Origin of the sequence: Endozoicomonas sp. G2_2 (assembly GCF_017744135.1) — a bacterium.
Lineage (GTDB): Bacteria > Pseudomonadota > Gammaproteobacteria > Nevskiales > Salinisphaeraceae > Salinisphaera.
In genome coordinates this window covers 172,434-403,119 of record NZ_JAGHQU010000001.1, presented here as the reverse complement: position 1 = coordinate 403,119, position 230,686 = coordinate 172,434, and the positions used below count along the sequence as shown (strand labels likewise).

Sequence of the window (230,686 nt, the reverse complement as noted above, 5' to 3'; positions counted from 1 at the left end):
TTCATCGGAGGTCGCCTCGCCGCGCACGTTCTCGAGCAGCTTCATGACGTTGGCCGGCGAGAAGAAGTGCATGCCGATGACGTCTTCGGGGCGCTTGGTGGACTGGGCGATTTCGTTGACGTCCAGCGTCGAGGTATTGGTCGCCAGAATCGCGCCGTCCTTGCAGACGCGATCGAGCTCGCCGAACACCTGCTTTTTGACCTTCATGTTCTCGAACACGGCCTCGATCACGAGATCCACATCCGACAGGTCGTCATAGGACAGCGTGGTGCTGATCAGCGACATGCACTTCTCGACCTGTTCGCTGGTCATGCGGCCTTTCTTGGCGGTCGCTTCGTAGTTCTTGCGGATGAGCGCCACGCCCTTATCGAGCGCTTCCTGCTTCATCTCCAGAATCCGCACCGGAATCCCGGCGGACAGGAAGTTCATGGCGATGCCGCCACCCATGGTGCCCGCACCGATGATGCCGACCTGCTTGATCTCGCGCTTGGGCGTTTCCTTCGAGATGCCGGGCACCTTGCCCACTTCACGCTCGGCGAAGAAGACATGGCGCTGGGCCGCGGATTCCGGCGAATTGAGCAGTTCGGTGAACAGCTCACGCTCGCGTTTCATGCCCGCTTCGAAACTGGACTCGGTGGCGGCAGCCTGTACCGCCTTGATGCAGTGGAACGGGGCCAGGAAGCCGCGCTTCTTGCGCGCGATGGACTTCTCGAACTCGGAGAAGACGTCGTCGCTTTCCTTCTCGACCGACAGCTCGCTGACCTTGCGACGCGGCGCGTTTTCGGCAATCAGCTGCTCGACGTAGGCAATCGCTTCGGCCTTGAGATCGCCGGAGACAACCTTGTCGACAACGCCCATCTTCTCGAGCTGCGCGGCCTTCATCGGCTTGCCTTCGACGATGGCCTGCATCGCCGCCTTGGCGCCGATCAGACGCGGCAGACGCTGGGTGCCGCCGGCGCCCGGCAGCAGGCCGAGATTGACTTCCGGAAGGCCCATCTTGGCCGAGTCCAGGGCCACGCGATAATCGCAGCCCAGGGTGATTTCCATGCCGCCACCGAGCGCGGTGCCGTGCACCGCGGCCACGAGCAGCTTCTCGCTGTCCTCGAGCGTCTGCACGACGTCCGGCAGACCGGGCTCCTGCGGCGGCTTGCCGAACTCGCGGATATCGGCCCCGGCCGGGAAGGTGCGGCCGCCGCCCATGATCAGCAGCGCCTTGGCGCCATCGTCGGCGATACCCTTGTCCAGCGCATCCACAATTCCCTGGCGCACGGCATGGCCCAGTGCGTTGACCGGCGGATTGTCGACCGTGATGACGCCGACATCGCCGTCGCGTTCATAGGAAACCACTTCACTCATAACCACTCCTTCTCTTTGACGGTTGCCGGCCCGACACGCTTGAAGTGCAGGCCGCTACTTGTTCGTTGTCGGCGAACCGGATCAGCCGGCCTCCGGCCACTCCTGCTCCTGCAGCGCGCGCCACATCACCTTGCCGGTGGGCGAACGCGGCAGCGTCTCGCACAATTCCACCACCCGCGGCACCTTGTAGGCCGCCATGTTTTCGCGACACCAGTCGCGAATCTCGTCGGCGCTGGCCGCACCCTCGTTGTTGAGCACCACGCAGGCCTTCACGGTTTCGCCGCGGCGCGGATCCGGCGTGGAGATCACGCAGGCCTCACGGATATCGGGGTGACGATACATCAGGCTCTCGACCTCGGCCGGCCAGACCTTGTAGCCGGATGCATTGATCATGCGCTTGACCCGATCGACGATGAAGAAATAACCCTCGTCGTCGTAGTAGCCGATATCGCCAGTGCGAAAGAACGACTTGCCGTCGAGCTCGATGAACGCCCCCTCGGTTTCTTCCGGGCGGCGCCAGTAGCCGGTGAAGATCTGCGGCCCGGCCGACACGATCTCGCCGACTTCATTTGGCCCCAGCTCGGCGAGCGACTCGGTGTCGATGATGCGCGAGTCCACATCGAATACCGGGATCCCCAGGCACTGCGGCTTGGGCCGATCGAACGGGTTGATATGCGTGCCGGCGATGGTCTCGGACAGCCCATAGCCTTCGATATAGCGCAGGCCGGTCAGCTTGAACAGTTTCTCGGAGACCGCTTCGGGCATCGCCGCCCCGCCACCGCCGATGTTTTCCAGGCTCGACAGATCGAACTGGTCGATCTCCGGGTCGGAAAGCATGTCGATCGCCATGGTCACGATATTGGTCCAGCGCGTGATGCGGTAGCGCTCGATGAGCTTCGCCGCCGTTCGCCGCTCCCAGCGCGTCATCAGCACCACGGTGGAGCCGATGAAGATCGGCGCGTTCATGCCGTTCTGCATTCCGGTCACGTGAAAATACGGCAGCGTAGCCAATGACTTGCCTTCCGACGTGCTGCGGCTCCAGTAGACACTGTGCACGGCGGTCGCCATCACGCTGCGATGGGTGTGTACACAACCCTTGGGCGCGCCCGTGGTGCCGGAACTGTAGGGCAGCACGCACAGATCGTCGGGGCCGGCTTCGTGCGCGCTCGGCGTGTGGCCGGCATCCAGCGCATCACGCCACGTGATCGCCTTGTCGTTGTTCAGGGTCTGGGGTTCGGCCTGTACTTCGGCGGGCAGATCGAGATCGGTGCTTTCGGTGACGTAATCGCCGTAGTTGGCGACGATCGCATGCGCCAGCTTGCCGGCCTCGAGCAGCGGCGCGACGGCCTCGTAACGCTCCTGACCACAGATGCAGATCGCGGCGTCGGTATCCTCGACATAGTGCTCGAGTTCGACGCTGCGGTTCATCGGGTTCACCGGAACCACGGCGGCGTCGGCCCGCAGAATGGCGTAGTAGCCGATCACGAACTGCGGCGCGTTCTGCATGAATAGCAGCACGCGGTCGCCGCGTTTCACACCCTGGGCCTGCAGGTAGCCGGCCAGTGCGCAGACCTGGGCATCGAGTTCGCGATAGCTCAGCGGCGTGTCGTAATAGATGATCGCGGCGCGGTCCGGATAACGGCGCGCGGCGATCTCGAGATTGGTATAGATACTGGTCTGCGGCAACGCCAGCGAATGCGGCAGGTTGGCGGGCCAGACGGCGTGATGCCGATCGAACATGACGAATATCTCCTCGTTTTCACGACTGACGCCGCGCTCGCACTCTAGCCGGTGCGATTGACGACTGCTTGAACCGGACGCCGGCGCGGCTCGCGGCCTCGTCTCGACGCGTTGGCGTAGGCGCTACGCACGCCCGTACGCTTTCATGGATTGAAACGCTGTTTCGTTTTTGCAGCGGCTTTTTTACTCCGCGTGGTCGCTGATGTCCAGTCGCCATTCGCCGCCCGCGGCATGGCGTTCGAACGATCGTTCATCACAGCGGCTGCCGTGTAGCGGCGTGGCCGATACATACCCGTCGCGCAACGCGACGACATCCGCCTGCGGATCGACCACCGCGCTGGTGTCGCGCTCGAAGCTTAGCCAGTGATAGGCCAGCCCGCGGCCGTCGGCGCCGTCGATAAGCTGCGGCGCCACGATCGCGCCGCCGGACTGGCGCGTGAATCGCAGCCCGCGAATATCTGCCGGATCGCGCATCGGGAAGTTGATGTTCCAGCAACAGCGGGACGCGCCGTCGCTTTGGTCATGGCTTGCCCACAGACGCGCGATGGTATCGATGGCAAACGCCTCGGTCGCGGAAAAATCCACCGCACTGCGGTCGGTGAACGCCTGACTCAGCGCGACCGCCGGCAGGCCGAGATGATCGGCCGCGAGCACTGCCCCCACCGTGCCGGAATACATCACCGAATCGGACAGGTTCGCGCCCCAGTTCACCCCGGAGAGGACGAGATCCGGCGGGCTGTCGCGCAGCCAATCGGCCATCGCCACCATCACGCAGTCCGCCGGCGTGCCGGTCAGCGCATAGCGGCGTGGCCCGTATTCCGTCACCCGCAGCGGGTGATGCATGGAAATGCCCTGGCCGACACCGCTCTGGTCGGCCATGGGGGCGACCACCCAGACCTCCTCGGCCAGGCGCGCGGCCAGGCGCTCGATGACCGCCAGGCCGGGGGCGTCAATACCGTCGTCATTGGTCACGAGCACGCGGCCGAGATTCTTCATGGACATTGCCGTCTATCGATGAACCGGATCACTGGGTATTCAATCGTGCGCCCGCGCCACGGCCCAGCCGCGCTCCGCGATCAGGCCGGCGCGCCGCCCGACGTCCAGGGCATCGCTGTTGCTGGCATTGCCCTGCAGCGCGCGCGCATAGACCCCCTGCAGGATCGCCGCGGTACGAAACAGCGAGAAGGCCACGAATACCGGCCAGTCGTCGATGTCGCCGATACCGCGCTGCTCGCAATAGCGGGCCAGCTGCGACGATTCGCCGGGAATGCCATGGGCGGCCAGATCCAGCCCTTCGATACCGCGCACACCTTTCACGCCGTATGGCAGGTGATACGGCATGCAGGCATAGGCCAGATCGGCGATCGGGTGGCCGATGGTGGCCAGCTCCCAGTCGAGCACCGCGGCCACCGATGTCGAATCCGGCGCCAGCAGCAGGTTGCCGATACGGAAATCGCCATGCGCGATCGCAGGCGTGGTATCGGCCGGGATATGGTCGGTGAGCCACTGACCAAGGGCATCCATGGCCGGATCGGTTTCGGTGGCCGACGCTTCGTACTGTCCGCGCCAGCGCTTGATCTGGCGCTCGACATACCCGCTCGGGCGGCCGAAATCGCTCAGACCGACCGCGTCGACATCGACACGGTGCAGCGCGGCGAGCGTATCCACCAGCGAATGATAGACGCCGCCGCGGTCCGCGGCAGCCAGCTCGGGCAGCGCCGGATCGCCGAACACCCGGCCGGGAATATAGTCCATCACGTAGAACGGCGTGCCGATCACGTCCGCATCCTCGCAATGGACATGCATACGCGGCACCGGCACGCCGGGCGCGTCGGCCAGCGCCGACATCACCCGATATTCGCGATCGATCCGATGCGCCGACGGCAGGATCTGGCCCGGCGGCTGTTTGCGCAGCACGTAGTGCGTGGGCGCATCGGCGCTGCCGGTCGTCAGAAAATACGTCGGGTTCGACTGGCCGCCCTGGAACTGGCTGACCTCGAGCCCGCCGTCCAGCAGACCATGATCGCTCAGATAGCTTTCCAGCGCGGCGCGGTCGAGGCGATGCGCCTCGCGCACCGCCACGATCTCCGGCGCCCCGGCGTTGGCATCCGACGCCATATCAGCAGATGGTTTCGCCGCCGTCGGCGACGAGGGTCTGGCCGGTCACATAGGCACTGGCCGGGGTGGCCAGGAACATCGCCACGCCGGCGATATCCACCGGCTCGCCGATACGCCGCACCGGCGTGCGTTGCTCGGCCTGTTCCAGACGCTTCGGATCCTCGACCAATGCCTTGGCGAAGTCGGTACGGACCAGGCCGGGCGCGATGGCGTTCACGCGAATGTTCTTCGGGCCCCATTCGACCGCGAGGTTGCGCACCAGCGCAGCTTCCGCGGCCTTGGATACGCCGTAGGCGCCGATCACGGTATTGCCACGCAGGCCGGCGATCGACGAGAGCACGATCACGTTGCCGCCACCCTGCGCGGCCATGTCGGGCAGCACCATGTTGCACAGCCAGAACGTGCCGCGCACGTTGGTTTCCATGATCTTGTCCCAAGCCTCGTCGGAAAGCTCGGCCGTGGTGCCGTAAACCGGGTTGGTGGCGGCATTGCAGACCAGCACGTCGATCTGGCCGTAGGCTTGCTTGGTCTTGTCGACCAGGTTCTGCAGATCGTCCTTCTTGCCGACATGGCAGGCGATGGCCATCGCCTCATAACCTGCCTTGCGCAATTCTTCGGCGACCGGCTCGCAGGCCTCGGGCTTGCGGCTGGAGATCACGACCTTGGCGCCGGCGGCGGCCATCTGTTCGGCGATCGCCTTGCCGATACCGCGGCTCGAGCCGGTGATGACCGCGACCTTGCCGGTCAGATCAAAAAGATTCGACATGGGTGCTCCTCTCGATTCGGGCGCGTGCCGGCACCGTTGGGCCCGGCACGCTCTTTTTTAGAGTATTAGCCGCGGGCCGCGCGCTGGCGACGCAGCTCGAGCTTGGCGATGCTGTCCAGATGCACTTCGTCCGGACCGTCGGCGAGCCGCAGGGTGCGGACATTCGCCCAGGCGGAGGCCAGGAAGGTGTCCTGACACACGCCCATGGCGCCATGGGCCTGGATCGCGCGGTCGATGACGTTGAGCGCCATCTCGGGGGCGATCACCTTGATCATGGCGATCTCCTGACGCGCTTCCTTGTTGCCCACCTCGTCCATCATCTTCGCCGCCTTGAGCGTGAGCAGACGGGCCTGCTCGATCTCGATGCGCGAACGCGCGATGTTCTTGCGGATCGAGTCGAACTCGGAGATCTTGCGGCCGAAGGCTTCGCGGCTTTCCACGCGTGCGCACATCGCTTCCAGCGCCCGCTCGGCCAGGCCGATGGTGCGCATGCAGTGATGGATACGCCCCGGGCCCAGACGCCCCTGGGCGATCTCGAAACCGCGACCTTCGCCGAGGATCAGGTTTTCGGCCGGCACGCGCACGTTGTCGTAGTGGATTTCGGCATGGCCCTTGGGCGCGTGGTCGTAGCCGAACACGTGCAGGTCACGCTCGATCTTCACCCCCGGTGTATCCAGCGGCACGAGAATCATCGACTGCTGACGATGTTTTTCGGCCGTGGGGTCGTTCTTGCCCATGACGATGGCGATCTTGCAGTTGCGCGCCATCGCACCCGAGGACCACCACTTGCGGCCGTTGACGATATATTCGTCGCCGTCGCGCTTGATTTCGGTGGCGATGTTGGTGGCGTCCGAAGAGGCCACGTCCGGCTCGGTCATCGAGAAGCAGGACTTGATCTTGCCGTCGAGCAGCGGCTCCAGCCACTGTTTCTGCTGCGCTTCGCTGCCGTAGCGGGCCAGCACTTCCATGTTGCCGGTGTCGGGCGCGCTGCAGTTGAACACGATCGGCGCGATCGAGGAGCGGCCCATGACTTCACACAGATGGGCGTAGTCGTAGTTCGACAGGCCCGCGCCGTATTCGCTCTCCGGCAGGAACAGGTTCCAGAGCCCTTCGGCTTTGGCCTTGGCCTTGAGCTCTTCCATGATCGGCGGCCAGGACCAGCGATCGTCGCTGTCGTCGTGTTGCTGCTTGTAGACCGCTTCGGCCGGGTAGACGTGTGCGTCCATGAACGCAAGTAGCCGGGAATGCAGGTCCTCGGCACGCTTGGATAGCGCCAGCATGGCATCTCCTCTTTGTCGGGCTGTCGTACTCAAGGGCGATGGCAGGGCCGATCGATCCCGAGCGTGTTGTTGTTGAAGCTGAAAACTGACATAGCGCCAACAGGCCGTCAATTTTCCGAAACGGCGTTTCACTTACTGCCGGTGCGCGGTTCGTCCAGTCATGCCCGCGACGCCACCGAACTCGGTTCGGCGCGTTGCGGTCCGGCAGGATGCCACGAAACCGAACGATCGTTCACCGCTCGAAAGCCTACGCCTATTCGCGGCGTAATTCGACTGTTTTCGTCGCAGGAAAATTCGTCGCCTCGGTGCACGGACGCGCCGACGCCGGCGGCGCGCGCCGTGGCAGCCGCATCTGCACAAGGCGCTCCGCTCGGCGCGACACGCGTCGTGGTGTTTCGAGAACGTGATTTTGCTCGCCCGATTCGGCGGGCACGGCGCTATGCGTCGATCGGAATGCCTTCCGGGCCTTCACAGCCACTGCGCAAGCGATAGGTGCCCTCGCCCATGGCGAGCAGTCGATCGTGCGCATCGACGATATCGACGCTGGAATTGAAGATACGGCGACCACCGGCCCGGCGCCGGCCGATGGCGCGCACGTGGCCGCCGCTGGCCTGGCCGGTGAACGTGGTGGTCATCGACAGGGTGATCGCCTCGCGGATGCGCCGGGGATAGGGGCAATAGCTGCCCGCGGCGGCGCCGGCGATGTCGAGCAGCGACGCGAGAATGCCGCCGTGCAAAACGCCCGCAAGATTCAGATGCCAGTCTTGGATCTCCAGGCCGAGCACCGCCCGATCCGGCTCCCACTCGAGAAACTCGAACCCCAGATGTGCGGCAAAGCCGCGGTCGTAGCGGGCGTTGGCATGGTCGAGCGTGAATGCTGCGCCTTGTGCCGTCGCGTCTTCGTTGCTGCCGGTCTGCGGCGACGCCGTGTCGCCTGCGTTGTTGTCAGTCACCACCCACCACGAGTTGTCGAACCTGTTCCACCACCTGCTTGAGGCGCGGGCCGAGGTTCTCGATCATGACGTCTCGCGTGAGTCTTTGCGAGGCGCCGCCGCAATTGAACGACATCACGCGCTGGCCGTTCTCGAGCACGAGCGGTACACCCACACCGCTGATATCGCGGCTCCAGGTGCTCTCGGTCATGCAGAAGCCGTAGCGATCGTAGTCGGCAAACGCGCGCTCGAGCAGCGGCTCGATCTCGGACCATTCGGCGCGTGATTCGGCGCGAATCTTTTCGTAGTAGACCTCGCGGTCGGCCTCGTCGTGCGCGGCCAGAAAAGCCAGCCCCATGGAGGACAGCGCCATCGGCACCCGTGACCCGACCTGCAGCCGCAGTATCAACGGCCCCTTGCCCTGGCACGTCTGTGTGTAGGTCAGGTGCGCGCCCTCGGGTACGCCCAGCGCGACCATGCAATCGGTCGCATCGGCCAGATCCTGCATGAACGGCCGCGCAATGCCGCCGACACCCTCGCTGGCCAGATAGCGATACCCCAGATCGAGCACGCGCGGCCCGAGCCGGTATTTTTCGAGATGCGGCATATACAGCAGGTAGCCGAGCTGGGTGAGCGTCGCGGTGAGACGCGACACCGTCGGCCGCGGCACGTTCGTGCGCTTGGCGAGTTCGGCGTTGCCCAGATATTCCGCGGCGTCGCCAAAGCAGCGCAGCAGCTCCAGACCACGCGCCAGCGCGGTGACGTAGTTGTGCCCCTTGTTCTGATCTGGGCCGTCGGTCAACTCTGTCTTTCGCATGGTCTGATTGCTCCCCGAAGCATTATTTCCCTGTCGCGCCGGCCGTGCACCCACGATGCCGCGCCGGTTTTATTGTTCTGTCGTGGTATGGCCCGTCGGCCAGAAGGTATGCCAGCGATACGACAGGTGCCGTCGCAAGCACTATCCGGGCTCGGATAGTACAGGCGAGCCGATGGCAAAACGAAACATTATGGATTTTTCCGTGCACATGCCATACCGAAAAGGTCGCATATCGTCGAGATTCTGTTTGTGTCGCAGCCTATGAACGCCAAGAATCTGTATTCATTACGCTTTTAAAAACACAAATGATCCGCTTCATACGCGGCACTCGGCCATCTAAACGGCGTGCACGCGCTCTAAAGAACAATCTGCGCCATATTCCGCGCAGCAGTGCGTCTACGTGCGCCAAACTTCAAGCAAACCCCGTTCGCCGCACGAACGCATGTTCGCGCCGACACCCTGCATCGGACGGGCCCCACATCGTCAGGAGGCCAGTGCGCGCCGCGCACGCGCCAGGCGGCTCAACGGCCAGAAAGCGATCACGAACAGGATCGCCAAAGCCATGAAGGCATAGTCGAAACCGGCTTCGAACACGGTCGCGGCATCCATCTCGGGATGCCGCATACGCACGAAATCGCTGGCGTACTGAGCCAGCACCGCACACAGATTCACCCCGAGCGCGCCGCCGATCTGACGGCCGAAATTGATGATGCCCGAGCCCCGGTCGAGCTGATCCTCGGAGAGCACGGTCAGGCTGGCCGTGGTGATCGGCGGCATCATCAGCCCGACACCGAGCCGGCCAAGCAGCGTCCAGATCACCAGCCAGGCGATCGCGGTGCTGGTCTGCGACAGACTGAGCAGCACCATGCTGGCAATAAAGAACCCGAGGCCGATGGTGACCATCCAGGCGATCGGCATGCGATCGGACAAATGCCCGGCGAGCGGAAACACGAAAGCCATCGCGAGGCCCGCCGGTACCAGCATCATGCCGGCCGCAGACGCACTCATGCCCGCCGACTGCTGGAAATACAGCGGAGCCAGATAGGTACTGGCAAAAAGACCCGCGCCCATCACGATCGACAACGCGAAACCGCCGGCAAACCCCGGGCGCCGGAACAGGCGCAGATCCAGCAGTGGCTCGCGACAGCGGCGCTGCCAGAGCACGAACACCACCGCCAGAACGAGGCCCAGGGCAAGTGCGGCATCCAGGAGGGGATCGAATACGCCACGCCGGTGCAGCGACGCCACCGCCCACAGCAACGCCACCAGCGATACGCTCAGCAGCACGAGCCCTGCCCAGTCGAGCGTCACGCGACGGTTCTCGCTGCGGCCCGGCAGGAACCGCCAGGCCATGCCCATCGCCAGCGCGCAGGCCGGCAAAACGACGAAAAACGTCGCGCGCCAGGAAATGCCATCGACCAGCACGCCCCCCAGCGCGGGCGCGATCGCGGGGCCGAGAATCACGCCCATGCCGTAGATGCCCATGGCCTGGCCGCGCCGATGCACGGGAAAGACCTGGAAGATCGCGATCAATGCATGCGGCTGGATCATGCCCGCGGTAAGCCCTTGCAGCGCCCGCGCTCCCACCAGCACGCCGAAGTCACCGCTAAAGCCGCCAATCAGCGACGCCACGATGAACCCGGCCATCGCCAGCGCGAACCCGTGCCGCGAACCAAAGCGTGCCACCGCCCAGGCATTGAGCAACATGCCGACCGTCATCGCGGCCAGAAAACCCGTGGCCAGCCAGTGCACCTCGTCCTGGGCGACGTCGAAACGGCCCATGATCGCCGGCACGGCAACGTTGATGATGGTGGCGGCCAGCACCACCGAGAACGTGCCCAGCATGACGGTCGCGGTGACGTACCACTTGTAGGCACTGCCGTAGTGCTCGGTCAGGCCGGCGATGGTGCGCTGATTGTCCGGCGTTGCGTTCACCCGGGCAGATCAGTCACGCGTCGGGTCGGGCGCGACCCGTACCAGTAACTTGCCGCGATTGCGCCCCTGGAGCAGCCCCTGGAAGGCGGTGACCGCATTCTCCAACCCCTCGACGATGTCTTCCTGATAGCGCACGTCGCCGTTACGCACCCAGGCGCTCATGTCGCGCTGGAAATCGCCGTAGCGGTGGCGGTAATCGAACTGGATGAAGCCCTGTACGCGCAATCGCTTGACCAGCACCTGCCCCATGAAGGCCACGAGCCGGTCCGGGCCGCGGGGCGCTTCGCTGTCGTTATAGTGGGCGATGCGCCCGCAGACCGGCATGCGTGCAAAATCGTTGAGAAGACCACGTACGGTGTCGAAGACCACCCCGCCGACATTCTCGAAATAGACGTCGATGCCGTCCGGACAGGCGCCGGCCAACTGGTCGGCGAAATCGTCGTCCTTGTAGTTCACGCAGGCATCGAAGCCGTAGGCGTCCACGACGTGCCGACATTTGTCCTCGGCGCCGGCCACGCCCACCACGCGACAGCCCTTGATCTTCGCGATCTGGCCCACCACCTGACCGACCGCCCCTGCCGCCGCGGAGACCACCACCGTCTCGCCGGATTTCGGCTCGCCGATCTCGTCGAGGCCGACATAGGCGGTGAAACCGGGCATCCCCAGAACACCGACCGCGGTGCTGATCGGCGCAGCCGCCGGGTCGAGCCGGCGAATGCCCTTGGCCGGCTGCACGGCGTATTCCTGCCAGCCGCCATGGGCGAGGACGTAGTCACCCACGGCAAACCCGTTGTCGTTGGATTCGACGACTTCGCCCACGGTCGCGCCTTCCATCACCGCGCCTTCGGCGACGCTCGCCGCATAGGATTTGGCTGCGCTCATGCGACCCCGCATGTACGGGTCGAGCGACATGTAGATGGTTTTCACGAGCACTTCACCCGGGCCGGGGCTCGGCATCTCGGCGTTCTGCAACTGCAGGTGGGTTTCGTCCGGCATACCCTGCGGGCGCTGGGCGAGGATGATCTGACGATTGACGCTCATCGGGTAGGCTCCTGGGTCGTTCGTGGCGCCGCGCCGCACGCGGCCTGAATGATCGGACGCTGCAAAGAAAACAGGGGCACCGAAGTGCCCCTGAAATTGCGGGAGCGTCCCCTTCGGACTCTATTCGGCGCCGATCTCGGAGATCTTACGCAGCTCGACCTTGCCATCGATCACTTCCGCGATCTCGACATCCACGGCGAGATTGCCGGAATCGCTGATGTCCTTGACCTCATACGGGTTGTGGTTGGTGGCAACCTTGCCCAGCGCGTCGGGAATGGCCGCACGAATGGCTTTGGCGTCCTCCACGGTACCGGCCTGCTCCATGGCGCGGGCGATCAGATACATGGCGAAGTAGTTGTAGGCGGTCTCGGAGGTCGGCACGCCGTCGTGGTCTTCCTTGTAGAGCTCCACGAAATCGGCCGCGCCCGGATTGTCCGAGTAGACCAGCGGGGTGACGCCCACGCCGCCCTCGACGGCTTCCATGCCGCCGGCCACCTTCGCCACTTCGTCGATCTTGGCCTGGTCCATGATCACGAAGCCGCCCTCGAAGCCGAGTTCACGCGCCTGACGCACGACCAGACCAGTCGGCTCGGAAGCACCGCCCACGAACAGCACGTCCGGATCCGAGGCGAGTACTTTGCTCACGCCGGTGTAGAAGTCCGCGGACTTGTTGTAATCCATCGGGTTGCTGGCCACGACTTCACCGCCGGCCGCTTCCCACGCAGGCACGAACGCCTTGGTCCAGTACTTGGCATAGTCGTGGGTGGCATTGGCCACGCCCAGCTTCTTGCCGTAGCGGTCCATGGTGAGCTTGGTGAACGGCTTCACGTAGTCGGTGAAGTTCGGCGGTATCTTGACCGTGAGCTCGTTGCCCTTTTCGGTGACCGACGGAATCGAGGTATACGACATCACCAGAAAGCCGTCGCGTTCGTTGAACGCCTGCAGCGCGAACGTGCCACCGGAGTGCGGCGTGAACACGATCGGCGTGCTGTACTGCTGGACCAGACGCTTGCCGTTGACGGCCGCGCGGCTGGGCGAATACATGTCGTCGAGGCTGACGATGTTGATCTCGTAGCTCGTGCCGTCGACATCGATACCGCCGCCCGCGTTGATTTCCTCGGCGGCCATGCGCAGGCCTTCCAGGGTGTTCTCGCCGTAGAGCGCGGCGCCACCGGACAGCGGCCCGGTGAAACCAATATTAACCTTCTCCGCGGCCTGGACCGCGCCGGCCATACCCATGGCCAGAGCCGTGGCAACTGCTGCCCGGCGTACCGTTTTCTTGAACGTCATCTACATCTCCCCTCTTTTATTCGGGTTGGTTGCTACAGCTCGTGGGTCACGAGATTCTTTGTCGGTTAGCGGCCTGTTACGCGCCGATATAGGCCTTGCGCACGGCTTCGTTGCCGAGCATTTCGTCGCGGTTGCCCTGCATGACCAGCTTGCCGTTCTCGATCACATAGGCACGCGTGGCGATCTTCAGCGCGGCGTAGGCATTCTGTTCGGCCAGCAGCACAGTGGTGCCTTCGGCGTTGATCTGTTTCACCGTTTCGAAGACCTGCTTGACCACCAGTGGCGCCAGGCCAAGCGATGGTTCGTCGAGCATCAGCAGTTTGGGCCGGCCCATCAGCGCACGCCCGACCGCCACCATCTGCTGCTGGCCGCCGGACAGCGAACCTGCGGATTCATCCTTCTTCTCGTCGAGAATCGGGAACATCGCCAGAATGCGCTCGAGTGTTTCGTTCATGCCCGCGCGATCGCGACGGTGTACATAGCCGCCCAGGCGCAGGTTCTTCAGCACCGACATGCCGGGAAACAGCTTGCGGCCTTCGGGACATTGCACGACGCCGGCCGCTACCAGCGCCGAGGGCTTACGCCCGGTGACGTCCTTGCCGTCGACGCTGATCCGCCCGGCAGCCGGCTTCATCAGCCCGCTGATGGTGTTGAACAGCGTGGTCTTGCCGGCGCCGTTGGCGCCCAGCAGAACGACCAGCTCGCCGCGGTCGATCTCCATCGAGACGCCATCGAGCGCCTTGAAACTGTCGTACTTCGCGTCGACGCCCTCAAGCTTCAGCATCTTCTTTCCCCAGATAGGCTTCGATCACCACCGGATCGTTCTTGACTTGCTCGGGCGTGCCTTCGGAAATCTTCTCGCCATGATCGAGCACGATGATCTTGTCGGCGATGCGCATGATCATGTCCATCTTGTGTTCAATCAGGCACACGGTCACGCCGTGCTCGACCATCTTGTGAATGAGATCGACCAGGCCGTCGGTCTCTTCCGGATTCACGCCGCCGGCCGGCTCGTCGAGCAGTACCAGTTCCGGATCGGTCGCCAGCGCGAGCGCGAAGGCAATGCGCTTGCGCTCCTCCTGGCTGGTGTCGGCGATATAACGGTTGGCGATATGCGACAGGCCGACGAAATCCAGCGTCTCGGCCGCGCGCTCGCGACAACGCTTCTCGTCTGCCTTGAGGCGCTTGGAGTTGATGATCACGTCCCACAGATGCGACTCGGTACGCAGCCGATGGCCGACGATGAGATTGTCGAGCACCGTCGACTCCTCGAACAGCATCGTGGTCTGGAAAGTACGCGCCACGCCCAGCCGGGCGATCGAATCCGGCGATTTGCCGGCCAGATCCTGGCCCTTGTATTCGATCACCCCCTCGGTCGGCGGCATGGCGCCCGCGATGAGGTTGAAGAACGTGGTCTTGCCGGCGCCGTTCGGGCCGATGATCGCGTTGATCTGGTTGGCCGGGAATTCGACGCTCACGTCATTCACCGCCGCCAGGCCCCCGAAGCGCTTGGTGAGATTGCGGATATTAAGCATTGTTGCGCGCTCCTTGCGTTTCCACACCGTCGTCGTTGGCGGTGTCGACTTTGGCCTGGCGTGCAGCGCGCGGCGCCTGACGGGCCAGGCGCCGACCGCGCCAGCCGAGGAAACTGCCGACCAGTCCGCGCGGGAAGAAGATGACCAGCAGCACCAGCATCGGGCCGAACACGATCATCCGGTACTCCTCGAGCGACTGCACTGCCTGGGTCAGCCAGGTCACGATCAACGTGCCCAGCAGAGGCCCCATGAGCGTGCCGATACCGCCGACCAGCAGATAGGCGATCATGTCGAAGGTGTGGATGAAGTTGGCTTCCTCCGGACCGATGAAGCGCACCACACCGGCATAGAGACCGCCGGCCAGCGCTGCGTAAACGGTGGAGATCACGAACGCGAGAATCTTGTTGCGCATCAGGTTGATGCCGAGTGACTGCGCGAGGTCGTCGCTGATGCGAATGGCCCGGAATGTGCGTCCCAGCAGGGATTCGGAAATCCGCCGGCTGAGCCAGATCGCAAGGGCCAGAAACGCCAGAACCAGATAGTAGAACGGCACCGTCTGCGTGAAGTCGATCAGGCCGAAACCCTCGGGCGGCGCGATGTTGATGATGCCCAGCGAACCGTGGGTCAGCGCCTCCCACTTGTCGATCATCAGATAAATGATGTAGCCCACGCAGAGGGTGAAGATCGCGAAGTAGTGCTCCTTGAGCCGCAGCGACACGATACCGACGAAGAACCCGAACACCGCGCCGAACAGTCCGGCCCCGAGAAACGCCGGCCAGAACGGCCAGCCGTGATCCACGGTGAGAATCGCCACCACGTAGGCGCCGATGGCGAAAAAGCCGCCGTGGGCCAGATTCAACTGGCCGCAATAGCCAGTGATGATGTTCATGCCATAGACCGCGATGGCCCAGATGAACGCCAGCGCCATGACATAGATGTGGTATTCGCTGCTGGTGACCAGCGGAAACACGATGGCCAGACCCAGCAGCAGCCAGCGCATGGTCGAGCCGAGAAAGAAATCGATGGCGCGGTTCATCAGCGAACCCCCTTGGTGAACAGGCCGGTGGGCTTGATCGACAGAATCACCACCAGCAGCACGAACGCGATCACGTCCTTGTAGGTGCTCGACACATAGAAACCGCCGAGCGCTTCGGAAAAGCCGATGATCAGCCCGCCGATGATCGCGCCCGGGATACTGCCCATGCCGCCGAGAATGATGATCACGAAGGCCTTGAGCAGCACCAGGTGACCCATGGCCGGATAGACCAGATTGATCGGCGCGAACAGCCCGGCCGCGACCGCGGCCAGCGCGCCGGCAATGGCAAAGGTCATCATCGCCACGCGGTTGGCGTCGATCCCGACCAGAAAGGCGCCCTCGCGGTTCTGCGCCATGGCCACGATGGTGGCGCCGGTCATCGTCTTTTTCAGGTACAGATGCAGCACGCCCATCAGCGAGAAGGCGCCGACGATGATCAGCAGGCGCTGGGCCGGCAGGGTGAGGTCACCCAGGCGCAGAATCTCGTTGTACGGCGTGGGTATACGACGGAAGTCCGCGCCCCAGTGCATCTGCACCACCGCCTCGAGGAACAGCAGGATGCCGATGGCCGCGATCTTGTCGTGAATCGGCGGCGCGTGGCGCAGCGGATGAAACACGAGGCGTTCGCAGATCACCGAAAGGGCCGCCACCACGATCGCCGCCGCCGCAATGGCGAACCAATAGTTCAGCCCCAGTTCCACCATCGTGAAATAGCAGACATAGGCGCCGACCATGTAGAGCGCGCCATGGGCGAAATTGGGCACGTGCAGGATGCCGTACACCAGCGTCAGCCCCAGGGCGACGAGCCCGTAGATGCTGCCGAGCGTCAGGCCGTTGAGCACCTGTTGTAGGAACAAATCCAAGACGGTCTCTCCCCAGTTGAAAGAACGGTGGCTAGATCAGGCGCAGCGCCGGCGCAAAGCGGCGTTACGACAGGCAAATGAGTCCGCAACGCCGCACGCGTGAGCCGGCGTGGCGCGGAACGACAGGGAGGAACGACGGGCAGGCCGGTGACGAATACACGACGTGCGAAAGGCAGCGGGCCTGTGGGCGCTGGCCTTGGCCGACGGACGCAGCCCGACCAGCGACCGCAACCTGATCTGACGATCAGCCATGCGGGGTATCTCCTCATCCTGTGTTGGCGTCGCGGCGGGGTGTTTTCCGATCTGTGTCGGTTGGGCCGTCGACGTCGTTTTTATTTCTCGCGATCAAAGCTGCCACGCCCCCACACCGGCGTCAACAGGATTTTGAAACCACATTTCACTTGCAGTCTGCAGGCACCGTGGGCGCTCTGTGGCGACGGCGGAAAGCGCCGGAACGGCGAAAGCCATGCGCGACAAGCGATACCGATCGAACGTTCGTCAGACGATTACGCAAAGCGTCTTGATCGAGCTATAAGACCAAAGCAGAAGACGCCTCAAGGCGCCGCGCGATTACCGCCCGCGGATCGTGGCGCCAGTGCGCCGGGCGCGCGAAATACGCGCCTGAAACGCATGCCGGATACCGGGCGACCGAACGGCAACGCCCCTGCGACGACCGCGCCCCGCAGCCCGTGACCGACACCGCGCAAGAGCGCCCAAGTCAGACTTCGAGCCACTCCCGACGCACGGCATCGTCGGCCTGGAGATCCTGCGGGGTGCCTTCGAACACGATCTGGCCGTGCCCCATTACGTACACCCGGTGCGACACGCGCATGGCAATGCTCAGCTTCTGCTCGACCAGCAGAATCGACACGCCGCTGGCCGCAACCTCGAGCAGAAAGTCACCCACCTGCTCGACGATCTGCGGCGCCAGCCCTTCGGTGGGCTCGTCGATCATCACCAGCGCCGGATTGCCCATCATGGTGCGGCACATGCTCAGCATCTGCTGTTCGCCGCCGGAGAGCAGGTCTGCCTTGACGTCGGCGCGCTCGGACAGGCGCGGAAACAGTCGATAGGCGTCGTCGATCGTCCAGCGCGATTCGGCGCCGACCTTCTGCACGCCCATTTCCAGGTTTTCACGGGTGCTCAGCCCGCTGAAGGTCAGGCGATCTTCCGGTACATAGCCGATGCCCTTGCGCGCGATGCGGTGCGCACTCATCCCGGCCAGTTCCTCGCCCTTGAAACGAATCGAGCCACGCGGCGGCACCAGCCCCATGATCGACTTGCAAGTCGTCGAGCGCCCGACGCCATTACGACCGAGCAGACTCACGATCTCGCCTTCGCCGACGTCGAATGCCACGCCCTGGAGGATATGGCTCTTGCCGTAATACGCGTGCAGGTTCTCTACTTCGAGCATGGAGCGATCTCTGGTGTCAGTGTGCGCGCCGCCTTTTCGGGCCGAACGGCGCTAGGTTCCAAGATAGGCGTTCTGGACCTCGGCATTGCCACGAATCTGGTCGGGTTCGTCGCTGGCGATGATCTGTCCGTAAACAAGCACGCTGATCCGATCGGCGAGGTCGAAGACCACGCCCATGTCGTGCTCGACGATCAGCAGCGTCTTGTCCACCGTGACGTTGCGTATCAGTTCGATCGCATGGTCGCGTTCGGACAGGCTCATGCCGGCTGTCGGCTCGTCGAGCAGAATCACGTTGGCGCCGCCCGCGATCGTCGTGCCGATCTCGAGCGTGCGCTGTTCGGCATAGGTCAGAAGCGATGCCGGTACGTCGCGTCGCTTCTGCAGCCCGAGTTTCTCGAGATGCTGCTCCGCCTCCTCGTTGAGCGCCGACTGGCGCCCCACGAGATGCCAGAAGGAATACCCGTAGCCACGCGCCCACAGCAGTGCACAACGCAGGTTCTCGAACACGGTCATGCGCTGGAACAGGTTGGTGATCTGAAAACTGCGGCTCAGACCTCGGCGGTTGATCTGGTGCGGCGCCAGCCCGCTGATGCGCCGGCCGTGCAACTGCACCTGCCCGCTGCTGAGCGGATACCGCCCGCTGATCAGATTGAACAGCGTGGACTTGCCGGCCCCGTTGGGCCCGATGATCGCGTGCCGCTCGCCGGGCGCCAGCGCCAGATCCACGCCGCGGATGATCTCCGCAGGCCCGAAACGCTTCTTGACCTGGGATAACGTCAGTGCGTCCGTCATTGCTTCGCCCTCTGCGCATCCATGGCCTGATTCACTTCGCCCCAACGCTGGCGGATTCTCCCGGCGACCCATCGCAGCGCCACGAGCCCGGCCGCGAACAACGCCACCGCGACGACCCAGGCGGCCACGCTGGTGGCCGTGATCTCCATGCCGAACAGCTCGATCGGGCGACTCGGGTCATAGGCAAGCGACAGGTGATAGCCCATTTCGATCATCGTGACCAACCCCGCCAGCGCCAGCAGTGCCGGCACGATGGCCAACAGATAAGGCACCGCGAAACGATGCGCGAGGCCGGCTTGCCAGGGCGCGAAATGGCTCACGATCACGCCGGCGATGCCGTTGGGCACGTACATCACCATGAGCACGAACAGCAGACCGAAATACAGGATCCAGCCTTCCGAGAAACCACTCAGCGCGATCTGCATATAGGTCACGAGCACCGCACCGATGATCGGCCCGAAAAAGACCCCGAGTCCGCCGATGAACGTCATCAGCAGCACCGCGCCGGACTGGATCAGGCCCACGTTGGGCGCGGTCATGATCTCGAACAGGATCGCGAACAGACCACCCGCGATACCGGCGAAGAAGCCGGACAACGCGAACTGGATGAAGCGTGCAATGGTGGTGCTGTAGCCAACGAACTGCGCGCGTTCGGGGTTGTCGCGCACCGCGTTGGCCATACGCCCGAGCGGCGTCTTGGTCAGCAGAAACATGAGCAGTGCAGCCACGATCGTCCAGGCGCCGATGAGGTAATACACCTCGATCTGCGGGCCATAGGAGAACGGCAGCAGGGTCACCTCGGTGACCCGGTTGCCGGATACGCCACTCTCGCCACCGAAGAAATTGGTGAACATGTTCGCGCTGGCTTCGACCATCGCACCAATGCCCAGCGTGATCATGGCAAAGGTGACCCCTGCCCGCCGGGTGGACACCGACCCGAATATCACGCCGAAGGCCAGCCCGCCGAGACCGCCGACCAGCGGCATCAGTTCGAGCGGAAAGGACCAGACATCGTCGTTGACTGCCCGAATCGCGTGCAGGGTCAGAAACCCGCCGAGACCGAAATAGACGGCATGGCCGAACGACAGCATCCCGGCCTCGCCGAGAAGCATGTTGTACGAAAGCGCGAACACGATGAACACGCCCATCTGGCTCATCATCGAGACCGAACTGCTCGACGTGAACACATAGGGCATGACGATGATCACGACGATTGCCGCGATCCACACTGCGGCATGACGCACGATAGCGCCGCCGGGAAAATTGGATGTACTCATGATTCGCGTGACCCCATCAGCCCGCGCGGACGGAATATAAGGATCAGGACCATCAGCAGATACGGCAGCATCGGCCCGAAGCGCGAGAGGTTGATCCCGAGCACGCTGTCCTGACCGAAGGCGATACCGGCCGACGCCAGCATGTCGGCGATCGAATAGTTCATGCCGACCGCGAACGTGGTTACCAGTCCGATGATCAGCGACGCAACGAGCGCGCCCCCGAGCGACCCGAGGCCGCCGAGCACGACCACCACGAACACGATCGGCCCCATCGCGAACGCCATCCCCGGCTCGGTGATGAAGTAGTTGCCGGCCATCACCCCGGCCAGGCCGGCAAGGCCGGTACCGAAGGCGAACACGAAGGTGAAGATGCGCGGCACGTTATGGCCGAGCGCGCCCACCATGTCCGGATGCGACAACGAGGCACGAATGATCATGCCCACGCGCGTGCGCACCAGAAGCAGGTAGATCGCCACGAACATCGCTACCGCCATGAACAGGATGAACCCGCGATAGGCCGGGAAGTCGCTGCCGTAGAGCGAGAACAGGGTGAAATCGAGCGCCTCGGGAATACGGTAGTCGACCGGCAACTGGCCCCAGACCAGAATCACCAGCTCGTCAATCACGTAGACCAGTCCGAACGTGAACAGCAGCTCGGCCACATGGCCGTGCTTGTGCACGTTGCGCAGCCCGACCCGCTCGATGAGCGCGCCGAGCAGACCCACGATGATCGGCGCAATGACCAGCGCCCCCCAGAAGCCCAGAACCTGGCTGATCGAGTAGGCGCAGTAGGCGCCGAGCATGTAGAAGCTGGCATGGGCGAAGTTCAGCACGCCCATCATCCCGAAGATCAGGGTCAACCCGCTGGCGAGCATGAACAGCAACATGCCGTACAGCACGCCGTTGAGCAGCGAGAAAACGACGGATTCAATCATGACGGCAAAGTTCCCCCTTGCTTTGGCCGCATCGCCGGCGCGGGGCGCCGGCTCGCAGGCGTCCCCGAACTACGAGGCACGCGTGGGACGCTTCATTTCACAGGAGGTCTCGACGCGGGTCTCGTCCGCGGGAATTTCGGCGTCCATCTTCCAGCCGAACCCCGTGCCCTCGGAATCGTATTCGAGGTAGTCCTCGCCGAAGGTGGACATGAACAGCGGCTGCATCAGCTGGTGATCGGCGGCACGCATGGTGGCGGTGCCGAACGGCGTCTCGATCGACATGTCCTCGAGCGCGAAGGCTACTGCCTGCGGGTCGGCCGAACCGGCCTTTTCCATAGCCTTCTTGAGCATGTCCATCTCGGTCTTGACGCGCAGGTAGTAGAACTCGATGCCGCTATAGCGCTGTTCGAACTCCTCGAGCATGGACCGCAGTTCGGGCGCCTCGTAGCGCACGGCCAGGTTTTCCTGCCATTCGGTGATCATCTTGACCTTGCCCGCGGCCGCCTTGCCCAGCGACGTCGGCGTACCCAGACCACCCGCGTAATAGGTGTACCAGTCGACATCGAGCCCGGCCTGATCGCCGGCCTTGACCAGCAGCGACAGGTCGTTGCCCCAGTTGCCGGTGATGACGGTGTCGGCCCCGGAAGCCTTGATGCGCGAGATATAGGGCGAGAAGTCCTTCACCTTGCCGACCGGGTGCAGCACGTCACCGACGATCTCGATATCCAGACGCTTTTCACCCAGCAGATCCTTGCCCGCCTGGGAAATGAACTGGCCGTGCGAATAGTCCTGGTTGATCAGGAACACTTTCTTGATCTGGTCCTGATCGGCCATGTAGTCGGTGATCGCCTTCATCTTCATCGCGCTGTTGGCGTCGAAGCCGAAGTGCCAGAACGAGCATTTCTCGTTCGTCAGGGTCGGATCTACCGCGGCGTAGTTCAGGAACACGATGCGGTTGTCCGGGTTGCGGCGGTTGTGCTTCTCGACGCCGTCCACCAGCGCACCGGCCACGTGCGACCCGTTGCCCTGGGTCACGTAGTGAATACCCTCGTCCGCGGCCTCGCGCAGAATCTGCAGCGACTCCTGCGCGCTGGACTTGTTATCGAAGCCGACGATTTCGATATCGCGCCCGAGGATGCCGCCCTCGGCGTTCATCTTCTCGGCCAGATATCGAAACTGCTTCAGTCCCGCGTCGCCCACGTTGGCGAACGGCCCGGACAACGGATCGATATAACCGATACGGATCGGCTCTTCCTGGGCCATCGCCGCTGTCGGCAGCATGACCGCCAGCGCCGACGCGGATGACAGAATCAGGCCGGCAACGGCCCCTTTCAGGGCGGCTTCACGCTCGCTCATGGTGATCTCCCCTGCTCGCGTGGCCCGGCTTGCGTTGCGCTAAGCCGGGTGGTTCTTCTTGGATTGTTCGATTGTCTATCTTCGCGGCGGCCCCGGGGCGTTTCGCGCGCCCGGGGCCTTGCGATCGACGGCCCGGCTATCTCAGGGCCGTTCCATCTCGCAGGACGAGGCGACCGCGGTTTCGTCGGCCGGGATCTCGCTATCCATCACCCAGCCCAGGCCCGTGCCCTCGGCGTCGTACTTCTTGTATTTTTCGGACAGGGTCGAGATGAACAGCGGCTGGATCAGCTGATGATCCTGCGCGCGCATGGTGGCTGTGCCCATGGCCGTATCGAGACTCATGCCTTCCATGGCTTTGGCGACCGCCAGCGGGTCGGTGGAACCGGCCTTCTCCATGGCCTTGACCAGCATGTCGAGCTCGGTCTTGATGCGCAGCACGGTGAAATCGAACGGCGCATAACGATCGCCGAAGGTTTCCACGATCTCGGTCAGCTCGTCGGCATCGCGATCGACGGCCAGATTCTCCTGGAACTCGGTGACGATCTTGACCTTGCCGGCGGCGGCCTTGCCCAGCGCTCTCGGCGCGCCCACGAGCGCGGCGTAGTAGGTGTAGTAGTCGACGTCCAGGCCCGCCTGTGCGCCGGCCTTGACCAGCAGCGCAAGGTCATTGCCCCAATTGCCGGAGATCACCGCATCCGCGCCCGAGGACTTGATCTCGGAGATGTAGGGCGCGAAGTCCTTGACCTTGCCCAGCGGGTGCAGCACGTCGCCCACGATCTCGATATCCGGGCGCTTCTCGGCGAGCATCTCCTTGCCGGCCTTGGAGATGTACTGCCCGTGCGAATAGTCCTGATTGATCAGGAACACCTTCTTGATGTCCTTCTGCTCGGCCATGACATCGGTGATCACCTTCATCTTCATCGCGCTGTTCGCGTCGAAGCGGAAATGCCAGAACGAACACTGCTCGTTGGTGAACGCCGGGTCCACCGCAGCGAAGTTGAGGTAGATGATCCGGTTGTCCGGATTGCGACGGTTATGCTTTTCCACGCCGTCGATCAGCGCGCCACCGACATGCGAACCCAGCCCCTGGGTCACGTAGTGAATACCGTCGTCGGCCGCCTCCTTGAGGTTCTGCAGGGACTCCTGCGCGCTGCCCTTGTTGTCGAACGGCACGATCTCGATATCGCGCCCGAGCACCCCGCCGTCGGCGTTGATGCGCTCGGCCAGGTAACCGAACGTCTTGACGCCGAGGTCCCCCACGTTCGCGAACGGGCCTGACAGCGGATCGATCAAGCCGATCTTGATCGTGTCCTCGGCCGTACTGGCCATGGTGGGTACCGCCAGCGCAGCGGCCATCGTCACCCCGGCAACGGCCTTGCGCACAAGCCCCTTGTAATCCTTCATCGCGTCTCCTCCGGTTTTGTTGCGGCATTTTTGCCGCTTGTTATGGGGCGCCCTCGCTGCACCCGTCAGCGGAAGCTAGCACCGTGTCTGGATTGCAGCAAAAGTATGTGTCCAATACGGCTTTCTGCATAAAAATCATGCTGTACCGCAGCATTGGCGACTTCGTTCGGGCACGCCGTGCGCAAGCAGGGCGTCAGCGTGAAATGCCGTTTCAGTTTTATTGACGGCTTTTCGCCCTTGTGTAGAATTCGACGCGCGATAACAGGAGATAAAAAGGACACCGGGCGCCATGAAACGATTCGACAAGAAGATAGTGATAGTGACGGGCGCCGCCAGCGGCATCGGCCGCGCCTGTGCGACGCGTTTCGCCGAAGAAGGCGCAACGGTGGTGCTTGTCGACCGGGAGGCCGACGCGCTCGAAAGCGTCGTCGCCACCCTCGCCGGCAGCGGTCATGAAGCCGCCGCGGTCGATGTCCGCGACGAGCCGGCCGTGACTGCCCTGGTCGATCGCGTTGCGGATACGCACGGGCGCATCGACGTCGTCTGCAACAATGCCGGCATCGCCGGTGGCGACTATGCGCCGGTCACCGAGAACGATCTGCAGACCTGGCGCGACATCGTCGACGTGAACCTGTTCGGCACCATGCATTTCACCCGCGCCGCCGGCCGCCACATGCGCGACGCTGGCGCGGGCGCGATCGTCAATACGGCTTCGGTCGCGGGCGTGCGCTCCGGCGCGGGCGGCAATGCCTACAGCGCCTCGAAGGCGGCGGTAATCAACCTCACCCAGACCAGCGCCTGCGATCTGGGGCAATACAACGTACGCGTGAACGCCGTCTGTCCGGGGCTGATCAAGACCGGCATGACGAAGCCCGTTTTCGACTACGCCGAAGCCAACGACAAGACCCACAAACTGGGCACGCGCTGTGAACTGCGCCGCTTCGGCCGGCCCGAGGAGATCGCGGCTGCGATCACCTTTCTGGCGAGCGACGATGCCAGCTATATCACCGGGCAGTTCCTGCCTGTGGATGGCGGCAACACCGCCTCGCTGAACATGCCGGGCATGAAGGTCTGACCACCCCCGGCCCCCTTTTTCGACCGGCGCGCCCGATACAGAAAGCGTTCTTGTCGAAATGGCGTTTTGAATGCATCGGTGACATGATTGCGCCGATCACCAGCGCCCGCGAAGCCCGCGTCGGGCATGCCCACGCCAGGCCCGCGGTGCGCATCTTCTTTGGAAGAGCATCCGAGAGCGATGACGTATGAGTGAAGAAATCGAACGAGACGTAATGGAGTACGACGTGCTGATCGTCGGCGCCGGCCCTGCCGGCCTGTCCGCGGCCTGTCGTCTCAAGCAGAAGAACGCAGAGCTGGAAGTCTGCATCGTCGAGAAAGGCGCCGAAGTCGGAGCGCATCTGCTCTCCGGCGCGGTATTCGAACCGCGCGCTCTCGACGAACTGTTCCCGGACTGGAAAGACAACGGCGCACCGCTGAACGTGCCGGTCACGCGCGACGACGTCTACTTCTTCACTAGCGAGAGCAAGGCGACCAAGATGCCGAACGCCTTCGTGCCGGCGCCGATGCACAACGAGGGCAACTACGTCATCTCCCTCGGTCAGCTCGGCCGCTGGCTCGGCGAGCAGGCCGAAGCGCTGGGCGTGGAGATCTACCCCGGTTTCGCGGCCCAGGAGCCCATCGTCGAGGACGGCGTCGTGAAGGGCATCGTCACCGGCGAAATGGGTGTCGGCAAGGACGGCACACCCAAGGACAGCCATGTGCCGGGCATGGAACTGCGCGCCAAGTACACCCTCTTCGGCGAAGGCTGTCGCGGGCATATCGGCAAGCGTCTGATCCGCGAATTCGAGCTCGACAAGGGCGTCGATCCGCAGCACTACGGCATCGGCCTCAAGGAAATCTGGGAGATCGACCCGGAAAAACACGAGCCGGGCCTGGTGGTGCACGGTGCCGGCTGGCCGCTCAACCTCTCCGGCAGCGGCGGCTCCTTCCTCTATCACCTGGAGGACAACCAGGTCGCCGTCGGGCTGATCGTGGACCTGAACTACGAAAACCCCTATCTCTCGCCGTTCAAGGAATTCCAGCGTTTCAAGCATCATCCGAAGATCGCGCAGTATCTGGAAGGCGGCAAGCGTGTCTCCTACGGCTCGCGCGCGATCGCCAAGGGCGGGCTGAACTCGCTGCCGAAGATGACCATGCCGGGCGCGGTACTGATCGGCTGTGATGCCGGCACGCTCAACTTCGCCAAAATCAAGGGCAACCACACGGCCATGAAGTCGGGCATGCTCGCCGCCGAAGCCGCAGCGGATGCACTGGCAAGCGGTGGCGAAGGCGGCGATGAACTCACCGCCTATACCGAGGCGTTCAAGAACAGCTGGGTGTACGAAGAGCTCTACGCGAGCCGCAACTTCGGCGCCTCGCTGCACAAGTTCGGCACGTTCAAGGGCGGCGCGCTCAATTACATCGAGCAGAACTGGTTCAAGGGCAAGGCGCCGTGGAACATGCACGACACCACGCCCGACTACGCCGCAACCAAGCCGGCCGACCAGTGCACGGAAATCGAATATCCCAAGCCCGACGGCAAGCTGTCCTTCGACATCCTGTCCTCGGTGCATCTGTCCAACACGGGCCACGAGGAAGACCAGCCCTGTCACCTCAAGCTCACGGACTCGTCGATTCCGATCGAGCACAATCTGCCCAAGTACGCCGAGCCGGCGCAGCGCTACTGTCCGGCCGGCGTCTACGAAGTGGTCGAGGACGACGCCGGCAAGCCGCGTTTCCAGATCAACTTCGCCAACTGCGTGCACTGCAAGACCTGCGATATCAAGGACCCGTCCCAGAACATCACCTGGGTGCCGCCGGAGGGCGGCGGCGGGCCGAAATACTCGGCGATGTAGCGCCGACAGCCGTGCGCATCGCCGGTCGAGCGAATCATCGATCAGCGGATGAATATTCTTCGAAGAAATAGCGACAAGAGAAACGACACATGAAAGTACTGGTGAGCGTAAAGCGCGCGATCGACTACAACGTGCGCATCCAGATCAAGCCGGACGGTTCCGGCGTCGTCGAGAACGGCGTCAAGCACAGCATGAACCCGTTCGACGAGATCGCGGTCGAGCAGGCCATGAAATGGAAAGAGTCCGGTGACGCCGAGGAAGTCGTGGCCGTGACCATCGGCCCCGAGGCCGCCAAGGAGCAGCTGCGCAGCGCGTTGGCCTTCGGTTGCGACCGCGCCATCCACGTCAAGACCGACGAGCCGGTTCAGCCGCTCACCGCAGCACGCGTGTTCGAAGCCATCGCCAAGAAGGAAGAGCCCAAGGTCTTTTTGATGGGCAAGCAGGCGATCGATGACGACTCCAACCAGACCGGGCAGATGACCTCGGCCCTGCTGGAATGGCCGCAGGCGACATTCGCCTCGAAGATCGAACTCGACGGCGACACCGCCAAGGTCACGCGTGAAATCGACGCCGGCCTGGAAACGCTGGATATCGACCTGCCCGGCGTGATCACCGCCGACCTGCGCCTGAACGAGCCGCGCTATCTCAAGCTGCCGGACATCATGAAGGCGAAGAAGAAACCGATCGAAGACACCAGCCTCGACGATCTCGGCGTCGAGCGCGCCGCGATGCTCGAGACCGTCAAGACGACCGCCCCGCCGCAGCGTGAATCCGGCGAGATGGTCGATTCCGTCGACGCACTGGTGAGCAAACTCAAGGAGAAGGGCCTGCTATGAGCAACAAGATTCTGATCGTCGCCGACTATCTCAACGGCGAACTCAACCAGTCCACGGCGCGCGCGGTTACCTGTGCGCAGCAGATGAGCCCGACCGCCATCGACGTGCTCGTGCTCTGTGACGACGGCGCCAACATCGCCGCGCAGGCCGCCAAGCTCGACGGTGTGACCAAGGTGCTGCAGGCCGACAACGCCGCCAACGCGCATCCGATGGCCGCCACGCTCACCCCGCAGATCGTGGCTGCCGCGCAGAACGGCGAGTACAGCCACGTGCTCGGTCCGAACACCACCTACGGCAAGGACCTGATGCCGCGCGTGGCCGCCAAGCTGGGTGTGGCCATGATCACCGATATCATGGCCGTGCATTCCGCGCACGAGTTCGACCGCCCGATCTATGCCGGCAACGCCGTGATCACGGTCAAGGCGCCGGAAGACCAGACCCTGGTCGCCTCGGTGCGCTGTGCCTCCTACCCGGCTGCGGCCGAGGGCGGCAACGCCGAGATCGAGACGCTGTCGCTGGACGCGGAACTGCCGTCGCACACCCGCTTCGTGAACCTCGAGCAGGCCAAGAGCGATCGTCCCGATCTGCAGACCGCGCCCAAGGTGGTGTCCGGTGGCCGCGGCGTCGGCAGCGAAGAAAACTTCAAGATCATCTACGACTTCGCCGACAAGATCGGCGCCGGCGTGGGTGCGTCGCGTGCCGCTGTCGACGCGGGCTTCGTGCCCAACGACATGCAGGTCGGCCAGACCGGCAAGATCATCTCGCCCGAGCTGTACATGTGCTTCGGCATCTCGGGTGCGATCCAGCATCTGGCCGGTATCAAGGACGCCGGCACCATCGTGGCCATCAACAAGGATCCGGAAGCGCCGATCTTCGAGGTGGCCGACATCGGCCTCGTCGGCGATCTGTTCACCATCATTCCGGAACTCGACGCCGCCGTCAGCTGATCGCGACGCCGGCAATGGCTGTTCGACCGGTCCACGCGCCGCTCCTCGCCGAGCGTCGCGTGTGCCGGTTTTTTATTGCGCGCCCTGCCCGCCATGCGTGCCCGGGCGCCATTACAGGAGTCGCCTGTGCAAGTCATAGAAAGCATTGAAGCGCTGCAGGGCTGGGTCGGCCGAGAGATCGGCGCCAGTGACTGGATGACGATCGACCAGGAGCGCGTCAACACCTTTGCCGACGCCACCGCGGACCACCAGTGGATCCATGTGGATGTCGAGCGTGCCAAGCGCGAATCGCCGTTCGGCGCTCCGATTGCCCACGGTTTTCTCACCCTGTCGCTGTTGCCGCAGCTCACCAGCCAGATCAAGCGTATCGAGGGCGTGACCACCACCGTGAACTACGGCCTGGACAAGGTGCGCTTCATCGCGCCTGTGCCCGTGGGTTCGCGTGTGCGCGCACGCCAGAAGCTGGAAGCGGTCGAGCCACGCGGCGACAACCGCTACATGCTGCGCAATACGGTCACCATCGAAATCGAGAATGGCGACAAGCCGGCGTGCATCGCCGAATCGCTGTCGTTGATCATCTTCTAAGGAGCATTCATGGCCCAACCCGAACTCACCAGCGGCTTCATCCGTGCCGAAACGCGCGACGGCATCCTGCGCGTGACCATCGACCGCGCAGACAAGCGCAACGCGCTCACCCGCGACATGTACGAAGACATGTCGCGCTGCGTCGAGCATGCCGGCGCCGACGACAGCGTGCGTACGCTGCTCATCGACAGCGAAGGCGACATGTTCTGCGCCGGCAACGACGTGGCCGAATTCGCCGCCGCCACGCCGGACACCCGCGAAGCCGGCAGCGCCGGACCGGCGCTGAGCTTCATCAAGCGGCTGCGCGCGCTGGACAAACCGGTGGTGATCGCCGTGCAGGGCCAGGCCACCGGCATCGGCACCACCATGCTGCTGCATGCGGACCTCGTGGTCGGCGCCGAGAGCGCGCGCTTCTTCACCGCCTTCATCGACCTGGCCCTGGTGCCCGAAGCCGGCTCCAGCCTGCTGTTGCCGGGCCTGATCGGCCGCCAGAACGCCGCGCGCCTGTTGCTCGCCGGCGATACGCTCGACTCGGACGAGGCATTGCGCATGGGCCTGATCGCCTATCGCGTGCCCGACGAAGCGCTTGCCGAAAAAGCCCAGGCGGTCGCCGCCCGACTCGCAGCCAAGGCGCCCGAAGCCGTCCGCCAGACCAAGCAGCTTCTGCGTCAGGGCATCGGCAGCGACGACGTGGACGGCCAGATCGAGCGCGAAGCCGAGCGCTTCGGCGAGCGCCTGTTTTCCGACGAAGTCCGGGCGATCATGAACAAGTTCCTCAAACGCGCGAAATAGCGCCGCTCACAAACCGCAGCATAAAAAAGGCCGCTTCGGCATCGAAGCGGCCTTTTTCGTGCCCGCCCGTGTGGCGGGCCCATTACGCAGCGCGACCCATCAATCGATCAGGCCGAGCAGGTTGTCGCAGGCCGTGACACAGGCATTGCAGGCATCGGCACACAGCGCGCAATGCTGATGATGGTCCCGATGGCCCTCGCAGTGTTCGGCGCATTTCTGGCAGGCGTCACGACAGGCCTTGACCTGCGTCGCCGCCGGCGATTCACCGAACGCGGTCTGGCGCGACAACACCCGCGCCGTGGCATTGCAGATATCGGCACAGTCGAGATCGGTGCGAATGCAGCCGCGCAGGTCGGCCACGCCGTCTTCCGCGAGACAGGCATCGGCACAGCTGCTGCAATGCAGCGCGCAGTCGAAACAGGCCTCCACGCATTCGGCGAGAGCGTCCTGCACGGACAGCGGATTCGGATGCGTCTTGAGCATGGCTTGTGCTTGCATGGCTTATCTCCTTCCATGGGCCGCTCGTTCCGAGCGGCATATCGTGTCGGGCGCCAATACCCGAACGGGCTCGGCGTTGTGGGAAGGATGAAAACCGGCAGCCATGCGCCAGGTATATGGGCAGTCCTACGGAGGGTGTCGTCGGCGCGTTCATGAGCGCCCATGTCGGCGCGACGGGCTTGGGTGCCCGCCGCGCGCTTGCGTCACCTGACGGGCACGACGCGCCCGACAGACCCGTTCCATCTAGCCGGCGATGCGCGTCCGTGCGGCCCGGTATTCGTTTTCCAGGCGATCGACGATCTCGGCGGTCGGCAGCACACTGTCGATGCTGCCCACGCCCTGGCCCGCGCCCCAGATATCCTTCCAGGCCTTCTTCTTCTCGCGGTCGCTGCCGAAAGTCATCGCATCCTTGCCGGATTCGGGCAGATCGTTCGGATCCAGCCCGGCGGCCTCGATCGAGCCGCGCAGATAGTTGCCGTGCACCCCCGTGAACAGGTTGGAATAGATCACATCCTTGGCGCTCGACCCGGTAACCATCGCCTTGTAGTCGTCGACCGCGTTGGCTTCGGCACTGGCGATGAAGCGCGTGCCCATATAGGCAAAGTCCGCGCCCATGGCCTGGGCCGAGAGAATATGCTCGCCGCGCGTGATCGAGCCGGACAGGATCAGTGGCCCGTCCCAGAATCGGCGAATCTCGGAGACCAGCGCGAACGGGCTGAGCGTACCCGCATGGCCACCCGCGCCGGCACAGACCACAATCAACCCGTCGACACCGGCCTCGATCGCCTTCTCCGCGTGACGCACGCTGATCACGTCGTGAAAGACATGACCACCGTAGTCGTGCGCCACCTCGACCGCCGCATGCGGCGCCCGCAGGCTGGTAATCATCAACGGCACCTTGAAGTCGGCACAGGCTTTCAGGTCGTGGTCGAGCCGGTCGTTCGAGGCATGCACGATCTGGTTGACGGCGAACGGCGCAATGCGCGCCTGCGGGTCGGCCGCGCGCGCCTCGTCGAGCGTCGTCGTGATGCGCTCGAGCCAGACCGGCAGTTCCTCGGCCGGCCGCGCATTGAGCGCGGGGAACGAGCCGATCACCCCGCTCATGCACTGCGCGATCACGAGGTCGGGATTGGACAGAATGAACATCGGCGACCCGATGACCGGCAGGCGCATGCTTGCCTTGAGTTGATCGACCAGCGACATGAAAACTCCTCTGTTGTTTTCGCAAACCTCGCAAACGATACCGAACGATCGTTCACCGCGTGTAAGATACCCCACGAAGAAGCGCCTTGGTATGCGTGGCGACCGTTTATCCGCGCACGGCTTGTCCCGACCCCGACCGTCGGCGGCTGTCGCTTGACGCTTTTCCGGCCGCTCAACATACTGCGGCACGAGCTTTTTCGAAAGACTGTTTCGCAAAAGCGCAATACAACCTTGATCGCGTTGCGTCTCGAGGCGCGAGCGCCTGCCGCGCGGCGACATGCCGACCGGTACAAGCACAACAAAACGTCTATACAAGCCAATCCATGAGGAGCCCCATGCGCCAAGCTGTCATCGTTTCCACCGCCCGCACACCGATCGGCAAGGCCTATCGCGGCGCGTTCAACAACACCCAGGCCCAGGCGCTGGGTGCCCATGCCATCGAGCACGCGCTCAAGCGGGCCAAGCTCGAAGGCGAGAACATCGACGACGTGATCATGGGCGCCGCGCTGCAACAGGGCTCGACCGGCCAGAACGTCGCCCGCCAGTGCGCCATCCGTGCCGGCCTGCCGACGTCGGTGCCGGGCATGACCATCGACCGTCAGTGCGCGTCGGGGCTGATGGGCATCGCCACCGCCGCCAAGCAGATCGTCAACGACCGCATGAACGTCGTCGTCGGCGGCGGTCTGGAGTCCGTGTCGCTGGTGCAGAACGAGCACCAGAACACGTTCCGCGCGCGCGACCCGTGGCTGGTCGAGCATCGGCCGGACATCTACATGTCCATGCTCGAGACTGCGGAGGTCGTCGCCGACCGCTACAACGTGTCTCGCGACGCCCAGGACGAATACGCTTATCAGTCGCAGATGCGTACCGCCGCCGCTCAGGAAGCCGGCAAGTTCGACGACGAAATCGTGCCGCTGACCACCATCAAGAAGCAGCAGGACAAGCAGACCGGCGAAATCAGCGACGTCGAAGTCACCCTCGACAAGGACGAAGGCAATCGCCCGAGCACCACGCTCGAAGGCCTTCAAGGCCTGAACCCGGTATTCAAGAACGGCCAGAACATCGCTGAAGGCCGCTTCATCACCGCCGGCAACGCCTCGCAGCTTTCCGACGGCGCTTCGGCCAGCGTGCTCATGGAAGCCGCCGAGGCAGAGCGCCGCGGCCTGGAACCGCTAGGCGCCTATGTGGGCATGGCGGTCGCCGGCTGCGACCCGGACGAGATGGGCATCGGCCCCATCTATGCCGTGCCGAAACTGCTCGAGCGCTACGGCCTCAAGGTCGACGACATCGGCCTGTGGGAACTCAACGAAGCGTTCGCCAGCCAGTGCCTGTACTGCCGCGACTATCTCGGCATCGATCCGGACAAGTACAACGTCAACGGCGGTTCCATCGCCATCGGCCATCCCTATGGCATGTCCGGTGCGCGCATGACTGGCCACGCGCTGATCGAAGGCAAGCGCCGCGGCGCGAAGTATGTGGTGGTGACGATGTGTGTTGGCGGCGGCATTGGTGCCGCCGGGCTGTTCGAGGTCTTCTAGACCGCCACTGCAACGGCGTACGGATGAAGGCGTGTCGGGTTTCCGGCACGCCTTTTTTCATGCGCGCGGCGCGCGGCGCGCGCCCGCCGCGCGCTGCATCGCCTCCGTATTTTCACCGGTTCTACCGGAAACTACGGTTTGCGCGGTGACCGGCCACGGCGATGATTCGCGATCGTCGATTGATACGCCGCCCGCGATGGCGGCTGCGCGCATGTCGAAACCGATCAGCTTCTTCGTTCATCACCAGGGCCGCGGCCACGCACGCCGCACGATGGCGATCGTGCGCGAACTGCCGCCGTCGCGGCCGGTGAGCGTGCTCACTGCCGATCCATCGCTGTTCGACGGCTTCGAGCGCGATATCGAAATCATCACCCTGCCGAACATGATCGGCGCCCCGGCGCCCACGCCTGCCCTGCACGACCAGCCCACGCCTTCGATCATGCATTGCGTGCCGCTCGGCCTCGCGCCGATGCGTCAGACCATGCGCTGTATCCTCGACCATCTGGACGACCGCGACAGCGGCCTGTTCGTGATCGACGTATCTGCCGAGCTGGCCCTGCTCGCGCGCATCGCCAGCGTGCCGGCGATCAAGATCCGCATGCACGGCAACCGCTGCGACCCGGGCCACCTGGCGGCCTACGATGCCTGCACCGGCATGCTGGCGCCGTACGACGCGCGCCTCGAGCAGGCCGACTACCCCCATTGGGCCCGTGCCAAGACCTTCTACACCGGCGGGTTGTGCACCAGCACACACGATAAGCACGACAGGCGCACCGCACGGGCCGCGCTCGGGCTGGCGCAGGATCGCGAGATCGTAGTCGTGATGACCGGCGGCGGCGGTGCCGGCACGCCGTACGCGCCGCTGACCATGGCCGCACGCGCCGCGCCCGATACGCTGTTCGTCACCGTGGGCCCATTGCACCGGGAAGGCCACGAAACCGATTTCGCCAATCTCGTGAATCACGGCTGGGTCGAGCGCACCGGCGACTATCTCGCGGCCGCCGACATCGTGCTCGCCTCGGCCGGCGACAACACCGTGCACGAGATCGCACGCGCCGGTCGCCCCTATATCTGCGCGCCCGAATGGCGCTATTTCGACGAACAGCAACGCAAGGCGCAATCGCTGGCGGCACTGGGTGCGGCGATTCATCTGCAGACCTGGCCCGGGGATCTGGCCGGCTGGCAGCGCCTGCTCGACCAGGCGCGCGCACTGGACGTATCGGCCCAGCGCCCTCTTCACGACCCGCAGGCGGCCCGGCATGCGGCCGACTGGCTCGAGGCCACGACAAACCGGCTCTGGACCGGCGCCGAGCCGGCCCGGCCGGCCACGGCACTGAGCGCCACCGGCAGCGCACGCTGACGCCGCTCAGCCGAAGCAGACGTCGTCGTTGAGGCGCGCCTGCTCGATCTCCTGCGCGCAGGGTCGGCGCAGCACGCGGATTTCGCTTGCCGCGGGCGACCACTCGATCAGCCCCGCGTCCCGGAACATGCCGAGCCAGTAGTCCATGCACCAGCGACGCCAGCGCGCGTGAAAGCGCTGCGCGTTGGCGACGATGGCGTCGAAATGCGGATACGGCGGGCGATACAGCGGATGATGCTGATGCCAGGCGCGCGCGCCGCCGAGCCAGTAGAACGGAATGCCGGCCGCGGCAAGCCGCCAGGCATAGTCGGTCTCTTCGCCGCCATAGCCTTCATAGATCTCGTCGAATCCGCCCGCGCGGTCGTGATCCGCATGGGTAAGCGCGAACGACAGCCCCCAGAGCCGGCCGGGGTCGGCTTCGGCAACGATCCGGTCGGCGCCGATTGTCGGGCGCGCCGGGTGATCGACGCCCAGCGCGTCGAGGCGGTCGAAATCCGGCGCGCCGGCCGCGTTCAGGCGCACCGCTCCGGCGGGCAGATAATGCACCTCGCCCATGTAGAGCGCCGCCTCGCGCGCCAGTGCCGCACGGTAGCGGCCGACGAGCTCCGGCGAAGGAATACAGTCGACATCCAGAAACACCAGCCCCTCGTGACGGGCAGCGGCCGCGGCCTCGTTGCGCGCGCGGGCCAGCGGCAAGGCGTCGCCGGCCACACGCCGCTGGCGCACCGGAAATACGGTGTCCGGCAGGTCGCGCTCGATATCGGCTTGCATGCAGGCGATCACCAGTTCTGCTGGCGGCTCCTGCTGCGCGTTGAGGCCATGGATGAGATTGATCAGGTGTGCGCGGCGATCGCGCACCAGGGTAAGCACGCTGATGTTCACGACACGTGACTCTGGGCCTGGAAATGCTCGACGCCCTCGATCACGCCGCGGGCGTGGGTGGCGCGTGCAAGGTAGGCATGGGCGAGGCCCGACGTGGCGACCAGCCCGTCGCAGTAGTTGGCCACGATGATCGCGCAGGGCAGCGCCTTGAGCATGTCCACGTCGTTGGCCGAATCGCCGGCCACGTACGCGCGCTCCCGGTTCACGCCGTAGCGATCGGCCAGCCAGGCAACGGCCGCGCCCTTGGACGCGCGTGCCGGCAATACGTCCACGCAGCGACCGTTGCTGTGAATCACACGCGCGTCGAGGCCCTGCGCTGCAAGCCGCTCACGCAGCCGCGGCGCGATGTCCGACCCGGCCTCGCAGAGATAGCTGATCTTGTGCTCGCGCTGCTCGAGCGGCGATTGCGCGACCAGCTCGGGCATATCGCCGAGCGTGTCCACAACCGCCTGGCGCGACCAGCCCACATCGATATGTGTCTGCCAGGCGTCATCGCGACGATAGGTCACGCCGTTTGCATCGAGACAGTGAATCTCCGCGCCGACCGAACTCACCACGAAATCCGGCCAGTGGAGGCCCGCCTGCTCCAGGATCTGCAGCGCGCTGTGAAAACTACGCCCGGTCGCCACGCCGAACATCATATGGGCCTGACCGTGGTACCAGCCGTTGAAGGCGCGCACACCCGGCGCGCAGCCCACCAGCGTGCCGTCGATATCGCATGCCAGCAGCGCATCGCGCTGGCACGGCGTGTTGCGCCCGCGGCGTGACGGCTGCGGTTCGCGCAGGCGAGCGAGCAGGCGATGGTAGTAGTCGACATGGCGCGGCCAGTCGAACAGCCGGATCGCGTCGCGGCCGTTACGCTGGCAGGCCTGCCAACGCGGCACATCCTCGAACAGCGCGAGCGCGGCCTCGGCGATGGCGTCGGTGGAACAGGGGTTGACCAGCACGCCGTTGTGGCACTGCTCGATAATGTCATTCGGCCCGCCGCTGTCGGTCGCGATCACCGGCAGGCCGGCCGCAGCGGCTTCCAGCAACGTCAACCCGAACGGCTCGTTGAAGGCAACGTTGGCGAACAGGCCTGCGCGTTCGCGCGCCCAGGCATAGACGCCCGGCACGTCGGCCACGCGATGCTGCTTGGGATAGGCCACGCGACCGTAGAGATCGTAGTGGTCGATCAGGTGCAGCATCTCGCGCAGGTTGTCGGCAATTTCCGGTTCGAGCGCGTCAAGCGACTGCCGCCCACCGGCCAGAATCACCAGATTGGCGCGTTTCTGCAGCGCCGGCGACTCGCCGTAGGCTCGGATCAGGCTCGCCAGGTTCTTGCGGGTGACCGGCCGCGCGATCGCAAGCAGCGCCGGCTTGTCCGGCTCGACCAGAAAGCGTTCCAGCATGCGCTGCACGCGCGGCGTCGGCTCTGCCTTTTCGAACACCTGCAGATCGCTGGCCGGGCGGATCACGCGAATACGGCCCGGCTCGTAGGCGGGATAATCGGCGTATTGAATCTCGGCCTCGTCACGCGAGCTCGCGATCACGAAATCCGCCTGTGCCAGCGCCACGTTCTCGAAGCCGATCCGCCGATCCAGGGCCTCGACGGCCCCGTGGTCGATATGGCCACTATGGCTACCTTGGCCACCCTGCCCGGCGCGCGCCGCGCACTGGCGCTTCGGCAGGCCCAGCGAGTGGGCGGTGAACACGAACGGCAGACCGCGCCGCGCCTTCACGCCGGCGGCAACGTCTGCGGCGTCGGCGTAATGGGCATGCAACACATCGGGCGCGCGTTCCAGGCCGTCGATATAGTCGACCAGCGCGTCGGTGAACGCCGGCAGCTGGTCCCACAACGCCTCCTTGGCGCGGTAAGCCGGGTCCGGCGTGGGCAGACGCACGATGTGCACCTTGGGGTTCAGACACTCGCAGGGCTTGCGGTAGTCGCCCGCGCTGAAATCGGCATCGAAGGCGCGGGTGACGATATCGATGCGCTCGATCGCATGATCGCGGGCCGAGGCCTGCGCGAGTTCGAGCAGATAGCGGATATGCCCGCCGGTATCGGCGGTGATGCCGTATTCGACGTCGTGCGCGCGCAGGCAGCCCTGCAGGGCGATGTGCATGATAAACATGAGCGCTTCAGTCCTGTCCTGCTGGAAATCGAAAACCCGACATGCAACCACCGTGTGACCGTCTACGCATCGCCCAGGTTTCTCCCGTGATCCTGCCGTTGCCGGCACGCGAGGCCGGCGGCACCGAACGTATCGTCGTCGACCTGAGCGTCGCTCTTGCGAACCTCGGCCACGAGGTCACGGTCTTCGCTCCCGGCGACAGCACGCTCGATCTGCCCTGCGAGAGCGCCCTGCCCAGTCTGGCCTGGCATGAAGCCCATGCCGAAGTCGTACCGCCAGGCCTGCCCGCCGTGCTCGAAGCCGCATTGCTGGAACGGCTGCGCCAGCGTATCGACGACTTCGACATCATTCACTGCCACGGCGAATTCTTTCATGCCGCCCTGCTGGGCACCCACCGCGCACGCAGCCTCACGACCATCCACTGGCGCACCGATGAACTCGACCGCCAGCGGTTCTTCGAGGCCTTCCCCGATCTGCCGGTCGCCGCCATTTCGGCCAGCCAGGCCCGGACCATACCGGCATCCAATCGGGCCGCGATGGTCCCGCACGGGCTCGACCCCGCCCGCTTTACGCCGCCGCACGCGCCGGTATCCACGGCCGGCCGCGGCGCCCTGCTGTTCATCGGACGAATGACCGATCAAAAGCGCCCGGACCGGGCGATCGAGATTGCATGGCGCAGCCAACATGCGCTCAAACTAGCCGGAAGCGTGGACCCGGGAAATCCGTACTATTTCGAACATCACGTGGCGCCACGGCTGGGTGGCCACATCGAACACGTCGGCGCCATCGACGATGCAGCCAAGCGCGCATTGCTCACCGATGCGCCGGCGCTGCTGTTTCCCATCGACTGGCCGGAGCCGTTCGGCCTCGTGCTGATCGAGGCCATGGCCTGCGGCACGCCGGTGATTGCATGGCGTCGGGGCGCGGTGCCGGAAATCGTCGAGCACGGCGTGACCGGCTTCATCGTCGACTCGATGGACGAAGCCGTCGACGCCGTGAACCGCCTGCCCACCCTCGATCGCGCCACGATTCGCGCACGCTTCGCGACCCGCTTCAGCGCCGAACGCATGGCCCGGAATTATGTGCAGGTCTATCGCCGCCTGCTTGCAAAAGCCCACGAGCGCGAATCCGCGCCGACCGCATAACTACGCATTATCGTGCCCCCGACCCGCGGTTAGGATGACGCCGTATGCGAAGCCTACGACACGTCTCGCGCGAAACGCGCCCGCCCGCGCTCGGTGCGCTGCCTGTGGATCAGCATCGGGCCGCGCGTGCCCGCATCGCGGTGTGCGTGCCGATACGCGATGAAAGCGAATACCTGACCGACCTGCTCGACGCATTCGCCGTTCAAACCGCGGCGCCCGACAGCTTCGTGCTCTGCCTGCTGTTCGACGGCTGCAACGACGACGGCGAAGCCCGCGTCGCGGCACGGCTGCCGGCGCTGAATTTTGCCGTGTCCGTGCGCCGCATCGAGCGCGCGCCACAGGCCAACGCCGGGCGCGCACGTCGGGCCGCCATGGCGCTGGGGCAGAATGTCCTTGCCCGCGCCCCGGGTGGCGAAGGGCCGCCAAAACTGCTGCTGACCACCGACGCCGATTCCGTGCCCGCACCGGACTGGATCGAAGCCAATGCGCGCGTGCTCGCCGACGTGGATGTAGTGGCGGGCTATATCGAGCGCCCCGACGCGCCTGCGCACGACGTGCACCGCCGTATCGAGCGCTACTGGGAGCGCCTGCGCTGTCTGCAACGCACGGTCGACCCGCTCGAACACGACCCGGCGCCCTCCCACCCCTCGCAAGGCGGCGCGAGCCTGGGCTTTCGCGCCGACGTCTACGACGCGCTCGGCGGTTTTCCGGCCTGCGCGAGCCACGAAGACGTGGGGCTGGTCACAGCGGCCCGCCGTGCCGGCTATCGCGTGCGCCACGACCGCGATGTACGCGTGGCAACCTCCTCCCGCACCGACGGCCGTGCCAGTCGCGGTCTGGCCTACGCGCTGCGACAACGCCAGGCGGCCACCGCACCGCCGAGCGTGCAGGATCCGGACGCCGCGATGGCACGCTATCTGCGCTGCGCCGAAGTGCGGGCCGCCTTCGCTCGTCTCGATGACGATGCTGTCGCACAGGCACTCGCCGCCCGCACCCGGCTACCGACGCCGCAGCTGCGCCGTCTCGCCGCCGACTGCGGCAATGCCGAAGCCTTCACCATGCATCTCGTACCCGAGCCAGAAAACGCCGAAGAACTCGCGCTCGAGCGGGCCGAACGACGTGTCGCACGGCTCGAACACACCTACGGCTGCCCCTGCCGATGACCGACGCCGCTCATCACTTGGCCGGGCGCGATCGAACCGCCCCGGCGTTCCTGCCCGAAGCCATCACGCGACTCCAGCACGGGCTGTCGCTCGTCGACCCGACCGACCTCGACGCCTGCCTCGCGCTTCTGCGCCGGCTGTACGATGTCGGCCGATACGATCTGCCACTCGCCCGCCTGTTCGAGGGCCATATCGACGCCCTCCAGATCATCGCCCGGTACGCCGATGCCGAAACCGCGCAGCAGCTGCACGATCAGGCGCGAAACGGCGCGACTTTCGGCGTCTGGAACGCGCCCCTGGCCGGCGAACCGCTGCGCCTGCAAAACGGCGTGCTCACCGGCGGCAAGGCGTTTGCCTCCGGGGCGGGCCTGATCAGCCATGCGCTGGTCAGCGCGCAGATCGCAGGCAGCACCCACAAGCAGCTCGCGGTGATCGACCTGCAGCACACGCCACCCGCCATCGACCGCGCGTGGTGGCAGGTGCTTGGCATGCAACGCTCGCAGACCCATCTCGTACACTGGGACGAGGCCGCCCTGGGTAAGAACGACGCGCTGATCGGCGCGCCCGGCGATTACGAACGCGAACCCTGGCTCAGCGCCGGCGCCCTGCGCTTCGTGGCGGCGCAGGCCGGCGGGATCGCCGGCCTGTTCGACGGCGTGCGCGCGCATCTTGTTGCCCGAAATCGCGCCGACGACCCGCATCAGGCGGCCCGCCTCGGGCGGCTCTATGGTCTCGCCGACAGCGCAGCGGCCGTGTGTCGGCGCACGGCGACCGCAATGTTCGATACGCCGCCGGACAGCCACCCCGCGGGCGTGGCCAACGCGCGCAGCGTGGTGCTCGACGCCGGCGAACAGGCCCTCGTTCTCGCGCAGCAATCGGTGGGTCTGTCGGCTTTTTTCGAGACGGAGCCGCTGTGCGCGCACATGGCCGATCTCATGGTCTACCTGCGCCAGCCGGCCCCCGACGCCCAGCGGGTGAAAGTCGGTGCCGCCGCAGCGCACGGCCAGCTCGGTTTGTCGCTGTGACGGCTCTGAATCTCGATCGTGTGGCCCGTGCGCACGTCGTCGCCCCGCACCCGGACGACGAAGCCATCGGCGCGTTTGGCCTCATCGTCGCATTGCGCCGGCGCGGCGTGATCGTGGATGTAACGCTCGTGACCGATGGCGGCGCCTCACACCCGAACAGCAGGGCCTGGCCGCGCGCGCGTCTCACCGCCGCCCGCTATGCCGAAACATGCCGTGTGATGAGCCGTGCGGGCATCCGCCGGCAAGATTTGCGTTTTCTGGGCTACGCCGACGGCGCGTTCGGTTTCGCCGGGGCGCGGGCAGAAGCACAACTGGCCCGCGACCTGGCGCGTCGCCCGCGCCCGGATCTGATCGTCACGCCCTCGCTGAACGACAACCACGCCGATCACCGTGCCGTGGCGCGTGCCGTGGTACGCGCCTGGCCGGGTTCGATACGCCGTCTGTCGTATCTCGTCTGGCCGCGTGAGGTGCCGCATCGGCCGCGCCCGCGCGGGCGACAAATCCATCTACCGCTCGGCTGTCGTAGCGCGATGAAACGTGCCGCGCTTCGGCTCTATCGCACCCAAACCGGTGACGTGGACGACGATCCGGACGGTTTTCTGCTCGACCGCGACCTGCTCGTGCGCTTCGCCCGGCCTGTCGAACGCTTTGGCAGCCGGCCATGAACATGAAGACGCGGCGTGCGATCGACCTCGCGGGCTTCGAAGCCAAATTCCGCGCCCTGGGCGATCCCTGGCAGACATTCACCGCGCGCGACGAAGCCATCAAGCGCGAACGCATCGTGCGCGCGCTCGGCAACCGTCCGGTGGGGCGTCTTCTGGAGCTGGCCAGTGGCAACGGCTCCAACAGCCAGCGGCTGGCGACGCGCGCGCTCAAACTCGACGCCTGCGACGGCAGCGCCAGCGCCGCGGCGCTCACGCGTCGCGCCCTGGCCGGGCATTCCCATGCCCACACCTGGCAAATCGCCCTGCCCGCAGCTTTGCCCGGCGACCGTTACGATGCAGTTGTGATCGCGGAGCTGCTGTATTACCTGTCGCCGCGCGCCATGCGTCGTCTCGCGCGCGACGTGGCCGGCGTTCTCGCGCCGGGCGCGCGGCTCGTGCTTGCCCACCACCAGGTCGAATTTCCGGACAACGCCCAGCGCAGCGCGGGTATTCATCGCCGTTTCGTGGCGTCGATGGGGCGCCGCGTCATGCTGCGCCGCCGCTGGCGAAGCCGGCGCTGGCACGTCGAAGCGTGGCAACTGCCGCGCTGAATATCGAGCCGTCCATCATCATGCGCGCGCTCGGGCCTGTGAACGCCTGACGGGTTAGAATCCATGCGTGCGAACGGATAACAAAAAGCAGGCGATCGCCGCGACGCAAAGCCAGCCCGCTGAACACGTCACGGCACTGGATTACGAACGGTTCAAGCAGATCGTCAGCGTCTCGAAAACGGATATCTGCACCACGCTCTACCGCCAGAACCGCGACCTGATCCGCATCAAGAAAGAACACGTCGCGGTGCGCAACCTCGTGCGCATCATCGACTCCACCCTGCGGCTGGCCAACGCCAAGGGCTTCGCCGCGATGACGCTGCGCGATCTGTGCAACGACTCGGGGCTGAGCATGGGTGGGCTCTATGCCTATATCCGTAACAAGGACGACCTCATCGGGCTCATCCAGAGCCACGGCTTCATGCTCACTCGCCGCACGCTCGACGACTTCACCCGCGATGTCGCCGACCCGCGCGACAAACTCGATGCCGCCATCAGAAGCCACCTGTTTCTCAGCGAACTCATGCGGCCCTGGTTCTACTTCTCGTACATGGAAGCGCGCCACCTTTCGGAAACGCGCAAGCACGAAGCCGTCGCCATCGAGCGCGAAACCGAAACCGTCTACCGCGACATCATCGCCGAAGGCATCGAAGCCGGCGTATTCCGGGATATCGACGCTCGCCTGCTCGCCTCGCTGATCAAAGCCATGCTGCAGGACTGGTATTTAAAGCGCGGCAAGTATCGTGATCAGGGGACGTCGGTGACGATGTATGCGCAGACGATGCGGGCGGTTCTGGAAGGCTATCTGGAACGCAACGCCTAAAGTCAGAGCGCGATATCGCGGGATCTAGCCGAGTAGACACCCAACGCCACAAGGAGCGCTCTCGCCACGCCAAGATGCCGGGCCGCTGGGACAATCAGTCTCCGCAGGTGCGGGTAACGGACACCGGCGCAACGTCGAAAACCTGGCTAGTCCGGTTCATCCCCGCGTGCGCGGGGAACGGGCAATGCGCCATCGGTCGAAAAGCCCAGGGTGTGGTTCATCCCCGCGTGCGCGGGGAACGGGTGCGCGGTCCAGTGGCATTCGGCGGCCAGGTCGGTTCATCCCCGCGTGCGCGGGGAACGGGCGATTCTGGCCGCATTACCGCGACCAACTGGGCGGTTCATCCCCGCGTGCGCGGGGAACGGGCCTTCCGGCTTTTCGGGGCCGATGTCGCCCACGGTTCATCCCCGCGTGCGCGGGGAACGGTTCTGTAAGCGTTGCGAAAGGACGAAATACGTCCGGTTCATCCCCGCGTGCGCGGGGAACGGACCAAGCCGGTGCTGTCCGGCTCCGGCTGCAACGGTTCATCCCCGCGTGCGCGGGGAACGGGCGCCTACGCCAAGGAGCACTACATCAAGCCCCGGTTCATCCCCGCGTGCGCGGGGAACGGCCGCGCATGTCGATCGCTTCCATGCCTTCGGCCGGTTCATCCCCGCGTGCGCGGGGAACGGACGTCGAAGCCGCGTCGCTCGGCCAGTTTGATCGGTTCATCCCCGCGTGCGCGGGGAACGGATGACTACCCGATCTATCCCGGCGATTTGTGGCGGTTCATCCCCGCGTGCGCGGGGAACGGCATCACGGCCCCTTCGACCGTTCGGATGATCACGGTTCATCCCCGCGTGCGCGGGGAACGGCGGCACCGCCGTGGCCAGCTGGCCTTCCATGTCGGTTCATCCCCGCGTGCGCGGGGAACGGAGTGCCCGCCGATCATCACGCAGCTGCATCAGCGGTTCATCCCCGCGTGCGCGGGGAACGGGTCGCGTTCATAGCTGAATTCCGTGACCATTACGGTTCATCCCCGCGTGCGCGGGGAACGGCGAACCAGCTTGTGGCTGCGATACAGCGGTAGCGGTTCATCCCCGCGTGCGCGGGGAACGGGCGTATTTGATCTGCTCGTTGTCGCTAAAGGTCGGTTCATCCCCGCGTGCGCGGGGAACGGGCCTTCGCCGATCTCGGCAGGGATACGGATAACGGTTCATCCCCGCGTGCGCGGGGAACGGTTACCGTATTTGACCAGCGTTTCGTTGGCGTCCGGTTCATCCCCGCGTGCGCGGGGAACGGTCGGAGACCCGGATCGACTTCTGCGGGTCGTACGGTTCATCCCCGCGTGCGCGGGGAACGGCTACACCTTCAGTGTAGATAAGGACGAACCACCGGTTCATCCCCGCGTGCGCGGGGAACGGACCCGAGCTGGCGTCTCCTCTCCGCCGCTCATCGGTTCATCCCCGCGTGCGCGGGGAACGGATCATCCCGCACGAGCCGCAGCTGTAATACAGCGGTTCATCCCCGCGTGCGCGGGGAACGGATCACCAGGACATCGTGACCGCCGCCGTGCATCGGTTCATCCCCGCGTGCGCGGGGAACGGACCCCAAACCGGAGCATTTACCGTGCCCAAGACGGTTCATCCCCGCGTGCGCGGGGAACGGGTGACCTCGAATGGGCTGTTGTAGCCGGTGATCGGTTCATCCCCGCGTGCGCGGGGAACGGGCCCAGCGTCATGAAGTGCACGCGGTCGTTGTCGGTTCATCCCCGCGTGCGCGGGGAACGGATCGGCGTAGTTCTCGCATTCATCGGCGAAGGCGGTTCATCCCCGCGTGCGCGGGGAACGGCCAAGCACAACCGCACCACGCTGCAGTTCCAACGGTTCATCCCCGCGTGCGCGGGGAACGGGTAGACCAGGCGAAAGTGCAATGCTCCAATGGCGGTTCATCCCCGCGTGCGCGGGGAACGGGCATATACCAAGCGCTTCGGCTTCTAGCGCGCTCGGTTCATCCCCGCGTGCGCGGGGAACGGGCAGAGAAGCGGGGAAAGATATTGCCGGCACCCGGTTCATCCCCGCGTGCGCGGGGAACGGCCGGTACTTACGGCAGCTATGGCGACAATGGCCGGTTCATCCCCGCGTGCGCGGGGAACGGACCTAATCACGGGCTCGCTCGTGCTCGCGCGCCGGTTCATCCCCGCGTGCGCGGGGAACGGTCCCATGTACGCTTTCACAGCCCACGCTCCTGCGGTTCATCCCCGCGTGCGCGGGGAACGGTGCGTGCAGACCTGTGTCACCAGTCCGCCGTACGGTTCATCCCCGCGTGCGCGGGGAACGGGCGTTTTCGTATTTCTGATAGATCTCGTCCAGCGGTTCATCCCCGCGTGCGCGGGGAACGGGGAGGTCGCGTCATCGACGCGCAATGGGTGGCGCGGTTCATCCCCGCGTGCGCGGGGAACGGGAGATCGCCCTCCGTGTTGTTGGCGTCGCGTACGGTTCATCCCCGCGTGCGCGGGGAACGGGCCGGAGCTCGAGAACTTCGATCACTGGCGACAGGGTTCATCCCCGCGTGCGCGGGGAACGGAAAACTCGAACGAAAAACCCGTATTCCCGACTCGGTTCATCCCCGCGTGCGCGGGGAACGGTAAACAAAAATCAGGCTAAATCGTAAGCCTACCGGTTCATCCCCGCGTGCGCGGGGAACGGCACGAGCCGGAGCCGGAGACGTTCTGTAAAGCCGGTTCATCCCCGCGTGCGCGGGGAACGGCCGCGATCGCGATCGCAAGCTTGGTGTGATCGACGGTTCATCCCCGCGTGCGCGGGGAACGGAAATTACGCGGGTATTCCCCGAGTTTGGCCCGCGGTTCATCCCCGCGTGCGCGGGGAACGGTGGTTCCACCATTCGAACTACAAAGTGACGCCCTGGTTCATCCCCGCGTGCGCGGGGAACGGTCGTCAAGGATGGATTGCGGCACCGTCTCAGCCGGTTCATCCCCGCGTGCGCGGGGAACGGGGTTTGCGAGCAGCGCGGCGCATTGGTCTTGCTGGTTCATCCCCGCGTGCGCGGGGAACGGCTCGGTCGCCTCCACCTTTAACGGAACGGCGCCGGTTCATCCCCGCGTGCGCGGGGAACGGCAGGCCATGAGCACCCGCTTACCTACGAATATCGGTTCATCCCCGCGTGCGCGGGGAACGGCATGGCGGCGATGCGGTTGCGAAGGTTCATATCGGTTCATCCCCGCGTGCGCGGGGAACGGCCACGGTCTTGGGAGCTGGGAACGGTTTCAGGCGGTTCATCCCCGCGTGCGCGGGGAACGGTAGGTCGCTCACCGTGCGCACGATCGCGCCGTCGGTTCATCCCCGCGTGCGCGGGGAACGGGGCTGGTTGCGCGTGACGTGCGCCGGATTGACCGGTTCATCCCCGCGTGCGCGGGGAACGGCTGGGCGGCCAGTCTTCGTTGCGCTTAACGCACGGTTCATCCCCGCGTGCGCGGGGAACGGACAGCCTCTTTCTTCTGGCCGGTGTCGCGGTCCGGTTCATCCCCGCGTGCGCGGGGAACGGAGCGACGCCGACAAGGCCGACGCCGTGCGGGACGGTTCATCCCCGCGTGCGCGGGGAACGGATGGATTGGCCGCTTTGCCAAGTACTAAAATACGGTTCATCCCCGCGTGCGCGGGGAACGGTGATGACGTGGGCGTTCATGCGTCACCGCCGGCGGTTCATCCCCGCGTGCGCGGGGAACGGTTCCTGGGCAACGCGGCCACCGCCCCCGCCGCCGGTTCATCCCCGCGTGCGCGGGGAACGGTTACGCGAGATCGCGCGGCGTTACCCGGAGGTCGGTTCATCCCCGCGTGCGCGGGGAACGGCCGGCCGATCTGTTGATCCCGCTGGCCGAAGCCGGTTCATCCCCGCGTGCGCGGGGAACGGAGTTCCATGGCCCGGCAATCCATTCAACCTGTCGGTTCATCCCCGCGTGCGCGGGGAACGGATCATCCCCGACACCATGGCGCCGGCGTAACACGGTTCATCCCCGCGTGCGCGGGGAACGGTTGGTCTCCACCGCTTTCAGCGAGCGCGTTTGCGGTTCATCCCCGCGTGCGCGGGGAACGGTTCAGTGCCTACTCGCATATTAGTACTCTAGTACGGTTCATCCCCGCGTGCGCGGGGAACGGCTCGTGGTTGCCGGTGAACGTGACCGTTTCGCCGGTTCATCCCCGCGTGCGCGGGGAACGGGCCTGACTCTGTGGCATTTGATTATGCCCAACCGGTTCATCCCCGCGTGCGCGGGGAACGGGATCGAGCGCCGCTTGCGAGCCTCAATGCTGGCGGTTCATCCCCGCGTGCGCGGGGAACGGGCTCAGATCAAAGTTAACGGGCACAGGCGACACGGTTCATCCCCGCGTGCGCGGGGAACGGATGATGATGATCCGCGACCTGGCGGACATGGGCGGTTCATCCCCGCGTGCGCGGGGAACGGCCCGTATAGGTCGGCGACGATGCCCGGCAGGGCGGTTCATCCCCGCGTGCGCGGGGAACGGCAATGACCGCCGCCCTCTCCTTGTCTTGCCAGCGGTTCATCCCCGCGTGCGCGGGGAACGGTCTAAATATAAACAATTGTTTATAAAAAGGAAATATGAACGCCAAAAATGCACCAGCATATTTGGCGAATATTTGATCAGATTCTGATTGTTAAAGACCAGGGATTACAAAGACTTAGTGTCTCCCGGTAGAAACCGCACCAGGCGTAGTCCGTCGTGATCTACGGGCACGCGTCGGTTGGCACCGTAAGTCTGGAACTCGAAGCCGGATTCGTTTCGGCTCGCCCAGGCGATAACCGCATTGCCATCTTCGGCCAGGGCATTGACTTGTTCCCAGATCATTTCGCGGACGCGTTTGCTGACATCGCCGACATACACGCCGGCACGAACTTCGAGTAGCCAGACCGCGAGCCGTCCGCGCAAGCGCGGCGGCACCGCTTCTGTGACTACCATGACCATCGCCATCTCAACGGTTCCGGTGTCCGGCGTCGCCGGTACTTTCCGGCACGGGAATCGCCGGCGGCACCTGATCGGGCGCGGGCGGCGGCGGTTCAATCTCGCCGGCGGCGAGTATCTCTTCGATCATCGGGATCAGCCGATCGAGCAACCGCGTTTTCATAAACGCGTCACGACAGGCAATGCGCACTTCCCGGTCGGGCTTGCTTGCGCCCTTGGCGGCGACGCGAAATGCCGCCGGTACGACGGTTTCGAATTTCACGATATCCGCGATGTCGTAGACGAAACTCTGCGGCTTGCCGGTATGCAGAAACCCGATGGCCGGGGCATAGCCGGCTGCGAGAATCGCGGCTTCGGTAATGCCGTACAGACAGGCGGTGGCAGCCGAAAGGGCTTTATTGACGGGATCCGAGGCGTCCCAATCGTTTGGATCGTAGCGGCGACCGTGCCATTTCAAACCGTGCTGCTTGGCCAGCTGCTGATAAAGCTTGCGCACGCGCGCGCCCTCGATACCACGCAATTGGTCCACGCTACGACGCGACGGCGGCATCTCCCCGAACCGCAGCTCAAACATCTTTCGAACGACCTTTAAGCGCAGGTCGTCTTCCAACGCGAGCCGGGCTTGATAGAGCAGTTTGTCGGAGCGCGCCCCACCCGGCTGACCGGCGCTGTAAAGCCGTACGCCCGCTTCGCCGACCCAGATCAACAACGTACCGACGGTGGAAGCGAGTTTGACCGCAGCATGCGACACGCGCGTGCCCGGTTCCAACAGCAGGCAGGTCGTCGTACCGACCGGAATATGCATGCGCTCGCCGTTGACCTCGTCGATCACGACGAACGCGCCGTCGCGCACGTCGATCTGGCCGCGGCCGATGAAGATCATAGAGCGGCGCTCTTTGACCGGAATCGGCTTGAGCGGAACGAAGGTCATGCCAAAACGCAGTAGATCATGGTCATAGTCAACGCGGCGAGAGACTCAGCATCCCCAGTCCGAACGCCTTGCCGGGACCAATGCCGCTTTCCACAGCATCTTCCAGCGCCGACTCGTCGGTCGCGCGCAATACGCCTTCGAAACAGGTTTGCTGCAGACAGATGTCGTTTCCGCGCAAGTGAACGATATCGGTGGAGGTAACCAACGCAGTCTCGATGCTAAAACCACACTTGGCGCCTTTACGTTCGAGCCATGCATTCTGCTCGTCTTCCGACGACAAGCCGTAGCGCTTGCCTTGCTGCGTCACTGTCGGGTTCGCAAACAAACGAAAACGGTAAAGTCGCCCGGTCTCGACCAACGCCGCGAGATCAATCGTCTTGGTTGCCGGCGGTTTCTTGAAATAACCGGATGACGAAAATACCGACCAATCGGGTTCAGCCCGAGATTGCACGAGAACTATCGGATCGCGCCAGACGGATTCGGGCTCAACTCGCCAAAGGAAACGCGGCGGTGACTGCTCGTCATCCGACACGAACGCGCGTACCAGAGATCGGTGCATATCATAGGCATCGGACAGATCGCGCCGTACGGCCGCATTGCGCAGATCAAGCGTGAGTCGTGTCAGGTACATCGCTGACCTCCCATGCCAGATCGAACGTCTTGATGAAACGCGGCCCGAAACGGCGTGCGGCGAACGGCGCGACCGGCTGGTCCAGGCGAACCGCGCCCTCTTCCGGGTCTTCAATGACGACACGGCGCGTGACCGACCGAGCGCCGGACTCGGCACGATTCGACGATACGAGCGGCGCACGGTTTTCGAGCGCGGACCACAGATCTTCGTCTACGAGCCCATCCGGCAGATAGACGGGCATCGACGGTGTGAAACTCTTGCGCCCCAAACACAGAGGCCAGTGCGGCGAACGCAGCGCAGCATGGATTTCGGTCAGCAATTGCCGATCGCCTTCCAGCGCCACGAGAAAGACCGCGTCCGATAGGTAGTAACGCTGGCTGACCACGGTACGACCCATATCGGGCTTGCCGGAGGAGGCCACGACCACGCCGGTTGCCGTGTGATAATCGCGCATCGGCACGCCTTCACGATCGACTCGAACTGCCATGCGCAACGCAGCGAGATCGTCTACGGCTTCCGCGCGATCGCGCCCGAGGGCAGCGCACACCAGGCCCAGCACCCCCGATTTGGACGGCTCGAGCTGCGTGTCGCGCTCGTCGAAGCGGCTGGTCGTACCCCAGGATTGCATTGGTCCTTCTAGGCGCAGCAATAACGTCGCCATGACTAAGCCTCCAGCGCCGTCTCCGCCAACCCACGCACACGTTGGGCGAGCGCGACCAGGTTGGGCTGGGCTTCACCTTTATCGCTGTCTTGTGCCCACTGGCCGGTGAGATCGAGGTAAAGCCACTCGTCGTTACCGTCGCTATAGACGGCTGAAAGCTTTTCATCCGCCGCTTTCAATCGCTGCACCGACTGCTCGGTGAGCGAGTGCTTGATATCGCTGGCAACCGGCTTTTCGAACGCATTGGCGAGGTTCATGGGCGCCACATGCCGTAAGCTGACGCCGATGAAGTCCGGCGCGTTGTGCGCCGCGAACGTGTTCTGTTTGCCGCTGGGTACGGCACGCACGAATGCCGTGGTAAATGCCTCGACCGCCGAGAGCGCCAATTCTCGATCGCCCTGCAAGTTGGCGGTCAGCTTGGCAAGATCGAGCACGGCGTAGCGATAGAGCGTCGCCGAGTTGAATTCGATCTGGCCGATCATGTCGGCGCCGGTATCGTCTTCGCCACCGCGATCGTCGACCGCGGTGTAGTAGTCGAATTCACGCTCGACCCGGTGCGTGCTCAGCGCATGAGCAACCTGACAGGCCGCATCCTGGTTGACGGCCGGCAGATCCGCCAACATCCGTCCGAACAGGGCGATATCGACGGCCTTGCCGCCGTCGAGCAGCGCCTTAGCCTTCTTGCCGACTGCGGGCGGCGCCGCCGCCTTGCGTTGCTTCTTGTTCTGACTGGCGTCCACCGTGGCGAGCTCGTCCCAATGCTCGTCGATCAATGCGGCAAAACCGGCGACCTCTTTCTCGCCGAGAAACAATAGATATTCGGTCTTCTCGGCGTCCTTCTTGGACAGGCTCAGCCCGGCCGCCGCAAGCGCGCTTTCGATCTTTGCGGCAGCTTCCTCCGGATCGCGCTCGGCGAGGCGCTCGATCAACAACCCCTTGAGTCGCTTGGTTCGTATGCCGCGGTGGGCGGCATCAATCAGATCGTATTCGGCGGTCGCGAGGCGGGTAGCACGCTTGAAGCACTGACTACTGATGCGCGCACGCCGATGACCGCCAAAGATAGCGTCCTTGGGTGCACCCGTATCGTCGCGATTGAGATTCGACGGCGCGAAATTCTGGATGATGTGGAATTCGATGAATGCACGCATGGCTAGGCCCCCTCGGTTTGTTTTGGTTGGGATGTCGGTTCGTCTGCGCGCGGTATCCAGTAGAAGTCCCGCGCCCACTGCTGCCGGAGTCGGTCGAGTTGCGCGATGTTCGGTGTGCGTCGTATCCAGACCGATAAGTCTTTGAGTAGCTGAATTGCGTCATAGCCAATCTGCGTGTCTTGCAGCCGAAACATGGCCTGGCGCAGATGGCCATCCACCGTATCGGGCGAGGCCCCGAGCAGCGCGATGAATCGGCGTTCGATGCCCTCGCTGTCCGCAGTGTGTTGGCGCGCCAACCGGTTCAAGGCCGAGGCGAAGCGGCGACCTGGATAATGCTCCGGGTGCATGGCGAACAGACCGGCCAAAAGATATCGGGCGCGGCGCCGCGAATCGGCGTGGGACCAATCGGGATCGATAAACGGCTCGACTAGTGCGAATACCTGCGGGTCTTCACCGGGCGGGTATGTCAGGCTGCGGCGCAAGCGCGCCATCGCGCTCGCGTTCGATTTATCCCTTGCCAGCCCCTCGAGATAATCAACAAATGCTTCGGGCCCGGTCTGCCGATGCTGAGCTTGATCGGACAATGCGGCGCGATAGAAATCGCGGCCCCAGGTCTGGCATAAGCGACGCTTCCGCAATGCGTTCGCGTCGTACGCGAGCCAATCCGCCAGATCGCTAATCAGCTGGACATAATTCAACCCGTAATCGTCCGCGGCGAGAAGATCGACGGCCTGACGCAGCCGCGGAAAAACCTGCTCCTTGTCGGCGGCGAGCAACGTCACGAAGCGCTGTTCGATACTCGGGTTATCGCGTTCACGCCGGAGCGCGCCGAACGCGCTCGCAAACGTGACCGGTCGATGCGCCGGATGACGTGCATATAGCGCCGCCGCCTCGTATAACGCCAGCCGGTACGGATCGTCGGACGCGCGATTCTTACCCGCAAAATCTTCAACGTAGGGAAACACACTGGGATCGCGACCCAGCTCGAAAGCCGCGCTATGACGTAGGGCCGCGATGGCGCCCCGATCGACCTCTCGGAGCTGCTGCAAATAGTCGATGAATGCCTGGGCGTGAGAACTCATGACATCACTCCGGTTTGCGGCGGGTTATCGGCTTCGTCGGTCTTGAGTCCGTGCTTATCGAGCACCCCGAACAGCCGCGGAAAATAACGCGCCTCCGCGCGCAAGCCGCGGGGCGTGCTGCCCAGACCGGCGACAACGCTCCGCCACGCCGCGAACACGGCCCCGCGCAATGTCACGGCCCAGTGTTCTTCCGCGGCATCAAAATCACCCATGCCGAGCTGATACATGAGATCGGGCAAGGCACGTTCTGCGACGGCGAAATACGTTGGGGACAGCGGTCCGGCTGCCAGCAAACCCTGCGCTTTCGCGCGGGTATCCGGATGACCGGGATCGGGCAGGCTCTCGGTCAGCATCCGTTGCGCCAGCCAACGCAGATCGCGGAATACGGTATCCGCATCGCCAACCATGGCCTTGAGCAACTGAGAACGGTCGGGATCGCCGAGCAGATTCGCGGGCAAAGCGATCTGCTCCATGCGCCACCGAACAAGCTTAGCCGGCCTTCCCGGCTCGCCAGCCACACCGGCAACGAGCAAAGGCTGATAGTCGCCCGACCCCACGCCAAGTTCGTCATGCAGGCTCGCCGCGTAGCTGATCACGGCGGCCGGCCGGCGGTTTACGTTTTCGTCCGTGGGGCCGGGCACCAAGGCCGGCAGGTCGCGCCAGGCCGCCCGGCCTTCGCTAAAGGTGATACGTACCGGCCCTTTCTGGCCGGCGCGAAAACTGGCCATGGGGTCGGGTTGTCCTTCGCTGTCGGCCAGCGCCATGCCGGCGCCGAAACGCAACCAGCGCACATTACCGTTGCTCTCGCGCAAAAGCAGTACCGCACGGCTCTGGCGCGTGTAGCGATCATTCGGACCACTGGCAAAAACGGGATCGCCGGACAACTGACTTTCGGTCAGTGGCTCGCGCTCCCAGCTCGGCAGATCGTCCCAACCGTCCGATCGCGTTTCCGGCGGATGCAGGCAAAGCGCCAGCGTTTCGGCCAGATTGTTGCCTAGCGGAATCGCGGCCGCCGTATTGGCGAGCGCGCCGGCCTTGTCCGAACCGCGAAACACCTTAACGAGTCCGCCGGGCGTGAACTGTAGAAACCCCAGCAACGTATTGACGGCCTCGGCCGGGGTAATTTCCGCCGGCTGCGTATCGAAGGCGTGATCGAACACCACGGGTGTATTGCCGTTACTGCTGCCCAGCGAAATCTGGGTCCACGGCTTCTGCTTGTCTCGGGTCTTATCCGAGCTTTCGAGCACGGCCACCTGCATGAACGGATGCTGGGGGTGAAACAGCCAGAAGTGTTCCTGCCACTGCTCGAGATAGGCTCGGACGGCATTGTGCGGAAATCCGGTGCGATACCAGCTTGCGCGATCGGCTTCCGTCCAACGCCCGAACTTCTGGCTCAACGCACGGTGCGTAATCGCCAGCAGCAACCGATATTGGGCGACCAGATTGGGCGGCACGGTTTCAGCCAGCGCGACGATTTCTCGGCTGCGCTCGAAGCTCTCCAGCAATCCGAGCGTTGTCACCGTACCGCTCGCCAAGCGCACGGATAGCCAAGGTTCGTGCAACAGGCTGTAGGCAGGCGGTGTCGCGCTTTGCGCATCTTTTGCGCTTGTATGAGTCACGCTGTTCATCGCGTTTTCTCCCCCGATCCAAATCGAATTTAGCACTCGTTCTTCCTAAACTACAAGCGTAGTCTTTTTGAGCAGCTCTCCTCCGATGTATACGAAGCACTTATCATTGTGTTGCTCTGCAAACGCAGAGATGAACCGCGTAGACGTTTCGAGTCAACGCATGAGCGACATACTCCCCACGCAAGCGGGGTCGACGAGGGGAAGACACGATCTTCCCCTCATTTCTTCTGGTCCTCGTAGACGAGCCCCAACGCCTCATCCAACCGCATGGCCTGACCACCCAGCGCGCAACGGCCGTCGATCAACGGCATGGGGTATAAGTGTTTGAGCAACGGGTGTTCTGCAAACGCGGCGGGCAATTCAGTCTGCTGGCAGTGCACGACCACTGCCTTGCGCGATATGCGTAGTTGGCGTTTGTATAGGTCGCGGGCTATCGAATCGCTCGCGGGGCGTTCGGGATCGATGGTCGTTCCGTCCACCGTCCACTGATCGGCGATGACAGGGATCGGCACGAGGCTTACAGAATCCGGCCCCAGGCGGGTCACGTTACGAATGCCCTCTTCATCGTCACTCCCGAACGGCTTATTCTGATACGCGCGTGCCGGCTCGGCTTCCGTATCCAGCGAAATATCGATCGCTTGCTGATGCTTGCCCTGCTCTGTTCCCAGATGCGCACCAAGAGATTCGATGTCGATGAAAGCGCGAATCTTTTCATGGATATCCGTGGGCAGTTCCGGATCGCTATAGACGTGCTGGACCAGGCGGTCGATATCTGCGGGCAGCTCCAGTCGCGGTTCATCGCGCAGGCATGCCCAGGTGTGGCCAAGGATGTACGGGTCGTAGACATACTCCCAGGCCGTCTCCTTGAGCGACGGGAGTCGGTCCTGATGCAGCCCCGCGACCCATAGCCGCGCTTCGGTATGGGCCTCGGGCCGTGTGCGATCGTGGCGATGCATGCGGCCAGCGCGCTGCAGCAGCAGATCGATCGGCGCGAGATCGCTGATCATGAAGTCGAAATCCAAATCCAGCGATTGCTCGGCCACCTGGGTCGCGATCAGCAAGCCTCTGGACGGCCGTTGCCACTCGTTGTCTTCGTCGCGCGTGTTCCCGAAAAGGCCCAGGACTCTCTTTTCTCGCCGGGCCCGTTCATCGGCTGGGAAACGCGCGTGAAACAGCACTTGTTCAATTTCGATGCCCTGCTTGGCGACCGCCGCTTCCAGCAATCCAAACAGTGTTTGTGCCCGATCGACGGTGTTGACGATCACCGCGCCACACCCCCCGTCTTGCAATAACGCGACGGCCCGATCCCGCATCGTCTCCAACGACTCATCCAGGCCGTGCAGGGCAATTGACGCCAGCGGGCGCGCCGCGACCGATTCGCCGCGCGCGCCGTGCGCATCGATTACGGCCAACCGCGGGTAATCCAACTTGGGCAGTGAAGCCGGCTCGGCGCCCCAGGCGCGGACTAAACTATCGCGCTTTTTCTGCGGCAACGTCGCACTCATGAGAATGACCGAGCTTCCCATTGCCTTGAGCCACCGGACCAGCGCCTCGATAAGCACGCCGGTATAGGTGTCGTAGGCGTGAACTTCGTCGAGCACGACCACGCGGTTCGCCAGCCCCCACAGGCGCACAAAGTGATGCTTTACATTGAGCGTACCGAGCAGCGCCTGATCCACCGTTCCAACGCCGTAGGCCGACAACAACGGCCGCCGGCGCTGGGAGAACCAGGCCGAAGCCGACAGACTTTCTTCGGCGTCGTTCGCGATGCCGCGCAGGTGGCGCACCTGCTCGTTCATGGCCGCACCGCCATGCACGAGTTGGATGTCGGTCTCTCCGCGAGCGAATGCTTCGAGAAACTTTTGCGTCCGGCCAAAAAGCGCGTTGCCCGTGGCCTGCGTGGGCAAGGCGACATACAGCCCACGATGTCCGTTGCTTGCCTGTAACCGCAGGTGCGCCAGATAGGCCAGTTCGGTCTTGCCCTCGCCCATGGGCGCTTCGACCAGCATCAGACTCGGCCCACTCGCGGATCGCAGCAACGCATCGCCCACCGCCTGCAAAGGCCGGGGAACGGTCGTTTGCTTGAACATGCGCGATAGCAGATCGCCGGCATCGGCCTCTTCGCGCAGCAACGGTTGCGCGGCACGCCAACCGGCCTGCTTCAGCGCTTCCTCGGCGAGTTCTTTCGCGTGCTCGTAATACTCGGCCAAATCGTCGCAACGCTCGCCGAGCGCGAACCAATCGGTATTCGAGGCAATCCAGTCAGCGATGCTCGTAAGCCCAGCCAGCCAGTTCAAGCCGACCATGTCCAGTGTTTCACCGGTGGGCTCATCTTCTGGTGCAAGCGTTCGCCAGTAAAAATCAAGAATTTCACGACGCGCCTGTTTCCAGCCCTCCGGCTCGCCTAACGGCTTACCGCGCGCTCGCTCGTCCGCAGAGAAATGGCGTCCGTGGTGTGCTGCGATCGCCTGCACTGCACCCCGGACCCAACCCCGATGGGCCTGCGTCTTTTCGCATAGCGCCTCGGCAAGCAAGCCCGCCGTCGCCTGCGAGTGGTTATCAACCCGACAAGCGGTGGTCGAAAATACAAGCCCGGCAACCTGCGCTCTGGCATATCCCGCGGGCCACTTGCAGTTGAAACCGGGAATCGCCTTGCCGAAGTCGTGCAGGCCCGCAACCGCGGCGATCCAGCGCAGGCAGCCACTGTGCGGCAATCCTAATCGATCGCTCGCCCAAGCCAGCGTCGCCTTCGGCTCCCGCTCGAGGAGCGTTTCGGCGACAGCGGCCACATCCAACATATGGGCGAGCAGGCCATGGCCGCCGCCGTCGCCCGCTTCGCTCTTCGACCATATCGCTCGCGCCGCAGGGCTCAAGGCAGAGAAAGCAGTCGTCTGCTTTTTAGCACCCACCCCAGAAAACATGAGAAATCATCCTTGTTTTTCTAATTACACGCACCTTTGCATTCACGGTGGGTCATATCGCGACCCAGTGGAAAATCTAAATCGTTCACCGTACGCGGCAAACACTGGAACAGGGTCTCGCGCGGCCTACGAATAAACGGCAACTGATAAGCCGAGCTTTGCTGCGCACTTCGACCCCTCTCGCGTCGCTCCCAAGAGCCCAGGGAAAGCGAGACCGGCCTTGATTCAACGCAACTAGGCAATCACGAAGCGAACCATATCCAACCGCTGTAACTTCGGCCCTCGCGACCACTCGAATCCCGCTCAAGCCGGCGGTGTCGACGCGAACTCACCCTATAACGGAATGCGTCGAGGACAAGTCAGAAACACAGCTCGCGCGATTACCGACGGCGATAAACATGCTTTCGATGTGCAATACGGATGACCAGAACCCGAAGAACGTCATCTTGAATATCGCATACAAGGCGATAATCACCGACACGAAAACGCCAGTATTGCCGCAGTTCTCCCTGCAGGCTTTTCGCCAGATCTCGCGGCTCATCCGCAGTCGCGATTCGCTCGCGCAGATAAGTGGATATGCGCCGTGCGACTGGCGGGTCGATCTTATTCAGCGTCTTGCGCGCGCTGTCGGTTAGCTCAATCCGCCAGGCCAAGATCGCGCTCTATTTCGGAAAGGTCGTGAACGGCCTCACGCCCCGAATTCACCCGATCCATAACCTGATCGGCGAGATATATATCCTCCAGATCCTCAATCTGACTTTCCACGGCCTGGCGCACGTAGAACGTCTTCGTCCGGCCGGTCAGTTGCGCGAGCCGAGTCAACCGCGCATCCAGTTCGTCGTCGGCACGGAAATTGATCATTCGACTCATCGGGCCACTCCCCTTGATTGACGTGTAAATCATACGACGTCGTCCAATAGTTGCAAGCCGGCTTATCGGCATATGCAGATCGGCATCGAGTCACACTCGCAAGCGGGGAGATGTGCCACAGCATAGAAAGGGCGGGCCAAGGCTCTGGCGTTGCTCAACTCACTCCAAGGCCGCAGAAGATAAATCAAGCACCATCGAGATACAGGCGCAATGAGCTCCTCGTACCGGCTTATAAGAAGGACATTCAACCATAGGGTGATCTCGCGGCAACTGCCCGGTTCACCCCCGCGCTTGCGGGGAACACCCCGCATTCCTCGCACTCGTACGAGCTCTCGCCGGTGCATCCCCTCGTGCACGGGGGAACTCTAGAATTAGCCTATTAACTTTAAAGAGCCAATAAGACAGCGGATTTTCCACCAACCCGAATAGCCTTTTCGCGGCACTTGCAAGCTATCGTATGCCAACAAACAAGGCGTCGTGATTGGCTGGATTTAATCCCGCCATTGACATCGTTTACGAGCGAGATAAACGTCGCTTGAGCCCTTCCGACACGAACGCCTTGCCCGCTCGCGTCATTCGGTGCGATCACGCAGCACGTTTTTTCGAATCTTCCCTGTCGCGGTCTTCGGCAGTTCGCCAAACACCACGCGCTTGGGCGCCTTGAAGTGGGGCATGTTGTCACGGCAGAAAGCGATGAGGTCTGCTTCGCTGACCGCGCCCTCTTGTTTCACCGTGACAAAAGCACAGGGGATTTCGCCCCATTTGTCGTCGGGCTGGGCGACGACGGCGGCTTCGATCACCGCCTCGTGGCGGTAGAGGACGTCCTCGATTTCGAGGCTGGAGATATTCTCGCCGCCGGAAATGATGATGTCCTTGGCGCGGTCCTTGATCTCGATATAGCTGTCCGGATGGATGACGGCCAGATCGCCGGAATGGAACCAGCCGTCGGCGAAGGATTCGTCGGTCTTGGACGGGTTCTTGAGATAGCCCTTCATCACCGTGTTGCCGCGAATACAGATCTCGCCGAGGGTTTCGCCGTCGAAGGGCACGGGCGTACCGTCGGTGACATCGAGCACGGTGAAGTCGTCGATGGCGAAATTGGCGACGCCCTGACGCGCCATGCGCGCGGCAAGCATATCGACGTCGAGATCGGCCCATTCCGGCTGCCAGACGCATAGCGCGGACGGGCCGTAGGTTTCGGTCAGGCCGTAGAGATGGGTGATATCGAAGCCGATGTCTTTGGCCTTGCGGATCACCGCGGCCGGCGGCGCGGCGCCGCCGAGTGCGTAGGTCGCGGGCGAGCTGAGCGTGATGCCGCGGGCATCGAAATCCCCGATGAGCGTATTGAGCACGATGGGCGCGCCGCACATGTGAGTCACGCCATACGCTTCGATGCGCTCGTGGATGAGCTCGGCGTCGATGCGATCGAGACAGACATGGGTCGCGCCCGCGGCGGTCACCGACCAGACATAGCCCCAGCCGTCGCAGTGGAACATCGGCAGCGTCCACAGATAGACCGAGTCGGCGGTCATGTTGAACGCCATCGCATTGCTCATCGCCGCGAGATAGCCGCCGCGGTGGTGATAGACCACGCCCTTGGGATCGCCCGTGGTGCCGGAGGTGTAGAGCAGCGTGAGCGCGTCCCATTCGTCGGCGACTTTTTCCCATTCGAAGGCGGCGTCGCCGTCTTCGATCAGGTCTTCATACGGCTCGCCGTAGAGTTCGCCGGTCGCGCCGGCGTGGCTGCTGATCACCACCATCTCGGGCGGGGTGTCGAGGCGTTCGACCGCGGGGCCAGCCTCGTTGCCGAAGGCGTGATCGCAGATCATCAGCTTGGCGTCGCCGTGCTCGAGGATGAACGCGATCGTCCCCGCGTCCAGCCGCGTGTTGATCGGGTTCATCACGGCACCCAGCATCGGAACCGCATAGCGCGCTTCCAGCATCTCGTGCGTGTTGCGGCAGATCACCGCGACGGTGTCCCCGCGGCCGATGCCGCGATCGGCCAGCGCGCTGGCCAGGCGCCGACAGCGCTCGTCGAAGGCGCGGTAGGTCAGCGTCATGTCGCTGTCGATTACCGCGGTCTTGTCCGGGTGGATATAGGCCGAGCGCTTGAGAAAGGCGATCGGCGTCAGCGGCGAATGGTTCGCCGGGTTGCGATCGAGTGCGGCGTAATCAGCCTGCGCCACGTTGTTCTCCTCCTGCGGGCGTTTTATTACCCGCCTTGGTCGGCGCGCGTTCTAAGCGCGCTTGGCCGACCTTATCTTCTAAAGCTCTGACGGTTTGTATCAGTTCCAGTGCCAGAAATCCGCGCCCTCGCTCATGAGCGTGCGCGAGAACACCATCTTGTGCACTTCCGAGGCGCCGTCGACCAGCCGCGCCTGGCGTGCGTAGCGATAGATCCATTCCAGCACCGTGTCCTTGGAATAGCCGCGCGCGCCGTTGAGCTGGATGGCGGTATCCACTGCCTTGTGCAGCGTCTCGGAAACGTTGACCTTGGCCATGGACACTTCCTTGCGCGCGAAGCTGCCCTGATCGAGCTGCCAGGCGGCGTGCATGGTGAGCAGCCGGCCGGTCTGGATCGCCATGGCCGCCTCGCCGAGCATGTTCTGTACGCCTTCGCGATCGGCCAGGCGGATGCCGAAGGATTCGCGGTTGGCGACGTAGTCGGCCGCGATTTCCATGGAACGGCGTGCCAGGCCCAGCCAGCGCATGCAGTGGGTCAGGCGTGCGGTGCCCAGACGAATCTGGGTGACCTTCAAGCCGTCACCGACTTCCATCAGCCGGTTGCGATCCGGGATACGCAGGCCGTCGAAACGGATCTCGCAATGCCCGCCGTGTTCTTCCGGGCCCATGATCGGGATGCGGCGGATGATCTCCCAGCCCGGATCATCCGCGTGAAACAAAAACGCCGTGAGGCCCTTGCGGGTGTCCTCAGAGGTACGCGCGATGAGAATGAAATGCTTCGCGACGCCCGCGCCGGTGATGTAGTGCTTGTGCCCGTTGATGACCCAGTCGTCGCCGTCCTTCGTGGCGGTGGTCTGCATCATGGTCGGATCCGAACCGCAGCCGGGCGGCGGTTCGGTCATGGCGAAGGACGAGCGCACGTCGCCGTCCACGATCGGCTGCAGGAACCAGTCCTTCTGTGCGTCGGTGCCGACTTTTTCCAGCACGATCATGTTGCCGTCATCGGGCGCGGCCGAATTGAAGATCACCGGCCCGAAGATCGAGCGGTTCATCTCTTCGTAGCAGGCGGCCATACCGACAATCGAAAAACCGCGACCGCCGCGCGCGACCGGCATCTGCAGCGACCAGAGGCCCGCCTCTTTCGCCCTGGCCTGCATGCGTTTGAGCAGGCCGGCCTCGATGTTCTCGTGCTCGTCGTAGCTGGCGGGATCGGCTTCCAGCGGGATGATCTGTTCGTCGACGAAAGCGCGAATCCCTCGGCGCGTTTCCTCGATCTCGGGGGAAAGAGTGAAATCCATGGCGCGCCCCTAGAGCGAAGACTGCAGATGGCCGCCATCGACGGCGATGGTGCTACCGGTCATGTAGCGGCCTGCATCCGAGGCGAGCAGCAATAGCGCGCCGACCAGATCGTCCACGTCGCCGAGGCGTTTCTGCGGGATGCGCTTGATCATCTTCTGGCCCGGCTCGGTCTCGAAGAAGTCGCGGTTGAGATCGGTGGCGATATAGCCGGGCGCGATCGCGTTCACGCGAATGCCGTAACGCGCCCATTCCAGCGCCAGGCTACGGGTGAGCTGCTCCAGCGCGCCCTTGGACGCGGCATAGGGCGCGACCGCGGCGGCGACCCGATGGCCGAGAATGGAGCTGATGTTGATCACGCTGCCGGGTTTTTGCGCATCACGCAGACGCCGGCCCGTCTCGCGCGCCACGCGCCAGCAGCCGTTGAGATTGACCTCGATCGTCTTGAGCCAGTCGGCTTCTTCCATGTCCATGGCGAAACTTGCCGCGGCTACGCCGGCGTTGCACACCGCGATATCGACGGTACCGAAGGCCTGCTCGGCGCTGTCGAAACCGGCGGCCACCGAGGCAGCATCGCTGACGTCCATGGTGACGACGACGGCTTCGCCGCCCGTCGCGCGAATGTCCGCAGCCACGTCGTCCAGCGGCACCTGTCGGCGGCCACAAAGCACGACTTTCGCGCCGGCCTGGGCCAAAGCGGTGGCAAAGCCACTGCCCAGCCCGCCGCCGGCGCCGGTGACCAGCGCCACGCGGCCGGTCAAATCAAATCGATCGGTCATGGGTTCTCCTCCTGCGACTCGAAAAAATATAGCGAGCGCTCGAAATTTACAACAGCGCCCTTCGTCGACGGTCACTATCGAACAGGCAGCGGATCGGGTCCATGTCGGGCACGAGCGCCCGGCACACAATCGATCGGCGCGGTATGGCTCAGCTCAGCGTTTCGCGCGCGACACCGATGATGCGCTCGCGCAGCCAGCGATGGGCCACGTCGTGGTGATCGAGCGCGCCCCAGGCGATACCGATATCGAAAGCCGGCAGTTCCAGCGGCGGATCGAGCACGGCCAGCCCCAGATGCCGGGCCTGATAGCGGGCAATGCGTGCCGGCAGCGCCACGATCATGTCGCTGTTGGCGACCAGTTCGCGCGGCAGCTGGTAGTGGCGGGTCAGTACGCTGATCTGGCGCGACTTGCCGCTGTCGGCGAGCACTTCGTCGATCCGGCTCAGGCCGACGCCCGTCTGGGTGATGAGGATATGTTTCTGCGCGAGAAACGCGTCCAGCGTCAGTTCGCCGTCGGCCTCGACCAGTGCGGGATGATCCTTGCGAATCAGACACGCCATGCGGTCGCTCCAGAGCTTGTGCTGGTGGAAGTTGGCGGGCAGCTTGCCGAACCGGTTGACCAGGAAATCCGCCTCGCCGCGCTCGATCTGGTCGATGGCGTCGCTGCCGGCGCTAAGGATATTGAGCGCGATGTTCGGCGCCTCGCGCTCCAGCACGCTCACCACATGCGGCATCAGCACCGACGCCGCGTAGTCCGTGATCAGCACGGTGAACAGCCGTTCCGCGGTCGCGGGCTCGAAGGCACGGTTCGGCGCTATCGCGGTTTCGAGTTGCGCCAGCGCATTGCGCACAGGCCGTTGCAGCTTGAGGGCGCGATCGGTGGGCTGCATGCCGCTCGCGGTACGTACGAGTACCGGATCGCCCAGCAGCTTGCGCAGCCTTCGCAGCGCGTTGCTCATCGCGGGCTGGCTGATGTCCATCGCGAGCGCGGCCTTGGTCACGCTGCGCTCGCGCAATAGCGCATCAAGAAAGACCAGCAGATTCAGGTCGATATCACGGATATTCATTCAATGAATGCACATGCGGCATCACATCGAAAAAATATATCACGTGATCGCTGTTCAACCGGCCATCCGCTAGCGCGAGGGGTCCAGAAACCGATTGCCGCAATCCACGCATCGCATGTAGTTACGCAGACCCAGCATTTTCCGCCAACGTCGGCGACGGATCGGCAGCACACCAAAGCTGTGGCATTCCGGGCATCGCTGGTGGCTCATCTGATGATCCTGGTTGCAGGGAATCCGGCCGATCCGCCTTGCGCGGTGACGCGATATGCCCGGCACGCCTCATCGAGCACAATAGAAAAGCATGATTTCACCAATTAAAGATGACGTAATCGTGATACGTCGGCTTGATGCCCTGTTATATCGATATCGACGGTTTAACGGGCTTATACCCGCTGGTGAGCCGCGCTTCCAGTTGCGCGACATTCAATGCCGCAAAATATGTCGATGCCTTGCACACCAATATTTCCGGGCGAAAGTAGATAAAAAACCGACTCACGTACCGTTTTTTTCGCCTGGCGCGGCGCTCGTGGCAAATAACAAATCTACGCGGGCGTGCGGGCAACGGGCGGCCGGTCTGCTTCAACCGCGGGATCGACCGTCGATCGGCCGGCAGCTAGGCAAGCGTTTGCCACGTTAGACTGGCGTCATGAGACGAATCGTTGTCATCGCCCACGCTCCGTCGCCGAATACGCAACGCCTGCGCGACGCGGTGCTTCGCGGCATCGCACATCCGGACATCGACGCGGTCGAAGGCCGCTGGGTCGCGCCCCTCGAAGCGGGTGCGGAAGATGTGCTTTCGGCTGACGCCGTGATCCTGGGCACACCGGAAAACCTCGGCTACATGAGCGGCGCGCTCAAGGACTTCTTCGACCGCAGTTATTACCACTGTCTCGATCACACCGACGCCCTGCCGTTCGCGTTCTATGTTCGTGCCGGGCTCGACGGCACCGGCACCCGCCGCGCGATCGAAAGCATTACCGGCGGCATGCGCTGGAAGAATGTCTGCGAGCCGCTGATCTGCCACGGCGCCTACGACGCGGCCTTCGAGGATCAATGCGAGGAACTGGGGCTGACCGTGGCCGCCGGACTCGATAGCGGCCTGTTCTAGCTCATTCAACGAGCCTGCCCTGACCGATACCGGGGCACTGCACTGCCGGCGTGCCCCAAAGCGTTCGCCAGCCCCTGGATAAAGACGCTCACGTACGGCTTCGCGCCGGTCTCGATCACTTCCAACCCTAATAAAATCCGCGACTTGCACGCGCTCTCATAACGTCCTCAGACGACTGGCACATCCGTTGCAGCGCGGCCTGTATACATCCCTGTATGCAGCGACATGACGATATCGACCCTTTCCGACTGGCAGGCCACTTACGCCACGGCCGGCCAGAGGCCGGACGCGGCATTGCACCGCCTGCGCGACGCCCTGAGCCCCGATGACCCTGCCTGGATTCATATCGCCAGCGCCGAATCGCTCGACGCCCAGCTGGGATCGCTCGCACAACGCCTGGCCGACGTGGGTGGCGATACGACACGCCTGCCGCTCTATGGCGTCCCGTTCGCGGTCAAGGACAATATTGACGTTGCCGGCCTGCCGACGACCGCCGCCTGCCCGGACTTCACGTATACGCCGGCGCAGTCCGCCTACGCGGTCGAACGCCTGCAGGCCGCCGGCGCGATACTGGTCGGCAAGACCAATCTCGACCAGTTCGCCACCGGCCTGGTGGGCACCCGTTCGCCCTATGGCGCCGTACCCAATGCATTCGACGGGCGCTACATCAGCGGCGGGTCGAGTTCCGGCTCCGCGTCGGTGGTCGCACGCGGTCTTGTCTGCTTCTCGCTCGGCACCGATACGGCTGGCTCCGGGCGGGTACCCGCCGGCTTCAACAACCTGGTCGGCGTAAAAGCCACCTGCGGGACGATCAGCACCCGCGGCGTGGTACCGGCCTGCCGCACGCTCGACTGTGTCTCGATCTTCGCGCTGAACAGCGAAGACGCCGATACGGTGCGCGACGCGTTGGTGGACTTCGATGCCGAAGATGCCTACGCCCGCCGCAAGCCCCGGAACGCACCGAGCATGGCCGGCAGTGCATCGGAGCCACGGCTCGGCGTACCGAGCGAACCGCAGTTCTTCGGCGACGCGCAGGCCCAGGCCGCTTTCGAGGCCGCACTCGACGAATGGCGCGCGGCTGGCGCCGAGATCGTGCCGCTGGATTTCACCCCGTTCCACGATGCGGCCGCCCTGCTCTATCAGGGGCCGTGGGTGGCGGAACGCTATGCGGCGGTCGGCGAATTCATCGATACGCATCCGAAATCCGCCGATCCCGTGGTCGCCGGCATTATTTCCGGCGGCAAGAACGCCACTGCGGTCGATGCATTCCGGGCCCAATACCGGCTGGCCGAACTCAAGCGCGCGGCCGACGCCCTCATCGCGACCGTCGATGCGCTGCTCGTGCCTACCTCGCCGAGCATCTATAGCCAGGCCGAGATCGAGGCCGAGCCTGTCGAACTCAACAGCCGGCTCGGCACCTACACGAATTTCGTGAACCTGCTCGACTACTGCGCGCTCGCCCTGCCCGCCGGTTTTCGCGACGACGGCCTGCCTACCGGCATCACCCTGATCGCACCGGCCTGGCACGACGAACGCCTCGCCGGCCTGGGCGCACGCTGGCAGAACCATCGGCCGTGGCCGCTGGGTATCAGCGAGCAGCTTGCCGGGGAACGCGCAGTGACGGCGACCGCCGCGCCGGCCGAAGACATGATTCGAGTAGCCGTGGTCGGCGCCCATTTGCGTGGCATGCCGCTCAACTGGCAGCTCACCGAGCGCGACGCCCGGTTCGTCGAACAGACCCATACCGCGCCCGATTACCGCCTGCTCGCACTCGCCGGCACCACGCCGCCCAAACCGGGACTCATCCGCGGCGAGACCGGTGCCGCCATCGAAGTCGAACTCTGGGACGTGCCGATCGCCGCCTTCGGTTCCTTCGTCGGCCTGATTCCGGCGCCGCTGGGTATCGGCACGCTCGCGCTCGCGGACGGCCGTGAGGTGAAGGGTTTCATCTGCGAAGGCTGGGCCGCCGAAACCGCCACCGACGTCACCCGATACGGCGGCTGGCGCGCTTATATTGGCGCGCGCGATTCGTGAGGTACTCGATGCCGCGCCGCGGTGCTGAAACGGGGCATCGAAGCCTGGCCGACCGCGTTCACGACCAGCTCAAGGGCGAGCTTTTCGATTTTCAGCTCATGCCGGGGGATCGATTATCGGAGAACGACTTGGCAGCGCGCGTGGGGGCCAGCCGTACACCCGTGCGCGAGGCGCTGTTTCGCCTGCAGCGCGAGGGTTATGTCGAAACCCTGTCGAAAGGCGGCTGGCAGGTTCGGCCCTTCGACTTCGACTACTTCGAGGAACTCTACGATGTGCGCATCGTGCTCGAAAACGCGGCCGTACGCCGCATCGGCGAGATGGACAGCGCGCCGGCGACACTCGACGCCTTGCGACAGACCTGGCTGGTCTCCGACAGTGAACGCGAAACCGACGCCACGACGGTCTGGCAGCTCGACGAAGCCTTCCACGCCGGGCTCGTTGCCGCCGCCGGCAACGCTGAGATGGCGCGAATCCACCAGGACGTGACCGAACGCATCCGCATCGTCCGGCGACTGGACTTTACCCAACCCGAACGCGTCACCGCGACCTACGACGAGCACGCTGAAATCCTGGACACGCTTGCCCGCAGACGCATAGGCCAGACCCAGCGGCTGCTCAAGTCCCATATCGAAACCAGCCGCACGGAAGTCCGCAAGATCACGTTGCACCGGCTCTACGAAGCACGGGCCACGCTCGCCCGCGCATCGGGCTAGCGCCGCGCCCCGGCGTGTTTCGCCTGCGCGGGTTGCGGCCGAGCGTGTAATCTCGACGGGTTGTATGCGCGTTGTCTCGCCTGCCTGCCGGAGTGTCGCTCTGCGTCCGCTTGTTTTCTTCTTCGTCTCTCTTTCGTTGCTCGCAGCCGGCTGTGCCTGGCAGCCGCCGGTCACCGATGTTGCCGTCCCGCCGCCCGCGGTCGCCGCGGCGGCCGCCCGCTTTCCGCAGCCCGACGCGCCGTTCACCGAACCGGCCGAGGATGCGTTCCACGCGCAACCGCACGCCGCGGAACTGCAAGCCACACCGCCCGGCACGGTGATGCGGTATCGCCCCATCGCCCCTGAGGCTTACTATTTCTTCGGCGTGAACGCGCGCGCCTGGCAGGTCGTCTATCGCAGTAACGACACCAACGGCCAGCCGCAGGCCAGCGTCGCGACTCTTCTCGTACCCGACGATCCAGCGCCGCGGCTGCTGTCCTACCAGGTCGCCTACGATGCCCTCACCCGCCGCTGCGCGCCCTCGTACGAGATCCTGTCGGGGTCGATGGTCGAGCACATGCTCATGGACAAAGCGCTGCGACGCGGCTGGATCGTGGTGCTGCCGGACTACGAAGGCCCGCACACGCAGTTTCTCGCCGGCCGCAATTCGGGCCAGGGTGTGCTCGACGGCATTCGTGCGGCCCGCACGTTCCTGCCCGCAGCCTGGGTGGATGACGACACGCCGGTCGCGCTCTGGGGTTACTCGGGCGGCGCCTTTGCCAGCCTCTGGGCGGCCGAGATCGCGGCCGACTACGCGCCCGAAATCCCGATTGTCGGCGTCGCGGCAGGTGGACCGCCGGCCGACCTGGCCAGCTCTGCCGAGCATATCGACGGCGGCCTGTTCGCCGGGCTGTACTTCGCGGCCGTAGTCGGGCTTTCGCGCGCCTACGACACCATCGATACCCAGACACTTCTCAACGCCGACGGCCGCGAGATGTTCGACGACGTTTCCGACAGCTGTGTCGGTCAGGAACTGGCCTGGGTGAAGGACCCGCTCCTCTCCGGCTATGCCTTCGACGACATGCGCGACTACACGACCGTCGACAATCTGCTCACGGTGCCGGCCATCCAGCAGGTGATCGCGGAAAACCGCCTGGGCCAACGCGGCTTCGACGTGCCGCTGTACTACTACCACGCGTTCTTCGACGAACTCACGCCGCGCGCGGATGCCCGCGACCTGGCGCGACGCTATTGCGAGCTCGGCGTCGCGGTGGATTTTCGCTATGCGCTCGGCGAGCACATCAGCGCGGCGCTCACACGTGCGTCCAGCGCGGTGCGCTATCTGGACGCGCGATTCGCCGGCGAAACCCCAGCCAGCGACTGCGAAAAACTGCGCGGCGACTGACCGGTCACGCCACGCTGGCCAGCCATTGCCAGCCTTCTTCGACGCGCTTGAGCTTCGGGCCCAGGGACCACACCCGCCCGTCCACCGCCAGCTCGGCGATCGAGAGCGTGCGCCCCATGAAAGCGCCCGTGTCGAGCCAGCGGGTATTCGCGCTCGCGAGCGGTTCCCGCATGGGCGTATGCCCGAAAAAGACCACATCCACACCGGCCACGGCGACCGGCAGATAAGCGCGCGCCCCGGCCCGCCGGCGTTCGACCTCGTGGGCGCTGTCGCGCTCCCAGAGCAGCGTGCCGGCCAGTGCCGGATCCATTTCGCCCATCGCGCGTAGTTGCTCGCACAGGCGTTGCCAGGGCATGGCCGGCATCTGGGCATGGACGATGCCGGCGCGACGGCCTTCGCCAAGCGCCACCTCGATCGCATAGGGCAACACGGCGGCGCGCTCGATCATGAAGCGGCGCTCGGCATGACCGAGCCCTTCGAACCAGTCGCCGCCGTTCATCTGCCATAGCCACGCCGCATCACCGCCTTCGGCCTCGGCATCCAGCATCATCTGCTCGTGATTGCCGCGCACCGCATGAAACCACGGCGCCGCCAAGAATTCGGCCGCGCGTTCGCTGTCCGGACCGCGGTCGATCAGGTCGCCGACCGAAAACAGGCGGTCACGCTCGCGATCGAAAGCGATTCGTTCCAGCAGCGCATCGAGCATGTAGAAGCAGCCGTGAATATCACCGACCACGTAATCGCGTCCGGCGGGATTGGCGGCAAAACTCTGGATCAGATCAGCCATGCGGCGCCCACTCGGTATTAATACGGCTTGGACAGGGATTCGACGGTGACAGAATTCGACCGTTTATCAAGTCAGGACGAACCAGCATGGCCAGCGACGACGACAACCGCGCACGCATCAAGGACGAGGCCCAGTACGAGGCGCTGCGCGACCAGGGCATGAGCAAGGAAAAAGCCGCCCGTATCGCCAACACGCCGCGCCAGAAGGCCGGCGAGAAAGGCGGCAAGCACCCGCGCTACGAAGACTGGTCGCTCGATGAACTCTATCGAAAGGCGCAGCAGGTCGGCATTGGCCAGCGCTCGGAAATGTCCAAGGCCGAACTCATCAAGGCGTTGCGCTCACACTGAAGGCCGGGCCCTAGTAGAACTCCCCGTAGCCGCTGCGCGCGCGACGCATCGCAAAGGCCACCCAGATCAGCAGCACGAGTTGCAGCGGCAGCCGCGCGTAAAGCATCCATGGCGGGAAGGTCGCGAACTGTTCGGGGTGTTGCGCCATGTAAACGTTGGCGGGAAACACCGCGATGATCAGCAGCAGCAGCCCGAAGCCGGCAATGCGCCGGGTACGCGTCATGAGGATGCCAATGGCGCCGGCGATTTCGCAGATCCCGCTGATCGCGACGAACAGTGCCGGGGTCGGTATGTAGTCCGGCACGATCGAAACGAAGAATTCCGGGAACATGAAGTGCCCGATCCCGCCGCCGAAGAAAAAGGCCGCGATGCCGAGCAGCGCGAGTAGATGGCCGCGGGAATGGGTCGACAAGGCATGGCTCATGAAAGGCTCTCTCGAACGGGCGCGAAATACGAAAAACTGCCCTATAGCCTACGCACAAGGGCGCAAGCCGGCACAGCGTTTTCTGGCCTCGGTTGCGGTTTCGTCCGGCATCGGGACCCATGAAACATCGACAGGCCCTTATCTCAACGTCGTATTCGTGACATTGCCAGGCCGGTATTCGGCCGCCGCGCGCTGCGGCGGCTCGGCCTCGATAACGCGGCGCTGTTTCCAGCTGCCGCGGGCGAACCAGAGGGCCGCGATCAGACAGGTGATCACGTTCTGGACCGGATAGGCGATCCAGATGCCCGTCTCGCCCAGCCCGGCCCGCTCCGACAGCAGCCAGGCGAGCGGAAACTGCAGCATCCAGAGCGATACGAGCGCGATCGCCATCGCGACCAATGTGTTGCCGGAACCGCGAAACGCGCCCGTGATCACGATCTGGGCGCCGATCACGCCATAGGTCAACGCCGTGATGCGCACGAACAGCGCACCGGCCGCGATTACCCGGGGCGCGCCGGGTACGAACAGGGTCACCAGCGCCTCGGCGAACAGGAAGGCGAGCACGCCCACGCCCGACAGCGCGACCAGCGCGATGGCGGCACTCAGCCAGGCGGTACGCTCGGCGCGGTCGATACGCTCGGCGCCAATGTTCTGGCCGATCAGTGCCGAGGTCGCCTGCGACAAGCCCAGCGCGGGAATGATCACGAAGCTGAGCATGCGCGTGCCGATGCCGTAGGCCGCCAGGGCCACGGTGCCGAAACCGGCCACCAGAATCGTCATCAGCATCAGCCCGAGCGCGCGGGTCGACTGCTCGACCGCGGCCGGCAGGCCGAGCTTGAGCAGCCGCCAGATGAGCGCGAAGTCGGGCGTGAGATGCGCGCGCTGCAGGCGAATCCCATAGCGCCCGGAGAACAGCATGGCCAGGCCGACCACGGCGGCCAGCCCCTGCGTAATTACCGTCGCCAGCGCGGCGCCGCTCACACCCAGGCCCGGCACCGGCCCCCAGCCGAGAATGAACAGCGGATCGAGCACGAAATTGAGCGCGACAGTTCCGGTAACGATCAACAGCGGCGTACGCGCATCGCCCACGCCCCGCATGAGCGATTGAAAGATCACGTAGGCGAACAGAAACGGCAGCCCCACGAACGACACGCGCAGATAGCGCGTGGCCATCGGCAGCACCTCATCGGCCGCGCCGAGAAACGCCACGACAACACGCGCACCGATAAAACCGAGCACTGCCAGCACCAGCGAGATCGCGACCACACCGATCAGCGCCTGCGCCGAGACGCGATTGACCATGGCCGTATCCCGGCGCCCCTGGTACTGGGCCACGAGAATCGTGCCGGCCACCGCCAGGCCGAGTCCGAGCGAGATCAGGAAGAAGATCACCGGAAAACTCAGCGACACCGCAGCCACGGCACCCGCGCCGAGCCGGCCGACCCAGAAGGTGTCGATGAGCTGGTAGGCGGTCTGCAGCAGGTTGGCGAACACGATGGGCACCGCGAGCGTGATCAGCGCCCGCACGATCGAACCTTGGGTGAGATTAGGGATCGCGCGCGCCACGGATCAGACCTTGGCGATCATGACGGCCGCTGGCATGCGAGCCCCGATCATCGAGCCGGCGCGATCGTCAGCCGTTCGTAGTCCTTGGTTACGCGATCGCCGGCCACCACGCGCGTGTGCAACGCCGCGTAGACGCCGGGGGGCAGCAGGCGCGCGGCCATCAAGGCCTGGGCAACGTTCTGCGACGCGTCGCTGTCGGCCACGCGATAGGGGCGCATGGCACCGGTCAGCACCACGGGCGCTGCCGGCCGATCCAGCGCGCCGGAGAGAGCGGCGGCCGTGTCGGCCAGGGTATCCGTGCCGTGGGTGAGCAGCACCGCATCGACGTCGCCGGCCGCGAGGACCGCGCGCGTGGCTTCGACGATCTCGTCGCGGTCGGCATCGGTCATGTCCAGCGAATCCTTGGCCATGATGCGCTCGACGCGAACCACCACGTCCGGCATGTCGAGCGCGTCGATCAGCGACTGGATCACCGGCACGGCCAGCGTGAGCTGGCCGGAATGCGCATCGTAGGTCTTTTCGATCGTGCCGCCCGTGGCCAGCAGGGTCACACGGAACGGGGAGCGATCGTTGTCGGGTTGCACAGGCATGTCACACCGCCGTTCAGAGGGTCAGGCCAATCTTGCCGAAATGCCGACCCGCTTCCTGGTGACGAAACGCATCGGCGATATCGTCGAGGCTAAAGCTGCGGTCGATCACCGGCTCGATCCCGTTGGATTCGATTGCGCGGATCATGTCCAGCTGCTGCGCGCGGCTGCCGACCGTGATGCCGGCCATGGTCAGGTTCGAATAGAAGAAGGCTGCCGTCGGCACTTCGCCGGCGACGCCGGTCAGCACGCCGATCAGGCTGATATGTCCGCCCATGCGACAGGCCGCGATCGACTGCGCGAGCGTGCCGGGGCCGCCGATCTCGACAACCGCATCCACACCGCGGCCGTCGGTCAGCCTGCGCACCGTCTTGCCCCAGTCGGGGTCCTCGGCGTAGTTCACCGTGGCGCTCGCGCCCATCGCTCGCAGGCGCTCGAGCTTGGCCTCGGAGCTGGATGTCGATATCACCCGCGCACCGGCAGCGCGCGCGAACTGCAGCGCAAAGATGGACACACCGCCGGTGCCCATGGTGAGCACCGTATCGCCCGGTTTGATCCGCGCCTCGACCATGAGCGCGCGCCAGGCGGTGAGCGCCGCACAGGGCAACGTCGCGCTCTCCGCGTGCGAGTAGCCGGCCGGCGCGCGCGTGAAGGCGCTGACCGGCGCGGTGACGTATTCGGCGGCCATGCCCTCACCGCGATCGCCCGGCGTGCCGTCGCGCCGGGCCGCGGTGATCTCGCCGTCCTGCCAATTCGGGAAGAAGGTCGACACGACATGATCGCCCGTCGCGAATTCGCCCACGCCGTCGCCGACTTCGACCACTTCGCCTGCACCGTCGGACATGAGCACGCGCCCGTCGGCCGTCGGAATGCTGCCGTTGACGACCGCATAGTCGTGGAAATTCAGGGAGCTGGCGTGAACACGCACGCAGACTTCGCCTGCCCTCGGCCTTGCGATGTCGCGTTCGACGATTTCGATGCGTTCCAGCCCGCCCGGGGCGCGCAGCACGGCGGCTTTCATGGGTGCCTCCTGCAGCCGCCCGCCCGTGATCCCGGGCGGCCGACCGATTGATTCATTGGACAGCGACCATAGCAGCTCGCAAGCGAACGCCCGAGCGGATATCGCCGCGAAGTCCACGCGATCTGCTAACTTTTCGAATTGCGGACCGGCATACGAGGGGCGGCCCGCCAGGCACGTTGCGCGCATTTCCCGGCGCGGCGCCTGCTTCCGCCCTGCCCGAGAGCCGCCATGTCATCGAGTCCGCTGTCGCCACCGTCATCGACCCCGTTATCGGCTACGGGCGCCTACCGCGCCAGCCCGGCCGAGCGCTGCGCCTGGTGGCTGGCCTGCCTTTTTCTGGCGGTGTTTCTCAGCTGCCTGCGGCTGACCACGACGCGCCCGTTCCGACTGACGACCTTCGAGCAGCTGGTCAACTTCGAAGCTATCGAACCGTTTCAGCACCGCGTGCTGCTGCCCGCCATCGCGGCCGGTGTGCAGCAGTTCGCGCCGGTGGGCGAGACGCTGCTGTTCGGGCTGCTGGAAATCATCGCCTGGGTGCTGCTGGTCGGGCTCGCCTACCGGGCCCTCGTGATATTCGAGATCGGCCGCAGCGAGCCGGTGCGCCGACTGCTCGCCTTCACGGTGCTGGTGCCGATGTTGCTGCATCTGGTCGCGCCGGATCTGCAGATGGCAGCCGCCTTCAGCGCCAATCACGATCTGCTCGATATCGGCGGCTGGACCCCGCGCCCGATCTTCTACTACGTCTACGACCTGCCTGCGGCGATGTTCACGCTCGCGCTCGTGCTGTTGATCGCGCGTCTGGTCGAACAGCCGACACGACAGCGCTTCGCGAGCTACCTCGCGGTGTTCGCGCTGGCCACGGTCAATCGCGAGACCACGCTGTTTCTGCTGCCGGCGTTCGTGTTGCTGCTGTGGCCGGTGCTCGGCGCACGCCGCTGCCTGTTGTGGGCGACACTGCAGGCGATCGTCTTTCTGGCCATCCAGCTGCCGCTGGCGGAACTGTTCGCGGGCAACGTCAACCCCAACGCGCGGCTGACGCACACGCCCTACGAGTATCACCTTGGCTATAACCTCGAAGCGCTCGCGAACCCGCTCTACGCCATCACCTATCTGGCGCGCTTTTCCGCGGCGCTGTATATCCCGGTGCTGCTGTGGCGCCGTTTTCTCGATCGCCGCCTGGCGGGGCTTCTTATCGCCTTCGCGCTGCCGCTGGCGGCGGTTGCGATCGTGGTCGGGCGCATGGTCGAGCAGCGTATCTTCATCGAGATCGTCCCGCTGATCTGGCTTGCCGCCCTGCAGGTCATCGCCGCGCGCACCGCCGGCCTCGGCAACGACCGCTCCGCCGGCCCGGCGCCACGCAGCGACCTATAAAAACGTCAGCCCGAGCGCGATGATCACGCCGGTGATCAGCAACTGAACCAGACAGAACCCCATGATGTCCTTGGCCTTGAGCCCGGCGATGGCCAGCACCGGCAGCGCCCAGAACGGCTGCAGCAGATTGGTCCAGGCATCGCCCCAGGCCACCGCCATCGCGACACGCGGGATATCCGCGCCCAGTTCCTGGGCGGCCGGAATCATCACCGGCGCCTGTACTGCCCACTGACCGCCGCCCGATGGCACGAACAGGTTCACCACGCCGGCACTGACGAACGACCAGAAAGCCAGCGTGTCCGCACTCGCGATCGACACGAACATCCGCGACAGCGATTCCGCCAGCCCGGAGTCCACCATGATCGCCATGATGCCGGCATAGAACGGGAATTGAATGACGATCCCGGCGCCGCCCTTGATGCCCTCGTTGAGGCTGTCGAGCAATGCGCGCGGCGTGCGATGCAGCACGATGGCCAGAAACAGGAACAGAAAGTTGACTACGTTCAGGTTCAGCCCGCCGTCCTGGCGCAGGAAATGGTCGGCGAGGAAGAACAGGCCGGCGAACCCCACCAGCCAGGCCAGAATCGTGCTGTGCTCCAGATAGGCTGCCGGCCGGTCGAAGTGCGCCGGCGTCGGCTCCGGCTCGGCCAGTTGCTCGGCATCGACCATCACGCTCTCGTGCTCTGGCGGCAGCATCAGCCGATTGACCAGCGGGATGACCACGAACAGCACCGCCAGAATCACGATATTGAACAGCGCGAAAATCGTATCGCCGGTGCCGATCACGCCGATGCGGTCGGCCATGAAATGCTCGGGCGTGGCGATGGTCAGCGGTATGGAACCCGCCAACCCGCCGTGCCAGACCACGAAGCCCGAATAGGCACTGGCCACCAGCAGGCGATAATCGACCCGGATCTGGCGCGCCAGGGCCTTGGCGAACAGCGCGCCGACGACGAGCCCGAACCCCCAGTTGATCCAGCTGGCCACGATCGAAACCACGGTGACCAGCACGATGGCCCCGCCCGCGCTCGAAACCCGGCCGGCCAGGCCGTCGAGCAGGCGCCGCACCGGCGGCGAACTGGCCAGCATGAAGCCGGTGACCAGCACCAGCAGCATCTGCATCGAGAACTTGAGCAGATCCCAGAAGCCGTCGCCCCAATAGCGCATCACCGCCTGCGGCGTCTGGCCTTCGACAACAATCGCAGCGACCGCGGCGATGAGGGTCAGCAGCAACACGAAGATGTAGGGGTCCGGCAGGTAGCGTTCGACCAGACGGACCGCGGGGCGCGAAAGTACTCTGAGCATTGGCTTGAAAGGCCATCGATTGAAGGGCCGGCTCACGCTAACGCCGAGTGTGCGCCCGCGTTAGTGAACATTGGTCAAAGACCATCCGGAGGCCGCCGGCTTGCCAAGCGGCCTGACGGGCGCACAATAAGCGCATGACTGCCGAGAATCCGCGCCCTCGAGGCTGCACCAACTTCAAGCTGCGCCAGCTCGGGCGCGTCGTGGCGCGCCATTACGACGACCATCTCACACAGGCGGGGCTCAAGGGCACGCAGTATTCGCTGCTGTCGCAGATCGTGGCTTTCGGGCCCGTGCGTGCCGGTGAACTGGCGCGCCGGATGCGCCTCGATAACTCTACCCTCACGCGCACGCTGGACACACTCGAACGCCACGGCTGGATCGCGCGCCGGGCCGGCACGGACGGACGCAGCCGCCTGATCGAGGCCACCGCAGCCGGACGGGCCCGCCGCGACGAGGCCCGGCGTTGCTGGAAACAGGCCCAGGAGGCGATCAACGCCCGTATCGGCGAAGCCGAGATCGTACGCCTGCACCAGCTCCTCGACGAACTCACCGAGGCGCTGGACGACGACCCCGACCGCGATACGCCGGCCGCACGCTAGGTGCGCTGTCGATATCCCCAGAACGTATTCAGCACCAACGCGGCCGCAATGATCGCCGCACCGGCAACCAGCCGCGCCACATCGGCATCCTTGTTCCAGATCAGCAGGTTGACGGCCAGACCGGCCGGGATGAGTGCGTTGTTCATGACCGCCAGCGTACCCGCGTCGACGCGCGTCGCGCCGTGATTCCAGGCGTAGTAGCCCAGCCCGGAGGCGCCGAGCCCAAGCCAGGCGAGCACGCCCCACTGGGTCGCTGTCTGCGGCAGTTGCGCGGTGTCGCCCAACCACCAGAACAGGGCGAAGGCCAGCGGCCAGGCACCGGCGAAGAACCAGCCGAACAGCGCATGCAGCGGCACATCGCTCGGCAGGCGCGGCGCCAGCCGGCGATAGCCCACCTGACCGGCCGCGAAACAAAGATTCGCGCCCTGCACGATCAGAAATCCGCGCCAGTAGTCGGCGCTGACCGGCGCGTAGCGGATGACCGCCGCGCCCACCACCGCAGCGACCGCAACGACCAGACAGCGTGGATCGAAACGCCGCGCAAGCCCATCCTCGAGCACCGCGATATAGACCGGCGTGAGAATCGTGAACAGCAACACTTCCGGGACCGACAGCCAGAGAAACGACTGATAGAAAAAGACATACATCAGTCCAAGCTCGACCGCGCCTACCGCCATCAGGCCTGCGGCGAGTCGCAAATCCAGGCCGCGAAAGCGCATCATGGGTGCGAACACGGCCAGGGCCAGCGTGATGCGCGTCAGTACGGCGAACGTGCTGTCCACCTGGCCCGATATATAGACGCCGATCAGGCTGAATGAAAAAGCCCACAGCAGGGTCACGCCCGCCAGAATCGCCATGTCCCGTCCTGTCCCGTACGAAGCTGATGCGCGGTCGAGTATAGAGGTGTGGGAACGCCTGCCACGGCTCGCACGCCTGCGTTTCAGCGCCACGCCCGGCCCACGATCGCAGACCGGCTGGGCCGGCACGGGCGAGGCGCGCATCGACACCAGCCGCGACCCCGACGGCGTGCGACTGCACGAAAACGGCCTGTTCACGCCCAGTGTTGCCGGCAGCCCGGTGGCATTTCGCAATGTGTATCGCTGGTCTCGCCACGGCGATCGCCTGTCGCTCTGGCACGAGCGCTTCGGCCGTGATGCCGCGGTGTGGCTGTTCGACCTCGTCGCGACGGGCCGCGATCGGTTGGAGACGGTCGAGCCACACCACTGCGGGCAGGACCGCTACGACGCACGCCTGACCCTCACCGCCGAAGGCTTCGATCTGCGCTGGTCGATCACCGGGCCGCGCAAGGACGAGACTCTGGCGTATCGCTACGCGCGCTGAAACCGTGCGGGCATCGGCAATGGATTGACGTGGTTCATGGCGATTGATATTTGTATCTGCAAATATCAACGGAAACGCCCATGCAAGCGAACCGCATCGACGAATGGCTGGCCGCGGAAAACCGGCTCGACGAAATCCCGGCCCGGCCGGATGCCGCGGCGATCGACCCGGCGCGTACCAGCGGCCTGGCGCTGTTGCGCAGCGCGCTCGACGGCGCGGGCCTGAACGCATCGATCGGCCGCACGCTGGACTTCCGCCTGGTCGAGGTCGAGCACGGACGCGCCGTATTCCAGGGCGCGCCGTCGCAGGCCCATTACAACCCGCTCGGCACCGTTCACGGCGGCTGGTTCGCCGCCCTGCTCGATTCGGCGGTGGGCTGTGCCGTGCACAGCGCCCTGGACGCCGGGCAGTCCTACACCACGCTGGAGCTGAAAGTGAACTATGTGCGCGCGCTCACCGATCGCGTTCCGCGCGTGCGCGCCATCGGTGAAGTGATTCACCGCGGCCGTCGCGTCGCCACGGCCGAGGCGCGTCTGGTCGGTCCGGACGACAAGCTGTATGCGCACGCCACGACGACGTGTCTGGTCTTCGACATCCCGGAGGCCGCATGAGCGCGCAAAAAGCGGTTCTGGTGGTCGGCGCGGGCGACGCCACCGGCAGCGCGATCGCGCGCCGGTTCGCGCGCGAGGGGTATGTCGCCTGTGTCGCGCGCCGCAGTGCCGCCCGGCTCGAACCGCTGGTCGCCACGATCGAGAACGACGGCGGACAGGCCCGCGCCTTCGGCTGCGACGCCCGCGACGAGGCACAGGTCGTGGCCATGGTCGATACCATCGAGGCCGAAGTCGGGCCGATCGAGGCAGCGGTCTTCAACATCGGCGGCAACGTGCATTTCGGGATTAACGAAACCACCGCCCGCGTCTATCGCAAGGTGTGGGAGATGTCGGCGTTCGCGGGCTTTCTCACCGGCCGCGAGGCCGCACGCGTGATGCGCGCCCGCCAGCGCGGCACGCTGATCTTTACCGGCGCCACCGCGTCGATTCGCGGCGGCGCGGGGTTTTCGGCCTTTTCCGGCGCCAAGTTCGCCCTGCGCTCACTGGCCCAGAGCATGGCGCGTGAACTGGGCCCCGAGGGCATTCACGTGGCGCATACCATCATCGACGGCGCGATCGACACGGACTTCATCCGCGACAACTTTCCGGACCGCTACGCGCTCAAGGATGAGGGCGGCATTCTCGACCCGAACCATATCGCCGACGCCTACTGGCAGCTGCACTGCCAGCCGCGCGACACCTGGACCCACGAGCTCGATCTGAGACCGTGGATGGAAACCTTCTAGAGATATCCCATGGCCCATCAGACCACCGACAAGACGCTCGAATTCTTCTTCGACTTCGGCAGCCCCAATGCCTATCTCGCCTATACCCAGCTGCCGGCATTGCTGGAGCGCACCGGCGCGCGCCTGGCCTGGCGGCCGATGCTGCTCGGCGGCGTGTTCAAGGCCACGAACAACCAGGCGCCGGGCATGACGCCCTGCGAGCCCAAACGCCGGCACATGCTTGTCGACATGCAGCGCTTCGTCGACCACTACGGCATCGAATTCCGGTTCAACGCGGCGTTTCCGGTCAACACCATCACGCTCATGCGCGGCGCGATGGCCCTGATCGACGACGCGCGTTTCGCGTCTTATATGGATACCGTCTTTCGTGCAATGTGGGTCGACAACATCGACCTCGGCGACCCGGCCGCCCTGCAATCGACGCTGACCGCGGCCGGCTTCGACTGGCACGAACTCGCCGGACGCGTAGCTGATCCGGCGGTGAAGGACGCGCTGCGCGAAGCCACCGAAGACGCCGTTGCCCAAGGTATTTTCGGCGCGCCCAGCTTCATCGTCGACGGCGAGCTGTTCTTCGGTCAGGACCGGCTGGATTTCGTCGAGCGCGCGCTTACCGACTCCTGAACTGCCCGCCGGTACGAATCAGCCCTCGGCCAGGCGCTCCCACACGCGGGCCACGGCCTCGGCGCCCGGGTCGGTGAGGTCGCGCAGCGCGTCTTCGCGGACATAGGCCGAACGCCCGGCGTTCGCGTGGGTCATGGCCCGGGTTTCGTCTGCACCGGCGCGGGCCTGCTGGGCGGCGTTGGTCAGATCGGCGCCATCCGCCAAGGCGTCGATCGCCGGAATAAGCGCGTCGAGCAGCGTGCGGTCGCCGCGCTTGGCGCCGCCATAGTGCTGCATGCGTGCCACGCCGCGGCGCAGCGCAGCCGACCACGATTCGCCGTCGGCCAGCGCCGCGCCGGTGGCCGTGCACAGGATCGACAGCAGCACGCCGCTGGAGCCGCCCATGTCGCGGGCGAGGATGTCGCCGATCTCGTGTGCCAGGCGGGCATCATCGCCGCTAGACAGCGCGCCGTCGTCCAGTGCCTGCGCCACGGCGCGCGCGCCGGCGGCGAAGGTGGTGCCGGTATCGCCGTCGCCGACCTTGGCATCGAGAGCGTCCAGATCGTCCTTTGCGTCGACGAGCGTGTCGACCACGGCCCGGATCAGCGTCTCGCGCGTGCTGTCGCGCGCGCCCGGCTCGCGATCGTCGTGTTCGGAGAGCATCGGCTCGAAGGTCTGGATCGCCCCGGGCGTGCGCAGGCCGGGCCAGCCGATTGCGTCGACGGGTGATTCGAGCGCGGTGACGAAATCCTCATCTGCCGGCAGCAGAGTGACGGAAAAGCCGTGCATGTCCATGGAGGTCATCAGTGCAGCCGGCGTAACCACACGCGCGACGCGCGATGCGGGTACGGCATCGAGCAGGCCGTTCATCAGCACGCCCATCTCCTGGGTCGAACAGCCGCCCAGGTTGTTGAGGAGTACGACCATTGGGGTCGCGGCGTCGAAACGGGCATCAAAGGCCTCAAGCAGCGGCTCGAGCACGAGCTTCAAGGCCGCGTTGGCATCCTGCGGGTCGACCGCGCGCACGCCCGGTTCGTTATGAATACCCAGCCCCAGCTCCGGCTCACGCCGGTCGATTTCATGACCGGGCAACGTGCAGCTGGACAGCGCCAACCCGAGTGAGCAAAGCGAGTCACAGACGCGCTGGGCCTTGTTGGCGACGGTATCGAGATCCGCGCCTTGGGCCGCGTAGTGTCCCGCGATCTTGTGCACGAGCACGGTGCCGGCCAGGCCGCGTTGCTGGCTGGCGTCGGGGAGTGCGACATCGTCTGCAACGATCACGCTGCGCACCTTGTAGCCTTCGCGGGCGGCGCGCTCGGCCGCGAGGCCGAAGTTGAGCCGGTCGCCGGTGTAGTTCTTGATCAGCAGCAGGCAGCCGGCGGCGCCGCAGGTGGCACGAATTGCGGCCAGCACGGCCTCCACGCTGGGCGAGGTGAACAGTTCGCCCGCGATCGCGCCGGCGAGCATGCCGCGCCCGACGAAGCCGGCATGCGACGGCTCGTGGCCGGCACCGCCGCCGGAGAGTACGGCCACCCGTTCGCCGCAGCGGTCGCGATCGAGCACGAGCCGAACGCCGTGGGTTTCGACACTGCGCTCGACGGGCGCGATGCGGGCCAGACCGTCGATGACTTCATCGACCACCCGATCCGGCGCGTTGTAGAAAAAATCCATCGAAAGACTCCTTGTCGCGGTGACGGCCGGCGGCTGCGGCGCTCGGCCCGTAAGCCTATCAGCGCGTTCCCTGTCGACGCTCGTGGCGGTCGAGCGCCCGGCGGTCGAGGCCACATGGATCTTTCGCAAAAAATTCATCTGATTTAGCGCCAAAAGGCTTGAATCGAGCGCAAATAACGCCAGACTATGCGCCACCTGGCCGCCAACCGAATCTCGCACCCGCGTTGGCCAAACGATCATCGTCGCAAGGACCGGCCATGTCGGCGCATATCAACGACCGTATCGCGCTGTTTCCCGATACCGCCCGGGTGCGGGTCTGTGTGGGCGAGACCGTGATCGCGGACACCACGGACACGATCCGGCTCGAGGAACGCGGCTACCCGCCCCGCCACTATCTGGCGGAGGCGGCCGTACCGGCTCGAAGCCTGATGGAATCCGCCACACGCACGCACTGCCCCTACAAGGGCGATGCGACCTATTTCCATCTGCTGATCGGCGGCGAACGCATCGAGGACGCGGCCTGGTGCTATCGCCGGCCGCTGCCACGAATGGCGGCAATCGCGGGGCGCCTGGCCTTCGACCACCCGCGTCTCCGGCTGCATCTGGAAACAGGCTGAAACCAGCCCTTCGCCGGGGCATCTTTTTGATCTCATTGACGTCCCGGACCGTGAACCGGGCGCCTGAAGCTTTTCTTTTTTCGTTCTTCTGCGCGGTGTTGCAATGACACGACTGGCCACTTCCCTCATCGCCCTGATCGCCAGCATCGTACTGCTGGTCAGTGGTAACGCCTTCCTGATGACGCTGCTCGGGCTGCGTCTGAGTGTGGAAGGTTTTTCCACCAGTCTGATCGGCTGGATTCTGGTGTGTTATTCGGTTGGCTTCGTGGGCGGCACCGTGTTTGCCGAACGCGTGGTCGAACGCGTCGGCCATATTCGCGCCTTCGCGGTGTTCGCCACGGCCCTGGCGGTGACCGTCCAGATCTATCCGCTGGCGGTGAACGCGCCCCTCTGGGCCGCGCTGCGTGCGTTCGGCGGCTTTGCCATGGCCGGTCTGATGATCGTGATGGAAAGCTGGTTCTCCAGCCGGGCGACGAACGAAAATCGCGCACGCCTGTTCGCGGTCTATCAGATCGTGTTCTTCCTCTCGACCGCCTCGGGCCAGCTGCTGATCAACGTGGGCGCACCGCAGACCATGTTCCCCTACACGCTGGCGGCGATGCTGGTGACGCTGGCGGTGATCCCGCTGTCGCTCACGCGCATGGACGCGCCCGTGGTGGAGGGTTCCGAGCGGCTGTCGCTGCCGGCGCTCTATCGCATCTCGCCCGTGGGTGTGATCGCGTCGCTCGTCGCGGGGCTGCTGGTCAACGCCTTCTATGCGATGGCGCCCGTGTACGCCGACCGCGTCGGCCTGCCGACCGATCGCGTGTCGCTGTTCATGGCCAGCGCGATCGTGGGCGCGATGATCCTCGCATGGCCGATCGGGCGCCTGTGCGATCGGTTTAACCGGCGCCGCGTGCTGATCGTGGTTCTGGCGATCGCGGCCGGCACCAGCGCCGCGATTCCGTTAGTCGGCGGCGAGCATGCGCTGGCGCTGATTGGCGTGGTCGGTCTGTATATGGGCCTGTCGGCGGCGCTGTATCCGGTGTCGGTGGCAATCACCAACGACCAGATGCCCACGCACCAGATCACCGCGGCGAGCACCACGCTGTTGCTGGCGTACGGTATCGGCAGCTGCATCGGCCCGGTCGTCGCCGCTACCGCGATGGACGAGTTCGGCCCGAACGGGCTGTTCTATACCAACACCGCCTTCCTGCTGGCGCTGGGCGTCTACCTGCTCTATCGCCTGCAGCGGCGCCCGGACGTGCCCGAAGAGGAACGCGTGGACTACTACACCACCACACCGCATGGTGGTCACTGGCTGTACGAACTGGATCCGCGCAACGAATCGTTCCAGGGCCGGCGCGAGGGCCCGGGCCGCGCCGGGCTGCGTATCGGGCGTACCGTCCTCGGCGCCGCCGGGCGAGCGCACGCGGCCACGCGCGGCCGCTAGCGATGTGGGGTGATGCGTTGCCAACTGCCTAAACCGCAGGAGATTCTTGCCGATAGTCCGGTGTCCCTCGCGATCCGCAAGCTTCACCAGGCACCGCATGAACGTGACGCAACCACCCCGTATCGAAATCGACGATGAAGACCGTGTAGCCGCCGCGCTGGCGTCGTTGCAGCAGGCCCGACGATCCGATCTGCGGGTGGAATGCGTGCTCACCGGCGAACGCTTCGACATCGAGGATTTCGCCATCGAGGACGGCGGCGAGCGCTTGACGCTGAGCCTGACCGCGGAGGGGCTGCCACGCGAACGCTTCGACGCCGGTGTACGGCTGCACGCCAGCCTCGGTGTCGAGGCCCTGCTGTTCAGCGGCATTGCCGTTCAGGCCTTTCGCATCGAACAGGAGCCCGCCGCACTGGTGATTGCCAAGCCGGCGCGCGTGCATGTATCCAACAAGCGCGAATCCACCCGTATCCGCCTCGTGCGCGGCATGCGTGCACTCGTGCAGCTGCAGGTGTACGAGGATCGCAACCCGGTCGACGCGCGCCTGATGGACCTGTCGCTCGGCGGCTGCGGCATCGAGATCGAATTGCGGGCCGGCATGTTGCTGCGCGCCGGCCAGGATGTATTCGCGCTGTTCATCGAGTTCCCGAACGGCACGCGCGCCTCGTTGCCGGCCACCGTGCGTCATGTCCAGCTTGCCGAGCGTAATGGTCATGCCTATGTGGGCTTCGCCTTCGCGCGCCGCGACGATGCGCGCCGCAACGGCGTGGTCCAGTGGCTGCGCGAGATGGAACGCGAGATCGCGTTCCGCGCCGGGCACGGCAGCAACCACCTGATTCAGCCGTCGCGACTGTTTCTCGGCGGTACGGAATCCCGCGTGTCGATTCGCCTCGACCGGCAGGAACACCAGCCGCCCACCAACAACACGCCCATGGTGGCGTCTTTGCGCCGCGTCGCCCATGTGCTGGGCGACACGGCAATCGCGCTGCGCCAGGAACGTGCCCTGCCGGTCGAGCGCCTTTATGAAAGCGCCGACACGCTCGGCCGGCTACTCGACGAGAACCGCGCGGAGTTTTTGTATGCGCTGTGCTGCCTGCCGGAACAACCGCCGGTGATCCAGCATTGCATTGCGGTCGCCGGCCGGCTCGCCGATCTGGTGCAGTCCGAAGACATCCTCGCCAGCAACCGGCGCGACATCACCGTGGCCGCCCTGGTCCACGACCTGGGCAACGTCCTCGAGGCCGGCCCGCATACCGCCTCGACCGATCCCCTGATCACCGACCCCGCGCACCCGACCAACAGCCATACCGGTCTGCTCGCCGCGCTCGGCCCGGCGGCGTCCTGGGCCGCGGGGGGTGCGCGCCGAGCGGTCATCGAGCGGCTCAATACGCCGGCCGACGCGTTGCCCGAGGCGCCGGCCAGCGTCGCCGTGGACCTGCTTACCCGTGCGGCTTATGTCGTCGACATGATCGACGTGATGAGCCGCGGCGTGGGGGACCGGGAACCCAAGGCACCGCTGCAGATATTCCGCGAGCTCTATCACGCCAGCGGCGAGGACGATCGCCGCTGGGTGGAGCGCTACATGAAACGCCACGGGCTGTACCCGATCGGCAGCCTTGTGCATTTCTCCAGCGGCTTTCTGGCCTGGGTGCTGCGCCTGGGCGACGACGGCCAGCCGTCGCGAATTCGCGTGGTGCGCGACGTGGGCGGTCAGCGGCGCCTGAACCAGATTCTCGACCGCGCCGATTTCGGCCAGGTCGGCACCATCGAGCGTCCGGGCCTGCCGCAACGCTTCGGCGTGACGCCCTACTAGCCGTTCCGGTCTGGCGCATGGGCCGGCGGCATTTCATGCCGGCGTCATCACAGCGACGGGCAACCTGCGTACCATGAACGCGGTTTTCGTCGGCGCCATGCGCCGGACTGGCTCATCGGGACGCTTTGAATGGTGATCACCATCGCTCTGATCGCGCTGACCTGCGCGATCTCCTTTACCGGTTTCCAGAACCGGGACATGCTCGACCGGCTGATCTTCTGGCCGCCGGCGGTCAATCGCGGCGAGTACCACCGCCTGCTCACCCACGGCTTCCTGCATGCCGACGGTCAGCACCTGTTGTTCAACATGGTGACGCTTTTCTTCTTCGGCCGCGCGATCGAGGGCTTTTTCTCGCGCTATATCGGCATGCCGGGCTTCGCGCTGTTCTATCTCTCGGCCGTGGTGGTCGCGATTCTGCCGAGTTATCTGCAGCATCGCAGCGACAGCCGCTATCGCAGCCTCGGCGCGTCCGGTGCCGTTTCGGCCGTGCTGTTCGCCTATATCCTGCTCGCGCCGTGGTCGACGATCTATGTGTTCTTCTTCCCGATCCCGGCGATCATCTACGCGCTGCTGTTCACCGCCTACGGTCTGTACGCAGGGCGTCTGGGCCACGACCACATCAATCACAGCGCGCATCTGTGGGGCGCCGCCTACGGCCTGACCTTCGCGCTGTGCATGGAACCGCGGCTGGGACCCGTCTTTCTCGAGCGCGTGATGCAGCCGTTCGGCGGCGGCTAGGCGACGACAGCGATGAAGTTTCTTTTCGCGCTGCTGCTGTTCTCGTTTCTCGGCTGGATTGCCGTACGGCTGCTTATCGTGAAACTGCGGCGCATGCGCGGTGAACCCATCCCCGAGCAGAAGGGGCCGCGTACGGTCACCCTCGTCTGCGTGGCGCTCATCGCCATCTACGCGGTGCTCATCCTCTGGCGGCTTTACACCGACGGCTTCGCCGCCTTCGGCTAGGCCGATCGCCAGAAAGCACTTGAGACATGGCGCAAGGTCGCTATACTGTGCGGCCTTCGGTCGCTGCTCCCTTCGTCTAGCGGTCTAGGACGTCGCCCTCTCACGGCGAAAACACGAGTTCGAGTCTCGTAGGGAGCGCCATCCGTCCTTCGTCGACGTGATGGGTCGACCCGATTCCCCCGGTGCTTTCATCTTCGCGCGATAGCGTGACCCCGCTGAACGGCTTCTGCGTTGCCGGCTCGGTGCACAACCGGCCGGTTCAGCTCTGCTCGACGCGATCCCGCCCGGCCGCCTTGGCGCGATAGAGCGCGCTGTCGGCCCGGTGAATGATGGCTTCCGCGCTTTCCTGACAGTCGGACTCGGCCACGCCCGCACTGGCCGACAAGCGAATTGCCTCGTCCTCGTGCGACACCGGCGTGTCACGGATTTTCGTCAGTAGCCGATTGAGCGTGGTTACGGCATCCGCCGCGCATGTATCGGGCAGCAGCAGCAGGAATTCCTCGCCGCCCCAACGGCCGATGAGATCGCTGCCGCGCAGACTATCCTCGGCCAGTTGAGCGAAATGCCGCAACGCCGCGTCGCCCACGGCATGGCCGTGCATGTCGTTGAGCTGCTTGAAGTGATCGAGATCCAGCAGCGCCACGCTCAGGGGGGCATCGTAGCGGCGCCCGCGCTCGATCTCGTGGTCGAGCTGGGTCATCAGCAAGCGCCGGTTACCCAGACCGGTGAGTTCGTCGATGGTCGCGACACGGCTGAGTTGTTCGTGGGCCTCGGTGAGCGCCGTCATGCTGCGCTCCATGCGAATCTCCTGGCCCACCCACTGCGCGAACATGCCGACGAGGTCCATATCGGCCTGGCTGAACAGCCCGGCGTCCTCGGGCCCGGAAAAATTGAGCGTGCCGTAGAGTTCGCCGGCCACGAGAATCGGGCTGCCCACATAGGTTCGCGTGCCGAACCGCCGGTCGGACAGCTGGGCGCGCATTCGCTCGCGGTTCGTGCCATCCACGCCGAACGGTCGGCCCTTGGCGAGTACATGCCAGCAGAACGTATCCGCCACCGGGAAGACGTCGCCCACCTGTATGTTCGCCTGCGTGTCGATCACATCCACGACTTCGTAGGCGTTGTCCTCGATCCGGCCGATCACGCCGGTCGGCAGCCCGAAATGGGCACAGCCGAGTTCGAGAATCGCACGGCGGCGCTGCGCGAAATCCAGCGTCTGATCGGAAGCGATGGTGTGCAGCGAATGCAGCGCTTTCTCGGCCGAAAGCCGCGCGGTGACATCCCGAATGATGTTGAGATGCATCACGCGCCCGCTGGCCGGGTCGCGCATGGGGCCGGCTATGGTTTCGGCGTCGAACACGCTGCCGTCGCGACGCCGGTACTGACAGAGATAGCTGGTGTGCTGCCGGCTGGCATCGACATGAAAGCGGGTACGCTCCTCCTCGGCGAACACTGCAGGGTCGGCATAGATGTCGCCCGCGCTTCGGCCGATCAGTTCGGCCTCGTCGAAGCCGAACAGTTCGAGCGCGCCGCGGTTGACCAGAATCACGCGGCGGTGCTCGTCCGACACGACGACGGCTTCATCGATATCGGCAAAAACGTGCGACAGAACGGTCTGCAGCGATGCCTGCGGCAACGACAGCGCCTGGATCGAATCCGCAATGCGGTTTGCGTTCGTCACGGTTTTCGTCTTTCCCCGCCTCCGGTCGCGATATGCGCCGAACGCCTCCGTAAAATCACTGAGCGGCGTCTTTATAGCACGCGAACGGCCACCCATACAGTGCCGTTAGGGGCCATCAAATCCTTTGATAATGCACACGATCGCCCCAAGCATTGGGGCTATTGGCTTCGCTGACGAATCGCGATATGACACGGCAGAATTTGTCACTCTGGCGCCAACAGTCTTATGTGGGCGGGCGCTGGATCGATGCGGACGAGAACGCCACCCGCGCAGTCGATGACCCGGCCACCGGCGAGACCATCGGCACCGTCCCCGACCTCGACGCGCCGCGACTCATCGGCGCCATCGACGCCGCCCAGGCGGCCTTCGAACGCTGGCGCGAGACCTCGGTGACCACCCGGGCGGATCGCCTGCTCGCCTGGTACCAGGGCATGTGCGACAACCGCGAGACGCTGGCGCAGATGATGACCCGCGAACAGGGCAAGCCGCTGGCCGATGCACGCGGCGAGGTCGACTATGCGGCCAGCTTCATCCGCTGGTTCGCCGAGGAAGGCCGCCGCGCGACCGGCGCCAACATCCCCGCCGAGCATTCCGACGTCGCGCTGGGCACGGTTCAGGAGCCCCTCGGCGTGGCCGGCATCATCACGCCGTGGAACTTCCCGCTGGCCATGATCACGCGCAAGGCGGCCGCCGCCCTGGCTGCCGGTTGCAGCGTGCTGGTACGCCCGGCCAACGAGACGCCGTTCTGCGCGCTCGCGCTGGCCGCGCTGGCCGAACAGGCGGGACTGGACGGCGGCGAGTTCAACGTAATCACCGGCAGCGGCCCACGGGTGTCGCAAGCGCTCTGCGACGACACGCGCGTGCGTGCGCTGTCGTTCACGGGCTCGACTCCGGTCGGCCGCACGCTGTTGCGCCAGGGCGCGGATACGGTCAAGCGCACGTCGATGGAGCTGGGCGGCAATGCGCCGTTCATCGCCTGTGAAGACGTCGATATCGATGCCGCTGTCGAAGGCGCGCTGGCGGCCAAGTTCCAGACCAGCGGACAGGATTGTCTGGCCGCCAACCGAATTTTCGTCCATCGCGAGATTTACGACACATTCATCGAGCGCTTTGCCCGGCGCATGGACGAACTCGACGTCGGCAACGGCTTCGACGAGGACACCGATATCGGCCCGCTGATCCACGAGCGCGCCGTGGAAAAGGCGCAGGCGCTGGCCGACGACGCCCGCGAGCAAGGCGCCCGGGTGATGGGCCGCCCGCAATCGGATGCGCCGGGGCCGCGCTTTTTCATGCCGACCCTGCTGGCCGACGTGACCACGGACATGCGGATCTTCTCCGAGGAAGCGTTCGCGCCGCTCGCCGCCGTCTGTGTCTTTGATGACGACGACGCCGTGATCGACGCGGCCAACGACACCGAATACGGCCTGGCCGCCTATGTCTTCACCCACGCCGATACGCGTATCCGCAAGTTCATGCGCGGCCTCGACTACGGCATGGTCGGCGTCAACACCATGGATATCACCGGCCCGCACGTGCCGTTCGGGGGCGTCAAGCAATCGGGCCTCGGCCGCGAAGGCGGCCAGGTCGGCATGCACGAATTCCTGGAAACCAAGTACTACTGCATGGGCGGCGTGCCGGCCGCGTGATCGCACACGGCGCCCCGCGCGGCGCCGTGCCCCGTTCGTCGAACGAAAAACACGAGGGACTCATGTCATGACCCGGCCTTTCGAGAATCAACCCGGCGCCCATCCGACCCGTCAGCACGAACAGGTCTACGGGCGGTACGAAAAGCTGTATACGCTCAACGACTTCTGCGCGGCGCTGCTGTTTCTGGTCGGCTCGATCATGTTCTTCTACAAAAGCCTCGAGTACCCGGCCGTCTGGTGCTTCACGATCGGCTCGGTGAATTTCATGCTGCGCCCGACCATCAAGCTGATCCGTGAATATCACCTCGCCAATCTGCCGCTGCCGGGCGACGACGAGCCACGCTACTCGAACGACGCCTGACAAGAGCGATCCGCGAGGTCGACGCGTAGTGGCGTCGCTCGGGCGTGTCGGCTCAGGCGGTCAGCATCTGACCGATACGGCGCAGCTCGGGTAGCGTGTCGATGAGCAGCTTGAGCTGGGTGGCGATCAGCCGCCGCGTCGGCTCGTCGTCGGCGGGCCAAGCCTTGAGCGCGCGGCGCAGATCGGCCTCGCGGTCGCTATCCACCGGCATCGGCTCGCTGCGGATCAGCGCATAGCCGGCCTCTTCCAGACTGTCCGCCACATAGTCGACGGCCTGGGCCAGCAGCGTGTTGCCCGCATGTTCGGCCAGCACAGCGCGGTGGGCGCCGAGCGTCGACAGATGGCCGATCAGCGTCTGCGCGCAGGTCAGCACCGCCAGCGCCTCGCGGCTGTCCGAACGCACCCCGCGCGGGTCGCGCAGGGCTATGGCCACATGCGTACTCACGGCCGCGTCCGCGTTGTGGGCGTCGCGACGGGCGATGCGATAGTCGAGATCGTCGCGCTTGCCGCTGCGGTACTGGGCGAATATCGCGCGCAGGTAGCGGCTGTGCGCCGACAGCGTATCGGCCAGCAGCTGATGGAGTTCGCGTTCGCGCCAGTCGGGCAGCACGAGCAGCATGGCGGCCGCGGCGATGGCGCCGCCGATCACGGTATCCACCAGCCGCGGCACGATCAGATCGAAGCCGTTGCCGACCTGGTTAAACGCCAGCAGCACGAGCACGCTGATGGCGGCCGCCGCGACCAGATAGCGTCGAAACCGGGTTGCGAAGAACAGCACACCGGCCGCCACGGTCAGCAACAGCTGGATTTCCGGCGCGGGAAACAGACGCAGCAGCGCCCAGCCGACCACGAGACCGATCGCCGTGCCGCCAACACGCTGGGCAAACCGCAGCCGCGTCGCGCCGTAGTTCGGCTGACAGACCAGCATGGTGGTGAGCAGGATCCAGTAGCCCTGCTCGGGATGCACCAGCTTGAGCACGACATACCCGGCGAGCATGGCCAGCCCCAGCCGCAGTCCGTGCCGAAAGCGCGCCGAGGCCGGGGTGAGCTGTACCGCGATCCGCCGCCCGCTTTCGGCCAGCGAGGTCGGCCCGGGATTCTGCAGTACGCGATCCGGCCAGGCGTCGGCCGATGCCTGCGCCGCAGTGACCTGGGCGGCCAGGCCGTTCAGATTGTCGCGCAGTTCGGTGACGGCATAGCCGAGGTCGGCCATCGACGTCGAGGGCACGCGCTGCTGGTGCGCGACGGCCGCTTCCAAATCTTCGAGCGCTTCCTCGACCGGGCCGGCATCGGTAAAGGTATCGCCAACGCGCAGCGCCCCGCCACGGCGCCGGCAAGCATCGCCCATACGGCGCAGCAGGCGTTCGCAGCGAAACATCAGATCGCTGTGAAAGAAGGCGCGGGTCAGTGCCTGATACGGGTAATGCGATGAACTCGCACGCTCGTGAATATCCTGGGCAGCCAGATACAGGCGCAGGTTTTCGTCCATCGCGGAACGCGAGCGCCGGCCTTCGAGCCGGTCGATCAGCGCCAGCCGGGTGTCGTTGAGCGCGGCGACCACCCGCGCATTGATCTGCGCCAGCGCCATGCGTTTGCCGGCGATATCGGGCTCGCGCACCGGCTCGAACAGTCGTGCCTTGCCGTCGAGGTACGCCCCCAGCGCATCGTAGAGCCGCGCCAGCGCATGGCGCACCGGCCGGTGCACGAAGATCGCGTTCCACAGCAGCGCGAGCAGCCCGTACCAGGCGGCACCTGCAACCAGCAGCATCGGCTCGCGCCAGAACGGCGCATCGGGCATGGCGTGCTGATCGACGCCAATCATGGTGTAGACAGCCAGCAGCAGCGTGGCGTTGGCGATGGTCGCATAGCGCCCGCTCACCGCCCCCATCATCACCAGCACGAAACAGCCCGCGAACAGCGCGAGCCCGAACAGCCAGGGCATTTCGAACAGCCCTTCGACGGTAAGCGCCGCCAGGCTGAAACAGGCCAGCGTGACCAGCAGCGCAGTGGTTCGTTTGCGCCAGCTGTCGTCGGTCTCCGCGATTGCGCTGGCGATCACGCCGAGCACCAGCGGGATGAGTTCGTGCGGGTTGTCGCGCAGGCCGGTATAGAAGATCACCCCCGTGAGGGCGACCAGCACGCGCAGGCTGTCGGCCAGGCGTTCGAGAGCGGCGAGGTTTTGCAGGCGATACATGCGCAGCGAGCCGCCGCCGACCACGGCGACCTTTTCGACGAACCAGAACGCCCATCTTACCGATGCGCGCCGCCGACACCCGCCGCGCGGCAGTGCCCACCCGGCACGCCGGCCGTGTTCGATGGCGATACGCTATATGCCGTCGGCACGAACGGTTACCCTTGCGCGCTCTGCGCGGCGCGACCATCCATCGACGAGACACGGCTTTGCAGATTCTGCTCTTCAATCTGGCTGCGCTGGCCGGCGCCTGCGCACAGGGTCTGACCGGCTTCGGCTCGGGCACGCTCACCGCCACGCTGCTGGTGATGCTGTTTCCGTTCCGCGAGGTCATTCCGGTGGTGGCCATGGTCGTGCTGGTGCCCAACCTCATGCTGGCCTGGCTCACCCGCCACGAGATGGACTGGCGCCGCGGACCGATCGCGGCCGTGGGCCTGTCGCTGGGCATCGCCATCGGCGCCCAGCTGCTGGCCGTGCTGCCGCCGGACCTGCTGCGGCGCGGCCTCGGCACGGTGATTCTGGTCTATGTCGCGCTGATGCTCTGGCGCACACCCACGCCGGAAGAGGCGCCCGCCCTGTCACGGCGCGACGACGCGGGCCTGGCCGGCTGCGGGCTGGTTGCCGGCATCATTGTCGGCGCCGTGGGCGTGTCGCCCATACCGCTGTTGATCTACGTGAGCCTGCGCTACCCGAAGAAAATCGCACGGGCGGTGCTGACGATGGCGTTTCTGTTCGGCACGCTCATGCAGAACATCGTCTATTTCCAGCTCGGCCTGCTCAACGCGGAGCTGGCGCTCATGGCATTGCTTACCGTGCCGGGCATCGTGGCCGGCATTCTTGTCGGCCATCGACTGCACTACAAGGTGAACCAGAAGACCTTCGCCCGCGCGCTGGCGCTCATCCTGCTGCTGCCCGCGCTGCGCCTGGTGATCGGCTGACACCGTCCGGATATCGACCGCGCGCATGCACCCGACCGACACGCCCGCCGCCGCCGACTATGACGCCGTGCATCTGGCCGCCGTCGACCGCGTGGACGCGCTCTGTGACGAACTTGTCCATCGCGGCGCCGAGATCAGCGGCGTGCGCCAGCGGCTGGTATTCAGTCGCGGCCATCGCGCACCCGCGGCATGGGCACAGACGAGCTGGCTGGATCCGCGCGAGATCGCGATCGAATCCATCGGCGATGGCGTGCGCGCGCTCAAGTCGCTGCAACGCAACTGGGCCCTGCATTCGACAGGCCACCACCGGCGTGCCCGCCTGATCGCCGACAAGCTGCCGGCGATCCGCTTTCGGCCGCTGGAATTCCCCAGCGCGCCGCCCGATGCCCCGCTGGGCGCGTGGACGTTGATCGACCGCAACCGGCTGATTGCCGCGCCCACCACCAGCAGCGCCTTCGCCGACGGCGAGCCGGCGTTCGTGGAAGACCGTGACAATCCGCCGAACCGCGCCTATCTCAAGGCCTGGGAAGCGCTCACACTGGCACGGCGTTGGCCGCAGGCGGGCGAACGGTGTCTGGACCTCGGCGCGGCGCCGGGCGGCTGGAGCTGGGTCATGGCATCGCTCGGCGCTGACGTGATCTCCATCGACCGTGCGCCGCTGGCCCCGGAAATAGCCGCCCATCCACGCATCAGCCATCGCCGCGGCGACGCGTTCGCGTTGCGCGTGGCCGACGTCGGCACGCCGGACTGGATCTGCTCCGACCTGATCGCCTACCCCGAACGGCTGCTGGAACTGGCAGACTACTGGTGCAGCGCCTGCCCGCGCGCCGGCGTGATCCTGACCGTCAAATGTCAGGGCAACGTCGCATTCGAGACCCTGGCACGATTCTATGCCATTGACGGCGCGCGGCTTTTGCATCTGGCGTACAACAAGCACGAATTGACGTTTTTCAGGCTGCCGGGCGGCGGCCCGGCCGAGGCTGCCGGGATCGGGTCGTGAACGGCGCAGCTTGACCGTTGTCCGGTAAATAAGCGATGCATTCAGACAAAAGATCCGTATTCTTCCGCTCCGGTACAGGGGAAAAATTCGTGTATCGTGAAACCGGCGCGCGATAATGCCGGTACACGATAAATCTGCGGCAGCGCCCTGGAAATTCGCGCAATCGTCCGGGCGCGGCCTGCGGATGGGTACGCAACGGGCTGCCGATTCAGCCAATCAATGAGTTCCTTCATGCGCAAGCTTGCACTGTTTCTTCTGATCGCCCTGTTCGTCTTCGCGCAATCCGGCTGCGCGGCGGATTCCCCCGCCGACCCCGAGCCGGTACCGGACGCGGGCGGCGGCACGGCGGAGGGCTACACCCCGCTGGTGCCCGAATCCAACCAGGACGAGATCGACCGCGAGATCGTCAAGCAACTGCAGGAAAACCACTACAACAAGGTGAAGCTCGACGACGCGTTCTCGGAGAAATTCTTCAACGCGTATCTCGAGGAACTCGACGGCACGCGCGGCGTTTTCCTGCAGGAAGACATCGAACGCCTGCGCGACAAGTACGCCCACGCCCTGGACGACGAACTCAAGGAAGGTCAGACGCGCGCGGCCTTCGATATCTACAACACCTATCAGAAGCGCCGCATCCAGATCGATCAGTGGGCACTGGCCCGTATCGAGCAGGGCATCGAAAGCCTCAACCTCGACGACGACGAGAGCTTCGACGTCGACCGCGAAAACGCGCCCTGGCCGGCGACGGCGGCCGAACGCGAAGCGCTGTGGACACAGCAGCTGGAAAACCAGGTCATTAATCTCAAGCTCAACGAACTCGACACCGCCGAGATCGAGAAACGCCTGACCCAGCGCTATTCCAACGAACTCAAGCAGCTGCGCCAGACCGAGCCCATGGATGCCTTCTCGGCGTACATGGACGCGTACACGCACAGCTACGATCCGCATACGGACTACTTCTCGCCGCGGCGGTCCGAGGATTTCAACATCGACATGAACCTGCAGCTGCAGGGCATCGGTGCCGAGCTGCGCAGCAAGAACGGCTACGCCGAGCTGGTACGCCTGATTCCCGGCGGCCCGGCAGCGAAGTCCGGCAAGCTCAAGCCCACCGATCGCATCATCGCGGTCGGCCAGGGCAAGGAAGGCGAATTCACCGACGTGGTCGGCATGCGCCTGGACGAGACGGTGCAGTTGATCCGCGGCGAAAAGGGTTCGACCGTTCGCCTGCAGATCTCGCCCGCCGACAACAGCCAGACGCGAACCGTCACCCTCGTGCGCGACAAGATCGAGCTCAAGGATCAGGCCGCGCGCAAGCAGATCATCGAGCTCGAGCGCGATGGTCAGCAGGTCGAGGTCGGGCTCATCACCCTGCCCTCGTTCTACAACGGCACGGCCAAGGACGTGAAGCAGCTCATTGAGGAGCTCAAGAAGAACGACGAACTCGCGGGCATCGTGCTTGACCTGCGCAACAACGGTGGCGGCGCCCTCGGCGAAGCCATGAAGCTGACCGGTCTGTTCATGAACTCCGTGCCGGCGGTCCAGATTCGAGACGCCGACGGCAACGTGCAGGTGCTGGGCGACCGCAACGACGGGCCGGTCTACGACGGGCCGCTGGCGATCATGGTCAACCGCCTGTCGGCCTCGGCTTCGGAAATCGTGGCCGGCGCGCTGCAGGACTACGGCCGCGCGATCGTGCTCGGTGGCCAGACCTTCGGCAAGGGCACCGTCCAGACGCTCATGCCGCTGTCGGAAGGCCAGATCAAGCTCACCCAGGCGAAGTTTTATCGCGTAACCGGCGAGTCCACCCAGGACCGCGGCGTGACGCCGGACATTACCTTCCCCGCGGCGGTCGACCCGACCAAGATCGGCGAGAGCGCGCTACCCAACGCGCTGCCGTGGGATCGCATCAAGCCCACGACCTTCCCCTACTCCGACGAGATCGCCCAGCTCATGGATACGCTCGAGCGCGGCCATCGCATGCGTGTCGAGGACGATCCCGACTACCAGTACCGGGTCAACCGTATCCATCTCGCGCGGCAGCAGACCGAGAAGACACGGGTTTCGCTGAATCTCGAGGAGCGCCGGGCCGAGCAGGAAGCGCTCAAGCAGCAAAGCCTGGAACTCGCCAACAAGCACCGCGAGGCGACCGGCAAGACCCCGTTCGAGGACTATGCGGCGTTCGAGGAGAGCGAGGAAGGCGACAGCCCGCAGGAAGAAGAGCTCGGGGCCCGTCCCGGCGCCGACCCCGACGAGATCGACGCCTACCAGACCGAAAGCGCCCGCGTACTTCTCGATCTGGTCGAAGCATTCATCCGCGACAAGCAGGCCGGCGCCGCCTAGGACGCCGATCGGCACGCCGCCGTTGTGCGCGTGCCTGGCCGCCCCGCCGGCATTTCACGGCCGGTCTCAAAGCGCGCCACGCATAACCAGCCGTTATGCGTGGCGCCATCAATCCCTATTGGACAGGGTCCATATTCAGGTCGATAGTGGTCGAAGCCCGCGATACAGCGGGCGGCGCCGCCGTGTGTACGCATTCGGCGCGCATGAATAGAACAAAACCATGCGAGCATCGGCAGGAGAGGGACATGTTCAAGAAGATCATCGACGCGCTCACCGGCAAGAACACGAACGACACGCCCCCCGGCGGTTCGCCGTCGACCCCCAGGAGCCCGGGCCTCACCGCGAGCGGCAAGCCATCCATACACCCTTCGGTCGACGAAGGCTTCAAGCCGGGCAAGGACGACTTCGGCGGCGGCACGTTGACCTGTCATTGCAGCTGCAACCCGGTGAAGGTGAAAGTGGCGGCCCAGACCGCACACAACCACGCCTGCGGCTGCAGCAAGTGCTGGAAACCCCAGGGCGCACGTTTTGCGGTCATCGCCGTGGTCTCGCGTGACGCGGTGAGCGTCGAAGCCGGCGAGGACAAGCTCGAGATCGTCGACACATCGGCGGCGATCCAGCGTCACGCCTGCAAGGCCTGTGGCGTGCACATGTTCGGGCGTATCGAAGACCAGAATCATCCGTTCCACGGACTGGACTTCGTACATACCGAACTCTCGGACGAGGCCGGCTGGTCGGAGCCACAGTTCGCGGCCTTCGTGTCGTCGATCATCGAGACCGGCGAGAACCCGGACAACATGAGCGCGATTCGTGACCGGCTGCGCGAGCTCGGCCTGCCCCCGCACGACGTGCTCGCACCGGGCCTGATGGACGCCATCTCCACCCACAAGGCCAAGCAGTCCGGGGCCCTGCCGAGCTGACCGGCCGCCGGCGGCGCCCCGGTGTTTTGCGGGGCGCCGGCCCACACCGCCGGGTTCCGGTATGAGGCACAATCGCGGCTTGATTCATCGACGCCGACACGCCGCGCATGAGCATTCTGCAGCTGCCCCACGCTGAACCGACGACCATCCTCATCGACTGGCACGCCACGCTGGTCGACACCCACGACGCCATGTATCACGCCGTGGACGACGTGCTGCCGCGTCTCGAGAGTCTCGGCCTGCTCGACGAACTGCTCGCCCCGGACGAATCCAAGACGGTCGAGGACGCGAAGCTGGTCAAGTACGTGCGCGACAACCGCGCCCTGCATCCGCGCATCGTGGCCGAACGCAAGATCTCGCGCACCGACATCTTCGAAGTGTTGTTCGGCGACAACCCCGACGCCAAACGCCGCGCGCATGGCGCTTTCGACGAGTCGTATCGCAAATACGTCGGCGAAGTCACGCCGCTGGAACCCGACATTCGCGAGAACCTGCAGTATCTGCGCGACCTCGACATCACGCTCGGGCTGATCTCCAACCGCAACCGCGAGTTCATGAACCACGAGCTGGCAATCGTCGACGGCACCGGCTGGCAGGACCTGTTCGACACCATGACCTGCGGCAGCGACGTGAAACACCGCAAGCCGCACCCCGACCTGCTCCTCAAGGCGCTGGAACAGATCGGGCGCGCAGCCGATGAGCACACCTGGTATGTGGGCGATTCCACCACCGACGTGGTCGCCGCCAAGCGCGCCGGCGTGGCGGCGGTGTTCTACAACGGCGCCGGCTGGGATCAGGACTGGATCGACAAGATCTTTCCCGGCACCGTGCGCCACCCGCACCGGCCCGACGCCGTGGTTGACAGCATTGGCGAACTGGTCGACCTCGCTCGTCATATGCGCGCCCAGCATATTCGTGTGGAGCGCTCCCGGCCCTAGCGACCTGCACGGTTTCGGTGCGCCGCGTTGGTGCGATCGCACCCGCAGGCTAGAGAGCAACGCGTGGACGGCCACGGCGTGCCCGTCGTAACCCGCTGATTGCGCGCCTGGAACATCATTTGGCAGGGATCCTGCACCCACCAGGGTGAACGAAGTACAACGGGTACCGGCAGCTCGCGCTGTCGCGAACAATCAGGTTTCCAATGGAGCGCTAGGGTTCCGGTTGCTCAAGAACGCAACGCCTGGACCGAGAGCACTCGACCTGCCGACCGGCACGCCGGCGCAGGTTACACGGCGGGATAAAAGCCCGGGAGGTCACCGAGCAGCGCGCTGCTTGTCGGTACCCCCGCGTCTTTTCAGCCGAAACCGGAGGCCTCATGCCCGCCCGTTCCCGTATCGCCCCACTCGCACGTCTCGTGCTCATTGGCGCGCTCGCGCTGTCCCCACTGAGCCAAGCCAGCGCGGCCAGCGGCCCGCGCGACAGCTTCAGCGTGTGCTGGTCGATCTATGCCGGCTGGATGCCGTGGAGCTATGCCGATTCCAGCGGCATCCTCGACAAGTGGGCCGACAAGTACGACATCAGCATCGACCTGGTGCAGGTCAACGACTATGTCGAGTCGATCAACCAGTACACCTCGGGCAACGTCGACGGCTGCGCGATGACCAACATGGACGCGTTGACGCTCCCTGCGGCCAGCGGCGTGGACTCCACTGCGCTGATCATCAACGATTATTCCGACGGCAACGACGGCGTCGTGCTCAAGGGCAGCGACAACCTGGCCGACATTGCGGGCCGCAAGGTCAATCTCGTGCAGTTCAGCGTCTCCCACTATTTCCTGGCGCGGGCGCTGGAGAGCGTGGGCCTGTCCGAACGTGACGTCGAGACGGTAAACACCTCCGATGCCGACATCGTCGGCGTGTTCGCCAACGACGATGTCGATGCGGTGGCCGCGTGGAACCCGCAGCTGATGAGCATCGCCGACATGCCGGACGCGCATGTCGTATTCACCTCGCACGAAATCCCGCGCGAGATTCTGGACATGATGGTGGTCAACACCGAAACGCTCGCCGCCAATCCGGATTTCGGCAAGGCGCTGGTGGGCGCCTGGTACGAGGTGATGGACAAGATCGCCGCCGGTGACGAGCCGGCGCTGTCGGCCATGGCCGAGGCCGCCGGCACCGATCTGGCCGGCTACAAGAAGCAGCTCGAGGCCACGCATCTGTACACCGACCCGGCCGAAGCCGCGAAGCTCATGAATAGCCAGGAGCTGCTCGACACCATGCAGCGGGTGGCCGAGTTCAGCTACAAGCACGGCCTGCTTGGCGCCGGCGCGCCCGGGCCGGATTTCGTGGGCATCGAGAACCCGGCCGGCGTCTACGGCAGCGAATCGAACGTGCAGCTGCGCTTCGACCCGAGCTATACCGAAGACTACGACCAGGCGCAATAGAGCGGCATACCGCCGGCCGCGGCTGTCAGGCCGCGGCCGGTCCGAACCGATCGTTCCAAGGATTTCTTCATGAAGCGCCTGATCAATCTCAAGCCCAAGCGCCCGGCGCGCGTCGCGCTGGCATTGCTGCCGTTCATGCTGATCGCCTTCGTCTACCTGAGCGCGTCCAGCGCGCGGCTGGCGGAGAACCCGAACGACCGGCTGCTGCCCTCGCCGGCCGCCATGGGCGAGACCTTCTACGGGCTGGCCACCGAGGCGAACGTGCGCACCGGCAGTATTCCGCTGTGGGCGGATACCTTTGCAAGCCTCGAGCGGCTTGGCATCGGTGTGGCGATCAGCGCGCTCGCGGCGCTGTTCTTCGGTCTGTTCAGCGGAGGTCTGCCGCTGTTCCGGGCGCCGTTCTCGCCGCTGATCACGGTGGTGTCGCTGATTCCGCCGCTGGCGATCCTGCCGATCCTGTTCATCGCCTTCGGTACCGGCGAGATGGCCAAGATCGTGCTGATCATCATCGGCATCACCCCGTTTCTGATCCGCGACCTCACCGGCGAGGCCCTGCGCCTGCCGGACGAGCAGCGCATCAAGGCACAGACGCTGGGCGCGAATTCCTGGCAGGTGATGATTCGCGTGCTCTTGCCCCAGCTTACGCCGCGTCTGATCGCGGCCACCCGGCTGGCGCTCGGCAGCGCCTGGCTGTTCCTGATCGCGGCCGAAGCGATCGCGGCCCAGGAAGGCCTGGGCTATCGCATCTTTCTGGTGCGTCGCTATCTGGCCATGGACGTGATCCTGCCTTATGTGGCCTGGATCACCTTGCTCGCCTTCATCATCGACCAGGCCCTGCTGTGGATCTCGCGCTGGTCGTTTCCCTGGTATCACGTCGACGAAAAGGCCGCCTCATGAGCCTCGTAGAAGCCAAGGGCCTCGAAAAACACTACGGCGACGACGTGGTGCTGGAACGGCTCAATTTCACCGTCGAGCCCGGCGAGTTCGTGACGATTGTCGGTGCCTCGGGCTGTGGCAAGACGACGTTTCTGAAAATGATGCTCGGCACGGAGTCGATCACCAAGGGCCAGCTGCGCGTCGACGATAAGCCGATCCCCGGCGAGCCAGGCCCGGATCGCGGTGTGGTGTTCCAGAAATATTCGGTGTTCCCGCATCTCACCGTACTCGGCAATACCATCATCGCCGAGGAACTGTCGCGCTCGCGCCTGTTCGGCAAGCTGTTCGGCCCCGGCCGTCGCAAGGCCCGAGAGGCGGCATTGGAACGCCTCACCCAGCTGGGCCTGCAGCACGCGCTGGACAAATACCCGCACGAGCTGTCCGGCGGCATGCAGCAGCGTCTGGCGATCGCCCAGGCGCTGATGATGAAGCCGCGCATCCTGCTGCTGGACGAACCCTTCGGCGCGCTCGACCCGGGCATCCGCCAGGACATGCACGACCTCGTCGGCAAGCTCTGGCGCGAACAAAAGCTGACCATTTTCATGATCACCCACGACATCGAGGAAGCCTTCGCGCTGGGCACGCGCGTGTGGGTCTTCGACAAGTGGCGTGACGACCCGCAGGCGCCACAGGCCTATGGCGCCACCATCACCTACGACCTGGACGTGGAACGCAACCGCGAGGACGCGCCTTCCCAGGCCGAACGAATTCAGGAGGACATGACATCGTGAGCGAACCCGCCTATCAGACCCACCTGCCCGGCGGCCAGCACTGGTCGCTGCGCCTGCGTCGCGGCACCACCATGACGCTTACCGCGAGCGCGCCGGATACCAACGTCGGCATGCTCATGTACAACCCGGAAAACCTGCTGGAACGGCTCAACCTGCCGGATACGCTCAAGTGCCAGCACACCTTCAAGCTCACTCGCGGCAACTGTCTGTACTCGGACATGGGCCGTATCTTCGCCTCGATCATCGAGGACGATCTGGGCTGGCACGACGCCGTCGGCGGCAACCTGCACGAACGCCATCTCATCGAAAAAGGCTGGCAGCCGGTCAGCTTCCAGGCCGCGCTCAACGACCGCACCCAGACCGGCCACGACAGCTTTCTGATCGAGCTGGCCAAGTACGGGCTCGGCAAGCGTGACCTCGCAGCGAACCTGAATCTGTTTTCGAAGATCGCGGCCGACGACGAGGGCAACCTGTCGTTCGTGCCCGGCCACTGCAAGGCCGGCGATTCGGTCACCTTGCGCTTCGAGATGGACACGCTCGTGGCCCTGCACACCTGCCCGCACCCGCTCGACCCGGCCCGCGAATACCCCAAGCGCGGCGTGGATATCGCCCTCGGCACCGCGCCGCCGCCGGACGAGAACGACGTCTGCTGGCAGCACTGCGAGGAAAACGCCCGCGGCTTTGCCAACAACCGTCTCTACCACCTGGGCGCCGCCTGAAATAGTCGACAAGGAGCACGCCATGACCATCGCAAGCCCACAGCGCGAGGAGAACGCGGTCTTTCGCCAGCTCATCGATGCCGGCGACCACTACATCGGCACGGTAAAGGCCGGCCAGACAATCCGCATCGTCGATGTCGAAGGCAACGAGGCCGCCGACACCCTGTTCTTCAACGCGAACGATCCGTCCGAGCGTTACAGCGCGGTCGATACCGTGCGTGAACAGGGCAAGGTCTATCTCACCACCGGCACCGAGCTGCGTTCGAATCTCAACAACGTGATGCTGACCATCAGCGCCGATACCTGCGGGCGCCACGACACCCTCGGCGGCGCCTGCGCCAGCGAATCCAACACGGTGCGCTACGACCTGGAAAAGCGGCATATGCACTCCTGCCGCGACAACTGGATGCTGGCGATCGCCAATCATCCCGAATACGGCATCACCAAGCGCGATATCGCGCACAACATCAATTTCTTCATGAACGTGCCGGTGACCGCTAACGGCGAGTTGTATTTCGACGACGGCATTTCCGGGCCGGGCAAGTACGTGGAAATGATCGCCGAGATGGACGTCGTCGTGCTCATCTCCAACTGCCCGCAGCTCAACAACCCCTGCAGCGGCTTCAACCCGACGCCGCTGGAAGTTCTGATCTGGGATTGATAGCCGGTTCCAAGGTTTTCGTCCGCCGATGAACGCAAAAAAAACGCAAATAGAAGAACGCGTTTGAACGGGTCGGCGCGCGCCTCGCCGCCGACAGCTTCGTTCTTCGAAGACTATCCACAGATTAGAAAGATTCCACAGATTAAAGATCCTATTTTCTTCTTCGAATCTGTGTCATCTGTGAAATCTGTGGATAAAGGTCTTCCTTTTATTGGCGCTCATTCGCGTTCATTTGCGGACAACCGTCTTCGGCCACGGGACGACTCGTGCGCCTTGAGAAACATGCGGGACGACCCGCGTCCGAGCGAAATCGAGCCATGTTCAACAAAGTTCTGATCGCCAATCGCGGTGCAATCGCCCGTCGTATCCAACGCAGCCTGAAGGCGCTCGGCGTGGCCTCGGTGGCCGTCTATGCCGAAGCCGACCGCGATGCCCTGTTCGTGCAGGAGGCCGACGAGGCCTACTCGCTGGGCAGCGGCGGTGCGAGCGATACCTATCTCGATCGCGACCGCCTGCTCGCCATCGCCGCCGAGGCCGGCGCCGAGGCTATCCACCCCGGCTATGGCTTTCTCTCCGAGAACGAGGATTTCATCGCCGCCTGCGAAGCCGCGGGGCTCAGCTTTCTAGGCCCCACCGCCCAACAGGTCCATGCGTTCGGGCTCAAACACGAAGCACGCAAGATCGCCGAAAACGCGAACGTTCCGCTCGTGCCGGGCTCGGGCTTGCTCGACGACGTCGAACAAGCCAAAGCGGAGGCCGAGCGTATCGGCTATCCGGTAATGCTCAAGTCCACCGCCGGTGGCGGCGGTATCGGCATGCAGGTCTGCGAGACCGAGGCTGAACTCAGCCGCGCCTTCGATTCCGTACGTGGCCTCGGCCAACGCAACTTCGGCGATGCCGGCGTATTCGTCGAAGCCTATATCGCGAAGGCCCGGCATCTGGAAGTCCAGATCTTCGGCGACGGCGAGGGCCGCGTCGCGGCCATCGGCGAGCGGGATTGCTCGACCCAGCGCCGTAACCAGAAAGTGCTGGAAGAATGCCCCGCGCCTGCCCTGCCCGACGCCGTGCGTATGTCGCTACTGGATACGGCTGTACGCCTCGGCGAGGCGGTGAATTACCGCAGCGCGGGCACGGTGGAATTCATCTACGACGCCGCGCGCGAGGATTTCTTCTTTCTGGAGATGAACACCCGCCTGCAGGTCGAGCACGGCGTGACCGAGGAAGTCTACGGCGTGGATATCGTCGATTGGATGGTACGTCTCGGCGCCGGCGAACTCGGCGATCTCGACACGCTCACCGCCAATCTCGCCCCGCGCGGCCACGCCATTCAGGCACGACTTTACGCCGAGGATCCGCACCAGGATTTTCGCCCCAGTGCCGGCCTGCTTACCCGGGTCGAATTCCCGACCGGCGACGATCGGCGGATCGATCATTCCATCGAGGCCGGGCTGGAAATCTCGCCGCTTTTCGACCCGATGCTCGCCAAGGTCATCGTGCACGCACCCGATCGCGACACGGCGCGGGCTCGTCTGGCCGAAACACTCGAACAAAGCGCCGTCTACGGCATCGAAACCAATCGAACCTGGCTGGCCCACGTCCTGCGCGATACGCGCTTTGCCGAGGCCGATATCCATACCCGCTGGCTGGCCGATCTGGCCTGGGCGCCGCCGACCATCGAAGTGCTCGATGCCGGCACCATGACCACCATTCAGGACGTGCCCGGCCGTACCGGCCATTGGGACGTGGGCGTGCCGCCGTCCGGCCCGTTCGACGACTGGTCGTTCAAACTCGGCAACCGGCTGCTCGACAACACCCCCGACGCCGCGGGGCTGGAAATCACCCTCACCGGCCCGCAGCTGCGCTTCAACCGCGCGACCCAGATCGTGCTCGCCGGCCCGCCGATCGCCGCCACGCTCGACGGCGAAACCGTCGAGACCTGGCAAGTACTCGACGTCGCCGCCGGCGCCGAACTCAAGCTCGGCAAGATCGACGGCGGCGCGCGCTGCTATCTTTTGATTCGTGGCGGCATCGATTGCCCGGCCTATCTCGGTTCGCGCTCGACCTTCACCCTCGGCCAGTTCGGCGGCCATGCCGGGCGGGCGCTGCGCAGCGGCGACGTGCTGCCGCTGGCCGCGCTCGATGCAGTCGAACCTGCCGAACTGGCTGCCGATCTGCAGCCCGAATACGGCAGGCCGAACGAAAAAACCGGCCGGCACTGGCAGATCGCCGTGCTCTACGGTCCCCACGGCGCGCCGGATTTCTTCACCGAAGACGATATCGACACGATCTTCGCGACCGACTGGGAAGTGCACTTCAACTCCAACCGTACCGGCGTACGCCTGATCGGCCCCCGGCCGGAATGGGCTCGCGAGGACGGCGGCGAGGCGGGCCTGCACCCCTCAAACATCCACGACAACGCCTACGCCTTCGGCACCATCGATTTCACCGGCGATATGCCAGTCATCCTCGGCCCGGACGGCCCCTCGCTCGGCGGCTTCGTCTGTCCGGCGACCACGGTACGCGCCGAGCGCTGGAAACTCGGCCAGCTCGCCGCCGGCGATACCGTACGCTTCGTGCCCGTATCGCTGGCGACCGCGCGCGCCATCGACGAACGCCAGCAAACGCTGCTGGAAACGCTCGCCGAAACGCCGAAGCCCGCGTTCTCCGAAGACCGGGACAGCCCGATCCTGCGCGAGCTGGATGCGGCCACGGCGGGCGAGCGGCTGGTCTATCGCCGCGCGGGCGACGAATTCCTGCTGATCGAATTCGGCGAAATGCAGCTCGATATCGCCCTGCGTTTTCGCGCCCACGCCTGGATGCTCTGGCTTCAGAAGCACCCGCTCGACGGCATGGCCGAACTCACGCCGGGCATCCGCTCGCTGCAGATTCATTACGATCCGAACGTGCTCGCGCTCCACACCCTGCTCGCGCATTTGGAAGCCGCCGAGCGCGAGCTACGCGACGTGGAAGACCTCACCGTCGAATCGCGGGTGGTGCACCTGCCGCTGTCCTGGGACGACCCCGCCTGCCAGGAAGCCATCGACAAGTACCAGCGCAGTGTGCGACCGGACGCGCCCTGGTGCCCGAGCAACCTGGATTTCATCAAGCGTATCAACGGCCTGAATAGCCAGGACGATATCCGCGATATCGTCTTTGACGCTCGCTATCTGGTCATGGGCCTGGGCGATGTCTATCTCGGCGCGCCGGTTGCCACGCCGCTCGATCCGCGCCAGCGCCTGGTCACCACCAAGTACAATCCGGCCCGCACCTGGACTGCCGAGAACTCGGTCGGCATCGGCGGCGCCTATCTGTGCGTCTACGGCATGGAAGGCCCCGGCGGCTATCAATTTGTGGGCCGCACGCTGCAGATGTGGAACCGCTATCGCGAGACGCGGCACTTCGAGAACCCGTGGCTGCTGCGCTTCTTCGACCAACTGCGTTTCTACGAAGTCAGCCACGACGAGCTCACCGAGATCCGCCGCGAGTTCATCCACGGCCGTTTCGATCTCAAGACCGAAACGGTTAAGTTCTCGCTCGCCGAACACGAAGCCGCGCTGGAGCCGGTCCGCGACGAGATCGCCGCGTTTCGCGAACAGCGCGAACAGGCCTTCCAGGAAGAAATGGCCCGCTGGCGGGCCAACGGCCAGTTCACCTTCGAGGACAATACGCCCGAAGTCAGCGAAACCGCCGAACTGGCGGCGAACGAGACCGGCGTGGACAGCCCGGTTTCCGGCAGTCTCTGGAAGCTTCAGGTTGCCGAGGGTGAAGACGTCGAGGACGGCCAGGTCGTCGCGCTCGTGGAGTCCATGAAGATGGAGGTCGAGATCGTCGCTCGCCAGGCCGGGCGCGTTGCGCGCCTGCCGATTGCTGAAGGCGGCGCCGTGGCCGCGGGACAGCCGGTGGTAATTCTTGATACTGGTGATGTTTGACGTTGGGCAGAGTGCAAAGGCCACTGTTTTAGGCCCTGCGCCTTTCGGTACTCGCGAGTTCGTCGTTCCTTTGGTTTCGCACTGCTGTGCGAGTCACTTCTCTTTGCTTGTCCAAAGAGAAGTGACCAAGAGAAAAGACACCCGGGTTACGCGCCGGCGCGAAGCGCGCCGGTGCACTGCGATGCTCGGTCCGAAGGGATGCGGCCAGAACTCGCGTCGCTTTGGCGACGCTCAAACAGCTGGCCGCACCGGCGCGTGCGCCGGACACCCTCCGGCCCTGTGCTTCTCGTCGCTTCACACGGGGCCCGAATACAGGCGCGGCGCCGATCGTTGGAACGGCTACCGGCCAGAAATGGGATCCCGCGGCTGCGTTCCGGTCGAACTCGCCTGCGGCCTCGTCCGACGAAGATCGCTTCGCGATGTTGGCGAAGCGTCAGCGAGCCGGTCTTCGTTTGTATTGGGTTCCCTTGGGCGTAGCGCCGAGCAGCGCGGGCCGCAAGCGGCCACGTCAATAGACCAGGGACGGCCGGATGTTTGAGCGCAGCGAGTTTCCGGCCGTCCCGCTTGCGGGCCGTGATGGAAGGGCATCGGCGCAAAGCGCCGACGCAAGACAGGGCGCCTTTTTTTGGCCACTTTTATTTGGGCGAGCAAATAAAAGTGGCTCGCACAGCAGTGCGAAACCCCAAGTCGATCAAACCCTTGCTGTTGATCCAACACGCCCGTTTTCAAGCTGGAAACTTCACGACACGCACGTACCAGACGAAACGCACGCCTAAAGCCAAAGCGATCCGGCGAACCAACCGTGGCGAACTCAGAACGACGCAAATTACGCCCACCGAACAACCGACGACCAAACACGAATCCAGAGGTTTGAAATGACCACCCGCCAACCCACCGCCTTCGAATCCATCCCCGCCATCGACATCGCTCCGCTGCTCGGCAGAGACACCGCGGCACAAGCGGCCACGGCCGAAGAACTGGGCCGCGCCGCCCGCGACGTGGGCTTCTTCTATGTCGTGAACCATGGCATTGCCGACGCCACCCAGCAGGCGCTGTTCGATCAGGCCAAACGCTTCTTCGACCTGCCGCTGGAACGCAAGATGGACTACTACATCGGCAAGTCGAACAATCACCGCGGCTATGTCCCCGCCGGCGAGGAAGCCCCGGACCCGAGCAAGGCCGACGCCAAGGAAGCCTTCGATCTGTCGTTCGAACTGGCCGACGACCATCCCGAAGTGAAAGCCGGCACGCCGATGATAGGCGCCAACGTCTGGCCCGATCTCGAAGGTTTCGCGGACGATGTCTATGCCTATTACCGGGACGTGTTCGACGTCGGCCGTGCCCTGATGCGCGGCTTCGAACAGGCCCTGGGCCTGCAAACCGACGCCCTGCTCGGCATGGTCAACGAACCGCCCAGCCAGCTGCGCCTGATCCATTACCCGTTCGACCCGGACGCCACTGACGCCCAGGGCATCGGCGCGCATACCGACTACGAGTGCTTCACCCTGCTGCGCCCGACCGCGCCCGGCCTGGAAGTGATGAACGGCGCCGGCGAATGGATCGACGTGCCCTATCGCGAGGATGCGCTGGTGGTGAACATCGGCGACATGCTCGAGATATGGACCAACGGTGCGTTCGTCGCCACCTCCCATCGCGTACGCAAGGTCAAGGAAGAGCGCTACAGTTTTCCGCTGTTCTTCGCGGCCGACTATCACGCCGAAGTGGCTCCGCTGCCTGCACTGCTGGATGACGGCGAGACGCCGCACTACGAACCGCTCTCGGCCGGCGATCATCTCTGGGCGCAGACGATCCAGACCTTCAACTACCTGAAAAAGCGCCTGGCAAACGGTGAAATCGAACTGCCGAAAGGCGCGCGGGGCGCCGGCACGCTTGGCCAGCACGCCCGCCACAAGGACGAGGCCTGAGCGTGGGCCACGTGCCGACGATCTATCACGGCCTCTGGCAGCGCACGCTCTATGCCGAACCCGCCGAGGGCGAGCCGGCGTTCGTGGATCGCGATACCCAGGTCTACTGGCTGCAGGCCGGCGACTGGCATGCGGACCTGCGCGTGCCCGCCGACCGGCCGGATTTCACCGGCGTTAGTACGATCGGTGATTGCAGTCGCGAACAACTGCTCTGGCTCGCACGCCAGACGGCATTCTCCGGCATCACCCGTGTAGAGGGCCGCTTCTGCACCTGGCACCGGTTGATCGATCTCTCGCCGGGCCTGGAGAAGGACGTCGGCGTGACGCGTTTTCTCGACGACGACACGCTCGAAGAACGTCACCCCGACGGCCGCTACCGCGAGGTGTGGGTCGGTGTGACGCGCGCCGCGCCGTCCGAGCCGATCGCGCGCTTCGACAACGATGGCCTGCCTGTCTGGCTGCAAACCGGCAATTACGCGATGGCGATTACCCCGCGCCGAGCAGTTATCGCAAGCCACGATCTACTCGCCGACTCCGCTACGCTCACCGACGCTGAGCTCGCCCAGCGCGCGGCCGTCGAGATCAGCTTCGCCAAGCGCCGTGACGACGGCTGGCGAATCGCGCTCTCGACCCTGCCCTGGCGCGAAGGCGAGCGAATCGGCGCGGTCGATAATAACTAGCCGGGCGACGACGGCTCCGAACGAGGCCGCCGGCCTGCGTCATCGGCCCCGCGCCACGATCAGTTCCCCGCGCTCTGGTTCTGCGCGCCGCGGCCCGTCCATTCGGCAATGACGTCCGGATGTTCGTCGATGAACGTCTGCGCCGCTTCGGCATAGGATGTCTCTTCCGCGTTCACCAGCGCCGTGTTGATCTGGTCCAGCGTGTAGTGCATGCGCTTGAGCATGGCGTGCACTTCGGGTTCGCTCTTGGCGAGGCCCTTGCTGGCGATCGCGTCCACATGTTCGCGCCCGCCGAGCACGCCTTTGGGGTCGTCCAGATAGCGCAGGTCGAAGCGTTCCCACATCCAGTGCGGGCTCCAGGCGGTAACCGCGATCCATTCCTTGTTGTCGATGGCGCGCTTGAGGGCGGCCGTCATCGCCGCACTGCTGGCGGTGATCAGGCGGTAGTCGTCATCCAGGCCGTAGCCGTCGATCGTTTCCTTGGATACCTGCATCAGCCCGGCGCCGGCGGAAATGCCCTGGATCGAGCCGCCGAGCTTCTCGGCTACCGCTGGGTCCTTCATGTCCGCGATGCTGGCCAACGCGTCTTCCGGTACGTAGGCCGGCACGGCCCAGCCCAGGCGTGCGCCGTCGAACAGCTCGCCGAGATTGTCGACGTCGTCACCCACGCGATCCATATAGGCGCCGTGGGTTCGCGGCAGCCACGCCACGAGAAACAGCGAGCGATCATCGTTGGCCACGCCAAGAAACGCCGGCCCGACCGCGACCATCTTCAGCTCGACCGGGACATCGTAGGTGGTTTCGATGACCTGCTTGGCGACATGGCTCATCACCTGGCCTTCCGCATATTCATCGACATAAATCCGGATCGGCTCGGCTTGCGCTGCCGCAGCCGGGACGCTGGACAGGCTCATGGCCGCGAACACGGCCGTCATCAGAACAGGGAGAAATCGCTTCATGGCGGCGCCATCACTGGGGTTGCAGTTGGGTTACCCGAGTGTTCGCGATCTGGATGCGCGCCGCAAGGCAGGACGCGATACGCCGATCCGAGCAGGGCAAGGCTCATCCGCCGGCCTGTCACCCGGGTGCCATGGCCGCCGGGAGCACCATGCAGTACGCTTGCGCGGCGCGACCGTCGGCAGCGAGCCGCGGGACCGGCACGTTTTCTATCGACAAGGACCACGCATGAGCCACCACGCCACCGCCATGGACTGGACGATCTATCTCTCCGGCGAAATCCATACCGACTGGCGCGACCAGATCCGTCAGGGCGCGCAGGACAACGGCTTGCCGCTGACCTTTGTTGCGCCGGTCACCGATCATCCCGCCAGCGACGCTGCCGGCGACGTGCTGGGCAAGCCGGAGAACAACTTCTGGCGCGATCACCAGTCCTCCAAGGTCAACGGCATGCGCACCAAGACGCTGATCGAGAACTGCGATATCGCCGTGATCCGTTTCGGCGACCAGTACAAGCAATGGAACGCGGCCTTCGATGCCGGCTACTGCGCCGCGCTCGGTCGCCCCTACATCACTCTGCACGGCGAAGACATCGTCCACCCGCTCAAGGAAGTGGACGCCTCCGCCATGGCCTGGGCGCAGACGCCGGAACAGGTTGTCGAGGTACTCAAGTACGTCACGACACAGACCTGAGCCACGCACCCTCACAGCGGATCGCGCCGGCATGCACGCCGCCAGACCCTGGTTGATCAGCCTGCTGCTCGTTACCGGCATGCTGGTTTCGGGCCCATTGTTCATGCTCGCCAGCGACGAGGTACGGCTCGGCACGCCTTGGCACGCCGCGGACCGCTCGGCGACGGGTTTAGCACCCGCGGCCGCCGAAACCCCGGAAGCCGTGGTACAGATCTATGCGGCGCGGGCGTTCAGCTGGCGTGGGCTGTTCGCGGTGCATACCTGGGTCGCGACCAAAGCCGCCGGCGCGCCGCATTACTCTGTCCACCAGGTCACCGGCTGGAACCGGCCGGCACTGACCTCTCGAACCGGTCTGCCGGACCGCCGATGGGTGGGCGCGACGCCCGATCTGCTGCTCGATCTGCGCGGCGAGGTCGCAGCGAACGCAATCCGCCGCATCGATAGACTGCTGCCGCAGTATCCCTACGCCGACTACCGCATCTGGCCCGGGCCGAACAGCAATACCTTCACCGCATGGCTGGTGCGCCGCGTGCCCGAACTCCACGTCGCGCTGCCGGCCACGGCGATCGGCAAGGATTATCTCGACGGCGGAGTCCTGGCCCGCGCGCCAAGCGGAACCGGCTATCAGCTGTCGCTATTCGGTGCGCTCGGGGGGCTTGCCGCGCAGGACGAAGGCGTCGAAATCAATCTGCTCGGCCTGGTCTGGGGTCTCAATCCGAAGGCCCTGTCGATCAAATGGCCCGGCCTGGGCCGTGTTGGCTTCGGCCATCCTATCGGCGCGGGGGATTAACGCCGCGCCGCGTGCGATGGCATCGCGCGTCGTCACGGTAACCGTGGGGCATTACGCGGTAACACACCCCTCGAAGCCCGCTACAGGGACTCGCAAGAGACACTCACGGGCCCCTCGCCTACGTTCGCCACGGTCCGGTCGCGGGCTCAGCGCCCCACGGGTCGCGCCAGCGCGGTTTCGACGTAGCCGGCCACCATATCGCTGAGCGACGCGATCAATGCCTCGCGATCGAAGCCCGGATCGGCCGTACCCAGATAGCGCATGACCGGAAAAAGCGTGCCATTGACCACGACGAATAGCACCGGCCTCAGATCCTCGATCTGCAACCGGTCGTGGTGGCGCAATATATAGCGGCGACAGACTTCTGCGGCGTGCACTTCGAGGGCTTCGATGACGGTCATCACGCCCGCGACCTGCCAGTGACGCATCAGCTCGAGATATAGCTCGGGTCGACGATCGACCATCGACAGCGTCGCCCGCAGCAGTTTCTCGACGGCCGCCCGGGTATCCGCCGCCATGACATCCGCGAACGCGGTCTCGACAGCATCGATGATTTCCGCGCTGAGGCTTTCGATGACCGCGATCACGAGGTCGTCCTTGTCCTCGAAGTACTGGTAAAGCGAACCGATACTCACGCCGGCCCGGGCGGCCACGTGGTTGGTCGTCGTTTCGACCAGACCGCGCCGGGCGATCTCGATCGCGGTCGCATCGACAAGCGTTTCGACACGGCGTCGGGCCCGCGCCTGGCGGGGCGTCTTGCGCATGAAAAGATGAGTTGAATGTGAGTAATTACTCACATTAACGTCGAAAACTCATGTTGCCAACGCGAGAACGGGCCAACCATGCAGAAACGCAATGCAGACACCGTCGACATCCCCAGCCGTCATGGCAGCGATATGGCGCGCAGCCGCCGGATCGCGCGATCGGTTCGGCGCACGGTTCGCGGCGACCCGGAACCCACGCCAGAACGCTGGCAGGCGCTCGGGCAAGCGCTCATGCATGGCGACCCGCTGATGGATAACGTCGTGGCCTGGCTCCACGACGACACCACCCCGAGCGCACGCCGGGAAAAGCGAGCTCTGCTGCAAACTGCCATCGCGCGTGGCATGGACACCGTGCCCGGTGCGCCGCCGGCGCTACAGTCGTTGTGCGATCACGTTCGAGAACGACCGGCCTGGGTCGACGACGACTTGCTGGAGCACGGTGCGCGTGTGTGTCGTCGCACCGGCCAACCCGGTCTGAATGCGCTGCGCGACGTGGCCTTGATGCTGGGTTATCAGGCTGCCGGCATCAATCAGACGCTGATCGCCACGGGCAGCCTCGAACGTGGGGCACAGCGCCGCCTGGCCGAGACCACGGCGTGGTGGATCGACTGCACAAGCGCCGGCGGCATGGCCCGCTCTGGCGCCGGCTTCAAGAACACCCTTCAGGTGCGCCTGATCCACGCCCTCATCCGCCGGAACGTTCAAAACAAGCCGGACTGGCGTACCGACATCTGGGGAATTCCGGTCAACCGGGCCGACATGCTCGCCACGCAGCTCGGCTTCAGCGTGATCTTTCTACTCGGCACACGCGTGCTCGGTGTTCCCCTGTCGAAGGCGGATGGCCAGGCGGTAATGCACCTGTGGCGCTATATCGGCTGGCTGATGGGCGTCGCGGAATGCTGGCTGCCCCAAGACGAACAGGACGGCCGGCGTCTGCTCTACCATGTGCTGCTGAGCCAGGCGCCGCCCGATGCATCGAGTGCTCAGCTCGGCAAAGCGCTCATGAACGAACCCCTCGATCGCCCCTACCCCGACTTCGCCTGGCTTCGCGGCCAGTACATACGCGCCCGCCATGTGAGCATCACGCGGCTATTCGTCGACCGCCAGGGCATGCGCGATCTCGGCCTGCCCGACTGGGTACTGCCGTGGTATCCGGCAATGCGGGCGCCGGCCACCCTGGCCTATCACGCCGGCGCCCGGTTCTTGCCCGGCGGGCGCAAGCGCGCCGAGCGCGCTGGCCGGCAGGCACAGATCGATCAGCTACAGGCCCTGTTCGGTGATCGCGTGCCGGCGATTCACCGGCCGGCGCTGGGTTGATCGCCTGTCCGGGCAGCACGGTCGACGACAAATCCGCACATCGGGCCGCGGCCTCAATGCTATCGAATCGCCATGGATCAGGTGACGACCGTTGAGAGCCGTAGGTCTACAAGACGCGGCCGATATACACGAGCAGCCCGACCACCACCATGCCGAGCAAGGCCGACAAGCCCTTCCAGAATCGGTTCGGATCACGCTCGATCAGCGGCAGCTCGTGATCGGCGACCAGATTGCCGCGCGGGTGGCGCAGGTCATAGACGAACTCGGCGACTTCCGCGTAACGCTGGCTCGGGTTCGGATGCAGTGCCTTGCGTAGCGCTGCGTCCACCCAAAGCGGTACGTCCTCGTTGAAGGCAATCGCGCTCGGATAGGTCAGCCGGTTGAGATCACGACGACTGCGCGCACGCGCGGCGCCCGGCCCGTAGGGCAACCGCCCGGTAAGCATCTGGTAGGTGATCACCCCGAGCGCGTAGATATCCGAACGCACCGTGCCCTGTCCGCCGGTGAAGTATTCCGGCGCAGCGTATTGCTGGCTGCCCAGAACGCCATCCGCACCGATACGCCGCGGCAACTATATGATGTTCGGCGAAACCGAAAGGTTTGTACGTCGCGTCCGCTTCGCGCGACTGGAATCGAGACCAGGAATCCAGACCCTGCAACGCACCAACGTAGTAGTGCCGAATTCCGAGTGCTCACCCTGTAGGTGAAGAACTGGAACCTGCGCGACCGCTATGGGCGGATCAGCTGCCCGGTCGACGTGGCCTATGGCAGCGATGTGCGCCTGGTGGAACGGCTGCTGGTCGAGGTGGCCAACCGACACAAGGACGTGCTCAGCGAGGGCCAGGCGGGCATCCCCAAACCGGTCGCGTTGTTTCGCGGCTTCGGCGATTCCACGCTGGATTTCGAGCTGCGCTGTTTCATTCGCGACGTGACGCGCCGCTTCTTCGTGATCTCGGATCTCAACTTCGCCATCGACGAGGCTTTCCGCGAAAACGGCGTGACGATCGCCTTCCCGCAACTCGACGTCTGGCACCGCAGCCTGCCGCCGAAACACAACGACGCGCGGCGCTCCACCGACGGTCCGGCCGAACGTGCGGGCGACTAGGGCCTTTTCGCGCGTGCGATCCGCACCGGTCCACGCGCGGTGGCGCTATCGACCGGTTCGCCACGCTGGGTGATGACGAGATCGCCGGCGGCGGCCCGCTCGCCGGCCACACGCCGAACCGCGGGCATCAGCGCCCGCCACTGCTCGGGTTCGGCAACGCCCTCGTCCGCGGCCAGCTGGCGTGCCACTTCGGAGGGACAGATGGTCTTGCCGGGTCCGCGCCGGGTGAGAAGGCGGTCGATCGTTGCCGCGATCCTCTCGCGCGCGTGGGCACTGTCGGTATCGAACGCCGTGCTCATCCGCTGTCGGCCCGGGGCGCGGGCTGGCCATGCGGCGCGCGGCGCGGGGCTTCGAGTGCATAGTCCTCGCGCGTCAGCCGAGCGGTCATGCGCCGAAAGGCAAAGGTGAAATCGGGCCAGTTGTTGGTCTGCTTGCCCGACGCCGTCGTGTACCAGGAGTCGCAACCGGCGGTCCACACCGTGCCGTCGAGACGTTCCTGGACATCCCGGTTGTAGGCCTGCTGGCGGTCCGCGCGCACGTCCATGGTCGCGACCGCCGGCTCGCGTAGCGTCTCGATGCACTGCATGACGTAGCGCACCTGCGATTCGAGCATGAACACAATCGAGCTATGAGCCAGATTGGTGTTCGGGCCGTAGAGAATGAACAGGTTCGGAAAACCGGACACGCTGATGCCCTTGTAAGCCTCCGCGCCGTCGCGCCACGCGGCGTTCAGACTGGCGCCATTGCGGCCCGTGATCGCCATCGGCGCGAGGAAATCGGTGGCCTGAAATCCGGTGCCGTAGATCAGCACGTCGGCGGCATGCCGCGTACCGTCCTTGGTGACCACGGCGTCGGCCTCGATATGGTCGATATCGTCGGTAATCAGGTCTAGATTGTCGCGATCGATCGCTGGATACCAGTCGCTGGCGAGCAGAATGCGCTTGCAGCCGATCTTGTAATCGGGAATGAGCCGCCGCCGCTTGTCGGCATCGCGCATCTGGCGCCAGGCCTCGAACCGCGCTTTCCAGGCGAATGTCTCGAGCAGAAAGCCGAAACGGGTGAAGGCAAGCGCCCGGCTTTCGTTCTTCCAGTAGATGAGCGTGCGGTACACCCGGTCGAGCAGCGGAAAGCGCGCGAACAACCGCTGTTCGAACCGCTTGAACGGGCGATCGGGTTTGGACACGACCCAGGCCCCCGAACGCTGGAACAACTTGAGCCGTCCGACGCGGTCGACGATTCGGGGCACGAACTGTATCGCGCTGGCGCCAGTGCCGATCACGGCGACGTGCCGGCCGCGCAGATCGACCGTGTGATCCCAGCGCGCGGAGTGGAAGCTCGGCCCCGCGAACGCGTCAAGCCCGGGAATGTTCGGCCACGCGGGCCGATTGAGCTGACCGCAGGCGGTGATCACGACATCGAAGACATCGCTGACGCCCGTGGCCAGATCCAGACGCCAGTTCTGCAGCGCGTCGTCGAACACCGCACCGCTGACCTCGGATTCGAACCGGATATGGCCGTAGAGATCGTACTTGCGGGCGCAGTCTTCGAGGTACTGGCGAATCTCGGCCTGCGTACCGAACTTGCGAGACCAGTCGCTCTTCGGCTCGAAGGAATAGGAATACAGATGCGACTGCACGTCGCAGGCCGCGCCCGGGTAGGTGTTATCGCGCCAGGTACCGCCCAGCGTCTTTGCCTTCTCGAACAGGGTGAACGAGCGGATCCCCGCGCGCACGAGCTGCATCGCCATGCACAGCCCACCGAAACCGGTGCCGATAATGGCGATACGCGGCGACGGGGCGGAATCGGTAGGAGTAGCAGTCATGATGGCGCAGCGGTTTCAGCGTGGTGACACGAGACTATCAGTCGCCACGCCGGCTAGCGGCCGTCGGCTGGCGTTGCCTCGCCCGCGCGCAGACGCAGGATCAACTCGCCGATCAGCCGCTGACTGGCCTCGCCTTTCAGAACGGCGTCGACGCGCTGCCGGATCTCGTCCGTGCTGTGGTCGCGATGGGCAACGATGAGCGGGATGTCGGAATCGCGATGCGACGGGCTGCCGTGCCAAGACTGGTACGGCGAGGCGAAATAGAAGCGCTCGTCGGCGCGATCGCGGTCACCGTTGTGGGCGACGAGAATCACGTCGCCTGCGCGGTCGCCGTGCTTGCCGCTGGCCAGCGCCTGCAGGCGCTCGGGCATCTGCACATAGTTCGGATGCGGGTGTTCGGCGAGATAGTCGGCGAGCCGCTGCGTCCGGCCGTCGCCCAGATAGACCTCGAACACGTCGCCCTCGCCGGCCGCCGAGGCTCGGGTACGGACCAACACCATGTCCAGGGTGTCGCGCATATCGGGCACCAGATCGCCCGTCTCGTTGTTGTCCCAGAACGCCTCGGCGACGGCTTCGATGTCCTGGTTGCGCGCCGGTTCGGACCAGTCGCAGGGGGTTTCGCCGCTCGCGCAGGTACTGCGATCGGCCACGTAGACGTAGGCGAGTGCGCCCTGGTAGGCGAGCACGCTGTCGAAGAAGACGTCGTCATCCACTTCAAGCTCGAACGGCCGCAGGGTGAAGCCGGCCTTTTCGAGCACCTGTGCCGGTTCGCCGTCGCCATCGATACCCAGCGAATGCCGGTCGTCGTGGGTCACCCGCGTATGGCCGTGGTCGGAGGTCAGCAACACGTAGCGATCATCGAGCGCGCCGGTCTCCTCCAGCGTTTCGCGCAGCGATTTCATCATCGGCTCAATCGCCTTTTCCAGATATTCGGCCCGGGATTCGTCCGGGTCGCGATCCGCGATATGGGCGTAATGATCCAGCCCCGGCATGTAGATGGTGATCACGTCCGCGGCCGGCTCGCTTTCCATCAGGTCGTCCATGTTCTCGACGACTTCCTCGTCGAGTTCACGAAACAGCGACAGCGTTTCGGCGCCGGTCAGGCGCGACAGCACATGCTCCTGAAAATACGACTCGAACGCCTCGAGCATGGCGGTGCGATCGGTGAGAATCAGACGATCCGCGCCGCTGTAGAACTGATGCATGCCCACCCAGACGCGCACGCCCGGGTCGTCCTCGCGCATGCGTTCATAAACGGTGGGCACTTCGAGCAGGTCGTTGGCATAGCCTTCGGTATAGATCTTGAGCACCTGAACCGCGTTCGAGATCGTGACCGGCACCGGCGCGGCGTACTCGCCGGTGTCGCGCACGAAGTACTCGTTGCCGGCCACGCCATGCTCGGCGGGCGTCTTGCCGGTGACGGTGGTTGCCCAGGACACGGCCGTCGAGGACGGCAGCACGCTCACCATCGAGCGCTCGAAATAGGCATTCGGAAATTCGTCGCCGGTGCCGCCGAGAAGCTTCGCAAGCTCGGGCAGCCGGCCCTCCTCGAGCATCCGGTAGAGCAGGTGCCGGTCGATACCGTCGATCGCGAGAATCAGCAGTTTCGGCTTGTCGTCGGGCGCGGGGCGCTCGTCGGCATCGGTCTCGCGCAGTTCGACCTGCTCGCCGGCAACCCAGAACTGTGCCGCCTGCCATACACAGCCGCCCAGCACGAGCGGCAACAGAAGCAGGCCGACACAGGCCGCCATACGGCGTCTGGATGACGCGCAATCGTTGTTCAAGAAACCTCTCCCTTTATCGATACCGTGCTTCGGGTCCGACCTCGACGAACCATGCACGAACCAAACATTACGGCGAATCCACAGGCGCCCCCATCGCCCGCGGCGAGGCGACAGCGTGGCGCAACCCGGCTGGCGCGACGCTGAACGTATTGTCCACAACATACCCGATCCCACAGGCAACGCCAGGCGGCGCGCTCGCACACCGATCGATAGCTGCGTTGTACATGCTTGATGCCGTACTAATAAGGCGATATGCACGGTGCGGGTTCGCTTTCGATCTGCATGTCGTCATGCGCCGCCGTCGAGGGGCGCCTACGCCATGCCCAGGGAGTCGATGTGCCTTTATTGCTGACCTTCGCGTGCCTGTTCACCTTCGTGGCCGGCTCGATTGTTTATGTCTACCGCTTTCGCGGCGCCGTCCGCTACGACAGTTTCAAGCAGTATCTGCGCAAGGGCTGGCCCATCTTCAGCCCACTCAACTGCCTGCTTTATCTGTTCACCCAGCGCCGCGCTCGGCAGCCGATCATGGATCTCGATCGCTTTCCGGAGTTGGACGTCATTCAGCGCAACTGGCGCGTGATCCGTGAAGAAGCGCTGGCGATGCACCATAACGCGGTGTTCGAACAGACCACCCAGGACGCGGCCGGCGGTCAGTACGACATCGGTTTTCGCACCTTTCACAAGTACGGCTGGCGCAAGTTCTATCTGCGCTGGTACGGCACCACGCATAATTCGGCCAAACGCCTGTGCCCGCAGACGACGCGCCTGCTCGAGGGCGTGTCCTGCGTGAACGGCGCCATGTTTTCGGTGCTGCCGGTGGGCTCGAAGCTCACCCGCCATGCCGATCCCGCGGCCTGCTCGCTGCGCTACCACCTCGGCCTGGCCACGCCGAACGCCGATCCCTGCTATATCAATATCGACGGCGAGAACTACTCCTGGCGCGACGGCAAGGCCCTGCTGTTCGACGAGACCTATCTGCACTACGCGCACAACGACGCCCAGGAGGATCGTGTGATCCTCATGTGCGATGTGGAACGGCCCACCCGTATCGTCGGTCCGCTGGTCAACGTCTTCTACAAGGGTTTGATGCGCGCCACGGTGGTTCCCAACACGGCCGAGGACGAACGGGGCCTGGCAAACACGGTGTTCGCCAAGCTGGCGCCGGTGCTGTCGAACACGCGCGAACTCAAGCAGACCAACCCGGGGCGTTACACCACCATCAAGTACTGTGTGAACGGCACACTGGTCACGCTCGCCTCGGCCCTGCTGGTGGGCGCCTGCTTCGGGCTGTATTCGCTCGGCGCCATGCTCACCTAGGACACACGCCGCGGCGCGACGCCGCACGGCGGTGATTGCCAGCGCCGGCCGATGGCAGGGAAACTGCATGGCACCTGGTCATGTCCTGCGCGCCGGAGAAACGTCCGGCCACGGAGCGCGTAATGCTCGATGCGATAGATCCCAGCGTGAGCGCCTGGGCCGTCACCCTGTTCGCCGGTTTCGGGACCGCAGTCGCCGCAACGGCGATCTACGCACTGCTCGTTCGCCTGGGTTATCGGCTGATCCAGCGCCGCGCCATTGCGCGCGAATTTCTCCAGCAGTGCGATCGCGCCGGTGGCGTGGTCGTCTTTCTGCTGGCGCTGCAGGCGGTCTGGCATGCCAGCGACCACGGCGTGCCGTGGATGGCCGCGCTAAGGCATATCAATAGCCTGTGCCTCATCCTGGCGCTGACCTGGGCAGCCCTGAAGGCGATCACGGCCATCGGCGACGTGATCGTTCGCCTCAACCCGGCGGTCGAGGGCCGCCATCACGTCGCGCGCCGGGTCGAGACGCAGGCGCGTTTTCTCACCCGCGGGCTGACTGTGCTGGTGGCCATCATCGGCATCTCGGCCGCGCTGATGACGTTTCCCTCGATCCGCCAGCTGGGTACCAGTCTGCTCGCCTCGGCCGGCATCGGCGGCCTGATCATCGGTTTTGCGGCGCGGCCGGTGCTGTCCAACCTGCTGGCCGGGCTGCAGATCGCGCTGTCGCAGCCGTTTCGCATCGAGGACGTGCTCAAGTTCAAGGACGAGTGGTGCTGGGTCGAGGAAGTCACCACCACCTATGTGGTGCTGCGTACCTGGGATCTGCGCCGCCTGATCGTGCCGCTGCAGTGGTTCATCGAGAACCCGTTCGAGAACTGGACACGACGCCCGACCAGCCTCATGGGCCCCGTCTTCATGTGGCTGGACTATCGCATGCCGGTGCCGCCGCTGCGCGCGGAGTTCGAACGTCTGCTAAAGGCCGACGGCGCCTGGGACGAACTCATCGGCACGACACAGGTCGTCGAATCCGGCGAGCATGCGATGCAGATTCGTTTTCTCATGAGCGCGAACGATTCGATCGAACTCTGGCATCTGCGCTGTCGTATCCGCGAAGCACTGCTGGACTTCATCCAGCGCGAATATCCAGCCTATCTGCCCAACGTGCGTGCGCGGGTCAGCGACACCGACGTACCCGAACCCACGCGCCCGCCGGCCAACACGACTGAATAGTGGCCATCTAACGCTCAGGCGCCGGCGGTGCGCTCGCCGGCAATCTGACGCAGGGCATCGGCCAGCGCATCGGGCGGCTGGGCACCGGCGAGCAGGTACTTGTTGTCGACGATGAACGACGGTACCGACGACACGCCCAGCGACTGCCAGTACGCGATCTCGCGTTCGACCTGTTCGGCGTACTCGTTCGAGGCCAGTATGTCGCGCACGCGGGCGCCGTCCAGCCCCAGGGATTCGGCGATCGGCACCAGCACCTCGGGATCGGTCGGGCTTTCGGCGCGGCCGAAGTAGGCTTCGAACAGGGCGCGGTTGAAGGCGGCGTCCTGCCCCTGTTCCTTGGCATAGGCCAGTACGCGATGGGTATCGAAAGTGCGCCAGGAACGGCGTTCCAGCGCTTGCTCGAAGTTCAGCCCCAGCTCGCGCGCGGCACCGATGATGTCGTGCTGCGCGGCTTTCATTTCCTCTTCGCTGCGGCCGTACTTCACGCTCAAATGCTCCAGGATGTCGCGCCCTTCGGGCGGCACGTCCGGGTTGAGCAAAAACGGATGCCATTCCACTTCCAAGGCATAGTCGTTAGCGAGGCGATCCATCGCCTGCTGTAAACGCGCATCGCCGATGGCGCACCAGGGGCAGACGACATCGGATACCAGATCAATCTTGATTGTTTGCATGGCCGCACCTCGCTTGGACTAATCTTGAACGTGCCCTTGAATCCTAGCGATTCAACCCCGGCCGGCGACGCCGGTGCCGCGCATGCTAAACGTAGAATCTGTATTTTCATTGGCCGACCATGACTTTCTACGAACGCTATTGCCTGCCGCGCCTGCTGGATTTGGCCTGCGGCGTGCGCCCGGTCCGCCGCCAGCGCGACAGGATCGTGCCGCTGGCGCGCGGCGAAGTGCTGGAAGTGGGTATCGGCACCGGACTCAACCTGCCGCATTATCGCGCCGAACATATCGAGCGCATCTGGGGGCTTGACCCGGCGAGCCAGATGAACCGAACCACCCGCAAACGCCTGTGCGGCACCGGCCTGGACCTCGAACTGCTGGCCCTGTCTGCCGAACGGATACCGGTCGAAAACGATCGCTTCGATACCGTGGTGCTCACCTACACCCTGTGCAGCATCCCTGATCCCGTTGCCGCCCTGCGCGAGATGAAGCGCACGCTGCGGCCCGGTGGTCGGCTGCTGTTCTGCGAACACGGCCTGGCGCCGGAACCGTCGATCGCGCGCTGGCAGCGCCGCCTGACACCCGCCTGGCGACGTATCGCCGGCGATTGCCATATGGATCGTGACGTGCCGGCGCTGCTCGAAGCGGCCGGTTTCAAGGTCGACGACCTGCAACAGGGCTATATCCCGGGCCCGCGCGTGCTCACCTACAACTACTGGGGCGAAGCCGTCTGACCGCGGCGACCCCTTCGAGCGGAAACCACCCATGACCGTGACCACCGAACATCGCGACGCGATCTTCATCGTGAGAATCGATCGAGCCGAGGCACGCAATGCCGTGGATCGCCCCACCGCCGAAGCGCTCACCGCCGCATTCCGCGAATTCGAAGCGGACGACGCATCGCGCGTCGCCATCCTGTCCGGCACGGGCGGCCATTTCTGTGCCGGCGCCGATCTCAAGGCGGTGGCTTCGGGCGAGCGGCGCAACCGCGTCGATCCGGACGGCGATGCGCCGATGGGCCCGAGCCGCATGCGCCTTTCCAAGCCGGTGATCGCCGCAGTGGCCGGTGCGGCGGTCGCCGGCGGGTTGGAACTGGCCTGCTGGTGCGACCTGCGGGTGATGGAACGCTCGGCGGTGTTCGGCGTGTTCTGTCGGCGTTGGGGCGTGCCGCTGATAGACGGCGGCACCGTGCGCCTGCCGCGGCTCATCGGCGCCTCGCGCGCGATGGACATGATCCTGACCGGCCGCGCGGTCGGTGCCGAGGAGGCGCTGGCCTGGGGACTGGCCAATCGCGTGGTCGATGACGGCAGCGCACTCGATTCAGCGCTCGAACTCGCCCAGCAGATCGCGGGTTTTCCGCAGGACTGTATGCGCCACGATCGCGCCTCGGCGATCGAGCAGTGGTCGCTCGATCACGACGCCGCACTCGCCAACGAATTCCGCCACGGGCTGCAATCCATCGATCAGGCGGCAGACGGCGCCGATCGCTTCGCGCACGGCGCCGGCCGTGGCGGGCGCTTCGACGGAATATGAGCGGCCTCAGCGGCCGGGTTCGTCCGTGTCGTCGGTGCCCGGCCGCGGCGCGACGCTGGGCGCTCGACCGGTCTGTTTGAACTGTACGGCCATGGTTAGCGCGCTTTCACAGAAGGCGATCACCTCGTCGAAATCGGCCTCCGGCAGCTGGCGCGCCGCCTCGTTGCCGCGATATATGTTGATCCACTTGCGATCGCGCTCGACCATGGTCGGCAACCGGCCCACGCCCCAGTCCTCGGCCAGCGCCCACAAACGCGGATTGAAGCCGCGCACGAGCTGAATCAGGAACGGGATGGGGTCGTTGCGCGCGAGCAGCGACGTCAGGCGCAGAATCATGTCGAAGGACACTGTAGCCGAGCCCTGCTCCATGGCCTGCAGAACGGTCTTGTCCTCCAGGTCCAGCGCACGCGCCAGATCGTCGCGCGACAGTCCGGCCGTCTGGCGCGCGTCCTGAATCGCCTCGCCGGCGCGTACCATCCACGCCCGCTGCTCTTCGGACAGCAGCCGGCGCTGGGCGCGATCCAGGATGATCGTACGGCCGATGTCGAGCGTAAGACCGCCCACACGGCTGGCAAGCGCACTCAACGCGCTCTTGGACAGGCTGCTGGTCAAGCTGGTGACTTGTCCGAGCAGACTGCTGCGCTCACCCTCGCGTTTGCGTGCCATGCATGCTCCTGTGTTTGCGCGGTGTCGTGCGCGTTCCGGGCGTTGACCGGGCGTTGACCGGGCGTTAACGATCATGCCCGTGCATGGCCCCCATGACGAGGCCCGACCCGTTTCGCAGGGCGTTGAAACCTCAGATGCCGTAGGCCACGCCGGTGAGCTGCTCGGATACGGCCCAGAGCCGCGCGGCGGTGTCCCGCTTCAACGCGCGCCCCGCGGGTTTCACCCGCGTAGGCTTGCCCCAGAACTCGCGCAGCCCGTCGGGGCCGAAATAGTCACCACCGCATACGTCGTTCGCGGTCGCCGCATAGAGACTCGGCAAGGCACCCCGGCGCTGCGACTGCGCGAACACGCGGTTGGCCAGCCGCATACCCGTCGCCGCAAGCCGCGAGCCGCTCATTTCGGGCCCCGCGAGCTGCAGGTGGGTCGCGGCATAGCCGGGATGGGCGGCTGCACTGATCACGTCCACCCCGGCAGCACGCAGGCGCCGGTCGAACTCCAGCGCGAACATCAGGTTGGCGAGCTTGGCCTGGCCATAGGCCAGCCAGCGCTTGTAGCCGCGCGTATTCCAGTTGAGGTCGTCGGTATCGATACGCCCGAACGTATGGGCCAGACTCGACACGGTGACCACTCGCGCGCCGGGTGTGGCCCGGAGCCGGTCCAGCAAACGGCCCGTCAGTGCGAAGTGGCCGAGGTGGTTGGTGCCGATCTGCATCTCGAACCCATCGGCCGTGCGGCGCAAGGGCAACGCCATGACACCCGCATTGTTGACCAGCATATCCAGCCGTTCGTGACTCGCACACAGATCCGCGACAAACGATTCGACGCTCGACAAGTCGGCAAGATCCAGCGGCATGACTTGCAGGCGCGCCGCCGGGTGGTCGCGGCGAATCTGTTCGGCCGCATGCTCGCCCTTGCCGATGTTGCGACAGGCCAAAACCACCTGCGCACCGGCGCCAGCGAGCGCACGCGCCGTTTCCAGCCCCAGGCCGCTGTTCGCGCCCGTTACGACCGCAGTCCGGCCTGTGAGATGGGGGATGTCCGCAATGTCCCAACCGGGCATGTTTTTTCCTTTCGTTTTATGTCGTTATCGCAGGCTACCGGGATATGGCGTTGTCATGTATGGCGACGAACACCCATTTCGGCGTCGTTTTTCGTCGCCAACGATCACACGGCGATCGATCACATGTCGCCAAAGCTTACGCGACGACACAGGTCGGCGGCACGCATTCGCAGCTTGCGGCGAGACGCCGGGACGCGCTCTCGTCGTGCAACAGAAAACACAATTTTTCATGCACTTGCGCTTATGTCGGACCGCGCCATCGAGCGCGGCATGCCGACCGCGCGTTGTCGTCCACCGAGATCCGCGCGGCGCTCGCCAGTAAAAGCGTCGACGCGTCTTACACACGCGGCCCTGCGAACATTAGGCGTGCAACTTTATTACCATTTTTCAATAACTTGAACACTGGCACACCGCTTGCTTTACCTGCCCTGCCGGCACTTCGCCGCACGCAACCAAGTGGATTCGCAACCCACGGGCAAGCAGGGAAAGCACCATGAAAATTTTCAGACATCTACTCACCGTAACCGCGGGCTCGCTGCTTCTTGCCGGCCAGGCGTTTGCGGTTACCGTACAGACCGGCAGCGAAACATCGCTCCAGCAGATCCTCGGCGACATCGCGGTCGACGGCGACAACTTCATCGATGTGAACGCCGACCAGTACACACCGAGCAGCTTCTGGAAAGTCCAGGGCTCGGGCGGCAGCTTCAGCCAGATCATCATCGAGATCACGGCAAACTCGGGGTCCAACGCGCTGGGCATTTTCGACGCGGCCGACAAGACCAACCGGGTCGAGCTCTACAACGGCTCTGCCTCGACCGGCTCCCAGCAGGTGATCGGCTTCGACACCTCGAACCAGGTCGTTCTCGGCCTGGGCAACGCGACCGGCACGTTCTTCTCGGACTCGCTGTTCGGGTTCTACCTCGACACCCCGAACGGTATCTTCTACTCGAGCCCGGGCCTGAACGACGATGGCAACCAGTACATGGTCGCCTACCAGGGTAACGATGACGAAATCATTCAGGTCGGTAACAGCGCGGCTGGGGCGTGGGGCTCCAACGAGTATATTTTCGGCTGGGAAGACACCTTCCTTCCGGGCTCCGACCAGGACTTCCAGGACTTCGTGTTCATCGCCGAGTCGATCTACTCCGTCAACGTGCCGGAACCCTCGGAACTGGCGCTCGCGCTCTTCGGCCTCGGCCTGATCGGCGTCGGTGTGGCGGCTCGTCGATCGCGCCGCTCCGACGACACCACGCTCGCGATCTGAACGCGACCCCACGAACGCAAGAAGAACCCGTGTGCAGAGTTACCGCCCTCGATGAGGGCGGTTTTTTTATGCCCGGACCTGCGCCTTCAGCGGCACGCGAGCCCTGCGCGCCGCGATAAGCGGCACCGACGTCGAAACGCGTCCAGCCAAACCGAGCCAACCGGATGCGGCGCATCGGGCCCGGTCACGCCGACCAGCGCAACGCCTGGGACAGATCGCTCACGAAACGCCGGTAGTCGGGCGCATTGGCCGCCGCATGGCCGCGACGCAACAGATACGAGGGATGCACGGTAAGTAAGTAGCGGCGGTCCTGCCATGCGATCGGGCGCCCGCGATCGCGCGTGACACGAGCGGCGCGCCCCAGCAGCGCCCGCGCCGCCGTGGCACCGAGGCAGATGACCAGCTCCGGATCGACGAGCCCTATTTCGCTATCCAGCCAGGGCTTGCAGGCGCGCACCTCGGTGTCGTCCGGCGTGGAATGCAGGCGCGTCTTGCCGCGACTGTCGAACTTGAAGTGCTTCACGGTGTTGGTGAGATAGAGTCGCTCGCGCTCGAGTCCCGCATCCGCGAGGGCACGGTCGAGCAACTGCCCGGCCGGCCCGACGAACGGCCGGCCCGAGAGGTCCTCGTGATCGCCCGGCTGCTCGCCGACGAGCATGATGCGCGCATCGCTGGGCCCTTCCCCGAATACGGTCTGCGTGGCCGGCTGCCAGAGTGCACAGTTGCGGCAGGTCTTCGCCTGGAGCGCCAGACGCTCGATCGAGGCGGGCGTCGCACGCGCGATCGCAGCGGCGTTCTCGGTATCCGGGCTTGCAGGGCGCGGCCCGCAACGCGGCGCGTCCTGCTCGCGGGTCTGGCGCTCCATGTCGGCCACGCGCCGGTCGGCGTCCCGGATCAGCGCCGGGATCAAGTGCGCCTCGGGCATGTTCTTCCAGTATTTCTGCGGCATTTCCGACTGCATCGCCCGAATCTTGACGCGCGCGGGATTGAATATGCTGCGGTAGTAGATCCGCCAGGCGTCTTCGAGGGCATCGCCCCGGGGTGCTGCGCCTTTATCGACCGCCGCCGAAAACCAGACTTCGCCGGCACCCTCCCAGTGGGCACAGCCCATCGGCGTGAGAATGGACCAGCGCATATTGGCAAAGCGGCGTTTGAAGAAGCCGCTGGCGTACTCGACGATGCCGTGCTCCGGCTCGAACCAGGCCACATACCGCGGCTCGCAGTCCTCGCTGTCGGGCTCGAGCACCGCGCGAAATCGCACGAAAGCCTTCATCTTGTGTACGTCCCGGCGCACCGCCTTGGCGTAGCGCGTAAGCCGTGCCACGTCCGGATCGCCGCCGAGCTGCATCAGGTGACGCTCGCCATGGGTAATCCGCCAGAGCACCGTATACAGGAGCGCCCAGCGGTCCTCGCTACGATGACAGCTGGCCGCCCGTGCCATGTTCACGAAAGCCTTGGGAACACGTGGCGTCGACGCGGGCTCGGCGGGTGGCGACACGGCCGCTCGTTCACCGTCGGCTTCCCACCAAACGTGCTCAGGCGACGTCTCGTCCGATAGCAGCCGGCGCGCCTGCACTTTCCATGCGTCGAAGTGCGGCGCAAACCGGGCCACGACCTGTGTGCTGGCGGTCTCGGCTTCGCCGAACAGTGACGGTTGCCTGTCCATGCTCGCCACCCTAGAAATCGAACGCCTGTTGCGCGACCGTCGGTGGCGCGAAACGGGCGCGCAAGAGCGCGCTCGGCGTCTCCTGAAGGCCGGGATGATGATTGGCACACACGATGAAAGGCATGGCTTTTTTGACCCCGGCCTTGAGGGCGACGAGATCCTCGAGCCGAATCTTCTGCCAGCGGCGGATCTTGAGCAGCTTGTTGACCGATTTGACCCCGAGGCCGGGCACACGCAGCAGCTGCTCGCGCGATGCCCGATTGAGATCCACGGGAAAGAAGCCGCGATTGCGCAGTGCCCAACCCAGCTTCGGATCCACATCGAGATCGAGCATCCCCGCGGCCGCGGTATCGTCCGAACCCGCGGTGATTTCTTCGTGGCCGTAGCCGTAGAAGCGGATCAGCCAGTCGGACTGATACAGCCGATGCTCGCGCATCAGCGGCGTGCGCCGCGCGGGCAGTTTCGACGAGGCATCGGCGATTGGCGAGAAGGCCGAAAAATAGACGCGCTTGAGCTTGTAGGACGAATACAGCTGCGCGGTCGTCGACAGTATCTGGGCGTCCGTCGACGGTTCGGCGCCGACGATCATCTGCGTGGACTGACCCGCCGGGGCGAATCGCGGCAGCGTCCTGGGTTTGGGTGACAGGCTCGTTACGCGCCGGGCGGCACGGCGCTGTTCGGCGTCCTCGTCCTGGCGCGCGCGGATACGCGCCATCGACAGCTTGATCGTGCGGTGATCCTTCTCCGGCGCTAGGTCGTCGAGCGCGATCTGCGTGGGCAGTTCGACATTGATCGACAACCGATCGGCAAAGCGCCCGGCCTCGGCCAGCAGCTCGCCGTCGGCATCGGGAATCGTCTTGAGATGGATATAACCGCGAAAGTCGTGATCCCGGCGCAGCTGGCGCGCCACCTCGACCAGCTGCGCCATCGTGTAGTCGGGGCTCTGGATCACGCCCGAGCTCAGAAACAGCCCTTCGATATAGTTGCGCTTGTAGAAATCAAGCGTCAGGCGCACCACCTCGTCGACCGTGAAGCGCGCACGTTGCACGCCGGACGAGTTCCGGTTGATGCAGTAGCTGCATTCGTAGATACAGAAATTCGTGAGCAGAATCTTGAGCAGCGAAATACAGCGCCCGTCTGGCGCATACGCGTGACAGATACCCGAACCCTCGCTCGAACCCACGCCCTTGCCACCGAGTGAATGGCGCGACCGCGTGCCGCTTGAGGAGCAGGAAGCGTCGTACTTGGCGGCGTCCGCCAGAATCTCGAGTTTTCGCAGGATTTCCATAGCTGTAATGATATACAGCAATGAGGCGTTTGGATTCACCCGTTCACGCTTTTAATCGATTGGCGAAGCCGCTGGCGCTTCGCCGCACCATGCCGATGCTTGCCAGCACGCCCGGCGCCGATAACAATGCCGCCATGGCCGATTAGCCAGGCATCGGGGGATCCCATGGCGTCGACTGAGCAAGCACAGGCCGCGCCCGATTCCCTGGACGAAGTCGTCGGCTCGGTCCGCGATACCGTTCTCGTCGCCTGGGGCGATTTCGTCGATCACCTGCCTTTTCTGGGCCTCGGGCTGCTCATACTTCTACTGACCTGGGGTGCGGCCTGGCTCGGTCAGCGGGCGGCCGCGCTGATCGTGGGCCGCCGCGCACGGGCCTCGTTGCGCCGTCTGATCGAGCGCCTGCTGGCGCTGGGCATCTGGGGGCTGGGCCTGTTGCTGGCCGCTATCGTCGTCTTTCCCGGCCTTTCACCGACCAAGGCGCTCGGCGGGCTCGGGCTGCTGTCGGTTGCGGTCGGGTTCGCGTTCCGCGACACCTTCGAGAATTTTTTCGCCGGCATGCTCATGCTCTGGAAGTATCCGTTCGAAAGCGGCGACTTCATCCGGTCGGGCGATATCTTCGGGCGGGTCGAACAGATCAATATCCGCATGACCCTGCTGCGCAAGGTAAGCGGCGAACTGCTGCTCGTGCCCAACTCGAAGCTGTTCCAGAACCCGACCGAAGTGCTGACCGACCGGCCCATGCGGCGTATCACGGTGATGACAGGCGTGGCCTATGGCGAAGATCTTGCCGCGGCACTGACGGTCATCGAGACGGCGGTGACCGGCTGCGACACGGTCATCGCGGGCCAGCCGGTACAGATCTTCGCCCACGGCTTCGGCGACAGCAGTATGGATATCGAGGTGACCTGGTGGTGCGACGCCACGCCGCTTGGGGTGCGCCGCTCGCGCAGCGAGATCGTGGTGGCCGTGAAGGCGGCGCTCGACGCCGCGGGCATCGAGATCCCGTTCCCCTATCGCACGCTGACCTTCGCGCAACCCCTGCCGTTGATCGGCACCACGCCGACCGCGACATCCGGCGGCGACGACCCCGGCTAGGCCAGCGGCATGAAAAAGGGCGGCCCCTGGGCCGCCCTTATTGCAATCGACTGTTCTCGGTCGCGCTAGCCGATGAAATCCAGCAGTGCCTTGTTGAACGCCTCCGGGTGCGTGGCATTGATGCCGTGCGGCCCGCCTTCGATCAGTGCCAGCGAGCTGTCAGCGATGGCGTCGACAGAACGCTTGCCGCTGACCTCGAAAGGCACGATGCCGTCGGAATCGCCGTGGATGACAAGCGTGGGCACGTCGAACTTGGCGAGGTCGTCGCGAAAGTCCGTCCGCCCGAATGCGCCGATGCAGTCGAGGGTGCCCTTCGGCGAGGCGAACCACGCGATATCGCGATGGTACTGGCGGCTGGCTTCGCTCACGAGCAGCCCACCGCCCTCGGTCGAGAAGAAATTGGTGGCGAAGTCCTCGAAGAACGCGAGCCGGTCGCTTTTCACGCCGTTCTCGAACTGCTCGATGGTGGCGTCGTCGAGACCGCCGTCGGGGTTGTCATCCGCCTTGTACAGATAGGGCGGTACGGCCGCCGCGAGCACGGCCTTGGCCACGCGCGCGCTGCCATAGGTGCCGATATAGCGTGCCACTTCGCCGCCGCCCATGGAAAAGCCCACCAGGGTGACTTCGTTGAGGTCGAGATGCTCGAGCAGCGTGCTCAGATCCCTGGCGAAGGTGTCGTAGTCATAACCCGTCCAGGGCTGCGAGGATTTGCCAAAACCGCGGCGATCGTAGGTGATCACGCGATGCCCGGCCTCAACCAGTGCCGGGACCTGCTTCTCCCAGGAACGCCCGCTCAGCGGCCAGCCGTGGATGAGCACCACCGGCTTGCCGCTGCCGTGGTCCTCGTAATAGAGCTCGACGGGCGCGTTGTTCTCGCGATCGACTTCCAGGAACGCCATGGCTGTATCCCGATTGTTTTCGAAACCTGTTTTCGACCTTGGGGTGGTAGGCGGCCAAAACAACCGGCGATGCCTGCATGGCGGCCCGTAGGCAATGGGCAGCCGGGTGCGATTGCGTGGCCCGGCAAAACAGATCTGCCGGGAAAGGCGCCTTCGAACCCGGATAAACGGGATGCCCGGGGCTTCGTCGGCGCCCCGATGGGCGGGATGCTGCCGAACGCGCAGCCCCAACACGGGCTGATCGTGTTCGGCGATTTCGTCCACATGGCGGTCGGCTGGATGGTGGCTTTCCGGTTGCGGCTCGCCGGCGACGCGGCGCTGGCCGAGGCCATGTGCGCCTGTTCGCGGCCCGCCCTGGCGGGCAATGTACCGACAACACGGTTTTTGTTGTCGCAGCGGGCCACCGGGCAGGTGCGACCGGAAATCGACTAGGCTGACGGCATGGCGCTATCGATATCCAATCAAGTCAGCCTCGACGACGGCGAGATCGAGTGGCACGCCGTACGCGCATCGGGCGCTGGCGGCCAGAACGTCAACAAGGTCGCAACCGCGGTGCATCTGCGGTTCGATATCCGCGCGTCCTCGCTGCCGGATATGTACAAGGAACGGCTGCTGGCGCGACGCGACCGGCGGATCACCCGCGACGGCGTCGTCGTGATCAAGGCGCAGCAGTTTCGCAGTCAGGACAAGAATCGCGAAGACGCGCTCGCCCGTCTTCAGGCGATCATACGCAGCGCTACCGCCGTCGCACGCCGGCGCAAGCCCACGCGGCCGTCGCGGCGGGCGAAGCGCAAGCGCATGGATCAAAAGACCAAGCGCGGCCGAACCAAGGCGTTGCGTGGCCGCCCTTCGCGCGACGACTGACGCCATGCCGCCGAGGCAACCCGTGTCAGGCGCCGGCTAACCGCGGCACGGCGTCGCTTGCGCCCTGCTGTATGATGCGATCATTAATTTTGCAGTGCAGCACGACCGCTGCCACGGGGACCGGCGTCGCAACGCGTGGCGTCACGCGAACTTCTTCACCGTCGACCGATGCGCCGCGCCGGTCGCCATAAGGCGATGGCTGAATTTTGGCCCCGGCTTTCGCCCTGGATACCGATGCGACGTTCGCCCCGTTTCGCCCGGAAATAGACCTCATGAATCAAGCAGCCGCGCCTGCCCTCGACCGCACCACGGCCTCCCGCTGGGGCGATCCGATCACGCTGGCACTGAGCATCGGTTTCGTGCTCGTGTTCGTCGGCCTTTCGCTCTACGACCTCGAAGGCGTCGCCGGCGCCATCTCGACCGGTTTCGCCTGGACTGCCGCAACGCTCGGCACCTATTTCGAACTGCTACTGCTGGCGACCTTCTTCATCGGCCTCGGCGTAGCCTGCACGCCGGCGGCGAACGCCCGTATCGGCGGGGTCGACACGCCCGAGCTGAGCACCTTCAAGTGGCTGTCGATCATCATGTGTACGCTGCTCGCGGGCGGCGGGGTGTTCTTCGCCGCCGGTGAGCCGGTCTATCATTTCCTCACCACGCCGCCCGCGTTCGATACGCAGGCCGGGACCGCGGCCGCCATTTCCGGCGCGCTCGCGCAGTCGTTCATGCACTGGGGCTTTCTCGCCTGGGCCATTCTCGGTTCTCTGACCGCCGTGGTACTGGCGCATGTGCATTACGATCAGGGCGAGCCGCTGCGTCCGCGTAGTCTGCTGCTGCCGGTTCTGGGCAAGCGCGTGGTACACAGCCCTGTCGGCAGCGTGGTCGATGCAGTCTGCATCATCGCCGTGGTGGCCGGCACCGTGGGGCCGATCGGCTTTCTCGCAACGCAGGTCAGCTACGGCCTACACGAGATCTTCGGCCTCGCCGAGGGTCTGCCGACCCAGCTGTCGATCCTCGCCGTACTGGGCGCGGTCTACGTCACGTCGGCGGTCACGGGCATCGACCGCGGCATCCAGACCCTGAGCCGGTTCAACGTCTTCTTGGCGCTGGCGATCGCGGCGGTGATCTTCGTTTTCGGCCCGACGCTGTTCCTGGTCAACGCCTATGCCCAGGCGTTCGGCGACTATCTCGGCTCGTTCTTCACCATGGCGACGATGACATCGCAGACCGCGCCGGCCTGGTGGATGAAGTGGTGGACCGTCTTTTTCTTTGCCTGGTTTCTCGGCTATGGCCCGCTGATGGCGATTTTCGTGGCGCGGATCTCGCGCGGACGCACCATCCGCCAGATGATCGTATCGGTGGCCATTCTCGCGCCGATCGCCACCACCCTCTGGTTCACGCTGCTCGGTGGCTCGGGCATCCACTATCAGATGACCGGCGTGTTCGATCTCAGCGACGCGCTGGCCGATTTCAAGTTCGACGTGGCCACGCTGACCATCGCCCAGGCTTTGCCGGGCGGCGCCGTCATGGCGCTGGCGATCATGGTGCTCACCTCGATATTCGTTGCCACCACGGGCGATTCCATGAGCTATGCGATCGCCGTGGTCAACGCCGGGCACGACGAGCCAGCGCCTGCGATGCGCGCGTTCTGGGGGATCACCATGGCCATCATGGCCGCGATTCTGCTCACCATGGGCCAGGGCCAGATCAGCGCCCTGCAGCAATTGATCGTGATCACCGCGATCCCGGTGTCGCTGGTACTGCTGCCATCGCTCTGGACCGGGCCGAAGGCGGCCTATGCCATGGCACGCAGCCAGGGGCTTGTGCCCGCGCACTAGCCGCACGGTCGTGCGCGACGACAAGGCCGCCGGTCACCGCGCCCGGCGGCTGTCGCGCGAATTTACAGCATGCCCGCCACGTATCGCGCCCACGAACGAGAACGACCGATTTTCAATTTTCCGGAACCGAAACCGGGCGAATCGAGTTTTCCCGCTTAAAACCGACGCTTGCCGACCGGGCCCGGGCGAACCGCGCACGCCCTGGCCGTCGGCACGCCAGCCCACCGTCCCGATTCCGGTAAGCGCGTGCTAATAGTCGTTGCCGGGTTCGAACAAGACGGTTGCCAAGACCGCGATGTCCACACAGACAGTCGAGCGACTCCTTGTGGAGCGCTGCATCGCCGAGCGGGGTCATCGCCGGGTGCGTTTTCCGGCCCCGGTAGAACAGGCCTACGAGGGGTATTCGCGGCGTTATCGGGCGCGTCTGATCGCGAGCACCATACTGCCGTCGCTTTTGCTCTATAACCTGCTGCTCGTCGCCGACTTTCTGCTTTTGCCGCAGACGTTTCTACTCGCGGCCTTCTGCCATCTGGCCCTGGTGACGCCGCTGTTGCTGTTCGTGGGCTTCACCATTCGTGGCGAGCCCCGGCTGTGGCTGCGCGAGACGCTTGCAATGTCCGTACCGCTCGCCATGGCGGCCCAGATTCTTTTCATCTATTCGATCAACATCAACCATCCCGCCGCGCAGCACTATCAATATCTCGTGCTGCTGACGGTGATCTACGCCAATGTGTCCCAACGTCTGGATTTCCGTTTCGCACTCGCGGCGACGACGATGCTCGTCGCCGGGTATCTCTGGGTGGTTCTGCCCTCTGCCGAACCGTTCGCGAGCAAGCTCGTCGGGATGGCCGCGATCGTGAGCATCGGCTATCTGACCCTGAGCGCGAACTTCTGGATGGAGCGGGACGCGCGCTACGGTTTTCTGCGCCATCTGCGTGATCGTCTACAGCGCGAGGACGCGGAACTCGCCGCGAACCGCGATGCGCTCACCGGCCTGTCCAACCGCTACCAGCTCGAAAAGCGTATCGACGAACTCTACGGCGCGGGCGTCGAGAACGTGCATGAACTCAGCGTCGGTGCCCTCATGGTCGATGTCGACCACTTCAAGGCGTTCAACGACCACTACGGCCACCCGGCCGGCGACACCTGTCTCAAGCGCATTGCCGGCGCCATCGCCGCGCAGCTGCGCAACGAGAACGATCTGGCGATCCGGTACGGCGGCGAAGAGTTTCTCATCCTGCTCTACGACGCCGACCTGGCCGATGCCGTACGCATTGCCGAGCGCCTGCGCCGCGCCATCGAAGGCTTTCGTATTCCTCACGTGCGTGCCTCGGATCACGACGACGTGACGGTGAGCGTGGGCGCCATGGCCGGTCATCTGGCCCGCTACCGGATCTCCGAGCTGGTCGACGGCGCGGACGCGGCGCTTTATATCGCCAAGCGCAACGGGCGCAACCGCGTGTTCCCGCCGCTGCTTGCCGACAGCCGCTCGCTCGTGCTCAAGCCGCACGCCTGACGCGCGCACCGCCACGCAATAAAAACGCCCGTATCTCGATCGAGATACGGGCGTCGACTACGCAGCGGGTCACGCAACCCGGCGCTAGTCCACGATCATCACGGCCTTCGCGTTCACGAATTCCTTCATGCCGAAGCCGCCGTGTTCACGGCCATAGCCGCTGTCCTTGACGCCGCCGAACGGCAGATGTGGCTGCGCCAGGCGATAGCCGTTGATGTTGACCATGCCGGTATCGAACAGATTGCGTGCGATATCGATGGCACGCTTTTCGTCCTTCGAAAAGATGCCGCCACCCAGACCGTAGCGCGAGTCATTCGCCACGCGAATGGCTTCGTCCTCGTCGGCGACACGGATCAACGATGCGACCGGGCCGAACAGCTCCTCGTCGTAGGCGGGCATGCCCGGTGCGAGATCTTCCAGCACCGTCGCCGGGTAGAAATAGCCCGGCCCCTCCGGCAGCTCGCCACCGAACACGCAGGTCGCGCCGGCATCGATCGAACGCGTGACCAGATCGTGCAGGGTATCGCGCAGATCTTCGCGGGCGATCGGACCGAGCACCGTGTTCGGGTCGGTCGGATCGCCGTACTCGACCTGGCGCATGCGTTCGACGAATTTGTCGCGGAACGACTCGTACACCGAATCGACCACGATGAAACGCTTGGCCGCCACGCAGGTCTCGCCGTTGTTGTAGATCCGGCCCTGGGCACAGGTTTCGACCGCACGGTCGATATCCGCGTCGTCCAGCACCAGATAGGCGTCGTTGCTGCCCAGCTCCAGCACCGATTTCTTCAGGTGCTGGCCGGCCTTAGCGGCCACGGCCGCGCCCGCCTTCGGGCTGCCGGTCAGCGTCACGCCGCGCACGTATTCATGCGCGATGAGCTGGCCGGTCTGTTCGGCATCGATGAGCAGGGTGCGAAAGACGTTTTCCGGCAGGCCGGCTTCGCGGAACACCTTCTCGATCTCGAGGGCGGCGCCCCAGACGTTCGGCGCATGCTTCAGCAAGACCGTGTTGCCCGCCATGATATTGGCGATGCTGTAGCGAATGACCTGATAGAACGGGAAGTTCCAGGGCTGAATGCCGAGAATCACGCCCTGCGGCTGATAGCTGATCAGCGCACGGCCGCCGTCGAGCGCGCGCTCCTCGTCGCCGAGCTCGTCGGCCGCGGTATCGGCGGTGTATTCACAGATCGCGGCACAAAGCTCGATTTCATCGCCGCCCTGCGAGATCGGCTTGCCCATCTCGCGGGTCATGAGCGCGGCATAGTCGTCCTTGCCGGCACGCAGCCGCTTGGCGATTTCGCGCAGAATGCCGCCGCGCTCTTCCAGTGTGGTGGTGCGCCACTTCAGAAACGCCTCGTGCGAATCGCGCAGCGTCTGCAGCGCCTGTTCGTCGCTGGCCAGTTCGTAGGTCGCGATGACTTCGCCGTTGGCGGGATTGATCGTCTGTTGCGTCTGGGCCATGTCGAGGCTCCCGTATACATGCTTGAAAAATGCCACACAGCGCGTAGACGGCAAGACGACTTCACGGTCTACCGCATCGCGCATGCGCTTTGTATCTGCAGCGGGATATAGAGGCCCTGAACGTACTTTCAATGGCGATGGCCCCTCAGCAAACGCAACACCGCGTCGAGCCAGCGCCGCGACCACTACGGTGGCCGGGGCTTTGCGCGTCGCTAAAGCGCCTTGCGCACGTCGTGGCTGCGCACGAGATTGGCGAACGCCGACGAATCGCCGGGCCGGCTGAAGTAGTAGCCCTGCATATCGTCGCAATCCTGGGCCCGCAGAAAATCCTGCTGCTCGGCGGTTTCCACGCCTTCGGCGATGACGTTGAGGCTGAGGTTCTTGCCCATCGTGATGATCGCGCGCGCGATGGACTGGTCCGTGGTATTCGACGACAGCTCGCGGATGAAGGAGCGATCAATCTTCAGGCTGTCGACGGGCAGCTGGCGCAACTGGGTGAGTGAGGAATAGCCGGTGCCGAAATCGTCGATGGAGATGAACACGCCCAGCCGCTTGATCTGCGCGAGCAACGCCAGCGCGCGGCGAATATCGTGCATCACCGCTGTTTCCGTGATCTCGAGTTCGAGCAGATTCGCCGGCATGCCGGTGCGCTCGAGCACGGCTTGCAGATGATCGACCAGCTGGTGATCGGAAAATTGCGCAGGCGACAGATTCACCGCCATGCGCAGCGCCGGCATGCCCTGACGTTGCCACGCCATATTCTGTTCGCAGGCCGTTTCCAGCACCCAGCGCCCGATCGGAATGATCAGGCCGACCTCTTCTGCGAGCGGCAGAAACTGGGTGGGCGTGACTTCGCCCAGCTCGTCGTTGTGCCATCGCAGCAACGCTTCGACGCCGATGATGCGCTCGTCCGCCAGGCTGATCTTGGCCTGATAGGCCAGCTCGAACTCGCCGCGCTCCAGCGCCTGACGCAGATGATTCTCGAGCTTGATGCGCTTGAGCGAACGGCGCTTGAGCTGCGACGAATAGAACTCGTAGGTGTTCTTGCCCTCTTCCTTGGCCCGGTACATGGCCATGTCGGCATGTTTCATCAGGCTCGAGGCATCGAGCGCGTCGTTGGGGTAGAGCGCGATCCCGATGCTGGTGGTCACCCGGTATTCCTGGCCCTGCAGTTCTACCGGTTCCAGAATCTTGGCGAGGATTGTCCGGGCGAGTTTGGCGGCATCTTCGCCGTGCTTTACATCGTTGACCAGGATCAGGAATTCGTCGCCGCCGATACGGGCGACCACGTCACTGGCGCGCACCGATAGCGACAGCCGCTCGCCGATGGTGATCAACAGCTGATCGCCGGCCTCGTGGCCGAGCGAGTCGTTGATCGTCTTGAAGCGGTCGAGATCGATGAACAGAAGTGCGAAGGCGCGCCGGTGCCGGCGTGCGGACTCGATCGCCATCGCCAGCGACTGATTGAAAAGCGTGCGATTGGGCAGGCTCGTCAGCGCATCGTGGGTGGCCAGAAACTCGATATGCTTTTCGCCGGCCTCGCGCTGGGCCTCGTGCTCGAAGTTCTCGAGCGCGAACACGAGATTTTGCGCCATACGTTCCAGCAGGCGCACGCCGTCGGCGTCGAAGGCACGCCGCAGGCGCGACGCCAGAAAGATCACGCCGATCGGCTTGTTCCCACGCAGAATCGGTACCGCGGCGGCCGAACGGATACCGGCATCGGCCGCGATTTCACGCCACGCTTGGGTGCGCCGGTCCTCGAAATAATCATCGCTGACCTGTGGCATCACGGCATGAAAACAGCGATCCGCGAGACCGCGCGGCTGCGCGCCGGCCGCGAGTGATATCTGGGCCCCGCGTATCTGGTCGGCGGTCGCGCCGGCGCTGGCGGTCACGTCGAGCGCCTCCCCATCCGTCGACGCGAGCAGGATCGACACGATCACGATGTCGACGCCGGTCACCGCCGTATCGCAGACCTGCTGATAGAGATCCTGGGGCGTGCTCGCCCGCAGAATCGCCTCGTTGGTCGCGCTCAGCGAGGCATACATGCGGCTCATGCGATCGCGGGCCAGTTCCGCCTGCTTGCGCTGACTGATGTCGTTCACCGCGCTCACGATCAGCCAGCGGCCATCCACGAACAGCGCGCGCCGGTGCTCCTCGACCACCGACAGACGCCCATCGCTGCGCCGGCTGCGGTTTTCCTTGGTCTGCCCGCCCTGCGCGATCACCTGGTCGTATTCGCGCTCCAGCAGGTCGCGATCGAGCATCAGCAGGGTATGCGGCGGCGTGGCCAGCAGCGTATCGCGATCGCAGCCGACCAGTTCGCAGGCGCGCTGGTTCACGAACACGAAATGCATCGTCTGGCGGTCGATGACGAATATCATGATGTGCGAGGCATCGATCGCGGCGCGCAACTGCCGCAGTTCGCTGAAGCGCGAACGTTCGGCCGTGACGTCGCGGGCCAGTCCGCGCCAGCCTGCCGCGTGACCGTGGTCGTCGAACATCGGTTGTGCGCTGATCCGCAGATGACGCACGTTGCCGTCGCGCTGCAACCACGACACAACGCGCTCGCGTATGGGCGCAAGGTCGGCGTCGTCGGGCCTGGGCCACCCGCTCTCGTCGATCGCACCCAGCCCGAGTTCGATCGCCGTGGATCCGAGCCACGAATCGGCCGCGATGGTGCCGGCATCGACCGCGCTGCCGCTGACCTGCACGAACCGGCCGGCCGCATCCTGCTCCCAGTAGAAATCCGAGACCAGCGCCACCAGGCTGCTGATATCCGGCGTATCGGGGTTCATGGCTGTGGGCATCGCATGCCCCTTCTCATGCATGCAGGCACGATGATCATGGGCCTGGCGCGCGCCGCGCACGCAGATGACTTGTCTTCAAAAGAGTATCGGCGGTCACGAGGACAACCTTGAGCGCTGGACCCGCTCGTGCAGCGTCTGCAGGCGCCCGTCGTGTATCCCTTCGGCTTCGAGATGCGCGACCGTATTGGCGAGATAGTCGGCGCTGCTGCCGATCATGCCGTGGCCGGTCGCCAGCAAGTGCACGACCTGCGTGTCGTCGAGCCGGCAATGACCGGGATGCGCGGCATTGACCACGAATGCAATCGCGGCCACGGGCCCCGCGGACGTGCGCACGGTCAGCCAGCGCGGCGTGTAAACGCCGGTCAGCATCTCCCGGCGCCAGACCATGAGCAGCTCGTGTTCGATATCCGACGCGCTCACGCGCAGCGTCATGCCGTTGCAGGACCCGCCCGGTACGAGGCCGAGCATCAACCCGGGTGCCTCGGGGGAGCCGCGGCCGTAGGCGAGCTTGAGACGAAAATCACGATGAAAACCGTAGAGCCGCGCCATGCGCGACTCGGCGACCGCGACACAGGGGTTCCAGAGCAGCGAACCATAGCCGAACAGCCACACCCCGGCCGTCGCCTGCGCGTGCGCGTCATCCGGCCGCTTCGCAAGCGTATGGCGAATGGAGTTACGAAGCGCTGCATCGCTGGCGAGCGCCACATCGGGATGGCGGACGCCGAACGCCGTGCGAATGCCGTCGCGCTCGAGCACCTCGCGCGTGATACCGCCGGCCAGATCGCCCGGCGCGCGGTCTGCGTCACGCACCGCGCCACGCCTCGTTGCGGGCGTCGCGCCCCGGCATCGCATGGCGTATCACGCCGCCACCGCCTCGAAATCGCTGGCCTCGACGAACACGCGGCACAGCCGTTCGATCGCGTGTTGATCGTCCGTCGAAAAGCGGGCCGGATTCGGGCTGTCGATATCGAGCACGCCCCAGAGCGCGTCATCCACGATCACCGGGACCACGAGCTCCGAGCGTGACGCCGCATCACAGACGATGTGATCGGGCACGGCATGCACGTCGTCCACGCGCTGGGTCTGGCGCGTCCGGGCTGCCTTACCGCAGACACCCTGTTCGAATGGAATGGGGTTGCAGGCCGGTAGCCCCTGAAAAGGCCCGAGCACCAGCATGTTCACGGGCCTTTGCCGATAGAACCCGACCCAGTTGAGCGCGTCGAACTGCTGCGCGATGAAAGCGCAGGTCTGGGCCGCATTGGTCAGCCAGTCGCGGGTATCGAGCAGAGCGACCAGCTGCTGTTCACGCAATGTGACATCGTTCATGGCGAATTCGCCTGATCCTGGGGCCATAGACAGCGCCTTGCCGATACGCGCTCCCCGTTCGGCTCGGCGCACGTGATCCTGGACATTCACCATACAAGCATCCCGGAATGCGGGCCATTGCCCGCCATGGCGCCAGACGCGCGTGCCCGCCTCGTGCGTGCGGCCGCGCACCTGATCTACCCTTGCGGCATGCGCGACATGACCGATCTGTTCACCGCCCTGGCGCGGTCACGATTTCGCAGCCGTTTTGCCCTCGGCCCGCGCGAAGCCGGGTATCTGGAACAGCGCGGGCTGGATACGGTTCGCGAACATGCCGAAAAGTTCGTTGCCGAACGCCTGGCGCCGGCGCACCCGCGAAACGACGGCCGTCAGACCCCATGGCGCAACCACCCGGTGTTCATCGCCCAGCACGCGACCGGCACCTGCTGTCGCAACTGTCTCGAGCGCTGGCACGGCCTGGCCAAGGGCCGTGCGCTCGACGATACACAACAGCGCTATATCGTCGACGTGATCGACCACTGGCTGCGGTGTCACGCCGATCGCCACCGGTGACGCGCTGCCGCTTTTGCGGCCCACCGCCCCGATTGCTCGACATTCGTCGCCTGCCGTTCCGGTGGCAGGCATGCGAAAGTAGGGGCCAACGCATGATTCATTGACATCAGGAGTACGCCATGAGCCTCGACCCGGACCTTCAAGCGCTAAGCGACAAGATCGACCGCCTGAGCGGACTGGGCGACAAGGCACAGTTCTCGCCGGAGCAACAGGGTCTGCTCGACAAGGCGCTGGCGCAATCGCAACGCGAGCGCCATGGCGGGGTGATGCAGGTCAGTCATTTCCGCCAGGAACTGGACTTCTTCGTGATCTGCCTCGGCTACGGCCTGGTCGCCTTCGCGGCGCTGGTGATGCTGCGCTGGTCCAGCGAGGCGCCGCTGGGCGGGCCGGGCGTGTTCGGGCTCGCCTTTCTGGCCGGGGTGAGCGGCGCCCTCTTTCGCGCCTTCTACGCGCGCCCGAAGACCACCCACGCGCGCGGCCTGATTCTGGTGCTCTCGGGGTTCGTCGTGCTCGTCTCGCTCATTGCGCTGACCGCCGCGCATGCGATCGGTGGCGTGCTCGGCATCGTGCTCGGCGCGATCTTCTTTCGTTCGATCGAGCGGCGCCGCCAGAGCAGCGGCGCGTCGCTGCGTCAGCAGTCCTCGAGCTGAGCGGCGCGGTGCGATTCGCACCGCCAGCCAGACGACCGAAATAAAACCCAATAAAAAAGGCGGGGCCGCGTGGCCCCGCCTTTTTTTCGTCGCGACTGGCGTCGCGACTCGGACAGTGATGTACCGTACGGCGACTAGCCGAACTGGTTCATCGTGTTGTCCTTGCCACCGGCCTTCAGCGCGCTCTCGCGCGAGAAGAACTCCTTGTGGTCATCGCCGATGTTGGAACCGGCCATGTCCTGGTGCTTCACGGTGGCGATGCCTTCGCGGATTTCCTTGCGCTGCACGCCTTCCACATAGGCCAGCATGCCCAGATCGCCGAAGTAGCCCTTGGCCAGCTGATCGGTCGACAGGGCCGCCGTGTGGTAGGTCGGCAGCGTGATCAGGTGATGGAAGATGCCGGCCTTGGCCGAGCCTTCCTTCTGGAAGTCACGGGTCCACTCGTCGGCGACCTTGCCCAGCTCGGTGTCGTCGTACTTGATGTCCATCAGGTTGTCGCGATCGTAGGCCGAAAGATCCTTGCCTTCCTCGGCCCAGGCGTCGTACACCTGCTGACGGAAGTTCAGCGTCCAGTTGAACGACGGGCTGTTGTTGTAGACCAGCTTGGCATCCGGCACTTCCTTGCGGATGCGATCGACCATGCCGCCAATCTGCTTGACGTGCGGCTTCTCGGTCTCGATCCACAGCAGGTCGGCGCCGTTCTTCAGGCTGGCGATACAGTCCATGACCACGCGGTCTTCGCCGGTGCCCTTGCGGAACTCGAACAGGCCCGAGGCCAGACGCTGCAGGCGCACGAGCTTGCCGCTCTGCTTGATCACGACGTCGTTCGGGTTGATTTCCGAAGCGTCCTTGATCTCTTCGCCCGCGATGAAGCTGTTGTACTGGTCGCCCAGGTCACCCGGCTCGTTGGAGACGGCGATCTGCTGGGTCAGGCCCGCGCCCAGGCTGTCGGTACGGGCGACGATGATGCCGTCGTCCACACCCAGCTCGAGGAAGGCGTAACGCACCGCGTTGATCTTGGCCAGGAACTGGGCGTGCGGCACGGTGACCTTGCCGTCCTGATGGCCGCACTGCTTCACGTCCGAGACCTGGTTCTCGATCTGAATCGCGCAGGCGCCGGCCTCGATCATTTTCTTGGCCAGCAGATAGGTGGCCTCTTCGTTGCCGAAGCCGGCGTCGATGTCCGCGATGATCGGAATGACGTGGGTTTCGAAGTTGTCGATCTTCTCCTGTGCCTTCTTGGCCGCGACGTCGTCGCCGGCTTCCTTGGCCGCTTCCAGATCACGGAAATAGTGGTTGAGCTCCCACGCATCGGCCTGCTTGAGGAAGGTATAGAGCTCCTCGATCAGCATCGGCACGGTCGTCTTCTCGTGCATGGACTGATCCGGCAGCGGGCCGAACTCGCTGCGCAGGGCCGCGACCATCCACCCGGACAGGTACAGATAGTTGCGCTTGAGGGTGCCGAAGTGCTTCTTGATCGAGATCGCCTTCTGCTGGCCGATGAAGCCGTGCCAGCAACCCAGCGACTGCGTGTACTTCGACGAATCCTTGTCGTAGGCCGCCATGTCTTCGCGCATCACCTTGGCGGTGTGCTTGGCGATATCCAGACCGGTGTGAAAACGGTTCTGGGCGCGCATGCGCGCGGCGTGTTCCGGGTTGATGGCAGCCCAGGCGCTGCCCTGTGCTTCGCGCAGCGACGCGATGGCATCAACGTCATTGGAATACTGGGACATGGTCGATCCTCTCGCTATGAATGTGGTGACCGGTTTGCATGCCGGCGCGGCGTGCTGACGCCGCGCCGACCATGACAGCCGGTTGCCACGCATTCTAGGCATCGATTGCGGATACGAACAGTCAATATCCGTGATAGTCGATATTCACTTGGTGAATGTTTGGCGCAGCACAGCACGCGATATCGGGGGCCGCAGGAGGGTCGCGTTTGCCACCCACCGGCGCGGGTCGAGCCGGCCGCGACCGGATTTTACCCGCGCAGGTATGGACACCCTCGCGGTTTCGTGCTCTTTATTCATCAGGGCAAACGCGACGGACACGCCCCGCGCGTTGCTGTCGACAACGACTGTCATGCGGCTGGGGAGCGGCGCATGGGCAAGACGGTTATCACGATGTGGTCAGCCACCGCGCTGATACTTGTGGCCTGCTCCGGGCCGCAACGGGTCAACGATGTCGCCGCCCGGCTCGATATCGACAGCAAGAAGACCCGTCGCTACCACTACCTGGCCGATGTGCCCTTTGCGGAAGGCCTTGCCCACGAAGGCTATATCGTGGCGCTGGAGAAATCGCCGCGGGCACGCGTGGGCTATGTCGAACGCGAAAGCTATGCGCGGCGTTTTCGCTTTCTGCCGGCCGACCCGGCCAACCCCCGGCGCGCGGCCCATCTCGACACGACCATCAATGCCAACGCCAAGGCGCTGTTCGTGTCGCATATCGTGGCCTATGAGTCCGACCGGGCACAGGCCCGCAGGGCCGGCGCCCGTGCGCATGCCGCTCAGCCGCGCATGCGCACACGGTTTCTCTACAACATCTACGCCGACCGCGGCGCCCGCACCTATGGCGCCAGCGCGGACGTGCCCATCGTCGTGGCGCGCGAAGACTTCCACGAAAGCGGCTGGCAGGCGCTGGAAAGCTCGCTCGCCCGCGATCTCGAATACAAACTGGCGAGCGCACGCGACGCGGGCCGTCCCTACACCCACCTGGTGTTTTCCGCGATGGGCTGGGACAACGATCAGCCCGAGTCAGTACGGCGCTACAACGCCATCATCGGCCAGCTGATCGAGCAGGCCCGCCGCGATACCGACGCGGTCGCGCCGTTCAATCCGCTGGTCGTCGGCATCACCTGGCCCTCGGTCTGGGGCTGGCAGAGCTGGTTTAATCTCCGCCAGCTCGCCTACAAGCTGTTCGGCTACGCCAACAAGTCGGACGACGCCGACGAGATCGGCTACACCTATGCCAACTGGCTCGTGAACCGGCTCGGCCTGCAGCTGCGCGCGGCGTTCGCCGATACGCAGCCACGCCTGCAGGTCGTGGCCGTCGGCCACAGTTTCGGTGCCCGCATCATGTCGCGGGCGGTATTCAGCCGCGCCCTGCTCGAAAACGATCCGCATCCAAACCAAAGCGTCGATCTGCTGGCCGGGCTGCAGGGCGCGTTCAGCGCCAACCGCTTCATTCCCGGGGCGGGCAACGAAGGCTATCCGTATGCCGGGCTGCCCGGCATGACGGGGCGGGTGCTCATGACCACCTCCGACAACGACAAGGCCAACCCGTTGGCCTACTACCTGTCGCGCGCGGTGCATATCGGCGGCAAGCGCGGGCTGGATGTCGCGCGCGACCCGGCGCACGCCGACATCTTCCATATCCCCACAACGCGGTCGCCCCGTCTCGACGCCGCGGCCTGCGCGGCGCGCGACCAGGTCATCGTCGTCGACGCCAGCGACTACGTCCACGACCACAACGATGTGCTGACGCCCGAAATCGGCGCGCTGCTCTGGTCTGCCATTCAGTGCGACGCCCTGACGACGGACCGGCGCGCGGTGACACGTCACGAAACGCCGCTTGCAGCGACGCCGCGTCTCGCAGCGCATGCGACCCCGCTGCATGCGAGCGCCGCGCCATGAAGATCGAATCGACCCGCAGACCGCCGGCACGTGCTTCGGCACCGGCTACCGAAGCACGTGCCGCGGTACCCGGCGATACGGCCATCGATGTGCCGTCGCCGACGACGACAACGGCACCGGCGTGCCCCGTATTCGCCCTGGGCGGCGTCAAGGCACCGTTGCCGGCGCCCGCACCCACCCCGCTGGACGACCTGCTGCCGTTCGCCGTGGGTGCGGCGATCGCCGCCTCCCACGACCTCGACTGGGGCGATCAATTCGCGTTGCTCGATGTCGGCTGTGCCCATGTCCGATTCGTATCGCGCGGCTGTCAGCAGACGCTGATGTTCACGCTCGACGGCCGCGCCTGGATCATGTTTCGCGGCTCCGATCAGAGCCTCGACTGGCTGCTCAACTTCGCCGTGCTGCCGTTCTATCACCCCGGGTTTCGCATCGCCTGGCAGCTGCTGCGCGAGCCGGTATCGCAATGGGCGCAGCAGGTGCGCGGCGACGCGTCGCGCTGCGTGATCGTCGGCCACTCGCTCGGCGGCGCCATCGCCACGCTCGCCGCCCGCGCCGTGCGCGATACCGACACCCTGCCCGTGGAAGCGGTGATCACGCTCGGCGCGCCGCGGGTCGGATCGGCGCGTTTCGCGAGCGCCTACAACGCCACGCCGGCGGGTTTTGCCGCATCGGACGCGACGCTCGGCGATCGCACGCTTCGCCTGGTCAACGGCGACGACCCGGTTCCCACCGTACCGCCCGTATGGCTCGGCTTTCGGCATGTCGGTCACGCGCAGGCGGTAGCCCAGCTCGAACCGAATGCCGCCACGCCACCGCCACTGCCGGTACGCGATCCGGTCACCTTTCGGCGCCCGCGACGATCGGCCGATGCGTGGCTCACGCGCCTGCAGTACGCGCTGGCGACATACGGGCGCACGCCGTTCGCCCAGCTGACGCGGCTGACGCTCTGGCTCGGGCGCTCTTCGCTGCAGCATCTGCGCGCCTGTTACGGCGCGCCGCTGGGCGAGCGGCTCGCCTTCACCACGTTCCGGCCGCTACCGCATCGCCGGACAACATCGGAACGCCTGCTGCGGGGACTGGATCGCGTGGCGATGGGCCTGATTGCGCTGCTGCTCGTCTCGCCGATCGCTGCCCTGTTCTACCTGTTGATACGCACGGCCTCCGAAGGGGCATGGGCGCTGCTCGTGTTCGAACTGCTCACCGTGGCGGTGGTGCTGTTCTCGCCGCCCGACCCCTATTAAACGACCGCGCTGGCCGTCGATACGCCATGCGCTTGGCAACGCAGCGTTGCCAAGCGCAGCATGCAAGCGAAACGCGCCGGCGCACGAGCGCGGACATCGACATTGCTGCGCTGAGGGAAACCGTGATATTCCAACAACAGCGGGCTCGTGCGAACGAGACCGCACTGTCGGCCGCGATTTCAAGAATGAAGCGGGTCGAGGGGGGAGCACAATCGCGTTCCGGTGGTCGGGCACAGGCTCGTCGCCACCGCAGAATAAACAAGAATAGAGTAGGAGAAATTGCGATGAATACGCTTCAATCCGGGTACCGCAGGGTGCTCGTTGGCGTGGCCGTGCTCGGACTGTTCGGGTGCGCGGCCAGCCCCGATACGGACAAGGCCGACGGTGGCTACTACGTGACCAACCCCGATGGCGAGGTCTACAAGGATGCGGCCGGCAACTGCTGGCACGACCCAAACGTCGAGAAGAACGAAATGCGCGCGGAATGCGGCGATCAGGTCGCCCAGACCGATGGCGACGATGACGGCGACGGCGTGCCCAACAGCCGCGACCGCTGCCCGGGCACGCCCATGGGCACCGAAGTCGACGCGCGCGGCTGTCCGATCGAGAAACAGGCGCCCATCGTGCTCAAGGGCGTGACCTTCGAGTTCGACTCCGCGCGGCTGACCTCGCAGGCCGAAGGCCGGCTCGACAACGTGGCCGAGGCGCTACAGTCGTCGGCGTCGATGTCGGTACGCGTATCCGGACACACCGACAGCATCGGTTCGGACAGCTACAACGAACAGCTCTCCCAGGATCGTGCGGATTCGGTCAAGCGCTACCTCGTGGATCAGGGCATCGAAAGCACACGCCTGACCACCATGGGCTACGGCGAAAGTCGCCCGGTCGCCAGCAACGACACGGCGGCCGGCCGCGCCCAGAACCGGCGCGTCGAACTGGACGTCATGAAGCCATAGCCCTTCGCATACCGTCGGCGAGCACCGACGTTTGCAGCCCGGCGTGTTCGACAGGCACGCCGGGCTTTCTTTTTTGCGGCGTGCGTATCGCCTCACGCACGCGTACAGACGTTCGCTTTGCGGCCCGGTTTTTGGACAACCGTTCAGTTTTGGCGTGTGTCGCCGATGTTAATAGGGGTTGGGTGCTGATCTGCCGGCATGGCGATGTCGCCGGTCCGAGCATCACAAGTCTGTCGCGGAGCGAATCCGCGCACTGCAACTCACGCATCGCGGCCGAATGATGAAAACCCTTCGTACCCCGGCAAACGAAAACGAACGGCTGGAAGCCCTGCGCCGTACGAACCTGCTGAACATGCCGCGGGACGCGATCTTCGACCGTATCTCGCAGCTGGCCTCGCGCCTGCTGGACATGCCCATCGCTTCGATCACCCTGGTCGATGAAACACGCCAGTGGTTCAAGGCCGCCGTGGGCGTGGATATGGACCAGGTGCCGCGCGATGCGTCGTTCTGCACGCACACGATCAACGACGACAACGTGATCGTCGTCCACGACACCACGCTCGACGCGCGTTTCGCGGAAAACCCTTTCGTGGTCGGCGACACGCATATCCGCTTCTATGCCGGCGTGCCGCTGCGTACAGTCGAAGGCTACAGCCTGGGCACGCTCTGCGTTCTGGATACGCGCACGCGTCACGATTTCCAGGCCGCCGAACTCAAGACCCTGTGCGAATTCGCCGACATCGTCACCGCGTGGATCAAGATGCGCGAATCGGCCGGGCATCTGGACGCCACCACCGGTGTCTATACCCGCCAGCGCATGATCGAGCAGATCAGCCATGAACTGCAGCACGCCGATCACCAGCCCGCGGCGGCCGTGCGCGTCGTCGGTATTGCGGATGTCGCGCTGCCCAAGCAGATGCACGACCTGACCCAGGTGATGGGCCATGCCCAGACCGAGAAATTCATCATCGAATGCATCAACCGCCTGTCGAGTGCGATCGGCGCGGAGCGGGATCTGTATCGCATCGGCCTCTACCGGTTCGGCTTCTTTCTGAGCGGCTCGATCGGCGCCGGTATCCAGCGCAAGCTCAACGCGCTGATCAAGAAATTGCATAAGCCTTTCGATTCCGGTGTCGGCCTGTTGCTCGCGCCCAACGCAACGCTCGGGGTGACCACGATCACGGCGCGCTCCAACGAACACGCCGAAGAGATTCTGCGCCAGGCCTCCGTGGCCGCGGACGACGCCTGGCAAAGCGCACGCGGCTGGGCGTTCTACAAGACGGAAAGCGACATCCTGCGTCAACGCAAGCTGCAACTGCTGACCGATCTGCCCGACGCACTGACCGCCAGCGATCAGCTGCATCTCGTCTATCAACCCAAGGTGGATCTGCGCACCGGCGCCTGCGTCGGCGTGGAAGCATTGTTGCGCTGGGCCCACCCGACGCTCGGCGCAATCTCGCCGATCGAACTCATCGATGCGGCCGAGAAGACCGCGCTCATGCGTCCGCTCACCAACTGGGTTATCGATGCCGCGCTGGCCCAGCACGTGGCATGGCAGGAACAGAGCCTGACCCTGCAGATCGCGGTGAACCTGTCTGCCTACGACCTGGCCGACGACGAGATGGTGAACCGCGTCTGCCAGCGGCTGGAAAAACACGGCCTGCCCGGCGAAAGCCTGGAACTCGAATTCACCGAGAGCACGTTGATTCGCGACCTGGATGCGGTGATGCCCAAGCTGGAGCAGCTGCACGCCTTCGGCGTGTCGACCGCGATCGACGACTTCGGCACCGGCTACTGCAACCTGTCCTACCTGCAGAAACTCAACGTCAGCAAGATCAAGATCGATCGCCGTTTCGTTCAGGCGCTCGAACAGAGCGAGCGCGGCCAGACCCTGACCCGCGCGATCGTGCGGCTGGCCCAGGACATGGAATACCAGGTCGTCGTCGAGGGCGTGGAAAACGAAAGCACCATCGACCGTCTGCTCGAATGGAACTGCGATCAGGCGCAGGGGTATCTGTTCAGCAAGCCACTCGCGCCGGACGCCCTGCTCGCCTGGGCGCAGACCCGCGGCGTTTCACGCTAGGCGCCGGACGCGGCCTGGTCTGACCGCAAGCGCGGGCGAGGCTGGCGTGCCGCGGGCGTCGTCAATCCCGGTCGGGTTCGCGCTCTTGCCGATCGACCGCAGGCTCGACCATCGGACGCTCGTTCGCGCCGTCCGTATGTCGATCGACGCGTCGATAACGCTGTGTCTGCCCCCGTCCGAAGCCGTAGGACACGGCCAGCAATAACAGGCCGAAAATCGAAACCCCCAGAACCGATCCCACACCTAGCGTCATAGTGCTCCCATCGCCCGAACGCGCCGTTTGATCCGTTATCGGCCAAAGCCACGATGAATCAATAGCTTTGGCAAAAATTCCCGGGCAGCGTCGCGTCCGTTTTCGCCGCCGAGGAACGGTGTCGTCGTATCCACCACGGCCGGCCGGCACAACGCAACGATGATCGCCTGCCACCCGCCGCTCGGTCAGGGTTGAATGGCGATGGCGCCGACCCATCTATGTGCATGTAACACGCACTTTACGGGCCGATCATCTTCACCGACAGATGCCGGCCCGGCCAATCAAGGAGACGCCATGTTTTTCCAGCACCACGCACTGAAGCGCGCTCTCGCCGCTGGCGCCACCGCTGTCACGCTACTGTTCGCGACCGCAGGTGTCGCACAGACCGGAGCCGACCAAGCCGCGGCCGACCGGCACGGCGCCGTTCCAACGATGGATCAGCCGGCCCCGCGCGGCAGCTATCACGCTGAAGATACGGATCGCACGGCCCGCTCGGGCACCGCCCGGGACAGCAGCGCCACGCATTCGAATGCGCAGCAAGCGGCAGCCCGGGCCGGCACGCAGAACGGTGGGGATTACGCGCAGTAACCTTTGCGCACACCACACGTCATGAAACCGAAGCAGCGCCGCGTCGGTGAAGCCGGCGCGGCGTTTTTCATGTTCACGCAGCGCCGAGCCGGCACCGCGACGATCAGGCGTTCGCCGCGCCCTGCTCTGCCGTCTGCGACAGGCGCAGGTGACGCTGAATGACCGCCGCCAGATCGGGCACGACCGACACGACCTCGCGTTGTGCGCGCCCGCGTACACGCTGGTAGGCCGAACGAATGGTACGGCTGTGGATACGCTCGGCGCGACGATCGGCGACATGGAGTACGGCATCGGCCACCTGGGCGTCGCGCTCGCCCAGATAGGCGGCAAAACCCGCCGGATCCGCCTGCCCGTACGCCGCATAAAACGGCTCGAGCTCATGAATGAAATCCGGCATCTGTTCGCGCACCGTGCGCTCCAGGATGTTGGGCTTGACCTTCTGCACGACGCTGAGCGCGGTGCGCATCGTCATGCCGCGACGCTTGACTTGTGCGGCCACAAGCGTCGTGCAATCGTCGACGAAGGGGTCGAAGTGCCGCGCCGAGAGCAGATGTTCTGCCAGGGTTCCGGCCTGAATGTCGTCTGCCTGATCCGCGTGCTGTGAACTCATGATGGGTAACTCGGACGTCGGTTGAAATGCCGTCAGCCTACGCGCGTTCAATGAATAGGGGCTGACAGTAACGCGCCTGCGCGGCATCGATTAAAACCCACCGTGCGTAAGCTGTACGCATGAGCGACCCACAGCTGCCGCAGACACGCCGCGCCCACCCGGGGTTGGTGGCACGCGTATTCTGCCTCGTTCTCGCCGTCGGGTGCCTGGCCGGTACGGCCACGGCTGCCGAGCGGGGCGAGGCGGCCGCGTTATGGCAACGTCTTGCGCAAGGCAAGGCGGTCGCGTTGATGCGCCACGCGAGCGCACCCGGCTTCAGCGATCCGCCCGATTTCTCTGTCGACGATTGCAGCACGCAGCGGAATCTGTCCGAGGCCGGGCGTGCCGAGGCCCGCACGATCGGCACATCGATACGCGCGCACGGCATCGACAATGCCACCGTGCGATCCAGCCAATGGTGCCGCTGTCTGGATACGGCCCGGCTGCTGGGCTTCGGCCCTGTCGTGCCGACGCCCGCGCTCAACTCCTTCTTCGAACAACGCGACCGCGCCGACGCACAGACGCGCGCCGCCCGCGCCCTGCTGGCCGACACCACGGTTTCGGGGGCGCGGATATGGGTCACGCACCAGGTCAACATCAGCGCGCTCACGGGTTTGACCACCCGGCCCGGCGAGATCGTTGTCGTCGCGCCGCGCGACGGCGATATCGAGGTTCTCGGACGCCTCGCGCCACTGGACGATTGAGCATCGACCCACGCTGTGTGCGCACTGAAACCGTGGCGCGCATCGCCTACGCTGAGCGCAAGTCTCGCGAATCCGACAACGACTTCAGGCCATGAGCAAGAATCCCAATCCGCAGGGCAAGGGCGGGTCACTGGTGCTCGCCACGCTGAACGAACAGCGCGCGGGCGGCATGACCGTGCCGCCCAAGCAGATCGACCAGGTGAGCACCGAGCTGTTCACGTCGCTGTTCGTGCTCGAAAGCGAATTCAAGTTCAAGCCGGTGCCCGGCAAGCGCTATTTCCTGTATCGCAAACCCGCGCATTTCTGGCTGGCGCTGACACCGCCACGCATGATGAGCGAGGCCGTGGCCGGACGCTTCATCGGAACATGCGTGCTGCAGAACGACATGACGTGGACGCTCGAGCTGGACGACGCGGTCGCCGCCGATCGCGACTTCATGGCCTATCTCGAACAAAAGCGCGCCGCCTTCGAGGAAAAACTGGAGCGCGCCGAAACCGTCGACGACGTCCTGCCGGTCTACCAGCGCGGGTTCGACTTCTACCGCCGCGCTTCTGCGTTCGCGGTCGCGCACTCGCTGACGCGGTCGATGACCCAATCGGGTATCAGCGGGCTGTCCTACGACGAAGCGCGCGGGCTGCTGCCGGATGCGCGCAACCGCGACGAGGATGACGCGCGAGCGGATTGACCTCGCCGCGCGAACCATTGCCTATCAAGGCCTGTGGCGCAGGCGCGCGGGTGGCAATTGCAGGCGCGTCGAAATATCGCGCACGATTATTGGCCTGTCGTCGGATAAGACTGGCCGTGACCCGGCCGATAACAACGCTATGGCAGCAAACAAGAATCCGCGCCTCGGTGCTCGGCCGCCACGCCGCCCGAACGCACAGCGGACCTGAGCGTGGTGCGCCAGGAACAACGTTCACGGGTACGCGAACATCAGAAGATTCGCCTGCGACGCGTGGCCATGGCCGGCGCGTCGTACGTGCTACAAGCGCTCGTGGTCGCGGCTGCCGCGGCATTGGGCGGCGTCGCCTGGTCGGCCGCACTGATCTACGCGCTCGGTCTGGCCGCGGTGGTGGCATTCTTTTTCGTCATCTTTCTCAGCGATCTGAACCTGCGCTCCGCCGAACCCAACCTGACGTTCATACAGGTGGTCAGCCCGCTGCTGCCGGCGGTCTATCTGCTCTACCAGATCGAGTCGCTGCCGGTACGGGCGGGCATCCTTCTGACCGTCATGGTGCCGCTGCTCTACGGCATTCTCGATCTATCCATACCGCGTTTTCTTGCCGCCGCGATGGCCTATTTCGCCGGCTATTTCGGGGTGTTTTTGCTCGCCGGCGGGCGCGATTTGACCTACTACGACAATCCGAACGAGTGGATCGTGCTGATTACGCTCGGCGTTTTGCTCGTGCAGATCGGGATGATCGGCGGTTTCATCAGCGGCCTGCGCGGCACGCTACGCCGCAAGAACCTGCAGCTGAACCAGGCGATGGAGCGGATCTCCAACATGGCCGTGCGCGACGAGCTCACCGGCATCTACAACCGCCGCCGTCTCATTGAGGTACTCCAGGGCGAGGTCGCCCGCGCCGCGCGCGGCGATGCGCAGTTCAGCATCTGCCTGTTCGACCTCGACTACTTCAAGCAGATCAACGACAAGCGCGGCCATCCAATCGGCGACCGGGTGCTCAGCGACTGCGCAGCCGCCGTCGAGGGGCTGATCCGCAACGTGGATACGTTCGGCCGCTTCGGCGGCGAGGAATTCTTGCTCATCATGCCGATGACCAACGCGGACGCGGCCTCGATCGCAGCCAACCGGCTTCGCAAACGCATCGCGGCGCTGAAGTTCATCGACGACGAGGGCGATGCCTTCGAGGTAACGGTTTCTATCGGAGTGGCCACCAGCGCTGCGGATGCCGCGCACGAGACGAACGCGATCCTGCGTCGCGCCGACAAGGCGCTCTATGCGGCCAAGGCCGCCGGCCGCAACTGCGTGAAACTCGCCGACAGCACCTGCTGAGCAAAACCGGCCGGCCGGTCAGCTGACCACCCGATTGCGCCCGGACTGCTTGGCGTCGTAGAGGCGCCGATCCGCTGCGCCAAACAACGCTTCCAGCGTATCGCCATCGCGCCCGAGTTCCGCGATGCCGATGCTGGTTGTCAGCGCAATATCCTGACCCGCATGGCGGAACGGGCTCGTTTCGATCGTATGCCGCAGATCGTCGGCCACGTGTCGCCCCTGCTCGGCGCCGGTATCGGCGAGAAAGATGCAGAACTCCTCGCCGCCGAGCCGGCAGACGACATCACTTGGCCGCACACGCTCGCGGATACGGTCGGCCACATGGCGCAACACCCTGTCGCCGGCATCATGGCCATGGCGGTCGTTGACCTGCTTGAAATGATCGAGGTCGATCATCAGCAGACACAGGCGCGCGCCGTGCCGGGCGTGACGCGCGCGCTCGGCCGCGAACACGTCGCCCAGGCGAGCGCGGTTCGCCAGCCCGGTCAAAGGATCGGTCATCGCGATCTCGCGCAATCGATTCTCGGCACGTTCGCGGCTGATCTCGTAGACATGGGAAAAGCCGAAGATGCAGACCGAGGCGAGCGCGACGTTGGCGACCGACCGGGTATTGCCATAACCGGGGTCGACACCGAACTTCCAGAAGAAGATCGCACCGGCGATCGCCATGTAGAACGCCGCCACGCCGCCGCCGATCCAGCGTCCGAGCAGCAGGTGGCAGAGAATGGGAATGAGCAGTACCCACGCAAACACGGTCGGCGCCGCGACGGCCGTGGTCAGCGAGTACATCATCACGGAAAAGAACGGCACCAGATAGACCACGATCCAGCGCTGCAGATACGCCGTGCGGGCGATCACCGGCAAGAGCGTGAACGCGAAACCGGCCATGAGCAGTTCCAGCGTCATGAGGCCGTAGCTGGCGTTGCGAAAATTCAGGATCGCGAACAGCACCCCGAAAATCCCGGTGAACCACAGCAGCACCTGCAGAACCGCGCGACGATGGGCGAACGCATGAGTGGGGTCGTCAATCCGGGAGACGGCAGGCATGGCATCGCGAAAGCGGGCTTTAACGCATTCTAGCCGTATGCGCGGCGCGATTTCGCGGCGCACGTCATCGCGCCGCTCGCCGTGGGTGAAACAGTGGCGTACCCCAGTGCTGTCCTCAGTCGACGCTTTGCAGATCCAGATCGTTCGTGGTGATACGCACCGCGCCGCGCGGCGTCACGCGCACGGTCTCGCTGAAGCCAACGCCAAATTCGCCCGGCTTGCGCAGACAGATCGGCAGATGAAACACCATGTTCGTTTCGAACAAAGCCTCGTTGCCGCGGGCGATGAACATCGAACCCGCCACCCACGACGGCGGAAACTGGATACCCACCGGATAACCGTACACGCCGGAAAAGAAGGCCTGGTCCACGATCGGCGCCAGTGCCGCGCCCCCCGCACGCGCAGCCTCGTCGAAGGTCGCGCCGGTACGCGCGTGTTCCATCACCGCCTCGAGCACGGCCCGGCCGACCGCGTGGAAACGCCGCACCTCGTCGTTGGGCGGGCCGACGGTCGCCGTGCGCATCATGGGCGCGGTATAGCGACGTCGTACCGCACCGAATTCCATGAACACCACATCGCCGCGGTCCACGCGGTGCCCGGCGTGGTTGGTGTGGATGATCCCGCTACGAAAACCGGTGGTCACGATGGGCTGCATGCTCATGAATTCGCTGCCGCCCCCGAGCATGGCGTTGGCGCCCGCGCGGGCTATTTCATGGTCGACCACACCATCCCGAATCACATCCGCGGCGGCGTCCAGACCGCGGCCGGTAAGCGCGGCGCTTGCGGCGAGATAATCCAGCTCGGCCGCTGATTTCACCAGCCGGATCCGGTCGAGCAGCAGGCCCATGTCCTCGAACTGCGCGCCGGGCATCGCACCCTGCAAGGCCGAGAGCAACCCGGGCCGCAGCGAGCCGCTCCACAGGCTCACGCCGATACGCTGCGCCGGCCCCGGTGCGAGCGCGCGCGCCTGTTCGTCGACTTGTCGCGCCACGGACATCGGTGATTCCCAGGCATAGCCGACCACCGCATCCACCCGGCTCAGATAGACCGCAGGGCCGATCTCGATGGCCGGTACGAACAGCACCGTCGCGCTCGCGGAAACCAGCAGCAGGCACTGAACGGATACCTCGAAAGTCGTGTAACCGGTCAGATAACACAGGTCGGACGGGTCGCTGAGCGTCAGCAGATCGAACCCGTCGCGCGCCATTGCAGACCGCAACGCTGCCAGGCGCGCCTCGTATTCGCCGACATCGAAGGCGAGATCGGGCCCGTCGAGGCGCTCGATCAGGCAATCGCGATACGCGGCATAGTCCATGTTCGACTCCGAAGCGGTGGCGGTGGCACCTCCACCCTACCGCGTCGATTACGGGACAGCGACGCCCGGCGGCGGGCCGGTCACGATCGCCGCGTTGGCCTCCCGTTCCGGTGCGAATAGAGCCCTCGCAGCGCACGCCGCGACGGCGCCCAACCCGGACGCGGACCGCAAAAGCCGGCCCGGCGCCACAGGATGAACCGGCGCCCATGCACTGGCATGCAGCCGGTTCATGAACGATTCATGCGCCCTATCGTTAAATTAATACTGAACGAACGAGACGATCCATAACTCAGAACAGGAGACACATCATGAACACCACCCTTCGCAATCGCATCGCGGCCGCCACCCTGCTGACGGCCTTCGCCAGCACACCGGCGCTGGCACTCGATAACAACACGATGTCCCAGGCGCTCGGCGGCGGCATCGGCGGCGCGCTGGGCGCGGCTGTCGGCAACGAGATCGGCGGCCAGAAAGGCGCGCTGATCGGTGCCGCCGCGGGCGCAGCCGGCGGCTCGTGGCTGATCAACGAGCGCAACGACGATCGCTACTACGACCGCGACTACGACAACCGTCGCTATCGCAGCGAACGCCACCGCGGCTACGGGCGCTATGGCAGCTTCCGTTGATCGGCTGTTACCCCGCGAGTGCATGAACGCCGCCCTTGGGCGGCGTTCTTCTAACTCGCGGCGCGCATACCGCCGGGGCCGGGCGAATCGTCGGGCCCGTCGTCCGGCGCATTCGCCGCGGGATGCAGATCGCGCACCTGCGCACTGTCGTGTGCGTCGGCAATAGCGGACGCGCTCTCTGCAATCGTGACCCGATTCCGGCCCTCGGCCTTGCTGCGATAGAGGGCATGATCGGCACGCCCGATCGCATCCTCCAGCGACTCACCGACCGCCACGACCGCCACGCCGAGCGACACCGTACAGCGGATCGGCTCGACGCCCGCCGCGATTTCCAGTACGCCAACGTCGGCCCGTACCCGCTCGGCGAAATCGGCCGCGGCCTGGCCGCCCGTCTGCGGCAGCAGAAAGAGAAACTCCTCGCCGCCCCAACGAGCGACCGTATCGTGGCTGCGACAGCGTTCACGCAAGACGGCGCTGACCCGGCGCAACACGAGATCGCCCGCATCGTGACCCAACCGGTCGTTGATCTGCTTGAAGTCGTCGATATCGGCGATCACCAGCGACAACGGCGCGCCGCTGCGGCTCGAGCGCGTACGCTCCTGCTGTGCGGTCTCCATGAGGTGGCGACGGTTGAACAAACCGGTCAGCGTGTCGCGGGTGGCCAGATCACGCAGCTTGCCTTCGGTCTTGCGCACCATGCGGTAATAGAAACTGGCCGTAGAGCTGGCCATGGCGAAAAACACCGACACATTGAAGATATACAGCGCGGTAAGTGCCGCGGGCGCGAGCGGCTCGAGCGGCCCGGTGAATCGTGATACTTCGTGGAGTGCGAGATAGGCACTGAACAGCACCAGCAACGGTAGCCGTACGCTGCGCCAGTCGCCGCTGACCATGATCGCGGGAATGAACATGAGCAGGTAGTAGTTGAAACCGGCATCCCAGCCGGTCAGCAGCGTGCCGATGAAGGCATGGCCGAGCACCTCGGCCCAGATCAGCATCAGCGCCGGTCGGTTTCGTCGCTGTCCGAGCAGTCGATAGGCGACGATATACATCGCCACGCTCAGGACATTGATCCAGGCCAGAATCGGCGAGCCGGCAGCCAGAAAGAAAAAGAAGAAGCCGACATCCACGCAACTGGCCAGCACCGTTACGCGTCGCACCATCATCCAGAACGCTGAATGCGCCGTCGTGCGACGCGGTGTTGTTTCAAGCGACATGGGTCCCCCGGCGTGCCTGCCGGTCGGATGGGTCGGCCGGGCCATGCGGGATACCGCGGCCATCGACGTCGAACAACAGACCGGACAGGCGTTTTACGCGACCACCTCGAGTCCGCGCCTCCCCCCGGAGCACACCGCAACCCGAACGCTTCGTGCACGTTGCCCCCGGCTGGGGTCAGCCAAGCCGGACCGCGACGCATACCGTTGCCCGATGAACTATAAGCAGTCTCGGGCGCGACCGGCAGCCGCGCGTCAGCGACGCCTGAGATTGACCACCACGAGAATGATGCCGGCGACGATCGCCATCAGGAACCACTGCGAAGCATAGGCGTAGTGCCCGAAGGGCCGCAGGCCGACCGTATCCCGGTCATCTTCCCATTCGCGTACGAAACCATCGGGCGCCTGCGGGTCGAGCAACAGCAGCCCGTCGACCACGGGCGCGCCGTACTGGCAACGCACGGCCGCGGCGTCGGGATAGCTCAGAACCCGTGGCCAGTCCCGGTCCGTGCAGTCCACCGTGCCGCCCCATTGCAGGGCCGGCTGAACGAAGCTGCGCCAGAATCCCGTGACTTGCACCGGCGTTGTCGGCGCGGGCGGGTCGGGTAGCGGCTCGCCGGCTGCCGGTTTCTCGATCCAGCCGCGATCGACCATCAGGCGGATGCCGTTGTCGAGGCGCAGCGGCGTCCATACGCGATAGCCGGTGCGCGCACCGCGTAGCTGATCGGCGAGCAGAATCTGGCGACCCGGTTCATACCGGCCGGTCGCGACATACTCGCGACCATAGACGAGATCGGCCACGCGCGCGTTGCCTTCTGCCGGCGCGCCTTGCGGTTGCATCGGCGCGCGTCCGGCCTGCCGCGCGGCCTGACGGGCGGCGACCAGTCCTTCCTTGTAGTGCGCTCGTTCGACCTGCCACACGCCAAGCGCACAGAAGATCGCAGCCCCGACACAGAACAGCAACACGCCCCACCAGGGCGGCGAAAAACGATAGCGACCGAGATTCATACGACTGCGATCATGTGGTATCCGAACGGGCCAGCGTACCGGACGCTATCACCCGTTCACGCCACGGGCGCCGGCCGCTACCGGCATCCGGCGTCGTACGCATGGATGCGACAACGATCTGCGGTACGATGCAGACCATACGCTTACGCAACACGCGACTATACGGTCGCAGCACGTCATGGATCGAGAACGCACCCTCTGGCTCGCCCTGGGCGCGGGCGCCGCGATCGGCGCCGGCATGCTCGCACGACGCGGCGCCTCCGCTGCCTGGCGACGCACGCTCGACGAAGAGCCGCCCTTGAACGTCGAGGACGCCGACGTGAGTTGGCCCCATATACTGGCCTGGGCAGCCGTGAGCGGTTTCTGCGTGGCCTTTGCGCGCGTGGTCGGCCGCGGCGTGGCCAGCGAGACCTGGCGCCATGCCCTCGGACGCAACCCGCCGCCTAGGCGCTAGCGACCGACCGCATACGTGCGTCATGCGCCGGGTTCGGGCACGGCGCCCACCTGTAGATCCCGCCCGGCGCCGAGGCCGGCGATCAACCCCACGCCCACGATGACGCCGAACAGCACGCCGGTGCTCTGCCAGCCGCCGGTGAGGTCATGCAGAATGCCGACCAGCAGCGGGCCGAGGGCAGCCAGCACATAGCCGATACCCTGCGCCATGCCCGACAGCTCGGCCGCGATACGGCTGTCCGCGGCGCGCAGCGCGATCAGCGTCAGCCCCATGCTGAACGTGCCGCCCTGACCCAGACCCAGCACCACGGCCCATAGCGCAACGCTTTCGATCGACGCATAAAGACAGCCCAGCAGACCCGCCAGCGTGAGCAGCATGACCGCGACGACGACGCCGCGCTGATCTCGACAGCGCCCGCCGATCCACGGTGCCGCGATCGCCGAAATCAGCTGCACGATGATCGACAGCGACAGCATCAGCCCCGCGTCGACTTCGCTCAGGCCGCGATCGTGCAGGATCGTCGGCAGCCAACCGAACACCGAATAGGCCAACGACGATTGCAGGCCCATGAACAGGGTGACCTGCCATGCCAGCCGGCTGGTACGCAGGCGCGTGGCCTCGCCCGTCCTGCGCGGCGCGGGTGGGTGCCCGCGTGCCAGCTGCGGCAGCCATACGAGGCCTGCAACAATCGCGGGCGTGAGCCAGAACGTCAGCGCCCAGCGCCATTCGCCGGCGAACAACAGCCGCAGCGGCTCGGTCGCACCCGCGGCGATGGAGGCGCCGGTACACAGCGCCATGGTGTACAAGCCGGTCATCACGCCGACCTGATCGGGAAAATCCCGTTTGACCAGGCCCGGCAGCAACACGCCCATCACGCCGATGCAGCCGCCCGCCAACGCGGTGCCGGCAAACAGCCCGACCACGCCCGACCACGGACGCACGAGCAGCGCCAATGCCAGCACACCCAGCGTGAGAAGAATGGTGGTTTCGTCGCCGATGCGCCGCGCCGCGCGGGGTGCCAGCGGCGCCGCTAGGCCGAGACACAGGACCGGCAGCGTGGTGAGAACGCCCTGGCCCATCGACCCCAGCCCGAGGCTACGCCCGATCTCGACCAGCACCGGCGAGACGCTGGTCAGCGCCGGGCGCAGGTTCAGCCCGACGAGAATCAGCCCCAGCAGCATGAGAACGACATGACGAGCGGGACGAGTACGCGACATGCGGGCGATCCGATCGGCGGCAACGCGGCCGCCGGGAGAAAACGGCCCGCTATTGTCGTGGCCCCGGCTTAGCTGCGCAATACAGGCACGACGGCGCGCGCCCGCCCCGGCTCGCCCGCCGGCATCACGTCATCAGATTGTCGGCGCGCACATCCAACTGCGTGAGCCGCTGCTGCAACAGCGCTGGGAACCGTTTGTACCAGGTGGCGTTCAAGGGCGAGGGATGCGGCAGCGGATGAATATCGAACACCCGTGTCGTGCCATCGGGCGCGGCCAGCGTTACGTCGATCGCACGTTCGAAGCGGTCGTCGCGTTTCCAGAACGCCTCGATGCGCGCCCGCTCGTCCCTGGACTGGCCGATACCGAACCACAGAAATGCTTCGCGCCCGAGCGTGATCAGTGACCGCCCCTGCCACTGCTCCACCAGAAGCGCGTTCATCAACGGGTGAAAACGCCGCTTCACCTTCATCGACCAGGCCTTGTTGCCCACCGGCTTGTACGGGACCGTGTTAATCCAGAAGAAGGATTCGCCCAGCCGCCGCGAGGCTTCGAAATCCGGCATCGCCTCGCCGTGGAGATGGCGATACACGGTCCGACGCACGAGTTGCCCGCCGGCGCCGATGAACGGCTCGCCGTACCGGACTTCCTCGCGCCCCGGATCGCGCCCGAAAAAGCCAACGCGCGCATTCGCGCGGCCCAGGCCGATGATCGGCTCCCGTGGATCCCGGTCGAAGCGGGCATAGACATCGCGATCGATGCCATCGGTGTCGCCGGCCAGCTCACGAAAGGCCAGGCGTTGAGATTCGGGTAGCGGCATGGGGCGTCACACATCCGGCGCAAACGCGAAGCGCGCCAGCCTAGCCGCGGCGGCCCGACACGGCAACGCCGACGGCGTACGTCTGAACGCAGATCGGCCGCTACGGCGTCTGCGCCCAACCGGCCACGACACGCTCGGGCACCGACCCCAGCCGTATGCGCTGCGGGTGATTGCCGACGTCCAGATAGGCCAGTTCCTCGTGCATCCGGGTATCGAGCACGGCCACGGCGTCCGAGCCGCTCAGCGAAACCCAGCAGGTGTCGTTCGGCCCCTCGGTCGTCCAGTACGGCTTGAGATAGGTATGGTCGGTGGTGGTCGCGTTGAACAGGCTGTATGCCATGGTCTGGCGATCGACGAGTGCGGCGTAGTCGTCCACCGTGCCGGCCACGCAGAGCGTATCGCCCGCGTCGTTGAGCGAAAGGCCGTGGTGGGCCGAGTCGTTCACATACGTCTCGCGCGGCACTTCGGGCACGAAGTTGGGCAGCGACACGACGCGCCGCACGGCACCGAACGCCGGTTCGGGCACGCCGCCGAGCGTGTAGTCGACGTTCGCGTTCACGTCCGCAGCCTCGGTGTCGAATTCCACCAGACCGTGGAAATAGGACACCTGGAAATAGATGAAGCGTTCGTCCTTCGACACCGCCATGGGCCGAACGGCCGGGCTCATGTTCGGATAGCCCGCCTCCGCGAGTTCGGCGCGCATGTCCCAGCGGGCGCGAATCCCGAAATCGTCGTTGTTCACGATCTGGTACCAGCGATCGCCCTTGAGCGCATCGCGGGCCGGGCCGAGCAGTTCGGGCAACAGCTCGGGGTTGTCGCCCGGCGTATAAACGCGGCCAATCGACGCGTGATAGATGGTGTCGCCGGCCTCGTTGTAATTGCTTTCATGCGGCGTTTCGCCGGATTCGAAAGTGCGCAGGCGGTCGCCGATTTTCACCTCGCTACCGTCGTCCCGGGTCTCGTCGACCATCGAATATTCGATGACCTGGCGCGAGGTGGAATCGGACACCAGCAAACGCCGGCCGTCCGGCGACAGGGCCATGTGATCGGTGCGCTGCCCGTCCATATCCTGTTCGCGCACGATGGCGTCGACGCCGCCGCCGTTGGTGATCTTTTCGATATCGACCCAGATCACGTCGGCGAAGCTCGGCCGCGAAACGGCCAGGTAGCGGCCGTCCGTGGTCGTGAACATGTCGTCGACGTACTGCTCGTTGCCCTCGCCCGGGCCGAACTTGATGAGCTGGTAAAAGGCCAGATCCACAGGGTTGGCCGCGATATCGGCGAACTCCTGATCCTCGTCGGGAATGAGGTTGATACCGGTACGCAGCACCTCGAACGTGTTCGCATCCACGACGGTGGCAGTACCGTCCCAGTTGTTGCCCACGAACATAACGCTGCGTAGCGCATTGTCGTCTTCGCCCGGCGCGTCGTCCGTTGGCGGGTCGGCGATGCTGTCGTTCTCCTCGGATGCCACCGTTTCGCCGTTGGCGAACGCGATGTCGGCGTCGTCGCTGTTGCAGGCCGTGAGCAACAGCCCCGCAGCCAGCGACCAGAACAGCCCGTGGACCATCATCTTCATACGGCAGCCTCCCCCCGTCATGCACGTGGCGCCTGACACGACGCTCGAATAAAACGAGCCTAGCACCGCCGAAGCGATCTTCAGCGGCCACGGGACAGGTAAATATCTACCGGCCGTCGCGCTCGCCGGGTGGGCCCACCCGGCGAGCGCGTGCCGGTCAGCCGGCCGCCAGGGTTTCGAGCAGTGCGCGCGTCTCGGTCCAGCCGAGGCAGGCATCGGTCACCGAGACGCCGTAGCGCATATCCGCGCCGATGGCCTGTTTGCCCGTCTCGAGGTGGCTTTCGAGCATGAGGCCGGCGACCGCACGCTCGCCGGCGCGGCGTTGGGCGAGCAGTTCAGCGGCCACCCGGCGCTGGCGCAGCGGATCCTTGCCGCTGTTGGCATGGCTGCAGTCGACGAGCAGGCGCGGGTTCAGGCCCGCATCGGCGAGCATCCGCGATGCACCGTGCACGCTGTGCGCATCGCAGTTCGGCCCGGCACGCCCGCCGCGCAGGATGAGATGCGTATTTGGATTGCCGGCCGTGGCGACGAGCGCGGCACGGCCGTCGTCATCGGTGCCGAACTGGGTGTGCGGGTGCGCGGCCGCCTGCATCGCATCGCGCGCGGTCGCCAGTTCGCCGTCGGTCCCGTTCTTGAAACCGACCGGCATATCCAGACCGCTGACCAGTTCGCGATGGGTCTGCGACTCGGTCGTGCGCGCACCGATGGCAGCCCAGGCAAGCGTGTCTTCCAGATACGGCGCGGCCATGGGGCTGAGCAGTTCGGTGGCCAGCGGCAAGCCGAGTTCGGCCAGCTCGATCAGCAGGCCGCGCGCGGTGCGCAGACCGGTAGCGAGGTCGTTGCCCCCGTCGAGACGGGGATCGTGCAACAGCCCTTTCCAGCCCACCGTCGTACGCGGCTTTTCGACATAGGCCCGCATGACGACGAGCAGGCGATCACTCAGTTCATCGGCCAAGCGGGCCAGGCGACGGCCGTAGTCGAGCGCGGATTCCCGGTCGTGCAGCGAGCAGGGCCCGGCGATCACCAGCAGGCGATCGTCCTCGCCCGAGAGCACCGCCCGGATCGCGGCACGCTGGTTCTGGATACGTGCTGCCGTATCGATCGATACAGGCAACGCCTCGCGCAGCGCGGCGGGCGTGTTCAGCGCAAAGGCGCGGCGCGCGGGAGTGACAAGCGGGGTGTCGAATTCGTTAACCGCTGTGGCGACAGACGTGTTCATTGCCGTTCCTTGTACTTTCGGGCGTGCCGGCGGCACGCAGGGACATCGATGGGGTGCAGTTGTCGGTGGCGGTGTAGCCGGCAATAAATCGCCAGCCGGCGAAGTCGTAGCGGTTGTTGCGATACATGAGTGCTCTCCTTTTGCATGACGGCCGCAATGTTCGGCCCTGGAAACGAAAAAACCCCCGGTTGGCACGCCAACCGGGGGTTTCAACTCGTCGGTAGGCGTCCCTTTGCGGGGCGCCTGTCCGGGTCGGATCAGACGCCTGAGCGGCTAAACCAATACCCGTAGAAATAAATCGCCATCGCGCGCGCATCCACGCTGCGCGTCGCAGCAGTCATCTGCCCTTTTGTGAATTGCATGGTGTGCATGACGTTCTGCCTTGGCCTTTCGCGAACAGCCTACGCCGGTTCACGCTTGCGCTCAATATGCCATGCCGTCGCAGCCTTCGCGATCGATGCGGCGGTCGCAAGCGGCATGGGTCGGGATAAATGCGCACAGAATCACCGTGCCTGTGCTCGTACCATGCGCTTCGACACTCGTACCGACGTCCGGATCCACCATGACGGTTCATCTTTATGCCCACCGCCTGTCGCAGCCAAGCCGCGCCGTGGAAATCCTGCTGCGCGAACTCGACATACCCTACGCCTGGCACACGGTCGACTTTGCCAACGGCGAGACCCGCACCGACACATTCGCCGCACAGATCAATCCGCTGCAGACCATTCCCACGCTGGTGGTCCGCGACACCACGGCGAACGCGGCGCCATTCACGCTCGGCGAAAGCCACGCGATTCTGCGCTATCTGTGCCGCACGGCGCGCAATCGGGATCTGGCAGCGCAGTGGTATCCGAGTGACGACGCCGAGCGCTGCGCGCCGGTAGATCTGTGGATGGCCTGGCACCACAACAACGTGCGCGCCTACGACATGTTTCACGACATCATGAACCTGCACCTCACGCTGCCAATGCTCAAATACGAGCTGCAATCCACCGCGCTCAAGCCGCTGCAGGATGGCCTGCGCGCCGGGCTCGCCACACTGGAGCATCATCTCGAGAACCAGGAAAACCCGTCGTCCGGCGCCGCACCCACGCTATGCGGCGGCGAACAGCCCACGCTGGCCGATCTGGTCATCGCCTGCGAGCTCTATCAGATTGCGGCCGTGGGTTATCGCTTCGACGGCTTTCCACAGCTCGGGCGCTGGCTCGACGCGATGGCAAACCGCCGGCATTTTCGGGATGTCTCGCAGGAGATCGACGCACAGGGCCAAACCGTTCACGCACAAAGCGGCGCGTATCTCGACCTGGCCGGCGCTTTTAGCTGATCGTCGACGCCTCGCAGCCCACTAGGCGCCGGTCGCGACACGGGCACTGGCCGGGCAGAATAGACAAGCCAAACCCACGGCGCATGACATGAGCACGCTCGCCGAACATATCGACTGGCACTACCTGCTGCGCGAACTCTGGCAGGCCTACCGGTTCGGCTCGGCCGGCGGCAGCAAGCCGATCCGTGCGCATCTCAAGGACGTGCGCAACCGGCTGAACGCCGAAATGCTCGCGCATCCGAACGTGCTCGAACTCGAGCCCCAACGGCTGCCCGTCACCGATTGGCTGGGCCGCGCGCTGGATCAGGGAACGCAGGCGCCCACCGCTTCGCTGATACGCAGCGTGGCCCGTATCGCCCCCGCGCTGTCGTGGCGCTACGGTTACGACAAGGTTCCCCGCGGGCTGCGCAACAAGTACGCCTTCGCTGAAATCATGGGCCCGAGCGGGCCCGTGGTCAGCGAACGGCTGATTCTCGGGCTAGTGCTGCTCGCGCCGACCTGCACCTATCCGTCCCACGCCCACGACGGCATTACCGAATCCTATCTGTGTCTGAGCGGCACGCTGTCGGAAAACGACGTCGGCGTGTATGCGCCGGGCTCGCTGCTTTACAACCCGCCCAACCACATGCACCGCATCACCACCGGCGACTTCGAGCCGGTCTTGCTCGCCTACGCCTGGACCGGCGACCGCGACAAGCTGGTCGGGCAGAAGATGGACTTCAAGCGCAAACAATAGCCCCGCAGTGGGCCGCGGCTAGCCGAAACGCCAAACCTCGATATTGTTTTCCCGCGCGACACGGTAGTCACGCCCCAGCGGCAGCGCGCGCTCGAGGCCGAAACGCGCGAGTGTCTCCATCACACGTCGTGGCGCGGCCTCATCCAGCCCATCGAGCGTATCCACGGCGCGCTGCAAGACATACAGCAGATACGGCTCGGCGCCGACCTCGATCGGCTCGCCACGATAGTGCGTCGCCACACTGCCGAGCTGGCGCTGATGCGGCTTGTCGGCAACCGGCGCGCCGTCGGCGGGCCGCTGGGTGGCGATCCAGTCGTCGAAAAAGGCCAGCTTGTCGGGCAACTCGGGGCACATGTCTTCGGCCATATAGACCAGAAACGGCTCGAGCGATTGCGGAATCGCGTCGTCCGCGACGAACTCGGCGGCCGTATCCGGATACTCCACCACGTCGAGCCCCGGCGCATTCATGCGCTCCACCCAGCGGTAGACCCGAGGCGCGCGCTTTTTCATGATTTCGGCCGGCACCGGGTCGCGCCCGAGATGGGCGAACAGCGGCGCGATCATTCCGTAATCGGCGATCGACGGCCGGCCGCCGAGGATGTAGGGCAGCACCGCGAAATGCGCGTCCAGGGTGTCGAGCAGCGTCTCGAACGAGTGCTCGATGAGCGGCGCGGTGTTTTCGGTCACGCCCAGCATCGGCAGGTACGAATGCATACGCCCCATCACCTTTTCCGCGATCGCCGGCCCCGAGCCGCTGGAGAAGGCGTGCCACATGAAATGCGCTTGCTCGTCCAGCACCGACCAGCGATAGTGCATGGCGTGTTTGCGCATCGCCTGGCAACCGAAATACTCGATCACGATGGCGAGCACGCGCTGGAGCGGCGTGGGCGGATAAACGGGATAATCCACGCCCTGGCGCTCGAAGTGATCGATGATGTCGATCGTGTCCTGGATGATCTCGCCGTCCGGCGTCTCGAGCACCGGGATGATCGCGCGGCCGATCTGCGGCGCGATACGGGCACCGAAGTCCGGGTGCCAGGTCGGCCGCTCCACGTAGCGAATCCGCTGATTGCGCAGATAGGATCGCGCCTTGCCGGTGTAGAGCGAATGCGGCGCACCGTAGAGAATATGAGACACGGGTTCGTCGGGCATCGATCGCCTTGCGTTGCTGGGCCGGGTAAACACCAGCTTGCCATAGCGAAACCGCGTTTCGGCCTGCTCCCGATCTCGCCGAAAACGCGGACGCGATCGGCCGCCCGGGGCAAACCGATTGCCGCGACCGCCGCAACAACCACGAGCGAACGTTTACCTCGGCGCTGTCATGCCGTGGCGGAACGCGCGTGGACCGCGTGCGTTGCCTCAGCGCGATACGTAGCCGTAACTCAGCCCCGTCGCGCCCGCAAAACGAAAGCGGCCCCGGCGTTCACAAACGCCGGGGCCGCAGCACATCGCGACGATATCGCGGCGCAGCCGGGCCTTTAGTAGATGCCCTGCGTCTCGGGCGCTTCCAGCGTGCCGGCATCCACGATCAGATTGATCGTGGCCAAGTCGTCGCCGGAAAGCGAATCCATGCCGTCCACGGCCTTGATGAAGCGCGCACGCTCGCCGTCCGACACCAAGTCCTTGGTGTAGTCGGCCAGCTTGGCTTCGTAGTCGGGACGCTGCCAAGGCGTGTCGCCGCCGGGGTGCGCGTTGGCGCGGGTCTTTTCGTCCGCCACTTCGCTGCCGTCGGCCAGGGTCACGATCATGCGCCCGCCATAGGCCTGCACGTTCGGATCCTGGTCGTGGTAGAGGTCCTCCCAGCGCTGGTCGAACTGGGTTTCGATGCGGGCCATGAGCGCGCGCAGCTCGTCCTTCTCCGGCTGGGTCATCTGGTAGGCGCGGTCCTTGTGGAACTCGCCGGTCTGGATGCAGCGGGCGATGGCGAACATGATGCTGTGATCCAGCGTGCCGCGCGGCGAATCCGGGTCGATCTTCTGCGGGTCCTGGGCATCGGTGCCGATCACGTGATGGGTGTGATGGCTGGTTTCCAGCACGATCTTCTCGATCTGATCGAGATCCACGCTCTCACCCTTCTTCGGCAGCTGTTCGCGCAGCTGCAGCGCCAGATCGATGATCGCCTGGCCCTGATACTCGAAAGCGTGCTGCTTGGGATAGGTCTTCATGATGTTGCGCAGCGCGTCGACACCCGGCTCGGCGAGCGCCACCTTGTAGACCGCGTTTTCGTCATCGCGGCCATTCAGGAAGCGGCGAATAATGGAGTCCACGCCTTCATAGACCGGATTCGGCCCCTTGAGACCGTGCATGGCGTGATGCACGGCCTTGATGGAAATTTCCGCCGAAAAGCCGGGCACGAATTCCTTCTGCGCGCCGATATCGCCCTTGCGGGACTGGCGCGAGGAAATGGCGTTGTGCACCGCGAAGTTGATCGCGTGGTAGGTCTGCTCGGTGGTCAGCCCGAGCATGGACGAAATACCCGCCGCCGTACCCGCGGCGATATGGGTCATGTGGTCGACCTTGTGCTTGTGCAGGCAGATGCCGGTGCCGTCGCCTGTGCCCACGAGCGCCACGTGCACTTCATAAGCCACCACGATGCCGCGCAGGATATCGGCACCGCTTACGCCTAGATGCTGGCCGACGGCGATAATCGGCGAGATGTTGTCGTCCGGGTGCGAATACTCGGCCGCGAGGTAGCAGTCGTCGTTATCCAGAAAACGCACGCCCACCGCGTTGGCGAACGCGGCCGGCACCGGCGCGAACTTGTCCTCGAGCCCCCAGACGGTTGCCTTGCCCGTGCCCTTGGAGCCCAACGCATCAGCGCGCGCCACTTTCACCGCCGTTTCGTTCGCTGCACCCAGCGCAATGGCTGCGTTGTCGATGATCCGGTTCTTGGCCATTGCCACCGCTTCGTCGTCCTGCGGCGCGTCCTTCGCGCGGGTCGCCAGCTCGGCCAGCTTCCATGCCAACTGCTCGTCGCGGGCCAGATCGCCGCTGGTTTTCTCGACGGCAACGCTGTGAATCGTAGCGGTCATACAACACATTCCTTTTCGATTGGACGGGCTACCCGCCAAGGGCGGCTTTTTCGTGAGGTCCGGATGTTAAACGATTTGAGGCGCTTTCCGACTTGGACGACCTCGCCCACTCGACCGACATGGCCGAGAACCGGCAACTTCCCCCGCCTTATACACGCCATAACGATTCGTCTCAGGGTCACACGAAACGCTTTTGCAAGGTCCGCAATGTTAGTGGCTATTGGAGTACCAGCGATCAGGTTACGAACTACGCGATAAAGGCAGTCGCGCATCCCCGCAACCAAATTGACACTAAATCGCCCGTGTAATTGGTCGATACAGCATTCGGCACGAGAAAATACCAGTCGGCGCGATGTCAACATCGCAGCGGGGATCGATTGATGACACGGCGGAGAAAAAAATCCGATCTCGAACGGTGGGTCGAGCTATTCGCGAAGCTACCTTGGGTTATTTGTCTCGTACTAGCACCCATCGCATATATCGGGTTCGCAGCACTCGCAGATTTACCATCGCCCCGCCCCGCAGACCCCACAGACCCCACACAAATGAGCGGCCTCATCATCGCGCAGTTTGTTCGCGTGATCGGTCTTTTCGGCCAATACATGGCGCCTCTCGTTTTATTGCTTGCGGCGCTCTTGTCCTTCATGGAGCGACGCCGACGCAGGCACCTCCTCAAGACATCACGCACCGTCGAAGGCGCCGCAGCACTTAGAGGCATGGGCTGGCAGGATTTCGAGCGACTCATGCACGCTTGGTTCGAAGAAAAGGGCTATACGGTTGTAGCCACGCCCGCCGGCGCTGATGGCGGTATCGACCTAATCCTGAAGCGCCACGGCGAAACATTTCTGGTTCAGTGCAAGCAGTGGCGTGCGACACGCATCGGCGTGTCAGTCGTCCGCGAACTCTACGGCGTGATGGTGGCGCGAGGCGCTACCGGTGGATTCGTGATGGGCATCGGCGAGTTCACTGAAGCGGCCAGAGAATTCGCGGCGGGTCGCAACCTCGAGCTCGTTGACGCGAGCCGCGTCGTCAGTCGGAACTCGGCAACGGGTCAAGCACAGCGCTCCGCGCCGACCGTTTCTGAACAAGCTACGCCTACTTGCCCACGCTGCAGCGCACACATGGTAAGGCGGATTGCACGAAAAGGCGCAAACGCCGGGAACGCATTCTATGGTTGCAGCCGCTTCCCAAATTGCCGAGCAACGGAGAACCTCGGCGGCCAGTAACCGGGATTCATAGTTTAAGCGTTACCAATATCATTATTTCGCCGCTTATCGAGTTATTACCTCGGCAACGCGAAAACCCTTGATCGCGCCAGGGCCTTCCCGCAGCGTAGCGGCCTCGCCTTCCCTGGAACGCGCGACGTGTTCGACGACCTTTCGATTCGCTGGCTGGCCGGTCAGGCATTCGGGCTGATCGCCCTCGCCTTGTGTGTGGCGGGGTTTGCCAGCAAGCGCGATGACCGGCTTTTCTTTCTGCTGCTGTTCGCGAACGTGGCGTTCGCTCTTCAGTTCGTGATGTTTCGCAGTTGGGTCGCAGCCGCCATCGCCGCGCTGATCGTGCTGCGGATTCATCTTGTTCGCCGCTACAAGGGCAACGTCGCGATCATGTTGGGCGTGATGACGGCGACTGCCATTGCCGCAGTCGTCACCTGGACTGCGCCGCGCGATGCCTGGGCACTGGCGGCCGGGCTCGTCGGCACCTACGGCATGTTCATGCTCGAAGGCATTCCCATGCGTTGGCTGCTCGCCGTGGCGGCGTTCTGCTGGGTCGTCAGCAACCTGCTCGTCGGCTCGCTCGGCGGCACGTTGGCAGAAGCGCTGATTCTGGCGACCAATCTCATCACTATCGCGCGCCTCCACAAGACGTCTCACGGCAATTAAAGATAGTGAAACGACTATCGAGCACGGGATGGGCTGGCCGCAGCGAAATACTAAAAGCAGTCGCCATTCTCATCGCCTACGAACCACGCTCGGCGGCACGCACCGCGCGACTGACCGTTGAGTAATGCACACCGAAATACGCGCCGATCTCGGCCATGCTGTAACCGCCGGACGCATAGGCGGCCACAATGGCTTCATCGCGTGTGTTGCTCTGCGTCGCATAGTCGGCCAAGGGCTTGGCACGGCCGGCGCGCTGAGCGCGGGGCACTTCGGCCAGCGAACGGTTGGACTGTTCAAGTTTCGCACGCATTTGATCGACGAACGCGCCATCGCCCAGCAGAACCTGGTTAGCGAGCGCGGCCCACGGCGCCGGTTGGCCGCGCCCTTCACTCACAAATCGTCGATACGCAATCTGCGATTCTTTCAGCCGACCGCCGAACGCCGACAAAATCCATTCCGTCGTCAAAAAACGCGGCACGCCCGCACGCCCCGCCGTCGCGCGATAACTGCTCCACGGCCAATCGCCGGCACTACGCACCATCTGCGCCCGCACCGGGTTGAGCACGATATAGCGCGCGACTTCCAGCAGATACGATTCCTTCTGCACCAGAATCGCCTTGTAGCGCCCCTGGAACAAATGCCCCACCCGGCGATGCCGACGGTTGCTGTACTGCGTATACACCCCGTTCAACTGTCGCATGCCCTTCGACAGATTGCCGTCCGGCGTTTCGATTAGCAGGTGGTAGTGGTTAGTCATCTCGCAGTAGGCGTGCACCAACCAGTTGAAGCGATCGGCGACATCCGCGAGCACATCAAGAAATACCTGACGATCTTCATCGTCTTCGTAGATCGCTTCCTGACGATCGCCGCGCGCGGTGACGTGGTAGAGCGCGCCGGCGAATTCGAGGCGTAACGGGCGGGCCATGGCGGATCAACTGCTGCCGTTTGATGTTGAGTTTAACCGCGAGCATGCACAATGCAAGACCTGACCCCATTGCCGCTGGACCCCATTGCCGCTGAACTGATGCAGAGTATCCCCGGCGTCGGTAACCGCGCTTCGGCCCAGTTCTTGGCCTATATCGGCGATGTTCGGCGCTTCAAAAGCGCCAAGGCGCTGGCAGCCTTCGTCGGCGTGACGCCCAAACAGAAACAGTCCGGTACCTCGATCCACGGCCGCACCATGATCTCGCGAGCCGGGCACACCGCAGCACGAAAATCGCTCTATATGCCGGGCATGGTGGCCAAACGCCACAACCCGGTCATCATCGCGATGGCAAAGCGACTGGAAAAGAAAGGCTTAGCACCGAAGGCGATCGTCGGCGCGAGCATGCGAAAGCTCGTGCATCTGATCTATGGCGTCATCAAATCAGGACAGCCGTTTCGGACTGAAATACCAATGGCGGGACTTGAAACTCAAGAGGGTATCTGACCCCATCGCTCCTCCTTTTGTTCATCCTTAGGCCCGACTAGCTAACGAGTTCCTTTTTTCTGCAAATAAATCTCGAGATCTCGGCCTAAACTTCGATAAATAAGACAAAAACTCTATCTTACTCCTACTTCTATCGAAATCGACTATCTTATCCGAGTAAGCATGCATGATCTCATAACATGTATCGCTCCATTCATTGGGGACTTCTGGCCACCTTACGAGAAAAAAGGGCCGTACTCTTCTCTCAAAATAACTTTGCGCCCGATCAAACGATATAGCCTTAAGAGAGGCATCTTTAATTTTATTTGATAAATCGACAACAGAAAGATCAAGCGTCTGAATAAGAACAATTTCTTTAGAATGCGCACCAAAATCGAAACTTAATGTACTGCCACCTATTTTTATTGGTACTTTAGGAACCATATAACCATTTTTAAAATCTTGTTCGTTATCGCCAAGAATATCAATTTTCTCTAGCTCGTGGCGAAAGCTCGATAACAAGCGCCGTTTACGCGAAATTTTTGGCTCCATCGATAGCGGCGAAACTAAATCCGCCAATATCTCTTGAACTTCCGCCTCGTAGTCGGCACTTGTATTTGCGTAAAAGTAACCGATTTGAGAAAAAGCCCAGCGAGGAAAAATTGGCAATTCCTCTAACAGAAGCTCCTTAGATTGAGAGAAAAGCGAGATCCAGTAGCTAAGATTCTCCGAAAGGCGCCAAAACTCGTCTAATGCGCCATACTCTTTTAAAATTAGCTTTCTGGAATAATTTGCACCTAGACGTAGATCGACACGCTCGTCTTTAAGCGCTAGCAGCCCCACATTGAGAGCCTCGCCTCTACCTTTTCCAGGCTTAAATTTAACTATGACGAATGGAAATTTTAGCGACATTGGCTAACCATTCCTCAGTTTGATCGACACGGCTTCCACGTTGCCTAGACGCCCACCAAGTGTGAATTCGAGTTAAGTCCTCGCCGTCGAGCCATCGTTTAGGACAGCGCTGAAGCACCATATCCAAGAACCCGTTCGGCAGCGTTAAAAGAGCGTTTAAAGTATGGCCGACTTGCCTACCTTCTATAAAACCGGCCCGAGCCAGCCCGGTGTAAAATCGATCTGACGATGACTTGGCGTCAAAACCGGGAGAAGCTAGTGATTCTCCGGAAGTAAACAGGCAATTCGCAAAGTCTATGGCGATCACCGCGCCACCAGCTTCGCCGTTATCGTAGGCGGGTGGCCGTACAACCGTGCAATCTTCAGGCAGCCATAACAAATTAGAGAAGGATCGATCTGAGTTAGATAGAAAGGCGTCTACTGCTACTAGGCGGGAAAATTGTAAGGCTAGCGTATAGCGAAGGTCGGGCTCGGAAGCTAAAAGCTCACTTAACACATATCCATCGACCGATCCGCGTTCGTATCTCGAACCAAAAACAATATCGCCGCTATCCAATTCAATGCTATCGCATGGCGGCGTGGTAATTTCGCATGCACGACATAAATCGTACGCAAAAAGGTCCGAAAAAGGAGCTAATCGGTGCGCTTGAGTGCCTCGGAGATAATAACGGTGGCCGTTCGCTAGCGCCTCCCCAAAGTATCCACTCCCGCGCGTGTCATCAGCAGGATAAAATCGCTGAACCGGAAACGGCCAGAGGCCAAGTTGCTCGGGTCGTCGTGGCAAGTGATTGCGCGCGAGACCGCGCGCAGCTCCCGGGAAAACAGTGATTTTAGATTGCTGAGCCATTAATTCACCGCATGTTTAACTCTTCGGATAGCAGGAAAAATTTAAAACGTCTTAATATCAATCCCAGCTTAGAGCGCCGCCAGATTGATATTCGATCACTCTCGTCTCAAAGAAATTCTTCTCTTTCTTGAGATCCATCATCTCGCTCATCCACGGGAACGGGTTTTCCGCACCGGGGTAGAGTTCGGCCAGGCCGATCTGCGAGCAACGGCGGTTGGCGATGAACTTCATGTACTCGTCGAACATGGCGGCGTTGAGGCCGAGCACGCCGCGGGGCATGGTGTCGTGGGCGTATTCGATTTCGAGGTGCATGGCTTCGTCGATCATCGCGCGAACCTCACTCTGGAATTCGTCGGTCCAGAGGTTGGGGTTCTCGATCTTGATCTGGTTGATGACGTCGATGCCGAAGTTCAGGTGCATGGACTCGTCGCGCATGATGTACTGCATCTGCTCGGCGGTGCCGGTCATCTTGTTGCGGCGGCCGAAGGACAGGTACTGCACGAAGCCGGCATAGAACCAGATGCCTTCGAAGATGACGTAGAAGGCAATGAGATCCCGCAGGAAGATCTGGTCGTTTTCGTGGGTGCCGGTCTTGAAGTCCGGGTCGTTCAGGCTCTGGGTGTACTGCATGGCCCAGGCGGCCTTGTTGTGCACGCTGGGCAACTCGCGGTACATGTTGAAGATCTCGCCCTCGTCGAGGTTGAGGCTTTCCACGATGTACTGGAAGGTGTGGCCGTGCACGGCTTCCTCGAAGGCCTGGCGCAGCAGGTACTGGCGGCATTCGGGGTTGGTGAGGTGCTTGTAGACGCCGAGCACGATGTTGTTGGCGACCAGCGATTCACTGGAGGCGAAGAAGCCGAAGCCGCGCTTGAGGATCAGGCGTTCGTCGTCGGTGAGCGCGTCCGGGTCGTTCCACATGGCGATGTCGGCGGACATGTTCACTTCCTGCGGCATCCAGTGGTTGGCGCAGGCGTTGAGGTATTTCTCCCAGGCCCAGGTGTACTTGAAGGGTACGAGCTGGTTGACGTCCGCACGGCAGTTGATGATGCGCTTGTCGTCCACCGAGACACGGTCGCCGCCGAGCTCGACCTGCTCCAGGCCGGTGACGGCTTCGTCCGCGCCGGACTGATTGGTCTTTTCGGCCTGCTTGTTCAGCGCGTACGGATCGGGCGAGACGCCTTCGCCGGTCGGGTTCGGGTTGGCCGTGGTCGGCTTGGGCGTGCCGGGGTTGTGGTCCTGGCGGGGGGTGTCTTCGAAGTCGAGCATGGCGTTGTCCTTGTTCGCTGAACGTTCGCTGTTACTTGCGGCGCCGGTGATGGATCACGCGGCGGCTCTTGATCGTCTGACGGATGGCGTTGGCCCGGCGCGGCCGGCTCGCCCCGAGGGTGGGGCGAACCGGCTCGGCCGTGGCGGCCTCGGCGGTGTCGGAAGCGGCGTTGTCGCTGTTGTTCGACATGGCGTTTCCCTTGTCGCTTTTGGCCTATGGCCTTATTGACAGGCTTCGCAGTCCGGGTCGTCGATGGCGCAGGCCATCGGCGCGGTCGGCTGGGCTTCCGGCGCCGGCGTCGGCTTGGCGGCCGCACCGTTCGTTGCGCCGTTGCTGGCCGAGGCGCCGGCCGGGGCCGGACGGCTGCCGCCGCTCGCCGCACCCGTTACCGAGCCGCCCGCACCGGCACCGCCGCCGCTGCCCTGGCCGCCGTTGCCAACCGCGTTCAGGCGGTGGTCGGTGACCGTGGATTTCTCCACGTGGGTCGCGCCCATGGTGCGCAGGTAGTAGGTCGTCTTCAGGCCCTTGGTCCAGGCGAACTTGTAGAGTTCGTCCAGCTTGCGACCCGACGGCTCGGCCATGTAGAGGTTCAGACTCTGGGCCTGATCCAGCCACTTCTGGCGACGCGAACCGGCTTCCACCAGCCAGCGCGGATCGATCTCGAAGGCGCATTTGTAGAGCACCTTGAGGTTGTCCGGAATGCGGTCGATGGCCTGCACGGAGCCGTCGTAATACTTGAGGTCGTTGGCCATGACCTCGTCCCAGAGGTCGAGCTGCTTGAGGTCTTCGACCAGGTACGGGTTGGCCACCGTGAACTCGCCGGACAGGTTCGATTTGACGTACAGGTTCTGATACGTCGGCTCGATCGACTGGCTCACGCCGGTGATGTTGGCAATGGTCGCGGTGGGCGCGATGGCCATGCAGTTGGAGTTGCGCATGCCGACCTGGCCGATGCGCGTACGCAGGGCTTCCCAGTCCAGCGTCTGCGTCTCGTCCTGATCGAGATAGTCGGCGCCGCGGTTCTCGCGCAGGATCTTGATCGAGTCGATCGGCAGGATGCCCTGATCCCACAGGCTGCCCTTGAAGGAGCTGTAGGCGCCGCGCTCTTCCGACAGGTTGGTGGAGGCCTTGATGGCGAAATAGCTGATCTGCTCCATGGAGCGATCGGCGAACTCGACGGCCTCGCTGGATTCGTACGGCAGCTTGAGCTTGTAGAGCGCGTCCTGGAAGCCCATCAGGCCCAGGCCGACCGGGCGGTGACGCAGGTTGGAGTCCCGCGCGGTCTTGACGCTGTAGTAGTTGTACTCGATGACGTTGTCGAGCATGCGCATGGCGGTGTTGATCGTGGACTCCAGCTTGGCCACGTTCAGTTCACCGTCTTCAATGTGCTGCGGCAGGTTCACCGAACCCAGGTTGCAGACCGCGATTTCCTTGCCCGGCGAGGTGTTGAGCGTGATCTCGGTGCACAGATTCGATGAATGCACGACACCGCGATGCTGCTGCGGGCTGCGCAGGTTGCACGGGTCCTTGAAGGTGAACCAGGGGTGGCCCGTTTCGAACAGCAGGCTCAGCATCTTGCGCCACAGATTCACGGCGGAGAGTGTCTTGTAGTTCTTGATCTCGCCGCGGGCGGCCTTTTCTTCGTAGCCTTTATAGGCTTCCTCGAAGGCGGCGCCGGTGAGGTCGTGCAGGTCCGGCACGTCGTTGGGCGAGAACAGCGTCCACTGCTCGTCATTGAGCACGCGCTTGACGAACAGATCCGGGATCCAGTTCGCGGTGTTCATGTCGTGGCAGCGACGACGGTCGTCGCCGGTGTTCTTGCGCAGGTCGAGGAATTCCTCGATGTCCTTGTGCCAGGTTTCCAGATAGGCACAGACCGCGCCCTTGCGCTTGCCGCCCTGGTTCACGGCCACGGCCGTGTCGTTGACCACCTTCAGGAACGGGACGACGCCCTGCGACTTGCCGTTGGTGCCCTTGATATGCGCGCCCATGGCACGCACCGGCGTCCAGTCGTTGCCGAGACCGCCGGCAAACTTGGACAGCATGGCGTTGTCCTGAACCGCGCCGTAGATGCCGTGCAGGTCGTCGGACACGCTGGTGAGATAGCAGCTCGACAGCTGCGGGCGCAGCGTGCCGGAATTGAACAGCGTCGGCGTGCTGCTCATGAAGTCGAAGGAGCTCAGCAGCTTGTAGAACTCGATCGCGCGTTCCTCGCGCTCGATCTCGTTGATCGCCAGGCCCATCGCCACGCGCATGTAGAACGCCTGCGGCAGCTCGAAGCGCTTGGACTCATAGTGGATGAAGTAGCGGTCGTAGAGCGTCTGCAGGCCGAGATAGGTGAACTGCAGGTCGCGATCGGCGATCAGGGCCTGGCCAAGCTTGTCGAGGTCGTACTCGAGCAGTTCGGAATCCAGCAGCTCGTGCTGAACGCCGGTGGCGATGAAGTCCTTGAAGTACTGCGGATAGCGTTCGCGCATCTCGGCGTGGGTGGCGTATTCCACCGCGCCTTCGGCGAGGAAGGTCAGGCCTTCGTGACGGATCTTGTCCATCAGCAGGCGCGCGGCGACCATGCCGTAGTTGGGCTCGGCTTCCAGGCGCTGGCGTGCGGACAGTACGAGGGCGGTCGACAGCTCGTCTTCGGAAATGCCGTCGAAGGCGTTCTTGAGCGTGTCCTTGAGGACCTGCTCGGCGGACACGCCGTCAATACCGGCACAGGCTTCGTCGATCACGCGGCCGAGACGATCGCGATCCAGCGCGCGGGTGGTGCCGTCCTTGAAGGCGACGTTGATATCCGCGGTTTCGGCCGCGGCGGCGCCGGTCGCTCCCTTCTCCGCCTGCTTGGCGGCACGCTCGTGGGCGCGCTCTTCGCGATAGAGCACGTACGAGCGGGCGACCTTGTGCTCGCCGGAGCGCATGAGCGCGAGCTCGACGTAGTCCTGGATGTCCTCGATATGCACCGCGCCGCCGCCGGGCAGACTGCGGGTCACGCCCTGGACCACCTGCTGGGTGATGTCCTTGACGGTCTCGCGGATACGGCTGGAGGCCGCGCCCTGCTGGCCCTCGACGTCGATGAACGCCTTGGTGACGGCGAGCTCGATCTTGGACGCATCGAACGGCGTCACCTTGCCGTTACGACGGATGACCTTGTGGCCACCGGGCGCGGTGGCTTCGATGCTGGCGCCGTAGGCGTCTGCGGACGGCTGCTGGCTGCGCGTCTGCGCGCGCTCGGAAACCTGTGTCTGCTCCATGGCAATGCCTCGCGTAAGCGGCCCGTCGGGAGAAAGACGCACCGATTGAAAACCTGGACTCGCGACGGCGCCGCCCTGGGGACAACGCCGTTGACATCGAACTCTACCCCACTAGATGCTGTGGTCAAGCACCGTTTTTATGCCCTGTCATGACTATATGTTGTGGTCGGGCGGTGAACAAGAGGTGTACAACGCTGTGGATAAACTGGGGTAGAAAATCCGCGAATCCGCATGGCACAAGGCTTCGGCGCGGTGATCACCCCATCGCCAGCCAACAGCACACTTCACCGGCCGCGGCCCAAGGGCCGACGACGCGTCTGCGCGGCGCAAACCTCGAATCATTCCGGCACTTTCTGAATACGGCCTTTTAAAACATGGTCTTACGATCGCATCGCCCGGCGCCTCGAATGACGATTATTTTTTTCATGGCTCGCCGCATTTTCGATAGCGCCGCACCGGCACATGCGTATGGCGAACGTCATCTTCCCGGGCGACAATAAGGCCATGGAAATCATCGTAATCCGCCACGGCATCGCGCTCGACGGCGACAAGGCGCGCAGTATCGGGCTGTCCGACGGCGAGCGACCGCTCACCCGCGAGGGCATGCGGCGCACCCGCGCGGCGGCCGCCGGGCTGCGTGCCACGCTCGCCGATATGGCCATCGACGATATCGTCACCAGCCCGCTGCTGCGCGCCACGCAGACCGCCGAAATCCTGGCCGGCTATCTCGACGACCCGACCATCGAGGAATCCGACGCGCTGGCGCCGCCGGTCGACATGGAAACGCTAGACGCTTTCCTGCACTCGCATTTTGGCGATCGGCGGCTGCTGCTCGTCGGCCATGAGCCAGATCTGGCGACCTGGGTGTCCTGGAGCCTGACGCGTCGACGCGACCGCCTCATGGCCTTTAAGAAAGCCGGCGCGGCACTGCTCGAATTCCCCGGCCCGCCGGAGGGCGGCACCGGCACCCTGCGCTGGCTGCTCGCGGCCCGCCAGCTGCGCGCGCTGGGCTAAGCGCTACGCGGGTTCCTTGATGCTCGACTGGCTGATTGTCGGCGGCGGGCTGCACGGGCTTTTTGCCGCCCGGGCCATTCGTTGCGCCGCGCCGCAGGCCACGCTCGCCGTGCTCGGCGACCAGGCCCCGCTGGCGGCCTGGCAACGCCGGGCGCGCGCCTGCGGCATGCAATACCTGCGTTCCTCCAACGCGCACCATCTCGGCATTCGTGCCGATGCCTTGCGGCACTTCGCCGCCGATCACGATTTCGACGCGGGCCACGAGCTCGGCTATTACCGCCGCCCCTCGCGTGATCTGTTCGAAGCCCATGCCGCGCAGGCACTGGACGCGTCCGATCGCATCGCCGGCCGTGCCGACAACCTGCAGCGCCTGGCCCGAGGCTGGCGCGTACACACCGCCGACGGCCGCTTTTTCGACGCCGCCCGCGTGGTGCTCGCACTCGGCCCGAACGCGCCCTATCGCCCAGCCTGGGCCACGCGCGATTGCGCCCATGTCTACGACGAAGATTTCGATGCCACGATGCCGGCCGGCACACGTACCGCCGTGGTCGGCGGCGGGATCACCGGCGCCCAGCTCGCGCTGCGGTTGCAGGCGGCGGGCCAGGCCGTCTGCTGGGTCACGCGCGAACGACCACGACGGGCCGATTTCGATAGCGACCCCTGTTATGCCGGCCCGCGCTGTCTCGTACCGTTCCAGCGCGCCGCCATGGCCCGGCGCACGACCCTGCTGGCGCACGCCCGGCAACCCGGCACGCTGCCGCCGGACGTGTTCGCACGCGTTACCGCCGCCCTCGCGGCTGGCGACATCACATGGCGTCGCGACCATATCGAAGCGCGCGACGCGCACGGGCTGCGTTTTGTCGACGGCCGGCATCTGGCCGCGGACCGTATCGTGCTTGCAACCGGGTTCGAACACCGCCCGGCGCCCGGCAGCCTGCTCGACCGCGGCATCCGCGATCTCGATCTGCGCTGCGACGAGGACGGCCATGTTTTCATGAACGAGGCGCTGGAAGCCGCGCCCGGCCTGCACCTGCTCGGCCGCCCGGCCAGCCTGCAACTCGGCCCGATGGCCGGCAACATCAAGGGCGCGCGACTGGCCGGCAAACGGCTGGCGGCGTTTGCACAGCGCATGGACGACGCCCCACTGGCATCAAACTCCTTAACGGCTTCTTCCACGAGGAACACGGCTTAACTGATCGCTAGCGCTCCTCGACAATCTCCTTGATGCGATGGCGAAACGCATTCACAAGCGGGTTGGCGTGCGCGAGGAACCAATGCATAGCCACAGATCGCTCTTGGTCGTCAGTCATCACGCTGTATTCGCGACGGCGGGCAATTCGATACTTGCTATCCGCGCTTGATTGCCATTCGAGCTCAAACCCCAACTCTTCCTCAATGTCTTCCCTATGAGCGTGGAGCTCTTCGTAGATCCGATCGGCGAGAGGCCCGCGCGTAAAAGTCAAAAACAGCCCAATCTCACCGCCGCTCAATGAAAAATAAACTGTGATCCAGCCGGTCGATCCTTTAGGCATCGGGATGAAAACGTGCGTAAAGCGGGTTGCGTTCGGTTTCGACTGGGTTACGTCGTCGAATACCACTCGGTCGATGAAGTCTTGCCAGAAATTCAGGTACCAGCTTTCTTCCGCATTACGCGGCTGCTTGTCGTCCTGTTCCGCTTCGTCGGTCGGATCCTCGGTCGCGGTGAGATGGTCGGACTTGAGCGTCACTACAGTCCTGCGAATGATCTCAGTTTTCGCCAGAACACGCGGTTGCACATAGCGATGTCCAGCGGAGGCTTGGTAAACCGCCGTCTCTATAAGGGCCAAAGTGAAATGAAGTGTTCCATGCGGATCCAGATATTCAGCAATCGATTCCACTTCTTCGCGTATGCCGTCGCCGCATATCAATAACAGGAAGTCCCCATGTCGCAGGCTTTTCGAGACGTTATCTACGAACGTCGCCTCGTCGAGTTCCGGCACACGCGCTCTAGCAATATCAAATAGCGCGTTACCCGCCTGGCTCGTACGACGCGAAACCTCGCGCTGGAGATCCGCATATCCCCACCGTCGCAGCTCCTTCGCGTAATCCAGAACCTGGCCAACGACTTCTCGACGCGCTTGGGGATTGCGCCAAAGCTTGGTCTCAAGCACAACGAGCTTGCCGGCAGGGGTCACAAACAGCGCGTCGATTGGCCCGACGCGCGTCCCTAACTCCATGCAGATCGGAACGAGCTCGGCGAAAGAGACGTCGATTTCTTCAATCGGCAGAATCGAAGGGTCGCTGAACAAAAGCTGTTGCAGCCAAAGTTCCGAAAAGCCACCTGCGCCGTCTGTCGCAGCCAAGGGCACGCGCTGCAGCCGCTCAGATGCCCCATCCTCAAATACAAGTCTCGGCGCCGCGAATTGAGACACAGTCCTGGTTCCTCACATGATCAAACCACTCTAAGGTTGCCTCAACTAGTGGGACCTAGCGAACCGAGCCGAAACAGCGTGGGCGGCATATCGGTTAACGCACGAGACACTAGCCCATCAGCGGCGGCGCGTCCTTGAGGTAGTCACGGCGCTTGTTGGTGGCTTCGCCGGTGAGCGCGAAGCCGAGCAGGTCGCCGTCTTCGTTCACGAAGCGTGCTTCGAGATTCGAACCGTCGCCCTCGACCTGCCATTCGCCGTGCTTGTCGACCGGCGGGTAGACGATCACAGGGCACACGTGGGTTTTCACGATGATCGGCAGCGTGGGGTATTTCACCGCGCCCGCGGTATCGCCCTCGCCGCCCGCGAGCGTCTTGCCGAGCGTGCGCGCGCACTGCATGAGCGGGCCGACATAGGGCCGCCAGTGGCCGTCGACCTCGGCACAGTCGCCGAGCGCATAGATATGCGGGTCGCTGGTGACCAGCGTGCGGTCCACCACAATGCCCTTGTCGGTCTTCAGGCCGGCCGCCTGCGCCAGCTCGACGCCGGCACGCAGCCCCACGGCCGACAGTACGGCGTCGGCGTAGACGCTGTCGTCGTCGTCGCGCACGACCTGAAGCCTGTCGTTGTCGTGGTGCACGGCAACGGCCGCGTGGCCCAGATGCCAGTGCACCCCGGCCCGGTCGAGTTCGCGCTCGACGGCTTGGCCGCATTTCTCCGGCAGCAGCTGCGACAGCGGCCAGCCGGCCGGGTCCAGCACCGATACTTCGTAGCCGGCGCCGACGAGGTCGTTGGCGAACTCGCAGCCGATCAGCCCGGCGCCGAGAATCGCGACATGCTTGGCGTCGCCGAGGTGGCTGCGAAAGCTGCGATAGTCGGCCAGGTTGTTGACCTTGTGCACCGCCTGGGTCGCGTCGCCGGCAAGCTTGAGCATGATCGGATCGGCGCCGAAGGCCAGCACCAGCTTGTGATACTGGAGGCTGTCGCCATTGAGCGAGAGCGTGCGCGTCTGCGGATCGATGGATTCGACCTGGCGGTGGGTATGGATCGTCGCGTCGAGCTCTTCGGCCATGGCGTCGACGTTTTTCTTCACCAGATCGTCGGGCGCGGCGTCCTTGGCATGCGCTTCGGACAGATCGGGCTTGTAGTAGCTCGCGCCGTCGTCACGCGTGATCAGAACCAGCGGCGTTTCCTTGTCGTGCTTGCGAAACTCGCGGGCGGTGCCGTAGCCGGCCAGCCCGGTGCCGACGATGATGATCGGATCCATGCAATATCCTGCGGTTGAATCGAAAACGGGCCGTTTGCACGACCCGCGGGATGGTGGGCGCTAGTCGACTTCCATCATTTCGAAGTCGTCTTTCGGGGCGCCGCAATCGGGGCAGGTCCAGTCGTCGGGGATGTCCTCCCACTTGGTACCCGGCTCGATGCCCTCGTCCGGCATGCCCTCGGCTTCATCGTATTCGAAACCGCAGACGATGCATTGCCACTTCTTCATTGAACGTCCCTTGACTCGTTGCGCGTAACTCGAAAAACGGGCGCTGTCGTGACAGCGCCCAGTCGGTGGAGCCCAAGGCTAACAAAACCGCCTTGTCGCGGCGATCTGCAGCCGTTGCCCAGTGGCTTACGCCACGGCATCGCCGCGGGTTGCAGGCGGCGGGTATTTCGCCAGCAGCCGCGCGCGCTGGCCGGGCTGCAGATTGGCCTGGCGCAGATCGCCGTCGTAGTGGGCGACCACGCGCTTGTCCATGACCCGATACCAGAGCGGCGGGAAATAGGCGAGCACGATCATGCCGGCATAGCCGGTCGGCAGTTCCGGTGCTTCGTCGAAATGACGCAGCGACTGGTAGCGACGCGTCGGATGCGCGTGATGATCCGAATGCCGCTGCAGATGGAACAGCATGATGTTGGTCACGATGTGATCGTTGTTCCAGGAGTGCTCCGGCTGACAGCGCTCGTAGCGGCCGTCTTCGCGCTTCTTGCGCAGCAGACCATAGTGCTCGGCGTAGTTGACCGCTTCCAGCAGGGAGGCGCCCAGCACTGCCTGAAGAATCAGAAACGGCAGCAGCTCGATGCCGAACGCCAGCATGAGCCCGCCCCAGAGCACGGCGGTCATGCCCCAGGCCTGCAACACTTCGTTATGCACGCTCCACACGCCACGGCCCTTGCGCGCCAGCGTGGCCTTCTCGATTTCCCAGGCCGAACGCAGGCTGCCCATGACGGTACGCGGCAGAAAAGCCCAGAAGGATTCGCCCATGCGGGCACTGGCCGGGTCTTCCGGCGTGGCCACGCGGGCGTGATGGCCGCGATTGTGCTCGACGTAAAAGTGACCGTAGGCAACCGGTGCGAGCGCGATCTTGGCGAGCCAGCTTTCCAGCCAGGTGCGCTTGTGCCCGAGCTCGTGTGCCGTGTTGATGGAAATGCCGGACAGCATGCCGATCGTGGTCGCGAAACCGAGCCATTGCCAGAACGTCATCTCCTGGGTGCCGACGATCGCGGAGGCACCGACGAACAGGCCCATCTGCACCACCACGTACACATAGGTGGAATAACGATAGAAGGGGTCGTGCTCGAGAATCTCCATTACCCGCTCGGGCGGGTTGCTGCTGTCCTTGCCGATGAAGAAATCGAGCAGCGGCACGATCACGTAGACCATGAGCGGCCCGGCATAGATCAACGGTGTAATGCCGGTAAACCAGCCGGTGAGTGCGGCAACGGCGACGATGATGATGATGCCGAAGCCCATCGGCCACAGCCAGCGCTTGCGGTCGTGGGCCCGTGCTTCGGCCAGGGTCATGGTGCTCATCTTTATGCTCCTCGCTCCGGAACGTCGCAATGCAACATTGCGCAGTCGGATACTGTTTTTTACATTGTGCGCTGTAAGCGTAGCCATTAACCGACCGGTCAGTCAACTCCCTGTGCTAACGTCCCGAGAAATTCACGGTTTACAACGCATCGATGGCGCGACCGGCGGACGTCAATCCCGGCGAAACACGCAAACGCATCCATGAGGCGGCCTTTCGCCTGTTCGGGCGCTTCGGCTATGACGGGGTCTCGATGACGCGCGTGGCCACCGAGTCCGGTGTGACCAAGGCGGCCCTCTACTGGCATTTCGAGAGCAAGGAGACGCTCTACGCAGAGGCCATGCGGCATCTGGTCAATGTCTTCGAGACGCATGTCTTCGAAGCGCTGGCGCGCGAGCGCGACCCGGTGGAGCGAGTTTTCGCGATGTTTTCGGGGCTGGAGCAGCTCGTCGACGACCCGCGCCTGGCCGAAGGCATCGCCGGCTTCTGGCTTCGACCCAGCACCGCCGACGTGGCCCATGCCACCGCGGTACAGGACGATTTCGAAGCGAGCGCGGCCGAGGCGATCGAGATCGCACTCGACGAGGCGCGCGATACCGGCGCGCTCGGCGTCGAAGGCTCGACCCACGACATGGCCCGTGCCTTCATCGCGCTCATGGAGGCGATCGTGCTGCCGCTGGGGCATCGCAGCGCGCGCGATCACCGCCGGCTGGTGCGCGTACTCGCGCATATCTTCTTTCAGGCGCACGCACGGGCACCGGAACTGGCAGCACGCGCCGCACGACGGCTGGAAAGCCAGCCCAGCGCCTGATGCCGTTGAAACTAGACTAAGCTCAGATCGGCCGATCGAGCGCATCGCGCAAAGCCACAATAACCGGCCGCAGGAGGAACCCCATGAGTACCGCCGTTCACGATATCGCCGCCCAGTCCGAGGCCGATACCGCGCAAACCGAGCGCCTGTTCGAAGCCCAGCGCGGCCGCGCCCTGGCCCTGCGCGTTTCGACCGCGGCCGATCGCATCGAGAAGATCAAGCGCCTGCGTCAGGCGATGTTCGATCGCACCGACCAGATCTACGCCGCCTGTCACGCCGACTTCGCCAAGCCCGCACCGGAAGTCGACATCACCGAGATCCTGCCGGTGGTCATGGAGGCGAACCACGCGATCCGCCATCTCAAGGGCTGGATGAAGCCGGAGCGCAAGCGCCCGACGCTGCTCATGTTCGGCACCTCGGCCGAAGTGCGCTACGAGCCGCGCGGCGTATGCCTGATCATTTCGCCCTGGAATTACCCGATCAACCTCAGCTTCGGGCCGCTGATCTCGGCGATTGCCGCCGGCAACACCGTGATCCTCAAGCCTTCCGAGATGACGCCGCACTGCGCGCAGCTGATGGCCGAGATCGTGGACGACGTCTTCGACGAGAACGAGGTCAGCGTCGTGCAGGGCGCGGTGGAGACCTCGCAGCATTTGCTCGGCCTACCCTTCGACCATATCTTCTTCACCGGCTCGCCGGCGGTCGGCAAGATCGTCATGCGTGCGGCAGCCGAGCATCTGACCTCGGTCACCCTCGAGCTCGGCGGCAAGTCGCCGGTGATCGTGGACAAGACCGCGGATATCGCCAAGACGGCGCAGAACCTGGTCTGGGGCAAGTTCGCCAATAACGGGCAGACCTGTATCGCGCCGGACTATCTCTATGTGCATGCCGATGTGGCCGACGCCTTCGTCGAAGCCATGGGCAAGGCACTCAAGCGTCTGTACGGCGACCAGCAGGCGATGGCGTCGAATACCGACTACTGCCGCATCGTCAACGACCGGCATCACGGCCGCGTGAAGGCGCTGATCGACGACGCCACCGAGCGCGGCGCGCGGGTATCCACGGGCGGCTCGCCGGCCAACGACGACAACTACATCGCCCCCACCATCCTCACCGATGTGGACGCGAATTCGCGCGTGCTCGAGGAAGAGATCTTCGGCCCGGTCCTCCCGATCATCGCCTTCACCGATACCGACCGCATACTGGCCGACATCAACGCCAAGCCGAAGCCGCTGGCCCTGTACGTGTTCGCGCGCGACAACGACTTCATCGACAAGGTGCTGGACAACACCACCGCCGGCGGCACCTGCGTGAACCATTCCATGGTGCAGTTCCTGCACGCCAACCTGCCCTTCGGTGGCGTGAACAACTCCGGCATCGGCAATTCGCATGGCCATTACGGCTTCAAGGCGTTCTCGCACGAGCGGGCCGTCGTGCGCGAACGCTTCTCGCTGAGTTTCCTGTTTCTGCCGCCCTACAAGGGCTTCACGAAATGGTTCATCCGTTTCGCGGTCAAATACCTCAACTGATCGGGTAAGGTGTCACCGCCCGGCCGCTCAGCGGCCGGGCGCCATGACTTCAAGCCCACGATTTTCGATGTCTTCGCAGGATCGCCCATGACCGCAGCCCAACGTTTTCTCTCCGCCCTCGAAACCGAGAAACCGCTCCAGATCGCCGGTGCCATCAACGCCTATTCCGCCATGCTCGCCGAGCACAGCGGCTTCAAGGCGATCTACCTGTCCGGCGGCGGCGTGGCCAACTGGTCCTACGGCCTGCCGGATCTCGGCATGACGACCATGAACGACGTGCTCGAAGACGTACGCCGCATCACCTATGCCACCGATGTGCCGCTGCTCGTGGACATCGACACCGGCTGGGGCAGCGCCTTCAATATCGCGCGCACCGTCAAGCTGTTCGAGGGTGCGGGCGCGGCCTGCGTGCATATCGAGGACCAGGTCGCGGCCAAGCGCTGTGGCCACCGGCCGGGCAAGGAGATCATCTCCAAGGAGGAAATGGTCGAACGCGTGACCGCCGCGGCCGACGCCCGGGACGACATGCTCATCATGGCGCGCACCGATGCGCTGGCCGTGGAAGGCCTGGACGCCGCCGTCGACCGCGCGGCCGCGTGCATCGAAGCGGGCGCGGACTTCATCTTCGCCGAAGCCATGACCGACCTGGAAATGTACAAGCGCTTCACCGATCTCGGCGCGCCGGTTCTGGCCAATATCACCGAGTTCGGGTCGACCGATCTCTACACCACCGATGAACTCGCCAGCCAGGGCGTATCCATGGTGCTGTACCCGCTGTCGGCCTCGCGCGCGATGGCCAATGCCGCGCTCGACGTCTATGCCGCGATCCGCGCCGAAGGCACGCAGAAGAACGTCGTGGATCGCATGCAGACACGCAGCGAACTCTACGAACACCTCGGCTATCACGAATACGAAGACAAGCTCGACGCGCTCTTCGGCCGCGACAAGAACGGCTGATTCGCCCCGCACACGCCGGAGACCCGCCCATGTGGAAACCCATCGCCATCATTACGGCCATCGTCGCCGTCGTCATGGCCGGCATCATCTTCTGGCTTGCGCGCGACCCCGGCCAGGTCAACGCCGACCGCGCATCGGCTGCGATAGAGCAGCCGGCCGACACCGAGACCACCACCGAAGCCGGCGCCAACGCGCCGGCTTCGTCGAATGGGGCGACCGCCGCCGGTGATGCGGCCAACGCCCAGGCCGCGACGGCACCCAAGGGTTTCTGCGAACGCGATTTCGAGCAGGTCGACGCGCGCGAGGCCGATGTGCCCGACCTGCAGGCTGCCGGCGGGCTGGTGCATATCTTCGAACGCGAAGCACGGCTCGAAGACCCCTACGGTTGTGCCGACTTCTATCTCGCCCACGGTCTCGACATCGACGCGGTCGACGAACGCGACGACACCGAGCCGCTGACCGGGCTGTTCTACGCCATCCAGCGCAACGACCCGAAAATGCTGCGCTTCATGATCGCGCACGACGCCGATCTGGAAAAACGGGCCGGCCCCAAGGACACGCGCGCCATGGGCTATGCCTACTACCTCGCGCTCAAGGACCAGCGCATCGATCGCAACGAGATCATCGGCATCCTGGACGGTGCTCTCACCCGCCAGGCCGCCGCGGCCGACTCTTCCTGACCCCCCCCGGCGGCGCGTGTTGCGCCACCTCCCCGATTCTGCCAATAATCATTTTCGCAATGCCGCGAGCCGCGGCATACGCTGAAGAATCAACATAACAATGGCGATGCCGCCGACCGCGGCACGGGGGGACAAGATGATCGGATCCGATCTGTATGCGGGCGCACGGCACCTGCTCGTGCTCGGGTGTCTGTGTCTCGTGGTCGCACTGAGCGGCTGCAGCGACGGCAGTAACGTCACGCTCGGCCAGCAAGCCACCGAGGCCGATGGCGGCAATAGCGGCAATGGCGGCCAGAACGACAACGACGATGGCACGCCCGACGACCCCGAACCGGAAGACGACAACGCCCCGCCCACCGTGCCCGTGGCGCAGACGCGAGCGGGCGAGGTGTATCGCCAGGAAATCGCGGTCACCAACGCCGACGCCAGCACCGACACGCTGGTCGTGCAGGTTATGGAACCGGCCGAACTCACCGCGGGCGAGAGTTATCCGCTGGTGCTGCACGGGCACGGCTACGGCGGCAGCCGCGACACCGCCCCCAGCACATTCCAGCAGCGCCTGCGCGACGCCGGCTACTATGTGATCTCCATCGATCAGCGCGGCTTCGGCGAATCGTCCGGCACCGTGCGCGTGATGTCGCCCGACTTCGAAGGCCAAAGCCTGATCGCCCTGCTCGACTGGGCCGAGAATCTGGAAGGCCTCGCCCGCCGCGCCAACGGCAAGATGAAGGTCGGCTCCTACGGCGGCTCCTACGGCGGCATGTTTCAGTGGCTGCTCGCCGGCGCCGACCCCGAGGAGCGCCTGCGCGTGATCGCGCCAGACATCGCGCCGTTTGATCTGACCTATTCGCTGAACCCGAACGACGTGATCAAGACCGGCTGGATTCTTGCGCTCGTGGGCGGCGGCGAAGTGCCGGTGCTGGGCCTGGCTACCGGCGGTGACCCCAGCGTGGTGCTGCAAGCCGTCCAGGAACAGGTCGAGCGCGGCGAAGGCCTGCGCCAAGATCCGCTCATCTACGAGAGCGTGGTGCGCGGCGCGCTCACCAACAATCTACCGGATGCCGCCGCCAACCTGTTTCGCTACCACAGCCTGCGTTACTTCTGCGAAACCGAGGCCGCGGCCCCGCAGGACGGCTTCACCATCGGTCAACCCGATCCGCGCTCGGTCGCGCCGGGCGGTCTGCACAAGATCGACGCGCTGCTGACACAGGGTTTCAAGGACACGCTGTTCAACGTCAACGAAGCAGCTAACAGCTACGACTGCCTCAAGGCATTGGGCGGCGACGTGCGCCTGCTCACCCACCAGACCGGCCACGTCCTGCCGGTGAGCATCGACAGCGTGCCCCAAGGCGATCAGCTGGAAGCGTTGGCCGGCGCCCTGGTTAACATCCCCGAATTCCAGGGCCCTGGCGGTTCACTGACCTGCGGCAGCCTCGATCTGGAGTCCGTCACTTTCGCCTGGTTCGAGGAGAAGCTCCGCGGCCAGGGCGGTGCCATCGATGCCGCCCTACCTTTGGGTGACGATGTATGCCTGAGCCTGGACGAAGACGACGCCGTCGCCGTGGATTCGGTACCGCGTGGCGGCGAAGCATTCGAGCTGGCCGTCGATACGCCGGCCTTCTCCGGCGCGGTTACCGGCGCGCTCGGCGCGGTGCTCGGCGGCGAGGCCCGCGAGCGTCTGCTGCAAAGTCAGCCGTTGTTCACGCAGGAAGGCAGCAGCGCGGTGCTTGCGGGCATCCCCACGCTGGATATCACTATCGGCGAGCCGCTCGATCCGCTGGATCTGCTGGATATACTGGGACCGCCCGATTCGTGTGCGGTGGAGATATTGCCGCTCGGCTGCGATCCGATCTTCTTCTTCGGACTGGGCAAACGTACGGTCGATAGCAACGACTGGCAGTTGATAGACGACCAGTTGACGCCGGTACGCGGTTACGGTCAGCACACGCTCGATATGACCGCGGTGGCAGAGCGGCTCGAACCGGGCGACGAAGTGGGCTTTCTGATCTACGGCTTTCATCCGCAGTACCCGATCAGCTTCTCGCGCGATGTATTGATCCTGGCGGCGACCCTGAACGGCACAGTCGAACTGCCGCTGATCGCGGCCGAAGACATCGTCGACAACGACGTCTAGCACGACCAACCCGAGGGCGCCGGCATCCCGCCGGCGCCCCACTTCGCCTAGAACCGGTAACCCACGCCCACCGTATAGATGATCGGGTTGATATCGAGCTCGATATCGGCATCACCGACCGCGATGTCCTCGCCGTAACCCAGCGCGTCGAGCGTGGTGCCGAGCGCCGGGTTGCGTACCCGCACGTTCACGTCGCTGAGCTCGCCCTTGACCGTGGCGTCGCCGATATAGCGCACGTCGGCAAAGCCGAAGAAGCCCTGTTCGGGATTACCGATATCGATGCCGGCCTGCAGGACATAGCCCGGCGTGGATGACACGTCGAAGCCGGGGTCGTTGACCTGGGTGAGTACGTCGTTGGTGATTTCGGAGTCGTAGTTGTAGAGATACACCGCGCCGCCGCCGATATAGGGCCGGAAATAGGAATCCGGAAACGGGTGGTAGAGCAACGTCATCATGATCGGCAGGCTCTTCACCGAACCCAACTCGCTTCCGAGCGGCGGGATGCCGGTATCGAGCAGGCCGGTGGCGTCGTTGACCGCGCCGCCCAAATCGTTGAGCAGATCCTGCAACGCCTCCCCGCCGATGATGCCCTCGGGCACCACATTGCCGAGCCGCGCCGTTGGCGCCAGCGATTCATCCCGGAGCGTGCCCGGCTGAGCGACGAAGTTGATATCGATCGGCTTGCCGATGATGGTTTCAAACGACAGATGCCGGCCGGTGCCGGGAATGTTGTACCCCAGGGCGATGGTGCCGATGTACTGGTTGCTGATCGAGGCCTTGGCACCCTCGATACCGCCATTCTGGATCGCGAGCGTCGCCGGAAATTTCACTCCGGAAAGCTTCAGATCGGTGCTTTCGAGCCGGCCGAAATCCAGATAGCTGACGCCCGGCTTGAGATAGAGCCGGTCCTTGATATAGCGATCGTAGAACCCCGGCGACTCGATCGGCTCGCCGGTGTCCGGCACATCGTCTCTGGCGGTCTCCTCGGCGGCTTGGGCCGGCGCGAACCCTGCGATCAGCACCAGGGCCAGACCGATCGACATCGCACGGACATAACCCGCGCGTTCATTCCCGTATCGAGGCATGCATCTCCTCCCTCGCGTGTAACCCTCTGCGTCCGTCGTCGCGGTTTTCGGCTACGCTTTCCCGAACTGTTTGGGAATTTGTAACCATTTGTTTTTGATTCGCTTTTCGCGCACAAATCCGCACGAACGACGCCGCGGAGACTAGCAACGACGGCGCCGGGAAAACATGCCTTTTCAGCTACGCGCAGGCGTGCGAACCACAGGAAACCGCGTCGCGACGGGCGTCGCGGCGGTGCAAGGAAGAGAAAAATTGGCGGCCCGAGGGCCGAAAGATCAGGCCGTTTGCGCGTTTCTGCGCAAAAACGCGCCTATGAACAACGGGTTATCCAGATAACACGGCGCGCCTAGCGCGCCATCAGGCGCTCGCAGGCCTCGCGATACTTGGCCGCCGTGTTGTCGATCACCTGCTGCGGCAGACGCGGTCCCGGCGCGGTCTTGTCCCAGTCCAGCGTTTCCAGATAGTCGCGGACGTACTGCTTGTCGAAGCTGGGCGGGCTCATGCCGGTCGCATAGTCCGATACCGGCCAGAAGCGCGAGGAATCCGGGGTCAGCACCTCGTCGATGAGCACCAGTTCGCCGGCCTTGTCGACGCCGAACTCGAACTTGGTGTCGGCAATGATGATGCCGCACTCGCGGGCATAAGCGGCCGCACGCTTGTAGATGGACAGGGTAGCGTGGCGAATCTGCAGCGCGCGCTCACGGCCGACGAGCTCGATCACGGCGTCGAAGTCAATGGCCTCGTCGTGTTCACCGGCTTCGGCCTTGGTTGATGGCGTGAAGATCGGGTCCGGCAGCTGTTCAGCCTGCGCCAGGCCGGCCGGCAATCCGATGCCCGACACCGCGCCGGTCGCCTGATAGTCCTTCCAGCCGGAGCCGATGATATAACCGCGCGCCACGGCCTCCACCGGCAACGCCTCGAGACGCTTGACCAGCATCGCGCGCGTGCCCACCTGTTCGATCTCGTCGGCGGTGAGAATATCCGCCAGCGGCATGTCGGCCCGATGATTGGCGATATCGCCCGCGAAGCGATCGAACCAGAAATTCGAGACCGCCGTGAGCACCACGCCCTTGCCCGGAATCGGGTCGGGCAGGATCACGTCGAACGCCGACAGCCGGTCGGTGGCCACGATCAGCAGATGGTCGTCGCCCACCGCGTAGACATCGCGCACCTTGCCGCGCATGAGCAGCGGAATGCTGTGCAGGTCGGATTCGAAGAGCGTATCGGGCATGGAACGAGCGCTAGAGCGCGCAGCTGTGAACGTGGCGGCTGAAATTCTAGCAGTGCAACGGCCGCACCGCGGTCAGATCAGGCCGTAGCGACCGCCGCTGGCGATCACCACCACGACCAGGCCGATCACGAGATTCACCGTGGCAAAAAAGCGCAGCTGGTTCATCGCCCGGCTGGCGTCGGCAAGCGCGCCGGCACTCAACGCCACGCGCACGCGCCGCCACGGCGCGAAGAACATGTGGCCGAACAGCAGGAACATCACCCAGCCAAGCGCCTGCATGAGATGGATATAGATAGGCACGGCGCCCATGCCGCCGAGCAGGAAAATCATCGTGTTGCCGGTGACCAGCAGCACGATCATCGCGATCCAGACCCAGAGAAAGAAACGCCCCATCGCGCTCGACAGCAGCGGCAGCCGTTCCGCCAGCGGCACCGCCGAAGCGGCCGGACGGAGGATGCCGACCATGAAGAACAGCCCGCCGACCCAGATCACGGCGGCCAGCGTGTGCAACGCAATGAGATATGCCATTCAGCAAACCTTTCAATTCGTTCATGCACCGCGGCGCCGTTTCTCTTGGCACGTGGCACAGAGGGGCGCGGCGGCGCAGCCCGGTGGACTGACAGGGGTAATGCGCAGAGCGTAAACTAGCGCCGCCCGCTGATCCACGGTTTTCATCATGCCCGTATCCAAGTTCTCGCCTGTCATTGCGCCCTCGATTCTCGCGGCCGATCTGGCCGCCCTGGGCGACGAGTGCGAAGCCGTCATCGACGCCGGCGCTGACTGGATCCATTTCGACGTGATGGACAACCATTACGTGCCCAACCTCACCTTCGGCCCGCCGGTCTGCGCAGCCCTGGCCAAGCGGCTGAAGGCCAAGCACCCGAACGTGCCGATCGACGTGCATCTGATGGTCAAGCCGGTGGACGCGCTGATCAGCGCCTTCGCCGACGCCGGCGCGGATTCCATCACCTTCCACCCGGAAGCCAGCGAGCACATCGACCGCAGCCTGCAGCTGGCCATCGATGCCGGCTGCAAGACGGGCCTGGTATTCAACCCGGCCACGCCGCTGGAATACCTCAAGTACGTGCTCGACAAGATCGACATCGTGCTGATCATGTCGGTGAACCCCGGTTTCGGCGGCCAGAGCTTCATCGAGGAAGCGATCGGCAAGATCGCCGAAGCCCGCGAGATCATCGATGCATCGGGACGCGATATCCGCCTCGAGGTCGACGGCGGCATCAAGACCAGCAACATCGGCCGCGTCGCAGCAGCCGGCGCGGACACCTTCGTGGCCGGCTCGGCCATCTTCGGCCAGCCCGACTATGCGCAGGTGATCGCCGACATGCGTGCCGAACTCGGCGACTGATCGCAGCGGTGGCTCTTGTGATTCGCGTCCACGATCGTTATAACCGCGGAACGGCACTGCGTCGCATCCACGGCGGCACTGCCACGGATCACATCGCAACGGACCAGGGCATGGACCCGAATCGATCGCAGCATACCGCCGCCCGTGTGCCCCACACGTGCTGGCGATGGCAGACGACCGGCTGGCGCGGCTGACAGCCCGCCCGTTGAAGTTGGCCGCGCGTGACCGTGCGGCATGCGTTTTCTGCCCGACCGATCGAGTTTTGCCATGACCTATCAAGTTGATCCCCACGCGGCCCGTGTACCGCTGGTCGTCGAAGCCCTCGCCGATCTCGACACCCCGCTGTCGACCTATCTCAAGCTGGCCGACGCGCCCTATTCCTTCCTGCTGGAATCGGTACAGGGCGGCGAACGCTGGGGCCGCTATTCGATCATCGGCCTGCCCTGCGCGGAACGTATTCGCGTACGCGGCACCACGCTCATCCACGAGCGCGATGACAAGATCCTCGAGGAAATCGAAACCGACGATCCGCTGGCCTGGATCCAGGCGTTCAACGACGCGCGCCCGTTGCCGCGTCTGCCGGAGCTGCCGCGCCTGACCGGCGGCCTGGTGGGCTATTTCGGCTACGACACCATCCGCTATATCGAGCCGCGCCTGGCCAAGGGCGCGAACAAGGATGATCCGCTCGATCTGCCGGACATCCTGCTGCTGGTGGCCGAGGAACTGGTCATCTTCGACAACCTTTCGGGCAAGCTCTATTGCGTGGCCCACCATGTCGACGGCGATGAAGACGACCGGGCACGTGTCGAACAGCGTCTCGACGAACTGCTCGACGCACTCGAGCGGCCGTTGACCGCCAGCACCACGCGTGGCGCGGCCCGCGACGAAACGGGGGCGACGCTCGACGACGACCGTTTCGTCTCCGGGCTGACCCAGGCCGGCTACGAAGACGCGGTACGGCGCATTCGCGACTACACCCAGGCCGGCGACGTGATGCAGGTGGTGCCCAGCCAGCGCCTGTCCGCGCCTTTCAATGCCGAGGCGATGTCGCTGTATCGCGCGCTGCGCAGCCTGAACCCGTCGCCCTATATGTATTACTTCAATTTCGGTGATCACCACGTCGTGGGCGCGTCACCGGAGATTCTCGTGCGGACTATGGACGGCGAGGTCACGGTGCGACCGATCGCCGGCACGCGCAAGCGCGGCGCCAATGAAGCCGAAGACATCGCGCTCGCGCAAGATCTGCTGGACGATCCGAAAGAGATCGCCGAACACCTCATGCTCATCGACCTCGGCCGCAACGATGTCGGCCGCGTGTCGCGACCCGGCAGCGTGAAGCTGACCGAACGCATGGCCATCGAGCGCTATTCGCACGTCATGCATATCGTGTCGAACGTCACCGGCAGGCTGCGCGATGATCTGACGCCGATGGATGCCCTGCGCGCGGCCTTCCCAGCCGGCACGCTCTCCGGCGCGCCCAAGATCCGCGCAATGGAGATCATCGACGAGATCGAGACCGTAAAACGCGGCGTCTACGGCGGCGCCGTGGGCTATCTGGCCGGCAACGGCAGCATGGATCTGGCGATCGCCATCCGCACCGCCGTGCTCAAGGACGGCGAGATACACGTCCAGGCCGGCGGCGGCATCGTGGCCGACTCGCAGCCCACGGCCGAATGGGAAGAGACCATGAACAAGGCCAAGGCGGTCATGAAGGCAGCCGCGATCGCCGAGCGCGGCCTGACCGCACGCGCGAAGGCCGATACGCCGAACAACGGGGGTGACGCATGATTCTCATGCTCGACAACTACGACTCCTTCACCTACAACCTGGTGCAATATCTCGGCGAGCTCGAGGCCGAGGTGCACGTGGTGCGCAACGATCAGGTCACGGTCGAGGACATCGAACAGCTCGCGCCCGCCGGCATTGTCGTGTCGCCCGGGCCCTGCTCGCCGGACGAGGCCGGCGTGTCGATCGAGTTGATCCAGCGCCTGGCCCATCGCCTGCCGATCTTCGGCGTGTGCCTGGGCCATCAGGCGCTGGGCCAGGCCTACGGCGGCCAGGTCACGCGCGCGCGCCAGGTCATGCATGGCAAGACATCGACGATCCGACACACTGGCCGCGGCGTATTCGAGAATCTCGCCGACCCGCTCACCGCGACCCGCTACCATTCGCTCATCGTTGCGCGCGACGGCCTGCCGGACGATTTCGAGATCACCGCCTGGACCGAAACGGACGACGGCGAGATGGACGAGATCATGGGCCTCATTCACACCCCCACGGGTGCCGAAGGGGTGCAGTTCCACCCCGAGTCGATCCTGTCGGAACACGGCCACGAGATGCTGCGCACCTTTCTCAAGCGCTGCGGCGAGGGCCGCCCGGCCGAGGAGAACGAGGCATGAGACCGCTGAATGACGTCACGAGCGAAGAGAGGTTGAGCGCCGCCGGAGCGCAGCAAGCGCAGTGTATGTGCGAATACATGAGCCCTAGTCGACATTCAGGGAGCACCGCCGGCGCTCAGGATATCGAGCGAAGTAGTCATTCGGAGGTCTCACCATGATCGATCGCGAACTGATGAATCACATCGTCGCCGGCCGCGACCTCAGCGCGGACCGCATGCACGACGCCATGCGCGCGATCATGACCGGCGAAGCCACCGAAGCACAGATCGGCGGTTTTCTGATCGCCATGCGCATGAAGGGCGAAACCGTGCCCGAAATCGCCGCGGCCACTGCCGTAATGCGCGAACTGGCCACCGATGTGCCGGTGGATGCGGACCTCGCCGAGCAGCTCGTGGATACCTGCGGTACCGGCGGCGACGCGGCCGGGCTGTTCAATGTCTCCACCGCGGCTGCCTTTGCGGTTGCCGCGGCCGGCGGCCGTGTCGCCAAGCACGGCAACCGCTCGGTCTCGAGTTCGTCAGGCAGCTCCGATCTGCTCGAGGCCGCGGGCGTGGCGATCAATACCTCACCGGACCAGGTCGCCGAATGCATTCGTCGCCTGGGCGTGGGCTTCATGTTCGCGCCGGCCCACCACGGTGCGATGAAATACGCGGTGGGCCCGCGCCGGGAACTGGGCGTGCGCACCATCTTCAATATCATCGGTCCCCTCACCAACCCGGCCGGCGCGCGCAATCAGGTGATGGGCGTGTTCAACGGTCATCTGTGCGAGCCGCTGGCCGAGGTTCTGCACCGGCTGGGCAGCCGGCACGTGATGATCGTGCATGGCGAGGACGGTCTCGACGAACTGTCCATCAACGCCCCCAGCCGGGTCGCCGAACTCAAGGACGGCAAGATCGAGACCTACAAGATCGCGCCGGAGGATGTCGGCCTCGAGCGCGGCTCGCTGGACGGCCTGCGTGTCGACTCCGCCGCGCAGAGTCTGGAAATCGTGCACGAGGTGCTGACTGGCAAGCCGGGCCTGGCGCTCGACATGGTCGCCTTCAACGCCGGTGCGGCGCTATATGTATCCGGCCATGCCGTGGATATCACCGCCGGCGTGAACAAGGCCCGCGACGTGCTGCTCAGCGGCGCGGCCGGCGAGCGCATGGCCGCACTCGCCGAACTCACCCAGACCATGACCGGCGCGAGCGGCGTCGTCCAGCCATGAACGTACGCACGACCGATACGATTCTCGATCGCATCCTTGCCCGCAAGCGCGAGGAGATCGAAGCCTTTCGCGCTGCCACCCCGGACGCCGAACTGGCGCGCGCGGTCGCGGCCGCCGACACGCCGCGTGGCTTCGCCGACGCCTTGCGTGCCAAAGCCCCGCGGGCGGTAATCGCCGAGATCAAGAAAGCCTCGCCCAGCAAGGGCCTGATCCGCGAGGACTTCGACGTGGCCTGGCTGGCCGAGCGCTACGCCGCGGGCGGCGCGGCCTGCCTGTCGGTACTCACCGACCGCGATTTCTTTCAGGGCGACAACGACTTCCTCGCCGCCGCGCGCGGCGCATGCGGCCTGCCGGTACTGCGCAAGGACTTCATGATCGACCCGATTCAGGTCGACCAGGCGCGCGCGCTTGGGGCGGACTGCATCCTGTTGATCGCGGCCGCCCTCTCGACCGACCTCATGCAGACCCTGGCGGCCCGCGCCTTCGAACTCGGCATGGACGTGCTGGCCGAAGTACACGACAGCGACGAGCTCGTGCGCACGCTCGAACTGCCCGAGCGCACGATCCTGGGCATCAACAACCGCGACCTGCGTACGTTCGATACCACGCTCGACACCAGCCTCACGCTGCGCGACGCCATTCCCGGCGATCGCCTGCTGGTCAGCGAAAGCGGCATCCATACCCCGGCCGACCTCGAAAGACTCGCACACGCCGACTTCGGCGCCTTTCTGATCGGCGAGTCGTTCATGCGCGCGTCCGACCCGGGCGCCGCGATCGCGACTCTGCTCGCCTGAACCCCTCTGGCCGCAAGGCCATGTGACGTAATTTGTCACCCTGATTTGCGCCGCGTGACGCCGACGGACGCGGTGCCTAAATGCTTGTTGCTATTAGCCAGAAGCGCTATATGTCAAAACAACATTTCATATTTTCCAATGTGCGCAATTTATTTAAACGCGATAATAGAACGCGCCATCGACTTCTCTGTGCCAATAACTGACTTTTTTTGTCACCTGATGGTATCGTCTTTCCAGGGGCTGCCGATAACAAGTTAGCGGACCTATCACACACCAAGGGAGACACCCACCATGAGGGCGAAACAGATACTCGCACTCCTGCTGCTGAGCCTGGTACTGGCACTGGCAGGCTGTAGCGATGATAAAGACGTCACGCTGCCAATCGGCAACGACAACGGCAGCGAGGACGACGGTTCTCAAGACACCGATGACGACGGCACGCCAGACGACGAGGACAATTGTCCCACCGTAGCCAATCCGGATCAGACAGACACCGACGGCGACGGTATCGGCGACGCCTGTGACAACGACGACGACAACGACGATATCGCCGACGACGTCGACAACTGCCCGCTGGTCTCGAATCCGGACCAGACCGACACGGACGGCGACGGCATCGGCGACGCCTGTGACGACGACATGGGCAACGGCGACGACGATGCCGACGGCGACGGCGTCCCCGACGACGAAGACAACTGCCCCACCACGCCGAATCCGGATCAGCTGGATACCGATGGTGACGGCGTCGGCGATGTCTGCGACCCGGACAGCGATGTCCCCGCAACCGCGTGCACCTTCGGCGAGAACTCGCCCTACATGCCGCTGGCCAACGCCGATGGCAGTAGCAACGTAAGCGTGGACAGCGGTTCTTCCGGCGTCTGCGTTCTCTGCGGCGTCCAGGACGACGGCAACCTCATTGACGAGAACCTGGACAACGCGGCGCGCATGAACACCACCGTCGGCCTTCTCGGCGGCGCCAGCTTCATCACCGTCACCGACGGCACGCAGTCGTTCAGCGGCGACCGGCGCGTGGGCTTCGTCGTATCACAACCCGACGCACTGCTCACTCTGGACGTAATCCGCAGTCTCGATGTCACGCTGTTCAACGACGGCAGCGAAGTCGCGAACTCGTCCGATACGGGCCTGCTTAACCTCGACTTGCTCGGGCTGATCGGTGACAACCGCCGGCAGCTGCTGCTGGTGACCGCGCCCGAGGAGTTCGACTCGGTACGCCTGCGCCTGAATGGGGCTGTGAATGTCCTGTCGAATCTCGACGTCTACTCGGCCTGCGTGCAAAACGGCACGATCCCCGAAGGCGGCGAAGACGGCATGGGCGGCGCAGCGGCCGCCGTCACCGACGGCCTTGGCCAGCTCACCGATCTGCTCACCGGCCTGGGTAACGACAACCCGGTTTCCGATGCGCTCAATACGACGGTCGAACAGCTCGTGGGCGCACTTGAGCAGCTCAACCCGAGCGGCGGCAACACCGACCTGTCGGCGGGCGTGAACACGTTACTGGCCAATCTGCAAATGGCACTGTCGGGACTGACCCCGGACAACGAAGGCGAGACGCCATCGCCCGACATGCTGGTGAGTGCCCTTCAGGACGCCCTGGCGGGCCTGACCCCCGGCGAACTGGAGGACAATCCGCTGAGCCAGGCGCTGACCCAGCTGCAAGGCACGCTAACCGGACTGCTCGACGGAGGCACCGACCCGCAGACGGCGATAACCAATGGTCTGGCCCAACTCCAGGGCGCCCTATCGGGCCTGTCTGAAGGTGATGGAACGCAAGCGCTGCAGTCGGCAGTCAGCCAACTCACCGGTGCGTTGAGCCAGCTGGACCCATCAGGCGATGGCGACAGCGGTCTACCCTCACAGCTGACGCAGGTTCTTGATCAGCTGCAGGGCACGCTGATGGGCCTCGACCTAGGCGGCGGCAACGACGCCGACCCGGCAACTGCGCTGCAGGACGTCGTTCAGCGCCTGACAAATGCACTGAGCGACTTCTCTCCAGGTGATGCCGGTGACAATCCGCTGACCCAAGGCCTGGCACAGCTGCAAACCACGCTGGAGAGCACCTTGAGTGGCCTCCTCGGCGGCGGTGACACTGATCCCACAGCAGCACTGACCAGTGCCGTGACGCAGATCACTGATGCTCTGGATGTGGGAAGCGGCGACAGCGTCAACCCGGACGTGCTCAGAAGTGCGGTCCTGGGCCTCACCGACACGCTGGAGGATCTGGCGTCGAACGGAGGTGCCGATCTACCGGCGCCGCTGGCAAGTGCAGTCGATCAGCTGACCAGTACGCTGAGCGATCTGGGCTTGGATGAAAACAGCGGCGCCAGCCAGATCAATGACGCGGTCGACCAGATCACCAGCGCTCTCAGCGGATTGAGTCTGGATGACGGCAGCGGTTCGCCTCTGGAAGGCGCTCTGGCCCAGCTCCAGGGCACGCTGGAAGGTCTGCTCGGCGGGCTGCTGGGCGGCTTGACGTCGGGTGGCTCAGGTCTCGGCCTGCGCTAGACGCGACGACGAAACGCGCCCCGCCGGCCCTATTCCCCCAGGGCCGGCAGGGCGTTCCCCCGGGAGGCGCGGATATCCGCGCCTCTTTTTTTGTCTGTGGGTAGCCCCATGATTCAAACAGGCACCAAAAGCGCGATTAAAAATGAAAGCAACCATCGACTGGCAGGGCCAGCTGCAGTTTTCCGGCACCGCCGACAGCGGACACCAGCTGACCATCGACGGCCCGCCGGACATCGGCGGCGAGAACGCCGGCTTTCGTCCCATGGAGATGATTCTTCTGGGCGTGGGTGGTTGCAGCGCCATGGACGTGATGCACATCCTCAAGAAATCGCGTCAGGACGTGGCCGGGTGTCGCATCGAAGTGGACGGCACACGGGCGAGCACCGACCCGAAGGTGTTCACCGATATCCATCTGCAATTCGTTGTGTCCGGCCGCGATCTCAACGAAAAGCACGTCGCCCGCGCCGTGCAGCTGTCAGCCGAGAAATACTGCTCGGCCTCGATCATGCTGCAGGCCAGCGTGAACATCACCCACGATTACACAATCGAGCCCGCGGACTGAGCGCATCCGCATCACCCGCACTGGCGCGCCGGCGCACGCTTGACGCCAGCGTATGGGTGCGGATACTGCCCTTCTTCGTTCGGCCCGCATCGCGAATACGCCATGGAAAAACTGCGCCTGCACGGCTTCAACAACCTGACCAAGTCGCTGTCGTTCAACATCTACGATATTTGTCACGCGCGTACCCGCGAGCAGAAGAAAGCGTATATCGCCTATCTTGACGAGGTGTTCAACGCGGATCGGCTGACGCAGATTCTTTCCGAAGTATCCGACATCATTGGTGCGCATATCCTGAACATTGCGCGCCAGGACTACGAGCCGGAAGGCGCGAGCGTCACCATCCTGATTGCCGAGGAAGCCGCCTACGACGGCCCCACGCCGGATGCCGTGGTCGGCCATTTGGACAAGAGCCATATCACGGTGCATACGTATCCGGAGTTCCATCCCGATAACGGCATCTCGACATTTCGCGCGGATATCGACGTCTCGACCTGCGGCCTGATCTCGCCGCTGAAAGCGCTCGACCACCTGATCCACAGCTTCGAGTCCGACGTGGTGTCTATGGACTATCGCGTACGCGGCTTCACCCGCGACGTCGATGGCGTGAAGCACTTCATCGATCACGAGATCAACTCGATCCAGGACTACATCCCGGAAGATATTCGCAATCGCTACCAGATGATCGACGTGAACGTGCTCGCCGAGCGCATCTTCCATACCAAGATGCGGCTCACCGAGTTCTCGCTCAACGACTACCTGTTCGCCGAAAAGGCGGAGGATCTCTCCGAAGCCGAGGCCGCCGAGCTCACCGACCGGATCGAGGCCGAGGTCAACGAGATCTTCTACGGTCGCAACTTCACCAGCGAGCCGGCGGGCGACGCGGACTGACACGGGCGCCGGCGAATCGGCGCATTGATTGCGTGTCCAAAGTCGTGATGTGTTCTGATCGCCTGCCCCGACCGCGACCGACCGGATAAGACACAGCCATGGAATTGCGCGCCGACCAGTTTCAGCGACAGCTCGACACCCAGCCGCTGGCGCGCTGCTACCTGCTCGCCGGCGACGAACCGCTGCAGGTACTCGAAGCCGCCGACGCGCTGCGCGCCGCCGCACGCGCCCAGGGTTTCGACGAGCGCGAGGTCCTGCATGCCGAACCCGGGTTCGACTGGGGTCAGCTCGCCAGCGCCGGTGCCAGTCTGTCGCTGTTCGCGGAAAAACGCATGCTCGAGGTGCATCTCACCGACAAGGGCCCCGGCAAGCCCGGCAGCGCTGCGATTAGCGACTACGCTAAGAACGCGCCCGACACCACGCTGCTGTTGATTCTGGCCACGCCACTGGCCGCGAGCGCCCGCAAGAGCGCTTGGTACAAGGCCATCGTCAAGGCCGGGGTCGCGATGTATGCCTGGCCGTTGCCGGGCAGCCGCATGGCGCAGTGGGTCGGACAACGCGCCCGCGAGAACGGGCTGACGCTAGACCGCGACGCCGTGGCCCTGCTTGCCGAACAGACCGAAGGCAACCTGCTTGCCGCCGCCCAGGAGATCGACCGCCTGGCGCTGCTGCACCCGCAGGAGACCATCGGCGCGCCAGAAATCGCGGCCGCGGCGAGTGACCACACCCGCTTCGGCATCTTCGACCTGCCGGCCAAGGCGATGGCGGGTGATACCGCAGGCGCGCTGCGTACTCTGTCGCGCCTGCGTGCCGAAGGCGTGGACGCGGTGCCCATCACCTGGGCGCTGGTACGCGAAATCCGCATGCTCTATCAGGCCGCGCTCGCCGCTCGGGCGAATCGGCTCGATGCCATGCTCGGCAAGATATTCATGCCACCGGCACGCAAGCGCCAGCTGGGCGACGCCGCCGGCCAGGCCGACCCGACGATGCTCGCCGATCTGCTGCGTCGCGCGGCGCGGCTCGATCAGATCAACAAGGGCGCCGCCGCCGGTCGCGCCTGGGACGAACTGGTAACATTGACGCTGGGGCTTTCCGGCAAACCCGCCCGCGAGTCCGTCATCATCGCCAACCGTCCCTGAATTCAAAGGATCATGAGCGCCAATCTAAGCGACCGCGACAACAACGACTCCCGCGTCGACCGCCAGATGCAGGCCATGGGCAAGCGCGCCCGCAAGGCCGCCCGCACGATGGCAGCCGCTGAGCCGGGTGCCAAGAACGCCGCGTTGTTCGCGATCGCCGAAGCACTGGTCGCCAACCGCAGCGCGATCCTCTCGGCCAACGCCCGCGACATGCGCGAAGGCAAGGATGAGCTGGACACCGCGCTGCTGGAACGGCTCGAACTCAACGAAAAACGCATCGAGCAGATGGCGGAAGGCCTGCGCCAGGTCGCGGCCCTGGCCGATCCGATCGGCGGTATCACCGACCTGAACTATCGCCCCTCCGGCATTCAGGTCGGTCGCATGCGCGTGCCGCTGGGCGTGATCGGCATCATCTACGAATCGCGCCCGAACGTGACCGCCGATGCGGCCGCTCTGTGCCTGAAATCCGGTAACGCGGCGATCCTGCGCGGTGGTTCGGAGGCCGCCTACAGCAATCAGGCCATCGCCTCTTGCATCAGCCGCGGGCTCACCGATGCCGGCCTGCCGGCCGACGCCGTGCAGGTGGTCGAGACGACCGACCGCGCCGCGGTCGGCGCGCTGCTGCGCATGCCGGACTATGTGGACGTCATCGTGCCGCGCGGCGGCAAGGGCCTGATCGAGTTCGTGTCCAAGAACGCGCAGATGCCGGTGATCAAGCATCTCGACGGCGTCTGCCACGTGTTCATCGACGAAGCGGCGGACATCGACAAGGCCGTCGCCATCGCGGTCAACGCCAAGACCCAGCGCTACGGCACCTGCAACACCATGGAAACGCTGCTGGTCGCCGAGCCGATCGCCAAGAAAGTGCTGGAACCCCTGGTCCAGGATCTGCGCCAGGCCGGGGTCGAACTGCGCGGCTGCGAGCGAACCCGTAAACTGCTCGGCCCGGGCATCAAGCCGGCCAACGATTCGGACTGGGGCGAGGAATACCTGGCGCCGATTCTGGCGATCAGGATCGTCGACGACATGGACGCCGCCATCGAGCATATCGAGGCCTGGGGGTCGCACCATACCGATGCCATCGTCACGGAGAATGTCACCCGCGCGCGGGCGTTCATGCGCGCCGTGGACTCGTCCTCGGTGATGGTCAACGCGTCGACCCGTTTCGCCGACGGCTTCGAATACGGCCTGGGCGCCGAGATCGGCATTTCCACCGACAAGCTGCACGCGCGCGGGCCGGTCGGCCTCGAAGGCCTGACCACGCTCAAGTACGTCGTCTTCGGCGACGGCCACGTCCGCTAGCTGCGCGCAACCATGCGCTGTATTCACGAGGGGAGCTATGGGCACCTCCACATGAATCTTCACGGTCGCGCCGGCGTGCTCTGCGCGCGACTGACAAGAAACGAGGAGAGAAATGTGCTCATTGCACATGAACGACGAGTGACGCCGTCCAGGCGCGCGCAGAGCCCCGGCCCCGAAAGGGTTCGGCCCCAAAGGCGCAGCTACAGCGTTGCCGAGCTTGGTCCGGCAGCGAGCCGGACTCTGCGCTCGGACGCCTTGTATCTACGCCTTTGGGGTCTCGAACGCGATCCGCGAAGATTCATGTGGAGGTCCCCGTGAGCAACCACCCGGTGGGTGTCCTGGGTGGCACCTTCGACCCGGTTCACAACGGCCACCTGCGCCTGGCGATGGAAATGGCCACGGCGCTGGACATGGCGCACGTGCGGCTGGTGCCCTGCGCGCGGCCACCGCACCGCGACGCACCCGTCGCGTCGCCCGGCCAGCGCGCGAAATGGATCCGGGTGGCGGTGAGCACGGAACCGCGCCTGCGTCTGGATGATCGCGAACTGCTGCGCGACGGCCCGTCCTACACCGTCGATACGCTCGCCTCGATGCGCAAGGACATGCCCGACACGCCGCTGTGCCTGATCATGGGTCGTGACGTGTTCGCGAAACTGCCGCAATGGCACCAGTGGGAGCGCATCTTCGACAGCGCCCATATCGTGCTCATCGATCGACCGGATATCGATGCCACGCTCGACCCCGAGGCCAGCACAGCCCTGGCCGAGCGTGCGGTCGACGATGTCCAGGCGTTGCATGACACGCTTTGCGGCCACATATACACCTATACGCCGCCGCCGCTTGCCATTTCGGCAAGCTATATCCGCCAGCTGCTCGCCGAAAACCAGAGTCCGCGCTATCTCTTGCCGACGGCGGTGCTCGACGACATCATGGATGCAGGCGTCTATCAGCCCCAACCGGCCACGGCCGCGACTCAATGAACCTACAAGACAAACCCGACAACGCGAAGACGATCGATCCGCAGACCCGCAAGCTGCTCGATCTCGCCATCGAGGCGGTCGACGAGCTCAAGGGCGAATCCGTGCAGGTACTGGACGTCGCCGATCTGACGACCATCGCCGATCACATGGTGATCTGCAGTGGCCGCTCGGCGCGCCACGTCAAGCGTCTTGGCGAGACCGTCATCGCCCACGCCAAGGACGCCGGCATCCAGCCGCGCGTGGAGGGCCTGAACCAGGCCGAGTGGGTGCTCATCGATCTCAACGGCGTTGTGGTGCACATCATGCAGCCGGTAACGCGCGCCTACTACCAGCTCGAAAAGCTGTGGGACATGGACGCGGCCACCGGCGAGACACCGACCGCACACTAGCCGGCCCGGCCCCTGATGCGTATTCGCCTGCTGGCGGTCGGCCGGCGCATGCCGGCCTGGGTGGACACCGCCTACAACGACTACGCACGGCGCCTACCGCATGAATGCCGACTCGACCTGACCGAGATCGCGCCGGGCAACCGCAAAGGCAAGGGCAAGAACAATACCGCCGACCGCGCGATCGCCGACGAGGACCGGCGTATCTGCGACAGCCTCGACGGCGACCTGGACGTCATCGCGCTCTCGGTCGACGGCAAACCCTGGTCCACCGAGCAACTGGCCGCCCATATGCGCGAATGGATGGCCGACGGCCGCGATCGCGCCCTGCTGGTGGGCGGGCCGGAAGGGCTCGGCCCAAACAGTCTGGCGCGGGCCAACCGGCGCTGGTCGCTGTCTCCCCTGACCCTGCCGCATCCGCTGGTACGCGTGATTCTGGCCGAACAGTTGTTCCGCGCGCACAGTATTCTCACCGGCCATCCCTACCACCGCGGCTGAGTCGAAACGCGGCACCATGACCATGCACGGTGCTTGCAGGCACAACGTGCTACGCAGACAATCGAAGTCATGGCACTGAATCAAAAAATATTGTCGGCCGCGACCGCCGTGCGGGACACGCGCCGATGAGCGCCTCGAGCATGGCCATACCGCGCACCGAGGAGCCGCGCATCGAGATACTCGTCAACGTATCCACCGGCGAGACGCGGGCCGCGCATCTGGAGAACGGGGTACTCCAGGAGATTCACGTGCAGCGCGACGCCACCGGCAGCGTTGTCGGCAATATCTATCTCGGCAAGGTCCAGCGTGTGCTGGCCGGCATGCAGGCCGCCTTCGTGGATATCGGCCTGCAACGGGCCGCCTTTCTGCAGATATCCGATATGGTGCGCCGACCGGCCGAGACACAGGATGTCGCGCCGCGCATCCAGAACCGTCTCAGCCAGGGCGATCGCGTACTGGTCCAGGTCTCCAAGGACGCGATGAGCACCAAGGGCGCGCGCCTTACGACCGACCTGGCGATTCCGTCGCGTTTTCTCGTCTACATGCCCTATAACCCGCGCATCGGCGTGTCGGCGCGTATCGAGAACGAGGCCGAGCGCGATCGATTGAGCAGCGCCGTCGCCGGTATTCGCGAGGAACTCGGGCTCGAGGGCGGTTTCATCGTGCGTACCGTGGGCGACGGCGCGCCACATCATGCGCTCGCGGCCGACATGCGCTTTCTAGCGACGGTGTGGAAAGACATCCTCACCCAGAGCCGGATCGTGGCGCCGGAAACCCTGCTCTACGGCGATCTCGCGCTGCCCATTCGCATGCTCCGTGACATGCTCACGCCGGATGTCGCCGCGATCACCATCGACGACGAAGACGCCTGGCGCGAGATGGTCGCCTTCACCCAGCGCTTCGCGCCCGAGTTCACCGATCGCGCCCTGCACTACACCAAGCCCGTGCCGCTGTTCTCGCAGTACGGCGTCGAGGAAGCCATCGAGCGCGCGCTGCAACCCAAGGTGCCGCTGCGATCGGGCGGCTTTCTGATCATCGAGCAGACCGAGGCCATGGTCACGGTCGATGTGAACACCGGCGGCTATGTCGGTACCCGCAGCCTGGAACAGACCGTGCTGCGAACCAACGTCGAGGCCGCCAATACCGTCGCGCGCCAGCTGCGACTGCGCAATCTGGGCGGCATCATCGTCATCGACTTCATCGACATGGTCGATGCCGATCACAAGCAACAGGTGCTCGCCGCGCTGCGCGACGCGCTCGACGCCGACCCGGCCAAGACCACGGTGGGCGACATCTCGCCGCTCGGCCTGGTCGAGATCACGCGCAAGCGTACCCGCGAATCCCTGCAGCAACTCATGTGCAGCGCCTGCGAGGCCTGCAACGGGCGCGGTTTCATCAAGACCGGCGAGACGGTGTGCTTCGCCCTGTTCCGCGAAATGAGCCGGCTGACGCGCGCCCGTGCCGCCGAAGAGCTGCTGATACTCGCCGCGCCGGACATCATCGGTCTGCTGCTCGACGAACTGTCGGGCGCCTTCAATGCCGTGTGCACCGAGACCGGCCTGTCGGTTCGGCTGCAGGCCGAACAGCTGTATACACCGGAACAGTTCGATCTGGTGGTGATGTAAGCTGTGGGGCTCGTGCCGTGCGCCTACCGGGCCGGTGCGCCGGAACTTCCGGCCCGGCGCGATTCGCGCCCGCCTGACCGCCGACCCACACGTCAATGCCCGCCAAGCGTCTCTTGATCAAACGCACGTTCGTGATCGCGCTGGCCAGCGTGGTGATCCTGGCCGGGCTCATGGTCGGCGGCGTGCGTCTGATCGACCATCTCGTGCCAAGCTACCGAGAGGCGCTGGCCGAGCGCATCGGCGGCCGCATGGACGCCGATATCGACATCGGCGCGATCGAACTGCGCTGGCAATGGCACGGACCGCTGCTGGAACTCGCCGATGTCCGCATCACCCGCCGCGGCAACGACCGGCCGGCCGCCACGCTCGATACGCTCGGCCTGCACTTTTCCTTCAACGACCTGATCCACGGCCAGCGTCTGCCGGACGGTCTCGTGCTTGAAAGCCCGCGGCTGACGCTGCGGCGCGGTGCCGACAATCGGCCGCGGGTCGCGCACTGGTCGCGACCGGGCGACGAGCCGCTCGACTGGCAGCCCGTCAACGACGCGCTGAGCCGGATGCGCTCGATACGTGTCGACAATGCCCATCTCACGCTCAAGGATGCCGCCCTGCCCGGTGGGAAAGCGGTCATCGAGCACGCCGACGCGCGTGTCACGCAGGGAGACGCCGGTTACGCCTGGCAGGTCGACGCGAACGGGCCGGACTGGTTCGAAGAACTCGACGGCGAGGGCCATTTCACCGGCCCGCTGCCGGCGCCGGACGACGCGGACTTCCGTATCTCGCTCGGCGGCGTCCAGGCGCTCGATATCGCACGCGGCGCCGACCTGCTCGAGCCCGCGCTCGCGCAACGACTCTCGGGCGGCGCGCTGTCCACGACCGTCGAAGGCCAGTGGCAATCGCAACGCCTGACATCGGCACGCGCGCAGGTCGACCTGGCGGCAGTCGAGGACGCCGCGCACGACGCCCCCTTGCTGCCGGCATTGTCGACCACGCTCAAGGCCGCCGGCATACCGAAGACGCCCGGCGCTGACGCCGGCGACGACGACTTCAGCATTGTCGTGTCGCAACTCAAAGGCGACCTCGACGGTCTGGACGCATTCAGCCTCACGGGCGCGGTGGATGTCGACGAGCCCGCGGTGCGTCTCGATGCCCGGCATGTGCCGGTTGCACTGGCGCTGCGCCTGGCACGGCTCAAGTTCGAACGGCTTGCCGAATCCGAAATCGATGCGCGCGTCGACGACCTCAGCTTCGCCATCGGCGCCGACACGCCCGCCCGGATCGCCTTCGACTTCGACACCCTGACGATCGACGATCCGAAGCTCGCCGTCGGGCCGCTGGCCGGCAGCTATTACCAGCAGGCGGATACCCATGTGCTGCAGTTTTCCGAGGCCGGCGGCCGCCTCCGGGTGCCCCGTTTCTTACGCGGCGAACTGCCGCTCGACGACCTCGATGGCGAACTGAGCTGGCACCCCCGCGAGGATGGCTGGCAGGTCGATGCACGCAAGCTGCGACTCAAGAGCGGCACCGCCGAAGTGCAGGCCAGCGGCAACGTCCGGCTGCCGCGTGCCGGCGCGCCGGTCGTGGATATCGACGCGCACGCGAGCGCGCCCGATGGCGCCCGCCTGCTGCAGCATATTCCCCAGGCCGATGATCTGCCCAACGAGCGACTGCGGGACTGGCTGCCGAAGGCGATCACCGCCGGTGTCCTGGACGACGCCCGGCTGCAGATTGCCGGCGCGCTCGATCGTTTTCCATTTGCCGTACCGCGCGACGGCGAGCGTTTTCGCCTCGAGCTGACCGGCCACGGGGTCGACGTCACCTACAAGGATGGCTGGCCTTCGCTCGACAATGCCCGCGGCACGCTCTCGCTCGAGGGCGACGACCTGCGCGTGGACGTGAGCGCCGCCGAGATGCTGGGCGTGGCGCTGGGCCCGGCTACCGGCCGGGTCGCCAACGTGCGCGAGCCGATACTGCTCATCGACGGCAAGGCGCGAGGCGGCGAATCGAAGAAGATGCTGTCGTTCTTGTCGCAATCGCCGCTGCGTGATCGCTTCGCCAAGGTGCTCGAAGCCATCGAGGTCAACGGTCCCGCGGACCTCACGCTCGACCTGCGTATCCCGCTCAAGCCCGAACTGGGCGACCCGGTGGTCGCCGGCACGGTCGATGCGCGCGGCGCCACTCTGCGCCAGAAGGCCCTGCCCGGCCCGATCACCCGGATTACGGGACGCCTGCGGTTCGACGCCAAGGGTCTGCATGCCCACGGGTTGCAGGGAAACCTGCTCGGCGTGGCGCTGGATACGGACCTCAAGCCGGTCGCTGACGATCGCCAGCGGATCGTCAGCCGGGCGCGGCTCGAACTGCCCCAGGACAGCGCCGCACTTGCCCACTATCTGCCGGAAACCTGGCAACGCTACGCCCGCGGCGCCACGAATATCGACGTCGCCTTCGAAGTCGCACGCGACGGCGGGCTGTCCGACATCACCCTCGACAGCGACCTCCAGGGCATGGCGCTCGAACTGCCGGACCCGCTCACCAAGGCGGCCGACGACGCCGCGCCCTTGGCGCTGACCATTGCCGGCGACACGTCGCGTGTGGATGTGGACTACGACGATCGCGTCGATCTGGCCGTGCGGCTGAACGACGGGAAACCGACGCGGGTGCAGGCCGTATTCAACGACGACAGCCTCGAACCGCCGGACGTCGACGGCATCTGGATCGGCGGGCAGACCCAATCTGCCGACGGGCTTGGCTGGTTCACCGTGGTACGCGATCAAGTCCAGGCCGCGGCACGGGACGACGACGGCACGGGCGCTTCGCCACTGGCGTTCACCGGCGGGGATCTGCGCATCGGTGAGCTGAATCTCGACAACCGCTATTTCGAGAACACCCACCTGCGCGCCCAGACCATGTCCGCGCGGCCCGGCTGGCGTATCGACTTCGAAGGCCCGAACACCCAGGGCCAGATCACATGGACCCAGCCGGCGGGCGGCAACATCAATATTGCCGGCAATCTGGCGCGCCTGGCGCTCAAGACGCGCGAACAGGATCCGCCGGCTCCCGCCGACAACGACGAAACGGTGATCTGGAAGGATGTGAACCCTGTCGACCTGCCGCATCTCGACATCTTCGTCGGCAAGGTGCTCGTGGACGCGACCGACTTCGGCGAAGCCGAGCTCAACGCCACCGCCCTGCCCGACGGCTGGCAACTCGACCGTTTCCAGCTGCGCGACGGCGCGCTGGCGGGCTGGGCGACCGGCCGCTGGCTACAAGACGGCGGCACCACCCAGGCCAGCGCACAGACGCGCTTCGAGGGCCACGGCCTGTCGGGCCTGCTGCGCAGCCTGGGCTATGCCTCGACCGTGCGCGCGGACACCGCGCGGGTCCATGCCCGGCTCGACATTGCGCCGAACCCGGCCGGGCTCGATCTGCGCGCGCTCGACGGCAGCGTGGAACTGGCGCTCGACGACGGCACCTTCACGGCGGTGGAACCGGGCGCGGCGCGCGTGCTCGGGCTGGTTAACCTCTACGTACTGCCGCGTCGGCTGCGTCTGGATTTTCGTGATGTGGTCGACGAGGGGCTGGCCTTCGACAAGGTCCGCGCCGACTTCGATATCCGCAACGGCGATGCCTACAGCAACAACGTGCGCATCGAAACGCCGTCGTCGAAGATCCACATGAACGGCCGCATTGGCCTCGCCGCGCGCGATTACGACGAACGCGTGACGATTACCCCGAAGGTGGGCAGCGGCGTGACCATCGCCAGCACGGTCCTCGGCGGCCCGCTCGTCGGCGCTGCCGTGTTCGCGATGCAGGAGCTGCTCAAGAAACCGATACAGAAATTCTCGAGCATCGCGTATACCCTGAAAGGCAGCTGGGACGATCCGCGTATTGAGGAACCCAGCACCGAGGAATAACGTCGAACGGCGCACTGCCGCGACATAAACGATTCACCCGCCCGCTGCACCCGAAAACCGTCATGACCGCCGCCGATTCCAATACGCCGCTGATCGCCGCCATTCAGATGAATTCGCTGGGCGAGGTCGCCCCCAACCTCGCCCGCGCCAACGACCTACTTGCCGATGCCGCCAAACGCGGCGCCGGGCTGGCCGTGCTGCCCGAGAACTTTGCACTCATGGGCGCCCACGAAACCGACAAGCTCGGCGTGGCCGAGCCCGATGCCGCCGACCCGGGCGCGGCCGATACACCGACGCCGATCCAGGACTTTCTCGCCGCCGCCGCGCGCGAGCACGGCCTGTGGATCGTGGCCGGCACGATTCCCATCGCGAGCAGCGAGCCGGACCGCGTCTATCCCGCCTGCTGCGTCTACGACGACAGCGGCGCGCGCGTCGCCCGCTACGACAAGATCCACCTGTTCGATGTCGGCGTACCGGACTCGGCCGAGGCATATCGCGAATCCGCGACGTTCGTGGCCGGCACGCCGGCACCACAGGTGATCGACACGCCCTTCGGGCGGCTGGGCCTGACGGTGTGCTACGACCTGCGCTTTCCCGAGCTCTACCGGGCCCTGGCGGCCGACGGCGCCGAGATCATCGTCGCGCCTTCGGCGTTCACGCATACCACCGGCAGTGCCCACTGGCACGTGCTGACCCGCGCCCGCGCGATCGAAAACCTGGCCACCATCGTGGCGCCGAACCAGGCCGGCCATCACGCCAACGGGCGCCAGACCTACGGTCACAGCCTGATCGTCGACAGCTGGGGGCAGATCAAGGCCGAAGCCCGCAGCGACGCCAACGAGGTCGTTGTCGCCCGCATCGATCGCAGCCGCGTGGAAAAACTGCGCGACGGCTTTCCCTGCCTGTCGCACCGGCGGCTGTTCTAAGCCCCTCTTTCGAACCCAGCAAGGAGCGCTTCATGGCCCGACAGATCCTGTTCAACGCGACCGGTGGTCCCGAGGTTCTCGAAGTGGCCGACGTCACACCGCGCGACCCCGGCCCGGGCGAGATCCGCGTCGCCAACCGCGCGGTCGGTCTCAACTTCATCGACATCTACGTGCGCACCGGCCTGTATCCAGCCAATCCGCCCAGCGGCCTGGGCACCGAGGGCGCCGGCGTTGTGGAAGCCGTCGGCGACGGCGTGGACGATTTCGCCGAGGGCGATCGTGTGGCCTATGCGCAGGCGCCGCTGGGCTCGTACGCCGATTTCACCGTCATGCCCGTGGACAAGGCGATCGCGCTGCCCGCAGCGATCGACTTCGAGACCGCGGCGGCCGGCATGCTCAAGGGCCTGACCGTTCAGTACCTCATCCGTCAGACCTACGCGATCGGCGAAGACGACACGATCCTGTTCCACGCTGCCGCCGGCGGCGTGGGTTCCATTGCCTGCCAGTGGGCGCACGCACTCGGCGCCCATGTGATCGGCACGGTATCGAACGAGGACAAGGCCTCGACCGCGCATCGCAACGGCGCCTGGATGACCATCGACTACACCCGCGAGTCCGTGCCGGAACGCGTACGCGAGCTCACCGACGGCGCCATGGTGCCGGTCGTCTACGACTCGGTCGGCAAGGACACCTGGGCCGACTCGCTCGCCTGTCTGGCCAAGCGCGGGCTGATGGTGTCGTTCGGCAATGCCTCGGGCCCGGTGGAAGGCGTGAATCTCGCCGAACTCAACAAGGGCGGCTCGCTGTTCGTCACGCGGCCCAGCCTGAACGGCTATGCCGACACCCGCGAACGCTTCGAGATGATGTGCGACGACCTGTTCGCCGTGATCGAATCGGGCGACGTCAAGATCCGCATCGGCCAGCGTTTCGGCCTCGAACAGGCGGCCGACGCCCACCGCGCGCTCGCGAATCGCGAAACCACCGGGTCGACCATTCTGACGCTGTGACGCACGCGCGGCGCGCCGTGCGCATCGTATGGGCGCCGCGATCAGGGCGCCCACCATGAAACGATCCGATGTCGCCATCAGACCGGCCGTCGCCGAGGATGCGGCAACGATCGCGGCGATCGTGCGATTGGCCTATCAAATCTATATCCCGCGTATCGGACGGGCACCGGCGGCCATGGGGGTCGATCATGCGCGGGCGGTGGCCGCCGGCGGCGTGCACGTCGCGATTCACCGTGGCGCGGTCGTGGGCGTGGTGGCCCTCGCGGATACCGATGCCGGATGCCTGCTCAACAACCTCGCTGTTGCACCCGATGCCCAAGGCCGCGGCATCGGCCGTGCGCTGATCGACTTTGCCGAGAACCAGGCTCGCACGCGCGAACACGACCACATCACGCTCTATACGAACGAGCAGATGACCGAGAACATCGCGCTGTATCGCCGCCTGGGCTACGTCGAAGTCGCACGCCGGCGCGAAGCCGGATACCGCCGGATCTATATGGCAAAGCCGCTCGGTGCGTAAACCTGCGCGGTGTTAACCTGACGCCATGAACAACGCAATCGATATCGCCTCCGATACGCTGCTCGGCACCGCCGGGATCGACGCGTCGCAGCTGCAGTCCACCTTGGCCGGCCTGATGGTGCCGGGCGTGGATTACGCCGATCTGTATTTCCAGATTTTGAAGAACGAATCCTGGATGCTCGAGGACGGCGTGGTGCGCAGCGCCGGGGCCTCCACGGCCCAAGGCGTGGGTGTACGCGCGCTTGCCGGCGAACAGACCGGCTTCGCCTATGCCGACGAACTGGCCTTTCCGGCACTCACCCAGGCCTCAAAGGTGGCCGCGGCGATTGCCCGTGACGGCAAGAGCGCGAGTGCGAATGCCCTGACGCGTCGCGACAGCGGCGCGCTCACCCGCTATGCGCCGATCGATCCGGCCGCCACGCTGGATGCCGATGCCAAGGTTGCACTGCTCCACCATGCCGACAAGATCGCACGCGACGCGGACGACCGCGTGGTACGAGTGACCGTATCGCTGGCCGGCTCCTCCGACACCATGCTGGTCGCGGCCAGCGACGGCACGCTCGCCGGAGATGTGCGCCCGCTGGTGCGCGTGAACGTGATGGTGCAGGTGGAAGAAAACGGTCTGCGCGAGTCTGCCAGTGCCGGCGGCGGTGCGCGTATGGGCTACGACTATTTCGGCGCCGCGACCGGCGACGCCGCCGATCGCGTGGCCGGCTATGCGCGCGAGGCCGTACGCCGCGCGCTGGTGCGCCTCCATGCCGAACCCGCACCGGCCGGCAGCCTGCCGGTGGTGCTGGGCGCGGGTTGGCCGGGCGTGCTGCTGCACGAGGCGGTCGGCCACGGGCTGGAAGGCGATTTCAACCGTCGCGGCTCGTCCAACTATTCCGGCCGGATCGGCGAAAAGGTGGCCTCCGACCTGTGCACGATCGTGGACGACGGCACGCTCGACGGCCGCCGCGGCTCGCTGGCAATCGATGACGAAGGCAGCCCCGCTGCCTGCAACACGCTGATCGAGAACGGCCGCCTGGTCGGCTACATGCAGGACAAGCACAACGCGCGGCTCATGGGCATGGCGCCCACCGGCAACGCGCGTCGCGAGTCCTATGCGCATACGATCATGCCGCGCATGACCAACACCTACATGCGCCCCGGTACGAGCCAGCCGGGCGATATCATCGCCTCGGTCGACAACGGCATCTATGCGGTGAACTTCTCGGGCGGCTCGGTGGACATCACCTCGGGCAACTTCGTGTTCTCGGCCGACGAGGCCTATCGCATCGAGAACGGCCAGATCGGCGCGCCGGTGAAAGGCGCGACGCTGATCGGCAACGGCCCCGACGTGCTCGAACGCATCTCCATGGTCGGCAACGACATGGCCCTGGACGAAGGCATCGGCGTCTGCGGCAAGAACGGCCAGAGCGTGCCGGTGGGCGTCGGCCAACCCACGCTCAAGGTGGATTCGATCACCGTCGGCGGCACCCAGCAGGGTTAGCCCGCATCACGCGAGCCGCAATCGCGCAATGAGTCGTCGACCCCAGGGCCGTCGCAACCCGCCGGCACGCCGCCGCCCGCCGGGCGTCGAAAGCACGCTGCGCATTATCGGCGGTGACTGGCGCGGCCGTCGCCTGCCGGTCACCGTGGCCGACGGGCTTCGCCCGACGCCGGAGCGTGTGCGCGAAACGCTGTTCAACTGGCTGGCCCCGCGCATTCTGGGTGCGCGTTGTCTCGATCTGTTCGCCGGCACCGGCGCGCTGGGTATCGAAGCCCTTTCGCGCGGGGCCGCCCATGTACAGTTCGTCGACAGCGACCGCCAGGCCATCGCCTCCATTCGCGATACCCTCAGTACGCTGGACGCCACCGATCGCGCGACGCTGACCCTGGGCGACGCGCTGCGCGTGTCGATCGCCGCGCCGGCACCCGAGCTCGTGTTCATCGACCCGCCGTTCGCCCGCCATCTGCACGGCGAGGCGTTGGACGCGATCTTCGCGATGCTCGCGCCACACGCGCGCGTCTATCTGGAATATCCGGCCGCCGAAGCAGCGGCCATCCAATCGCTGCTGGCGGGTCGAGCCCAAGTGCTGCGCGAAAAGCGCGCCGGGCAGGTCGGCTATTGCCTTGCACAGCCAGCTCGCGACGGCGAAGATGACGGCCTGCCCTAGCCCCGTGACAGGTTGTCGCGTCGCGCTCGCAGCGCGCGCCTGTTCCAACATCAAGGAGAGCGATGTGCGTTTGGCACAGCTACGACTGACGCCGACCGTGGCACGGTTCGACGCCCCGACGGCGGGAGCGCCGCTCGCATGACGGACGGCAAGAAAGTACGCGCGGCCTATACCGGCACCTTCGATCCGATCACCAACGGCCATGCGGACGTGATCCGCCGGGCCGCCGGCATGTTCAACGAACTGATCGTCGCCGTGGCGAGCAATGCCAGCAAGAAATCCATCTTCGATCACGAGGAACGCTGTGAGCTGGCCAAGCAGGTGCTGGCCGACGTCGACAACGTGATCGTGATGCCGGTCACCGGCCTGATCGTGGACTTCGCACGCAAGCACGAGGTTCGGGTGCTGGTGCGCGGCGTGCGCGGCGTGGGCGATTACGAATACGAAAAACAGATGGCGGTGATGAACCGGCATCTGGCGCCCGAGGTCGATACCATCTTCCTCGCGCCCTCGCCCGAGTACGCCCATATCTCGTCGACGCTCGTGCGCGAGATCGCCTTTCTCGACGGGCGCATCAGCGGGCTGGTGCCGAGCCTGGTCGCCGACAAGCTGCACGAGAAAACCGGCGGCTAGAGCGCAGCGCCGGGAGACGGTATCGTGATGATCCGTCTCCCGTTTTCGCGGTAATACCCATGCCTGCAAGGCTTCGCCTGATCGTCTGCGCGGCGCTCGTTTCGTTCCTGCCCCTGCACGCCGGCCTGGCCGCTGACCCGGCGCCGCCGGCCCCCGCCGTCGCCAGCGGTCATCCGGCGGCCACCGCGGCGGGCATTGCCGCACTCGAAGCCGGCGGCAACGCTTTCGACGCCGCCGTGGCAGTTACCGCCGCCCTGGCCGTTGTCGAACCCCAGGGCTCCGGCCTCGGCGGCGGCGGCTTCTGGCTGCTCCACGACGCCAACGAAGATCGCGACGTGATGATCGACGGCCGCGAACAGGCCCCGGGGGCCGCCACCCGCGACATGTATCTCGACGACAACGGCGACTTCATCCAGGACCTGTCGCGCAATGGCGCACTGGCTGCCGGCATTCCGGGCGAACCGGCGGCTCTGGTTCATATCGCCGAGCGCTACGGCCAGCTCGATCTGGCCACCACGCTTGCGCCGGCCATCCGGCTCGCGCGCGACGGCTTCCGTATCAACGACCACATGCACCGGCTGGCGCAATACCGCAAGGACGTGCTCGCCCGGCACCCCGCCAGCGCCGCGCTGATGCTCGATGCCAACGGCGAGCCACTGGCCTCGGGCGAAATCCTCAAGCAACCGGATCTCGCGAATACCCTGCAGGCGATTGTCGACCGGGGCCGCGACGGCTTCTACGACGGCCCGGTTGCCCGCCAGCTGGTCGAGGCCGTACGCAGCGCCGGCGGCATCTGGACCCGCCAGGACCTGGCCGGCTACGACGTGATCGAGCGCGAGCCGATTCGCGGTACCTACCGCACGCCCCGGGGCGAATACGACATCATCTCGGCCGCGCCGCCATCATCGGGCGGCCCGGTGCTGGTCGAAGCGCTCAACATCCTCGAAGGCTTCGACTGGGGCGCGCTGGACGACGTGCAGCGCCGCCACGTCACCATCGAAGCCATGCGCCGTGCCTACCGCGATCGTGCCGTCTATCTCGGCGACCCGGATTTCGTGGACATGCCCATCGCACGGCTGACCGACAAGAATTACGCCGCGGGCCTACGCGTCGGCATTCGCAGGGACCGCGCCACGCGCAGCGACGAACTCGCCGGCGTGACCGCCGACCATGCCAACGGTCGCCACACCACACATTTCTCGGTGATCGACGCCGAGGGCAACCGGGTGGCGGCCACGCTATCCGTGAACTTCCCGTTCGGCTCGGGCATGGTCGCGGCCGGCACCGGTGTCTTTCTCAACGACGAGATGGACGATTTCTCGGCCAAACCGCTCACGCCCAACGGCTACGGGCTCGTCGGCAGCGAGGCGAACGCGATCGCGCCCGGCAAGCGGCCCCTGTCGAGCATGTCGCCCACATTCGTGGTCGGCAAGGATCGCGAGATCGCGCTCGGCACGCCCGGCGGCAGTCGCATCATCACCATGGTGCTGCTCGGGATACTCGATTTCACCCACGGCGGCGATGCCAAGAGCGTGGTCGGCACGCCGCGCTATCACCATCAATACCTGCCCGATCACGTGGAATACGAGCCGGGTGCGCTATCGCCCGAGACCCTGGCCGGTCTGAAGAAGCTCGGCCACAGGTTCGAGAAGGTAAACCGGCATTACGGCGACATGCATGCCGTCATCTGGAACAAGGCCGAGGGGACGATGGACGCGGCGTCCGACCCGCGTGGTATTGGCTGTGCGGCGGTTGGGGAGCAGGCGCCGGTTTGTGAGCATGAGTCGCGGGATGGCGAAGTGACGGCTGCCGAATAAAGGAACGTGGTCTAGATAGAGTCTGAAGGCTTCAAGCCACGGGGCTTTCGGCACTCATGAGTTCATCGAACCTTATGTTTCGCACTGCAGTGCGAGTCACTTCTCTTTGCTTGTCCAAAGAGAAGTAACCAAGAGAAAAGACACCCGGACACAGCGCCGGCTGCGCCGGTTCACTGCGACACGCAGCGGCGACGGGATGCGGCCCTGGTCAACTAACTAGGCTCGCGTCGCTTTGGCGACGCTCAAACAGGCTGGCCGCACCGGCGCAGTGCGCCGGACACCCGTCGCCACTCCGTGCCTCCGTCGCCGTGCAACGGGCCCGAATACAAACCCGAGGCCAAAAGAGGGCTTCACCTAACCCGCCGAGACAAAACTCAGTACATGACGCCGTGCCTATCGGATTAGACAAAGCCTAATCCGATATTAACGAGCACGACTTTGAGCGAGCGACAGCGAGCTGCCTGTATTGGGTCCCCTTGGGCGCAGCGCCGAGCAGTGGAGGCCGCAAGCGGATTAGACAGCCGGATGTCTGAGCGCAGCGCGTTTCCGGCTGGCCCGCTTGCGGACGGAGCCGCGCAGGGCACCGATGCGTAGCATCGGCGCAAGACAGGGTGTCTTTTTCTTTGCTCACTTTCTTTTGGACAAGCAAAAGAAAGTGAGTCGCGCAGCAGCGCGAAACCTCAACTAGAAATCCACCTGCACCGTTAATTCAGACACCGATCGTTTCCGCTTGCCAGCACCAGACTCGATCGACATCAGCCGCTATTCACTACGAAACGCCGTGAAGCGAACGCCCTACCTACACGGAAAACGTTGCGATGCGTCCAGCCAGTAGGCCGGCGTTTACTCTGTCCAAGGCATAAGCGAACAATCACGCCCGAAAAAGCTAGGCAGCATCGACCGGTGGCCGCGCCGTCACCAGCCCTTCACGCCCCTCGGGCACCCCAAACCGCTCCCGCAGCCGCGCTGCTTCATCAAGCACGGAATCCTTCGCGGCAACCTCGAGCATCTCCCGCTCCCGATCCAGCCGCCGAATCTCGGCCTTCGGCCACTGGTCGCGCTCTTCGCCGCGCGGCATGGTCGATGTGGACAGGAACAGACTGTAGATCGCGGGGTAATCGGCCTGGCCGCTGGCCGGGGCGTGCCAATGGTCGAGCAGCACCTTGAGACGGATGGCCCCTTCGGAGAGATTGAGCTCGCCGGTCAGCAGGCTGTCGGAAATGATGGCAATGCTGCGGGCAAGATCCGCCTCGGTCTCGGCCAGCACGTTGGCGTTATGGGTTTCGCGCACCTTTTTCTGGGTGAGCAGCCGCCACCAGAGCGAGCCGGCGTAGCCGGCCAGCACCAGCACGATCACAACCGCGAATACGATCAGCCATACCATTGGGAACTAGCGCCGCCCGTCGCCGGCGTTGCCGTTACCGGGCCGAAGCGCGTACTGCTCGGTGATATCGATGGTCGCCAGTCCGGACCGATTGGTCGGGCGAAACAGCACGATCTGGATGGCACGGTCGGGATAGCTGAAGTACACCCGCGAGGTGCTGGCATCGCCGCTCTGGCCCGCATCGGTACGCACGGCCGGCGTGTCGCCGTCGTTCGGGGCGCGGGAAAAGGCGGAGATCAACCGCTCGATGGCCACTTCACCGTCTTCGCTGCGAAACGACCCGAGATTGCGGCTGATGCGCGTGAGCTGGTTATCGCGGATCGTGATCGTGCCCAGCGGCTTGCCGTAGGTATCGCGCCCGACGATCACCGGCCCGCGCTTAGGAAAGAGCATGTACTGCCCGTCCACCTGCGCCGGCACGATATTGAAATGGGCATTGGCGATGGCCAGCGTGTCGGCACGCGTCGCGCCAAGATCCAGCGTGGTGCCGCCGATGGATACGCTCTGGGCGGCCGCCGCAAACGGTGCCGCGCAGAGCGCCATCAGGGTGAAAGTGGCGTAAGCCCAGTGTAATCGTTGCTTCATGTCATTCACCTCGTTGTTGCCCCACCCTGCAACATTGCCTGTATGAGGCACTATGCCTGCAACGGCCCGTTCGAGCGAACGGGCCGTGCGGCAATTGCGAGACGAATGCCGGGCGGTCGAGCGCGACCTAGGCCGCGCCCTTGGAAACCGCCAGCAGCATCTGGTTCATGCGGCGCACGAAGGTGGCCGGGTCGTCCAGCTCGCCGCCCTCGGCCAGCACGGCCTGTTCGAACAGCAGCTGCGAGAAGGCGTCGAACTCGTCCTCGCCCTGTTCGTTGGCCAGCTTGTCGACCAGCGGATGGGTCGGGTTGATCTCCAGATGCGGCGCCTGGTTCGGCATCGCCTGGCCGGCTTCCTTGAGAATGCGCTCGAGATGGCCGGAAATGCCGTGCTCGTCGGCGACGAGACAGGCCGGCGAATCGGTCAGACGATGGGTGACGCGCACCTCGTTGACCCGCTCGCCCAGCGCTTTCTTCACCCGCTCGACCAGATCCTTGGATTCTTCCTCGAGCTTCTTCTGCTCGGCCTTTTCCTCTTCGGTCTCGGCCTCGCCGAGATCCAGCGCGCCCTTGGCGACCGAAGCGAATTCCTTGCCTTCGTACTCGGTCAGATGTGCCATGACCCACTCGTCCACGCGGTCGGTGAGCAGCAACACCTCGATATCCTTCTTCTTGAAGATCTCGAGATGCGGGCTGTGCTTGGCCTCGGCCAGCGTATCCGCGGTGATGTAGTAGATCTTTTCCTGCCCGTCCTTCATGCGGGCGATGTACTCGTCCAGCGACACACCCGGATCGGCGTCTTCGTGGGTGGTGGTCTTGAAGCGCAGGAGCTTGGCGATCTTGTCGCGGTTCTCGTTGTCCTCGACGATGCCTTCCTTGAGGACCTGGCCGAACTCGTTCCAGAAGGTCTTGTACTTCTCGGGTTCCTCGTCGTCCTTGGCCATGGATTCGAGCAGGCCGAGGACCTTTTTCACCGAGCCCGCGCGAATCTTGTCGAGCAGCTTGTTGGACTGAAGAATCTCGCGCGAGACGTTCAGCGGCAGGTCGTTGGAATCGATCACGCCCTTCACGAAGCGCATGTAGCGCGGCATGAGCTTCTCGGCGTCGTCCATGATGAACACGCGCTGCACGTAGAGCTTCACGCCGTGCTGCTTGCCCTGCGGATCGAACAGATCGTAGGGCGCACGCTGCGGGATATAGAGCAGGTTGGTGTATTCCTGCGAGCCTTCGACCTTGTTATGCGTCCAGGTCAGCGGGTCTTCGTAGTCGTGACAGGCGTGCTTGTAGAACTCGGCATAGTCCTCGGCCGAGATTTCCGACTTCGACTGGGTCCACAGCGGCGCGCCTCGGTTGACCTGTTCCCAGCCGGCCTCTTTTCCTTCCTTTTCGTCTTCTTCCGAAAGCTGCTCGCGCATCTGGATCGGGAAGGCGATATGGTCCGAATACGTGCGCACGAGATGACGCAGGCGGTAGTCGTCGAGGAACTCGTCCTCACCTTCACGCAGATGCAGCGTGACTTCCGTGCCGCGTTTTTCCTTCGAAATCTCTTCAAGGGTGTATTCACCGCCGCCGTCCGAAATCCAGCGTACGCCGGTGGATTCGCCGCCATGGCGTGTATCGACCACAACCTGGTCGGCCACGATGAACGCGGAATAGAAACCGACGCCGAACTGGCCGATGAGGTGCGCGTCCTTCTTCTCGTCGCCCGAAAGCGAATCGAGGAAGGCACGGGTGCCGGACTTTGCGATGGTGCCGATACGGTCGATGACCTGCTCGCGGGTCATGCCGATGCCGTTGTCGCCGATGGTGACGGTACGCGCATCCTTGTCGTAGTCGATCCAGATCTTGAGTTCCGGCTCGTCCTCGAACAGCGCGTCATTCTTCAGGCCCTCGAAACGCAGGGTGTCCAGCGCGTCGGAGGCGTTCGAGATCAGCTCGCGCGCGAAGACTTCCTTGTTCGAGTACATGGAATGGATCATCAGCTGCAGCAGCTGCTTGACCTCGGCCTGGAAGCCGCGCCGTTCGGCATTCGCGCCTGCGCTGGCCTGGCCGTTTTGTGCCTGGCCCTGATTCTCGGTATTCGCTTCGTTCTCGCTCATGGCTTGTCTTCGGTTGTCGGTTTGATGGATGACCTGTGGCGCCCTCGCCACCCTTGTTCGCGAAATGCGGTCCGGCGGCGTGTTTTCAAGTTATGCGCCTAATCACAGCTCTGCGGCCGGCACAAAAAAGCCCGCCACTTGGGCGGGCCTTGGGGTCACGACCCCGGGGCGTTTCAGGTCATGGTCAGCACGACGCGAAAACGCGCCTCGTTGTTGATCATGCGTGCATAGGCATCGTTTACCTCGGCCAGCGGATAGGTCTCGATCCGGGTCTCGATATCGCGCAGGGCGGAAAAGCCGAGCGTGTCCTCGGAGTCCTGCGGGGCCCCGCTGGGATGCCCGGCCACGCTGCGCCGTGCCATGAGCAGCTGGAATGGCGAGACTTCGATCGGATCGGGCGATGCACCCACCACCAGCAGCTGTCCGTTCACGCCCAGGCCGTCGATCACCGAACTCATCAGCTTGGGATTGGGGGCCGTTGCCAGAATCACGCGGGCACCGCCGAGTTTCTGCAGCGCTTCGGCCGGGTCCTCGGCGTCGGTATCGATATAGCTGTCCGCGCCCAGCTGCATGGCGAGGTCTTTCTTTTCGGTACCGCGCGACAGCGCCACGGTATGAAAGCCCATGGCATGCGCGTACTGCACGCCCAGATGGCCCAGCCCGCCGACGCCGAGCACCGCAACCACGTCACCCGGCTGCGCGCCGGCATTGCGCAAGGCGTTGTAGGTGGTCACGCCTGCACACAGCAGGGGCGCGGCCGCGACCGATGTAAGTGCGTCCGGAATGGCGACCAGCGCCTCGGCCGGCGCGATCATGTACTCGGCATAGCCGCCGTCGTAGGAAATGCCGCAGATCTGCTGGTTCTGGCAGGTGACGAAATCGCCGCGCCGGCAGGAATCGCAGGAAAAACAGTGGCCACCGTGCCAGCCGACACCGACGCGCTGACCGGCCTGCCAGTGGTCCACATCGTCACCGAGCGCATCGATCACCCCAGCCACCTCGTGTCCGGGCACGCGCGGATATTCCAGGCCGGGAAAACCGCCCTCCTTGACGAAGGCATCCGAATGACAGATCCCGCAAGCTTCGATCTTCACGCGGACCTGATCCGGACCCGGGTCGGGAATATTGCGGTCGACGAGCTCGAAATCGCCGCCGGCCGTATTGATCTGGGCAACCTTCATTTGCGACATGACGCGCAGCTCCTGTTGCGATGTCTGGGCCGCTCCGACATTACCACCGCGCGCCGCGCGTCGTAATCGCGGCTACCTTCGACGGCGACGCTATTGCCTTGGCCGATCGCGCACCGCAAGATCGCGCCATGGGGATACGTCATATCAGCGCCGTCACACTGTTCGTGACGGACATGGCACGCAGCTGTGCCTTCTATAAAGGCCTGGGCTTCGAACTCAAGTTCGGCGGCGAGGACGCGGGTTTCACCAGCTTTCATGCCGGCGCGGGGTTCTTGAACCTCAACGCCGGCGAAACCGCACGCCCGGGCGGCGGGCTGACCATCTTTCATGTGGACGACGTCGACGCGGTGCACGCGCGCGCACTCGCCGCGGGGCTGTCGCCGGACTTCAAACCAGCCGACGCGCCCTGGGACGAGCGTTATTTTCATATCCGCGATCCGGACGGCTATACGCTGTCCTTTGCGACGCCGCTGGCCGACTACCGGCAACGCCAGGAATTGCTGGGCAAATGCGTGGGCATCGACGGCTGCCCCGGCGGCTGGGTCGCAGTGACCCACGAAGGCGCGTTCGTCGATCGCGACCTCGATACCCTGCTCGATCGCCTGGCTCCGGAAGTCGTCGCCATCGACATGCCCATCGGGCTGGCCGAGGAGGACAGCCGCGCCTGCGACCACGCCGCGCGTACGCTGCTTTCCGGGCGACGAGCGACCAGCGTCTTTCCCACGCCGGTGCGCGCGGCGCTGGCCGGACGCAGTCATGGCGAAGCCAGCGCGATCAATGCCGAGTATTGCGGCAAGCGTCTGTCGGCCCAGACCTACAATCTGCTGCCCAAGATCCGTGAAGTCGACGGCCTGTTACGGCGTTCGCCGCACTGGCACGCCCGCGTGTTCGAAACGCATCCGGAAGTCAGCTTCATGGCGCTCAACGGCGGCGAGGCACTCGTCGAACCCAAGCGCAGCGCGACCGGCCAGGCACGGCGGCGCGATCTCATCGCCGCCCACTTCGGCCGCGACGCCTTTGCCAACGCACGCGTGCTCGTCGCAAAACAGGATGCCGCGGACGACGATCTCGCCGACGCGTTCGCCTGCCTGTTCACCGCCGAGCGGATCGCAACCGAGCGCCACGTGACGCTGCCCGAGACGCCCGAAACCGACGCCGCGGGCCTGCCGATGCGAATCGTCTATTGATTGCCGGCACGGTTCGGCATAGGCTGGCATATGCCGAAACAAGACGAGCGATGAGATGGAAACCGAGCGACATGCCCGACTGTTCAAGAACGGCCGCAATCAGGCATTGCGTATTCCGCGCGAGTTCGAGCTGCCCGGCGACGAAGCCATTATCCGTAAGGAGGGCAATCGGCTGATCATCGAACCGATCGCGGCAAAGCCCGGCTTGCTCGAGCTACTCGCATCCTGGGAACCGCTGGATGAGGATTTTCCGGAAATAGGCGATCCGCCAGCGGATCCGGATGAAGACTTCGGGCTTTAAGTTGAGCAACCCCACCTTTCTGCTAGATACCAACATACTGTCCAGCCTTATCAGACAGCCCGCCGGGCCGGCGGCGCAAAAAATCGCCGAAGTCGGGCCGGCAGCTTGTAGTACAAGCATCATCGTAGCCTGCGAATTACGTTACGGCGCGGTGAAAAAAGCCGCGCCACGGCTGACGGAGAAAGTCGACGCTCTATTAGAGCAACTTGCTGTCCTACCGCTGGAAACGACGATCGATCGTCATTATGCGACGCTGCGTTGCGAACTCGAACGACGCGGGCAACCGATTGGCGCGAACGATCAACTGATCGCAGCGCATGCGCTGGCGCTCAATCTGACGCTGGTTACGCACAACACCGGCGAATTTTGCCGCGTTCCCAACCTACGGGTCGAGAACTGGCTAACGGCTGCCGATAGATAAGCGACGTCTAGGAGACGTCGGTAAAGCGATTCATCAATCGACAGGTGATAGGTCGCCCGCACGATCGGCGCCGAACCGCAGCCACTCAACCGCCGAACAGCTGCCCCACAATTCGAAAACCCGCGATATACGTGCCGGCGGCCGAGCCAATCGTGGAGAACACGAACACCAGCAACGTGCGCGAGACGCGGTTCTTCCACCAGCCGCTGACCTGGGTGACATCGCTCTTGAGCGTGGAGAAATCCCCGACCCGCGGTTTGCGCAGCCACAGCTCGGCGGCCGCGGTGACCATGCCGGCGCCGATGGTGGGGTTGAGCGACGTCAGCGGCGCGGCGACGAATGCCGTCAATACGGTCAGCGGATGCGCGAGCGCGGCCGCGGCGCCAATCGCCGATAGCGCGCCGTTGATGACCACCCATTCAACGACCAGTTGCTGCCCCAGCCCGGTGCTGCGCGAAAAGCCAATCGCAAAGCCGACCAGCACGAGCGCCACCACGATCCACGGCAGCCATTTCACCCAGCGCGCACCGGGCGGAACATCGTCGAGCGATCGAACCGTGGCGTCCGGATCGGCCATGCCGGCTTCGAGATAGTTGGCCAGCCCCTTCAGATGGCCGGCGCCCACCACCACCAGCGTGTTGCGCTTGGGCGGGCGCTTGAGCAGCTGTGCGGCCATGTAGCGATCGCGCTCGTCGATGAGCGTTTCGTGCATGGTCGCGGACTCGGTCGCGAATTCGTTGAAGGTGGACTCGAGCATGTCGCCTTCCTTGAGCCGCTCGATATCCTCTTCCTCGATCTTTTCGCGCGACAACAGGCTGGCGAACAGCGCGCCGAGCGTGCTCATGCGCTGCCACCAGGGAATGCGTCGATAGACTCTTTTCAGGGTAATGCCGATGTTGCGGTCGACCAGCACCAGCGGCAGGTCGGCTTTTTCGCTCGCGGTGATGGCGGCGCGCATCTCGGCACCCGGCTCGATGCCGAACTGATCGGCCAGCCGTTGCTGATAGGCGCCCAGGGCGAGATTGGCCGCGACCATGCCGGCCTTGCCCTGGCGCAGCACCTGGAACAGATCCATCTGCTCGATCTCGCCGGAACGGGTGATGGCGGCATGACGGGCATCGCAGAGCTCGATCGCTACGGCGTCGTAGTTGCCGGTCTCGATCTCGCGTTGGACTTCTTCCGCGCTGGCACGCGAGACGTGCGCGGTGCCCAGCAACGTGTAGCAATGTTCGCCGCGATGCACGATACGGCGCGGCCCCGTCTCGCGGTCGCCGGTAGGGCGTTCGATTTCTGACATAGCTGCTCTTGTGGACGTCGGGTCGGCGTGCGGAAGGAGTTATCGCGAGGGTTGACCGTCTGCGATGCTAGAAGTTGTTCGGGTTGCCCTCCACGAGCGTGCCCTTGCCCTGCACTTCATCCTGGCGATGCCACTCGACCGAGTCACCATCGATCTTCACCCGATAGCAGTCGATCTCCGGCGCTTCGTCGTAGTCGAAGCACATCTGGTCGTCCTGGATCGTCCAGCGCGCCTCGTAGCTGGCGCCGTGAATCGACCCGTCCTCGGCATAGAACTCGGTGTAGGCGCTGTCGGGCGACATCGTACCGGTGACCGTATTGCCCGCGACGCGATCGCGGATGATCTGCGCGTTGGCGAACTCGCCCGTCTGCGCCGAATCCGCGGCCGCGCTGCTATCGGCTTGCGGGGCCGTCTCGCCGGAGTCGTCGCTGCCGCAGCCGGCCAGGCCGATCACCGCAATCAACACGGCCGCGAGCCCGGCATGGCGCCCGGCGCAAACAGCGGTTGCGCCGCAGAAGGAAACAGGCTGCATGGGGTGTCTCTGGAGGATTTATCGCCGATGGTAGCGGTTTACCCGCCGAGCGTCAGTCGCGCGGGTGTACACGCCGGCACTGCGTCAATAGAATTGAGAATCGTTCTCAATTAAGAACGGACGCATCGCCGCGTCCATTTTCCTTGGGGGGATCATTCGTGCGTCATTATTTACCGCCTGCAGCACGTGCTTCGTATGCGCTCGGCTGTGCGCCCGCGGGGCGACTGCTCTCGACGATGGCCGCCAGTCTGTTGTGCACGGGCGTGGCCATCGCACAGGACAATAACCGCACCGACACGGCATCCGGAACCCTGGCGCCGATCGAGGTGGAAGGCGAAACCCGGGTCGAGACGGCGACCGGGCCGGTCGAGGGCTATGTCGCCGAACGCGCGCGCTCGGCGACCAAGACGGATGCATCACTGGCCGAGACGCCGCAGTCCGTGTCGGTGATCGCATCCGACCAGATCGAGGCTCAGAACGCGCGCGACATTCGTCAGGTGCTGCGTTATGTATCGGGCGTGGTGCCCGAACTTCGCGGCAACGTCGCCAGCCGCTACGACCAGCTCACGCTACGCGGTTTTCAACCCGACACCTATCTGGACGGCCTCAAGCAGCTCGGCTATTTCTATACGATTCCCAAGACCGATCCCTACCTGCTCGAACGCGTCGAAGTGGTGAAAGGACCGGCCTCGGTGCTCTATGGCCAGACGCCACCGGGCGGCCTGATCAACCTGGTATCCAAGCGCCCCACGGAAGAGCAGGTCAACGAGTTCTATCTGGAAACCGGCAACGACAGCCGAGCCGGCGCGGGTTTCGATATTGGCGGCAAACTGGATGAACAGGGCGACGCGCTTTATCGCGTTGTGGCCACCGGGACCCGGCGCGACGGCCCCCAAAAGACGGTCGACACCGCCAACTTCTCGATCGCGCCGTCGCTGCGCCTGCGGCTATCCGAGCAGACCGAGCTCACGCTGCTGGCCAAGTACCGGAACGACCCGGACTCGGGCGCCT

207 protein-coding genes, 1 tRNA gene, 3 pseudogenes, 1 CRISPR repeat array and 1 riboswitch (2 of these 213 only partly in view) are annotated in these 230,686 nt (G+C 64.7%); of the genes and pseudogenes, 113 read left to right on the top strand and 98 right to left on the bottom strand.

The window, feature by feature from the left end:
• From J7355_RS01775 to J7355_RS01675, 21 genes are all read right to left on the bottom strand, one after another.
• Positions 1–1,356: the 5' portion of a 3-hydroxyacyl-CoA dehydrogenase NAD-binding domain-containing protein gene (locus J7355_RS01775; protein WP_209059310.1), read on the bottom strand. Its footprint begins 735 nt before the window's first position; only the first 1,356 of its 2,091 coding nucleotides appear in the window; the start codon lies at positions 1,354–1,356; its stop codon lies off the left edge, out of view.
• An 81-nt stretch (positions 1,357–1,437) separates the two neighbouring features.
• A complete protein-coding gene (locus J7355_RS01770) occupies positions 1,438–3,096 on the bottom strand; it encodes a long-chain fatty acid--CoA ligase (RefSeq protein ID WP_209059309.1) in 1,659 nt (552 codons plus the stop codon).
• 183 nt (positions 3,097–3,279) lie between these two features.
• Positions 3,280–4,098 carry a 5'/3'-nucleotidase SurE gene (gene surE / locus J7355_RS01765; protein ID WP_247739681.1) on the bottom strand — a complete coding sequence of 273 codons (819 nt, stop codon included), beginning with the start codon at positions 4,096–4,098 and terminating at the stop codon, positions 3,280–3,282.
• Between the two features lie 33 nt (positions 4,099–4,131).
• Positions 4,132–5,214 carry a phosphotransferase family protein gene (locus J7355_RS01760; RefSeq protein WP_209059308.1) on the bottom strand — a complete coding sequence of 361 codons (1,083 nt, stop codon included), beginning with the start codon at positions 5,212–5,214 and terminating at the stop codon, positions 4,132–4,134.
• Position 5,215: 1 nt separating this feature from the next.
• Entirely contained in the window at positions 5,216–5,980 is a 765-nt protein-coding gene (locus tag J7355_RS01755) for an SDR family oxidoreductase (protein ID WP_209059307.1), read from the bottom strand.
• A 65-nt stretch (positions 5,981–6,045) separates the two neighbouring features.
• Complete coding sequence (locus J7355_RS01750) at positions 6,046–7,260, bottom strand: acyl-CoA dehydrogenase family protein (protein ID WP_209059305.1); 1,215 nt, start codon at positions 7,258–7,260, stop codon at positions 6,046–6,048.
• A 437-nt stretch (positions 7,261–7,697) separates the two neighbouring features.
• Positions 7,698–8,213 carry a PaaI family thioesterase gene (locus tag J7355_RS01745; RefSeq protein ID WP_209059302.1) on the bottom strand — a complete coding sequence of 172 codons (516 nt, stop codon included), beginning with the start codon at positions 8,211–8,213 and terminating at the stop codon, positions 7,698–7,700.
• Positions 8,206–9,009 (bottom strand): IclR family transcriptional regulator, encoded by an 804-nt coding sequence (locus J7355_RS01740; RefSeq protein WP_209059300.1) that lies wholly within the window; start codon positions 9,007–9,009, stop codon positions 8,206–8,208. The genes J7355_RS01745 and J7355_RS01740 overlap by 8 nt, the downstream gene beginning before the upstream one ends.
• A gap of 483 nt (positions 9,010–9,492) precedes the next feature.
• Positions 9,493–10,944 carry a DHA2 family efflux MFS transporter permease subunit gene (locus J7355_RS01735; protein ID WP_348522981.1) on the bottom strand — a complete coding sequence of 484 codons (1,452 nt, stop codon included), beginning with the start codon at positions 10,942–10,944 and terminating at the stop codon, positions 9,493–9,495.
• Between the two features lie 9 nt (positions 10,945–10,953).
• A complete protein-coding gene (locus tag J7355_RS01730) occupies positions 10,954–11,985 on the bottom strand; it encodes an NADP-dependent oxidoreductase (RefSeq protein ID WP_209059298.1) in 1,032 nt (343 codons plus the stop codon).
• 120 nt (positions 11,986–12,105) lie between these two features.
• Positions 12,106–13,275, bottom strand: a complete 1,170-nt coding sequence (locus J7355_RS01725; RefSeq protein ID WP_209059296.1) for an ABC transporter substrate-binding protein — start codon at positions 13,273–13,275, stop codon at positions 12,106–12,108.
• A 76-nt stretch (positions 13,276–13,351) separates the two neighbouring features.
• Positions 13,352–14,059, bottom strand: coding sequence for an ABC transporter ATP-binding protein (locus J7355_RS01720; RefSeq protein ID WP_209059294.1), 708 nt, complete (start codon positions 14,057–14,059; stop codon positions 13,352–13,354).
• Entirely contained in the window at positions 14,046–14,810 is a 765-nt protein-coding gene (locus J7355_RS01715; RefSeq protein WP_209059292.1) for an ABC transporter ATP-binding protein, read from the bottom strand. The genes J7355_RS01720 and J7355_RS01715 overlap by 14 nt, the downstream gene beginning before the upstream one ends.
• Entirely contained in the window at positions 14,803–15,846 is a 1,044-nt protein-coding gene (locus J7355_RS01710; protein ID WP_209059290.1) for a branched-chain amino acid ABC transporter permease, read from the bottom strand. The genes J7355_RS01715 and J7355_RS01710 overlap by 8 nt, the downstream gene beginning before the upstream one ends.
• The gene (locus tag J7355_RS01705) at positions 15,846–16,709 is read right to left on the bottom strand and encodes a branched-chain amino acid ABC transporter permease (RefSeq protein WP_209059288.1); all 864 of its coding nucleotides are present in this window, start codon (positions 16,707–16,709) and stop codon (positions 15,846–15,848) included. The genes J7355_RS01710 and J7355_RS01705 overlap by 1 nt, the downstream gene beginning before the upstream one ends.
• A 718-nt stretch (positions 16,710–17,427) precedes the next feature.
• Complete coding sequence (locus J7355_RS01700) at positions 17,428–18,123, bottom strand: ABC transporter ATP-binding protein (protein WP_209059285.1); 696 nt, start codon at positions 18,121–18,123, stop codon at positions 17,428–17,430.
• Positions 18,124–18,174: 51 nt separating this feature from the next.
• Positions 18,175–18,915 carry an ABC transporter ATP-binding protein gene (locus J7355_RS01695; RefSeq protein WP_209059284.1) on the bottom strand — a complete coding sequence of 247 codons (741 nt, stop codon included), beginning with the start codon at positions 18,913–18,915 and terminating at the stop codon, positions 18,175–18,177.
• Entirely contained in the window at positions 18,912–20,192 is a 1,281-nt protein-coding gene (locus J7355_RS01690) for a branched-chain amino acid ABC transporter permease (RefSeq protein ID WP_209059283.1), read from the bottom strand. The genes J7355_RS01695 and J7355_RS01690 overlap by 4 nt, the downstream gene beginning before the upstream one ends.
• A complete protein-coding gene (locus J7355_RS01685; RefSeq protein WP_209059282.1) occupies positions 20,189–21,127 on the bottom strand; it encodes a branched-chain amino acid ABC transporter permease in 939 nt (312 codons plus the stop codon). The genes J7355_RS01690 and J7355_RS01685 overlap by 4 nt, the downstream gene beginning before the upstream one ends.
• Before the next feature lie 69 nt (positions 21,128–21,196).
• Complete coding sequence (locus J7355_RS01680; RefSeq protein ID WP_247739680.1) at positions 21,197–22,483, bottom strand: branched-chain amino acid ABC transporter substrate-binding protein; 1,287 nt, start codon at positions 22,481–22,483, stop codon at positions 21,197–21,199.
• 141 nt (positions 22,484–22,624) lie between these two features.
• Entirely contained in the window at positions 22,625–23,887 is a 1,263-nt protein-coding gene (locus J7355_RS01675) for a branched-chain amino acid ABC transporter substrate-binding protein (protein WP_247739679.1), read from the bottom strand.
• Between the two features lie 83 nt (positions 23,888–23,970).
• Here J7355_RS01675 and J7355_RS01670 point away from each other — a divergent pair, with 83 nt between their 5' ends.
• From J7355_RS01670 to J7355_RS01640, 7 genes are all read left to right on the top strand, one after another.
• The gene (locus tag J7355_RS01670) at positions 23,971–24,111 is read left to right on the top strand and encodes a hypothetical protein (RefSeq protein ID WP_209059281.1); all 141 of its coding nucleotides are present in this window, start codon (positions 23,971–23,973) and stop codon (positions 24,109–24,111) included.
• Between the two features lie 65 nt (positions 24,112–24,176).
• Complete coding sequence (locus J7355_RS01665) at positions 24,177–24,962, top strand: SDR family NAD(P)-dependent oxidoreductase (protein WP_209059280.1); 786 nt, start codon at positions 24,177–24,179, stop codon at positions 24,960–24,962.
• Between the two features lie 187 nt (positions 24,963–25,149).
• A complete protein-coding gene (locus tag J7355_RS01660; protein ID WP_247739678.1) occupies positions 25,150–26,799 on the top strand; it encodes an electron transfer flavoprotein-ubiquinone oxidoreductase in 1,650 nt (549 codons plus the stop codon).
• An 89-nt stretch (positions 26,800–26,888) separates the two neighbouring features.
• Positions 26,889–27,635 carry an electron transfer flavoprotein subunit beta/FixA family protein gene (locus tag J7355_RS01655; RefSeq protein WP_209059279.1) on the top strand — a complete coding sequence of 249 codons (747 nt, stop codon included), beginning with the start codon at positions 26,889–26,891 and terminating at the stop codon, positions 27,633–27,635.
• Positions 27,632–28,582 (top strand): FAD-binding protein, encoded by a 951-nt coding sequence (locus tag J7355_RS01650; protein WP_209059278.1) that lies wholly within the window; start codon positions 27,632–27,634, stop codon positions 28,580–28,582. The genes J7355_RS01655 and J7355_RS01650 overlap by 4 nt, the downstream gene beginning before the upstream one ends.
• Before the next feature lie 126 nt (positions 28,583–28,708).
• On the top strand, positions 28,709–29,167 hold the full coding sequence (locus J7355_RS01645; protein WP_348522980.1) for a MaoC family dehydratase: 459 nt from the start codon (positions 28,709–28,711) through the stop codon (positions 29,165–29,167).
• Between the two features lie 9 nt (positions 29,168–29,176).
• The gene (locus J7355_RS01640; RefSeq protein ID WP_209059273.1) at positions 29,177–29,959 is read left to right on the top strand and encodes an enoyl-CoA hydratase-related protein; all 783 of its coding nucleotides are present in this window, start codon (positions 29,177–29,179) and stop codon (positions 29,957–29,959) included.
• 99 nt (positions 29,960–30,058) lie between these two features.
• On the opposite strand, the gene J7355_RS01635 is transcribed toward J7355_RS01640, so the two are convergent.
• Together J7355_RS01635 and J7355_RS01630 are read right to left on the bottom strand one after the other, a co-directional pair.
• The gene (locus tag J7355_RS01635; RefSeq protein ID WP_209059270.1) at positions 30,059–30,457 is read right to left on the bottom strand and encodes a four-helix bundle copper-binding protein; all 399 of its coding nucleotides are present in this window, start codon (positions 30,455–30,457) and stop codon (positions 30,059–30,061) included.
• Between the two features lie 243 nt (positions 30,458–30,700).
• A complete protein-coding gene (locus J7355_RS01630; protein ID WP_209059269.1) occupies positions 30,701–31,660 on the bottom strand; it encodes a nitronate monooxygenase family protein in 960 nt (319 codons plus the stop codon).
• Between the two features lie 335 nt (positions 31,661–31,995).
• Between J7355_RS01630 and J7355_RS01625 the strand changes: the two genes are divergently transcribed.
• On the top strand, positions 31,996–33,198 hold the full coding sequence (locus J7355_RS01625; RefSeq protein WP_209059267.1) for an acetyl-CoA C-acyltransferase: 1,203 nt from the start codon (positions 31,996–31,998) through the stop codon (positions 33,196–33,198).
• 211 nt (positions 33,199–33,409) lie between these two features.
• On the top strand, positions 33,410–34,558 hold the full coding sequence (locus tag J7355_RS01620) for a glycosyltransferase (protein ID WP_209059266.1): 1,149 nt from the start codon (positions 33,410–33,412) through the stop codon (positions 34,556–34,558).
• Between the two features lie 6 nt (positions 34,559–34,564).
• Here J7355_RS01620 and J7355_RS01615 read toward each other — a convergent pair whose 3' ends face one another.
• Both J7355_RS01615 and J7355_RS01610 read right to left on the bottom strand, forming a co-directional pair.
• Positions 34,565–35,440, bottom strand: coding sequence for a galactosyltransferase-related protein (locus J7355_RS01615; RefSeq protein ID WP_209059264.1), 876 nt, complete (start codon positions 35,438–35,440; stop codon positions 34,565–34,567).
• On the bottom strand, positions 35,437–37,554 hold the full coding sequence (locus J7355_RS01610) for an HAD-IIB family hydrolase (protein WP_209059262.1): 2,118 nt from the start codon (positions 37,552–37,554) through the stop codon (positions 35,437–35,439). The genes J7355_RS01615 and J7355_RS01610 overlap by 4 nt, the downstream gene beginning before the upstream one ends.
• Positions 37,555–37,595: 41 nt before the next feature.
• On the opposite strand from J7355_RS01610, the gene J7355_RS01605 reads away from it, so the two are divergent.
• From J7355_RS01605 to J7355_RS01580, 6 genes are all read left to right on the top strand, one after another.
• Positions 37,596–38,699, top strand: a complete 1,104-nt coding sequence (locus J7355_RS01605; RefSeq protein WP_209059261.1) for a glycosyltransferase family 4 protein — start codon at positions 37,596–37,598, stop codon at positions 38,697–38,699.
• Positions 38,700–38,743: 44 nt separating this feature from the next.
• Complete coding sequence (locus J7355_RS01600; RefSeq protein WP_209059258.1) at positions 38,744–39,862, top strand: glycosyltransferase; 1,119 nt, start codon at positions 38,744–38,746, stop codon at positions 39,860–39,862.
• Positions 39,859–40,887, top strand: a complete 1,029-nt coding sequence (locus tag J7355_RS01595) for a hypothetical protein (protein WP_209059256.1) — start codon at positions 39,859–39,861, stop codon at positions 40,885–40,887. Before J7355_RS01600 ends, J7355_RS01595 begins: the two co-directional genes overlap by 4 nt.
• A complete protein-coding gene (locus tag J7355_RS01590) occupies positions 40,884–41,552 on the top strand; it encodes a PIG-L family deacetylase (RefSeq protein WP_209059252.1) in 669 nt (222 codons plus the stop codon). The genes J7355_RS01595 and J7355_RS01590 overlap by 4 nt, the downstream gene beginning before the upstream one ends.
• The gene (locus J7355_RS01585; RefSeq protein WP_209059249.1) at positions 41,549–42,142 is read left to right on the top strand and encodes a class I SAM-dependent methyltransferase; all 594 of its coding nucleotides are present in this window, start codon (positions 41,549–41,551) and stop codon (positions 42,140–42,142) included. Before J7355_RS01590 ends, J7355_RS01585 begins: the two co-directional genes overlap by 4 nt.
• A gap of 67 nt (positions 42,143–42,209) precedes the next feature.
• The gene (locus J7355_RS01580) at positions 42,210–42,965 is read left to right on the top strand and encodes a TetR/AcrR family transcriptional regulator (protein ID WP_209059246.1); all 756 of its coding nucleotides are present in this window, start codon (positions 42,210–42,212) and stop codon (positions 42,963–42,965) included.
• A 152-nt stretch (positions 42,966–43,117) separates the two neighbouring features.
• A CRISPR array of direct repeats spans positions 43,118–47,546; the repeat unit is 29 nt; unit sequence CGGTTCATCCCCGCGTGCGCGGGGAACGG.
• 104 nt (positions 47,547–47,650) lie between these two features.
• Here J7355_RS01580 and cas2e read toward each other — a convergent pair.
• The 14 genes from cas2e to J7355_RS01510 form a co-directional block, all read right to left on the bottom strand.
• Positions 47,651–47,950: a type I-E CRISPR-associated endoribonuclease Cas2e gene (cas2e, locus tag J7355_RS01575; RefSeq protein ID WP_209059244.1), complete on the bottom strand. Its 300-nt coding sequence runs from the start codon at positions 47,948–47,950 to the stop codon at positions 47,651–47,653.
• Between the two features lies 1 nt (position 47,951).
• Positions 47,952–48,872: a type I-E CRISPR-associated endonuclease Cas1e gene (gene cas1e / locus J7355_RS01570; protein ID WP_209059242.1), complete on the bottom strand. Its 921-nt coding sequence runs from the start codon at positions 48,870–48,872 to the stop codon at positions 47,952–47,954.
• A 28-nt stretch (positions 48,873–48,900) separates the two neighbouring features.
• The gene (gene cas6e / locus J7355_RS01565) at positions 48,901–49,503 is read right to left on the bottom strand and encodes a type I-E CRISPR-associated protein Cas6/Cse3/CasE (RefSeq protein WP_209059240.1); all 603 of its coding nucleotides are present in this window, start codon (positions 49,501–49,503) and stop codon (positions 48,901–48,903) included.
• Complete coding sequence (cas5e, locus tag J7355_RS01560) at positions 49,478–50,164, bottom strand: type I-E CRISPR-associated protein Cas5/CasD (RefSeq protein WP_209059239.1); 687 nt, start codon at positions 50,162–50,164, stop codon at positions 49,478–49,480. Before cas5e ends, cas6e begins: the two co-directional genes overlap by 26 nt.
• 2 nt (positions 50,165–50,166) lie before the next feature.
• Positions 50,167–51,312 (bottom strand): type I-E CRISPR-associated protein Cas7/Cse4/CasC, encoded by a 1,146-nt coding sequence (gene cas7e / locus J7355_RS01555; protein ID WP_209059237.1) that lies wholly within the window; start codon positions 51,310–51,312, stop codon positions 50,167–50,169.
• A 2-nt stretch (positions 51,313–51,314) separates the two neighbouring features.
• A complete protein-coding gene (casB, locus tag J7355_RS01550; protein ID WP_209059235.1) occupies positions 51,315–52,394 on the bottom strand; it encodes a type I-E CRISPR-associated protein Cse2/CasB in 1,080 nt (359 codons plus the stop codon).
• Positions 52,391–54,022: a type I-E CRISPR-associated protein Cse1/CasA gene (casA, locus tag J7355_RS01545; protein ID WP_209059233.1), complete on the bottom strand. Its 1,632-nt coding sequence runs from the start codon at positions 54,020–54,022 to the stop codon at positions 52,391–52,393. The genes casB and casA overlap by 4 nt, the downstream gene beginning before the upstream one ends.
• 218 nt (positions 54,023–54,240) lie before the next feature.
• Entirely contained in the window at positions 54,241–56,943 is a 2,703-nt protein-coding gene (gene cas3, locus J7355_RS01540) for a CRISPR-associated helicase Cas3' (RefSeq protein ID WP_209059230.1), read from the bottom strand.
• Between the two features lie 380 nt (positions 56,944–57,323).
• Positions 57,324–57,596 (bottom strand): type II toxin-antitoxin system RelE/ParE family toxin, encoded by a 273-nt coding sequence (locus J7355_RS01535; protein ID WP_209059227.1) that lies wholly within the window; start codon positions 57,594–57,596, stop codon positions 57,324–57,326.
• Positions 57,580–57,813, bottom strand: coding sequence for a TraY domain-containing protein (locus tag J7355_RS01530; RefSeq protein ID WP_247739677.1), 234 nt, complete (start codon positions 57,811–57,813; stop codon positions 57,580–57,582). The genes J7355_RS01535 and J7355_RS01530 overlap by 17 nt, the downstream gene beginning before the upstream one ends.
• Positions 57,814–58,385: 572 nt before the next feature.
• Positions 58,386–59,999, bottom strand: a complete 1,614-nt coding sequence (locus J7355_RS01525) for a long-chain-fatty-acid--CoA ligase (protein ID WP_209059226.1) — start codon at positions 59,997–59,999, stop codon at positions 58,386–58,388.
• 99 nt (positions 60,000–60,098) lie between these two features.
• Positions 60,099–61,295 carry an acyl-CoA dehydrogenase family protein gene (locus tag J7355_RS01520; RefSeq protein ID WP_209059225.1) on the bottom strand — a complete coding sequence of 399 codons (1,197 nt, stop codon included), beginning with the start codon at positions 61,293–61,295 and terminating at the stop codon, positions 60,099–60,101.
• A gap of 9 nt (positions 61,296–61,304) precedes the next feature.
• Positions 61,305–62,072: a glucose 1-dehydrogenase gene (locus J7355_RS01515; RefSeq protein WP_209059224.1), complete on the bottom strand. Its 768-nt coding sequence runs from the start codon at positions 62,070–62,072 to the stop codon at positions 61,305–61,307.
• Between the two features lie 148 nt (positions 62,073–62,220).
• Positions 62,221–63,138, bottom strand: a complete 918-nt coding sequence (locus J7355_RS01510) for a LysR family transcriptional regulator (RefSeq protein WP_209059223.1) — start codon at positions 63,136–63,138, stop codon at positions 62,221–62,223.
• A gap of 646 nt (positions 63,139–63,784) precedes the next feature.
• On the opposite strand from J7355_RS01510, the gene J7355_RS01505 reads away from it, so the two are divergent.
• From J7355_RS01505 to J7355_RS01490, 4 genes are all read left to right on the top strand, one after another.
• A complete protein-coding gene (locus J7355_RS01505) occupies positions 63,785–64,246 on the top strand; it encodes an NAD(P)H-dependent oxidoreductase (RefSeq protein WP_209059222.1) in 462 nt (153 codons plus the stop codon).
• 225 nt (positions 64,247–64,471) lie between these two features.
• Positions 64,472–66,280 carry an allophanate hydrolase gene (atzF, locus tag J7355_RS01500; RefSeq protein ID WP_209059220.1) on the top strand — a complete coding sequence of 603 codons (1,809 nt, stop codon included), beginning with the start codon at positions 64,472–64,474 and terminating at the stop codon, positions 66,278–66,280.
• An 8-nt stretch (positions 66,281–66,288) separates the two neighbouring features.
• Positions 66,289–66,993, top strand: coding sequence for a GntR family transcriptional regulator (locus J7355_RS01495; protein WP_209059217.1), 705 nt, complete (start codon positions 66,289–66,291; stop codon positions 66,991–66,993).
• 64 nt (positions 66,994–67,057) lie between these two features.
• Positions 67,058–68,377, top strand: coding sequence for a lipase family protein (locus tag J7355_RS01490; RefSeq protein WP_209059215.1), 1,320 nt, complete (start codon positions 67,058–67,060; stop codon positions 68,375–68,377).
• Positions 68,378–68,381: 4 nt separating this feature from the next.
• On the opposite strand, the gene J7355_RS01485 is transcribed toward J7355_RS01490, so the two are convergent.
• On the bottom strand, positions 68,382–69,164 hold the full coding sequence (locus tag J7355_RS01485) for a metallophosphoesterase (protein ID WP_209059213.1): 783 nt from the start codon (positions 69,162–69,164) through the stop codon (positions 68,382–68,384).
• A gap of 86 nt (positions 69,165–69,250) precedes the next feature.
• Between J7355_RS01485 and J7355_RS01480 the strand changes: the two genes are divergently transcribed.
• The gene (locus J7355_RS01480) at positions 69,251–69,511 is read left to right on the top strand and encodes a hypothetical protein (protein ID WP_209059211.1); all 261 of its coding nucleotides are present in this window, start codon (positions 69,251–69,253) and stop codon (positions 69,509–69,511) included.
• Positions 69,512–69,521: 10 nt separating this feature from the next.
• Here the strand turns inward: J7355_RS01480 and J7355_RS01475 are convergent, their stop codons facing one another.
• From J7355_RS01475 to J7355_RS01460, 4 genes are all read right to left on the bottom strand, one after another.
• The gene (locus J7355_RS01475; RefSeq protein ID WP_247739676.1) at positions 69,522–69,935 is read right to left on the bottom strand and encodes a DoxX family protein; all 414 of its coding nucleotides are present in this window, start codon (positions 69,933–69,935) and stop codon (positions 69,522–69,524) included.
• A 138-nt stretch (positions 69,936–70,073) separates the two neighbouring features.
• A complete protein-coding gene (locus tag J7355_RS01470; RefSeq protein ID WP_348522979.1) occupies positions 70,074–71,462 on the bottom strand; it encodes an MATE family efflux transporter in 1,389 nt (462 codons plus the stop codon).
• Positions 71,463–71,548: 86 nt separating this feature from the next.
• Positions 71,549–72,091, bottom strand: a complete 543-nt coding sequence (locus J7355_RS01465) for an asparaginase (protein ID WP_209059207.1) — start codon at positions 72,089–72,091, stop codon at positions 71,549–71,551.
• 13 nt (positions 72,092–72,104) lie between these two features.
• Positions 72,105–73,109 (bottom strand): NAD(P)-dependent alcohol dehydrogenase, encoded by a 1,005-nt coding sequence (locus J7355_RS01460; RefSeq protein ID WP_209059204.1) that lies wholly within the window; start codon positions 73,107–73,109, stop codon positions 72,105–72,107.
• A gap of 228 nt (positions 73,110–73,337) precedes the next feature.
• On the opposite strand from J7355_RS01460, the gene J7355_RS01455 reads away from it, so the two are divergent.
• Positions 73,338–74,480: a hypothetical protein gene (locus J7355_RS01455; RefSeq protein WP_209059202.1), complete on the top strand. Its 1,143-nt coding sequence runs from the start codon at positions 73,338–73,340 to the stop codon at positions 74,478–74,480.
• Here the strand turns inward: J7355_RS01455 and J7355_RS01450 are convergent.
• Entirely contained in the window at positions 74,475–75,785 is a 1,311-nt protein-coding gene (locus J7355_RS01450; protein WP_209059200.1) for a short-chain fatty acid transporter, read from the bottom strand. The two genes, J7355_RS01455 and J7355_RS01450, sit on opposite strands and share 6 nt — an antisense overlap.
• A 134-nt stretch (positions 75,786–75,919) precedes the next feature.
• Between J7355_RS01450 and J7355_RS01445 the strand changes: the two genes are divergently transcribed.
• A complete protein-coding gene (locus J7355_RS01445; protein WP_209059199.1) occupies positions 75,920–76,384 on the top strand; it encodes a MarR family transcriptional regulator in 465 nt (154 codons plus the stop codon).
• Here the strand turns inward: J7355_RS01445 and J7355_RS01440 are convergent.
• Positions 76,381–77,241 (bottom strand): EamA family transporter, encoded by an 861-nt coding sequence (locus J7355_RS01440; RefSeq protein WP_209059198.1) that lies wholly within the window; start codon positions 77,239–77,241, stop codon positions 76,381–76,383. The two genes, J7355_RS01445 and J7355_RS01440, sit on opposite strands and share 4 nt — an antisense overlap.
• On the opposite strand from J7355_RS01440, the gene J7355_RS01435 reads away from it, so the two are divergent.
• The 4 genes from J7355_RS01435 to J7355_RS01420 all read left to right on the top strand — a co-directional run bounded on the left by J7355_RS01435 (position 77,240) and on the right by J7355_RS01420 (position 79,682).
• A complete protein-coding gene (locus J7355_RS01435; protein WP_209059197.1) occupies positions 77,240–77,725 on the top strand; it encodes a DUF6314 family protein in 486 nt (161 codons plus the stop codon). The genes J7355_RS01440 and J7355_RS01435 overlap by 2 nt on opposite strands.
• Before the next feature lie 80 nt (positions 77,726–77,805).
• The gene (locus tag J7355_RS01430) at positions 77,806–78,336 is read left to right on the top strand and encodes a PaaI family thioesterase (protein WP_209059196.1); all 531 of its coding nucleotides are present in this window, start codon (positions 77,806–77,808) and stop codon (positions 78,334–78,336) included.
• Positions 78,333–79,061, top strand: coding sequence for an SDR family oxidoreductase (locus J7355_RS01425; protein ID WP_209059195.1), 729 nt, complete (start codon positions 78,333–78,335; stop codon positions 79,059–79,061). Before J7355_RS01430 ends, J7355_RS01425 begins: the two co-directional genes overlap by 4 nt.
• A gap of 9 nt (positions 79,062–79,070) precedes the next feature.
• Positions 79,071–79,682: a 2-hydroxychromene-2-carboxylate isomerase gene (locus tag J7355_RS01420; RefSeq protein ID WP_209059194.1), complete on the top strand. Its 612-nt coding sequence runs from the start codon at positions 79,071–79,073 to the stop codon at positions 79,680–79,682.
• An 18-nt stretch (positions 79,683–79,700) separates the two neighbouring features.
• Here J7355_RS01420 and J7355_RS01415 read toward each other — a convergent pair whose 3' ends face one another.
• On the bottom strand, positions 79,701–81,332 hold the full coding sequence (locus J7355_RS01415; protein ID WP_209059192.1) for a dihydroxyacetone kinase subunit DhaK: 1,632 nt from the start codon (positions 81,330–81,332) through the stop codon (positions 79,701–79,703).
• A 257-nt stretch (positions 81,333–81,589) separates the two neighbouring features.
• On the opposite strand from J7355_RS01415, the gene J7355_RS01410 reads away from it, so the two are divergent.
• The 6 genes from J7355_RS01410 to J7355_RS01385 all read left to right on the top strand — a co-directional run bounded on the left by J7355_RS01410 (position 81,590) and on the right by J7355_RS01385 (position 86,295).
• The gene (locus J7355_RS01410) at positions 81,590–81,949 is read left to right on the top strand and encodes a DUF427 domain-containing protein (protein WP_209059189.1); all 360 of its coding nucleotides are present in this window, start codon (positions 81,590–81,592) and stop codon (positions 81,947–81,949) included.
• Positions 81,950–82,052: 103 nt separating this feature from the next.
• Complete coding sequence (locus tag J7355_RS01405) at positions 82,053–83,381, top strand: MFS transporter (RefSeq protein ID WP_209059187.1); 1,329 nt, start codon at positions 82,053–82,055, stop codon at positions 83,379–83,381.
• A gap of 97 nt (positions 83,382–83,478) precedes the next feature.
• A complete protein-coding gene (locus J7355_RS01400; protein WP_209059186.1) occupies positions 83,479–85,191 on the top strand; it encodes a PilZ domain-containing protein in 1,713 nt (570 codons plus the stop codon).
• A 129-nt stretch (positions 85,192–85,320) separates the two neighbouring features.
• Positions 85,321–85,929, top strand: a complete 609-nt coding sequence (locus J7355_RS01395) for a rhomboid family intramembrane serine protease (RefSeq protein ID WP_209059185.1) — start codon at positions 85,321–85,323, stop codon at positions 85,927–85,929.
• 12 nt (positions 85,930–85,941) lie between these two features.
• Positions 85,942–86,154, top strand: a complete 213-nt coding sequence (locus J7355_RS01390) for a hypothetical protein (RefSeq protein WP_209059184.1) — start codon at positions 85,942–85,944, stop codon at positions 86,152–86,154.
• Between the two features lie 65 nt (positions 86,155–86,219).
• A tRNA-Glu gene (locus J7355_RS01385) sits at positions 86,220–86,295 on the top strand.
• A 118-nt stretch (positions 86,296–86,413) separates the two neighbouring features.
• Here J7355_RS01385 and J7355_RS01380 read toward each other — a convergent pair.
• The gene (locus J7355_RS01380; protein ID WP_209059183.1) at positions 86,414–87,835 is read right to left on the bottom strand and encodes a diguanylate cyclase; all 1,422 of its coding nucleotides are present in this window, start codon (positions 87,833–87,835) and stop codon (positions 86,414–86,416) included.
• Positions 87,836–88,020: 185 nt separating this feature from the next.
• Between J7355_RS01380 and J7355_RS01375 the strand changes: the two genes are divergently transcribed.
• Positions 88,021–89,481, top strand: a complete 1,461-nt coding sequence (locus J7355_RS01375) for an NAD-dependent succinate-semialdehyde dehydrogenase (RefSeq protein WP_209059181.1) — start codon at positions 88,021–88,023, stop codon at positions 89,479–89,481.
• 67 nt (positions 89,482–89,548) lie between these two features.
• The gene (locus tag J7355_RS01370; protein WP_209059179.1) at positions 89,549–89,842 is read left to right on the top strand and encodes a YrhK family protein; all 294 of its coding nucleotides are present in this window, start codon (positions 89,549–89,551) and stop codon (positions 89,840–89,842) included.
• Positions 89,843–89,894: 52 nt separating this feature from the next.
• Here J7355_RS01370 and yccS read toward each other — a convergent pair whose 3' ends face one another.
• Complete coding sequence (gene yccS, locus J7355_RS01365) at positions 89,895–92,036, bottom strand: YccS family putative transporter (protein WP_209059176.1); 2,142 nt, start codon at positions 92,034–92,036, stop codon at positions 89,895–89,897.
• Between the two features lie 206 nt (positions 92,037–92,242).
• On the opposite strand from yccS, the gene J7355_RS01360 reads away from it, so the two are divergent.
• The 13 genes from J7355_RS01360 to J7355_RS01300 all read left to right on the top strand — a co-directional run bounded on the left by J7355_RS01360 (position 92,243) and on the right by J7355_RS01300 (position 109,198).
• The gene (locus J7355_RS01360; RefSeq protein ID WP_209059173.1) at positions 92,243–92,971 is read left to right on the top strand and encodes a sulfite exporter TauE/SafE family protein; all 729 of its coding nucleotides are present in this window, start codon (positions 92,243–92,245) and stop codon (positions 92,969–92,971) included.
• Positions 92,972–92,996: 25 nt separating this feature from the next.
• A complete protein-coding gene (locus tag J7355_RS01355) occupies positions 92,997–93,971 on the top strand; it encodes an SAM-dependent methyltransferase (RefSeq protein WP_209059170.1) in 975 nt (324 codons plus the stop codon).
• 231 nt (positions 93,972–94,202) lie between these two features.
• The gene (locus J7355_RS01350) at positions 94,203–96,311 is read left to right on the top strand and encodes a carboxy terminal-processing peptidase (protein WP_209059167.1); all 2,109 of its coding nucleotides are present in this window, start codon (positions 94,203–94,205) and stop codon (positions 96,309–96,311) included.
• Between the two features lie 245 nt (positions 96,312–96,556).
• A complete protein-coding gene (gfa, locus tag J7355_RS01345; protein ID WP_209059164.1) occupies positions 96,557–97,231 on the top strand; it encodes an S-(hydroxymethyl)glutathione synthase in 675 nt (224 codons plus the stop codon).
• Between the two features lie 107 nt (positions 97,232–97,338).
• Positions 97,339–98,169, top strand: a complete 831-nt coding sequence (locus J7355_RS01340; protein ID WP_209059161.1) for an HAD-IA family hydrolase — start codon at positions 97,339–97,341, stop codon at positions 98,167–98,169.
• Positions 98,170–98,369: 200 nt separating this feature from the next.
• Positions 98,370–98,485, top strand: a riboswitch (guanidine-I (ykkC/yxkD leader).
• A gap of 61 nt (positions 98,486–98,546) precedes the next feature.
• On the top strand, positions 98,547–99,617 hold the full coding sequence (locus J7355_RS01335) for a putative urea ABC transporter substrate-binding protein (RefSeq protein WP_209059159.1): 1,071 nt from the start codon (positions 98,547–98,549) through the stop codon (positions 99,615–99,617).
• A 69-nt stretch (positions 99,618–99,686) separates the two neighbouring features.
• A complete protein-coding gene (locus J7355_RS01330) occupies positions 99,687–100,514 on the top strand; it encodes an ABC transporter permease subunit (RefSeq protein WP_209059157.1) in 828 nt (275 codons plus the stop codon).
• Entirely contained in the window at positions 100,511–101,284 is a 774-nt protein-coding gene (locus tag J7355_RS01325; RefSeq protein ID WP_209059155.1) for an ABC transporter ATP-binding protein, read from the top strand. Before J7355_RS01330 ends, J7355_RS01325 begins: the two co-directional genes overlap by 4 nt.
• A complete protein-coding gene (locus J7355_RS01320) occupies positions 101,281–102,003 on the top strand; it encodes an urea amidolyase associated protein UAAP1 (RefSeq protein ID WP_209059153.1) in 723 nt (240 codons plus the stop codon). Before J7355_RS01325 ends, J7355_RS01320 begins: the two co-directional genes overlap by 4 nt.
• Before the next feature lie 22 nt (positions 102,004–102,025).
• Positions 102,026–102,664 (top strand): urea amidolyase associated protein UAAP2, encoded by a 639-nt coding sequence (locus tag J7355_RS01315; RefSeq protein ID WP_209059150.1) that lies wholly within the window; start codon positions 102,026–102,028, stop codon positions 102,662–102,664.
• 317 nt (positions 102,665–102,981) lie between these two features.
• Positions 102,982–106,593, top strand: a complete 3,612-nt coding sequence (gene uca, locus J7355_RS01310) for an urea carboxylase (protein WP_209059148.1) — start codon at positions 102,982–102,984, stop codon at positions 106,591–106,593.
• Between the two features lie 875 nt (positions 106,594–107,468).
• Positions 107,469–108,518, top strand: coding sequence for an isopenicillin N synthase family oxygenase (locus J7355_RS01305; RefSeq protein ID WP_209059144.1), 1,050 nt, complete (start codon positions 107,469–107,471; stop codon positions 108,516–108,518).
• Between the two features lie 2 nt (positions 108,519–108,520).
• Positions 108,521–109,198 (top strand): hypothetical protein, encoded by a 678-nt coding sequence (locus J7355_RS01300; RefSeq protein WP_209059141.1) that lies wholly within the window; start codon positions 108,521–108,523, stop codon positions 109,196–109,198.
• A gap of 59 nt (positions 109,199–109,257) precedes the next feature.
• Here J7355_RS01300 and J7355_RS01295 read toward each other — a convergent pair whose 3' ends face one another.
• Positions 109,258–110,157, bottom strand: a complete 900-nt coding sequence (locus tag J7355_RS01295; RefSeq protein WP_209059139.1) for a glycine betaine ABC transporter substrate-binding protein — start codon at positions 110,155–110,157, stop codon at positions 109,258–109,260.
• A gap of 247 nt (positions 110,158–110,404) precedes the next feature.
• On the opposite strand from J7355_RS01295, the gene J7355_RS01290 reads away from it, so the two are divergent.
• Both J7355_RS01290 and J7355_RS01285 read left to right on the top strand, forming a co-directional pair.
• Positions 110,405–110,848 carry a YtoQ family protein gene (locus tag J7355_RS01290; protein ID WP_209059497.1) on the top strand — a complete coding sequence of 148 codons (444 nt, stop codon included), beginning with the start codon at positions 110,405–110,407 and terminating at the stop codon, positions 110,846–110,848.
• Between the two features lie 31 nt (positions 110,849–110,879).
• On the top strand, positions 110,880–111,638 hold the full coding sequence (locus tag J7355_RS01285; RefSeq protein ID WP_209059137.1) for a DUF3750 domain-containing protein: 759 nt from the start codon (positions 110,880–110,882) through the stop codon (positions 111,636–111,638).
• Positions 111,639–111,784: 146 nt separating this feature from the next.
• Here the strand turns inward: J7355_RS01285 and J7355_RS01280 are convergent, their stop codons facing one another.
• On the bottom strand, positions 111,785–112,402 hold the full coding sequence (locus tag J7355_RS01280; RefSeq protein ID WP_209059135.1) for a TetR/AcrR family transcriptional regulator: 618 nt from the start codon (positions 112,400–112,402) through the stop codon (positions 111,785–111,787).
• Positions 112,403–112,480: 78 nt separating this feature from the next.
• Here J7355_RS01280 and J7355_RS01275 point away from each other — a divergent pair, with 78 nt between their 5' ends.
• A complete protein-coding gene (locus tag J7355_RS01275) occupies positions 112,481–113,719 on the top strand; it encodes an oxygenase MpaB family protein (RefSeq protein WP_209059133.1) in 1,239 nt (412 codons plus the stop codon).
• A gap of 106 nt (positions 113,720–113,825) precedes the next feature.
• Here J7355_RS01275 and J7355_RS01270 read toward each other — a convergent pair whose 3' ends face one another.
• A complete protein-coding gene (locus J7355_RS01270) occupies positions 113,826–114,290 on the bottom strand; it encodes a hypothetical protein (RefSeq protein WP_209059131.1) in 465 nt (154 codons plus the stop codon).
• 132 nt (positions 114,291–114,422) lie between these two features.
• On the opposite strand from J7355_RS01270, the gene J7355_RS01265 reads away from it, so the two are divergent.
• Complete coding sequence (locus tag J7355_RS01265) at positions 114,423–114,824, top strand: mechanosensitive ion channel domain-containing protein (RefSeq protein ID WP_209059129.1); 402 nt, start codon at positions 114,423–114,425, stop codon at positions 114,822–114,824.
• On the opposite strand, the gene J7355_RS01260 is transcribed toward J7355_RS01265, so the two are convergent.
• From J7355_RS01260 to J7355_RS01250, 3 genes are read right to left on the bottom strand one after another with little or no spacing between them, the layout of a single operon-like run.
• Positions 114,821–115,123: a DUF3253 domain-containing protein gene (locus J7355_RS01260; RefSeq protein WP_209059126.1), complete on the bottom strand. Its 303-nt coding sequence runs from the start codon at positions 115,121–115,123 to the stop codon at positions 114,821–114,823. The genes J7355_RS01265 and J7355_RS01260 overlap by 4 nt on opposite strands.
• The gene (locus tag J7355_RS01255) at positions 115,120–116,646 is read right to left on the bottom strand and encodes an NAD(P)/FAD-dependent oxidoreductase (protein WP_209059123.1); all 1,527 of its coding nucleotides are present in this window, start codon (positions 116,644–116,646) and stop codon (positions 115,120–115,122) included. Before J7355_RS01255 ends, J7355_RS01260 begins: the two co-directional genes overlap by 4 nt.
• A 53-nt stretch (positions 116,647–116,699) precedes the next feature.
• Positions 116,700–118,430 (bottom strand): alkaline phosphatase family protein, encoded by a 1,731-nt coding sequence (locus tag J7355_RS01250; protein ID WP_209059121.1) that lies wholly within the window; start codon positions 118,428–118,430, stop codon positions 116,700–116,702.
• A gap of 336 nt (positions 118,431–118,766) precedes the next feature.
• Here J7355_RS01250 and J7355_RS01245 point away from each other — a divergent pair, with 336 nt between their 5' ends.
• Positions 118,767–119,747 carry an aspartyl/asparaginyl beta-hydroxylase domain-containing protein gene (locus J7355_RS01245; protein WP_209059120.1) on the top strand — a complete coding sequence of 327 codons (981 nt, stop codon included), beginning with the start codon at positions 118,767–118,769 and terminating at the stop codon, positions 119,745–119,747.
• Between the two features lie 122 nt (positions 119,748–119,869).
• Positions 119,870–120,961 (top strand): mechanosensitive ion channel domain-containing protein, encoded by a 1,092-nt coding sequence (locus J7355_RS01240; protein ID WP_209059118.1) that lies wholly within the window; start codon positions 119,870–119,872, stop codon positions 120,959–120,961.
• 14 nt (positions 120,962–120,975) lie between these two features.
• On the opposite strand, the gene J7355_RS01235 is transcribed toward J7355_RS01240, so the two are convergent.
• The gene (locus J7355_RS01235) at positions 120,976–121,632 is read right to left on the bottom strand and encodes a DsbA family oxidoreductase (protein WP_209059115.1); all 657 of its coding nucleotides are present in this window, start codon (positions 121,630–121,632) and stop codon (positions 120,976–120,978) included.
• A gap of 119 nt (positions 121,633–121,751) precedes the next feature.
• Between J7355_RS01235 and J7355_RS01230 the strand changes: the two genes are divergently transcribed.
• Entirely contained in the window at positions 121,752–122,363 is a 612-nt protein-coding gene (locus J7355_RS01230; RefSeq protein WP_209059113.1) for a class I SAM-dependent methyltransferase, read from the top strand.
• 31 nt (positions 122,364–122,394) lie between these two features.
• Positions 122,395–123,162: a crotonase/enoyl-CoA hydratase family protein gene (locus J7355_RS01225; RefSeq protein WP_209059111.1), complete on the top strand. Its 768-nt coding sequence runs from the start codon at positions 122,395–122,397 to the stop codon at positions 123,160–123,162.
• Between the two features lie 6 nt (positions 123,163–123,168).
• Here J7355_RS01225 and J7355_RS01220 read toward each other — a convergent pair whose 3' ends face one another.
• Complete coding sequence (locus J7355_RS01220) at positions 123,169–123,828, bottom strand: XRE family transcriptional regulator (protein ID WP_209059110.1); 660 nt, start codon at positions 123,826–123,828, stop codon at positions 123,169–123,171.
• Between the two features lie 130 nt (positions 123,829–123,958).
• Entirely contained in the window at positions 123,959–124,888 is a 930-nt protein-coding gene (locus J7355_RS01215; protein ID WP_209059108.1) for an oxidoreductase, read from the bottom strand.
• A gap of 493 nt (positions 124,889–125,381) precedes the next feature.
• Here J7355_RS01215 and J7355_RS01210 point away from each other — a divergent pair, with 493 nt between their 5' ends.
• Entirely contained in the window at positions 125,382–126,152 is a 771-nt protein-coding gene (locus tag J7355_RS01210; RefSeq protein WP_209059107.1) for a DUF4114 domain-containing protein, read from the top strand.
• Positions 126,153–126,336: 184 nt separating this feature from the next.
• Here the strand turns inward: J7355_RS01210 and J7355_RS01205 are convergent, their stop codons facing one another.
• Positions 126,337–127,818 carry a UdgX family uracil-DNA binding protein gene (locus J7355_RS01205; RefSeq protein WP_209059106.1) on the bottom strand — a complete coding sequence of 494 codons (1,482 nt, stop codon included), beginning with the start codon at positions 127,816–127,818 and terminating at the stop codon, positions 126,337–126,339.
• Between the two features lie 10 nt (positions 127,819–127,828).
• A complete protein-coding gene (locus J7355_RS01200) occupies positions 127,829–129,106 on the bottom strand; it encodes a putative DNA modification/repair radical SAM protein (protein ID WP_209059105.1) in 1,278 nt (425 codons plus the stop codon).
• 20 nt (positions 129,107–129,126) lie between these two features.
• On the opposite strand from J7355_RS01200, the gene J7355_RS17840 reads away from it, so the two are divergent.
• On the top strand, positions 129,127–129,252 hold the full coding sequence (locus J7355_RS17840) for a hypothetical protein (protein WP_280637539.1): 126 nt from the start codon (positions 129,127–129,129) through the stop codon (positions 129,250–129,252).
• Between the two features lie 19 nt (positions 129,253–129,271).
• Complete coding sequence (locus J7355_RS01195) at positions 129,272–130,201, top strand: mechanosensitive ion channel family protein (protein WP_209059103.1); 930 nt, start codon at positions 129,272–129,274, stop codon at positions 130,199–130,201.
• Between the two features lie 65 nt (positions 130,202–130,266).
• Here J7355_RS01195 and J7355_RS01190 read toward each other — a convergent pair whose 3' ends face one another.
• Positions 130,267–131,100, bottom strand: a complete 834-nt coding sequence (locus J7355_RS01190; protein WP_209059101.1) for an alpha/beta hydrolase — start codon at positions 131,098–131,100, stop codon at positions 130,267–130,269.
• A 198-nt stretch (positions 131,101–131,298) separates the two neighbouring features.
• On the opposite strand from J7355_RS01190, the gene J7355_RS01185 reads away from it, so the two are divergent.
• The 4 genes from J7355_RS01185 (at position 131,299) to J7355_RS01170 (ending at position 135,315) form a co-directional block, all read left to right on the top strand.
• Complete coding sequence (locus J7355_RS01185) at positions 131,299–131,532, top strand: hypothetical protein (RefSeq protein WP_209059098.1); 234 nt, start codon at positions 131,299–131,301, stop codon at positions 131,530–131,532.
• A gap of 9 nt (positions 131,533–131,541) precedes the next feature.
• Entirely contained in the window at positions 131,542–131,964 is a 423-nt protein-coding gene (gene arfB / locus J7355_RS01180; RefSeq protein ID WP_209059096.1) for an alternative ribosome rescue aminoacyl-tRNA hydrolase ArfB, read from the top strand.
• A 272-nt stretch (positions 131,965–132,236) separates the two neighbouring features.
• Complete coding sequence (locus J7355_RS01175; protein WP_209059094.1) at positions 132,237–133,799, top strand: BCCT family transporter; 1,563 nt, start codon at positions 132,237–132,239, stop codon at positions 133,797–133,799.
• A 295-nt stretch (positions 133,800–134,094) separates the two neighbouring features.
• Positions 134,095–135,315 carry a diguanylate cyclase gene (locus tag J7355_RS01170; protein WP_209059092.1) on the top strand — a complete coding sequence of 407 codons (1,221 nt, stop codon included), beginning with the start codon at positions 134,095–134,097 and terminating at the stop codon, positions 135,313–135,315.
• Between the two features lie 84 nt (positions 135,316–135,399).
• On the opposite strand, the gene J7355_RS01165 is transcribed toward J7355_RS01170, so the two are convergent.
• The 4 genes from J7355_RS01165 to J7355_RS01150 form a co-directional block, all read right to left on the bottom strand.
• A complete protein-coding gene (locus tag J7355_RS01165) occupies positions 135,400–136,776 on the bottom strand; it encodes an NAD-dependent succinate-semialdehyde dehydrogenase (protein ID WP_209059090.1) in 1,377 nt (458 codons plus the stop codon).
• A gap of 212 nt (positions 136,777–136,988) precedes the next feature.
• Positions 136,989–139,586, bottom strand: coding sequence for an EAL domain-containing protein (locus J7355_RS01160; protein WP_209059089.1), 2,598 nt, complete (start codon positions 139,584–139,586; stop codon positions 136,989–136,991).
• Positions 139,587–139,679: 93 nt separating this feature from the next.
• Positions 139,680–140,396, bottom strand: coding sequence for a gamma-glutamylcyclotransferase (locus tag J7355_RS01155; RefSeq protein ID WP_209059086.1), 717 nt, complete (start codon positions 140,394–140,396; stop codon positions 139,680–139,682).
• A 48-nt stretch (positions 140,397–140,444) separates the two neighbouring features.
• Positions 140,445–140,912 carry a GAF domain-containing protein gene (locus tag J7355_RS01150; RefSeq protein ID WP_209059083.1) on the bottom strand — a complete coding sequence of 156 codons (468 nt, stop codon included), beginning with the start codon at positions 140,910–140,912 and terminating at the stop codon, positions 140,445–140,447.
• A gap of 126 nt (positions 140,913–141,038) precedes the next feature.
• On the opposite strand from J7355_RS01150, the gene J7355_RS01145 reads away from it, so the two are divergent.
• Together J7355_RS01145 and J7355_RS01140 are read left to right on the top strand one after the other, a co-directional pair.
• Positions 141,039–141,464, top strand: a complete 426-nt coding sequence (locus tag J7355_RS01145; RefSeq protein ID WP_209059082.1) for a DUF4186 domain-containing protein — start codon at positions 141,039–141,041, stop codon at positions 141,462–141,464.
• A 119-nt stretch (positions 141,465–141,583) separates the two neighbouring features.
• Positions 141,584–142,114, top strand: a complete 531-nt coding sequence (locus J7355_RS01140) for a hypothetical protein (protein WP_209059079.1) — start codon at positions 141,584–141,586, stop codon at positions 142,112–142,114.
• 134 nt (positions 142,115–142,248) lie between these two features.
• Here J7355_RS01140 and J7355_RS01135 read toward each other — a convergent pair whose 3' ends face one another.
• On the bottom strand, positions 142,249–143,847 hold the full coding sequence (locus J7355_RS01135) for an isocitrate lyase (protein ID WP_209059077.1): 1,599 nt from the start codon (positions 143,845–143,847) through the stop codon (positions 142,249–142,251).
• 369 nt (positions 143,848–144,216) lie between these two features.
• On the opposite strand from J7355_RS01135, the gene J7355_RS01130 reads away from it, so the two are divergent.
• The 4 genes from J7355_RS01130 (at position 144,217) to J7355_RS01115 (ending at position 150,026) form a co-directional block, all read left to right on the top strand.
• Positions 144,217–145,746, top strand: a complete 1,530-nt coding sequence (locus J7355_RS01130) for a hypothetical protein (RefSeq protein ID WP_209059075.1) — start codon at positions 144,217–144,219, stop codon at positions 145,744–145,746.
• Positions 145,743–146,987 (top strand): lipase family protein, encoded by a 1,245-nt coding sequence (locus J7355_RS01125; protein WP_209059074.1) that lies wholly within the window; start codon positions 145,743–145,745, stop codon positions 146,985–146,987. The genes J7355_RS01130 and J7355_RS01125 overlap by 4 nt, the downstream gene beginning before the upstream one ends.
• 284 nt (positions 146,988–147,271) lie before the next feature.
• Entirely contained in the window at positions 147,272–147,943 is a 672-nt protein-coding gene (locus J7355_RS01120) for an OmpA family protein (RefSeq protein ID WP_247739673.1), read from the top strand.
• A gap of 280 nt (positions 147,944–148,223) precedes the next feature.
• A complete protein-coding gene (locus J7355_RS01115) occupies positions 148,224–150,026 on the top strand; it encodes a sensor domain-containing phosphodiesterase (RefSeq protein WP_209059072.1) in 1,803 nt (600 codons plus the stop codon).
• A gap of 61 nt (positions 150,027–150,087) precedes the next feature.
• On the opposite strand, the gene J7355_RS01110 is transcribed toward J7355_RS01115, so the two are convergent.
• The gene (locus J7355_RS01110; protein WP_209059071.1) at positions 150,088–150,279 is read right to left on the bottom strand and encodes a hypothetical protein; all 192 of its coding nucleotides are present in this window, start codon (positions 150,277–150,279) and stop codon (positions 150,088–150,090) included.
• 294 nt (positions 150,280–150,573) lie between these two features.
• Between J7355_RS01110 and J7355_RS01105 the strand changes: the two genes are divergently transcribed.
• Complete coding sequence (locus J7355_RS01105) at positions 150,574–150,867, top strand: hypothetical protein (protein WP_209059070.1); 294 nt, start codon at positions 150,574–150,576, stop codon at positions 150,865–150,867.
• A gap of 103 nt (positions 150,868–150,970) precedes the next feature.
• Here the strand turns inward: J7355_RS01105 and J7355_RS01100 are convergent, their stop codons facing one another.
• The gene (locus J7355_RS01100; protein ID WP_209059068.1) at positions 150,971–151,477 is read right to left on the bottom strand and encodes a hypothetical protein; all 507 of its coding nucleotides are present in this window, start codon (positions 151,475–151,477) and stop codon (positions 150,971–150,973) included.
• Positions 151,478–151,596: 119 nt separating this feature from the next.
• Here J7355_RS01100 and J7355_RS01095 point away from each other — a divergent pair, with 119 nt between their 5' ends.
• From J7355_RS01095 to J7355_RS17965, 3 genes are all read left to right on the top strand, one after another.
• Positions 151,597–152,220: a histidine phosphatase family protein gene (locus J7355_RS01095; protein WP_209059066.1), complete on the top strand. Its 624-nt coding sequence runs from the start codon at positions 151,597–151,599 to the stop codon at positions 152,218–152,220.
• 91 nt (positions 152,221–152,311) lie between these two features.
• The gene (locus tag J7355_RS01090; protein ID WP_209059063.1) at positions 152,312–152,905 is read left to right on the top strand and encodes a hypothetical protein; all 594 of its coding nucleotides are present in this window, start codon (positions 152,312–152,314) and stop codon (positions 152,903–152,905) included.
• Positions 152,906–153,115: 210 nt separating this feature from the next.
• Positions 153,116–154,234, top strand: a complete 1,119-nt coding sequence (locus J7355_RS17965) for a GGDEF domain-containing protein (protein WP_209059061.1) — start codon at positions 153,116–153,118, stop codon at positions 154,232–154,234.
• 18 nt (positions 154,235–154,252) lie between these two features.
• Here J7355_RS17965 and J7355_RS01080 read toward each other — a convergent pair whose 3' ends face one another.
• Together J7355_RS01080 and J7355_RS01075 are read right to left on the bottom strand one after the other, a co-directional pair.
• The gene (locus J7355_RS01080; RefSeq protein ID WP_209059059.1) at positions 154,253–155,281 is read right to left on the bottom strand and encodes a diguanylate cyclase; all 1,029 of its coding nucleotides are present in this window, start codon (positions 155,279–155,281) and stop codon (positions 154,253–154,255) included.
• 115 nt (positions 155,282–155,396) lie between these two features.
• Complete coding sequence (locus J7355_RS01075) at positions 155,397–156,596, bottom strand: Xaa-Pro peptidase family protein (protein WP_209059058.1); 1,200 nt, start codon at positions 156,594–156,596, stop codon at positions 155,397–155,399.
• Between the two features lie 308 nt (positions 156,597–156,904).
• Here J7355_RS01075 and J7355_RS01070 point away from each other — a divergent pair, with 308 nt between their 5' ends.
• Positions 156,905–157,222 (top strand): YMGG-like glycine zipper-containing protein, encoded by a 318-nt coding sequence (locus tag J7355_RS01070; RefSeq protein ID WP_247739672.1) that lies wholly within the window; start codon positions 156,905–156,907, stop codon positions 157,220–157,222.
• A 50-nt stretch (positions 157,223–157,272) separates the two neighbouring features.
• On the opposite strand, the gene J7355_RS01065 is transcribed toward J7355_RS01070, so the two are convergent.
• Together J7355_RS01065 and J7355_RS01060 are read right to left on the bottom strand one after the other, a co-directional pair.
• Positions 157,273–158,439, bottom strand: coding sequence for a GGDEF domain-containing protein (locus J7355_RS01065; protein WP_209059057.1), 1,167 nt, complete (start codon positions 158,437–158,439; stop codon positions 157,273–157,275).
• A 252-nt stretch (positions 158,440–158,691) separates the two neighbouring features.
• The gene (locus tag J7355_RS01060; RefSeq protein WP_209059056.1) at positions 158,692–159,444 is read right to left on the bottom strand and encodes an SURF1 family protein; all 753 of its coding nucleotides are present in this window, start codon (positions 159,442–159,444) and stop codon (positions 158,692–158,694) included.
• Between the two features lie 178 nt (positions 159,445–159,622).
• On the opposite strand from J7355_RS01060, the gene J7355_RS01055 reads away from it, so the two are divergent.
• The gene (locus tag J7355_RS01055) at positions 159,623–159,898 is read left to right on the top strand and encodes a DUF4235 domain-containing protein (protein ID WP_209059055.1); all 276 of its coding nucleotides are present in this window, start codon (positions 159,623–159,625) and stop codon (positions 159,896–159,898) included.
• A gap of 20 nt (positions 159,899–159,918) precedes the next feature.
• Here the strand turns inward: J7355_RS01055 and J7355_RS01050 are convergent, their stop codons facing one another.
• The 5 genes from J7355_RS01050 to J7355_RS01030 form a co-directional block, all read right to left on the bottom strand.
• Positions 159,919–161,115 (bottom strand): MFS transporter, encoded by a 1,197-nt coding sequence (locus J7355_RS01050; protein ID WP_209059054.1) that lies wholly within the window; start codon positions 161,113–161,115, stop codon positions 159,919–159,921.
• A gap of 124 nt (positions 161,116–161,239) precedes the next feature.
• Positions 161,240–161,932 carry a uracil-DNA glycosylase family protein gene (locus tag J7355_RS01045; RefSeq protein WP_209059052.1) on the bottom strand — a complete coding sequence of 231 codons (693 nt, stop codon included), beginning with the start codon at positions 161,930–161,932 and terminating at the stop codon, positions 161,240–161,242.
• Between the two features lie 100 nt (positions 161,933–162,032).
• The gene (locus tag J7355_RS01040) at positions 162,033–163,511 is read right to left on the bottom strand and encodes a serine/threonine protein kinase (protein WP_209059049.1); all 1,479 of its coding nucleotides are present in this window, start codon (positions 163,509–163,511) and stop codon (positions 162,033–162,035) included.
• A gap of 157 nt (positions 163,512–163,668) precedes the next feature.
• A complete protein-coding gene (locus tag J7355_RS01035) occupies positions 163,669–164,730 on the bottom strand; it encodes a 3-deoxy-7-phosphoheptulonate synthase (RefSeq protein ID WP_209059047.1) in 1,062 nt (353 codons plus the stop codon).
• Positions 164,702–164,857 carry a hypothetical protein gene (locus J7355_RS01030; RefSeq protein WP_209059046.1) on the bottom strand — a complete coding sequence of 52 codons (156 nt, stop codon included), beginning with the start codon at positions 164,855–164,857 and terminating at the stop codon, positions 164,702–164,704. The genes J7355_RS01035 and J7355_RS01030 overlap by 29 nt, the downstream gene beginning before the upstream one ends.
• A gap of 435 nt (positions 164,858–165,292) precedes the next feature.
• Here J7355_RS01030 and J7355_RS01025 point away from each other — a divergent pair, with 435 nt between their 5' ends.
• Both J7355_RS01025 and J7355_RS01020 read left to right on the top strand, forming a co-directional pair.
• Positions 165,293–166,054 (top strand): glutathione S-transferase family protein, encoded by a 762-nt coding sequence (locus J7355_RS01025; RefSeq protein ID WP_209059045.1) that lies wholly within the window; start codon positions 165,293–165,295, stop codon positions 166,052–166,054.
• Positions 166,055–166,142: 88 nt separating this feature from the next.
• Positions 166,143–166,790, top strand: a complete 648-nt coding sequence (locus J7355_RS01020) for a dimethylsulfonioproprionate lyase family protein (protein ID WP_209059044.1) — start codon at positions 166,143–166,145, stop codon at positions 166,788–166,790.
• Positions 166,791–166,808: 18 nt separating this feature from the next.
• Here the strand turns inward: J7355_RS01020 and J7355_RS01015 are convergent, their stop codons facing one another.
• Both J7355_RS01015 and J7355_RS01010 read right to left on the bottom strand, forming a co-directional pair.
• Positions 166,809–167,942, bottom strand: coding sequence for a glutathione S-transferase N-terminal domain-containing protein (locus J7355_RS01015; protein ID WP_209059043.1), 1,134 nt, complete (start codon positions 167,940–167,942; stop codon positions 166,809–166,811).
• Between the two features lie 326 nt (positions 167,943–168,268).
• Positions 168,269–169,822, bottom strand: coding sequence for an MmgE/PrpD family protein (locus J7355_RS01010; RefSeq protein ID WP_209059042.1), 1,554 nt, complete (start codon positions 169,820–169,822; stop codon positions 168,269–168,271).
• Positions 169,823–170,367: 545 nt separating this feature from the next.
• Here J7355_RS01010 and J7355_RS01005 point away from each other — a divergent pair.
• A complete protein-coding gene (locus tag J7355_RS01005; protein ID WP_209059041.1) occupies positions 170,368–171,048 on the top strand; it encodes a restriction endonuclease in 681 nt (226 codons plus the stop codon).
• A 138-nt stretch (positions 171,049–171,186) separates the two neighbouring features.
• Positions 171,187–171,705 carry a YgjV family protein gene (locus tag J7355_RS01000; protein ID WP_209059039.1) on the top strand — a complete coding sequence of 173 codons (519 nt, stop codon included), beginning with the start codon at positions 171,187–171,189 and terminating at the stop codon, positions 171,703–171,705.
• Positions 171,706–171,781: 76 nt separating this feature from the next.
• Here J7355_RS01000 and J7355_RS00995 read toward each other — a convergent pair whose 3' ends face one another.
• Positions 171,782–172,630 carry a transposase gene (locus tag J7355_RS00995; protein ID WP_209059037.1) on the bottom strand — a complete coding sequence of 283 codons (849 nt, stop codon included), beginning with the start codon at positions 172,628–172,630 and terminating at the stop codon, positions 171,782–171,784.
• A 51-nt stretch (positions 172,631–172,681) separates the two neighbouring features.
• On the opposite strand from J7355_RS00995, the gene J7355_RS00990 reads away from it, so the two are divergent.
• Positions 172,682–173,134, top strand: a complete 453-nt coding sequence (locus J7355_RS00990) for a transposase (protein WP_247739671.1) — start codon at positions 172,682–172,684, stop codon at positions 173,132–173,134.
• A gap of 27 nt (positions 173,135–173,161) precedes the next feature.
• Here the strand turns inward: J7355_RS00990 and J7355_RS00985 are convergent, their stop codons facing one another.
• The 5 genes and pseudogenes from J7355_RS00985 to J7355_RS00965 form a co-directional block, all read right to left on the bottom strand.
• Positions 173,162–174,025 (bottom strand): hypothetical protein, encoded by an 864-nt coding sequence (locus J7355_RS00985; protein WP_209059034.1) that lies wholly within the window; start codon positions 174,023–174,025, stop codon positions 173,162–173,164.
• A complete protein-coding gene (locus J7355_RS00980; RefSeq protein ID WP_209059033.1) occupies positions 173,994–174,581 on the bottom strand; it encodes a hypothetical protein in 588 nt (195 codons plus the stop codon). Before J7355_RS00980 ends, J7355_RS00985 begins: the two co-directional genes overlap by 32 nt.
• A 348-nt stretch (positions 174,582–174,929) precedes the next feature.
• Positions 174,930–175,973 (bottom strand): annotated as a pseudogene (locus J7355_RS00975) (ribonucleotide-diphosphate reductase subunit beta); the annotation flags it as partial.
• A gap of 196 nt (positions 175,974–176,169) precedes the next feature.
• On the bottom strand, positions 176,170–176,328 hold the full coding sequence (locus tag J7355_RS00970; protein ID WP_209059031.1) for a hypothetical protein: 159 nt from the start codon (positions 176,326–176,328) through the stop codon (positions 176,170–176,172).
• A gap of 32 nt (positions 176,329–176,360) precedes the next feature.
• Positions 176,361–179,387, bottom strand: coding sequence for a ribonucleoside-diphosphate reductase subunit alpha (locus J7355_RS00965; protein ID WP_209059030.1), 3,027 nt, complete (start codon positions 179,385–179,387; stop codon positions 176,361–176,363).
• A 468-nt stretch (positions 179,388–179,855) separates the two neighbouring features.
• On the opposite strand from J7355_RS00965, the gene sixA reads away from it, so the two are divergent.
• A complete protein-coding gene (gene sixA, locus J7355_RS00960) occupies positions 179,856–180,401 on the top strand; it encodes a phosphohistidine phosphatase SixA (protein WP_209059027.1) in 546 nt (181 codons plus the stop codon).
• Between the two features lie 19 nt (positions 180,402–180,420).
• Entirely contained in the window at positions 180,421–181,593 is a 1,173-nt protein-coding gene (locus J7355_RS00955) for an FAD/NAD(P)-binding protein (protein WP_209059025.1), read from the top strand.
• A gap of 7 nt (positions 181,594–181,600) precedes the next feature.
• On the opposite strand, the gene J7355_RS00950 is transcribed toward J7355_RS00955, so the two are convergent.
• The 4 genes from J7355_RS00950 to J7355_RS00935 all read right to left on the bottom strand — a co-directional run bounded on the left by J7355_RS00950 (position 181,601) and on the right by J7355_RS00935 (position 185,612).
• Entirely contained in the window at positions 181,601–182,743 is a 1,143-nt protein-coding gene (locus J7355_RS00950) for a DUF4268 domain-containing protein (RefSeq protein ID WP_209059023.1), read from the bottom strand.
• A gap of 178 nt (positions 182,744–182,921) precedes the next feature.
• The gene (locus J7355_RS00945; protein WP_209059021.1) at positions 182,922–184,076 is read right to left on the bottom strand and encodes an FAD-dependent oxidoreductase; all 1,155 of its coding nucleotides are present in this window, start codon (positions 184,074–184,076) and stop codon (positions 182,922–182,924) included.
• A 60-nt stretch (positions 184,077–184,136) separates the two neighbouring features.
• Complete coding sequence (locus tag J7355_RS00940) at positions 184,137–184,304, bottom strand: rubredoxin (RefSeq protein ID WP_037335711.1); 168 nt, start codon at positions 184,302–184,304, stop codon at positions 184,137–184,139.
• A gap of 126 nt (positions 184,305–184,430) precedes the next feature.
• The gene (locus tag J7355_RS00935) at positions 184,431–185,612 is read right to left on the bottom strand and encodes an alkane 1-monooxygenase (protein WP_247739670.1); all 1,182 of its coding nucleotides are present in this window, start codon (positions 185,610–185,612) and stop codon (positions 184,431–184,433) included.
• A 152-nt stretch (positions 185,613–185,764) separates the two neighbouring features.
• Here J7355_RS00935 and J7355_RS00930 point away from each other — a divergent pair, with 152 nt between their 5' ends.
• The 5 genes from J7355_RS00930 (at position 185,765) to J7355_RS00910 (ending at position 191,721) form a co-directional block, all read left to right on the top strand.
• Positions 185,765–186,421, top strand: coding sequence for a TetR family transcriptional regulator (locus tag J7355_RS00930; RefSeq protein ID WP_209059020.1), 657 nt, complete (start codon positions 185,765–185,767; stop codon positions 186,419–186,421).
• Positions 186,422–186,504: 83 nt separating this feature from the next.
• The gene (locus tag J7355_RS00925; RefSeq protein WP_209059019.1) at positions 186,505–187,950 is read left to right on the top strand and encodes an aldehyde dehydrogenase family protein; all 1,446 of its coding nucleotides are present in this window, start codon (positions 186,505–186,507) and stop codon (positions 187,948–187,950) included.
• Between the two features lie 87 nt (positions 187,951–188,037).
• On the top strand, positions 188,038–188,907 hold the full coding sequence (prpB, locus tag J7355_RS00920) for a methylisocitrate lyase (protein WP_209059018.1): 870 nt from the start codon (positions 188,038–188,040) through the stop codon (positions 188,905–188,907).
• A 29-nt stretch (positions 188,908–188,936) separates the two neighbouring features.
• Positions 188,937–189,587 (top strand): ankyrin repeat domain-containing protein, encoded by a 651-nt coding sequence (locus tag J7355_RS00915; protein ID WP_209059017.1) that lies wholly within the window; start codon positions 188,937–188,939, stop codon positions 189,585–189,587.
• A gap of 136 nt (positions 189,588–189,723) precedes the next feature.
• On the top strand, positions 189,724–191,721 hold the full coding sequence (locus J7355_RS00910; RefSeq protein WP_209059016.1) for an alpha/beta fold hydrolase: 1,998 nt from the start codon (positions 189,724–189,726) through the stop codon (positions 191,719–191,721).
• A 47-nt stretch (positions 191,722–191,768) separates the two neighbouring features.
• Here the strand turns inward: J7355_RS00910 and J7355_RS00905 are convergent, their stop codons facing one another.
• The 3 genes from J7355_RS00905 to J7355_RS00895 all read right to left on the bottom strand — a co-directional run bounded on the left by J7355_RS00905 (position 191,769) and on the right by J7355_RS00895 (position 194,563).
• On the bottom strand, positions 191,769–192,806 hold the full coding sequence (locus J7355_RS00905) for an OmpW family protein (RefSeq protein ID WP_209059014.1): 1,038 nt from the start codon (positions 192,804–192,806) through the stop codon (positions 191,769–191,771).
• Positions 192,807–193,150: 344 nt separating this feature from the next.
• Positions 193,151–194,035: a phosphoribosylaminoimidazolesuccinocarboxamide synthase gene (locus tag J7355_RS00900; protein WP_209059011.1), complete on the bottom strand. Its 885-nt coding sequence runs from the start codon at positions 194,033–194,035 to the stop codon at positions 193,151–193,153.
• A gap of 72 nt (positions 194,036–194,107) precedes the next feature.
• The gene (locus tag J7355_RS00895; RefSeq protein ID WP_209059009.1) at positions 194,108–194,563 is read right to left on the bottom strand and encodes a CopD family protein; all 456 of its coding nucleotides are present in this window, start codon (positions 194,561–194,563) and stop codon (positions 194,108–194,110) included.
• A 148-nt stretch (positions 194,564–194,711) separates the two neighbouring features.
• On the opposite strand from J7355_RS00895, the gene rpe reads away from it, so the two are divergent.
• The 23 genes and pseudogenes from rpe (at position 194,712) to ggt (ending at position 220,680) form a co-directional block, all read left to right on the top strand.
• Positions 194,712–195,401 (top strand): ribulose-phosphate 3-epimerase, encoded by a 690-nt coding sequence (gene rpe / locus J7355_RS00890; protein ID WP_209059007.1) that lies wholly within the window; start codon positions 194,712–194,714, stop codon positions 195,399–195,401.
• Positions 195,402–195,668: 267 nt separating this feature from the next.
• Positions 195,669–197,189 carry an anthranilate synthase component I gene (gene trpE, locus J7355_RS00885; protein ID WP_209059004.1) on the top strand — a complete coding sequence of 507 codons (1,521 nt, stop codon included), beginning with the start codon at positions 195,669–195,671 and terminating at the stop codon, positions 197,187–197,189.
• Positions 197,186–197,800: an aminodeoxychorismate/anthranilate synthase component II gene (locus J7355_RS00880; protein WP_209059002.1), complete on the top strand. Its 615-nt coding sequence runs from the start codon at positions 197,186–197,188 to the stop codon at positions 197,798–197,800. Before trpE ends, J7355_RS00880 begins: the two co-directional genes overlap by 4 nt.
• Before the next feature lie 154 nt (positions 197,801–197,954).
• A complete protein-coding gene (trpD, locus tag J7355_RS00875; protein WP_209059000.1) occupies positions 197,955–199,007 on the top strand; it encodes an anthranilate phosphoribosyltransferase in 1,053 nt (350 codons plus the stop codon).
• Positions 199,004–199,801 (top strand): indole-3-glycerol phosphate synthase TrpC, encoded by a 798-nt coding sequence (gene trpC / locus J7355_RS00870; protein ID WP_209058997.1) that lies wholly within the window; start codon positions 199,004–199,006, stop codon positions 199,799–199,801. The genes trpD and trpC overlap by 4 nt, the downstream gene beginning before the upstream one ends.
• Before the next feature lie 291 nt (positions 199,802–200,092).
• Positions 200,093–200,395 (top strand): annotated as a pseudogene (locus J7355_RS17835) (thrombospondin type 3 repeat-containing protein); the annotation flags it as partial.
• Positions 200,375–200,578 (top strand): annotated as a pseudogene (locus tag J7355_RS17830) (thrombospondin type 3 repeat-containing protein); the annotation flags it as partial. The pseudogenes J7355_RS17835 and J7355_RS17830, both read left to right, overlap by 21 nt.
• A gap of 1,888 nt (positions 200,579–202,466) precedes the next feature.
• Positions 202,467–202,886 carry an OsmC family protein gene (locus J7355_RS00860; RefSeq protein ID WP_209058991.1) on the top strand — a complete coding sequence of 140 codons (420 nt, stop codon included), beginning with the start codon at positions 202,467–202,469 and terminating at the stop codon, positions 202,884–202,886.
• A gap of 102 nt (positions 202,887–202,988) precedes the next feature.
• Positions 202,989–203,774, top strand: coding sequence for an adenosylmethionine decarboxylase (speD, locus tag J7355_RS00855; RefSeq protein WP_209058988.1), 786 nt, complete (start codon positions 202,989–202,991; stop codon positions 203,772–203,774).
• Positions 203,775–203,872: 98 nt separating this feature from the next.
• On the top strand, positions 203,873–204,913 hold the full coding sequence (holA, locus tag J7355_RS00850) for a DNA polymerase III subunit delta (RefSeq protein WP_209058986.1): 1,041 nt from the start codon (positions 203,873–203,875) through the stop codon (positions 204,911–204,913).
• Positions 204,914–204,925: 12 nt separating this feature from the next.
• A complete protein-coding gene (locus J7355_RS00845) occupies positions 204,926–206,215 on the top strand; it encodes a glutamate-5-semialdehyde dehydrogenase (RefSeq protein WP_247739669.1) in 1,290 nt (429 codons plus the stop codon).
• A 314-nt stretch (positions 206,216–206,529) separates the two neighbouring features.
• A complete protein-coding gene (gene nadD / locus J7355_RS00840) occupies positions 206,530–207,195 on the top strand; it encodes a nicotinate-nucleotide adenylyltransferase (RefSeq protein WP_209058984.1) in 666 nt (221 codons plus the stop codon).
• Entirely contained in the window at positions 207,192–207,584 is a 393-nt protein-coding gene (rsfS, locus tag J7355_RS00835) for a ribosome silencing factor (protein ID WP_209058981.1), read from the top strand. Before nadD ends, rsfS begins: the two co-directional genes overlap by 4 nt.
• Positions 207,585–207,599: 15 nt before the next feature.
• Positions 207,600–208,079 (top strand): 23S rRNA (pseudouridine(1915)-N(3))-methyltransferase RlmH, encoded by a 480-nt coding sequence (gene rlmH, locus J7355_RS00830; RefSeq protein WP_209058980.1) that lies wholly within the window; start codon positions 207,600–207,602, stop codon positions 208,077–208,079.
• Positions 208,080–208,204: 125 nt separating this feature from the next.
• Positions 208,205–209,704 (top strand): Rne/Rng family ribonuclease, encoded by a 1,500-nt coding sequence (locus J7355_RS00825; RefSeq protein ID WP_247739668.1) that lies wholly within the window; start codon positions 208,205–208,207, stop codon positions 209,702–209,704.
• 95 nt (positions 209,705–209,799) lie between these two features.
• Complete coding sequence (locus tag J7355_RS00820) at positions 209,800–213,618, top strand: YhdP family protein (RefSeq protein WP_209058979.1); 3,819 nt, start codon at positions 209,800–209,802, stop codon at positions 213,616–213,618.
• A gap of 62 nt (positions 213,619–213,680) precedes the next feature.
• Positions 213,681–214,544 (top strand): carbon-nitrogen hydrolase family protein, encoded by an 864-nt coding sequence (locus J7355_RS00815; protein WP_209058978.1) that lies wholly within the window; start codon positions 213,681–213,683, stop codon positions 214,542–214,544.
• A 32-nt stretch (positions 214,545–214,576) separates the two neighbouring features.
• Positions 214,577–215,551, top strand: coding sequence for a quinone oxidoreductase (locus J7355_RS00810; protein WP_209058977.1), 975 nt, complete (start codon positions 214,577–214,579; stop codon positions 215,549–215,551).
• A gap of 55 nt (positions 215,552–215,606) precedes the next feature.
• The gene (locus tag J7355_RS00805) at positions 215,607–216,071 is read left to right on the top strand and encodes a GNAT family N-acetyltransferase (protein WP_209058976.1); all 465 of its coding nucleotides are present in this window, start codon (positions 215,607–215,609) and stop codon (positions 216,069–216,071) included.
• Positions 216,072–216,096: 25 nt separating this feature from the next.
• Entirely contained in the window at positions 216,097–217,563 is a 1,467-nt protein-coding gene (gene tldD / locus J7355_RS00800; RefSeq protein WP_209058975.1) for a metalloprotease TldD, read from the top strand.
• A gap of 28 nt (positions 217,564–217,591) precedes the next feature.
• Positions 217,592–218,230 (top strand): 16S rRNA (guanine(966)-N(2))-methyltransferase RsmD, encoded by a 639-nt coding sequence (gene rsmD / locus J7355_RS00795; RefSeq protein WP_209058973.1) that lies wholly within the window; start codon positions 217,592–217,594, stop codon positions 218,228–218,230.
• 138 nt (positions 218,231–218,368) lie between these two features.
• Positions 218,369–218,863 (top strand): pantetheine-phosphate adenylyltransferase, encoded by a 495-nt coding sequence (gene coaD / locus J7355_RS00790; protein WP_209058971.1) that lies wholly within the window; start codon positions 218,369–218,371, stop codon positions 218,861–218,863.
• A gap of 59 nt (positions 218,864–218,922) precedes the next feature.
• Positions 218,923–220,680: a gamma-glutamyltransferase gene (ggt, locus tag J7355_RS00785; protein WP_209058969.1), complete on the top strand. Its 1,758-nt coding sequence runs from the start codon at positions 218,923–218,925 to the stop codon at positions 220,678–220,680.
• An 886-nt stretch (positions 220,681–221,566) separates the two neighbouring features.
• Here ggt and J7355_RS00780 read toward each other — a convergent pair.
• The 4 genes from J7355_RS00780 to J7355_RS00765 form a co-directional block, all read right to left on the bottom strand.
• Positions 221,567–222,064, bottom strand: a complete 498-nt coding sequence (locus J7355_RS00780; RefSeq protein ID WP_209058967.1) for a DUF2489 domain-containing protein — start codon at positions 222,062–222,064, stop codon at positions 221,567–221,569.
• A 6-nt stretch (positions 222,065–222,070) separates the two neighbouring features.
• A complete protein-coding gene (locus J7355_RS00775; protein ID WP_209058965.1) occupies positions 222,071–222,649 on the bottom strand; it encodes a hypothetical protein in 579 nt (192 codons plus the stop codon).
• A gap of 127 nt (positions 222,650–222,776) precedes the next feature.
• On the bottom strand, positions 222,777–224,747 hold the full coding sequence (gene htpG, locus J7355_RS00770; RefSeq protein ID WP_209058962.1) for a molecular chaperone HtpG: 1,971 nt from the start codon (positions 224,745–224,747) through the stop codon (positions 222,777–222,779).
• A 173-nt stretch (positions 224,748–224,920) separates the two neighbouring features.
• Positions 224,921–225,937: an alcohol dehydrogenase gene (locus tag J7355_RS00765; protein ID WP_209058960.1), complete on the bottom strand. Its 1,017-nt coding sequence runs from the start codon at positions 225,935–225,937 to the stop codon at positions 224,921–224,923.
• A gap of 128 nt (positions 225,938–226,065) precedes the next feature.
• On the opposite strand from J7355_RS00765, the gene J7355_RS00760 reads away from it, so the two are divergent.
• From J7355_RS00760 to J7355_RS00750, 3 genes are read left to right on the top strand one after another with little or no spacing between them, the layout of a single operon-like run.
• Positions 226,066–227,124, top strand: a complete 1,059-nt coding sequence (locus J7355_RS00760) for a DUF429 domain-containing protein (protein WP_209058957.1) — start codon at positions 226,066–226,068, stop codon at positions 227,122–227,124.
• A 55-nt stretch (positions 227,125–227,179) separates the two neighbouring features.
• Positions 227,180–227,425 carry an antitoxin gene (locus J7355_RS00755; protein ID WP_209058954.1) on the top strand — a complete coding sequence of 82 codons (246 nt, stop codon included), beginning with the start codon at positions 227,180–227,182 and terminating at the stop codon, positions 227,423–227,425.
• On the top strand, positions 227,406–227,846 hold the full coding sequence (locus tag J7355_RS00750) for a type II toxin-antitoxin system VapC family toxin (protein WP_209058951.1): 441 nt from the start codon (positions 227,406–227,408) through the stop codon (positions 227,844–227,846). Before J7355_RS00755 ends, J7355_RS00750 begins: the two co-directional genes overlap by 20 nt.
• 85 nt (positions 227,847–227,931) lie before the next feature.
• On the opposite strand, the gene J7355_RS00745 is transcribed toward J7355_RS00750, so the two are convergent.
• Both J7355_RS00745 and J7355_RS00740 read right to left on the bottom strand, forming a co-directional pair.
• Positions 227,932–229,143 carry a TraB/GumN family protein gene (locus J7355_RS00745; protein WP_209058949.1) on the bottom strand — a complete coding sequence of 404 codons (1,212 nt, stop codon included), beginning with the start codon at positions 229,141–229,143 and terminating at the stop codon, positions 227,932–227,934.
• 67 nt (positions 229,144–229,210) lie between these two features.
• Complete coding sequence (locus J7355_RS00740; protein ID WP_209058947.1) at positions 229,211–229,675, bottom strand: hypothetical protein; 465 nt, start codon at positions 229,673–229,675, stop codon at positions 229,211–229,213.
• A gap of 236 nt (positions 229,676–229,911) precedes the next feature.
• Between J7355_RS00740 and J7355_RS00735 the strand changes: the two genes are divergently transcribed.
• Positions 229,912–230,686, top strand: partial view of a TonB-dependent siderophore receptor gene (locus tag J7355_RS00735; RefSeq protein WP_209058945.1) — the beginning only. It continues 1,367 nt past the right edge of the window; 775 of the gene's 2,142 nt are visible here — the first part of the coding sequence; it begins with the start codon at positions 229,912–229,914; the stop codon falls past the right edge of the window.

Excerpts from the sequence above, each read along its gene's own strand:
- J7355_RS01770 (WP_209059309.1), bottom strand. The coding sequence starts at position 3,096 with ATGTTCGATCGGCATCACGCCGTCTGGCCCGCCAACCTGCCGCATTCG.
- surE (WP_247739681.1), bottom strand. The coding sequence starts at position 4,098 with ATGTCCATGAAGAATCTCGGCCGCGTGCTCGTGACCAATGACGACGGT.
- J7355_RS01760 (WP_209059308.1), bottom strand. The coding sequence starts at position 5,214 with ATGGCGTCGGATGCCAACGCCGGGGCGCCGGAGATCGTGGCGGTGCGC.
- J7355_RS01755 (WP_209059307.1), bottom strand. The coding sequence starts at position 5,980 with ATGTCGAATCTTTTTGATCTGACCGGCAAGGTCGCGGTCATCACCGGC.
- J7355_RS01750 (WP_209059305.1), bottom strand. The coding sequence starts at position 7,260 with ATGCTGGCGCTATCCAAGCGTGCCGAGGACCTGCATTCCCGGCTACTT.
- J7355_RS01740 (WP_209059300.1), bottom strand. The coding sequence starts at position 9,009 with ATGCGAAAGACAGAGTTGACCGACGGCCCAGATCAGAACAAGGGGCAC.
- J7355_RS01730 (WP_209059298.1), bottom strand. The coding sequence starts at position 11,985 with ATGAGCGTCAATCGTCAGATCATCCTCGCCCAGCGCCCGCAGGGTATG.
- J7355_RS01725 (WP_209059296.1), bottom strand. The coding sequence starts at position 13,275 with ATGACGTTCAAGAAAACGGTACGCCGGGCAGCAGTTGCCACGGCTCTG.
- J7355_RS01720 (WP_209059294.1), bottom strand. The coding sequence starts at position 14,059 with ATGCTGAAGCTTGAGGGCGTCGACGCGAAGTACGACAGTTTCAAGGCG.
- J7355_RS01715 (WP_209059292.1), bottom strand. The coding sequence starts at position 14,810 with ATGCTTAATATCCGCAATCTCACCAAGCGCTTCGGGGGCCTGGCGGCG.
- J7355_RS01710 (WP_209059290.1), bottom strand. The coding sequence starts at position 15,846 with ATGAACCGCGCCATCGATTTCTTTCTCGGCTCGACCATGCGCTGGCTG.
- J7355_RS01700 (WP_209059285.1), bottom strand. The coding sequence starts at position 18,123 with ATGCTCGAAGTAGAGAACCTGCACGCGTATTACGGCAAGAGCCATATC.
- J7355_RS01695 (WP_209059284.1), bottom strand. The coding sequence starts at position 18,915 with ATGACGGACGCACTGACGTTATCCCAGGTCAAGAAGCGTTTCGGGCCT.
- J7355_RS01690 (WP_209059283.1), bottom strand. The coding sequence starts at position 20,192 with ATGAGTACATCCAATTTTCCCGGCGGCGCTATCGTGCGTCATGCCGCA.
- J7355_RS01685 (WP_209059282.1), bottom strand. The coding sequence starts at position 21,127 with ATGATTGAATCCGTCGTTTTCTCGCTGCTCAACGGCGTGCTGTACGGC.
- J7355_RS01680 (WP_247739680.1), bottom strand. The coding sequence starts at position 22,483 with ATGAGCGAGCGTGAAGCCGCCCTGAAAGGGGCCGTTGCCGGCCTGATT.
- J7355_RS01675 (WP_247739679.1), bottom strand. The coding sequence starts at position 23,887 with ATGAAGGATTACAAGGGGCTTGTGCGCAAGGCCGTTGCCGGGGTGACG.
- J7355_RS01665 (WP_209059280.1), top strand. The coding sequence starts at position 24,177 with ATGAAACGATTCGACAAGAAGATAGTGATAGTGACGGGCGCCGCCAGC.
- J7355_RS01660 (WP_247739678.1), top strand. The coding sequence starts at position 25,150 with ATGAGTGAAGAAATCGAACGAGACGTAATGGAGTACGACGTGCTGATC.
- J7355_RS01655 (WP_209059279.1), top strand. The coding sequence starts at position 26,889 with ATGAAAGTACTGGTGAGCGTAAAGCGCGCGATCGACTACAACGTGCGC.
- J7355_RS01650 (WP_209059278.1), top strand. The coding sequence starts at position 27,632 with ATGAGCAACAAGATTCTGATCGTCGCCGACTATCTCAACGGCGAACTC.
- J7355_RS01640 (WP_209059273.1), top strand. The coding sequence starts at position 29,177 with ATGGCCCAACCCGAACTCACCAGCGGCTTCATCCGTGCCGAAACGCGC.
- J7355_RS01635 (WP_209059270.1), bottom strand. The coding sequence starts at position 30,457 with ATGCAAGCACAAGCCATGCTCAAGACGCATCCGAATCCGCTGTCCGTG.
- J7355_RS01630 (WP_209059269.1), bottom strand. The coding sequence starts at position 31,660 with ATGTCGCTGGTCGATCAACTCAAGGCAAGCATGCGCCTGCCGGTCATC.
- J7355_RS01625 (WP_209059267.1), top strand. The coding sequence starts at position 31,996 with ATGCGCCAAGCTGTCATCGTTTCCACCGCCCGCACACCGATCGGCAAG.
- J7355_RS01620 (WP_209059266.1), top strand. The coding sequence starts at position 33,410 with ATGTCGAAACCGATCAGCTTCTTCGTTCATCACCAGGGCCGCGGCCAC.
- J7355_RS01610 (WP_209059262.1), bottom strand. The coding sequence starts at position 37,554 with ATGTTTATCATGCACATCGCCCTGCAGGGCTGCCTGCGCGCGCACGAC.
- J7355_RS01605 (WP_209059261.1), top strand. The coding sequence starts at position 37,596 with ATGCAACCACCGTGTGACCGTCTACGCATCGCCCAGGTTTCTCCCGTG.
- J7355_RS01600 (WP_209059258.1), top strand. The coding sequence starts at position 38,744 with ATGCGAAGCCTACGACACGTCTCGCGCGAAACGCGCCCGCCCGCGCTC.
- J7355_RS01595 (WP_209059256.1), top strand. The coding sequence starts at position 39,859 with ATGACCGACGCCGCTCATCACTTGGCCGGGCGCGATCGAACCGCCCCG.
- J7355_RS01585 (WP_209059249.1), top strand. The coding sequence starts at position 41,549 with ATGAACATGAAGACGCGGCGTGCGATCGACCTCGCGGGCTTCGAAGCC.
- cas2e (WP_209059244.1), bottom strand. The coding sequence starts at position 47,950 with ATGGCGATGGTCATGGTAGTCACAGAAGCGGTGCCGCCGCGCTTGCGC.
- cas1e (WP_209059242.1), bottom strand. The coding sequence starts at position 48,872 with ATGACCTTCGTTCCGCTCAAGCCGATTCCGGTCAAAGAGCGCCGCTCT.
- cas6e (WP_209059240.1), bottom strand. The coding sequence starts at position 49,503 with ATGTACCTGACACGACTCACGCTTGATCTGCGCAATGCGGCCGTACGG.
- cas5e (WP_209059239.1), bottom strand. The coding sequence starts at position 50,164 with ATGGCGACGTTATTGCTGCGCCTAGAAGGACCAATGCAATCCTGGGGT.
- cas7e (WP_209059237.1), bottom strand. The coding sequence starts at position 51,312 with ATGCGTGCATTCATCGAATTCCACATCATCCAGAATTTCGCGCCGTCG.
- casB (WP_209059235.1), bottom strand. The coding sequence starts at position 52,394 with ATGAGTTCTCACGCCCAGGCATTCATCGACTATTTGCAGCAGCTCCGA.
- casA (WP_209059233.1), bottom strand. The coding sequence starts at position 54,022 with ATGAACAGCGTGACTCATACAAGCGCAAAAGATGCGCAAAGCGCGACA.
- cas3 (WP_209059230.1), bottom strand. The coding sequence starts at position 56,943 with ATGTTTTCTGGGGTGGGTGCTAAAAAGCAGACGACTGCTTTCTCTGCC.
- J7355_RS01530 (WP_247739677.1), bottom strand. The coding sequence starts at position 57,813 with ATGAGTCGAATGATCAATTTCCGTGCCGACGACGAACTGGATGCGCGG.
- J7355_RS01520 (WP_209059225.1), bottom strand. The coding sequence starts at position 61,295 with ATGGATTTCACTCTTTCCCCCGAGATCGAGGAAACGCGCCGAGGGATT.
- J7355_RS01515 (WP_209059224.1), bottom strand. The coding sequence starts at position 62,072 with ATGACCGATCGATTTGATTTGACCGGCCGCGTGGCGCTGGTCACCGGC.
- J7355_RS01510 (WP_209059223.1), bottom strand. The coding sequence starts at position 63,138 with ATGAATATCCGTGATATCGACCTGAATCTGCTGGTCTTTCTTGATGCG.
- J7355_RS01505 (WP_209059222.1), top strand. The coding sequence starts at position 63,785 with ATGAGACGAATCGTTGTCATCGCCCACGCTCCGTCGCCGAATACGCAA.
- atzF (WP_209059220.1), top strand. The coding sequence starts at position 64,472 with ATGACGATATCGACCCTTTCCGACTGGCAGGCCACTTACGCCACGGCC.
- J7355_RS01495 (WP_209059217.1), top strand. The coding sequence starts at position 66,289 with ATGCCGCGCCGCGGTGCTGAAACGGGGCATCGAAGCCTGGCCGACCGC.
- J7355_RS01490 (WP_209059215.1), top strand. The coding sequence starts at position 67,058 with ATGCGCGTTGTCTCGCCTGCCTGCCGGAGTGTCGCTCTGCGTCCGCTT.
- J7355_RS01485 (WP_209059213.1), bottom strand. The coding sequence starts at position 69,164 with ATGGCTGATCTGATCCAGAGTTTTGCCGCCAATCCCGCCGGACGCGAT.
- J7355_RS01480 (WP_209059211.1), top strand. The coding sequence starts at position 69,251 with ATGGCCAGCGACGACGACAACCGCGCACGCATCAAGGACGAGGCCCAG.
- J7355_RS01475 (WP_247739676.1), bottom strand. The coding sequence starts at position 69,935 with ATGAGCCATGCCTTGTCGACCCATTCCCGCGGCCATCTACTCGCGCTG.
- J7355_RS01465 (WP_209059207.1), bottom strand. The coding sequence starts at position 72,091 with ATGCCTGTGCAACCCGACAACGATCGCTCCCCGTTCCGTGTGACCCTG.
- J7355_RS01460 (WP_209059204.1), bottom strand. The coding sequence starts at position 73,109 with ATGAAAGCCGCCGTGCTGCGCGCCCCGGGCGGGCTGGAACGCATCGAA.
- J7355_RS01455 (WP_209059202.1), top strand. The coding sequence starts at position 73,338 with ATGTCATCGAGTCCGCTGTCGCCACCGTCATCGACCCCGTTATCGGCT.
- J7355_RS01450 (WP_209059200.1), bottom strand. The coding sequence starts at position 75,785 with ATGCTCAGAGTACTTTCGCGCCCCGCGGTCCGTCTGGTCGAACGCTAC.
- J7355_RS01445 (WP_209059199.1), top strand. The coding sequence starts at position 75,920 with ATGACTGCCGAGAATCCGCGCCCTCGAGGCTGCACCAACTTCAAGCTG.
- J7355_RS01435 (WP_209059197.1), top strand. The coding sequence starts at position 77,240 with ATGTCCCGTCCTGTCCCGTACGAAGCTGATGCGCGGTCGAGTATAGAG.
- J7355_RS01440 (WP_209059198.1), bottom strand. The coding sequence starts at position 77,241 with ATGGCGATTCTGGCGGGCGTGACCCTGCTGTGGGCTTTTTCATTCAGC.
- J7355_RS01430 (WP_209059196.1), top strand. The coding sequence starts at position 77,806 with ATGCAAGCGAACCGCATCGACGAATGGCTGGCCGCGGAAAACCGGCTC.
- J7355_RS01425 (WP_209059195.1), top strand. The coding sequence starts at position 78,333 with ATGAGCGCGCAAAAAGCGGTTCTGGTGGTCGGCGCGGGCGACGCCACC.
- J7355_RS01420 (WP_209059194.1), top strand. The coding sequence starts at position 79,071 with ATGGCCCATCAGACCACCGACAAGACGCTCGAATTCTTCTTCGACTTC.
- J7355_RS01415 (WP_209059192.1), bottom strand. The coding sequence starts at position 81,332 with ATGGATTTTTTCTACAACGCGCCGGATCGGGTGGTCGATGAAGTCATC.
- J7355_RS01410 (WP_209059189.1), top strand. The coding sequence starts at position 81,590 with ATGTCGGCGCATATCAACGACCGTATCGCGCTGTTTCCCGATACCGCC.
- J7355_RS01405 (WP_209059187.1), top strand. The coding sequence starts at position 82,053 with ATGACACGACTGGCCACTTCCCTCATCGCCCTGATCGCCAGCATCGTA.
- J7355_RS01400 (WP_209059186.1), top strand. The coding sequence starts at position 83,479 with ATGAACGTGACGCAACCACCCCGTATCGAAATCGACGATGAAGACCGT.
- J7355_RS01395 (WP_209059185.1), top strand. The coding sequence starts at position 85,321 with ATGGTGATCACCATCGCTCTGATCGCGCTGACCTGCGCGATCTCCTTT.
- J7355_RS01390 (WP_209059184.1), top strand. The coding sequence starts at position 85,942 with ATGAAGTTTCTTTTCGCGCTGCTGCTGTTCTCGTTTCTCGGCTGGATT.
- J7355_RS01375 (WP_209059181.1), top strand. The coding sequence starts at position 88,021 with ATGACACGGCAGAATTTGTCACTCTGGCGCCAACAGTCTTATGTGGGC.
- J7355_RS01370 (WP_209059179.1), top strand. The coding sequence starts at position 89,549 with ATGACCCGGCCTTTCGAGAATCAACCCGGCGCCCATCCGACCCGTCAG.
- yccS (WP_209059176.1), bottom strand. The coding sequence starts at position 92,036 with ATGTATCGCCTGCAAAACCTCGCCGCTCTCGAACGCCTGGCCGACAGC.
- J7355_RS01355 (WP_209059170.1), top strand. The coding sequence starts at position 92,997 with ATGCACCCGACCGACACGCCCGCCGCCGCCGACTATGACGCCGTGCAT.
- J7355_RS01350 (WP_209059167.1), top strand. The coding sequence starts at position 94,203 with ATGCGCAAGCTTGCACTGTTTCTTCTGATCGCCCTGTTCGTCTTCGCG.
- gfa (WP_209059164.1), top strand. The coding sequence starts at position 96,557 with ATGTTCAAGAAGATCATCGACGCGCTCACCGGCAAGAACACGAACGAC.
- J7355_RS01340 (WP_209059161.1), top strand. The coding sequence starts at position 97,339 with ATGAGCATTCTGCAGCTGCCCCACGCTGAACCGACGACCATCCTCATC.
- J7355_RS01335 (WP_209059159.1), top strand. The coding sequence starts at position 98,547 with ATGCCCGCCCGTTCCCGTATCGCCCCACTCGCACGTCTCGTGCTCATT.
- J7355_RS01330 (WP_209059157.1), top strand. The coding sequence starts at position 99,687 with ATGAAGCGCCTGATCAATCTCAAGCCCAAGCGCCCGGCGCGCGTCGCG.
- J7355_RS01325 (WP_209059155.1), top strand. The coding sequence starts at position 100,511 with ATGAGCCTCGTAGAAGCCAAGGGCCTCGAAAAACACTACGGCGACGAC.
- J7355_RS01315 (WP_209059150.1), top strand. The coding sequence starts at position 102,026 with ATGACCATCGCAAGCCCACAGCGCGAGGAGAACGCGGTCTTTCGCCAG.
- uca (WP_209059148.1), top strand. The coding sequence starts at position 102,982 with ATGTTCAACAAAGTTCTGATCGCCAATCGCGGTGCAATCGCCCGTCGT.
- J7355_RS01305 (WP_209059144.1), top strand. The coding sequence starts at position 107,469 with ATGACCACCCGCCAACCCACCGCCTTCGAATCCATCCCCGCCATCGAC.
- J7355_RS01295 (WP_209059139.1), bottom strand. The coding sequence starts at position 110,157 with ATGAAGCGATTTCTCCCTGTTCTGATGACGGCCGTGTTCGCGGCCATG.
- J7355_RS01290 (WP_209059497.1), top strand. The coding sequence starts at position 110,405 with ATGGACTGGACGATCTATCTCTCCGGCGAAATCCATACCGACTGGCGC.
- J7355_RS01285 (WP_209059137.1), top strand. The coding sequence starts at position 110,880 with ATGCACGCCGCCAGACCCTGGTTGATCAGCCTGCTGCTCGTTACCGGC.
- J7355_RS01280 (WP_209059135.1), bottom strand. The coding sequence starts at position 112,402 with ATGCGCAAGACGCCCCGCCAGGCGCGGGCCCGACGCCGTGTCGAAACG.
- J7355_RS01275 (WP_209059133.1), top strand. The coding sequence starts at position 112,481 with ATGCAGAAACGCAATGCAGACACCGTCGACATCCCCAGCCGTCATGGC.
- J7355_RS01260 (WP_209059126.1), bottom strand. The coding sequence starts at position 115,123 with ATGAGCACGGCGTTCGATACCGACAGTGCCCACGCGCGCGAGAGGATC.
- J7355_RS01255 (WP_209059123.1), bottom strand. The coding sequence starts at position 116,646 with ATGACTGCTACTCCTACCGATTCCGCCCCGTCGCCGCGTATCGCCATT.
- J7355_RS01240 (WP_209059118.1), top strand. The coding sequence starts at position 119,870 with ATGCTCGATGCGATAGATCCCAGCGTGAGCGCCTGGGCCGTCACCCTG.
- J7355_RS01235 (WP_209059115.1), bottom strand. The coding sequence starts at position 121,632 with ATGCAAACAATCAAGATTGATCTGGTATCCGATGTCGTCTGCCCCTGG.
- J7355_RS01230 (WP_209059113.1), top strand. The coding sequence starts at position 121,752 with ATGACTTTCTACGAACGCTATTGCCTGCCGCGCCTGCTGGATTTGGCC.
- J7355_RS01225 (WP_209059111.1), top strand. The coding sequence starts at position 122,395 with ATGACCGTGACCACCGAACATCGCGACGCGATCTTCATCGTGAGAATC.
- J7355_RS01220 (WP_209059110.1), bottom strand. The coding sequence starts at position 123,828 with ATGGCACGCAAACGCGAGGGTGAGCGCAGCAGTCTGCTCGGACAAGTC.
- J7355_RS01215 (WP_209059108.1), bottom strand. The coding sequence starts at position 124,888 with ATGCCCGGTTGGGACATTGCGGACATCCCCCATCTCACAGGCCGGACT.
- J7355_RS01210 (WP_209059107.1), top strand. The coding sequence starts at position 125,382 with ATGAAAATTTTCAGACATCTACTCACCGTAACCGCGGGCTCGCTGCTT.
- J7355_RS01205 (WP_209059106.1), bottom strand. The coding sequence starts at position 127,818 with ATGGACAGGCAACCGTCACTGTTCGGCGAAGCCGAGACCGCCAGCACA.
- J7355_RS01200 (WP_209059105.1), bottom strand. The coding sequence starts at position 129,106 with ATGGAAATCCTGCGAAAACTCGAGATTCTGGCGGACGCCGCCAAGTAC.
- J7355_RS17840 (WP_280637539.1), top strand. The coding sequence starts at position 129,127 with ATGAGGCGTTTGGATTCACCCGTTCACGCTTTTAATCGATTGGCGAAG.
- J7355_RS01195 (WP_209059103.1), top strand. The coding sequence starts at position 129,272 with ATGGCGTCGACTGAGCAAGCACAGGCCGCGCCCGATTCCCTGGACGAA.
- J7355_RS01190 (WP_209059101.1), bottom strand. The coding sequence starts at position 131,100 with ATGGCGTTCCTGGAAGTCGATCGCGAGAACAACGCGCCCGTCGAGCTC.
- J7355_RS01185 (WP_209059098.1), top strand. The coding sequence starts at position 131,299 with ATGGGCGGGATGCTGCCGAACGCGCAGCCCCAACACGGGCTGATCGTG.
- arfB (WP_209059096.1), top strand. The coding sequence starts at position 131,542 with ATGGCGCTATCGATATCCAATCAAGTCAGCCTCGACGACGGCGAGATC.
- J7355_RS01175 (WP_209059094.1), top strand. The coding sequence starts at position 132,237 with ATGAATCAAGCAGCCGCGCCTGCCCTCGACCGCACCACGGCCTCCCGC.
- J7355_RS01170 (WP_209059092.1), top strand. The coding sequence starts at position 134,095 with ATGTCCACACAGACAGTCGAGCGACTCCTTGTGGAGCGCTGCATCGCC.
- J7355_RS01165 (WP_209059090.1), bottom strand. The coding sequence starts at position 136,776 with ATGGCCCAGACGCAACAGACGATCAATCCCGCCAACGGCGAAGTCATC.
- J7355_RS01160 (WP_209059089.1), bottom strand. The coding sequence starts at position 139,586 with ATGCCCACAGCCATGAACCCCGATACGCCGGATATCAGCAGCCTGGTG.
- J7355_RS01150 (WP_209059083.1), bottom strand. The coding sequence starts at position 140,912 with ATGAACGATGTCACATTGCGTGAACAGCAGCTGGTCGCTCTGCTCGAT.
- J7355_RS01145 (WP_209059082.1), top strand. The coding sequence starts at position 141,039 with ATGGCGCCAGACGCGCGTGCCCGCCTCGTGCGTGCGGCCGCGCACCTG.
- J7355_RS01140 (WP_209059079.1), top strand. The coding sequence starts at position 141,584 with ATGAGCCTCGACCCGGACCTTCAAGCGCTAAGCGACAAGATCGACCGC.
- J7355_RS01135 (WP_209059077.1), bottom strand. The coding sequence starts at position 143,847 with ATGTCCCAGTATTCCAATGACGTTGATGCCATCGCGTCGCTGCGCGAA.
- J7355_RS01130 (WP_209059075.1), top strand. The coding sequence starts at position 144,217 with ATGGGCAAGACGGTTATCACGATGTGGTCAGCCACCGCGCTGATACTT.
- J7355_RS01125 (WP_209059074.1), top strand. The coding sequence starts at position 145,743 with ATGAAGATCGAATCGACCCGCAGACCGCCGGCACGTGCTTCGGCACCG.
- J7355_RS01120 (WP_247739673.1), top strand. The coding sequence starts at position 147,272 with ATGAATACGCTTCAATCCGGGTACCGCAGGGTGCTCGTTGGCGTGGCC.
- J7355_RS01115 (WP_209059072.1), top strand. The coding sequence starts at position 148,224 with ATGAAAACCCTTCGTACCCCGGCAAACGAAAACGAACGGCTGGAAGCC.
- J7355_RS01110 (WP_209059071.1), bottom strand. The coding sequence starts at position 150,279 with ATGACGCTAGGTGTGGGATCGGTTCTGGGGGTTTCGATTTTCGGCCTG.
- J7355_RS01105 (WP_209059070.1), top strand. The coding sequence starts at position 150,574 with ATGTTTTTCCAGCACCACGCACTGAAGCGCGCTCTCGCCGCTGGCGCC.
- J7355_RS01100 (WP_209059068.1), bottom strand. The coding sequence starts at position 151,477 with ATGAGTTCACAGCACGCGGATCAGGCAGACGACATTCAGGCCGGAACC.
- J7355_RS01095 (WP_209059066.1), top strand. The coding sequence starts at position 151,597 with ATGAGCGACCCACAGCTGCCGCAGACACGCCGCGCCCACCCGGGGTTG.
- J7355_RS01090 (WP_209059063.1), top strand. The coding sequence starts at position 152,312 with ATGAGCAAGAATCCCAATCCGCAGGGCAAGGGCGGGTCACTGGTGCTC.
- J7355_RS01080 (WP_209059059.1), bottom strand. The coding sequence starts at position 155,281 with ATGCCTGCCGTCTCCCGGATTGACGACCCCACTCATGCGTTCGCCCAT.
- J7355_RS01075 (WP_209059058.1), bottom strand. The coding sequence starts at position 156,596 with ATGGACTATGCCGCGTATCGCGATTGCCTGATCGAGCGCCTCGACGGG.
- J7355_RS01070 (WP_247739672.1), top strand. The coding sequence starts at position 156,905 with ATGAACACCACCCTTCGCAATCGCATCGCGGCCGCCACCCTGCTGACG.
- J7355_RS01065 (WP_209059057.1), bottom strand. The coding sequence starts at position 158,439 with ATGTCGCTTGAAACAACACCGCGTCGCACGACGGCGCATTCAGCGTTC.
- J7355_RS01060 (WP_209059056.1), bottom strand. The coding sequence starts at position 159,444 with ATGAATCTCGGTCGCTATCGTTTTTCGCCGCCCTGGTGGGGCGTGTTG.
- J7355_RS01055 (WP_209059055.1), top strand. The coding sequence starts at position 159,623 with ATGGATCGAGAACGCACCCTCTGGCTCGCCCTGGGCGCGGGCGCCGCG.
- J7355_RS01050 (WP_209059054.1), bottom strand. The coding sequence starts at position 161,115 with ATGTCGCGTACTCGTCCCGCTCGTCATGTCGTTCTCATGCTGCTGGGG.
- J7355_RS01045 (WP_209059052.1), bottom strand. The coding sequence starts at position 161,932 with ATGCCGCTACCCGAATCTCAACGCCTGGCCTTTCGTGAGCTGGCCGGC.
- J7355_RS01040 (WP_209059049.1), bottom strand. The coding sequence starts at position 163,511 with ATGAAGATGATGGTCCACGGGCTGTTCTGGTCGCTGGCTGCGGGGCTG.
- J7355_RS01035 (WP_209059047.1), bottom strand. The coding sequence starts at position 164,730 with ATGAACACGTCTGTCGCCACAGCGGTTAACGAATTCGACACCCCGCTT.
- J7355_RS01030 (WP_209059046.1), bottom strand. The coding sequence starts at position 164,857 with ATGTATCGCAACAACCGCTACGACTTCGCCGGCTGGCGATTTATTGCC.
- J7355_RS01025 (WP_209059045.1), top strand. The coding sequence starts at position 165,293 with ATGACGGTTCATCTTTATGCCCACCGCCTGTCGCAGCCAAGCCGCGCC.
- J7355_RS01020 (WP_209059044.1), top strand. The coding sequence starts at position 166,143 with ATGAGCACGCTCGCCGAACATATCGACTGGCACTACCTGCTGCGCGAA.
- J7355_RS01015 (WP_209059043.1), bottom strand. The coding sequence starts at position 167,942 with ATGCCCGACGAACCCGTGTCTCATATTCTCTACGGTGCGCCGCATTCG.
- J7355_RS01010 (WP_209059042.1), bottom strand. The coding sequence starts at position 169,822 with ATGACCGCTACGATTCACAGCGTTGCCGTCGAGAAAACCAGCGGCGAT.
- J7355_RS01005 (WP_209059041.1), top strand. The coding sequence starts at position 170,368 with ATGAGCGGCCTCATCATCGCGCAGTTTGTTCGCGTGATCGGTCTTTTC.
- J7355_RS00995 (WP_209059037.1), bottom strand. The coding sequence starts at position 172,630 with ATGGCCCGCCCGTTACGCCTCGAATTCGCCGGCGCGCTCTACCACGTC.
- J7355_RS00990 (WP_247739671.1), top strand. The coding sequence starts at position 172,682 with ATGCAAGACCTGACCCCATTGCCGCTGGACCCCATTGCCGCTGAACTG.
- J7355_RS00985 (WP_209059034.1), bottom strand. The coding sequence starts at position 174,025 with ATGTCGCTAAAATTTCCATTCGTCATAGTTAAATTTAAGCCTGGAAAA.
- J7355_RS00970 (WP_209059031.1), bottom strand. The coding sequence starts at position 176,328 with ATGTCGAACAACAGCGACAACGCCGCTTCCGACACCGCCGAGGCCGCC.
- J7355_RS00965 (WP_209059030.1), bottom strand. The coding sequence starts at position 179,387 with ATGGAGCAGACACAGGTTTCCGAGCGCGCGCAGACGCGCAGCCAGCAG.
- sixA (WP_209059027.1), top strand. The coding sequence starts at position 179,856 with ATGGCGAACGTCATCTTCCCGGGCGACAATAAGGCCATGGAAATCATC.
- J7355_RS00955 (WP_209059025.1), top strand. The coding sequence starts at position 180,421 with ATGCTCGACTGGCTGATTGTCGGCGGCGGGCTGCACGGGCTTTTTGCC.
- J7355_RS00945 (WP_209059021.1), bottom strand. The coding sequence starts at position 184,076 with ATGGATCCGATCATCATCGTCGGCACCGGGCTGGCCGGCTACGGCACC.
- J7355_RS00940 (WP_037335711.1), bottom strand. The coding sequence starts at position 184,304 with ATGAAGAAGTGGCAATGCATCGTCTGCGGTTTCGAATACGATGAAGCC.
- J7355_RS00935 (WP_247739670.1), bottom strand. The coding sequence starts at position 185,612 with ATGAGCACCATGACCCTGGCCGAAGCACGGGCCCACGACCGCAAGCGC.
- J7355_RS00930 (WP_209059020.1), top strand. The coding sequence starts at position 185,765 with ATGGCGCGACCGGCGGACGTCAATCCCGGCGAAACACGCAAACGCATC.
- J7355_RS00925 (WP_209059019.1), top strand. The coding sequence starts at position 186,505 with ATGAGTACCGCCGTTCACGATATCGCCGCCCAGTCCGAGGCCGATACC.
- prpB (WP_209059018.1), top strand. The coding sequence starts at position 188,038 with ATGACCGCAGCCCAACGTTTTCTCTCCGCCCTCGAAACCGAGAAACCG.
- J7355_RS00915 (WP_209059017.1), top strand. The coding sequence starts at position 188,937 with ATGTGGAAACCCATCGCCATCATTACGGCCATCGTCGCCGTCGTCATG.
- J7355_RS00910 (WP_209059016.1), top strand. The coding sequence starts at position 189,724 with ATGATCGGATCCGATCTGTATGCGGGCGCACGGCACCTGCTCGTGCTC.
- J7355_RS00905 (WP_209059014.1), bottom strand. The coding sequence starts at position 192,806 with ATGCCTCGATACGGGAATGAACGCGCGGGTTATGTCCGTGCGATGTCG.
- J7355_RS00900 (WP_209059011.1), bottom strand. The coding sequence starts at position 194,035 with ATGCCCGATACGCTCTTCGAATCCGACCTGCACAGCATTCCGCTGCTC.
- J7355_RS00895 (WP_209059009.1), bottom strand. The coding sequence starts at position 194,563 with ATGGCATATCTCATTGCGTTGCACACGCTGGCCGCCGTGATCTGGGTC.
- rpe (WP_209059007.1), top strand. The coding sequence starts at position 194,712 with ATGCCCGTATCCAAGTTCTCGCCTGTCATTGCGCCCTCGATTCTCGCG.
- trpE (WP_209059004.1), top strand. The coding sequence starts at position 195,669 with ATGACCTATCAAGTTGATCCCCACGCGGCCCGTGTACCGCTGGTCGTC.
- J7355_RS00880 (WP_209059002.1), top strand. The coding sequence starts at position 197,186 with ATGATTCTCATGCTCGACAACTACGACTCCTTCACCTACAACCTGGTG.
- trpD (WP_209059000.1), top strand. The coding sequence starts at position 197,955 with ATGATCGATCGCGAACTGATGAATCACATCGTCGCCGGCCGCGACCTC.
- trpC (WP_209058997.1), top strand. The coding sequence starts at position 199,004 with ATGAACGTACGCACGACCGATACGATTCTCGATCGCATCCTTGCCCGC.
- J7355_RS00860 (WP_209058991.1), top strand. The coding sequence starts at position 202,467 with ATGAAAGCAACCATCGACTGGCAGGGCCAGCTGCAGTTTTCCGGCACC.
- speD (WP_209058988.1), top strand. The coding sequence starts at position 202,989 with ATGGAAAAACTGCGCCTGCACGGCTTCAACAACCTGACCAAGTCGCTG.
- holA (WP_209058986.1), top strand. The coding sequence starts at position 203,873 with ATGGAATTGCGCGCCGACCAGTTTCAGCGACAGCTCGACACCCAGCCG.
- J7355_RS00845 (WP_247739669.1), top strand. The coding sequence starts at position 204,926 with ATGAGCGCCAATCTAAGCGACCGCGACAACAACGACTCCCGCGTCGAC.
- rsfS (WP_209058981.1), top strand. The coding sequence starts at position 207,192 with ATGAACCTACAAGACAAACCCGACAACGCGAAGACGATCGATCCGCAG.
- rlmH (WP_209058980.1), top strand. The coding sequence starts at position 207,600 with ATGCGTATTCGCCTGCTGGCGGTCGGCCGGCGCATGCCGGCCTGGGTG.
- J7355_RS00825 (WP_247739668.1), top strand. The coding sequence starts at position 208,205 with ATGAGCGCCTCGAGCATGGCCATACCGCGCACCGAGGAGCCGCGCATC.
- J7355_RS00820 (WP_209058979.1), top strand. The coding sequence starts at position 209,800 with ATGCCCGCCAAGCGTCTCTTGATCAAACGCACGTTCGTGATCGCGCTG.
- J7355_RS00815 (WP_209058978.1), top strand. The coding sequence starts at position 213,681 with ATGACCGCCGCCGATTCCAATACGCCGCTGATCGCCGCCATTCAGATG.
- J7355_RS00810 (WP_209058977.1), top strand. The coding sequence starts at position 214,577 with ATGGCCCGACAGATCCTGTTCAACGCGACCGGTGGTCCCGAGGTTCTC.
- J7355_RS00805 (WP_209058976.1), top strand. The coding sequence starts at position 215,607 with ATGAAACGATCCGATGTCGCCATCAGACCGGCCGTCGCCGAGGATGCG.
- tldD (WP_209058975.1), top strand. The coding sequence starts at position 216,097 with ATGAACAACGCAATCGATATCGCCTCCGATACGCTGCTCGGCACCGCC.
- rsmD (WP_209058973.1), top strand. The coding sequence starts at position 217,592 with ATGAGTCGTCGACCCCAGGGCCGTCGCAACCCGCCGGCACGCCGCCGC.
- coaD (WP_209058971.1), top strand. The coding sequence starts at position 218,369 with ATGACGGACGGCAAGAAAGTACGCGCGGCCTATACCGGCACCTTCGAT.
- ggt (WP_209058969.1), top strand. The coding sequence starts at position 218,923 with ATGCCTGCAAGGCTTCGCCTGATCGTCTGCGCGGCGCTCGTTTCGTTC.
- J7355_RS00780 (WP_209058967.1), bottom strand. The coding sequence starts at position 222,064 with ATGGTATGGCTGATCGTATTCGCGGTTGTGATCGTGCTGGTGCTGGCC.
- J7355_RS00775 (WP_209058965.1), bottom strand. The coding sequence starts at position 222,649 with ATGAAGCAACGATTACACTGGGCTTACGCCACTTTCACCCTGATGGCG.
- htpG (WP_209058962.1), bottom strand. The coding sequence starts at position 224,747 with ATGAGCGAGAACGAAGCGAATACCGAGAATCAGGGCCAGGCACAAAAC.
- J7355_RS00765 (WP_209058960.1), bottom strand. The coding sequence starts at position 225,937 with ATGTCGCAAATGAAGGTTGCCCAGATCAATACGGCCGGCGGCGATTTC.
- J7355_RS00760 (WP_209058957.1), top strand. The coding sequence starts at position 226,066 with ATGGGGATACGTCATATCAGCGCCGTCACACTGTTCGTGACGGACATG.
- J7355_RS00755 (WP_209058954.1), top strand. The coding sequence starts at position 227,180 with ATGGAAACCGAGCGACATGCCCGACTGTTCAAGAACGGCCGCAATCAG.
- J7355_RS00750 (WP_209058951.1), top strand. The coding sequence starts at position 227,406 with ATGAAGACTTCGGGCTTTAAGTTGAGCAACCCCACCTTTCTGCTAGAT.
- J7355_RS00745 (WP_209058949.1), bottom strand. The coding sequence starts at position 229,143 with ATGTCAGAAATCGAACGCCCTACCGGCGACCGCGAGACGGGGCCGCGC.
- J7355_RS00740 (WP_209058947.1), bottom strand. The coding sequence starts at position 229,675 with ATGCAGCCTGTTTCCTTCTGCGGCGCAACCGCTGTTTGCGCCGGGCGC.